Annotated in this window: 214 protein-coding genes, 2 tRNA genes, 2 pseudogenes and 1 riboswitch (1 of these 219 cut by a window edge); of the genes and pseudogenes, 134 read left to right on the top strand and 84 right to left on the bottom strand. The window is 64.9% G+C overall.

Annotated features, from left to right (window positions below; all coding sequences use genetic code 11):
- Positions 1-119, bottom strand: partial view of a M24 family metallopeptidase gene (locus F562_RS0102960; protein ID WP_018155437.1) — the 5' end (the start) only. 1,096 nt of this gene lie to the left of the window's left edge; 119 of the gene's 1,215 nt are visible here — the first part of the coding sequence; the start codon lies at positions 117-119; the stop codon falls past the left edge of the window.
- Entirely contained in the window at positions 116-955 is an 840-nt protein-coding gene (locus F562_RS0102965) for a maleate cis-trans isomerase family protein (protein ID WP_245553604.1), read from the bottom strand. Before F562_RS0102965 ends, F562_RS0102960 begins: the two co-directional genes overlap by 4 nt.
- A 66-nt stretch (positions 956-1,021) precedes the next feature.
- Here F562_RS0102965 and F562_RS0102970 point away from each other — a divergent pair, with 66 nt between their 5' ends.
- The 5 genes from F562_RS0102970 to F562_RS0102990 all read left to right on the top strand — a co-directional run bounded on the left by F562_RS0102970 (position 1,022) and on the right by F562_RS0102990 (position 5,512).
- Positions 1,022-2,008 (top strand): D-2-hydroxyacid dehydrogenase, encoded by a 987-nt coding sequence (locus F562_RS0102970; RefSeq protein WP_018155439.1) that lies wholly within the window; start codon positions 1,022-1,024, stop codon positions 2,006-2,008.
- Positions 2,005-3,429, top strand: a complete 1,425-nt coding sequence (locus F562_RS0102975) for an amidase (protein ID WP_018155440.1) — start codon at positions 2,005-2,007, stop codon at positions 3,427-3,429. Before F562_RS0102970 ends, F562_RS0102975 begins: the two co-directional genes overlap by 4 nt.
- A complete protein-coding gene (locus F562_RS0102980; RefSeq protein WP_018155441.1) occupies positions 3,426-3,929 on the top strand; it encodes a DUF3830 family protein in 504 nt (167 codons plus the stop codon). The genes F562_RS0102975 and F562_RS0102980 overlap by 4 nt, the downstream gene beginning before the upstream one ends.
- 126 nt (positions 3,930-4,055) lie before the next feature.
- Complete coding sequence (locus tag F562_RS0102985; protein ID WP_018155442.1) at positions 4,056-4,964, top strand: RDD family protein; 909 nt, start codon at positions 4,056-4,058, stop codon at positions 4,962-4,964.
- Positions 4,964-5,512: an LOG family protein gene (locus F562_RS0102990; protein WP_018155443.1), complete on the top strand. Its 549-nt coding sequence runs from the start codon at positions 4,964-4,966 to the stop codon at positions 5,510-5,512. Before F562_RS0102985 ends, F562_RS0102990 begins: the two co-directional genes overlap by 1 nt.
- Here the strand turns inward: F562_RS0102990 and F562_RS0102995 are convergent.
- Genes F562_RS0102995 through F562_RS0103005 form a run of 3 tightly spaced genes read right to left on the bottom strand, consistent with a single transcriptional unit; the run spans position 5,487 to position 8,282 of the window.
- The gene (locus F562_RS0102995; RefSeq protein WP_018155444.1) at positions 5,487-6,155 is read right to left on the bottom strand and encodes a class I SAM-dependent methyltransferase; all 669 of its coding nucleotides are present in this window, start codon (positions 6,153-6,155) and stop codon (positions 5,487-5,489) included. The genes F562_RS0102990 and F562_RS0102995 overlap by 26 nt on opposite strands.
- Before the next feature lie 43 nt (positions 6,156-6,198).
- On the bottom strand, positions 6,199-7,446 hold the full coding sequence (gene fahA / locus F562_RS0103000; protein WP_018155445.1) for a fumarylacetoacetase: 1,248 nt from the start codon (positions 7,444-7,446) through the stop codon (positions 6,199-6,201).
- Positions 7,443-8,282, bottom strand: a complete 840-nt coding sequence (locus F562_RS0103005; RefSeq protein ID WP_018155446.1) for a hypothetical protein — start codon at positions 8,280-8,282, stop codon at positions 7,443-7,445. Before F562_RS0103005 ends, fahA begins: the two co-directional genes overlap by 4 nt.
- 81 nt (positions 8,283-8,363) lie before the next feature.
- Between F562_RS0103005 and F562_RS0103010 the strand changes: the two genes are divergently transcribed.
- Complete coding sequence (locus tag F562_RS0103010) at positions 8,364-9,593, top strand: homogentisate 1,2-dioxygenase (RefSeq protein WP_018155447.1); 1,230 nt, start codon at positions 8,364-8,366, stop codon at positions 9,591-9,593.
- Between the two features lie 164 nt (positions 9,594-9,757).
- On the opposite strand, the gene F562_RS21355 is transcribed toward F562_RS0103010, so the two are convergent.
- The 4 genes from F562_RS21355 to F562_RS0103030 all read right to left on the bottom strand — a co-directional run bounded on the left by F562_RS21355 (position 9,758) and on the right by F562_RS0103030 (position 12,995).
- On the bottom strand, positions 9,758-10,000 hold the full coding sequence (locus F562_RS21355; protein ID WP_169333356.1) for a DUF1905 domain-containing protein: 243 nt from the start codon (positions 9,998-10,000) through the stop codon (positions 9,758-9,760).
- Complete coding sequence (locus F562_RS0103020; protein WP_018155449.1) at positions 9,997-10,569, bottom strand: isochorismatase family protein; 573 nt, start codon at positions 10,567-10,569, stop codon at positions 9,997-9,999. The genes F562_RS21355 and F562_RS0103020 overlap by 4 nt, the downstream gene beginning before the upstream one ends.
- Positions 10,566-11,594 (bottom strand): GNAT family N-acetyltransferase, encoded by a 1,029-nt coding sequence (locus tag F562_RS17870; RefSeq protein WP_169333357.1) that lies wholly within the window; start codon positions 11,592-11,594, stop codon positions 10,566-10,568. The genes F562_RS0103020 and F562_RS17870 overlap by 4 nt, the downstream gene beginning before the upstream one ends.
- An 87-nt stretch (positions 11,595-11,681) precedes the next feature.
- Entirely contained in the window at positions 11,682-12,995 is a 1,314-nt protein-coding gene (locus tag F562_RS0103030; RefSeq protein ID WP_018155451.1) for a nicotinate phosphoribosyltransferase, read from the bottom strand.
- Positions 12,996-13,047: 52 nt separating this feature from the next.
- Here F562_RS0103030 and clpS point away from each other — a divergent pair, with 52 nt between their 5' ends.
- The 7 genes from clpS to F562_RS0103065 all read left to right on the top strand — a co-directional run bounded on the left by clpS (position 13,048) and on the right by F562_RS0103065 (position 17,751).
- Positions 13,048-13,362, top strand: coding sequence for an ATP-dependent Clp protease adapter ClpS (clpS, locus tag F562_RS0103035; RefSeq protein WP_018155452.1), 315 nt, complete (start codon positions 13,048-13,050; stop codon positions 13,360-13,362).
- A complete protein-coding gene (locus F562_RS0103040) occupies positions 13,362-13,958 on the top strand; it encodes a DUF2017 domain-containing protein (protein WP_018155453.1) in 597 nt (198 codons plus the stop codon). The genes clpS and F562_RS0103040 overlap by 1 nt, the downstream gene beginning before the upstream one ends.
- Before the next feature lie 20 nt (positions 13,959-13,978).
- Positions 13,979-15,514, top strand: a complete 1,536-nt coding sequence (gene gltX, locus F562_RS0103045; RefSeq protein ID WP_018155454.1) for a glutamate--tRNA ligase — start codon at positions 13,979-13,981, stop codon at positions 15,512-15,514.
- A 120-nt stretch (positions 15,515-15,634) separates the two neighbouring features.
- Positions 15,635-15,706, top strand: a tRNA-Gln gene (locus tag F562_RS0103050).
- A gap of 74 nt (positions 15,707-15,780) precedes the next feature.
- Positions 15,781-15,853: transfer RNA gene (locus F562_RS0103055), tRNA-Glu, on the top strand.
- 93 nt (positions 15,854-15,946) lie between these two features.
- On the top strand, positions 15,947-17,125 hold the full coding sequence (locus F562_RS0103060; RefSeq protein WP_018155455.1) for an acyl-CoA dehydrogenase family protein: 1,179 nt from the start codon (positions 15,947-15,949) through the stop codon (positions 17,123-17,125).
- Positions 17,122-17,751 (top strand): hypothetical protein, encoded by a 630-nt coding sequence (locus tag F562_RS0103065; RefSeq protein WP_018155456.1) that lies wholly within the window; start codon positions 17,122-17,124, stop codon positions 17,749-17,751. The genes F562_RS0103060 and F562_RS0103065 overlap by 4 nt, the downstream gene beginning before the upstream one ends.
- Here F562_RS0103065 and F562_RS0103070 read toward each other — a convergent pair.
- Positions 17,748-18,491 carry an IclR family transcriptional regulator gene (locus F562_RS0103070; protein WP_018155457.1) on the bottom strand — a complete coding sequence of 248 codons (744 nt, stop codon included), beginning with the start codon at positions 18,489-18,491 and terminating at the stop codon, positions 17,748-17,750. The two genes, F562_RS0103065 and F562_RS0103070, sit on opposite strands and share 4 nt — an antisense overlap.
- Before the next feature lie 107 nt (positions 18,492-18,598).
- Here F562_RS0103070 and leuC point away from each other — a divergent pair, with 107 nt between their 5' ends.
- The 3 genes from leuC (at position 18,599) to F562_RS0103085 (ending at position 21,593) form a co-directional block, all read left to right on the top strand.
- Complete coding sequence (gene leuC, locus F562_RS0103075; RefSeq protein WP_018155458.1) at positions 18,599-20,008, top strand: 3-isopropylmalate dehydratase large subunit; 1,410 nt, start codon at positions 18,599-18,601, stop codon at positions 20,006-20,008.
- Positions 20,008-20,604 (top strand): 3-isopropylmalate dehydratase small subunit, encoded by a 597-nt coding sequence (gene leuD / locus F562_RS0103080; protein ID WP_018155459.1) that lies wholly within the window; start codon positions 20,008-20,010, stop codon positions 20,602-20,604. Before leuC ends, leuD begins: the two co-directional genes overlap by 1 nt.
- Positions 20,605-20,870: 266 nt before the next feature.
- Entirely contained in the window at positions 20,871-21,593 is a 723-nt protein-coding gene (locus F562_RS0103085) for an HU family DNA-binding protein (RefSeq protein ID WP_018155460.1), read from the top strand.
- 70 nt (positions 21,594-21,663) lie between these two features.
- Here the strand turns inward: F562_RS0103085 and F562_RS0103090 are convergent, their stop codons facing one another.
- Both F562_RS0103090 and cofC read right to left on the bottom strand, forming a co-directional pair.
- Positions 21,664-21,879 (bottom strand): hypothetical protein, encoded by a 216-nt coding sequence (locus tag F562_RS0103090; RefSeq protein WP_018155461.1) that lies wholly within the window; start codon positions 21,877-21,879, stop codon positions 21,664-21,666.
- Entirely contained in the window at positions 21,879-22,538 is a 660-nt protein-coding gene (gene cofC, locus F562_RS17875) for a 2-phospho-L-lactate guanylyltransferase (protein ID WP_018155462.1), read from the bottom strand. The genes F562_RS0103090 and cofC overlap by 1 nt, the downstream gene beginning before the upstream one ends.
- A 118-nt stretch (positions 22,539-22,656) precedes the next feature.
- On the opposite strand from cofC, the gene F562_RS17880 reads away from it, so the two are divergent.
- On the top strand, positions 22,657-23,406 hold the full coding sequence (locus tag F562_RS17880) for a lysophospholipid acyltransferase family protein (protein ID WP_156822493.1): 750 nt from the start codon (positions 22,657-22,659) through the stop codon (positions 23,404-23,406).
- The gene (locus F562_RS0103105) at positions 23,403-24,404 is read left to right on the top strand and encodes an NAD(P)H-dependent glycerol-3-phosphate dehydrogenase (protein WP_018155464.1); all 1,002 of its coding nucleotides are present in this window, start codon (positions 23,403-23,405) and stop codon (positions 24,402-24,404) included. The genes F562_RS17880 and F562_RS0103105 overlap by 4 nt, the downstream gene beginning before the upstream one ends.
- On the opposite strand, the gene F562_RS0103110 is transcribed toward F562_RS0103105, so the two are convergent.
- Positions 24,401-25,465 carry a trans-sulfuration enzyme family protein gene (locus F562_RS0103110; protein ID WP_018155465.1) on the bottom strand — a complete coding sequence of 355 codons (1,065 nt, stop codon included), beginning with the start codon at positions 25,463-25,465 and terminating at the stop codon, positions 24,401-24,403. The two genes, F562_RS0103105 and F562_RS0103110, sit on opposite strands and share 4 nt — an antisense overlap.
- A 56-nt stretch (positions 25,466-25,521) precedes the next feature.
- Here F562_RS0103110 and F562_RS0103115 point away from each other — a divergent pair, with 56 nt between their 5' ends.
- Complete coding sequence (locus F562_RS0103115; protein WP_051080136.1) at positions 25,522-26,652, top strand: D-alanine--D-alanine ligase family protein; 1,131 nt, start codon at positions 25,522-25,524, stop codon at positions 26,650-26,652.
- A gap of 8 nt (positions 26,653-26,660) precedes the next feature.
- Here the strand turns inward: F562_RS0103115 and F562_RS0103120 are convergent, their stop codons facing one another.
- Together F562_RS0103120 and F562_RS0103125 are read right to left on the bottom strand one after the other, a co-directional pair.
- Positions 26,661-27,128: a DUF3515 family protein gene (locus tag F562_RS0103120; protein ID WP_018155467.1), complete on the bottom strand. Its 468-nt coding sequence runs from the start codon at positions 27,126-27,128 to the stop codon at positions 26,661-26,663.
- Entirely contained in the window at positions 27,107-27,340 is a 234-nt protein-coding gene (locus F562_RS0103125; RefSeq protein WP_018155468.1) for an Lrp/AsnC family transcriptional regulator, read from the bottom strand. Before F562_RS0103125 ends, F562_RS0103120 begins: the two co-directional genes overlap by 22 nt.
- A 68-nt stretch (positions 27,341-27,408) precedes the next feature.
- On the opposite strand from F562_RS0103125, the gene F562_RS0103130 reads away from it, so the two are divergent.
- Positions 27,409-28,374, top strand: a complete 966-nt coding sequence (locus F562_RS0103130; protein ID WP_018155469.1) for a thiamine-phosphate kinase — start codon at positions 27,409-27,411, stop codon at positions 28,372-28,374.
- On the opposite strand, the gene F562_RS0103135 is transcribed toward F562_RS0103130, so the two are convergent.
- The 3 genes from F562_RS0103135 to F562_RS0103145 form a co-directional block, all read right to left on the bottom strand.
- On the bottom strand, positions 28,364-29,173 hold the full coding sequence (locus tag F562_RS0103135; protein WP_018155470.1) for a methyltransferase domain-containing protein: 810 nt from the start codon (positions 29,171-29,173) through the stop codon (positions 28,364-28,366). The two genes, F562_RS0103130 and F562_RS0103135, sit on opposite strands and share 11 nt — an antisense overlap.
- 75 nt (positions 29,174-29,248) lie before the next feature.
- Entirely contained in the window at positions 29,249-29,434 is a 186-nt protein-coding gene (rpmB, locus tag F562_RS0103140) for a 50S ribosomal protein L28 (RefSeq protein WP_026180961.1), read from the bottom strand.
- A gap of 190 nt (positions 29,435-29,624) precedes the next feature.
- Positions 29,625-30,515, bottom strand: a complete 891-nt coding sequence (locus F562_RS0103145) for a trypsin-like serine peptidase (protein ID WP_018155472.1) — start codon at positions 30,513-30,515, stop codon at positions 29,625-29,627.
- 139 nt (positions 30,516-30,654) lie between these two features.
- Between F562_RS0103145 and F562_RS20030 the strand changes: the two genes are divergently transcribed.
- Genes F562_RS20030 through coaD form a run of 4 tightly spaced genes read left to right on the top strand, consistent with a single transcriptional unit; the run spans position 30,655 to position 35,493 of the window.
- Positions 30,655-32,184: a DAK2 domain-containing protein gene (locus F562_RS20030; RefSeq protein WP_018155473.1), complete on the top strand. Its 1,530-nt coding sequence runs from the start codon at positions 30,655-30,657 to the stop codon at positions 32,182-32,184.
- Complete coding sequence (gene recG / locus F562_RS0103155; RefSeq protein WP_018155474.1) at positions 32,185-34,401, top strand: ATP-dependent DNA helicase RecG; 2,217 nt, start codon at positions 32,185-32,187, stop codon at positions 34,399-34,401.
- Positions 34,401-34,973, top strand: coding sequence for a 16S rRNA (guanine(966)-N(2))-methyltransferase RsmD (rsmD, locus tag F562_RS0103160; RefSeq protein WP_018155475.1), 573 nt, complete (start codon positions 34,401-34,403; stop codon positions 34,971-34,973). The genes recG and rsmD overlap by 1 nt, the downstream gene beginning before the upstream one ends.
- A 16-nt stretch (positions 34,974-34,989) precedes the next feature.
- Positions 34,990-35,493: a pantetheine-phosphate adenylyltransferase gene (gene coaD / locus F562_RS0103165; RefSeq protein WP_040385169.1), complete on the top strand. Its 504-nt coding sequence runs from the start codon at positions 34,990-34,992 to the stop codon at positions 35,491-35,493.
- 18 nt (positions 35,494-35,511) lie between these two features.
- Here the strand turns inward: coaD and F562_RS0103170 are convergent, their stop codons facing one another.
- Positions 35,512-37,149, bottom strand: a complete 1,638-nt coding sequence (locus tag F562_RS0103170; protein ID WP_026180963.1) for a bifunctional NAD(P)/FAD-dependent oxidoreductase/class I SAM-dependent methyltransferase — start codon at positions 37,147-37,149, stop codon at positions 35,512-35,514.
- A gap of 81 nt (positions 37,150-37,230) precedes the next feature.
- On the opposite strand from F562_RS0103170, the gene F562_RS0103175 reads away from it, so the two are divergent.
- Positions 37,231-37,788 (top strand): helix-turn-helix domain-containing protein, encoded by a 558-nt coding sequence (locus F562_RS0103175; protein WP_018155478.1) that lies wholly within the window; start codon positions 37,231-37,233, stop codon positions 37,786-37,788.
- Here the strand turns inward: F562_RS0103175 and F562_RS0103180 are convergent.
- Entirely contained in the window at positions 37,785-38,711 is a 927-nt protein-coding gene (locus tag F562_RS0103180) for a diacylglycerol/lipid kinase family protein (protein WP_018155479.1), read from the bottom strand. The two genes, F562_RS0103175 and F562_RS0103180, sit on opposite strands and share 4 nt — an antisense overlap.
- A gap of 119 nt (positions 38,712-38,830) precedes the next feature.
- Between F562_RS0103180 and F562_RS0103185 the strand changes: the two genes are divergently transcribed.
- The 4 genes from F562_RS0103185 to mutM are packed head-to-tail and all read left to right on the top strand — an operon-like array spanning position 38,831 to position 41,249.
- Complete coding sequence (locus F562_RS0103185; protein ID WP_026180965.1) at positions 38,831-39,415, top strand: YceD family protein; 585 nt, start codon at positions 38,831-38,833, stop codon at positions 39,413-39,415.
- Between the two features lies 1 nt (position 39,416).
- Entirely contained in the window at positions 39,417-39,611 is a 195-nt protein-coding gene (rpmF, locus tag F562_RS20495; RefSeq protein WP_083915442.1) for a 50S ribosomal protein L32, read from the top strand.
- A 15-nt stretch (positions 39,612-39,626) separates the two neighbouring features.
- Complete coding sequence (gene rnc / locus F562_RS0103190; RefSeq protein ID WP_018155481.1) at positions 39,627-40,385, top strand: ribonuclease III; 759 nt, start codon at positions 39,627-39,629, stop codon at positions 40,383-40,385.
- Positions 40,386-40,388: 3 nt separating this feature from the next.
- Positions 40,389-41,249 carry a bifunctional DNA-formamidopyrimidine glycosylase/DNA-(apurinic or apyrimidinic site) lyase gene (mutM, locus tag F562_RS0103195; protein WP_018155482.1) on the top strand — a complete coding sequence of 287 codons (861 nt, stop codon included), beginning with the start codon at positions 40,389-40,391 and terminating at the stop codon, positions 41,247-41,249.
- Positions 41,250-41,324: 75 nt separating this feature from the next.
- Here mutM and F562_RS0103200 read toward each other — a convergent pair whose 3' ends face one another.
- Positions 41,325-41,534 (bottom strand): hypothetical protein, encoded by a 210-nt coding sequence (locus tag F562_RS0103200; protein WP_018155483.1) that lies wholly within the window; start codon positions 41,532-41,534, stop codon positions 41,325-41,327.
- On the opposite strand from F562_RS0103200, the pseudogene F562_RS20500 reads away from it, so the two are divergent.
- Positions 41,478-41,800, top strand: a pseudogene (locus tag F562_RS20500) (zinc finger domain-containing protein); the annotation flags it as partial. The gene F562_RS0103200 and the pseudogene F562_RS20500 overlap by 57 nt on opposite strands.
- Before the next feature lie 129 nt (positions 41,801-41,929).
- Here the strand turns inward: F562_RS20500 and F562_RS0103205 are convergent.
- Positions 41,930-42,952 (bottom strand): zinc-dependent alcohol dehydrogenase family protein, encoded by a 1,023-nt coding sequence (locus tag F562_RS0103205; RefSeq protein WP_018155484.1) that lies wholly within the window; start codon positions 42,950-42,952, stop codon positions 41,930-41,932.
- 130 nt (positions 42,953-43,082) lie between these two features.
- On the opposite strand from F562_RS0103205, the gene F562_RS0103210 reads away from it, so the two are divergent.
- Both F562_RS0103210 and F562_RS17890 read left to right on the top strand, forming a co-directional pair.
- Positions 43,083-44,003: a helix-turn-helix transcriptional regulator gene (locus F562_RS0103210; protein ID WP_018155485.1), complete on the top strand. Its 921-nt coding sequence runs from the start codon at positions 43,083-43,085 to the stop codon at positions 44,001-44,003.
- Between the two features lie 26 nt (positions 44,004-44,029).
- The gene (locus F562_RS17890) at positions 44,030-44,242 is read left to right on the top strand and encodes a cyclophilin-like fold protein (protein ID WP_018155486.1); all 213 of its coding nucleotides are present in this window, start codon (positions 44,030-44,032) and stop codon (positions 44,240-44,242) included.
- Positions 44,243-44,424: 182 nt separating this feature from the next.
- Here the strand turns inward: F562_RS17890 and F562_RS0103220 are convergent, their stop codons facing one another.
- Entirely contained in the window at positions 44,425-45,768 is a 1,344-nt protein-coding gene (locus tag F562_RS0103220) for an MFS transporter (protein ID WP_018155487.1), read from the bottom strand.
- Positions 45,769-45,905: 137 nt separating this feature from the next.
- On the opposite strand from F562_RS0103220, the gene F562_RS0103225 reads away from it, so the two are divergent.
- A complete protein-coding gene (locus F562_RS0103225) occupies positions 45,906-46,673 on the top strand; it encodes an SDR family NAD(P)-dependent oxidoreductase (protein ID WP_026180966.1) in 768 nt (255 codons plus the stop codon).
- A gap of 41 nt (positions 46,674-46,714) precedes the next feature.
- Positions 46,715-47,287, top strand: coding sequence for a cyclophilin-like fold protein (locus tag F562_RS0103230; protein ID WP_018155489.1), 573 nt, complete (start codon positions 46,715-46,717; stop codon positions 47,285-47,287).
- A 350-nt stretch (positions 47,288-47,637) separates the two neighbouring features.
- On the opposite strand, the gene F562_RS0103235 is transcribed toward F562_RS0103230, so the two are convergent.
- Positions 47,638-48,048 carry a GlcG/HbpS family heme-binding protein gene (locus F562_RS0103235; protein WP_018155490.1) on the bottom strand — a complete coding sequence of 137 codons (411 nt, stop codon included), beginning with the start codon at positions 48,046-48,048 and terminating at the stop codon, positions 47,638-47,640.
- A 29-nt stretch (positions 48,049-48,077) separates the two neighbouring features.
- A complete protein-coding gene (locus F562_RS0103240) occupies positions 48,078-48,854 on the bottom strand; it encodes an SDR family oxidoreductase (RefSeq protein WP_018155491.1) in 777 nt (258 codons plus the stop codon).
- Between the two features lie 100 nt (positions 48,855-48,954).
- Here F562_RS0103240 and F562_RS0103245 point away from each other — a divergent pair, with 100 nt between their 5' ends.
- Positions 48,955-49,533, top strand: coding sequence for a TetR/AcrR family transcriptional regulator (locus F562_RS0103245; RefSeq protein WP_018155492.1), 579 nt, complete (start codon positions 48,955-48,957; stop codon positions 49,531-49,533).
- Between the two features lie 44 nt (positions 49,534-49,577).
- On the opposite strand, the gene F562_RS0103250 is transcribed toward F562_RS0103245, so the two are convergent.
- Together F562_RS0103250 and F562_RS0103255 are read right to left on the bottom strand one after the other, a co-directional pair.
- Positions 49,578-50,060 (bottom strand): anthrone oxygenase family protein, encoded by a 483-nt coding sequence (locus tag F562_RS0103250; RefSeq protein WP_018155493.1) that lies wholly within the window; start codon positions 50,058-50,060, stop codon positions 49,578-49,580.
- Positions 50,061-50,124: 64 nt separating this feature from the next.
- Entirely contained in the window at positions 50,125-50,988 is an 864-nt protein-coding gene (locus tag F562_RS0103255) for an NmrA family NAD(P)-binding protein (RefSeq protein ID WP_018155494.1), read from the bottom strand.
- A 148-nt stretch (positions 50,989-51,136) separates the two neighbouring features.
- Between F562_RS0103255 and F562_RS17895 the strand changes: the two genes are divergently transcribed.
- The 8 genes from F562_RS17895 (at position 51,137) to F562_RS0103295 (ending at position 58,987) form a co-directional block, all read left to right on the top strand.
- A complete protein-coding gene (locus F562_RS17895; RefSeq protein ID WP_156822494.1) occupies positions 51,137-52,150 on the top strand; it encodes an AraC family transcriptional regulator in 1,014 nt (337 codons plus the stop codon).
- The gene (locus F562_RS0103265; RefSeq protein WP_018155496.1) at positions 52,147-53,559 is read left to right on the top strand and encodes a GntP family permease; all 1,413 of its coding nucleotides are present in this window, start codon (positions 52,147-52,149) and stop codon (positions 53,557-53,559) included. Before F562_RS17895 ends, F562_RS0103265 begins: the two co-directional genes overlap by 4 nt.
- Positions 53,560-53,566: 7 nt before the next feature.
- Complete coding sequence (locus F562_RS0103270) at positions 53,567-54,052, top strand: hypothetical protein (RefSeq protein WP_018155497.1); 486 nt, start codon at positions 53,567-53,569, stop codon at positions 54,050-54,052.
- Between the two features lie 40 nt (positions 54,053-54,092).
- The gene (gene map, locus F562_RS0103275; protein ID WP_018155498.1) at positions 54,093-54,860 is read left to right on the top strand and encodes a type I methionyl aminopeptidase; all 768 of its coding nucleotides are present in this window, start codon (positions 54,093-54,095) and stop codon (positions 54,858-54,860) included.
- A gap of 83 nt (positions 54,861-54,943) precedes the next feature.
- Complete coding sequence (locus tag F562_RS0103280; RefSeq protein ID WP_018155499.1) at positions 54,944-55,630, top strand: FadR/GntR family transcriptional regulator; 687 nt, start codon at positions 54,944-54,946, stop codon at positions 55,628-55,630.
- Positions 55,627-56,385 (top strand): creatininase family protein, encoded by a 759-nt coding sequence (locus tag F562_RS17900; protein ID WP_245553605.1) that lies wholly within the window; start codon positions 55,627-55,629, stop codon positions 56,383-56,385. The genes F562_RS0103280 and F562_RS17900 overlap by 4 nt, the downstream gene beginning before the upstream one ends.
- Before the next feature lie 89 nt (positions 56,386-56,474).
- A complete protein-coding gene (locus F562_RS0103290; RefSeq protein WP_018155501.1) occupies positions 56,475-57,431 on the top strand; it encodes a CE1 family esterase in 957 nt (318 codons plus the stop codon).
- The gene (locus F562_RS0103295; RefSeq protein ID WP_018155502.1) at positions 57,428-58,987 is read left to right on the top strand and encodes an AbgT family transporter; all 1,560 of its coding nucleotides are present in this window, start codon (positions 57,428-57,430) and stop codon (positions 58,985-58,987) included. The genes F562_RS0103290 and F562_RS0103295 overlap by 4 nt, the downstream gene beginning before the upstream one ends.
- A 718-nt stretch (positions 58,988-59,705) precedes the next feature.
- On the opposite strand, the gene F562_RS0103305 is transcribed toward F562_RS0103295, so the two are convergent.
- Both F562_RS0103305 and F562_RS0103310 read right to left on the bottom strand, forming a co-directional pair.
- Positions 59,706-60,587 (bottom strand): amidohydrolase family protein, encoded by an 882-nt coding sequence (locus F562_RS0103305; RefSeq protein WP_018155504.1) that lies wholly within the window; start codon positions 60,585-60,587, stop codon positions 59,706-59,708.
- 2 nt (positions 60,588-60,589) lie between these two features.
- Positions 60,590-61,102 (bottom strand): MarR family winged helix-turn-helix transcriptional regulator, encoded by a 513-nt coding sequence (locus F562_RS0103310; protein ID WP_018155505.1) that lies wholly within the window; start codon positions 61,100-61,102, stop codon positions 60,590-60,592.
- Between the two features lie 153 nt (positions 61,103-61,255).
- Between F562_RS0103310 and F562_RS0103315 the strand changes: the two genes are divergently transcribed.
- The 4 genes from F562_RS0103315 (at position 61,256) to ftsY (ending at position 67,401) form a co-directional block, all read left to right on the top strand.
- Positions 61,256-61,903, top strand: coding sequence for a peptidoglycan-binding domain-containing protein (locus F562_RS0103315; protein ID WP_018155506.1), 648 nt, complete (start codon positions 61,256-61,258; stop codon positions 61,901-61,903).
- A 123-nt stretch (positions 61,904-62,026) separates the two neighbouring features.
- Positions 62,027-65,641, top strand: coding sequence for a chromosome segregation protein SMC (smc, locus tag F562_RS0103320; protein WP_018155507.1), 3,615 nt, complete (start codon positions 62,027-62,029; stop codon positions 65,639-65,641).
- A gap of 68 nt (positions 65,642-65,709) precedes the next feature.
- Entirely contained in the window at positions 65,710-65,979 is a 270-nt protein-coding gene (locus F562_RS20715; protein ID WP_156822495.1) for a hypothetical protein, read from the top strand.
- Positions 65,980-66,033: 54 nt separating this feature from the next.
- Complete coding sequence (gene ftsY, locus F562_RS0103325; RefSeq protein ID WP_018155508.1) at positions 66,034-67,401, top strand: signal recognition particle-docking protein FtsY; 1,368 nt, start codon at positions 66,034-66,036, stop codon at positions 67,399-67,401.
- A gap of 257 nt (positions 67,402-67,658) precedes the next feature.
- On the opposite strand, the gene F562_RS17905 is transcribed toward ftsY, so the two are convergent.
- Positions 67,659-68,606 (bottom strand): oxygenase MpaB family protein, encoded by a 948-nt coding sequence (locus F562_RS17905; RefSeq protein ID WP_051080125.1) that lies wholly within the window; start codon positions 68,604-68,606, stop codon positions 67,659-67,661.
- 106 nt (positions 68,607-68,712) lie between these two features.
- On the opposite strand from F562_RS17905, the gene F562_RS17910 reads away from it, so the two are divergent.
- From F562_RS17910 to ffh, 4 genes are read left to right on the top strand one after another with little or no spacing between them, the layout of a single operon-like run.
- Entirely contained in the window at positions 68,713-70,086 is a 1,374-nt protein-coding gene (locus tag F562_RS17910; protein WP_051080126.1) for an ammonium transporter, read from the top strand.
- Complete coding sequence (locus F562_RS0103340) at positions 70,083-70,421, top strand: P-II family nitrogen regulator (RefSeq protein WP_018155511.1); 339 nt, start codon at positions 70,083-70,085, stop codon at positions 70,419-70,421. Before F562_RS17910 ends, F562_RS0103340 begins: the two co-directional genes overlap by 4 nt.
- Positions 70,422-70,426: 5 nt before the next feature.
- Complete coding sequence (locus F562_RS0103345; protein ID WP_083915461.1) at positions 70,427-72,703, top strand: [protein-PII] uridylyltransferase; 2,277 nt, start codon at positions 70,427-70,429, stop codon at positions 72,701-72,703.
- A 25-nt stretch (positions 72,704-72,728) separates the two neighbouring features.
- Positions 72,729-74,339 (top strand): signal recognition particle protein, encoded by a 1,611-nt coding sequence (gene ffh / locus F562_RS0103350; protein WP_018155514.1) that lies wholly within the window; start codon positions 72,729-72,731, stop codon positions 74,337-74,339.
- A 19-nt stretch (positions 74,340-74,358) separates the two neighbouring features.
- On the opposite strand, the gene F562_RS0103355 is transcribed toward ffh, so the two are convergent.
- Positions 74,359-75,456: a class I SAM-dependent methyltransferase gene (locus F562_RS0103355; protein ID WP_018155515.1), complete on the bottom strand. Its 1,098-nt coding sequence runs from the start codon at positions 75,454-75,456 to the stop codon at positions 74,359-74,361.
- A gap of 137 nt (positions 75,457-75,593) precedes the next feature.
- Between F562_RS0103355 and F562_RS17915 the strand changes: the two genes are divergently transcribed.
- From F562_RS17915 to F562_RS0103370, 3 genes are read left to right on the top strand one after another with little or no spacing between them, the layout of a single operon-like run.
- Positions 75,594-76,955, top strand: coding sequence for a pyroglutamyl-peptidase I (locus F562_RS17915; protein WP_156822497.1), 1,362 nt, complete (start codon positions 75,594-75,596; stop codon positions 76,953-76,955).
- Positions 76,948-78,168: an NRAMP family divalent metal transporter gene (locus F562_RS0103365; RefSeq protein ID WP_018155518.1), complete on the top strand. Its 1,221-nt coding sequence runs from the start codon at positions 76,948-76,950 to the stop codon at positions 78,166-78,168. The genes F562_RS17915 and F562_RS0103365 overlap by 8 nt, the downstream gene beginning before the upstream one ends.
- A gap of 1 nt (position 78,169) precedes the next feature.
- Positions 78,170-78,964, top strand: a complete 795-nt coding sequence (locus F562_RS0103370) for an alpha/beta fold hydrolase (RefSeq protein ID WP_018155519.1) — start codon at positions 78,170-78,172, stop codon at positions 78,962-78,964.
- A gap of 34 nt (positions 78,965-78,998) precedes the next feature.
- Here the strand turns inward: F562_RS0103370 and F562_RS0103375 are convergent, their stop codons facing one another.
- Positions 78,999-81,350, bottom strand: a complete 2,352-nt coding sequence (locus F562_RS0103375) for an arylsulfatase (RefSeq protein ID WP_018155520.1) — start codon at positions 81,348-81,350, stop codon at positions 78,999-79,001.
- Positions 81,351-81,439: 89 nt separating this feature from the next.
- Here F562_RS0103375 and F562_RS0103380 point away from each other — a divergent pair, with 89 nt between their 5' ends.
- On the top strand, positions 81,440-82,522 hold the full coding sequence (locus tag F562_RS0103380; RefSeq protein WP_026180969.1) for an amidohydrolase family protein: 1,083 nt from the start codon (positions 81,440-81,442) through the stop codon (positions 82,520-82,522).
- A 17-nt stretch (positions 82,523-82,539) separates the two neighbouring features.
- On the top strand, positions 82,540-83,472 hold the full coding sequence (locus F562_RS21000; protein WP_018155522.1) for a GNAT family N-acetyltransferase: 933 nt from the start codon (positions 82,540-82,542) through the stop codon (positions 83,470-83,472).
- Positions 83,473-83,541: 69 nt separating this feature from the next.
- Here F562_RS21000 and F562_RS0103390 read toward each other — a convergent pair whose 3' ends face one another.
- Positions 83,542-84,147, bottom strand: coding sequence for a hypothetical protein (locus F562_RS0103390; protein WP_156822498.1), 606 nt, complete (start codon positions 84,145-84,147; stop codon positions 83,542-83,544).
- Between F562_RS0103390 and F562_RS0103395 the strand changes: the two genes are divergently transcribed.
- Positions 84,134-84,478: a hypothetical protein gene (locus F562_RS0103395; protein ID WP_018155524.1), complete on the top strand. Its 345-nt coding sequence runs from the start codon at positions 84,134-84,136 to the stop codon at positions 84,476-84,478. The genes F562_RS0103390 and F562_RS0103395 overlap by 14 nt on opposite strands.
- A 49-nt stretch (positions 84,479-84,527) precedes the next feature.
- Here F562_RS0103395 and aceB read toward each other — a convergent pair whose 3' ends face one another.
- On the bottom strand, positions 84,528-86,198 hold the full coding sequence (gene aceB, locus F562_RS0103400; RefSeq protein WP_018155525.1) for a malate synthase A: 1,671 nt from the start codon (positions 86,196-86,198) through the stop codon (positions 84,528-84,530).
- 134 nt (positions 86,199-86,332) lie between these two features.
- A complete protein-coding gene (gene aceA / locus F562_RS0103410) occupies positions 86,333-87,652 on the bottom strand; it encodes an isocitrate lyase (RefSeq protein ID WP_018155526.1) in 1,320 nt (439 codons plus the stop codon).
- A 206-nt stretch (positions 87,653-87,858) separates the two neighbouring features.
- Here aceA and F562_RS0103415 point away from each other — a divergent pair, with 206 nt between their 5' ends.
- The gene (locus F562_RS0103415) at positions 87,859-89,373 is read left to right on the top strand and encodes a helix-turn-helix domain-containing protein (protein ID WP_040385226.1); all 1,515 of its coding nucleotides are present in this window, start codon (positions 87,859-87,861) and stop codon (positions 89,371-89,373) included.
- A gap of 19 nt (positions 89,374-89,392) precedes the next feature.
- On the opposite strand, the gene F562_RS0103420 is transcribed toward F562_RS0103415, so the two are convergent.
- The 5 genes from F562_RS0103420 to F562_RS0103445 form a co-directional block, all read right to left on the bottom strand.
- On the bottom strand, positions 89,393-90,895 hold the full coding sequence (locus F562_RS0103420; protein WP_018155528.1) for a S8 family peptidase: 1,503 nt from the start codon (positions 90,893-90,895) through the stop codon (positions 89,393-89,395).
- A 145-nt stretch (positions 90,896-91,040) separates the two neighbouring features.
- Positions 91,041-91,991: a glycine betaine ABC transporter substrate-binding protein gene (locus tag F562_RS0103425; protein ID WP_083915443.1), complete on the bottom strand. Its 951-nt coding sequence runs from the start codon at positions 91,989-91,991 to the stop codon at positions 91,041-91,043.
- A gap of 80 nt (positions 91,992-92,071) precedes the next feature.
- Entirely contained in the window at positions 92,072-92,989 is a 918-nt protein-coding gene (locus tag F562_RS0103435) for an ABC transporter permease (protein WP_018155530.1), read from the bottom strand.
- Positions 92,986-94,050 carry a quaternary amine ABC transporter ATP-binding protein gene (locus tag F562_RS0103440; RefSeq protein ID WP_018155531.1) on the bottom strand — a complete coding sequence of 355 codons (1,065 nt, stop codon included), beginning with the start codon at positions 94,048-94,050 and terminating at the stop codon, positions 92,986-92,988. The genes F562_RS0103435 and F562_RS0103440 overlap by 4 nt, the downstream gene beginning before the upstream one ends.
- 141 nt (positions 94,051-94,191) lie before the next feature.
- Positions 94,192-95,682 (bottom strand): S8 family peptidase, encoded by a 1,491-nt coding sequence (locus tag F562_RS0103445; RefSeq protein ID WP_018155532.1) that lies wholly within the window; start codon positions 95,680-95,682, stop codon positions 94,192-94,194.
- A 280-nt stretch (positions 95,683-95,962) separates the two neighbouring features.
- Here F562_RS0103445 and rpsP point away from each other — a divergent pair.
- The 3 genes and pseudogenes from rpsP to F562_RS0103455 all read left to right on the top strand — a co-directional run.
- Positions 95,963-96,409 (top strand): annotated as a pseudogene (gene rpsP, locus F562_RS17925) (30S ribosomal protein S16); the annotation flags it as partial.
- A 12-nt stretch (positions 96,410-96,421) separates the two neighbouring features.
- The gene (locus tag F562_RS21400) at positions 96,422-96,673 is read left to right on the top strand and encodes a sunset domain-containing protein (protein WP_483782825.1); all 252 of its coding nucleotides are present in this window, start codon (positions 96,422-96,424) and stop codon (positions 96,671-96,673) included.
- Between the two features lie 4 nt (positions 96,674-96,677).
- Entirely contained in the window at positions 96,678-96,920 is a 243-nt protein-coding gene (locus F562_RS0103455; RefSeq protein ID WP_018155534.1) for an RNA-binding protein, read from the top strand.
- Between the two features lie 68 nt (positions 96,921-96,988).
- On the opposite strand, the gene F562_RS0103460 is transcribed toward F562_RS0103455, so the two are convergent.
- Positions 96,989-98,242, bottom strand: coding sequence for an MFS transporter (locus F562_RS0103460; protein ID WP_018155535.1), 1,254 nt, complete (start codon positions 98,240-98,242; stop codon positions 96,989-96,991).
- Positions 98,243-98,351: 109 nt separating this feature from the next.
- Here F562_RS0103460 and rimM point away from each other — a divergent pair, with 109 nt between their 5' ends.
- The 20 genes from rimM to F562_RS0103560 all read left to right on the top strand — a co-directional run bounded on the left by rimM (position 98,352) and on the right by F562_RS0103560 (position 115,693).
- Complete coding sequence (gene rimM, locus F562_RS0103465; protein WP_018155536.1) at positions 98,352-98,858, top strand: ribosome maturation factor RimM; 507 nt, start codon at positions 98,352-98,354, stop codon at positions 98,856-98,858.
- Positions 98,858-100,024 (top strand): tRNA (guanosine(37)-N1)-methyltransferase TrmD, encoded by a 1,167-nt coding sequence (gene trmD / locus F562_RS0103470; RefSeq protein WP_018155537.1) that lies wholly within the window; start codon positions 98,858-98,860, stop codon positions 100,022-100,024. Before rimM ends, trmD begins: the two co-directional genes overlap by 1 nt.
- A 48-nt stretch (positions 100,025-100,072) precedes the next feature.
- Positions 100,073-101,164 (top strand): hypothetical protein, encoded by a 1,092-nt coding sequence (locus tag F562_RS0103475; RefSeq protein ID WP_018155538.1) that lies wholly within the window; start codon positions 100,073-100,075, stop codon positions 101,162-101,164.
- Complete coding sequence (locus F562_RS0103480; RefSeq protein WP_018155539.1) at positions 101,161-102,222, top strand: hypothetical protein; 1,062 nt, start codon at positions 101,161-101,163, stop codon at positions 102,220-102,222. The genes F562_RS0103475 and F562_RS0103480 overlap by 4 nt, the downstream gene beginning before the upstream one ends.
- Before the next feature lie 69 nt (positions 102,223-102,291).
- Positions 102,292-103,365 carry a hypothetical protein gene (locus F562_RS0103485; RefSeq protein ID WP_018155540.1) on the top strand — a complete coding sequence of 358 codons (1,074 nt, stop codon included), beginning with the start codon at positions 102,292-102,294 and terminating at the stop codon, positions 103,363-103,365.
- Positions 103,362-104,420: a hypothetical protein gene (locus F562_RS0103490; protein WP_156822499.1), complete on the top strand. Its 1,059-nt coding sequence runs from the start codon at positions 103,362-103,364 to the stop codon at positions 104,418-104,420. Before F562_RS0103485 ends, F562_RS0103490 begins: the two co-directional genes overlap by 4 nt.
- 70 nt (positions 104,421-104,490) lie before the next feature.
- Positions 104,491-105,561 carry a hypothetical protein gene (locus F562_RS0103495; protein ID WP_018155542.1) on the top strand — a complete coding sequence of 357 codons (1,071 nt, stop codon included), beginning with the start codon at positions 104,491-104,493 and terminating at the stop codon, positions 105,559-105,561.
- Positions 105,562-105,605: 44 nt separating this feature from the next.
- Complete coding sequence (locus F562_RS0103500) at positions 105,606-106,652, top strand: hypothetical protein (protein WP_156822500.1); 1,047 nt, start codon at positions 105,606-105,608, stop codon at positions 106,650-106,652.
- Between the two features lie 18 nt (positions 106,653-106,670).
- Complete coding sequence (locus F562_RS0103505) at positions 106,671-107,165, top strand: HIT family protein (protein ID WP_018155544.1); 495 nt, start codon at positions 106,671-106,673, stop codon at positions 107,163-107,165.
- Positions 107,166-107,457: 292 nt separating this feature from the next.
- Positions 107,458-107,820, top strand: coding sequence for a 50S ribosomal protein L19 (gene rplS, locus F562_RS0103510; protein WP_018155545.1), 363 nt, complete (start codon positions 107,458-107,460; stop codon positions 107,818-107,820).
- A gap of 117 nt (positions 107,821-107,937) precedes the next feature.
- Complete coding sequence (gene lepB / locus F562_RS0103515; RefSeq protein WP_018155546.1) at positions 107,938-108,648, top strand: signal peptidase I; 711 nt, start codon at positions 107,938-107,940, stop codon at positions 108,646-108,648.
- Complete coding sequence (gene lepB, locus F562_RS0103520) at positions 108,645-109,415, top strand: signal peptidase I (protein WP_018155547.1); 771 nt, start codon at positions 108,645-108,647, stop codon at positions 109,413-109,415. Before lepB (F562_RS0103515) ends, lepB (F562_RS0103520) begins: the two co-directional genes overlap by 4 nt.
- The gene (locus F562_RS17930; protein WP_018155548.1) at positions 109,412-110,128 is read left to right on the top strand and encodes a ribonuclease HII; all 717 of its coding nucleotides are present in this window, start codon (positions 109,412-109,414) and stop codon (positions 110,126-110,128) included. The genes lepB (F562_RS0103520) and F562_RS17930 overlap by 4 nt, the downstream gene beginning before the upstream one ends.
- Entirely contained in the window at positions 110,125-110,448 is a 324-nt protein-coding gene (locus F562_RS0103530) for a DUF2469 domain-containing protein (protein ID WP_018155549.1), read from the top strand. The genes F562_RS17930 and F562_RS0103530 overlap by 4 nt, the downstream gene beginning before the upstream one ends.
- Positions 110,445-111,290: a pantoate--beta-alanine ligase gene (gene panC / locus F562_RS0103535; protein WP_018155550.1), complete on the top strand. Its 846-nt coding sequence runs from the start codon at positions 110,445-110,447 to the stop codon at positions 111,288-111,290. The genes F562_RS0103530 and panC overlap by 4 nt, the downstream gene beginning before the upstream one ends.
- Before the next feature lie 15 nt (positions 111,291-111,305).
- On the top strand, positions 111,306-112,190 hold the full coding sequence (gene panB, locus F562_RS0103540; protein ID WP_018155551.1) for a 3-methyl-2-oxobutanoate hydroxymethyltransferase: 885 nt from the start codon (positions 111,306-111,308) through the stop codon (positions 112,188-112,190).
- 145 nt (positions 112,191-112,335) lie between these two features.
- Positions 112,336-112,728, top strand: coding sequence for a YraN family protein (locus tag F562_RS0103545; RefSeq protein ID WP_018155552.1), 393 nt, complete (start codon positions 112,336-112,338; stop codon positions 112,726-112,728).
- On the top strand, positions 112,725-114,260 hold the full coding sequence (locus F562_RS0103550) for a YifB family Mg chelatase-like AAA ATPase (protein ID WP_018155553.1): 1,536 nt from the start codon (positions 112,725-112,727) through the stop codon (positions 114,258-114,260). The genes F562_RS0103545 and F562_RS0103550 overlap by 4 nt, the downstream gene beginning before the upstream one ends.
- Positions 114,257-115,348: a DNA-processing protein DprA gene (gene dprA, locus F562_RS17935; RefSeq protein ID WP_083915444.1), complete on the top strand. Its 1,092-nt coding sequence runs from the start codon at positions 114,257-114,259 to the stop codon at positions 115,346-115,348. The genes F562_RS0103550 and dprA overlap by 4 nt, the downstream gene beginning before the upstream one ends.
- Before the next feature lie 66 nt (positions 115,349-115,414).
- Entirely contained in the window at positions 115,415-115,693 is a 279-nt protein-coding gene (locus tag F562_RS0103560) for a hypothetical protein (protein ID WP_018155555.1), read from the top strand.
- Here the strand turns inward: F562_RS0103560 and F562_RS20035 are convergent.
- Positions 115,690-116,394 carry a TetR/AcrR family transcriptional regulator gene (locus F562_RS20035; RefSeq protein WP_083915445.1) on the bottom strand — a complete coding sequence of 235 codons (705 nt, stop codon included), beginning with the start codon at positions 116,392-116,394 and terminating at the stop codon, positions 115,690-115,692. The genes F562_RS0103560 and F562_RS20035 overlap by 4 nt on opposite strands.
- Before the next feature lie 165 nt (positions 116,395-116,559).
- Between F562_RS20035 and F562_RS0103570 the strand changes: the two genes are divergently transcribed.
- Entirely contained in the window at positions 116,560-117,468 is a 909-nt protein-coding gene (locus tag F562_RS0103570; RefSeq protein WP_018155557.1) for a tyrosine recombinase XerC, read from the top strand.
- A 7-nt stretch (positions 117,469-117,475) separates the two neighbouring features.
- On the opposite strand, the gene F562_RS0103575 is transcribed toward F562_RS0103570, so the two are convergent.
- Entirely contained in the window at positions 117,476-118,723 is a 1,248-nt protein-coding gene (locus F562_RS0103575; protein WP_156822501.1) for a PucR family transcriptional regulator, read from the bottom strand.
- Between the two features lie 175 nt (positions 118,724-118,898).
- On the opposite strand from F562_RS0103575, the gene F562_RS0103580 reads away from it, so the two are divergent.
- Complete coding sequence (locus tag F562_RS0103580; protein ID WP_169333358.1) at positions 118,899-120,479, top strand: GMC family oxidoreductase; 1,581 nt, start codon at positions 118,899-118,901, stop codon at positions 120,477-120,479.
- A gap of 2 nt (positions 120,480-120,481) precedes the next feature.
- Entirely contained in the window at positions 120,482-122,212 is a 1,731-nt protein-coding gene (locus F562_RS0103585; RefSeq protein ID WP_018155560.1) for an aldehyde dehydrogenase family protein, read from the top strand.
- 74 nt (positions 122,213-122,286) lie between these two features.
- Here F562_RS0103585 and cls read toward each other — a convergent pair whose 3' ends face one another.
- A complete protein-coding gene (gene cls / locus F562_RS0103590) occupies positions 122,287-123,759 on the bottom strand; it encodes a cardiolipin synthase (RefSeq protein WP_018155561.1) in 1,473 nt (490 codons plus the stop codon).
- Positions 123,760-123,797: 38 nt separating this feature from the next.
- A complete protein-coding gene (locus F562_RS17945; protein WP_169333359.1) occupies positions 123,798-124,403 on the bottom strand; it encodes a M23 family metallopeptidase in 606 nt (201 codons plus the stop codon).
- A 234-nt stretch (positions 124,404-124,637) separates the two neighbouring features.
- Here F562_RS17945 and F562_RS17950 point away from each other — a divergent pair, with 234 nt between their 5' ends.
- Positions 124,638-125,342 carry a DUF3152 domain-containing protein gene (locus F562_RS17950; protein ID WP_018155563.1) on the top strand — a complete coding sequence of 235 codons (705 nt, stop codon included), beginning with the start codon at positions 124,638-124,640 and terminating at the stop codon, positions 125,340-125,342.
- Here F562_RS17950 and F562_RS0103605 read toward each other — a convergent pair.
- Entirely contained in the window at positions 125,339-126,010 is a 672-nt protein-coding gene (locus F562_RS0103605) for a GntR family transcriptional regulator (RefSeq protein ID WP_018155564.1), read from the bottom strand. The genes F562_RS17950 and F562_RS0103605 overlap by 4 nt on opposite strands.
- Before the next feature lie 137 nt (positions 126,011-126,147).
- On the opposite strand from F562_RS0103605, the gene F562_RS0103610 reads away from it, so the two are divergent.
- Positions 126,148-129,588: a bifunctional proline dehydrogenase/L-glutamate gamma-semialdehyde dehydrogenase gene (locus F562_RS0103610; protein WP_018155565.1), complete on the top strand. Its 3,441-nt coding sequence runs from the start codon at positions 126,148-126,150 to the stop codon at positions 129,586-129,588.
- On the opposite strand, the gene F562_RS0103615 is transcribed toward F562_RS0103610, so the two are convergent.
- From F562_RS0103615 to F562_RS0103625, 3 genes are read right to left on the bottom strand one after another with little or no spacing between them, the layout of a single operon-like run.
- Entirely contained in the window at positions 129,589-130,938 is a 1,350-nt protein-coding gene (locus F562_RS0103615; RefSeq protein ID WP_018155566.1) for a hypothetical protein, read from the bottom strand.
- Positions 130,938-131,591 carry an ABC transporter ATP-binding protein gene (locus F562_RS0103620; RefSeq protein WP_018155567.1) on the bottom strand — a complete coding sequence of 218 codons (654 nt, stop codon included), beginning with the start codon at positions 131,589-131,591 and terminating at the stop codon, positions 130,938-130,940. The genes F562_RS0103615 and F562_RS0103620 overlap by 1 nt, the downstream gene beginning before the upstream one ends.
- 3 nt (positions 131,592-131,594) lie before the next feature.
- Positions 131,595-132,752, bottom strand: coding sequence for a pyridoxal phosphate-dependent aminotransferase (locus F562_RS0103625; RefSeq protein WP_018155568.1), 1,158 nt, complete (start codon positions 132,750-132,752; stop codon positions 131,595-131,597).
- Positions 132,753-132,996: 244 nt separating this feature from the next.
- Between F562_RS0103625 and rpsB the strand changes: the two genes are divergently transcribed.
- From rpsB to rlmN, 6 genes are all read left to right on the top strand, one after another.
- Positions 132,997-133,926: a 30S ribosomal protein S2 gene (gene rpsB / locus F562_RS0103635; protein WP_018155570.1), complete on the top strand. Its 930-nt coding sequence runs from the start codon at positions 132,997-132,999 to the stop codon at positions 133,924-133,926.
- A 41-nt stretch (positions 133,927-133,967) separates the two neighbouring features.
- Complete coding sequence (gene tsf / locus F562_RS0103640) at positions 133,968-134,795, top strand: translation elongation factor Ts (RefSeq protein WP_018155571.1); 828 nt, start codon at positions 133,968-133,970, stop codon at positions 134,793-134,795.
- A gap of 117 nt (positions 134,796-134,912) precedes the next feature.
- Entirely contained in the window at positions 134,913-135,665 is a 753-nt protein-coding gene (gene pyrH / locus F562_RS0103645; protein WP_018155572.1) for a UMP kinase, read from the top strand.
- A 64-nt stretch (positions 135,666-135,729) separates the two neighbouring features.
- Positions 135,730-136,296: a ribosome recycling factor gene (gene frr, locus F562_RS0103650; RefSeq protein WP_018155573.1), complete on the top strand. Its 567-nt coding sequence runs from the start codon at positions 135,730-135,732 to the stop codon at positions 136,294-136,296.
- Between the two features lie 12 nt (positions 136,297-136,308).
- Positions 136,309-137,187: a phosphatidate cytidylyltransferase gene (locus F562_RS0103655; protein ID WP_018155574.1), complete on the top strand. Its 879-nt coding sequence runs from the start codon at positions 136,309-136,311 to the stop codon at positions 137,185-137,187.
- Positions 137,184-138,338 carry a dual-specificity RNA methyltransferase RlmN gene (gene rlmN / locus F562_RS0103660; protein ID WP_018155575.1) on the top strand — a complete coding sequence of 385 codons (1,155 nt, stop codon included), beginning with the start codon at positions 137,184-137,186 and terminating at the stop codon, positions 138,336-138,338. The genes F562_RS0103655 and rlmN overlap by 4 nt, the downstream gene beginning before the upstream one ends.
- A 13-nt stretch (positions 138,339-138,351) precedes the next feature.
- On the opposite strand, the gene F562_RS0103665 is transcribed toward rlmN, so the two are convergent.
- Positions 138,352-139,218 carry a DMT family transporter gene (locus F562_RS0103665; protein WP_018155576.1) on the bottom strand — a complete coding sequence of 289 codons (867 nt, stop codon included), beginning with the start codon at positions 139,216-139,218 and terminating at the stop codon, positions 138,352-138,354.
- Between the two features lie 10 nt (positions 139,219-139,228).
- A complete protein-coding gene (locus tag F562_RS0103670; protein ID WP_018155577.1) occupies positions 139,229-140,338 on the bottom strand; it encodes an LOG family protein in 1,110 nt (369 codons plus the stop codon).
- Between the two features lie 128 nt (positions 140,339-140,466).
- Here F562_RS0103670 and F562_RS0103675 point away from each other — a divergent pair, with 128 nt between their 5' ends.
- Positions 140,467-141,816, top strand: coding sequence for a peptidoglycan-binding domain-containing protein (locus F562_RS0103675; RefSeq protein WP_018155578.1), 1,350 nt, complete (start codon positions 140,467-140,469; stop codon positions 141,814-141,816).
- A 13-nt stretch (positions 141,817-141,829) separates the two neighbouring features.
- Here the strand turns inward: F562_RS0103675 and F562_RS0103680 are convergent, their stop codons facing one another.
- The 6 genes from F562_RS0103680 to F562_RS17955 all read right to left on the bottom strand — a co-directional run bounded on the left by F562_RS0103680 (position 141,830) and on the right by F562_RS17955 (position 148,098).
- Positions 141,830-142,450 carry a response regulator transcription factor gene (locus F562_RS0103680; protein ID WP_018155579.1) on the bottom strand — a complete coding sequence of 207 codons (621 nt, stop codon included), beginning with the start codon at positions 142,448-142,450 and terminating at the stop codon, positions 141,830-141,832.
- Positions 142,447-143,607: a sensor histidine kinase gene (locus F562_RS0103685; protein WP_018155580.1), complete on the bottom strand. Its 1,161-nt coding sequence runs from the start codon at positions 143,605-143,607 to the stop codon at positions 142,447-142,449. The genes F562_RS0103680 and F562_RS0103685 overlap by 4 nt, the downstream gene beginning before the upstream one ends.
- Positions 143,604-144,407 (bottom strand): ABC transporter permease, encoded by an 804-nt coding sequence (locus F562_RS0103690; protein ID WP_018155581.1) that lies wholly within the window; start codon positions 144,405-144,407, stop codon positions 143,604-143,606. The genes F562_RS0103685 and F562_RS0103690 overlap by 4 nt, the downstream gene beginning before the upstream one ends.
- Positions 144,407-145,372 carry an ABC transporter ATP-binding protein gene (locus F562_RS0103695; RefSeq protein WP_018155582.1) on the bottom strand — a complete coding sequence of 322 codons (966 nt, stop codon included), beginning with the start codon at positions 145,370-145,372 and terminating at the stop codon, positions 144,407-144,409. Before F562_RS0103695 ends, F562_RS0103690 begins: the two co-directional genes overlap by 1 nt.
- A 97-nt stretch (positions 145,373-145,469) precedes the next feature.
- Positions 145,470-146,711, bottom strand: a complete 1,242-nt coding sequence (locus F562_RS0103700) for an MFS transporter (RefSeq protein ID WP_018155583.1) — start codon at positions 146,709-146,711, stop codon at positions 145,470-145,472.
- 91 nt (positions 146,712-146,802) lie between these two features.
- Positions 146,803-148,098, bottom strand: coding sequence for a threonine/serine exporter family protein (locus F562_RS17955; RefSeq protein ID WP_018155584.1), 1,296 nt, complete (start codon positions 148,096-148,098; stop codon positions 146,803-146,805).
- A 40-nt stretch (positions 148,099-148,138) separates the two neighbouring features.
- Between F562_RS17955 and F562_RS0103710 the strand changes: the two genes are divergently transcribed.
- Positions 148,139-150,040 carry an acetate--CoA ligase gene (locus F562_RS0103710; protein ID WP_026180973.1) on the top strand — a complete coding sequence of 634 codons (1,902 nt, stop codon included), beginning with the start codon at positions 148,139-148,141 and terminating at the stop codon, positions 150,038-150,040.
- A 45-nt stretch (positions 150,041-150,085) separates the two neighbouring features.
- Here the strand turns inward: F562_RS0103710 and F562_RS17960 are convergent, their stop codons facing one another.
- The 8 genes from F562_RS17960 to F562_RS0103750 form a co-directional block, all read right to left on the bottom strand.
- Positions 150,086-151,531 (bottom strand): hypothetical protein, encoded by a 1,446-nt coding sequence (locus F562_RS17960; RefSeq protein WP_156822504.1) that lies wholly within the window; start codon positions 151,529-151,531, stop codon positions 150,086-150,088.
- An 8-nt stretch (positions 151,532-151,539) separates the two neighbouring features.
- Positions 151,540-152,769 carry a saccharopine dehydrogenase family protein gene (locus F562_RS0103720; protein ID WP_018155587.1) on the bottom strand — a complete coding sequence of 410 codons (1,230 nt, stop codon included), beginning with the start codon at positions 152,767-152,769 and terminating at the stop codon, positions 151,540-151,542.
- Between the two features lie 684 nt (positions 152,770-153,453).
- A complete protein-coding gene (locus tag F562_RS17965) occupies positions 153,454-155,889 on the bottom strand; it encodes an ABC transporter permease (protein ID WP_169333361.1) in 2,436 nt (811 codons plus the stop codon).
- 1 nt (position 155,890) lies between these two features.
- Complete coding sequence (locus F562_RS0103730) at positions 155,891-156,652, bottom strand: ABC transporter ATP-binding protein (protein WP_018155589.1); 762 nt, start codon at positions 156,650-156,652, stop codon at positions 155,891-155,893.
- A 133-nt stretch (positions 156,653-156,785) separates the two neighbouring features.
- Positions 156,786-157,463 (bottom strand): response regulator, encoded by a 678-nt coding sequence (locus F562_RS0103735; protein WP_018155590.1) that lies wholly within the window; start codon positions 157,461-157,463, stop codon positions 156,786-156,788.
- Complete coding sequence (locus tag F562_RS17970) at positions 157,460-158,674, bottom strand: sensor histidine kinase (protein WP_018155591.1); 1,215 nt, start codon at positions 158,672-158,674, stop codon at positions 157,460-157,462. The genes F562_RS0103735 and F562_RS17970 overlap by 4 nt, the downstream gene beginning before the upstream one ends.
- A gap of 140 nt (positions 158,675-158,814) precedes the next feature.
- Entirely contained in the window at positions 158,815-160,224 is a 1,410-nt protein-coding gene (locus F562_RS0103745) for an aspartate aminotransferase family protein (protein ID WP_018155592.1), read from the bottom strand.
- Entirely contained in the window at positions 160,221-160,700 is a 480-nt protein-coding gene (locus tag F562_RS0103750; RefSeq protein WP_018155593.1) for an Lrp/AsnC family transcriptional regulator, read from the bottom strand. The genes F562_RS0103745 and F562_RS0103750 overlap by 4 nt, the downstream gene beginning before the upstream one ends.
- 147 nt (positions 160,701-160,847) lie before the next feature.
- Between F562_RS0103750 and F562_RS0103755 the strand changes: the two genes are divergently transcribed.
- The gene (locus tag F562_RS0103755; RefSeq protein WP_018155594.1) at positions 160,848-162,221 is read left to right on the top strand and encodes an L-serine ammonia-lyase; all 1,374 of its coding nucleotides are present in this window, start codon (positions 160,848-160,850) and stop codon (positions 162,219-162,221) included.
- A gap of 7 nt (positions 162,222-162,228) precedes the next feature.
- On the opposite strand, the gene F562_RS0103760 is transcribed toward F562_RS0103755, so the two are convergent.
- The 3 genes from F562_RS0103760 to F562_RS0103770 are packed head-to-tail and all read right to left on the bottom strand — an operon-like array spanning position 162,229 to position 165,221.
- A complete protein-coding gene (locus F562_RS0103760) occupies positions 162,229-163,140 on the bottom strand; it encodes a helix-turn-helix domain-containing protein (RefSeq protein WP_018155595.1) in 912 nt (303 codons plus the stop codon).
- On the bottom strand, positions 163,137-164,153 hold the full coding sequence (locus tag F562_RS0103765; RefSeq protein WP_018155596.1) for a MauE/DoxX family redox-associated membrane protein: 1,017 nt from the start codon (positions 164,151-164,153) through the stop codon (positions 163,137-163,139). The genes F562_RS0103760 and F562_RS0103765 overlap by 4 nt, the downstream gene beginning before the upstream one ends.
- Positions 164,154-164,213: 60 nt before the next feature.
- Positions 164,214-165,221 (bottom strand): hypothetical protein, encoded by a 1,008-nt coding sequence (locus F562_RS0103770; protein WP_018155597.1) that lies wholly within the window; start codon positions 165,219-165,221, stop codon positions 164,214-164,216.
- A gap of 291 nt (positions 165,222-165,512) precedes the next feature.
- On the opposite strand from F562_RS0103770, the gene F562_RS0103775 reads away from it, so the two are divergent.
- The 7 genes from F562_RS0103775 to F562_RS0103805 all read left to right on the top strand — a co-directional run bounded on the left by F562_RS0103775 (position 165,513) and on the right by F562_RS0103805 (position 172,585).
- Positions 165,513-166,658, top strand: coding sequence for a hypothetical protein (locus F562_RS0103775; RefSeq protein WP_018155598.1), 1,146 nt, complete (start codon positions 165,513-165,515; stop codon positions 166,656-166,658).
- 80 nt (positions 166,659-166,738) lie between these two features.
- The gene (locus tag F562_RS0103780) at positions 166,739-167,035 is read left to right on the top strand and encodes a WXG100 family type VII secretion target (protein ID WP_018155599.1); all 297 of its coding nucleotides are present in this window, start codon (positions 166,739-166,741) and stop codon (positions 167,033-167,035) included.
- Positions 167,032-168,294: a hypothetical protein gene (locus tag F562_RS0103785; RefSeq protein WP_018155600.1), complete on the top strand. Its 1,263-nt coding sequence runs from the start codon at positions 167,032-167,034 to the stop codon at positions 168,292-168,294. The genes F562_RS0103780 and F562_RS0103785 overlap by 4 nt, the downstream gene beginning before the upstream one ends.
- On the top strand, positions 168,291-169,061 hold the full coding sequence (locus F562_RS0103790) for a hypothetical protein (protein ID WP_156822505.1): 771 nt from the start codon (positions 168,291-168,293) through the stop codon (positions 169,059-169,061). Before F562_RS0103785 ends, F562_RS0103790 begins: the two co-directional genes overlap by 4 nt.
- 26 nt (positions 169,062-169,087) lie before the next feature.
- Entirely contained in the window at positions 169,088-170,275 is a 1,188-nt protein-coding gene (gene dxr / locus F562_RS0103795; protein WP_018155602.1) for a 1-deoxy-D-xylulose-5-phosphate reductoisomerase, read from the top strand.
- 16 nt (positions 170,276-170,291) lie between these two features.
- Positions 170,292-171,623, top strand: a complete 1,332-nt coding sequence (locus F562_RS0103800; RefSeq protein ID WP_018155603.1) for a M50 family metallopeptidase — start codon at positions 170,292-170,294, stop codon at positions 171,621-171,623.
- Positions 171,624-171,661: 38 nt separating this feature from the next.
- Complete coding sequence (locus F562_RS0103805) at positions 171,662-172,585, top strand: S66 peptidase family protein (protein WP_018155604.1); 924 nt, start codon at positions 171,662-171,664, stop codon at positions 172,583-172,585.
- A gap of 10 nt (positions 172,586-172,595) precedes the next feature.
- Here the strand turns inward: F562_RS0103805 and F562_RS0103810 are convergent, their stop codons facing one another.
- On the bottom strand, positions 172,596-173,465 hold the full coding sequence (locus F562_RS0103810) for a hypothetical protein (protein WP_018155605.1): 870 nt from the start codon (positions 173,463-173,465) through the stop codon (positions 172,596-172,598).
- 62 nt (positions 173,466-173,527) lie between these two features.
- Here F562_RS0103810 and ispG point away from each other — a divergent pair, with 62 nt between their 5' ends.
- The gene (gene ispG, locus F562_RS0103815) at positions 173,528-174,691 is read left to right on the top strand and encodes a flavodoxin-dependent (E)-4-hydroxy-3-methylbut-2-enyl-diphosphate synthase (protein WP_040385171.1); all 1,164 of its coding nucleotides are present in this window, start codon (positions 173,528-173,530) and stop codon (positions 174,689-174,691) included.
- Here the strand turns inward: ispG and F562_RS0103820 are convergent.
- Positions 174,688-175,251, bottom strand: coding sequence for a DUF402 domain-containing protein (locus F562_RS0103820; RefSeq protein ID WP_018155607.1), 564 nt, complete (start codon positions 175,249-175,251; stop codon positions 174,688-174,690). The genes ispG and F562_RS0103820 overlap by 4 nt on opposite strands.
- Before the next feature lie 928 nt (positions 175,252-176,179).
- Here F562_RS0103820 and F562_RS0103825 point away from each other — a divergent pair.
- From F562_RS0103825 to F562_RS0103845, 5 genes are all read left to right on the top strand, one after another.
- Positions 176,180-176,473, top strand: a complete 294-nt coding sequence (locus F562_RS0103825) for a metal-sensitive transcriptional regulator (RefSeq protein ID WP_018155608.1) — start codon at positions 176,180-176,182, stop codon at positions 176,471-176,473.
- Between the two features lie 28 nt (positions 176,474-176,501).
- Positions 176,502-176,708: a heavy-metal-associated domain-containing protein gene (locus F562_RS0103830; RefSeq protein ID WP_018155609.1), complete on the top strand. Its 207-nt coding sequence runs from the start codon at positions 176,502-176,504 to the stop codon at positions 176,706-176,708.
- Positions 176,705-177,643, top strand: coding sequence for a hypothetical protein (locus F562_RS0103835; RefSeq protein WP_018155610.1), 939 nt, complete (start codon positions 176,705-176,707; stop codon positions 177,641-177,643). The genes F562_RS0103830 and F562_RS0103835 overlap by 4 nt, the downstream gene beginning before the upstream one ends.
- A gap of 36 nt (positions 177,644-177,679) precedes the next feature.
- Positions 177,680-179,974: a heavy metal translocating P-type ATPase gene (locus tag F562_RS0103840; RefSeq protein ID WP_018155611.1), complete on the top strand. Its 2,295-nt coding sequence runs from the start codon at positions 177,680-177,682 to the stop codon at positions 179,972-179,974.
- Between the two features lie 86 nt (positions 179,975-180,060).
- Positions 180,061-180,903, top strand: coding sequence for a GNAT family N-acetyltransferase (locus F562_RS0103845; RefSeq protein WP_026180977.1), 843 nt, complete (start codon positions 180,061-180,063; stop codon positions 180,901-180,903).
- 1 nt (position 180,904) lies between these two features.
- On the opposite strand, the gene F562_RS0103850 is transcribed toward F562_RS0103845, so the two are convergent.
- Together F562_RS0103850 and folP are read right to left on the bottom strand one after the other, a co-directional pair.
- Complete coding sequence (locus F562_RS0103850; protein ID WP_018155613.1) at positions 180,905-181,552, bottom strand: MSMEG_1061 family FMN-dependent PPOX-type flavoprotein; 648 nt, start codon at positions 181,550-181,552, stop codon at positions 180,905-180,907.
- Positions 181,549-182,505, bottom strand: a complete 957-nt coding sequence (gene folP / locus F562_RS0103855; RefSeq protein WP_018155614.1) for a dihydropteroate synthase — start codon at positions 182,503-182,505, stop codon at positions 181,549-181,551. Before folP ends, F562_RS0103850 begins: the two co-directional genes overlap by 4 nt.
- A gap of 79 nt (positions 182,506-182,584) precedes the next feature.
- Between folP and F562_RS0103860 the strand changes: the two genes are divergently transcribed.
- Positions 182,585-183,799 carry a cysteine desulfurase-like protein gene (locus F562_RS0103860; protein ID WP_018155615.1) on the top strand — a complete coding sequence of 405 codons (1,215 nt, stop codon included), beginning with the start codon at positions 182,585-182,587 and terminating at the stop codon, positions 183,797-183,799.
- A gap of 25 nt (positions 183,800-183,824) precedes the next feature.
- Here the strand turns inward: F562_RS0103860 and F562_RS0103865 are convergent, their stop codons facing one another.
- Positions 183,825-184,592: a maleylpyruvate isomerase family mycothiol-dependent enzyme gene (locus F562_RS0103865; RefSeq protein ID WP_018155616.1), complete on the bottom strand. Its 768-nt coding sequence runs from the start codon at positions 184,590-184,592 to the stop codon at positions 183,825-183,827.
- 97 nt (positions 184,593-184,689) lie between these two features.
- Here F562_RS0103865 and F562_RS17975 point away from each other — a divergent pair, with 97 nt between their 5' ends.
- Positions 184,690-186,678: an ABC1 kinase family protein gene (locus F562_RS17975; RefSeq protein ID WP_018155617.1), complete on the top strand. Its 1,989-nt coding sequence runs from the start codon at positions 184,690-184,692 to the stop codon at positions 186,676-186,678.
- A gap of 65 nt (positions 186,679-186,743) precedes the next feature.
- The gene (locus F562_RS0103875) at positions 186,744-188,501 is read left to right on the top strand and encodes a proline--tRNA ligase (RefSeq protein ID WP_156822528.1); all 1,758 of its coding nucleotides are present in this window, start codon (positions 186,744-186,746) and stop codon (positions 188,499-188,501) included.
- A gap of 370 nt (positions 188,502-188,871) precedes the next feature.
- Here F562_RS0103875 and F562_RS17980 read toward each other — a convergent pair whose 3' ends face one another.
- From F562_RS17980 to F562_RS0103905, 6 genes are all read right to left on the bottom strand, one after another.
- Positions 188,872-190,053, bottom strand: coding sequence for a CapA family protein (locus tag F562_RS17980; RefSeq protein ID WP_083915451.1), 1,182 nt, complete (start codon positions 190,051-190,053; stop codon positions 188,872-188,874).
- A 50-nt stretch (positions 190,054-190,103) separates the two neighbouring features.
- Positions 190,104-190,664, bottom strand: coding sequence for a dihydrofolate reductase family protein (locus F562_RS0103885; protein ID WP_018155620.1), 561 nt, complete (start codon positions 190,662-190,664; stop codon positions 190,104-190,106).
- Entirely contained in the window at positions 190,661-191,581 is a 921-nt protein-coding gene (locus F562_RS0103890) for a helix-turn-helix domain-containing protein (protein ID WP_018155621.1), read from the bottom strand. Before F562_RS0103890 ends, F562_RS0103885 begins: the two co-directional genes overlap by 4 nt.
- 51 nt (positions 191,582-191,632) lie before the next feature.
- On the bottom strand, positions 191,633-192,346 hold the full coding sequence (locus F562_RS0103895) for a spermidine synthase (RefSeq protein WP_018155622.1): 714 nt from the start codon (positions 192,344-192,346) through the stop codon (positions 191,633-191,635).
- 71 nt (positions 192,347-192,417) lie between these two features.
- The gene (locus F562_RS0103900; RefSeq protein WP_018155623.1) at positions 192,418-193,350 is read right to left on the bottom strand and encodes an aminoglycoside phosphotransferase family protein; all 933 of its coding nucleotides are present in this window, start codon (positions 193,348-193,350) and stop codon (positions 192,418-192,420) included.
- Positions 193,347-194,288 carry a DUF4439 domain-containing protein gene (locus F562_RS0103905; RefSeq protein ID WP_018155624.1) on the bottom strand — a complete coding sequence of 314 codons (942 nt, stop codon included), beginning with the start codon at positions 194,286-194,288 and terminating at the stop codon, positions 193,347-193,349. The genes F562_RS0103900 and F562_RS0103905 overlap by 4 nt, the downstream gene beginning before the upstream one ends.
- A gap of 100 nt (positions 194,289-194,388) precedes the next feature.
- On the opposite strand from F562_RS0103905, the gene F562_RS0103910 reads away from it, so the two are divergent.
- From F562_RS0103910 to F562_RS0103930, 5 genes are all read left to right on the top strand, one after another.
- Positions 194,389-194,910, top strand: a complete 522-nt coding sequence (locus F562_RS0103910) for a ribosome maturation factor RimP (RefSeq protein ID WP_018155625.1) — start codon at positions 194,389-194,391, stop codon at positions 194,908-194,910.
- Complete coding sequence (nusA, locus tag F562_RS17985; protein WP_018155626.1) at positions 194,910-195,938, top strand: transcription termination factor NusA; 1,029 nt, start codon at positions 194,910-194,912, stop codon at positions 195,936-195,938. The genes F562_RS0103910 and nusA overlap by 1 nt, the downstream gene beginning before the upstream one ends.
- Before the next feature lie 66 nt (positions 195,939-196,004).
- A complete protein-coding gene (locus tag F562_RS20510) occupies positions 196,005-196,334 on the top strand; it encodes a YlxR family protein (protein WP_083915463.1) in 330 nt (109 codons plus the stop codon).
- Positions 196,335-196,439: 105 nt separating this feature from the next.
- The gene (gene infB, locus F562_RS0103925) at positions 196,440-199,274 is read left to right on the top strand and encodes a translation initiation factor IF-2 (RefSeq protein WP_018155628.1); all 2,835 of its coding nucleotides are present in this window, start codon (positions 196,440-196,442) and stop codon (positions 199,272-199,274) included.
- Between the two features lie 84 nt (positions 199,275-199,358).
- Complete coding sequence (locus F562_RS0103930) at positions 199,359-200,390, top strand: TRM11 family SAM-dependent methyltransferase (RefSeq protein ID WP_018155629.1); 1,032 nt, start codon at positions 199,359-199,361, stop codon at positions 200,388-200,390.
- A 12-nt stretch (positions 200,391-200,402) separates the two neighbouring features.
- On the opposite strand, the gene F562_RS0103935 is transcribed toward F562_RS0103930, so the two are convergent.
- On the bottom strand, positions 200,403-200,999 hold the full coding sequence (locus F562_RS0103935; RefSeq protein ID WP_018155630.1) for a LysE/ArgO family amino acid transporter: 597 nt from the start codon (positions 200,997-200,999) through the stop codon (positions 200,403-200,405).
- Between the two features lie 81 nt (positions 201,000-201,080).
- Between F562_RS0103935 and F562_RS0103940 the strand changes: the two genes are divergently transcribed.
- From F562_RS0103940 to F562_RS0103970, 7 genes are all read left to right on the top strand, one after another.
- A complete protein-coding gene (locus F562_RS0103940; RefSeq protein ID WP_018155631.1) occupies positions 201,081-201,986 on the top strand; it encodes a LysR family transcriptional regulator ArgP in 906 nt (301 codons plus the stop codon).
- A gap of 11 nt (positions 201,987-201,997) precedes the next feature.
- Complete coding sequence (gene rbfA / locus F562_RS0103945; RefSeq protein ID WP_018155632.1) at positions 201,998-202,456, top strand: 30S ribosome-binding factor RbfA; 459 nt, start codon at positions 201,998-202,000, stop codon at positions 202,454-202,456.
- Entirely contained in the window at positions 202,453-203,367 is a 915-nt protein-coding gene (gene truB, locus F562_RS0103950) for a tRNA pseudouridine(55) synthase TruB (RefSeq protein WP_018155633.1), read from the top strand. Before rbfA ends, truB begins: the two co-directional genes overlap by 4 nt.
- Before the next feature lie 22 nt (positions 203,368-203,389).
- Positions 203,390-204,355 carry a bifunctional riboflavin kinase/FAD synthetase gene (locus F562_RS0103955; RefSeq protein WP_018155634.1) on the top strand — a complete coding sequence of 322 codons (966 nt, stop codon included), beginning with the start codon at positions 203,390-203,392 and terminating at the stop codon, positions 204,353-204,355.
- Positions 204,355-205,458 carry a rod shape-determining protein RodA gene (gene rodA / locus F562_RS0103960; protein ID WP_018155635.1) on the top strand — a complete coding sequence of 368 codons (1,104 nt, stop codon included), beginning with the start codon at positions 204,355-204,357 and terminating at the stop codon, positions 205,456-205,458. The genes F562_RS0103955 and rodA overlap by 1 nt, the downstream gene beginning before the upstream one ends.
- 82 nt (positions 205,459-205,540) lie before the next feature.
- Positions 205,541-207,376 (top strand): AMP-dependent synthetase/ligase, encoded by a 1,836-nt coding sequence (locus tag F562_RS0103965; RefSeq protein WP_018155636.1) that lies wholly within the window; start codon positions 205,541-205,543, stop codon positions 207,374-207,376.
- A gap of 125 nt (positions 207,377-207,501) precedes the next feature.
- Positions 207,502-209,457 (top strand): TIGR03960 family B12-binding radical SAM protein, encoded by a 1,956-nt coding sequence (locus tag F562_RS0103970; protein ID WP_018155637.1) that lies wholly within the window; start codon positions 207,502-207,504, stop codon positions 209,455-209,457.
- Between the two features lie 6 nt (positions 209,458-209,463).
- Here the strand turns inward: F562_RS0103970 and F562_RS0103975 are convergent, their stop codons facing one another.
- Positions 209,464-210,030, bottom strand: coding sequence for a DinB family protein (locus F562_RS0103975; protein WP_018155638.1), 567 nt, complete (start codon positions 210,028-210,030; stop codon positions 209,464-209,466).
- Between the two features lie 126 nt (positions 210,031-210,156).
- On the opposite strand from F562_RS0103975, the gene F562_RS0103980 reads away from it, so the two are divergent.
- A complete protein-coding gene (locus tag F562_RS0103980; protein ID WP_018155639.1) occupies positions 210,157-211,203 on the top strand; it encodes a hypothetical protein in 1,047 nt (348 codons plus the stop codon).
- Here F562_RS0103980 and F562_RS0103985 read toward each other — a convergent pair.
- Both F562_RS0103985 and F562_RS0103990 read right to left on the bottom strand, forming a co-directional pair.
- Complete coding sequence (locus F562_RS0103985; RefSeq protein WP_018155640.1) at positions 211,177-212,016, bottom strand: Fpg/Nei family DNA glycosylase; 840 nt, start codon at positions 212,014-212,016, stop codon at positions 211,177-211,179. The genes F562_RS0103980 and F562_RS0103985 overlap by 27 nt on opposite strands.
- Positions 212,017-212,025: 9 nt before the next feature.
- Entirely contained in the window at positions 212,026-213,333 is a 1,308-nt protein-coding gene (locus F562_RS0103990; protein WP_425386847.1) for an MFS transporter, read from the bottom strand.
- Positions 213,334-213,447: 114 nt separating this feature from the next.
- Between F562_RS0103990 and F562_RS0103995 the strand changes: the two genes are divergently transcribed.
- Positions 213,448-214,161, top strand: coding sequence for a TIGR03936 family radical SAM-associated protein (locus tag F562_RS0103995; protein WP_018155642.1), 714 nt, complete (start codon positions 213,448-213,450; stop codon positions 214,159-214,161).
- A gap of 434 nt (positions 214,162-214,595) precedes the next feature.
- Here F562_RS0103995 and F562_RS0104000 read toward each other — a convergent pair whose 3' ends face one another.
- Positions 214,596-214,910 (bottom strand): hypothetical protein, encoded by a 315-nt coding sequence (locus tag F562_RS0104000; protein ID WP_018155643.1) that lies wholly within the window; start codon positions 214,908-214,910, stop codon positions 214,596-214,598.
- Positions 214,911-214,932: 22 nt separating this feature from the next.
- Positions 214,933-215,049, bottom strand: a riboswitch (TPP riboswitch).
- 400 nt (positions 215,050-215,449) lie between these two features.
- Here F562_RS0104000 and F562_RS0104005 point away from each other — a divergent pair.
- The 9 genes from F562_RS0104005 to F562_RS0104050 form a co-directional block, all read left to right on the top strand.
- Positions 215,450-217,906 (top strand): Rne/Rng family ribonuclease, encoded by a 2,457-nt coding sequence (locus F562_RS0104005; RefSeq protein ID WP_018155644.1) that lies wholly within the window; start codon positions 215,450-215,452, stop codon positions 217,904-217,906.
- Between the two features lie 147 nt (positions 217,907-218,053).
- Positions 218,054-218,368, top strand: a complete 315-nt coding sequence (gene rplU, locus F562_RS0104015; RefSeq protein WP_026180981.1) for a 50S ribosomal protein L21 — start codon at positions 218,054-218,056, stop codon at positions 218,366-218,368.
- Positions 218,369-218,378: 10 nt separating this feature from the next.
- The gene (rpmA, locus tag F562_RS0104020; protein ID WP_018155647.1) at positions 218,379-218,651 is read left to right on the top strand and encodes a 50S ribosomal protein L27; all 273 of its coding nucleotides are present in this window, start codon (positions 218,379-218,381) and stop codon (positions 218,649-218,651) included.
- Between the two features lie 90 nt (positions 218,652-218,741).
- Complete coding sequence (gene obgE, locus F562_RS0104025) at positions 218,742-220,271, top strand: GTPase ObgE (RefSeq protein ID WP_018155648.1); 1,530 nt, start codon at positions 218,742-218,744, stop codon at positions 220,269-220,271.
- A 40-nt stretch (positions 220,272-220,311) separates the two neighbouring features.
- Positions 220,312-221,436 carry a glutamate 5-kinase gene (gene proB, locus F562_RS0104030; protein WP_018155649.1) on the top strand — a complete coding sequence of 375 codons (1,125 nt, stop codon included), beginning with the start codon at positions 220,312-220,314 and terminating at the stop codon, positions 221,434-221,436.
- A complete protein-coding gene (locus tag F562_RS0104035; RefSeq protein WP_018155650.1) occupies positions 221,436-222,254 on the top strand; it encodes a DedA family protein in 819 nt (272 codons plus the stop codon). Before proB ends, F562_RS0104035 begins: the two co-directional genes overlap by 1 nt.
- Positions 222,251-223,075 carry a sugar nucleotide-binding protein gene (locus F562_RS0104040; protein ID WP_026180984.1) on the top strand — a complete coding sequence of 275 codons (825 nt, stop codon included), beginning with the start codon at positions 222,251-222,253 and terminating at the stop codon, positions 223,073-223,075. Before F562_RS0104035 ends, F562_RS0104040 begins: the two co-directional genes overlap by 4 nt.
- Positions 223,076-223,110: 35 nt before the next feature.
- The gene (locus F562_RS0104045; protein WP_018155652.1) at positions 223,111-224,382 is read left to right on the top strand and encodes a glutamate-5-semialdehyde dehydrogenase; all 1,272 of its coding nucleotides are present in this window, start codon (positions 223,111-223,113) and stop codon (positions 224,380-224,382) included.
- A 278-nt stretch (positions 224,383-224,660) separates the two neighbouring features.
- Positions 224,661-226,524, top strand: a 1,864-nt coding sequence (locus F562_RS0104050; protein WP_018155653.1) for an Ig-like domain-containing protein, incomplete at its 3' end; no start/stop codon positions are given.

Here is a 226,524-nt window from a genome sequence, read left to right on the forward strand (position 1 = left end):
ACGAGCGAGGAGATCTGCCGCTCAACCATGCGAGCCTGGACTGCGTGGAGCCGGCTGGCGTACTCGGTCAGGGGGAACGGCCGGGAGCGCAGTTCGTCGTCCGGGTTTGGGATGGTCATGCTGCGTCCTCTGCCGTACGGGTGATGAGGGACTGCCCGGTACCCACCGTGGCAACGCCAGCGAGTTGGAGAGCGGCCCAGATGGTGACCTGGTTGGCGGTCAGGACGGGGATGCCGAGCTCACGTTCAAGTGGCGCGATGAGGTCGTACGTCGGGACGTTGGTGCAAGAGATGAAGACGGCGTCGCAGCCAGCTGACTGATCGACCGCCTGGCGCACGAGCTCCACCGTCGCCGCGTAGGGGATGCGCCAGATCAAACCGTGCAAGCCGAGGTGGGCACTAGCGGCGACGCCGATGCCAGATTCGGCCAGGAAGTCAACCAAGAGTTGGGTGATCTCGGTGTCGTAGGGGGTCGCAACAGCCACCCGCTTGATGCCGAGGTGGTTCATCGCCATGACCATTGCCCCGCTGGTCGTCATGGCGGCTGGAGCTCCGGAGCCGAGCATCGCGTCGACCAACGCGGACTCCCCGGCGCGGCCGTGCACGAAGGAGCCTGAGGTGCACATGTAGGTGACGACGCGCGGTTGCGTGGCAATCAAGCTGGTGGTGCAGGAGGCCACGACGTCGGTGTCCCCGACGGCAAGTGCCTGATCAACACTCACGGGCAGGGCCGCATACGGCGTGCGAGTCGTGAGAAGGGCGACGTCCTCGGGCGCCCACCGCCACAGTTCTCGGTCCAGGGCAAAGTCGTACGGCGCGACGATGCCAATGCCGACGCCGCCAATGGGCGCAATGGCTGGCAAACCCAGGGGATTCGGTGGCGCGGTGACTTGACCCTCAACCTGATCAGAGAGCGCGGGGTGCTCCGGTAGTGCGGAGCCGTGATCGGACGACACCGCACCATGGTGCACGCCATTGTGGATTGTTGACAATCCGCCGCGCGGGTTCCTAGCGTGCAGCCTGTGACTGCCACTCTGCCCGTCCTCGTGGTTCTTTCGGCTCCGGGCGAGGATGCCCCTCCTCAGGTGGCCGCATTGCGGGATCGGATGGAGATCCGTGTCGTGGATGCGGATCACCTGGCCGAGGCGCTGCCAGGCGCTGACGCGCTGTTTGTGTGGGACTTCTTCAATCCTGCGCTCGCGGCGGCCTGGAAGCATCAGGACCGGTTGAGGTGGATGCACGTTGCCTCGGCGGGCGTCGACGCGGTTTTGTTTGACGAACTCCGCGCGTCGTCGGTGGTCCTGACCAACGCGCACGGAATTTTTGATCGGCCGATTGCGGAGTTTGTGCTGGCGAGCGTCCTTGCCGAGGCGAAACTCCTCCATCAGTCCGCTGACTTTCAGCGCGCCCGCGAGTGGGTTCACCGCGAGCCTCGAAGTGTCGAAGGTGCCCGGGCCATGATCGTGGGAACCGGGGGAATCGGTCGGGCGACGGCTCGACTCCTTTCTGCTGTCGGGATGCAGGTCGTCGGCGCCGGGCGCACGCCGCGCTCGGGCGACCCAGACTTCGGGGAGGTGGTGGCCAGCGATCGACTTGCCGAGCACATCGCGGATGTCGACTTCTTGATCAACGCCGCGCCGCTGACACCGAGCACCACCGGGCTGCTCAACGCTGAGGTGTTCCAGGCATTGCCTTCCCACGCGCACGTGGTCAACATCGGCCGTGGGCCGAGCTTGGTAGAGGCCGATCTCGGGAAGGCCATACGCGAAGGGGCGATTGCAGGCGCTTCATTGGACGTCTTCGAGGTCGAGCCGCTGCCGAACGAGTCGCCGCTGTGGGATCTTCCTGGGGTGCGGATCTCGGCCCACATGTCAGGTGATGTCGCGGGCTGGCGAGACCGACTGGCCGAACAGTTCGTGGACCTCGCCGAGCGCTGGCTTGAAGGCGCGCCCATGCCGCACGAGATCGACAAACAGAATGGCTTCGTGACTTCAAGGAGTGGTTCATGACCGATCTATCCATGGTGAGCGCAACTGAGCTAACCGACGGATTCCGTTCGGGCGAATGGACGCCCGTGGACGCCTTGGAAGCGGCCATGGGCGCTGTCGAGAAGTACGACAGCGCAGTCAACGCGATCACCATGGTCGATGAGCAGTACGCCCGGGCGCGCGCCGAGGACTCGGCGGCGCGGTGGTCGTCCGGCGACCCGATAAGCGCTACGGACGGCATCCCGTTGACGGTGAAAGACATGATGCCCACTCAGGGTTGGCCGACTTATCGCGGAAGCAACCTCATCGGAGACGAGGGCCCGTGGGATCTGGACGCCCCGTTCGCGGCTCGGTTGCGCGAGGCGGGTCAGGTGATCTTTGGCAAGAACACCACACCGGAGTTTGGGTGGAAGGGCGTGACCGACTCGCTCCGGCATGGTGTGACGCGCAATGCGTGGAATCCGGACCGTACCTCTGGCGGCTCTAGTGGCGGCGCCGCCTCGGCGACGGCGCTCGGTATGGGCACCTGGTCGGTGGGTACCGACGGTGGCGGATCAGTCCGAATACCAGGCGCATTCAGTGGAATCGTCGCACTTAAGCCGACCTACGGGCAGGTGCCGGTGTTTCCGGCAAGCCCTTACGGCACCCTGTCGCACATTGGTCCGATGACCAGGTCAGTGCGTGATTGTGCGCTGCTCCTCGACGTGATTTCCGGCCCTGACTCACGCGACTGGTCGGCGATGCCCACGAGGCGCTCGTCCTGGACGGATGGCCTCGGCCAAGGTGTCGCCGGTATGAGACTTGCCTACTCAGCCAACCTTGGCTACGGACATAACGCTCCAGGGGTCGACGCTGCCTTCCACGCTGCACTCGACGTTTTACGTGGCCTTGGCGCCGAGATTGACGAGGTTGAGTTGGGACTCGACGATCCCGTCGAGGCGTTCCACACTCTGTGGTTCACTGGCGCCGCGAAGGTCGTCGATGCATACGGCGACGGGGCCCGCGAGCGCATTGACCCTGGATTGCGTTCTGCCATTGAGCAATTCGGCGATGGCGCCACCGCTCAGGACTACCTGGACGCCACTGCGGTCCGCGCGGAATGGGGTCGTCGCACCGGGGAGTTGCACGACACCTATGCAGCACTCCTCACGCCCACGATGCCCATCCCGGCATTTGCCGCGGGTCAACCAGCGCCGGACGGCTGGCACTCCCAACTTTGGACATCCTGGTGTCCCTATACCTACCCGTTCAACATGACGCAGCAACCTGCGCTGACCGTCCCGTGCGGATTCACCGGCGAGGGTCTGCCTCTTGGACTGCAGGTCGTCGCGGCCCGGCATCAGGACGCCACCACATTGCGCGTTGGCCATGCCTACGAATCCGGCACCAACTGGCATCACCTGATGCCGCCCCTGCTTTCGGAAAGGCGAGACCGCCCATGACCCGCTACATCACGATCACCTTGGAGAGGCGCGCCGTGACCTGCCGAGCGCGGCTCCTCGACGACGTCGCACCGCGGACGTGCGCCGCGCTCTGGGATGCGCTACCGGTGACCTCGCCGGCCTTCCATGGCAAGTACGCCCGCAATGAGGTCTACGGGCTGGTCACTGATTGGGACGCCGCGGAGCCGGGGCCGGAGAACACTTCGATCACCCCGATTCCCCGTGACGTCATGTGGTTTTCGTTCAGCGGAGACCAACTCGGAAATCCCGCTTATGGGTACGAGGCTGAGTCGGATAATCGAGGTGCGAACCGTATCGTTGACCTGGCGATCTTTTACGGCCGCAACAACTTGTTGATCAACGGGGACCAGGGCTGGGTCCCCGGCAATGTGTTCGCCGAGATCACTGATGGGTATGACGAGATGGTCGCCGCGTGCCACAGCGTCTGGATGGACGGGGCGCGCGGCGAGACCATCACGTTCGCCCGGGTTGCCGACTAATGACGGCCGTGCGATTAACCTGAGCGGCACGAGCATTGACAGCCGTTACCGTGCCGGATACCGCGTCACCGGCTCTGAGTTTCGGTCACCCTCGCGGCGGGGTTGGGGCCATGAAACGCTGTGCCCATGAGCGAACGCGCCTCCGGGTGGTACGACGATCCCGACGATCCGACCCAGTTGCGCTATTGGGACGGGATTTTGTGGTCCGACCGCCGGATGCCCAAGGTGAAGCCGGGGCTGGGTGAGTCCCGGATCGGCACGCCGAGTGCGTACCGGGATGAGTCCACAGGCCCGGCCGATCAGCGCCCAGCGAGTTCGCCCGCACCGTCGGGATCTGCGCCGCCCGCGCCGGATTCACCGCCGGGGCAGAGCCAGCCGAACCCGTACGCCTACCAGGGCGGCGCACCGTCAAATGTTGGCTACGCGCCTGTTCCCGTAGGCCCGACCACCGCCGACGGTCAACGCCTGAGCGGATGGTGGCGGCGCTTCGCTGCGTGGGTTGTTGACCACATACTGCGGTCGCTGCTGACGGCAATCTTCGCTTTTCCCTGGCTCAGTGAATGGGTGGACGACGTCCAGCGTTACTTCGCCAGCTCGATCCGAGCCGCAGAGCGGGGCGAGCCCACGCCGGACGTGCCGCAGTCGGTCGTGGAGATCCCGGCCGCCTTCCTCATTGCGGGCGTTCTCGTCTACGCAATCTATGAGATTGGCTTCACCGCCTGGCGTGGGCGCACGCCAGGAAAGATGATCACGGGCATCAGCATTCGGATGGCTGCGGAGGCGCGCAAACCGACAGTTGACGAGGCGCTGCGTCGGTTTGGGATCAAGGCCTTGCGAACCATCGTGGCGCCGATTCAGGTTCTCCTCGGGTTCGCGATCATCTTCATGATCGTGGATAGCCTTTGGCCACTTCGAGACAAGCAGAATCAGTCGTTGCACGACAAGGTCGCCAAGACCGTCGTCGTCATTGGGCCGCCGACTGGCGCCGTGTCGCCGACCGACACCTACCCGCCACAACCCCACTCGTTCAGCTGATGCGCGTCGCGATCTTCACGGGGTCAGCGCCGGGGCACGATGCTCGATGGATCGACGCTGCAGTCGATCTCACCCGTTATCTCACCCGCCAAGGCGCTGGCATCGTCTATGGCGGTGCTGCCGTTGGGCTGATGGGTGCCGTCGCCGACACAGCCCTCGCTGAAGGGGCCGAAGTGATCGGCGTCATCCCACGCGACCTGTTTGACGCGGAGGTGCCCCACCAGGGCTTGACGGAATTCCACGAGGTCGACTCGATGCATGATCGCAAGGCGCTCATGGCGGACCGTGCCGACGCCTTTGTCGCTCTCCCAGGAGGCATCGGCACTCTTGAGGAATTCTTCGAGGTCTGGACGTGGCGCACCCTCGGACTGCACCCCAAACCCGTTGCGCTGTATAACCCCTGGGATTTTTGGACGCCGCTCGTTTCGGCGCTCGATGCGATTACCGAGTCAGGTTTCATCCGTCCCGAGGTACGCGCTGGGCTGGTTGTCGAGTCGGACCCGCAATCGCTGTGGCGAGCGCTTAATCCTCCGGTCGCTGAGCAATGACGTAGGCCCGCTCACTGGGGAACTCGACCTGGGGGTGCGGCAGGCGCGTCATGATCGACACGATGTCGAGTCCATGCCGTGCGAGGTCGTTGAGCACAACCTCAGGTTCAAGGAAGTAGCCCTCAACATCGACGCTGTGCCCAAACCATGACGTCAGGTGGTTGACCTCGCCTGCTGCGAACTCCTCACTGCGTATGTGGAAGGCCAGCAAGGCAATTCCCCCAGGCCGGAGTATCCGCCTGACCTCGCGGATTGCATAGTCGCGGTCAGCAGGGGACAGGTGGATGATGGAGTACATCAAGACGGCTGCTGCGATGGAGGCATCTGACTGCTGTAGATCGGTCATGGAGCCGACCTCGAACTCCGCCTCGGGCTGCTCGGCGCGTGCGATCTCGATCATCGACGCCGAAATATCCACGCCGAGCACTTCGCCTCCGAGCGCGGCGAGATGCCCAGCGACCTGACCTGGGCCGCAGCCGATGTCGACGATCGGGCCGCCGCGCGCCATCTCGACGACTGCTGAAAGCAGGGCGCGATCTAACGGTTTGTCGTCCAACTCGTCGCGCATCGCCGCCGCATAGTCGGTGGCGACGACGTCATACGCATCGCGGACCCGGTCGTGACCGGGGTGCTCAGAAGCCATGGTCCACGTTAACTCCCTGCGGGGTGCAGGGATCAGGTGACCGTCAGTCGATGGGGACTGCCGGGAGGATGGTGCCGGTCACTTCGCCGAGGGCGATTCGGGAATCTCCCTGACCTGCCGCTGTGTAGGTCATGGTCACGGTGTCGCCGTCCTCCAAGAATTCTCGTGTCGTGCCGTCGGGGAGCGCCAGTGGCTCCTTCCCGCTCCAGGTCAGCTCGAGCAGACTTCCGCGCTGGTCGTCTTCGGGGCCAGAGACCGTGCCAGAGGCGAACAAGTCACCTGACCGCAGACTCGCCCCGTTCACGGTCAGGTGAGCGAGCATCTGCGTGGGCGACCAGTACATCGACGCGTACGGCGGTCGGGACACTACGGTGCCGTTGAGCGACACCTCGATGTCAATGTCTAGTCCGTAGAGATCACGACCGAGAAGGTAGTCCAGTGGCTTCGGATCCTGTTGGGGCAGAGCGGTCTTCGCGTGCTCTAGCGCGGCGAGCGGCGTGATCCACGCGCCAATGGATGAGGCGAAGGACTTGCCGAGGAACGGGCCGAGCGGAACATACTCCCACGCCTGGATGTCGCGAGCGCTCCAGTCATTGAATGGGACCACGCCAAACAGGTGCGCCCCGGCGTCGTCGACACTGACACGGGTGCCCAGTTGCGTCGCTCCACCCACAACGAATCCCAACTCAGCCTCGATATCGAGACGCATGCTCGGGCCAAAGAGTGGCGCCGGCTCAGTCGGCGGCTTGCGCTGACCGATCGGGCGGACGACGTCCGTGCCGCTGACCACGACCGTGCCAGCGCGCCCGTGGTACCCAATCGGCAAATGCTTCCAGTTGGGGGTGAGGGCCTCACTGTCCGGGCGGAAGATGCTTCCCACGTTGGTGGCGTGATGCTCGCTGGCATAGAAGTCGACGTAGTCGGCCACGACGATCGGCAGATGCAGGTCGACGTTGTTGATTGGGATGAGGTGCGGCGCGGTCCGCTCGCGGTGTACCGGATTGCTCAGGACCTCAGTGAGCCACTCGCGGGCGATAGCCCACACGGGTGCGCCAAGGTCGAGAAAGGCGTTCAGGGAGGGGGTGCGCCACGCCTTCGCGAGGTCGGGGCCGTCACCCGGGTCGCCATATGCTGCAACGGCGCTCGCGTCGAGCACGAAGTCGCCGATACGCACACCCACACGAGGGTCCTCGTGCGGGAGGGAAAAGACGCCATAGGGGAGAGTGGCCAGGCCGTACGGGTGGTCGACCGGCAGGTCGAGCCAACTGGTCGACGGAGTGGAAGTGGTCATGAAGTCTCCTCGATGAGGTATAGGTCGGACAGGTCCTGGATGGGGTCGAGGACATCGCAGCAGCCATAGGAGTGGAATGCGCTGCGCACTCGCTCCGCCCGAACACCGTCGAGTGCGGTGGAGAGCGCAGCGATCGCCCTGCGATCTCGTTGCCGAAGCAGGGCGCCCGCGGCCTCGAGAGATCCACCGCTGAGCAACTCATCAGTCGCCAGGAGCACGTTAAGGGCGCCGAACTGGTCTTCGCTTCCCTCGGGGGTGGCGGCGCGGTGGGAGACCGCACGGTGCATCCCGCCGGTGAGCTTGAACGCGAGGTGACGGGTCGTGCTGCACTCGAGGAACTGGGCTAGTTGCTCGGGAGTGGGTACGGAGTTCGCGGGCGTGGAGCCGGTACGCAGTTTGGCCCGCACCTGCTCGAGTCTGTCCGCGGCGAGGTCGTCGAGCATGGCCTCGAAACCGGTATGTGGCACCTCGACTGCGATCGGGACTCCGAGTTCGAGCGCCGAACGCCACTCGCCCAAATAGCCGACTTCGATCCCGGCGAGGGAGTGGCCCGTGGCCTGGGCAACTGACTCTGCGCTCTGCAAGACCTCCCCAAGAGGAACATCGGGACGTCCGACCACTGCGATGGTCAGCGGAATCGTCGATTCCAATGCGTCGGCCACGAGACGAGGCGGAAGCAGGAGTGGGCCAACGAAGTCCTGGTAGGCATGCCCTCGCCTAGCGGTGCGGCGCGAGATCGCCTCGGCCAGCGAGAAATTGCCCGGAGGAAAGACTGCGGCGTCATCGATCAACCCTTCGAACAGGGTGCGTGGTGCAGGCGCGGTCACGGTTGACATGCCCGTCAGGCTACTGGACCCTGGCGGCATTAGCGATACGTAAACGTCCGATAAACGGACAGATAGTCGAGAGGGCTAGCGATGGCGTTTTACCAGTCCCAGGGCTCGGTGCCTCGGCATCGGCACACCCAACACCCGAACCCGGCCGGTGGCCTCTATTACGAAGAGTTGATGGGGGAGGAGGGGTTTTCCTCAGACTCTTCGCTGCTTTACCACCGCAATATCCCGTCGACGATCAGCGCAGCCCGAACGTGGGACCTCGCCGATTCGATGGCCACCACACCCAACCAGCCACTCACCCCACGACATCTCGCCTTGCACGAGCTTTTCACGCCGGACGACACCGGCATCGACGCGGTGACCGGACGTCGGTTGGTCCTTGGGAATGCTGACGTACGCCTGCTTTATGTCCGAGCAGATATACCAAGCCCCTGGTATCGCAACGGAATTGGTGATGAGTGCCTATTTGTTGAGCGCGGTGGCGCACGTGTCGAGACCGTTTTTGGGTCATTCGATCTCCGCGAAGGTGACTACCTCATTGTGCCGCGGGCGACGACTCACCGTTGGCTTCCACTCATCGAAGGCGACGCTGACTTCGTCGAGCCGCTTCGGGTCTACTGCATCGAGGCGAATTCGCACATCGCCCCGCCTAAGCGGTACCTCTCCCGGTTTGGGCAACTCCTGGAGCACGCGCCCTATTGCGAGCGCGATCTGCGTGTCCCCCAGGGGCCGCTGCTGGCCGAAGATGCTGCGGCGGACCCCTCCGAGGCCACGGAGGTCTACATCAAGCATCGGGGGCAGGGGCCCGGCGGACTCGCCGGAACTATCTACACCTATCCCTTCCACCCGCTCGATGTGGTCGGGTGGGATGGCTGCCTGTTCCCGTACGTCTTTAACGTGGCCGACTACATGCCGATTACCGGCAAAGTGCACCAGCCGCCGCCCGTGCACCAGGTGTTTGAGGGGCACAATTTTGTCGTGTGCAACTTTGTCCCGCGCAAGGTCGATTACCACGAGAAGTCGATCCCGGTGCCTTACTACCACTCCAACGTCGACAGCGACGAGATCATGTTCTACGTCGACGGCGACTACGAGGCGCGCAAGGGGTCAGGCATCGGTCGGGGCTCCGTCAGTGTCCACCCAGGCGGGCATGCGCACGGCCCGCAGCCGGGCGCATACGAGAAGTCGGTGGGTGTGCAGTACTTCGACGAGCTCGCGGTCATGGTCGATACCTTCCGCCCACTCGATCTCGGCGAGGCCGGAACAGCCGTGGACGACGGCAAGTACGCCTGGAGCTGGGCGAAGCACTAACGCCGGTCGAGCCCCAACGTCGGTCGAGCCCCAACGTCGGTCGAGCCCCAACGTCGGTCGAGCTTGTCGAGGCCCCGCCCGTCGATTGGGCATCGAGTGGCGGCAAATGAGGGGTCCATACAGGCATGCACCCTGCATTTGCCCCTAGTCGATGTGTGGTGGGCTTACGCCCTTCCTCGGGCTCTTGGGCGAAGGCGGTCGCAAGCGGTGCGGTCGGCGGCGCTCACTCCGAGCCAGTACGCCCCGCCCATCCTGGCGATCGCCCCTCTGATCTGTCCGCGACCAACATGCGCATGCACCTTGGGATGGCCGCCTCCACCGAGGTCGGCGACCACCTGGTCAGGAATCTCAAAATCAGTCGTGTTGCCGCCGGCGGATTGCAGATCGAATCGTAGCTTTGGGCTCACCCTGACCTCGCCAATTCGATTCCAGCAGAACGCATTTCGGTCTCTGCTGCGGCGATACCTTCCGGCGAGACTCCGGCGGTGAGGTCGAGCAGTACGCGCGTCGAGAGGCCCTCCTGGCTAGCGTGGACGGCGGTCGCCCGTACGCAATGATCGGTGGCGATGCCGACGATGTCGACCGCGTCAATGTCATGGTCGCGTAGCCACGGCGCGAGGCGCTCACCTTCGTCGGTAGCTCCCTCGAACCCGGAGTAGGCGGCTTCGTACTGACCCTTGCGCACGATCACGTTGACGTGGGCTAACGCAGCTTCAAGTCCTGGGTGGAAGTCCGCTCCAGGGGTGCCGACTTCGCAATGTACGGGCCATGAATCGTGGAAGTCCGGTTGGTCTGACCAGTGGTCGCCGGGGTCGATATGCCAGTCGGCGGTCGCCACGATCTGGGCGTAGTCCCCGGCGCGTTTGGTCACGTAGTTGCTGACGGCTTGAGCAAGGGCGACTCCGCCAGGCACCCCCATGGATCCCCCTTCGCAGAAGTCATTCTGGACATCGACGATGATCAGCGCTCGACTCATGGCGTCGAGGTTAGCCCTCGTCCGTCGAGGCGTACCTCCATTTCGTGCATTACCTCAACGGGGCGGAAGCCGAAGCGTTCGTTGGTGCGATACATCGCCGTGTTGCCTGGAGCAGTCCAGGTGTGGACACTTTGGCGTTCAGGGTGACGCTTTCTCAGCGCCTCAAGAGTCGTGCGCTTGAGGGCCAATCCGAGGCCGTGGCCGCGGTGGCTTGGCATCACCAATGTGTCCTCCTGATGCACTAGCGTGGTCTGCTCTCGGGGTAGGTGCACCAAGGAGTAACCCACCAAATCGCCGGTCGCGCGCTCCCGAGCAGCTGCGACCAGGACGATGTTTGTCTGGCTCCACCGTTCCTCCTGAAGTCGCAGGCGGGTGTCGTCGAAAACCGCAGGGTCGAGGTCGATCTCGCCCACCGGCACGTCGCTGTTCATTTGGTTGCGCATGGCCAGGTACGCCGGTCGGAGCTCGTCAGGACAGGCGCCCTCCCAAGTGAGCGTCTCGTACGCCTCATCGGGCTCCGGCCGTGATGCGAACGCGTCTGATGGCCCCGGAAGGTTGAGCACAAGATGGTGCTCCAAGTGGACGGCGCGACAGCCCATTGCCTGAGCGAATGCTGTTGCTGCACTGGGTTTTTCGTTTCGCGACACGGCCTCGCCGTAGAGATGCGTACGCGACGCTTGGCGTGCCCGCCGCTCTGCCTCAGCGTAGAGCGCACGCCCCAGGCCGCGACGCCGGAACGCGGGAATCACGGCGACCTCGAGGAAGCCCAGGTGGGTGTTGTCCCGGGTCGGGAGTTGCAACTCGGCGACGCCAGCGATGGTCGTGCCGCAGGTCGCCGTTAGCCAAATCCGGTCGTAGTAGCTCGATGCAACAGTGGCCGACTGGACGAGGCTGGCGAATCCGCGCAGCGCTAGCTCGGCGCGGTCCGCCCGGTGGGCCGCTTGCTCGACCTCCCAGAACGTGCGGATGGCCTCAGGGTCAGCGGTGTTGAGGTCGGTAATCAGAGCGTCCACAGGAAATGTCACCTCGAGAATCCATCGATGAGCGGAGAATGCGTGGTCGGCTAGGGCCAAGACCACTTATTTGGCGCCGGTCGGCGGGGTCCGGTGGGGCTAAGGCTGTTCGTCCAGATAGACCGTCGGGATGACGGCCTCGCCGCGGGAGAGTTGCTTGGCCTTCCGGGGGAGCTCCGCCACCGACGAACTGTGTCGGGTACGCGCGCTGTCCAGCGTCGGACGGTCGAGGATCTCTCCGCCGCGCACGAGGGGCACGAGCAACTCGCGGTCGTTGCCGTCGTTGGTCGGGCGTTCGCCAATGCCGATAACCTCCGCTTCGGCGCGGCCGTGTGAGTCAATACGGCGCAAGGCATATTTGCGGCCGCCAATGGAGGTCTTGTTCTTGCTCGCTTTGGCCACACCGACCATCGTGCCGTCGCCATCTTCGCGCGCCACGAGCTTGTAGACCATTCCCGCTGTCGGCGCTCCTGAACCCGTCACGAGTTGAGTGCCAACGCCGTAGGCATCGACGGGTCCGGCCTGCAGCGCGGCAATGGCGTATTCGTCCAAATCGCTGGTGACCACAATCTTGGTGTTCGTGGCGCCGAGTTCATCGAGCTGGGCACGCACTTCGCGGGCTTGAACCAACAGATCGCCCGAATCCAGTCGAACCCCGCCGAGGTCCGGGCCGGCCAATTCCACGGCCGTACGGACCGCCTCAGGCACGTCATAGGTGTCGACCAGAAGTGTCGTACCGACTCCAAGGCTGTCGATCTGGGCCTGAAATGCCGCTCGCTCGTCGTCGTGTAGCAGCGTGAACGAGTGCGCCGCGGTGCCGGTTGTCGGCACGCCATAGCGGCGTCCTGCTTCGAGATTCGAGGTCGTCGCGAACCCGGCGATGTATGCCGCGCGAGCACTCGCAACGGCCGACTCTTCGTGGGTCCGTCGGGAACCCATCTCAATGCATGGTCGACCGTCGGCAACGCCGGTCATTCGGGATGCCGCCGAGGCAATGGCACTGTCGTGATTGAAGATTGACAACGCCACAGTTTCGAGCACGACCCCCTCGGCGAAGGTGGATTCCACGATGAGGAGCGGCGATCCGGGAAAGTAGGTCTCTCCCTCCGCGTATCCCCAGATGTCGCCAGCGAACCGGTAGTTGGCCAGCCAGTTGATCGTGGTGTCGTCGACGACGCCGCGGGACTTCAGTCCCTCCAACTCGGCGTCCGTGAAGCGGAACTTCTCTAGCGCATCCAGGAATCGGCCGGTGCCTGCGACGACACCGTATCTGCGTCCCTCAGGCAACCGTCGGGCAAACAATTCGAATACCGAACTGCGGTTTGCGGCACCACTTTGTAGTGCGGCCTGGATCATCGTCAACTCATAGTGGTCCGTCAGCAAAGCCGTGGACGCAGCACCTGGTGTGGTCACGGGCCCACCCTAGAACGGGACGATGCTGGCCGGGCCTCATAGAGTGAGAACTGTGTCCGTCGCCCCGCCTGAGCAAGCCACCCCCGATGTTGTGACTGAGGTCCGCCCAGACCAGGACCTCGCATCCCAGCTCCAGCAACCCTGGGTGACCATCGTCTGGAATGACCCAGTCAATCTGATGTCCTACGTGTCCTGGGTGTTTCAGACGTACTTCGGCTACTCAAAGGGCAAAGCCGAGAAGCTCATGATGGCAGTGCACGAAGAGGGTCGCGCCGTCGTGTCACGGGGAACTCGGGAGAAGATGGAAACCGATACCGAGGCAATGCACGGCTACAGCCTGTGGGCGACCTTTCAGAAGGACGAGTAGTGGCAACAGCGTTTCGTCGCAAAGGGTCGCGGGTCGTCGGAAAGCTCGACGGTCAAGAGCGCAGCCTGCTCATCGGCTTGATGGAGAGCACTCTTGAGTTGCTCGACGCCACGGACCTCGCCGACAAGGATCAGGCGCCGGACGATGATGACTTCGCGACGTTGATGCGGCAGTTGGAAGCTCGTCAGATTTCCGCTGACGAGGTTGCTGGCCGCGATCCAGCGCTGCAGCGGCTGCTCCCCAGCGCTAGCCGGGATGATGACGAGCTTGCCCGCGACTTCCGCAGCATGACCGAGGACTCGTTGCGGCAGCGGAAGGCCGCGAACCTCAACACCACGATCGGTGCCCTCCATGCCGCGACAGCTGGCCGAGTAGAACTCGATCTGGGGCAGGCGCAAGCGATGATGATCGCGCTCACCGATGTCAGGCTCGTCCTGGCCGAGCGATTGGGGATCCACACCGAAGAGGACTCCGAGGAGATCCACGCGCTCGTTGAAGACGGACTTGATGAAGGCGACCCGAGGCTGATCGCCGCGTCGATCTACGACCTCCTGACCTGGATGCAGGAGACGATCGCGCAGGCGTTGCTGCGCTGACCCTTAGGATCGGGGCCATCATGACTGAGACTGCTGCTCCCGCTACCGATTCCACCGCGCCGCGTACCCGAGTGGCGCCGTCCCCCACGGGCGACCCCCACGTCGGCACCGCCTATATGGCGATGTTTGACCTGGCCTATGCCCGCCAGCATGGCGGCCAGTTTGTGTTGCGCATCGAAGACACCGACCGCAATCGGTTGGTTGAAGGCAGCGAGCAGCAGGTGTACGACACCCTTGCGTGGCTCGGTTTGGTGCATGACGAAGGTCCGGATGTGGGTGGCCCGTACGCGCCCTACCGGCAGTCTGAGCGCCTCGATACCTACCGCCCCTACGCGGACCGGTTGCTCGAAGAAGGCAAGGCCTACCACTGCTGGTGCAGCTCGGAGCGACTCAAAGAGATGCGCGAGAAGCAGCAGGCGCTCAAGCAGCCCACCGGCTACGACCGCCTTTGCTACGGCAAGACCGAGGAAGACCGCCGGGCGCTACCCGGTTTCAGTGAGAACCCGGTCGTACGCATGCTGATCCCGGACGACGTCGAGCTCGAGTTTGACGACCTGATCATGGGCCGGACCAGTGCACCACGACCCGATGATCAGGTCATCCTCAAGGCGGACGGCTTCCCGACCTACCACCTGGCGGTGGTCGTGGACGACCACGAAATGGGCATCACCCATGTGGTCCGCGGGCAGGAATGGATCTCCAGCACGCCAAAGCATGTGTTGTTGTACCGGTGGCTCGATCTGGAGCCGCCGGCCTTTGCGCACATGCCCCTCCTACGCGACGAGAAGCGCGCAAAAATCTCCAAGCGAAAGAACCCGTGGGCGCGGCTGACGTGGTTCCGGGAGGAGGGCTATCTGCCCGAGGCCCTGCTCAACTTCCTTGCGTTGCAGGGGTACCCGCCGATTATCGAGTCCGACGGGACCGAGCGCGAGGTGTTCGACTTCGCGGAGTTCACCGAGCGCTTCGACTGGTCGAAAATGAACAAGGCGGGCGCCGTCTTCAACCTCGACAAGCTGGACTGGCTCAACGGCCAGTACCTCCGCGAGCTTGAAGTTGGCGACCTTGCCGCGCGGATCCTGCCCTTCCTCCAGGCTGACGGTGTGCTCGGTGACAACCCGACGCTGCCCGAGCTCTCCCGGTTGAAGGCTGTCACCGAACTCATCCAGACCCGCATTGCCAAGCTGACCGAGGCGACCGCCCTGGTCCGTCCGTTCTACGTTGCCGATGACGAGCTGGAGATCGCCGACGACGCGCGCGCCGGACTCAAGGAATCGGCGGGCGAGGTGCTCGACGCGGCGCTCGCCGCCCTCGAGGACATTGACGGCACGCTGGGCCGCCCCGACGGCAGCGGTGTCGAGTGGACCGCCACGCGGATCGAGGAGGCGCTGCGTAGTTCGCTGGTCGATGGGCTAGGGATCAAGCCTCGCCTGGCGTTCGGACCCGTTCGGACGGCCATCTCTGGTCAGAAGGTCTCACCGCCGCTGTTCGAATCGATGGAGATTCTGGGCAAGGACGCCTCCATGAAGAGACTGCGCTCGTTGCGCGCCACCGTGTAGGGACAGGTGGTGTCCGATGTCACCTCGCCGCTGAACGGCGTCGATTTGGGATTGGCATGGAACGGCCGGTAATGTTCTGCCTCGGTTCACCTCGTAGAAAACGCGAGCGTGATACCCCCTTGGGGTATGGTGTAATTGGCAGCACGACTGATTCTGGTTCAGTTAGTCTAGGTTCGAGTCCTGGTACCCCAGCGATCGCCGAAGTGTCTTCAGGCACAACGCGATTCGAAGGTTCCGCCCGTGGTGGGTAGGATTCTTCACTGTGCGGCCCCGTTGTGTAGTGGCCTAGCACGCCGCCCTCTCAAGGCGGTAGCGCGGGTTCGAATCCCGTCGGGGCTACAGGGAAAACCCCTGGTCAGAGAGTTTCTCTGGCCGGGGGTTTGTCTTGTCCCGGCCACGGGCGACACTGGGCATTCCCCTGGGAGGTAGACCATGTATTCCGGAAACCCGGCAGTTCCCGATGACGTCTTCGACGACGTCCTGCACCAGATCGACGACTTCGTACGCACGCGGGTGGTGCCGCGCGAGATCGAGATCATGAATGCCGACGTCATCCCGGCCGACCTGCGCGCCCAGGTGGCCGACATGGGCCTCTTCGGGTTCGCTATCCCGCAGGAGTGGGGTGGTCTTGGGCTCGATCTTGTGCAGGACGTCGAGCTGGCGATGGTCCTCGGCTACACCTCACTCGCGGTCCGGTCGATGGTCGGCACCAATAACGGCATCGCGGGTCAGGTGCTGGTCGGCTTCGGTACCGACGAGCAGAAGGCGCAATGGCTCCCCGGCATCGCCTCGGGCGATATCGTCGCGTCGTTTGCGCTGACCGAGCCGGGAGCCGGATCGAATCCTGCTGGGCTGCGTACGACCGCGACGCGGGATGGCGACGGCTGGGTCATCGACGGAAGCAAGCGGTTCATCACCAATGCCACCGAGGCCGATCTCTTCATCGTCTTCGCTCGTGAACAGCCGGCTCCAGAATCCGGCCAGGGGATCGCGGTCTTCCTGGTACCAGGCGACGCGCCGGGCATTCAGGTGGGCGCCAAGGACGCCAAGATGGGCCAGGAAGGGTCGCGTACCGCGGATGTCACCTTCTCCCAAGTGCGCGTTCGCGCGGACGCGCTGGTGGGGGAGAGCGCCGACGTCGGTTATCGCGCTGCGATGACATCGTTGGCGCGCGGGCGGATTCACATGGCGGGGTTGGCTGTTGGCCAGGCGCAACGCGCGTTGGATGAATCAGTGGAGTACGCCGCGACATCCACCCAGGCCGGAACCGTGATCGGTGAGTTCCAGTTGGTCCAGTCGATGCTGGCTGACCAACAGACGGGAGTTCTGGCCGGACGGGCCATGGTGCGCGAGGCAGCGCGTGCTTACGCCACCGGCGAGGACCGTCGCATCGCCCCCTCCGCGGCAAAGTTGTTCTGCACCGAAATGGTCGGCAAGGTCGCCGACCTCGCCGTGCAGATCCATGGCGGCACGGGCTACATGCGCGAGGTGCCCGTGGAGCGGATCTACCGCGATGTGCGACTCATGCGGCTGTATGAAGGCACCAGTGAAATTCAACGCCTCATCATCGGCGGCGGACTGGTTCGGCAGGCCCAGCGCCGATCCCGGTGAGCGACTACGTCTGGTACGCGTCCTATGGCTCGAATCTGTTCGAGTCACGGTTTGCGTGCTACCTGCAGGGCGGCCAGCCACCCGGCGCGAGTCGAATCTATCCCGGCGCACGGGACCGTACCCCTCCCACGGCAGTGCGGCCGCTGAGCCTGCGCGGGAACGTCTTCTTCGGATGGGCCTCGCCGACCTGGGGCGGGGGAGGCGTGGCCTTCCTCGATCCAGATCGACAAGGTCAGGCGCTGGCGCGCGCCTACCGCATCACGGCAGCACAGTTCGCCGACGTGCTGACCCAGGAGATGCACCGAGAGCACCCAATCGACCTCGACCTCACACAGCTTCGAGATCGGCAGCGGTGGGAGCTTGGAGGAGGTCGGTACGAAACGGTGTGGGTGCCGACCCGAATCGACGATGAGATCGTCGTCACCTTCACCTGTCCCGGTGATGAGCGGCGGCCGAACGTGAACCCGCCAACAGCCCCCTACCTGCGGATGATCGCTGCAGGTCTGCGTGAGTCGCACCAGATGGGGATGGCCGATGCAGTGGCCTATCTCGAACCACTGGAAGGCGTGCGCGGGTTCTGGAGTGCCGACAGCCTGGCTGCGGCGCTGCAGAACGACTCGGTTTAGCCGGCCTCGCTGCGGATCACGGGCGCTTGCGAGCGAGCCAGAACCTCTGTGAGCTTGTTGGCGCCAGCGATAACGGTTCCGGCATGCAACCGTCCCGGCTGGCGAGAGACCCGCTCAAGAGGACCCGAGATGGACACTGCCGCAATGACCTTGCCCGCAGGGTTGCGGACGGGAGCCGACACTGATGCGACGCCAGCCTCCCGCTCACCGACACTCTGTGCCCAGCCACGGCGGCGTACAGCCGAGAGCATCGTTGCGGTGAACTTCGCACCTTGCAGGCCCTTATGCAGCCGCTCGGGCTCTTCCCAGGCCAACAGGATCTGGGCGGCGGATCCTGCATGCATCGTCAGGGTGGCGCCTACCGGGATCGAATCGCGCAAGCCCACTGGACGGTCTGCTGCCGCAACGCAAATACGCTGCTCGCCTTGCCGCCGGAAGAGCTGTGCACTCTCGTTGGTGTGATCCCGCAGCGCGCCGAGCACCGGGCCTGCGGCGGCGAGCAAGCGGTCCTCGCCAGCGGCCGATGAGAGCTCCACGAGACGGGGCCCCAGTACGAAACGACCCTGCATGTCACGCGCCACGAGTCGGTGGTGCTCGAGCGCCACCGCAAGGCGATGCGCGGTGGGCCTCGCCAGGCCTGTCGACGAGACGAGCTGAGCCAGCGTTGCTGGCCCGGCTTCGAGGGCAGAGAGAACGATTGCCGCCTTGTCGAGGACTCCGACGCCACTAGACTTGTCCATGTGTTGATACTGCCGTCTCAGCGGGCGAGACGCAACTTCGACGCAGTGTGAGACAGCGCACGATTCAAGGTAACTATCGAGTAAGTACGGAAGGGCGCGGAGACATCATGGCGCAAACATTGGCGGAGAAGGTCTGGGAAGAGCACGTCGTTCGACGTGTCGAGGGTGAACCCGATCTTCTCTTCATCGACCTGCATCTCCTCCACGAGGTCACTAGCCCGCAGGCCTTCGATGGGCTTCGGCTGGCGGACCGTCCGGTGCGCCGCACCGACCTGACGCTCGCGACCGAAGACCACAACGTCCCGACCACCGTGGGTCCGATCTCTGATCCGGTCAGTCGGACCCAGGTTGAGACGCTGCGCAAGAACTGTGCGGAGTTTGGCGTACGCATCTTTCCGATGGGCGATGCCGAGCAGGGCATCGTGCACATCGTCGGTCCTCAATTGGGCTTGACCCAGCCCGGCACAACCGTCGTCTGCGGAGACAGTCACACCTCGACCCATGGCGCGTTTGGCGCGCTGGCCTTTGGCATCGGCACCAGCGAGGTCGAGCACGTGCTCGCGACACAAACCCTGCCGTTGAAGCCATTCCGCACGATGGCGATCAATGTTGAAGGAGACCTGCCGCCAGGGGTGACGGCCAAGGACATCATCCTGGCGGTGATCGCCGAGATCGGGACGGGAGGCGGTCAGGGTTTCGTGCTCGAATACCGCGGCAGCGCGATTGAGGCGCTGTCGATGGAAGCACGGATGACCGTCTGCAACATGTCGATCGAGGCTGGCGCCCGTGCAGGAATGATCGGCCCCGATGACGTCACCTTCGAGTACCTCAAAGGCCGGCCGCACGCGCCGCAGGGAGCAGATTGGGACGCAGCGGTCGAGTCCTGGCGCCAGTTGCGTACCGATGATGGCGCCGAGTTCGATCGCGAGGTGACGATCGACGCGAGCACCTTGTCGCCGTATGTCACCTGGGGCACAAACCCCGGACAGGGGTTGCCGCTGTCAGCGACCGTGCCAGACCCAGACGACTTCGGCGATGAGTCCGACAAGGCGGCAGCGCAGCGTGCCCTGACCTACATGGACCTGCGGCCAGGCATGCGGTTGAAGGACATTGCCGTCGACACGGTCTTCCTCGGCTCGTGCACCAATGGCCGCATCGAAGACCTGCGTGCCGCGGCCCAGGTGGTCGAAGGCCACCAGGTTGCCGACGGTGTGCGCATGCTTGTCGTGCCGGGGTCAGCCAAGGTGCGCCTGCAGGCTGAGAGCGAAGGCCTCCATGAGATCTTCACGCAGGCTGGTGCCGAGTGGCGTCTTGCCGGCTGCTCCATGTGCCTGGGGATGAACCCCGATCAGTTGGCGCCGGGTGAACGCTGCGCCTCGACCTCCAACCGCAACTTTGAGGGTCGCCAGGGCAAGGGTGGGCGTACGCACCTCGTGAGCCCGCTGGTCGCCGCCGCAACGGCCCTGCGCGGCACACTGTCAAGCCCCGAAGACCTCGACGCGAAGGAGACTCGGTGATGGATAAATTCACCACGCACACCGGTGTTGGAGTGCCGCTTCGTCGAAGCAATGTCGATACCGACCAGATCATCCCCGCCGTCTATCTCAAGCGCGTGACTCGAACTGGTTTTGAGGATGGGCTGTTTTCCGCCTGGCGTCATGACGAGACGTTCGTGCTCAACCAGGAGGCCTACGCCGCAGGCTCGGTGCTCGTCGCTGGAGCCGACTTCGGAACTGGTTCATCGCGAGAGCATGCCGTGTGGGCGCTGATGGACTATGGCTTCCGGGTCGTCATCTCCTCGCGCTTCGCCGATATCTTCCGGGGCAACTCCGGCAAGTCGGGGCTGCTCACCGCCCAGGTCCAGCAAGAGGATGTCGAACTGCTCTGGAAGCTCCTGGAGAACCATCCGGGAACGCAGGTGACGGTCAACCTCGAAGGGCGCGTCATCACTGCGGGAGAGTTGACCATTCCGTTCGAGGTCGACGAATACACCCGTTGGAGACTGCTTGAAGGGCTCGACGATGTCAGCCTGACCCTGCGACACGCCGACACGATCACAGAGTTCGAGCAACAACGACCCACCTGGAAACCAGTCACCTCACCAGCCGGATAGTCGTTTGCGCCAGGTCGCCATGAAGTCCCGGATTGTGTTGCACTGCAACACAATCCGGGACTTTGGTCGTTGAAGGGGCTAGTGGCACCAGGGCCGTATTGGCGTGCGCCCTGTGGCAAACCCGTTGGATCGCAACGAATTACCCTCCGCAAATGGTGGACGTGCGTACTCTCGCAGTCATACGGTCTGACCAGGCCGGGTAACCGCTCGGCACCCAGTCAGACGCCGGTCTCGCCGGCCCGGGAAGTCTCCGCAGAGGGGAAGACGTGAACAAGGCAGAACTCATCACGAGTCTCGAAAGCCGGCTCGGAAGCAAGAAGGCAGCCAACGACGCCGTCGAGGCCGTCCTCGACGTCATCATCCGCGAGGTCGCCAAGGGGAAGAAGGTCGGGATCACCGGCTTCGGCACCTTTGAGAAGGTTGGGCGCGCTGCGCGCACTGGCCGTAACCCTCGTACCGGCCAATCCGTGAAAATCAAGAAGACCTCGGTTCCGAAGTTCAAGCCGGGTACGAAGTTCAAGGAGGTTGTTTCCGACCCCCGCAAGTTGCCTAAGACCGGCAACGCTGGCGGTCGGGCATCGGCGGCGGCCGAGGCTCCGGCGAAGAAGACGGCTGCCAAGAAGACGGCTGCTAAGAAGGCGACTCCGGCGAAGGCTGCGGCTAAGAAGACCACGGCTAAGAAGGCGACTCCGGCGAAGGCTGTGGCGAAGAAGTCGGCCGCTAAGAAGGCGACTCCGGCGAAGGCTGTGGCGAAGAAGACCACGGCGAAGAAGACGGCCGCTAAGAAGGCGACTCCGGCGAAGGCTGTGGCCAAGAAGACCACGGCGAAGAAGACGGCTGCCAAGAAGGCGACTCCGGCGAAGGCTGTGGCGAAGAAGACCACGGCGAAGAAGACGGCCGCCAAGAAGGCGACTCCGGCGAAGGCTGTGGCCAAGAAGACCACGGCTAAGAAGACGGCCGCCAAGAAGACCACGGCACGCAAGCGCTAGTTTCTGCCGTCCCCCACATCGAGGGCGCCCCACCAGAGACGGTGGGGCGCCCTCGACGCGTCATGAGGCGTTAGTGAATGATCTGGCCGCCGCCGATCCCAATGATCCACAGCCGGTCGACGGATCCGTCCGAGCCGATCTCCAGACTGACGCGCTGCCCGGGCCGAAGATGCCGCAGTCCGCTCGCCGCATGTGCAGCACGACCGAACGGCACTTCACGGCCGTTGTCCATGAGTACCGAGCCGGTGCCTGTCTCGTGCGTGTAAATGTGAACCGTTCCTTGCATCAGGCGCTCCCTGAGGCCCGGTCTCGTAGCGCTTCGGCGGTGAATCGGCCGACGCCGAGTTCGACTGCGCGCTCGAGCGACTCAAGGTCGTCGACGTCGTGCCGCAGAGTGGGTAGGTCGAGTTCCAAGACCGTGCAGCGCCGTGCGTGACGCGCAGCTGACCCGCGACCGAATCTGGGGGCAAGCGCGCTGGGGTCATGGTGGGTCATGAGCACAGAGCCATCACCGTCGTGGTCGGGGATGAGCGCACTCTCGGTGGCCGCGCACGCACGCAAGCCCGCACTGAGATCGGCGGGCTGGAGGGCGGGAAGGTCGCCGAGGAGCACCGCCGTCGGAACCGTGGCGTCGCGGCGTACCGCTTCGGCCAGGCCCGCCTGGACGGCCGGGTTGAGCCCGCGTGCCGGGTCGGGGACGGTGCGGACGTCGTAGCGGGCCATCGCCGCCTCGACCTCGTCATCCTCGGTCACGACAATCAGTCGCTCTGGCGGAATCACCTGGAGCACCGCTTCGAGAGTGTCCAACGCCAACGCCAACGCCAACCGGGGCTTGTCGATCTCGGGCGGGGGGAGCAGCCGTGCCTTGGCTCGGAATCGGCTCTTGACCGGCACGATGACATGCCAGGTCGTCGTCCGGGCGGGAGAACCAGGTGCGTTGCTCACGCGTGCATCGTCTCAGAGGCCAGCCGGATTGGCTTCACGGACGCGCCAATGCTGATCCCCGGTCAAGGCTCGGCGGGCATGACACGATGACTGAAACACCTGGAGGAGGATCGGCACTGTGGCACGTGAGCCCATGCGAGAGGACATCACCCCGATGTTTCGGCGAATCATCGCCGGCGTGCGCCCCGTACTCCAGGGCCTGACCCGACAAGACTGGTCGGGTGGTGAATACCTCCCCCGCGAGGGAGGATTCGTCATCGCGGCCAATCACGTGTCCTACGTCGATCCGTTCGCGCTCGGACACTTCCTGGTCGACCACGGCCGTGCACCTCGCTTCCTCGCCAAGGACAGCCTCTTTGACATGCCCGGGCTGGGCGCGGTGGTGCGAGGCACCGGACAAATCCCGGTTAAACGCAACACCGCTCGTGCGGGCGATGCCTTCGCCGCGGCGGTCCAGGCCGTTCGCGACGGTGCCTGCGTGACGGTGATGCCCGAAGCAACCCTGTCCAGGGATCCTGGGCTGTGGCCCATGACGGCCAAGAGCGGCGCCGCCCGGATCGCTCTGGAGACTGGCTGCCCACTCATCCCCGCCGCGTTGTGGGGTCCGCAAGACATTCTGTGGCCCTATGACGGGATGAGGATCAAGGTCTTCCCGCGGAAAACCATGCACGTGCACGCCGGTCCGCCGCTCGACCTTTCAGACCTGGCGCCGCCGTACGAGCGCGCGGCGCTCCGGGCCGCGACAGATCGGCTCATGGCGGCGATCACCACGCAGTTGGAGAAGATTCGGCACGAGAACGTCCCGGTGAGCCGGGTCGACTTCCATGGCTATCTGGACAAAAGCACAGACGAGGAAGGCCGCCCATGACGCGCGCAGCAGTGTTCGGTAGTGGAAGTTGGGGGACGGCGTATGCGGCCATTTTGGCGGACGCCGGATGCGAGGTGACGATCTGGGCGCGGCGTGCTGAGGTCGCGGCAGAGATTAACGAGACCCGCTGCAACTCAACCTATTTGCCAGACCTGGTGTTGCCGAGCAGCGTGCGGGCCACGGCAGAACCGGCCGAGGCCGGAGAGGACGCAGACATCTGTGTCCTGGCGGTGCCATCGCAGACCCTGCGCGAGAACCTCGCCGCCTGGGGACATGAGATCGAGGACGACGCGAGCGTGGTGTCCCTGATGAAGGGCATCGAACTCGGCACGACCAAGCGAATGAGCGAGGTCATCGTCGACGCCGGGGGCGTCGATCCCGATCGGGTGGCGGTTGTCTCGGGCCCGAACCTGGCACGTGAGATTGCCGCCAAGCAGCCGGCCGCGGCCGTGGTCGCCTCGACCAGTTCTCGCACCCGAGCTCGCGTGGCGGAGGCATCCGCGACGCCGTACTTCCGCCCCTACACCAACGGAGATGTCGTGGGGGTTGAGATTGGCGGCGCCGTCAAAAACGTCATCGCGCTCGCGGTGGGTATGGCCAAAGGCATGGGCATGGGCGACAACACGATGGCCAGCCTGCTCACTCGGGGCTTGGCAGAGACCGCTCGGTTTGGCATCCGACTCGGGGCCGACCCGCAGACCTTCCTCGGCCTGGCAGGGGTCGGCGACCTGGTCGCGACCTGCGCCTCGCCGCTCTCCCGCAACTACACCTTCGGCTTCAAACTCGGACAAGGGCAGACCCTCGAGGAAGTTCAGGCGACGATCAATCAGACCGCCGAAGGTGTGAAGTCATGCCGGTCGATTCTTGACTTGGCGACCAGCGTGGGCGCCGAGGTTCCGATTGTGGAGAACGTGGCCGCCGTGGTCTTCGAGGGGCGCAAGCCGGCCGATGTGGTGGAGTCCCTGATGTCGCGTACCCGAAAGCATGAGCAGCACTAGGCGTTTTCCAAGGCTTGCTCCAGGTCAGACCACAAATCCGCGACTGCCTCAATCCCCACGCTGAGGCGCACCAGCGCCTCGGGAACGGTGTCCGCTTCAGCGGCATGCCGGCGGCGCCGTTCCAGAAGAGACTCGACGCCGCCGAGGCTGGTCGCTGGCGTCCACAGGCGTACGCCCTGTTCAAGTGCCTGTGCCGCGGGAAGTCCGCCCGCGATCTCAATCGACAGCACCGCGCCAAATCCGGGATAGCGCACGCGGTCAACGCGCGGATGGGCGGACAACCTGTCGGCCAAGGTCGCGGCGCTGGCGCAGGCACGCTCAAGCCGTACGTCAAGGGTGCGCAGCCCACGCAGCGCCAACCAGGTCTCCATCGGACCGGGGATGGCGCCGTGCAGGGTGCGGTGAATGTGTAGTTGCTCATGCAGGTCCGTACGGGCGGTCACCGTCGCGCCGAGCAGGACATCGGAATGACCAGCAAGGAACTTCGTGGCGGAGTGGACGACAACGTCGACACCTGCCTCGAGCGGTCGCTGAAGGAGAGGAGTCGCAAAGGTGTTGTCGCACACCGAAATTGCCCCGGCTTCCCGTGCCGCCGAGGCCAGGGCGGGCAGGTCAGCGATTTCCATCATGGGGTTAGTCGGTGACTCGATCCACAGCAGGTGTGCCCCAGCGAGTGCGGCGGAGACGGCTTCGGTGTCGCTGATGTCTACCCGCCGAACTTCCAGGCCGTCGCGTTCCTCGCGGCGACGAAGTAGCGCCGATGTCCCGCTGTAGGAATGTTGAGGCACGACGACGACCGCACTGGGTCCGATGAGTGCGCACGCGGCGGCGATGGCGCCCATCCCTGAGGCAAAGGCGAGGCAGGCGCCGCCTTCTAGATCGCCGAGGGTCGCCTCGAAGGCGCTCCAGGTGGGATTACCGACACGGGCGTAGTCGATGGGTCCACCCGCACGGTAGGTCGAACTGAACTCGACCGGAGTGTTGACGCTGGCTCCGGGGATATGGGGCGGGCGACCACCGGTGATGAGACGGGTGGCGGGGGAGAGGTGACCGTCGGGCATGGCGAAAGGGTGTCATGGAGTCAGTCGGGCGATCACGGGCGTTAGTCTCGGTCTCGATGAGTGACAACGAGCAGATACAGGCCGGGGATGGCGTGAAGACGCGGGTAGCAGTGGTGTTTGGCGGCAGATCATCCGAGCATGCGGTGTCGTGCTCGACTGCGGCGGCGGTGCTGCAGGCCATCGACCGAGACCGCTTTGAGGTCCTCCCGATCGGTATCGATCGCACGGGCCGCTGGCTGCTGGTAGCCGACGATCCAGAGCCGCTACGGCTGACTCCCACCCAGCGCCCGGAGGTGCGCGGTGAGGTGGCCGTCACCATGGTGACCGGATCCCGCACCCTCATCGTGCGAGAGCCCGGCCAGCCACCGGTGGAGTTGGCGGGGGTCGACGTGGTCCTTCCGTTGCTCCACGGCCCGTTCGGTGAGGACGGCACCTTGCAGGGCTTGCTGGAACTCTCCGACACCCGTTACGTCGGGTCCGGTGTCGCGGCATCCGCGGTGATGATGGACAAGCACCTGATGAAGGTCGTCTTCAGTGCCGCTGGGCTGCCGGTAGGCGCCTACGCGGTGATCACTGACAAGGAGTGGCGCCGCGATAAGGAAGCCGCAATGGACCCCGTGTCGGCGCTGGGTTGGCCTGTTTTCGTGAAGCCCGCGCGTGCTGGATCCAGCGTGGGTATCACGAAGGTCGACCGAGTCGAAGAACTCGAAGATGCGATCGAGGCGGCGCGGGAGCACGACCCCAAGGTCATCGTCGAGGCGGCGCTGCCCGGACGCGAGATCGAGTGCGGCGTACTCGAAGGACGCGGCAGCGACGCACCCCGGGCCAGTGAGGTCGGTGAGATCGAGGTCGTGTCCAACCACACGTTCTACGACTTCGAGGCGAAATACCTCGATGCCAGCGATGTGCGCCTGTCGTGCCCGGCTGAGCTCCCACGAGAGATCGCCGACGAGGTCAGAACGCTATCCGTGAAGGCCTTCGAAGCGGCCGGGTGCGAGGGCCTGGCCCGCGTCGACTGGTTCTTCGAGCCAGGCGGTCGCCTCGTCCTCAACGAGATCAACACCATGCCGGGCTTCACACCGAGTTCGATGTTCCCGCAGGTCTGGAAGGCCTCCGGGCTGGATTACACAGCCCTGATCACCGAGTTGATTGAGCTCGCCCAAGAGCGACTCCTCGGCCTGCGCTGAGGTCAGGTTCAGCGCGCACGCCCCGATGCCGTGCACCGGTGCTCGCCCTGCGGAATCTGTTTCGCGGCGCTGGCGAAAGCGCCAAGAGCCAGCGGTTCGGGGGCGTAATCCTTCGGGACTAGCACCTCGATGGCGGGGTCGCGGCCGTACGTCACGAAGGCCGTGCCGTCATCTAGGTCGTGGGCGACCCAATCCACCCCCGACGCATCCACGCACGGATCCGTGGTCGGTCCCGGTGACGTCAGGCCGCAGCGGGCAACGATCGGCGGATCGCCCCAGGCGCGTACGGCAGGTGAGTCCGAACTGACCTCGCGGGCCGACTGCTGGGCGACGGTGACCGGCCAGTGCTTCGCGACCGAGGCGCACCGTGGATCACCAGCCTTGTTCGGGATGGCAACCTCGACCGTCGAGGAGCATCCGGTGGCGACGCCTGCTGTCAGGACCGCGCCAACGATTAAACGTGAACGACGGTGCATGTCTGGGTGCGCACGATCCCGGCGATGCGCTGAATTTTGGCCAGGACCAATTTGCCCAGTTCATCGACCGTTCTGGCTTCAATGCGCACGATGACGTCGTACCCGCCGGTGACATCCTCAGCGGACACCACTCCGTCAATCTCGCGGCATGCAGTGGAGACGTCGGTCGCCTTGCCCATGTCGGTCTGGATGAGGATGTACGCCTGGACCATGTCGCCTCCATCGTCGGTCGGAGCCTCAGACGCTACCGTCTGTGGCGACCCGTCCGAGAAGGAGTCTTGTGAGTGACCATGAGCCGACGAAACGTCGACTAGCCGATCTGAGTGAGGATGACCTCCTCGCGGAGATCTTTCCGCTTCTTCCCACGTCTCCGCAGACCGTGATCGGACCCGGCGATGACACCGCATTGGTGAGTTCGGCGGGCGGTCGGGTGCTGGCGACCACCGACACGATGGTCCGCGGTCGGGACTGGCTGGATGAGTGGTCGAGCGGGGCGGATGTTGGTGCCAAGGCGGTCGCCCAGAACGTCGCCGACATCGCGGCCATGGGAGGGCAGGCGACCGGTTTGTTGGTCACCTTGGTTGCCGACCCGCAGACCCCGCTGGAATGGGTGCTGGACATGGCCCGCGGCCTGGGCGAGGCGGCGCGGGCCATCGACGTCGCTGTCCTCGGCGGCGACCTGTCATCTGCACCCGAGGGCGTCCTGATGGTGTCTGTGACAGCGCTCGGCGAGCTTGACGGTGACCCGGTCCTGCGCTCTGGAGCTCGGGTCGGCGACGTGATCGCTGTGGCGGGGACTCTCGGACGTTCAGCGGCAGGTTTGGCGCTGTTGCAGCAGGGGCGTGGTGGCGAGGCGCCCGATCTGGTGGCGTTTCATTGCCGCCCTCGGCCGCCCTTCGAGCAGGGCCCGGAAGCGCGCCAAGCGGGGGCCACCGCGATGCTTGACCTCAGCGACGGGCTGATTCGCGACGCCGGTCGGATCGCCAAGTCCAGCGGGGTGTGCCTGGCCTTTCGCACCGCGGCGCTGTCCGCTGATGTTCAGCGGTTGGCCCCCTCTGTCGGGCAGAGCGCCGCGCTGGAATCCGTCCTCACCGGAGGCGAGGAACATTCGCTTTTGGCGTGTTTCGGGCCGTCCGTTCCACTACCCCAAGGTTGGCGCATCGTCGGCGACGTGGTCGAGGGGGAAGGCGTCACGGTTGACGGGAAGGCGCGATCCCGAGGCGGCTGGGATCACTTCACACCGTGATGAGGAGTTCAGCGCTGAAGATGTTGATCCAACCGTCGGAGTGGTCCGCCCAATCCTGCCAAGCCTGCGAAATCGCCTGCAGCTCAAGCTGATCCGACCAACCTTCGGACAGCAGTTGGTCGGTGAGTGCCGATTGAAGGATGCGATCAGCCCACATCCCACCCCACCACGCGCGATCATCGGGTGTCGCGAGGCACCACGATGAGCCGGAAGCGACGATATCCCGCAGACCGGCCGAGTGAGCCCAGGCCAGCAGCCTGCGGCCCGCGTTAGGTTCACCGCCGTTGCTGCGAGCAGCCTTCTGGTAGAGCGACATCCATCGGTCTAGGCGGTCGTCGTGAGGCCACCAAGCGAAAGCTGCGTAGTCACTGTCGCGTACGGCGATGGTCCCGCCGGGCACGGTGACTCGGGCCATCTCGCGCAAGACCTGAATCGGGTCTGCGACGTGCTGGAGCACCTGATGTGCGTGCGTGATGTCGAAAGAGTCATCTGGCAGATCGAGGTGATGAGCATCGCTCACCACGACCGAGACTGCCGGCGCGCTGACACCGGCAACCCCGGCTCTCGTGACATCAGCCGCGTCGGCGTTCGCCTCTACCGCGGTGACCTGGCCGGGTGAGACCCGCGCGGCAAGGTCGCAGGTGATCGTCCCGGGTCCGGCACCAAGGTCCAAGAGTGACTGTCCCGGCTGAAGGCGCGGCAACAGGTAGGCGCAGGAATTTTCGGCAGTTCGCCACCGATGGGAGCGAAGGACACTTTCGGCGTGGCCATGGGTGTATCGGCCGGCGTCAGAAGGCATACGTCCTAGACAAGCAAACGGGCCGCCCCCCGAAAAGGGGACGGCCCGGGTGTCTCACCCGATGGGCGCGCAGGGTCAGCGAGTGACCTTGCCCGCCTTCAGGCAGGAGGTGCAGACGTTGAGTCGCTTGGGGGTTCCCTCGACGGTCGCACGCACTCGCTGGATGTTCGGGTTCCAGCGTCGCTTGGTACGCCGGTTCGAGTGCGAGATGTTGTGGCCGAAGCCGGGACCCTTGCCGCAGACGTCGCAGTTGGCAGCCACGGTTACTCCTCGGTGATGTGCGTTGTCGATGGTCTGAATGTCCTCCGCGGGCGCACCCATGTCAGAGCGCGCAACCAGGCGGCAAGCCACCAGGGGGAACCGGGAAAGCGTAGCCGAGGAGAGTCGTGTCAGCCAAAACGCCCTGTTCAGTCACCTCCACGACCACGCTTGCCAACGCCAGCGGCCTCGTTCAGCGCCTCAACTGCGCAATGGTGTTGAACAACTCTGCGGTCAGCCGAGTCCCGGAATTGCTCCCGTTGGTCGTGTCGAACGTGCCGTTGGTGTGGATGGCATTGGCGACGTGCTGGTTGTCCGTCGTGACGGCGGAGCCACTCTGCCCGCCAGCGGTGTCGGTCTTGTAGTTGACCTTGCGTGAGGTGGCGCCTGACACGACGTCGGTGTGTTGCCACATGGTGCCCTCGGGCTTATCGGCCGGGTAACCAATGACGGTGGCGTTCTGGCCGGTAAAGGCATTGGCCGCCTTGGGTGCCAGGCCGTACCATCCAACCGTGTTGCCGATCGACTCATCGAATCGAAGCACCGCCCAGTCGCCGCCGGAGCCGGTGCCGCGAGCATCGAACCACACCTCGCTTGGCTCGAACGTGCCGTACGGCGCCTCTCCTTCTGTGTCGCGCGCAGGAGTGAACGCAAGGTCGGAGTAGGTGCCTCCTTCGACGCAGTGTCCGGCCGTCACCGCTGTCCGGTCCGAGACCAGCCATGCGGTGCAGTGAGTCGGGCGGCCGTCTGGCCTGGTGATGGCAAGTTGGCCAGTGCGTCGGTACGGCGACTTGGAGGCGTCCGTGACCTGGGTGCGGCCATCGCGGCCGATCACACTGCGCGCTGCGCCGAGAGAGCCATCGGAAGCCGAGGTGCTGCTGTAGCCGGGGTCGGCTGTCAGGTCCGGGACCTCGAGGGGGTTATCGAAATCGGTTTTGCCGTCGACGATCGGGTAGCCAACCGGCTCGATGGGCAGATCCTCTGGTGGAGCGGCCTGTGCGGGAACGAGGGCTCCCGTCAGACTGGCGGCTGCAAGGAGGCCGCCGAGCATGGTGAGCCGGCGGTTGCGGATGGGTTGAGTCATGGTGTGTCTCATGTCACAAAACGGTAGCCAGTAGGTGGTCAAGCGCGGGTCATGCTTTCTCAAGCCTTTCACCAGGAATTGACCAGATCGTTCGTGTGTGGGCGGGCGGCGTTAGCCTCGGGCGGGTCAAGGAGGATTCATGGTGTTGCGCGAGCTTGACCTACCAGCACTACGACGGTGGGTGATCGCTGCGCGCGCTGATCTGGCGATCCACGCCGAGGCGCTCGACCGACTCAACGTGTTTCCTGTTCCGGACGGGGACACCGGCACCAACATGCACGCCACCGTTCAGCAAGCACTGCGAGCGCTCGCAGCGCAACACCCGACAGGGCTTGCGGAGACGGCCGCGCTCCTAGCGCGCGAAATGCTGACGTCGGCACGGGGCAATAGCGGGGTCATCCTGAGCCAGTTGGTGGGGGGCGTCGCCGCCGTCATTGATGAGCGTGAGGGCGTACCGCTCGATGGTTCGGGACTGGCCGCGGCATTGCGGTCGGCGAGTGACCGTGCCTGGGCTGGGGTGTCGCGACCGGTCGAGGGCACCATGTTGAGTGTCGCGCGAGCTGCGGCCGAGGGCGCCGAGTCCGTGGCGCAGGGGTCCTTGCTCGAGGTTTCACAGGCGGCCGCCGACGCGGCCAAGACGGCTGTCGAGCGCACGACCGGACAGCTTCGGGTGCTGCACGCCGCGGGGGTGGTCGATGCAGGAGGCGCGGGCTACCTACTGGTCCTTGAAGCACTGCTCCGGGTGGTCCGCGGGCGGGCGGGCCTGGCCGACGCTGACCGCCTTGCGGTCTGGCTGCCCGGGACTCGCGATGATGACGTCTCGGTCGTCGTCCCCACCGAGTCTTCGCACAGTGAGCAACACGGTGGTCATCACCACCCCGACGGGCCCGCGTACGAAGTCATGTACCTGCTCGCCGACTCTGATGAGCAGCGTGTCGAGCGCTTGCGGGAGGTGCTTGATGGGTTGGGTGATTCGGTGGTGATCGCAGGTGGTGCGGACTTGTGGTCGGTGCACGTCCACACCGATGACATCGCGGGGGCGCTCAACGCCGGCGAATCCGCGGGCCGTCCCTACCAGTTCGCCGTGACGCGGTTCGCCGACCAAAGCCAACCGGAGCCAGCGTCCACCGCGACCGGATCGCTTGGCCTTGCGGCCGTACTGTCCGGGCCGGGCCTTGCTGAGCTGGTACGCCGCCGCGGCGGCCGCCCCGTCCCCAGCACCGGAGTGGCAGCGGCACGTCTGGTCGGTCTCCTTCACGGGGCATCGACGGTCGTGCTGTGCGACAGTCCCGAGGCTCGGGGCATCGTCGATGAGATGGCCCGCGACCACCCCGACCTGGTGGTTGCGGGACGGCACCCAGCGCATGTAGTCGCAGCCCTTGATGTCCTCGATCTTGATCAGTCGGCAGCCGACATCGCAGTGCAACTGGCGGATTATGAACGTGACCTCGTGACGCTCACCTGTGACGGAACTCCAGAAGAGGTCGCCGCGCGGATTGCCGCTGACATCGGGCACGGGGAACTCGTCACGCTGGTGAGTGGAAGCGGCACGAGCACCGAGGATGCTCAACGTCTGGCACGGCTGGTGGAAGATTCCTGTCCCGGGGTCGACGTGGTGCTGATTCAGGGTGGTCCGCCCGGCGCGGATTATGCGATCGGGGTGGAATAGATGGCCGGGATCACCAAAGCGACCCCGCTGGATCGAGTTCTTGGCGCTGCCGCCAAGAAGTTGTCGAAGCACCGGGGGCTTGAAACCGTCGGTGACTTGTTGGACTTCCTGCCGCGTCGATACGTCGATGCGCGCCGGATGGGCGAACTCGCCGAGTTCTCCCGCGGGGAGCACGTTGTCCTGGTCGCCAACGTGGTCTCGGCCACGACTCGTCCCATGCGACAACGCCGAGGCAAGATGCTCGAGGCGGTGGTGGAGGACGGCCAGGGCGAGCGGGTCAGTCTGGTGTTTTTTTCCGCGTACGGGCATGAGACTCGGCTGCGACCCGGTGTCCGTGCACTGTGCCGGGGAGAACTGCAGACCTATCGGCAGTCATGGCAGTTGGCCCACCCTGATTACGTGTTGTTGGACGATGAGGATGAGGGCGACGTCTATCGCGACGGTCTCGTGCCGCTCTACAAGACGGTGAAGCAGGTTTCCGACCTCAACCTCACCAAAGCCATGAGATTGATCTTCGAGCAGCTCGACTTGGGGCCCGATCCAGTGCCCCAGGAACTGCGTGAGCAACACGATCTGGTCACCCAGGCCGAGGCCTATCGCATGTTGCACCTGCCGGCCGATCTTGCGGAAGTCGAACGCGCCCGACACCGGTTGCGCTATGACGAGGCGCTGGTCGTCCAGACGGTGCTCGCGCAGCGGCGTGCGAAGTCTCGTTCCGAGCAGTCCACCCCCCGATTGGCCACCCCCGGTGGCTTGCTCGCCGCCTTCGATGAACAACTGCCGTTTGTGCTGACGGCTGGGCAGAAGGTGGTTGCCGAGGAAATCGCCGCCGACATGGCGGGGGAGCACCCCATGCATCGCCTGCTTCAGGGTGAGGTGGGCTCAGGAAAAACCGTGGTTGCGCTCCGAGCGATGTTGGCCGCCATTGACTCGGGCGCCCAAGCGGCACTTCTCGCACCCACCGAAGTGCTAGCCCAGCAGCATGAGCGATCAATTCGAGCACTGTTGGGATCGCTAGGACAGCGCGGGATGCTCGGCGGCGACGACAGGGGAACGCAAGTCGCCCTGCTGACGGGCAGCATGACTAAGAAGCAGCGCGAGAAGGTCCTCCTGGACATCGTGACCGGACCCGTCGGCATCGTGGTGGGCACGCACGCACTGATCGAGAAGAACGTCATGTTTGCTGATCTGGGGCTTGTGGTGGTCGATGAGCAACACCGATTCGGAGTCGAGCAGCGGGATGCGTTGCGCGACAAGGCGATCCGCGCCCCTCACCTTCTGGTGATGACCGCGACACCGATCCCGCGAACCGTCGCGATGACCACCTTCGGAGATATGGACACCTCGACCCTGTCCGAGCTCCCGAAGGGCCGCCAACCGATCGCGACCCATGTCGTACCCGCGTTGGATCGTCCGGCGTGGTTGACCCGCGCCTGGGAGAAAGTGGCCGAAGAAGTTGCCGAGGGGCACCAGGCCTACGTGGTGTGCCCACGCATTGGTGACGAGCCCGTCGATGACCCGGAGCTCACTGCGCTCGAGCGCATGTGGAATGCCGCAGACAGTGAAGGCGATGAACCCGAGGACGAGGCCCCGCTGCGGCCCATGCGGGGTGTCCTGGAGGTCCTGGACGATCTGCGTCAGCGGCCCGAACTGAGGGGTCTGCGCGTGGAGATGCTGCACGGCAGGTTGCCCGCCGAGGAAAAGGATGCGGTGATGGCCGCGTTTACCCGAGGCGAGATCGATGTGCTGGTCGCCACGACCGTCATCGAAGTCGGCGTCGATGTACCCAATGCCACAGTCATGGTGCTGATGGACGCCGATCGATTCGGCATCTCCCAGTTGCACCAGTTGCGGGGCCGGGTTGGGCGCGGTGAGGGCGGCGGACTGTGCCTGTTGGTGACCGAATCTGAAAACGAGGCGTCCCTTGATCGGCTGCACCGGGTTGCGGCGACAACCGACGGCTTCGCCTTGGCCGACCTCGACCTGGAACTGCGTCGCGAGGGTGACGTCCTGGGCGCATCCCAGTCCGGGCGGCGGTCCCAGCTACGTCTGCTGAGGCTCACCCACCGCGAGGACATTGCGTTGATCGAGCAGGCTCGTACCGACGCGACGGATCTGGTGACCAAGGACGCCAGTCTCATGTCGTGGCCTGGTCTTGAAGCGATGGTGGGCGAACGTCTCGACGAAACCCAAGCGGCATTCCTGGAGCGTGGCTGATGACCAGAATCATTGCCGGTGCGGCGGGTGGTCGGCGCCTGCGTACACCACCGGGCCAGGGCACGCGACCCACAAGTGATCGGGTGCGCGAGGCGCTGTTCGCGCGCCTAGAACATCTCGATGTCCTGCACGAAGCCGAAGTCCTGGATCTTTACGCCGGCTCTGGCGCCCTAGGGCTGGAGGCGGCTAGCCGCGGCGCCTCGTCAGTGCTCTTTGTCGAAGCCGATCGCCGGGCGGCCCGTATCGTCCAACAAAACGCTACCGATCTCGGTTTTAGTCAGACCCAGATCCGCGTTGCCGCCGTCGAAAAGGCCCTCTCCATCCCGCCCGCAGACCCCTACATCGACCTGGTGTTCGCCGACCCGCCGTATGCCATCGGCGAGCACGAGTTGGCTGCTGTGCTTGAGGCGGTCAGTGCGTGGTTGGTCTCCGACGCGCTGCTGGTGATTGAGCGCGGCGCTCGCAGTCCCGAGCCCACCTGGCCCACGGACACCAGTCTGATTGGTCCCCGACGTTATGGGGAGACCGTGGTGTGGTTCGCTGAATACATCCCGGAGGGCTCGGTCGCGTGACGAATACGGTGGTGTCATGAAGCGTGTGAGTGGAGACCCGCGGCGCTGCGTGTGCCCCGGCTCCTATGACCCCATCACCAACGGGCACATCGACATCATCGAGCGAGCGAGCGCTCTCTACGACGATGTCGTGGTTGCGGTTTTGCACAACCCTGACAAGCACGGGACCTTCTCGCCGCAAGAGCGGCTGGACCTGATTCGCTCGGTCACGGACCACCTACCCAACGTGCGGGCGGAGGCGTTTGGCCAACGCCTCATCGTGGATGTCTGTCGTGAGCTAGACGCCGGGGTCCTGCTGAAGGGATTGCGGGGTGCTGTCGACTATGACTACGAGCACCCGATGGCGGTCATGAATCGGGAGATGACCGGCGTCGAGACCGTGCTCCTACCAGGCGAACCCGCGCTGGGCCACTATTCCTCGTCGCTCATCCGCACGATCGCCTCCATGGGCGGCGACGTCTCGCAGATGGTGCCCGCCGCGGTTCTTGAGCCCCTGATTCAAAGACTCAAGAACCACTGACGGGTTTACTGCGAGTAGTCAGTTCGCGCGGTGTGCGTGCAGAACGACATCGAGCACGTGGTGGCCAGAAGCGGCGCCTGCCGGGCGCTCGCGTACTTCGTTGACCTTGACCGTCCATCCGTCTCGCTGGTCGATGGCGGTGGCGATGTCATCGGTCTGGATGAATGCGTGGTGGTCGAAGATGCGCGTCGCCTCAAAAGGGTCGAGGCTAGCCAGCGCTTCATCCATCGCCTGGGTGTCGTGATTGACGATCACGAGGTGCCCGCCCGGAGCGACGGCATCCAACAGGTTGGCCAGACCGCGGCCATCGGGTGTCCGTGGAAGGGAGGCGTACGCCGCCGTCACCAGGTCGTAGGTCTCCCCGTTGAAGGGGTCAGCGGCGTTGGCGTCGGCCCGGTGAGTGCGCAGCGCGGTTCCGCGCTCATCGGCGGCCCGCTGAAGTCGGTCAAGGGCTCGCTGCGAGATATCGGAGGCGGTCACTTTCCAGCCCTGCTCAGCGAGCCAGATCGCGTCGCCGCCCTCTCCGGCGCCGATGTCGATGGCGGTGCCTGGCGTGAGGTCAGTGGCCTGCGCCACGAGTGATCCGTTGGGGTTGCCACTCCACATCTTCTCGCCGCTGTAGCGACCGTCCCAGTCCGCTTCCGGAGCCGAGGGCCGGGCCGCCGCAGCCATGTCTTCCCGAGCCAGGTCGAAGCCGATCATTCCGCCGACGCGGGTTCCTGCGGCGGCCGTGGGCAGCACCTGAAGCATGGGTTCGGTGATGGTGCCGACGGCGTACACACCTGGAACCTCGGTGGCGCCAGTCATCGGGTCGGCGTGCACCATGGTCGCGACTCCGGCGGGGTGCTCAACAGCCGTGAGGCCCAGGGATGCGAAGGCGTCGACGCGAGCCTGCAAGGTCGTGCCGACCAAGACGGTGTCCGCCGCGACCTCTGAGCCGTCGGCCAAGACCAATCCGCGCAGCGGGCCGTCACCGGTGTTGACGACGCGCTCCACGGGCTGCGCAATGACCGTCACGCCCGCCTGCCGAGCGCCCTCAAGTTGCGGATCCGAGGCGTCGACGCCGCTGTGCAGGACGACGGTCAGACGGTCGGTGAGGTTGTACAGCAGTGGCAGCGAATGCAGGCCGACAGGAGAGGTGATCAGCGAGACGATGCGCTGGTCGCGCGCTTCGTATCCGTGACAGAACGGGCAGTGGATCACGGCGCGACCCCAGTGCTCGGCCAGTCCGGGAATGTCAGGAAGGACATCGACGGCTCCGCTGGCCGCGACCACCCGGCGGGCGTGGATAAGGTGGCCGCCCGACACGGCGATGTGGAATCCGTCGTCATCGCGGGTGACGTCGGTCGCGGCGCCCATCAGGACCTCGGTGCCATACGAGCGCACTTCGTCACGGGCGATCCTCAGGAAGTCGACAGGCGAGCGTCCTTCGTGTCCGAGATAACTGTGCATCGATGTGGCCGGTGCATTGCGCGGCTGGCCGGAGTCGATGACCACGACCGAGCGGCGCAGCCGTGAGAGTTGAAGGGCCGTGGCGAGGCCCGCGGCCGACCCGCCGACGATCGCGACGTCGGTGTAGCGCTCCATCGTGGGGGTGGGGGTCTTCTGGTGGTCGGACGCGTCGGTGTTCTCGGGGTGGTGGTCAGCATGGCTCATGGCATTCACGATAATCATTATCGTCCAATCCGCAAAGTTGCTTGCAGAATTCGCAAGATAGGCTGGTCTGCAGGAGGACAGATGTCGGAGATCGAGAGTGTGGTCCGCACCAGGCTGCGCAGTTTGCGCAAGTCACAAGGGCTGTCGTTGGACGATCTTGCGGAGCGTTCGCACCTGAGCCCGTCGACGATCAGTCGCATCGAGACAGGTAAGCGGTCCATCAGTCTTGACGTGCTGCTGCCGCTGGCGCGCGCCCTGCGGACTGACGTCGAAACCCTGCTCGAGGATGACGTCGACGGAGACGTCATCATCCGCCCAACGCCGAGTCAAGACGGCGACCGCACCACGTGGATGTTGACCAAGGCCACGGGCAACATCGTCGCGCTCAAGGTGCGCCTGGAGCCGGTCGCGGTGGTTCCTGAGCAGCGGGTGCATCCCGGCCACGACTGGTTTTTCGTCCTTGAGGGGCGGGTGCGTCTACTCCTTGGCGACCGCCAGTTAACCGTCGAGGCAGGGGAAGCCGCGGAGTTCGCGACCATGACCCCGCACGCGTTCGCGGCGCTGGGCGGGCCCGCCGAGGTCATCATGATTTTTGACCGCGACGGGCATCAGGTCCATCGGCATGACGGCGGCGACTAATCGTCCGGTGATGACCGCGGCAGCATCATCTTGAGGGCGCCTGGGACGACTTCCAGATGTGCCGGGAGGGTCCCGACCGAGTCGCCGTCGGCGTACCCGGTGGTCGGCGCCTCCACCTCAACGCGGCGCCCCTGGAAGGGGTGCACGGCAGGGTGCCTGAAGTGCGTACCGCGAAAGACCTTCGGCAGCACCAGCGGGAGCTCCAGGCGGGGGTGCTTCACTGCGCCGATCACGGTGATGTTCAGGAGTCCGTCGCGGGGATCGGCGCCGGCGCAGATGCGCATCCCACCGCCGTAGGACTCCGTGTTCCCGACGGCAGTGAGAATGGCTGGCCCATCGTGAACGACCTTCCCATCGACCACGACGCGCATGGGCTCGGCGCGCAGCCGTGCGTACTCGATAGCGATGGCCAGCAGATAGCGAGCTTGGCCGCCTGGCCAGGTCAGCGCATTCGTGCGGTCGGCGACCCGGGAGTCGAAACCTGCGGTGAGCACCGTGGCGACGTAGCGCTCACTGTCGCCGGTACGCGCGCGTACGACATCGAGTGCCGTGAGGTGCCCAGACGTCGCGACGGCGATGGCGGCCTTCGGGGATCTGCGGGGGATGCGCAACCCGCGCGCGAGGTCGTTGCCGGTGCCAGCAGGGACGATGGCCAGTGGCACCTGGTGCGCCACGGCTGCCTGTACCGCCACGGCGTGTGTGCCATCCCCGCCGATGCTGACCAAAAGGTCGGGATGTGCCGCGGCACCTTCGGCGCACCGGGTGAGGGCTTCGTCTCGAGAGTTGGCCCACACCATCTCCACGTCGAGACGGTGTTCGCGCAGAGCAGCCAGCGCCGGCTCGATGGCCCGTTTGCCGCGCCCGTGGCCAGCGGTGGGGTTGGTCAGTACGAGCGCAGTACGCTTCGGTGCGGCGGCGGTCACGCGCGACAGTGTGCCAAGTGCGTGGGCTTTTTTGGGCGGAAGGGCCTGCTCCGGTAGCCTGAGGTGTCGGCCTCGTCTCTCTGGCGTTGCCGAGCCAATTCGACCTACGTGAGCTGATGATGACGCATGCGGACGCGCGCCGTCCCCTAGTCCTGGATACCCGGGAATTGGGACGACGGCCCGGATCCATGCTCGAGAAGCAGCGTGAGGTCGAAGCACCCGACCACCTCGGAACTGACGTGATCTCGGTGCCGGAGGGCCAGCCATTGCTGCTGGACCTGCGGCTTGAGGCCGTCATGGAGGGCGTTTTGGTGTCCGGCTCGGTACGCGCCACTGCGACCGGCGCGTGCGTGCGGTGCTTGGAGCCCGTTGATGTCCCTGTGGATGTTGACCTTCAGGAACTGTTCGTCTACGCCGATCGCGCGGCTCACCACCATGAGGTGGATGACCAGGATGATGATGCCGACGTGCGGGAACTGGATGGCGAACTTGCTGATCTAGAGCCCGTGATCCGTGACACGGTGGTTCCCGAACTGCCGTTTCAGCCGGTGTGTCGAGAAGACTGCCCGGGTTTGTGTTCCGAGTGCGGAGCCAGGCTGGCAGACGACCCGACGCACCACCATGACCAGGTAGATCCCCGGTGGAAGGAACTGGACGCGCTACGCGACCAGCTGTCCGACCCCCACGAGCAGAAGAGGAACTGACGTGGCTGTCCCGAAGCGGAAGATGTCGCGCTCCAACACCCGTTCGCGTCGTGCGAACTGGAAGGCGACCGCGGTCTCGACTCAGTCGTGCCCCCAGTGCTCGGCACTGAAGCAGCCGCACCTGGCTTGCCCGTCCTGCGGGTCGTACGCCGGGCGTCACTACGCCTCGGCAGAGCGCACCGAGCACCAGGGCTGAGGCCCCGTCACTGACGTGGACTCGCAGGCCCGGCGTAGCCGACGAGCCAAGCCGACGCAGCGTCCCGTCGCTCATCTTGCCCTTCTCCTCACGGAGATTGCGGGCACGGCGATCGACGAGCCGCTGCTTCAGCGTGCCCTGACTCATCGCTCCTACGCCTACGAAAACGGTGGGGCACCGCACAACGAACGCCAAGAGTTCCTTGGCGATTCGGTGCTGGGCCTCGTGGTCACTGACCACCTTTACACCGCGCACCCGGACCTTCCCGAAGGCCAACTGGCCAAGCTCCGGGCCTCGGTGGTGAATTCGCGTGCCCTCGCACAAGTTGCGCGCGAACTGGGACTCGGTGACTACGTGCTGCTTGGGCGGGGCGAGCTCGGCACTGGTGGCCGAGACAAGGATTCGATCCTGGCCGACACCATGGAAGCCGTGATCGGAACCGTCTACCTCGCCGGTGGGCTGACGGCCTCCGGTCGATTCGTCCATCATCTGCTCGACGATCTTTTGACCAAGGCCACCCATCTTGGCGCGGGGCTGGATTGGAAGACCTCGCTTCAGGAGGCTGTCGCCGCTGCCGAGCTGGGACCGCCGAGTTATCGAGTGAGTGCCGTGGGCCCGGACCACGACAAGGTCTTCACCGCTGAGGTCATGGTGGCTGAGGAAGTTCTTGGTGAGGGTGAAGGTCGCAACAAGAAGGCGGCCGAACAGAAGGCTGCTCAGCAAGCCTGGACGGTGCTCAGCGAGCGCGCCCAAAAGGCGACGGAGAAGTCCTGAGGCGTGCCGGAACTACCTGAGGTCGAGGTCGTACGCCGGGGCCTTGCCGAGCACGTCGTCGGTCGAACCTTCTCCCATGTTGAGGTCACCGGAACGCGCGCAGCCCGGCGGCACCTGCCCGGCCCGGCGGATCTCGCCGACCGACTGACCGGTCGCACCGTTACTGCGGTTCAGCGCCGAGGAAAGTACCTCTGGCTGGTGCTCGATGAGGATGAAGCGCTGGTCGTCCACCTCGGGATGAGCGGGCAGATGCTGGTGGAATCCGCTGACGCTCCCATGGAAAAACATGCGCACGCCGTGTTTGACCTCAGCAGTGCGTCGTCTGCCCAACAGTTGCGCTTTATCGACCAGCGGACATTCGGTGGCTTGCAACTTGACGATCTGGTGCCAGCGGGGGAGCGCGAGGTGCCAACCGTGGTGGCGCACATCGCCGCCGACCCGCTTGAGGCTGCGTTTGATCAGAAGGCAGTCGTGCGGCGGATGAAGGGCAAACACACCGAGATCAAGCGGGCCCTACTCGATCAGAGCCTGGTGTCAGGGATCGGCAACATCTATGCCGACGAGGCGCTGTGGCGAGCTAAGGTGCACGGGCGTCGCATGACGGACAGCCTCACGAAGCCAGCGCTCGGGCGAGTCCTTGACCATGCGGCAGAGGTCATGCGCGAGGCACTCAGCCAGGGCGGTACGTCCTTCGATGAGTTGTATGTCAACGTCAACGGCGCCAGCGGCTACTTCTCCCGGAGCCTGGATGTCTATGGTCGCGAAGGCCATCCGTGCCGGCGGTGCGCTATGCCGATCAGGCGGGAATCCTTCATGAATCGCTCGAGTCATTTCTGCCCGTCCTGCCAGCGGTCGCCGCGTTAGTCGAGCAGGTCGACGCCCGGCACATGGAACGCCTGCTCCCGTGGTTCGCACGACGTGCTGCGATCGGCGTTCCGCCTATGTGTCGGTTCCCACAGTCGCAACCGCGAGCACGGCTTCCAGCCGCGGCTGGATCGACTCGGCCATCATGGTGATCTCCTGCTCGCGGATGCTGTTACTGCGGGCGGCCGCGCGCCAGTCACCGAAACACGCCAGCGATGCCCTCCATCCGTTCGCGGGGTCGGCAATATCTACGCCGACGAGGCGCTGTGGCGAGCTATGGTGCATGGGCGTCGCATGACGGGCAGCCTGACTAAGCCAGCGCTCGGGCGAGTTCTAGAGCATGCGGCAGAGGTCATGCGTGAGGCCCTTAGCCAAGGTGGTACGTCCCTCGATGAGTTGTATGTCAACGTCAATGGCGCAGCGGCTACTTCTCTCGAGCGCATGCGGTGTACGGCTGCGAAGGTCTGCTGAGCGCGCGGTGCGGTACGCCGATGGAGCGGGAGGCATTCATGAAGCGCTCCAGCCACTCTTGCCCGCGCTGCCAGGGATAACGCTAGTTCGGTTGTTCACACCGATAGACGCGGAACGCCGGCCCAACCCGGGTGCGGATATCGCGATGAGCGGACAGTGCCGCGGACTTCCTGAAGCAGCGGTTGCGCGGGTGGGCATCACAGGACCGGCTACAGCGTGAGCAGCACTTTGGTGGCGCGGCGCTCGTCCATGGCCTTGTACCCTTCGGCGGCCTGCTCGATGGGCAGCTCGAGGTCGAACACGATGCCGGGGTCGATCTGGTCGGTCATGACGAGGTCGATGAGCTCGGGCAGGAAGCGGCGCACGGGTGCGGGGCCGCCGAGCAGGCTGACGGTGGAGAAGAACAGGTCCAGGCCGTCGAGCTCGACGCCGTGGGAGACGCCGACGTACCCGACGTGTCCACCGGGACGGGTGGCGTGGATGGCCTGCATCATCGACTCCTGGGTGCCGACGGCCTCCACGGTGGAGTGCGCGCCGTACCCGCCGGTCAGCTCCTTGACTCTGGCGACGCCGGCGTCGCCGCGCTCGGCGACGATGTCGGTCGCGCCGAACCTGGTGGCGAGGGCCCGGCGGTCGGCGTGGCGGGACATCGCGATGATGCGGTCTGCGCCGAGGCGCTTGGCGGCGAGGATGGCCAGCAACCCGACGGCTCCGTCGCCGACGACGGCGACGGTCTTGCCGGGTCCTGCCTCGGCGGCGACGGCGGCGAACCAGCCCGTGCCGAGGACGTCGGATGCGGCCAGCAGGCTCTTGGTCTGCGCGGGCGTGGGTTCGCCGTCGACCTTGACGAGGGTGCCGTCGGCCAGCGGGATGCGGGCGTAGTCGGACTGGGTGCCGATCGCGCCCATCATCACCTGATGGATGCATCGGGGCTGGAAGCCCGCCCGACAGATCTCGCAGGTGTTGTCGGAGGCGACAAAGGACCCGACGACGAAGTCTCCGACATGGACCTGCTTCACCGCGTCGCCGATCTCTTCTACGACGCCGATGTACTCGTGGCCCATCGGCGTGGGGCCGGCCACGTCTTCGATTCCGCGGTCGGGCCACAGGTCCGATCCGCAGATGCAGGCGGCGGTGACGCGGATGACTGCGTCGGTGGGCTCGACGATCGCGGCTTTCTCGACCTCGTCCACTCGGACGTCGCCGGGGGCGTGCATGACGACGGCGCGCATGGCTTCTCCTCGTTCTCGTTCGTTCATCGCAGTCAACGACACCATGATCTGCGCGTGCGTGGGAGTCCCGCTCGGTAGGGGTACTGCGAGAGGCTCCCTCGTGGCGGGCGGCCTCGCTTACGGTTGAGTGATGGACAACAGGGCGGAAGTGCGCGAGTTCCTCACCTCGCGGCGCGCGAAGGTGAGCCCCGAGCAGGTCGGCCTGCCAGCGGGCACGAACCGGCGCGTAGCGGGTCTGCGGCGCAGCGAGGTCGCCACCCTCGCCGGCGTGAGCATCGAGTACTACACGAAGCTGGAGCGCGGCGCGATCAGCGGCGCGTCCCCGGAGGTTCTCCACGCGATCGCCACGGCGCTGCGGCTCGACGACGCCGAGCGGGCGCACCTGTTCGATCTCGCCCACGCGGCCAGCCCGGTCGGTCGGCCTCCGCGGAAGCGCAGCCCGAAGGGCTGGAAACCGCACCAGAGCCTGCAGTGGACGCTGGACGCGGTGACCGCCGGTACCGCGTTCGTCAGGAACGGGAGGATGGACCTGCTCGCGGCGAACGCGCTGGGCCGGGCGTTCTACAAGGACGCCTACGACATGCCCGGTCAGCCGCCGAACATCGCCCGGTTCACCTTCCTCGACGAGCGCGCCCACGAGTTCTATCCCGACTGGGACTCGTTCGCCGAGATCACAGTGTCGATCCTGCGGACCGAGGCGGGGCGGGACCCGCACAACAAGGAGCTGCACGACCTGGTGGGGGAGCTCTCCACGCGGAACGAGGAGTTCCGTCGGCTCTGGGGCGAGCACGACGTCCGCCATCACGGCACCGGCTTCAAAACCTTCCACCACTCGGTGGTGGGAGAGGTGACACTGGCCTACGAGGGGATGGAGCTGGAAGCCGAACCGGGCCTGACCCTCACGATCTACACCGCCGAGCCGGGATCGCCGTCGGCCGAGCGGCTGCAGGTGCTCGCCTCCTGGGTCGCGAGCGAAGACCTCGAAGCGCGTGCCGCCCAGGAAGAGCGGAGCGCGTCCGTCGACGGCAACCAGTCAAAGCGCTTCGGCTGACGACGCACTCGAGAGGAGCTCGACCCGTGAGGATCACTCTGTGCATCGGAGACGACTTGGTCGTAGAAGGCGAGCTCTACGACAACCCCGTCGCCGGTCAGTTCGGTGAGCTGCTGCCCTTCGAGGCCGGCTTCGACGACTTCCATGACCATGAGAAGCTGACGCGGCTTCCCCACGCCCTCGATACCAGTGGCGTCCCGCGCGCCGACGAGCCGCGGCCGGGGGCTGGCCCGGGCTGATTCGGGTCGGACGCTTCGAGCTGACGCCCGAGCGGCTGCGCGGGCTGCCGGACGGCACCCGGATCGAGATCACGGCTGCCGAGCAGTAAGTCTCGCGACTCCGCCTCGTCCACTACACATGCGGACGCCTCGTCTCGCACGCAGCGAGACGGGGCGTCCTCGATGTTCCAGGCGAAGGGCGATCAGGCCTCGACCGCCACCATCTGGCCTTCGCGCCGGGCTTCCTCGGCGCTGGCCCGCTCCGCACTTCGGTCCTTGCGCACCAGGGCGGTGAGCGGGAGGAAGTACAGCGCCGCGATGGCTGCGCCGACCACGACTGGCCCGGTTGCGCCGAGTGCGGACTCCAGGGCGTACCCGGCGATCCACGAGCCCACGGCAGTGCCGAAGTTGAACGCCGAGGTGCTCAGCGCCGACGCCAGTGTGGGCGCTTCGGCGGCGTAGCCGACGGCCTTGCCGATCAGAATCGGGTTGGTCGACATGCCGAACAGGCCCAGCAGGAACACCAGGATCATGGTCGCGATCGGCGAGTGGGAGAGCAGGGACAGGCCCACGAGGACGAGGAAGGTCGCGGCGGCGGCGGTGAAGAGCACGCCGAAGGGGCGGTGGGTTCCGAGCCGTCCGCCGAGGTTGGAACCGAGCAGCGCGCCGACGCCGTAGGCGAGCAGGACCAGCGGGACGGTCGAGGCGGCCATGCCGGTGTTCTCGGTGAGCAGCGGGGAGATGAAGCTATAGGCGGCCAGGGAGGAGCCGCAGACGACGGCCGCGCCGCCGAGGACGAGCCAGATGCGCAGGTCGCGCAGGCCGGCGATCTCGGCCTTGACCGACGGCACTGGGGCGTCGCGTGGGTCCGCGGGCACCTGCTTGAGGACAGGGACGACGGCGATGAGCGCGAGGATCGCCAGCGCCCAGAACGGGCCGCGCCAGCCGATGGCCTGCCCGGCGAACGCGCCGAGCGGGACGCCGACGACGTTGGCGAGCATCCCGCCGCCGAGGACGATGCCCAGGGCGCGGGAGCTCAGCCGTGGCCCGACGGCCTTGGCAGCGACGACCGCGGCGACGGCCCAGAACGCACCAGTGGCCAGAGCAGTGACGAACCGCATGCCGAGGATGAGTGGGAAGCTCGACGTCAGCGCGACGACGACGTGGCCGATCGCGAACACGACCAGGGACATCGAGAGCGCGAGCCGTCGCTGGAGTTTGAGGGTGGCGATCGCCATCAGCGGGGTGCCGACGATCATCCCGATCGCGAACACGGTGATCATCAGCCCGGCGTCGGCGACGCCCACGCCGATGTCGGCGGCGATCTCGGGCAGGATCCCGGCGACGATGAACTCGGTGGTGCCCATGAGGAACACCCCGGCGGCGAGAACGTAGATCAGCAGCGGCAGTCGGGCAGTTCCGGCGGCGGGTCGAGCGGATGCTTCGGGCATGGCGAGATGGAATCCTTCGTACGGGGGTCGGTGCGGGGCGGCAGTGGCGTCGATGGCTCGGCTGGAGCGGACGCCGCAGCAGCGCTCAGGATCCATGCCACCACGTTCTCCTCGCCCGAGGGAGACCCGCCTGATGGAGGTACTCACAGGGACTCCCGCCCGAGCTGCCGGCTGCTTAGCGTTGAAGCGTGGACGGCGCTGCTGTCCCGATCACCGAAGAAGGAGAACCCTCCATGTCCGTCACCTATGACTTCACCGGCAAGACGGCCTTCATCACCGGCGGCAGCGCCGGCATGGGCGAGGCCACCGTCCGCGCCTTCGCCGAGGCTGGCGCGAGCGTCGCCATCGTCGACCTGAACGGCGATGCTGCCAAGGCCCTGGCCGACGAGCTCACCGCGAAGGGGCACCGGGCCATCGGGGTCGTGTGCGACGTCACCGACGAGGACCAGGTCGCCGCGGCCGTACGCACCACCGTGGAGACTTTCGGGAGTCTGGACATGGCGTTCAACAACGCCGGCATCATGCTGCCGCCGGTCGACTCCGCCGACGAGACCGAGGAGGCCTTCGACAAGATCGTCGTGGTCAACCTCAAGGGCGTCTGGGCGTCGATGAAGCACGAGCTGAAGCAGATGCGCGAGCAGGGCTCGGGTGCGATCGTCAATTGCTCCTCCCGCGGCGGCCTCGTCGGCGGCGACGGCCGCACCACCTACCACGCGACCAAGCACGGCGTCATCGGCGCGACCAAGAGCGTCGCCCTGCAGTACGGCCGGCACGGCGTGCGCTGCAACGCCGTCTGCCCGGGAACGATCGAGACCCCGATGGTCGCCCGGATGGCCGACGGCGGCGAGCTCGACCGCGCCGGTGCCGCCGCGGGAGTGCCGCTGGGCCGGCTCGGCCGCCCCGAAGAGATCGCCGCCGCGGTGCTGTGGCTGTGCTCCGAGGCCGCCAGCTACGTCACCGGCGCGGCTCTGCCCGTCGACGCCGGCCACACCGCCCAATGACCACCCCGAGCATGAAGCGCCAACACTAAGGAACCCCTGCTGTGCGCAATCGGAAGTTGGCCGTCGCCGCAGCCGCGGGACTGGTCGCGGCCGTCGCGCTCGCGGGTTGCGGCGCGCCGGCTGAGGACAATCCGGCGACCGGTGCGCCGTCATCGGCGAACAGCGCTTCGGCATCGTCCGATCCCGCAACCGCTGCGCCGCGCTCCTCGGAGGTCTCCAGCGAGGACGGTGTCGTGGGCACGCAGGTGCGCTTCACCGCCGGCGACGTCGTCGTCGAGGTCGTCATCGAGAAGGACAACCCCACGACCCGGTCCTTCCTCGCGATGCTGCCGATGACTCTCGAGTTCTCCGACTACGGCGGCAAGGAGAAGGTCGCCATCCCGACCGGGGAGTGGGACTTCACCGACGCCGAGGGCCTCGAGCCGGAGATCGGAGACCTCTTCTCCTACAAGCCATGGGGCAACCTCGGGTTCTTCTACAACACCGAGGGAAACACCTTCTCGAACGACCTGACCAAGATCGGCGCGACCAAGGACATCGACCAGATCGAGCTGCTGGACGGACAGCAGGTCACCATCGCTGTCGCCAATAGAGAACGTGACCCAAGAGAATGACGCTCGAGAGGACGACGATGACCAGACGAGGCCTCCTGCGGAGCGGAGCGGAGCGGTGCTCGGCGCGAGGTGCCCTCACCGCGTGCACGGGCACAAGGGGGGCGACGCGAGACCGTCCGCACCCGGTGCCTCGGACGGCGATCGCGCGCCGCAGGGCGATCGCTACGGCGTGGGTACGCCTGAATCCGAGCCAGCGGGAAGGCGATGACGTCGATCAGTCGACTCCGATGGGTGCCGGTACGAGCTTGCTCACGATGGTCGAGCTTGTCGAGACCACCGCGGTCAGTGGTTTCGACACGGCTCGCGCTGGGGGCGCTCGCCTGCTCAACCAGCGTGGGGCGCTCGCTTGCTCAATCAGCGTGGGGCGCTGCAGCGCGGGCTATCTCAGCGTCCTGCTCGGGGGTCCCACCCGAGACGCCGAGCGCGCCGATGAGCTGGCCCTTCTCGTCCGTGATCGGAACACCGCCGCCCATGAGGAGGAGTCCACCGTTGGTGTGGTCGAAGTGGGGGACCGGTTCGCCGAGCTGTAGGGGTGCGTTCAGGGCTTCGCTCGGCGCCTCGAACATGACGGAGGTTCGCGACTTCGCCAGCGCGAGATCATTGGAAGCCAGCCAGGCTCCATCCATTCGCTCGAATGCGACGAGGTTTGCCCCGGCATCGAGGATGGCAAAGACTGCATTGAGTCCGAGGTCGCGGGCCTTCGATTGCCCTGCGTCAATGATTCGGGTGGCGGTCTCGAGGGTGAGCGTGGGGCGTGACATCAGATGTGTTCCTTAACTTCTGCTCTGCCTCAGGCCTTCTGGGTCCACTCGGTTTCTTGCCACTGCTTGGCGGCGTCGATGGTGTCCAATGGCCGCATGGTCCGATAGTCAGGGTCATCGGAGACGATCGTCTCGACCATCGCGTCGACCATTTCCTTGGGATCGGCTTGGCCGACGAGGGACGGACCAAAGTCCGGCACTGGAACAAGCGCGGACTCTGCGTCGTACCACTGTGTGTAGCTTTCAGCGCCGGTGTCGTTGAAGCCAGTTCCGAAGACTCCAGGGTTGATGGTGGCGACCTTGATGCCGAACTGCTCCAGCTCGGCCTTCATCGAGCCCGCGACGGCTTCGATTGCGTGCTTGGTCGCACAGTAGGCGCCGAGGAATGGGACCACGAGTATCCCACCCATCGAGGATGTCCACACGATTCTCCCGCTCTTGCGGGCGATCATCTTCGGCGCGATGGCCTGTACTAGCTCGAGATGTCCGAACAGGTTGATGTCGAAGGATTCCCGCACGCGTTGCAGTGGGATGTCGACCACGGCACCGCCCTCCATGACGCCGGCGTTAAGGACGAGGACGTCCACGTCGAAAGAGCCCGCATGCGCGATGTCGATGCTGTCGAGCAGGTTGAGCTTGATCACGGTGAGCTTGACGCCAGCGGCGTCAGCATCGTTCCTGAGGCTGCGGACCTGGGGCCACGTCTCGGCTGCCGCGATCACTTCGTGGCCCTGGCGGGCAAGTTCTAGTGCAGCTCCTTGCCCGAATCCGCTGCTGGCGCCGGTGATGAGAATTCTCTGGGACACGAGTACTCCTGAAGGTAACTATCTGGCTATTTACATACGGAGACTGTCACACGGTTTGATCATCGTCAATAACTAGATGGTTACCTATAGGATTGGAGCCGTGCCTCCAGATGCCACCGAAACGAAGCGCCGGATCCTGGAATCGGCGCGGGCTGAGTTCGCGCAGTTTGGCTTGGCCGGGGCGCGAGTCGACCGGATCGCTGAGTCCGGACGGGTCAACAAGCGGTCGATCTATGTCCACTTCGGATCGAAGGGCGATCTGTTCGATCTGATCGTGACGCAGGCGCTGACTGAGATGGCTGAGGAGGTGCCGTTCACTGCGCAGGACCTGCCGGGGTATGCGGGTGCGCTCTTCGACTACTTGACGGCGCGTCCTGAGATCTGTCGACTGACGTCCTGGGCGGGCCTTGAGAGGTCCGAGGCGTCGCCGGACGAGGCGCAAGCGTATGCGCCCAAAGTGCAGGCACTGGCGGGGATCTTCGATGATGCTGCGGTGGACGTCCTTGCGCTCCTGCTTGGTCAGATCACCGCATGGCAGTACGCGTCCTCAGGTCTGCGGGCGCATGCCCAGGGGCACTCATGGTCGGATGCGCGCCTTCAGCAACATCGCGCGCTGCTCGTCGAATCAGTTCACGCACTCGTCAAGGCGGCGAAGTCCAGAGTCAGCGGCCGGGGCTAGCGACACGATCCACGAGCGCTCTCCGAAGGAGAACGAGCGAGCCGCTATGCGACGGCGAGAGTGGTGGCAAGGAGTGTGAGTGCTCCCGCGCTGGTGGCCGTGCGGGCGTAGTTCCAACGGTTCCAACGAGATTCGAACCGTTGCCGCGCAGCCTGGCGTTGTTGGTCGGTGGTGATCGGCGCCTGGTCGAGTTCGCGGTTGAGCGGCACGTTCACTGCCGTGGTGATTCCGAAGGTAAGCACCGAACAGACCGCGGCCGCAATCACCCACGGAAGAGAGGTCGATCCGTCCTGCCACACGTGGAGGAGAACGCATCCCACGGCAGCCAAGGGCGCGACAAAGAACACCGACACGAACATGCCGTTCAGAATCGCCGCGTTGATCGCGCGGAAGGCGCGCACATAGGTGGCGTCATCGACGCGTCCGAAGCCTGGCCCGATGGCGACGCTGAAGACGAAGAAGAGCCCGGCGAGCAGCCCGTTAGCGACGATTGCGACCAGGAGCAGCGGGCCAAGGGCGTAAGACATGGGACGTTTCCTCCGTGGCGTGCGAGTGGTGTGCTGGCGAATGTAAGCAGCGGGCAGCGGTCGACTAGCGCGCCGCATTGATGCGGGCGATGGTGGCATCGACCGCCGTGCGGGTGTGGACGACTCGGTCACCGCGGGGCGCCAGTAACCCCTTTTCGTCGGCACGGTAGAGCTCGGCCAGACTCTCGGCGACGTGCGGTCGGAAACCGGCCTCGAGCAGCGCGCCGGGCCACGCCTCTTCGGGGACCGTGGCGACCCGCAGTTCGCGCCCGAGCACGTCACCCAGCAGGGCGGCGACCTCGCGCTCGGTGTGTGCGGGGCCGACGAGGTCGACCGCTTCGCTGGAGGCAGGCGGGAACTGAAGGGCGAGCGCAGCGGCTTCCCCGATGTCGTGGGTGGCGACCATGGGCAATGGGACGTCAGCGGAGGCCGCGAACACGGGGTAGACGCCACTCACGCGGGCGACGTCGACGACATCGGCAACCTTCTCCTGGAAGTGCCCTGAGCGCAGTGCCATCAGCGTGGTGCCAGTGGCGAGCATGGCCTGTTCCATTCGATGCAGTCCGGTGATGGGGCCGGTCCCCTCTGCGAGGTCAGCTCCGCCAGAGGAGAGCATCACGACATGTGGAACCTGCTGGTCCGTGACCGCGCCTGCCACGGAGGCGATCAACCGGTCAGCGTGCGCGCTCAGATCGTCCGCGTTCAGATCGAAAGGCAGGAGAACGAAGAACCCGGAGCAGCCTTGGAGCGCGGCCCCGAGCTCTGCCCTTTCCTCGAGAGCGACCGTGCAGACCTCGGCACCCAGCCGCTCCCAGCCTGCAGCGGCTGACTGATGCCGGACGAGGACTCGCACCTCTGCACCATCTGCGAGTAGGCGTCTTGCGGTGGCTGATCCGACTCGGCCGGTGGAACCTGCGACGACGTACATGAGAAGTTCTCCTCGGTTGGACGTGATTGCTTGTAATCTCGACGCTAGGGACAAAATCTCGGTGTCACCATGTCTGATAGTGCGAAGAACTTGCTCGTTCATCCGATCGGCACGACGAACTGATCCCTCCATATGCGACCATGCGCGCATGAAACCAATGTCGGCTTCAGATCGACTCGCGCGGGTGCTGTATGCGCTCCGGATGCGTAGCACCTTCTACTGTCACGCCGAGCTCAAAGAGCCGTGGGCGCTAGAGATGCCAGCGATTGAGGACTCGGTGAGTTTCCATGTCGTCACCGCCGGAACCTGCCACTTGCGGTTGCCCGGCGCCGACCCCATAGAACTCCGCGGGGGCGACCTCGCCCTCGTGCCCCACGGACGAGGGCACGACCTGCTCAGCACCGCTGACGCCGGGCCGAGCCAGCGGGTCGACCTGCTCCCACAGAACTACCTGAGCGAGCACTACTCGGTACTCCAGCACGGCGGCGATGGTCGCGCCGCGCAGCTCATCTGCGGCGTCGTGTCCTGTGACGACCCGGCTGCTCGCGAGCTCATGCGCAGTCTTCCCGCGGTGCTGTTCGTGGGGGGCGACACCGTGTCCGCAGCATCCTCTGTTCGCGACACCCTGCGGCTGATGGCTCACGAACTCGCCCACCCGCAGCCAGGTGGAGAAGCGGTGGCCACGCGCCTTGCCGACATCCTTGTCGTTCAAGCGATCCGCAGTTGGATCACCACCAGCACAGAGACCGAGGTGGGGTGGCTCCGTGCCGTACAGGACGAACGAATCGGGCGAGCCATTGAAGCGATCCACGACGACCCAGGCGCCGAGTGGTCGCTTGAACGCCTCGCCCAGGTCGCCACGATGTCGAGGTCCTCGTTCAGCGAACGCTTCACCCAACTCGCGGGAGAAGCGCCCATCGCCTACCTCACCCGTTGGCGCATGAACGTCGCCCACGCGAGGCTCCTGAATGAAGACATCACCGCGGCGCGCCTCGCCACAGATCTCAACTACCAATCCGAAGCAGCCTTCAACCGAGCCTTCACTCGCGTCATTGGACGTACGCCTGGCTCAGTCCGCAGGCAGGGTAATGACCCCGCGTCGGTACCCTCAGTCAACCGTGCGACGCGTGTCGCGCACACCACCGTTGGGGAGTTGTCATGATCAGCCTCATTGCCGCGGACGAAGTGCCGCAACCGGCGTACTCCTCAGGGGTCATGCTGCTGATTGCAGCGGTCGCCGTCGGCGCGCTGCTGTTCCTCATCATGAAGGTCAAACTGCACGCCTTCGTGGCACTCGTGCTCATCAGCCTTCTCACCGCCATCGCGGCGGGAATTCCGTTGGGGGACATACCGGCTGCGATGGCGGAGGGCTTCAACACGACTCTTGGATCTGTCGCTCTGCTGGTGGGCTTCGGCGTGATGCTCGGGCGGCTACTTGAAGTGAGCGGTGGTGCCCAGATTCTTGCCGACACGCTGGTGACTCGGTTCGGTGAGAAGCGTGCGCCGCTGGCTCTCGGCGTCGCGGCCTTGCTGTTCGGTATCCCCATCTTCTTCGACGCGGGACTCGTCGTCTTTCTGCCGATCATCCTGACGGTCGCGCGACGGTTCGGCGGTTCCGTGCTGCTGTACGCGCTCCCTGCCGCCGGCGCGTTCGCCGCGATGCACGCGATGATTCCCCCTCACCCAGGGCCGGTGGCCGCGGCTGAGGCGCTCAAGGGCAACATCGGACTCACCCTGGTGGTTGGCCTGCCACTGGCCGTCATCACCTGGTACGTCGGCTCTTACCTCGTGTCCCAGTTCCTCGGGAAGCGATTCCACGTTGATGTTCCGGACGTCCTGTTCGGAGAAGTCAACGATGGCAACGACGAGGACGAGAAGGCCGTTCTGCGCCAGCCGTCGTTTGCGGTGGTGCTGATGCTGCTGTTGCTGCCATTCGCCTTGATCGCGAGCAACACCGTGGTGGCGACACTGGGCGCCTCCGGAGCCATCGACGCCGAGGCTGGCTGGGCAGAGTTCCTGGTCTTGATTGGTCAGACGCCGGTCGCGTTGCTCCTGACCGTGCTGGCCTCTGTCGCCGTCCTGGTTCGACCCGGCCGGATGGCCGAGGCGCAGAGTCTTATGGACGGCGCGCTCGGGCCGATCTGCGCGATCATCCTGATCACCGGCGCCGGCGGAATGTTTGGGGGAGTCCTGCGCGCCAGTGGAATTGGCGCCGCGATGACCGAGTCGTTGGGGGACCTCGGGCTGCCGTTGCTGCTGCAGGCCTTCGTCATCGCCACAGCCCTTCGGGTCGCCCAGGGGTCCGCCACGGTGGCGCTCACTACGACCGCGGGGTTGATCGCGGCGGCCGCCGCGGAAGCGAACCTCTCCGACCTGCGCTTGGTTCTGCTAGTCATCGCGATCGCTGCTGGTTCGACGGTGCTGTCCCATGTCAATGACTCCGGGTTCTGGCTGGTCAGCCGGTTCTTCCAGATGGATGAGAAGACCACGCTCAAGACGTGGACGGTGATGGAGACGACGATTGGTCTCACCGCGTTTGCTCTTGCCGCGGTGCTGTGGCCGTTGGGATAATTCGTCGATGCGTATCTCAGAGAAGTTGACCTGGCCGGTGGTCTGGCCCGGTAAGCGCGGTGTCTTCAAGCGTCTGTTGGGGTCGGCGGTCGAGGCCGGTATCAACAGCGGCCCGTGGGACAGTCAGAGCGCGGACTCCGGCCCGGCCCTCAGGAGGGTGAATCACGACACCGAGTTGCCCGACGACCCTGATGCCGAACTTCTCCTCGAGCGCCTGACCACCGAATCGGCCGATGGCGTCCTTCGCGACGTCGTGTTGACCCAGACCGGCGCGAGCGTCGAAGCCGCCCCGCACCTCGACCTCCTTCGAGCCAACGTGGTCGAGGCCCAGAGCCAGGAGGATCAGCCGACTGCCGTGGCATCCCACTGGGAGTTCACGGTCGACGCCGACGGCGAGCGGGTGATGTTGTATGGCCCCTGGCTGACCTTCGCGTGGCTCGGCTATCTCGCAGGCTGGCCGGCACCAGCCGCCGCGACCTCAGCAGTCCGATAGGCGCCGATCGCACCAGAGCTCGGCGGCGTACGGTGGGCGGGTGATCGAGCTCAAGACGCCCCAAGAAATCGAGGCCATGCGGCCCGCCGGCCAGTTCGTTGCCTCAGTGCTGGGCGCCTTGGAAGAGGCCGCCGACGTCGGGGTCAACCTGCTGGAACTTGATGCCCTTGCTCATCGGATGATCAAAGACGCAGGCGCCGAGTCCTGCTACATCGATTACCACCCCAGTTTTGGTGCCAGCCCGTTCGGAAAGGTGCTCTGCACATCGGTGAATGACGCTGTCTTGCATGGCCTTCCGCACAATTACGTGCTGAGGGACGGCGATTTGTTGTCCGTCGATTTCGCCGTGTCGGTCAACGGTTGGGTGTGTGACGCGGCGCGCTCGCTGGTCGTCGGTACACCTCGCGCCGAGGACCAGCGGCTCATTGACACCACCCAGCGTGCGCTGGCCGCGGCGATCGAGGTCGCACAGCCCGACGCCAAGCTGGGCGACATCTCCGCAGCAATCGGCGCGGTGGCGCGAGATGCTGGGTATGGCATCAACACCCAGTTCGGCGGGCACGGGGTCGGTCGAACCATGCACGGAGACCCGCACGTACCCAACGATGGTCGGGCGGGACGAGGCTTGCGCTTGCGTCCGGGACTCGTCATTGCGATCGAGCCCTGGTTCATGGCCACGACCGATGAGATTTACACCGACCCCGACGGCTGGACGTTGCGCAGCAACGATGGCTCGCGAGGTGCCCACTCCGAACACACGATCGCCGTCACGCCGGATGGCCCGCTGGTGCTGACCGCACCGGCCTGACAAGCCCGATCGCCGCCCCTCGTGCGGAGTGCATTCTGATGTGACGCTTGACACATCAAGTCAACAAGTGATTTAGTCACTTTATGACCCAAGTCACGACATCTCTCTCTGAGCGCATCGCGGACGGCATCGTCGATATTGTGCGTGCCGAAGGCCTCGAGCCAGGCGACGCGCTCGAATCGTCGCGCCAACTCGCGGTGCGCTTCGACGTCACGACGCCCACCGTCCGAGAAGCGTTGCGTCGGTTGGAAGCGATCGACGTCGTACGGTTCCGGCACGGATCTGGAACCTACGTCGGTGAGGGAGTACTGCGCCGGGTCATCAGCAACCCGCATGCTCCCGTCGCAGACCTGCGCTCAGCGCTTGAGTTGGCCGACGCCCGGCTGGCTCTGGAGCCGCCCATCGCGGCACTGGCCGCGCAATACCGTGTCGAGGGCGATCTGGACCGGCTCGCTACGGCCACTGACAACGCGCTCCACCCACCTCAGGACGGCGCCGGCCCAGAACTGCATTTCCACGTCGTACTCGCCAAAGCGAGCAACAATCCGTTGCTCGGGGAAACGATCGAATCCCTTCTCGCCAGTAGGCGATTGGATCAGGTTCAAATTCGGCATCAGTATGCCGACCGCACGCGAGATCACGCCGAGCACCATCAGATCCTCGAGGCGATCCGGGACCAAGATGCCTCCAGCGCTGAGCAACTCACCAGGGATCACCTCGCCCACATCCGCGACGCCGTCGCCCAGGCTGGCAAGGAGGTCGGAGCGTGACTAATCGACTTGCTGAAATGACCACTCGCGAAGCGGGAGTCGCCGCGCAACAGGATGCGCTGGTCGTGATTCCGGCCGGGGCGTACGAGCAGCACGGACCGGCCATGCCGATGGCGACCGACACGATTCGTGCGGAAGCGGTTGCGGCCCGACTCGCGGATGAAGTCGGAGACCAAATCCTGATCGGTCCCTCGATCCCGGTGGGAGTGTCTCCGCACCATCGGGACTTTGCTGGCACGGTCACCCTGTCGACCGCGACCTTTGCCGCCGTGCTGACTGACTACATCGACAGCTTGGCGCATCACGGTTTCCGCCGCTTCCTGGTGATCACCGGACATGGTGGCAACAACGCAACCTTGGGAGCGACCGCACACGACCTGCTGCGGACGCACCCCGACGTGGAGTTCGCGTGGGTGGCCGTGAGCGCCCTCGCCAAAGACGCGATCGGCGCGCTCGGCGTGAGCGAAGTGCACGGGCATTGCGGGGAAGCCGAGACTGCCCAGATGCTCTGTGTCGCACCAGAACTGGTGCGCAATGAACTACTTGAGCCGGGCGCGACCACGCTGGCCGAAATGGACCCATTGGCGCGGCTATCGCGGGCTCCTGGCGTCAACCTTTCCTTGGCGTGGGGCCGGCTCACCTCGAATGGGGTCCTCGGAGACCCCACTCGCGTTACTCCCGCCGACGGCGAGCGGATCATCTCCGAAGCCGTCGCAACCTTGACCCACATCGTCACGGAGTGGGCCGCCGCCTAACTCCGACCACCCGTCACCCACCACGTTCGACGCGCCCGCGTCGAACGCAGGATCAGCACGCCCATCCGGGCTGCGGAAATGGACCAACCATGACGCGAAGTCGAACACTCGCGAGTTTCCTCGCCGGAGGTATCGGGCTGACCGGCCTGGCCGTCGCGGCCCCGGCGCAGGCCGCCACCCAGCCCAACCAGGTCGCCGGATGCTCCACTCCAGCAACACAATCGGCGAACACCAGCACGAAGCGCGCATTCACCAGTGGTGGGTTGGAGCGTGACTACATCCTGCACCTGCCCAAGAAGTACGACAGGGATCGCGCCTGGCCGGTCATCGTGGCGTTTCACGGGCGCGGAAGCACCGGCACGGAATTGGAGGGCTTCTCAGGCCTTTCCGGCCTTCCGGCGATCGTTGCCTACCCCAATGGCGTGATCGGAGACGACAACCGGCAGGCCTGGCAGGGCGCACCTTATGCCGCAGAAGGCGTCAACGACGTCGCCATGACCCGCGCACTCCTGAACGACATCAACAAGGGCTTCTGCGCCGACCCCAACCGCGTCTATGCCACCGGAAAGTCGAACGGCGGTGGCTTCGCCAACCTCCTCGCGTGTCGGCTTCCTGACCGGATTGCGGCCATCGCTCCGGTCGCGGCAGCCCTCTATCCGGCCTCACGACAGGGCTGCGCCAAGGCCGCGCCGAAGCCGGTGCTTGGCATTCACGGGACCGACGACGTCACCATCCCCTACGCCGGTGACCAGGATCGTGACCTGCCGATGCTCAACTCCTGGGCGCGGGAGTGGGCCACCAAGGCAGGGTGCACCGACAAACCCCAGACCCGCGTACTCGCTTATGACGCAGTCGATTCCCGCTACCGAGGGTGCGGCGACAATCAGGTCGGGTTGGTGTCGGTCATGGGCGGTGGGCACACCTGGCCCGGCGCGGATGCGTACAGCGGTGGTGGCTACACCACACAGTCCGTTGAGGCCGCTGACCTCGCGTGGGCCTTCTTCAAGAAGCACGCACTCGCACCCACGACAGGAGCGCAGTCATGACCCCGGCCCCGTCCCCGAAAGCGCCGGTTGAGGAGAACGACACCGAAAGGCTGCCGTTCATCATCCGGGCCATGGGAGTCGTCGAGCGGGCTGGCAATGCTCTCCCACATCCCTTCTGGTTGTTCTGGATTTTGGCGGGCATCGTGGGGGTGATCAGCGCCGTGTTGGCATCGATGGATGTCAGCGTGATCTCACCCGCCGACGATAAGCGCGTCGCTGTGCGAAACCTCTTCTCTGGCGACGGCTTGGCGATGGCGTCCTCGACCATGGTGGACAACTTCGCGTCCTTCCCGCCGATGGCCACGATCGTCGTGGTGATCATGGGAGTGGCCATCGCCGAACGTACGGGCTTTCTTGCGGCGGGCATGAAGGCGGGAGTCTCTCGCGTGCCAGCGGGCTGGGTGATTTTCGCGGTGGCCTTTGCTGGCACGGTGTCGCACGTGGCCTCGGCCGCGGCCTACGTCATCCTCGTACCGCTGGGTGGCCTGGCCTTCCGCGCGGTGGGCAAGTCACCCATCCTCGGGATCGTGGTGGCCTACACCTCGATCGCCTCTGGGTATGACGCGAGCCCGGTGCCGACGCCGAACGATGCGATCTTTGCGGGCATCACCACCGCCGCCGCACAGGTGGTCGACCCCGGGGCCGTGGTTACCCCGGTGAGCAACTGGTACTTCAACATCGCCTCGTCGTTGTTGCTCGCGACCGTGATCACCCTCGTCACCAAGTTGGTGCTGTCCAAGCGACCGGATCTTGACGCCGACCCGGATGCGGATCTGTCGGACATGGGGTCGCTGACGCTGCAGAGCACCGAGCGGCGTGCCCTCAAACTTGCTGGGCTGACCCTGCTGGGCCTCTTCCTCCTGGCGGTTGCACTCATGCTTCCGGAGAGTTCACCACTGCGAGGGGAGAACGGATCCATCGCTGAGTCGCCGTTCATGGACGGGATCGCCGGTGTGGTCGCGATCATGTTCGGGGCCACTGGTGTGGTGTACGGCGTGGTCACTAAGGCGATCACCAAGGCGGGCGATGTGCCCGCCCTCATGGCGCAGGGGATCAAGCAAATGGCGCCAGTTCTGGTGCTGTTCTTCGCGATTGCGCAGTTCTTGGCCTACTTCGACTGGACCCACATCGGTGATGTCCTCGCCGTTGAGGCTGCCCAGTTCATTCAGGATTCAGGCGTTCCCGTCGCGGTGGTCTTCCTGCTGGTCTTGGGGATCCTCACCCTGGTGAACGTCATGGTTACCAGCGGATCGGCGATGTGGTCCATCGCGGCGCCGGTGCTCGTACCCATGCTGATGCTGGTCGAGATTCCCGCTGAGACGACTCAGGCGCTCTTCCGGATCGCCGACTCTGGTTCGACCGCGATTACGCCGATGAGTCCGTACTTCGTCATGGCGCTCGGCTTCCTGCAGCAATACCGAAAGAAGGCCGGCATCGGGACTCTGGCGTCATACACGCTGCCGCTGGCGATCGCCATGACAGTGTGCTGGACCATCCTCTTCTTCGTCTGGTGGGGACTGGGAATTCCGCTCGGTCCGGGCGCGCCTGTGCGTTAGGCGGAAGTATCCGGGTGATAGATGCCGATCGTCGGTCCTGAGTGCCGACGATCGGCATCCTTCTGGGTGTTGGCGTGTTGTCCACTGGCCCGCGAACCTCGCCGGTCGAGCGACCCTCGCCGGTCGAGCGACCCTCGCCGGTCGAGCGACCCTCGCCGGTCGAGTGACCCTCGCCGGTCGAGTGACCCTCGCCGGTCGAGCGACCCTCGCCGGTCGAGCTTGTCGAGACCCCGCTCCGGAAGGTCCTAGACCGTGGGGCCGCGCAACATGACCTCGAGCGCTGGCAGAGGCGCAACGAACTTCGGGCACTTCTCCCGGGAATCTATCTCGATCACACCGGTGAGCCGACCTGGCACCAAAGATGTTGGGCTGCAGTACTTTCGGCGTGGCCAGCCGCTGCGGGCTGGCACACCGCGCTGAACTTGGCATCGTCGGCGAGCCCGGGGAAGGATCGCGAAGCGATCCACGTCATGGTCGGGCGCGCGCGCCATCCGACACTTCCGCAGTGGATTGTCGTTCACTGCTGCGATGCTCTCGATTACCTACGCTCAGGAAGAGGCGACGCGCACCTTCGGGCGGCCGGCACGTTGATCGATCCGATTCAGGCGCGGCGCACGACGGCAGATCGAGTGCTGATCGCCATGAGTACTCGGGCGCGAGTTACCAGCGGGAGTTCATCAACCGGGTGATCGCCGATGCCAGGTGCCGACATTCGGCATCACTGGTCGGCAAGGCCCATCAGGCGTGCGCCGTTGTGCCACAACACGTCTCGCATCCACTCGTCGCCAAGATCCAGGCGTTCGAGCGCCTCAAGCTGGTGCGCGTACGGGTAGGGGATGTTGGGGAAGTCCGATCCGAGGACCACCTTGTGCTGGAGATCGCGCCACCGTGCGACATAGCCCTCGGGCATGGGTGCGTGGGACTCAGTGAAGTCCGTAGCGACCATGGTGGTGTCGAGATGAACATTCTCGAATTCCGTCGCTATGTCAGCGAACTCGAAATACTCCGGCGAGCCGGCATGTGCGATGACCAGGGTGAGCCTGGGGAATCGTCGGAGTACCTGTCGAATGGGTTCATCGCCGGTGTGCAATCCCGGCGCCGGCCCCGAACCGCAGTGGATAACAACGGGAACGGCCCTGTCCTGCAACAGATCCCAGGCGTCGTCGAGGTGCGGGTCGCGGGGGTCATACGCACCAACCTGAACGTGCATCTTGACTAGCCGTGCGCCAGCATCGAGTGCGGCACCAAGGTGTTCGGTTGCTCGAGGCTCGGGGAACAGCGTGGCCGAATGCACAGCGTCGGGCACCCGGCGCGCGAATTCGGTGCACCACTCGTTCAGCCAGGCGGACATGCCTGGCTTATGGGCGTAGGTCAGCGATGGAATCCCGCGGAGCCCGAGCTCGCGGAGCGTGGCAAGACGACTCGGCTCATCGGTGCGATAGGTGATCGTCCAGGGGCCGCCGCCTAGCTCGCCGCCGACCTCGTCGAAATAGGTCCATACCTTCTGCAACATTCGCTCCGGCAGGAAGTGCACGTGAATGTCGGCCAACCCGGGCAGGCCAAGGGCCCTCCAGAACTCCGGTACGTCGATGTCACGCATCGTCAGCTCCCCTCCGGCGCGAGTTTGCGCAGAATGGCATTCAACTGGGCTAGCTCCCGATCCGTCAGGTTGTTGAACAGCGCCTGTTCGTGGGCTTCCCACGAGTCCAGGGCTTGTGTCCATGCGGCAATGCCAGCTTCGGTGGCCGTCACCAGAATGCGCCGACGGTCTTCCTGGTCGGGGGTCCGGGTCGCGAGACCCTGTTCGACCAATCGATCCACGCGGCTCGTCATTCCGGCTCGCGTCACTCGGGCGCGCTCGGCCAACTCCGCCGGCGTGACGGCTTCGCCGCGCGAGTTGCTCCCGAGCAGAGCGTGCAGGGTCCGGAAATCCTCGTAACTGAGCGGGTCGTCGGCCAACAGACTCCGTAGTGCTCGTTCGCTGCGTTTGACGAGTTCGTTCGAGCGGACCAGGGCGGCCTCGACCTGCGCTTCGCGCGCCTCAGGATCGGGAAATCGGTCGCTCCACCGCGCTAGGTGTCGATCGGCAACGTCATCGGTGGAGGATTGGCTCACCCGCCGAGTGTCTCAGCCGTGCGGCCCTGTGCCCGAGAGTAGGGCTGCCCACGGCGGACATGTCGCTCCCGCGGCGCGGTCCTTGACTCAATCCAAACGAAGTCTTGGCAATTTCATAACCATGTCGGGTTTTGTCTGCGCCACACTGCCGCCATGTCACGAAAAGCACTGTCACTGACTACCGTCCTCGCGTCCGCCCTCCTGTTGACTTCGGCGGGCGGCGCCCACGCCAGCCCCGAGGCAGCGACCGGAGAGGGGCTGCGCGCATTTCAACAGGCCCACGGGCTCCCGGCGACCGGCACGGTGAACCCCTCAACCGCGCAGGCGCTGCAGACAGCAACCGGGGCCGAAGCCGCGAAGTACTTCAACGAGGCCGTCGACCTCGACCCCACCCAAATGGGCCACGCCCGCACAGTGATTGGCGTCGGTAAGGGCGCAGGGTTCAACGACCAGGGAATCGTCATCGCGTTGATGACAGCCATGCAGGAATCAAAGTTCGTCAACTACACGGTGGCGGTCGACCACGACTCGTTGGGCATCTTCCAGCAGCGCCCCAGCACGGGATGGGGTACGCCCGAGCAGATCACTGACGTCGCGACGTCCAGCAAGTCTTTCTACGGCGTCGCGACGTTTGGCAACAATCCCGGCCTGAAGCAGATTGTCGGATGGGAGACGATGCCCCCAGGCAATGCCGCTCAGGCGGTCCAGCGTTCGGCATTCCCGGATGCCTACGCCCAATGGGAGGGCTTCGCCCGAGACCTGTTGGCCAGCCAAGGTCCGACGGTCGAGCCCATTCCGTAAGAACGGCGTACGACTGACGCCTCAGGACCATGGTGGGGTCGGGTATCCGCCCGCAGATCGGATACCCGACCCCACCCGCGGGTATGGTGACCTGAACCGATTCCGCCTGGAGGACCCGCCCGCGTGTACGTCAAGAGCCTCACCCTCAAGGGCTTCAAGTCCTTTGCCTCCGCGACAGCAATGACGCTCGAACCGGGCATCACCTGCATCGTTGGTCCCAACGGTTCCGGGAAGTCCAACGTCGTTGACGCGCTCGCGTGGGTGATGGGCGAGCAAGGCGCCAAGAGCCTCCGTGGCGGCAAGATGGAAGACGTCATCTTTGCCGGGACGTCTAACCGCCCGGCGCTTGGTCGTGCCGAGGTCACCCTGACCATCGACAACAGCGACGGGGCGCTGCCGATCGATTACACCGAAGTCACCATCTCCCGGACGATGTTCCGTGGCGGCGGCTCTGAATACCGGATCAACGGCACGTCCGTGCGGCTCCTGGACATTCAAGAGCTTCTCTCGGACTCGGGTATCGGACGCGAGATGCACATCATCGTCGGGCAGGGCCAACTCGACACGGTCCTGCGCGCCACTCCTGAGGACCGCCGCGGCTTCATTGAAGAAGCCGCTGGCGTCCTGAAGCACCGCAAGCGCAAAGAAAAGGCGCTGCGCAAGTTGGAGTCGATGGCGGGCGACCTTAACCGGCTTAACGACCTCACCGACGAGATTCGGCGCCAACTCGGTCCGCTGGGTCGACAGGCCGAGACCGCCCGCAGGGCGGTGACGATCCAGGCTGATGTACGCGACGCGCGCTTCCGGATCCTGGCCGACGACCTAGTCCAACTGACCGGCACCCTAGAACAGGAAGTCGCCGACGAGAAGGCACTCCTTGAACGCCGCGGGCTCGTCGAACAGTCGCTGGCGAGCGTGAAGGCCGAGCTCAGCACGCTCGAGCAACAGGCCGAGCAGGCCCGCCCAGCGCTCGCCCGAGCGCAGGAGCAGTGGTATTCCCTGGGCTCGCTCAAAGAGCGGCTGAGCGCGACGGAAAGTCTGGCGGGGGAGCGCGTACGCCTCCTGGGCCAAGACGAAGAAGATCAGCGCACCACCGGTCGCGACCCGGAAAAGCTCCGTCAGCAGGCCGCGGAGTTGCGTTCCCAGGAGCTGGACCTGCTGAGCCGTGTGGAGCGGGCGCAAACCGACTTGCAGCAGGCCGTCAACGCCAAGGGTGCGGCGGAGCAGGCCTACGAGGACGAGCAGAAGCGCATCGCGCGGCTGGCCCGAGCCGCTGCGGACCGTCGGGAGGGCCTGGCCAAATTGCAGGGCCAGGTGGCTGCGCGCCAAAGCCGCATCGAGGCAGCTGATGCCGAGATCGGACGCTTGCAGGAGCGCATCGTCGAGGCGGTCGAGCGCGCTCAGGCGGCCGAGCGCCGCTACGGCGATCTGGAAAGCAGTATCGCTGACACTGAGGCTGGCGAGGTCGATCTTGACGCTCGCTATGAGGTTGCCGTCGACGCGCTGGAGAAGGCGGAGCAGGACCTTGCCGAGGTCCAGGAAGCCGATCGCGGAGCCGACCGAGACCGCAGCACTTTCCAAGCCCGCGTGGACGCATTGGAGATGAGTCTGCGACGCAAGGACGGTGGCGCGACCCTCCTGGAAAAGCAAGACCAGCATCCCGGCGTGCAGGGCGCGGTCTCTGGCCTGCTCCGCGTGACCGAGGGGCACGAAGCGGCCCTCGCGGCCGCGTTGGGATGGGCGGCCGAGGGCATCGTCGTGGATGACCTTGATGCCGCCGGCGCGGCGATCGACAGCCTGCGCGATTCCGATGGTGGGCGCGTCATGCTGCTGGTCGGCGACACCGCTGCGCCTGTCGAGGTGACCTCTTGGCCCGCGCTGCCAGCCGGCTGCACCTGGGCGCGCGACGAGATCGAGGCACCCGAGGCCGTACGCGCGGCCGTCGACGCCCTACTCGATCAGGTTGCGCTGGCCCCAGACCGCAGGACCGCCCGAGCCCTCATCCGCGACGGCGTGACGTCCGTGACGCCGGAAGGCGATGTCTATGCCCCCGGGAGCGTGCGCGGCGGCTCGGCCGACGCACCCAGCTTGCTGGAGCTCGAGGCGGCGGCAGACGAGGCCCGGCAGGCATTGCAGGAAGCCGGGCAGCGCAAAGATCAGGCTCAGTTCAAGCTCGCCGAACTCAAGGAAAAGGTGGCGACGCTCAAGTCGGCGGCAGCGGCGGCTCTTGATGAGCTCAACGACAATGACGCGCAGATGTCCGCGGTGGCCGAGCAGCTGGGTCAACTTGGTCAGACGATGCGGGGCGCCTCGGCCGAGCGGGAGCGCCACCAGAGCGCGATCGACAAGGCTCAAGAGTCGCTGGTGGCCGACCGGGCGACGTTGGAAGAACTCCAGCAGCGCCTAGCCGCCGCGCAAGAAGAACCCACTGAGGATGAACCCACACACGACGAGCGAGAGTCACTCGCCAAGGCCGCCGCGGCGGCACGGACGGCCGAGACGGATGTTCGTCTGGCATTGCGCACACTGGAAGAGCAGGCGCGATCCATCGGTGGTCGCGCGGGCAGCCTGGAGACCGCGGTCCGCTCGGAGCTGGACGCACGCGAGAAGGCCCGGCAGCGTCGTGAAAAGCGTCAGCGCGATGCCCAGGTCGCGCGAGCCGTTGGACAGGGCGCTGCGTACACCCTGAATGTGGTCACGCAGTTGCTCACGATCGCTGAGTCCCGCCGGACCGCAGCAGAACAAGAGCAGGCCGAGCGCAATCAGTCGATGGGGCAGATCCGTACCCGGATGCAGACGCTGTCTGATGAACTGCGCGAACTCACCGACAGCGTCCACCGGGATGAGATTGCTCGCGCCGAGCAGCGCCTGCGCATCGAGAATCTCCAGACCAAGGCCGTCGACGAACTTGGCATTGACCCCGAGGTCTTGTGCGAGGAATACGGACCGCACCAGCTCATCCCGTATGTCCCCGGCCCGGACGATGATCCCGACAGTGACGATCTCCCCGAGCCGAAGCCCTACGTGCGAGCCGAGCAGGAGAAGCGCTTGCGCTCCGCCGAGCGCAAGCTCAGCCAACTCGGCAAGGTCAATCCCTTGGCGTTGGAAGAGTTCGCAGCCATGGAGGAGCGACACAAGTTCTTGACCGAGCAGCTCGAGGATCTGAGGGGCTCGCGCGATGACCTCATGGAGATCGTGACGACGATCGATGAACGGGTGAAGACGGTCTTTGCGGAGGCCTTCGCCGACACCGCGGAGCAGTTCGCGGGAGTGTTCTCGCGGCTGTTCCCAGGTGGCGAAGGGCGCCTGGTGCTCACCGATCCCGACGACATGCTGACCACGGGCATCGAGGTCGAGGCGCGGCCCCCGGGCAAGAAGATCAAGCGGCTGTCGCTGCTCTCCGGCGGTGAGCGCTCGCTCGTGGCGGTGGCGTTGCTGGTGTCGATCTTCAAGGCGAGGCCGAGCCCGTTCTACATCATGGACGAGGTCGAGGCGGCCCTCGATGACGCCAACCTGGGTCGGCTGATCACCCTTTTCGAAGAGTTGCGCGGCTCCAGCCAACTCATCGTGATCACCCACCAGAAGCGCACAATGGAGGTCGCGGACGCGCTCTATGGCGTCTCGATGCGGGGCGACGGCGTGACGACTGTGGTCTCGCAGCGACTGCGTGATGTGGCCGACGATCAGCCTCCGGGCGGCGGCGATACGAGCGACAGTGACGTCGCGGAGGCCTCCTAAAGACTTCGCTCTCGCCTGGGTGGCGCGTCGAGTTGGGATCACGCGCCTCAGGAGCGCACAATAGCCTCATGGTTTGGGTGATTTTTGCCATGCTCGTATGCCTGGCAGCAGCAGCGGCGGTCGTGGGGGCGGTTGCAGTACCGGCACGCCGTCAAGGGCGTCAGGTGCTGACGCCCAAGGGGGAAGACGTCGTGTCTTCAGTGACTCGGGGCACCGACAAAGTCGTGTCCACGACGCGTAAGACGACGGGGTCGGCTCTGCGGGCGACTCGCCCCAAACCGTCGACTGGGCGTCATTCGGCATCCCACGATGTTGAGGAATCCCGCGAAGCCAGTTAGGGCGTAGCCCTGCGGTAGCGCAGCAGTTAGGTCGGGCCCTCGTCGTTTGCCAAGATGGGGGACGTGAATGAACTTTGGGAAGTCCTTCTTGTCATCACGGTGGCCGCCCTTGCCGGGCTAGGCCTCGTTGTCGCGTTCTTTCGGGGACGATCTGGTGGTGCTGAGGATTCACCCACCACGCCGACCGATGAGGGTGACGCCTCACAGCCGACCGGCGGCACGACGACTCTGGAGCGCAAGCCACCCAAGAAGAACACCTATCGTCCGAGCGCTGGCGCCAAGATCGACACCGGCGGAAGCGGTGCCGGCACTGGCACCCTAGAGCCGCCGGTAGCGGCGACGGATCCCGCGACGCCCGCCGAATCCCGTGCTGAAGGTGACGGGCCCACCGCCGAACTCACCACCGAGCCGGACGTCGCGGAGACCACGACATCACCGACCCCTGAGGTCGCGGTTGAGCCCGATGCCGCCACACCCACGCCTGAGATTGAACGCCCTGACTCCGCCCGTGGCCGCATGGTGCGGTTGCGTGAGCGACTCTCTCGGTCGAACTCTGCGCTGGGGCAGGCGTTGCTCAACCTGCTGGCCGGCGGCAAACTCAACGAGGAGGCCTGGGAAGAGGTCGAAGACACCCTCCTGCAGGCAGACCTCGGGGTCGAGGCCACGACCGAGGTTGTCGATGCCCTACGCACGCGCGCGAAGGTCGCGGGCGAGGTCGATGAGGAGACCGTACGCGGGTGGCTGCACGACGAGCTGCTCAAGCAGGTTGATCCCACGATGGACCGTCGTATCGCGGCGAGCCGTCAGGGAGACCGCCCGGCAGTCATCCTGATCGTGGGAGTCAACGGCGCGGGAAAGACGACCCTGGTCGGCAAGTTGGCGCGCATCTTGGTGGCCGAAGACAAGGACGTCATCCTGGGGGCCGCGGACACCTTCCGTGCTGCGGCTGCAGACCAGTTGGAAACGTGGGGCGCGCGGGTCGGCGTACCCACCGTGCGGTCCGACAAGGACGGTGCGGACCCCGCCTCGGTCGCTTTTGACGCCGTGAAAGCGGGTGGGGAAGGCGAGGTCGACGTGGTGCTGGTCGACACCGCGGGCCGGTTGCACAACAAGAGCAACCTCATGGACGAGCTCGGCAAGATCAAGCGCGTCATCGAGAAGCAGAGCCCGATCGACGAGGTCCTGCTGGTCATCGACGCCACCACCGGTCAGAACGGTGTGCGCCAGGCCGAGATCTTCGCTGAGGCAGTCAACGTGACCGGGGTCGTGCTGACCAAACTCGACGGCACCGCCAAGGGCGGCATCGTCGTCGCCGTTCAGCGTCAGATCGGGGTTCCGGTCAAGTTGGTCGGCTTGGGCGAAGGTCCCGACGACCTGGCGCCGTTCGACCCGGCGGCGTTCGTGGACGCGGTGCTCGACTGACGAATCGCGGCGTAGTGACCGTGATGCGTCGCTACCGGTTCTCGGAGTCTTCGCCATCGCTGAGTTCGGTCAGACCATCCGTGCGCTCCACCTCACGGCTGGTCTGACCGAACTCAGCGCGATGGTGTATCGACGCGTGCTTTCGCCTCTGGCGAGCGCGGCGGGGCCTGACTATGCAACTTAATCTGGACACCAGCGTTCTGCCGATGGTCTCCGTTGCAGCGTTTGGTTGGTGCGGGTCGGCGGTGACCCTGGCGTCAGGAACCAGCGCCCTGATCTGCGGCTCGTGGCTCGTCTGCGTGCCCGACGGGAGTGCGTTCCGCGACCAGTGAGGGGTCGGTGAGCACCCACCGAATGAGACGAGTCCCGGCTCCGCCGAGACGATCTCGTGTCGCGATGCGTGTGGTTGAACCGTTCATACCGAGCATTGAGCGGGCATAGGGCGGCAACGTGGCGACCGCACCGTCGACCAGGAGGGCATACGCCGGACGGGCCGAGCGCGACAGCGGGGGCTCATGGACGACGAACTTTGCTGCCTCGAGTGCGGCTGGCGTCACCATGAGCTCCGGCCGGAAATCGGCGAGCACCTGGTGCAGATCGCGCACAGTCTGCGGTGGGTCAGGCAATCCGAGATGTGCGGAGATCGAGCCGATCTGGGCGACATAGGTGTCCGCCTGCGCGTCAGTCAACGGGGCAGCGCCATAGCGCTGGTGCATGGTGAGGAACGACTCTGCCTCAGCGCAGTGAACCCACATCAGCAACCGCGGGTCATCGGCGCGGTACGGACGACCGTCTTGGGCCACGCCGTGCACGCGGCGATGGATTCCGCGGACCTTGGCAATCAGCCGTTCGGCGTCCTCGATGGTCCCGAAGGTGGTCGTTGAGATGAAGGCGCTGGTCCGTTGCAGTCGTCCCCATGGATCCTCGCGATAGTCGCTGTGGTCAGCGACGCCAGCCATCGCCAAGGGATGAAGCGACTGCAGGAGCAGCGCGCGCACTCCTGCACCGAACATCGAGGCATCTGCATGTACGCGCCATACCGGGTCTTCCGGGGTGAACCACCGCGGCCCAGGCGTACGCCAAATGCGCTCGGCTCGGTCTCGTCCGTTCGGACCTGCGACCCGCCCGTGGAGTTGCCCAGCAGCGCGCCGGCGTGCGACGGCCAGGGGAGAAGCAAGCGGATTCACCCCTTCAGGATGGGCCATGCCGCCAACGTCCGCTACATAAGGTTTACCTGGGAGCGATACGCGCAACATTGCCGTAACACGGAGCGCGCCGAAGTGAAACGGAAGCCAAGCATGCTCACCTGCCATGAGACAGATCGCCCTCGTCACCGCAGATCCTCCCGTGCTGGACACCGGCACGACCGCCTGGATGCTCATCAGTGCATCCCTTGTCCTGCTGATGACTCCCGCACTCGCCTTGTTCTACGGCGGGATGAACCGCTCCAAGTCCGTGCTCAACATGCTCATGATGTCCTTCGTCGCCGTCGGCGTCGTAGGTGTCGTCTATGTGCTGTGGGGCTACTCAATGTCGTTCAGCGACAACGACCTTGGTGGCTTCATCTCCAACCCGTTCACTAATTTCGGACTGAAGGACCTGATCACTGACGCGTCGGGAGCGACGGTCCTCATGGACACCGGCATCCCGGCCATTGTGTTCGTCGGATTTCAGCTGACGTTCGCGATCCTCACGGTCGCGCTGATTAGCGGATCCCTTTCAGACCGAGTGCGATTCGGCACCTGGCTAGTTTTCAGCGCGATCTGGGTCACGCTGGTCTACTTCCCCCTCGCCCACATGGTGTGGGGCGGCGGGTTGCTGTCCCCGGACGGTTGGTTCGGTGGCGGCAGCGGAGATGATGCCTACGGCCCCATCGACTTTGCTGGCGGCACCGTCGTGCACATCAACGCCGGTATGGCCGCGCTGGTCCTTGCCGTCCTGGCGGGGCGCCGCGTGGGCTTCGGGAAGGTGCCGATGCGCCCCCACAACGTGCCGTTGACGATGCTTGGCGCGGGGCTGCTGTGGTTTGGTTGGTTCGGATTCAATGCGGGCTCCGCGCTGGCCGCCGATGGAACCGCTGGACTGGTCTGGGTCAACACCACTGCCGCGACGTGCGCGGCGCTCCTGGGATGGTTGCTTGTTGAGCGCATCCGCGACGGACGCCCGACGTCCATTGGAGCAGCATCCGGTGTCGTCGCCGGCCTGGTGGCGATCACCCCCGCCTGTGCAGCGTTGACACCTATCGGCTCACTAGTTCTTGGTGGAGTTGCGGGTGTCCTCAGCGCTCTCGCCGTCGGTCTGAAGTACCGCTTCGGCTATGACGACTCGTTGGACGTCGTCGGGGTGCACCTCGTGGCGGGTCTCTGGGGAACGATCGCCATCGGTCTGCTGGGTGCTGACACCGGACTCTTCTACGGTCATGGCTTGCGACAGCTGGGCATCCAGACTGCGGTAGCTGCCATCGCGCTCGCCTACACCGGTGTCCTCACTTTGGCGATCGGAACTGCGCTCAAGGCGACGATGGGGTGGCGCATCGACGAGGACGACGAAGTCGCCGGTATCGATCAGGCGCAGCACGCCGAATCCGCCTATGAAATGAGCACATTCGCTGGGGGTCGGATTCCCCGGCGCCCTATCGCGGGCGACCGCGCAGTGACCCGTGACGATGAAGAGGTGTCCGTATGAAGCTCATCACAGCCATCATCAAGCCGTTCAAACTCGACGATGTCAAAGATGCACTCGAGGCCTACGGCATCGCGGGCATGACGGTCAGCGAGGCCAACGGTTATGGCAGGCAGCGTGGCCACAGCGAGGTCTATCGCGGCGCGGAGTATGACGTCGACCTGGTGCCCAAGGTCCGGATCGAGGTCGTCGTCGACGACATGGATGCGCGCAGCGTGGTCGATGTCATGGTGAAGTCGGCTCAGACTGGCCGTATCGGCGACGGCAAGGTGTGGACCGTTCCCGTAGAGGACGTCACGCGCGTCCGTACGGGAGAGCACGGCGCGTCGGCGCTGTGAACCCTGTGGGTGCCGATCGCCGACGTGAACGCGCGCGTCAACGCCGTGAAGAGGTCATCGACCTGTTCGAGCAGGGGTGTCGCGACGTCCTGGGCGGCCGGCCCCAAGGAGTGGCCCTCGCGGCCGTCGGAAGCCTGGCTCGCGAGGACTGTGGACCGCTCAGTGATCTGGATCTGGTGTTGCTGCACGACGGGCGATCAGTTCCGTCAAAGCGGGTGAAGGAGCTGGCAGACAAGATCTGGTATCCGTTGTGGGACAGCGGAATTCAGATTGATCATTCAGTGCGTACGCCAGCCGAGTCACGCAAGGTCGCGGCCGATGATCTGTCGGCAGCGATTGGACTACTGGACATCACCCACCTGGCGGGAGACTCCGTACTGGTGACGGGTGTCGCGCAAAGCGTCGCGCACGACTGGCGGTCCAACGCGCGCACCAGGCTGACCGAAGTGCTGGATTCTGTGGCGCAGCGCCACAGCCGACACGACGACCTGGCACACGCGCTTGAGCCCGAGCTCAAAGAGGGCCGTGGCGGTCTGCGCGATATGAGCGTGTTGCGGGCACTGACCGCGGCGTGGCTGGCCGACAGACCGCACGGTTCGGTGGACGCGGCGTACGAGCGACTGCTGGACATCAGGGACGCCGTGCACGAGGTCAGCGGCCGAGGGCGGTCGCGCATGGTGCGAGAGATTCAGGACGCGAGCGCCCACCTGTTGGGTCTCGTCGACGCCGATGCGTTGCTAACCGAGGCTGCGGCCTCCGCGCGGGTCATCGCCTATGCGCTGGACAGCACGACGCGCCGGGCCGGACAGGCTCAGGCGGCCCGCACTGTGCGGCTGCGTACGCGTCGACCCACGATGCGATCACTCGGTCACGGTCTCTATGAGCACGACGGTGAGGTTGTGCTCGGTGCCCGGACTCCCACGAACGATCTTGTCGTGCTCCTGCGGGCAGCGACTGCGGCAGCTGCTCGCGGGCGACCACTTGCGCCTGTGACCGTTCGTAACCTGACTCGCGACTTGCCACCGGTGGAGACGCCGTGGCCGGAACCCGTTCGGGATGCCTTGATCGATCTGCTGGGTACCGGTCCAGGCCTTGTTCAGGTCTGGGAGTCCCTTGACCTGGCGGGAGCGATCGCCCACCTGATTCCCGAGTGGAAGGCGGTGGCCAGTCGGCCCCAGCGCAGCCCGGTTCACCGCCACACCGTCGACCGGCACCTCATCGAAACCGTGGTGGAGGCGGCGTCCCGTCGCCATCTCGTGGATCGACCAGACATCCTGCTTGCGGCCGCATTGCTTCACGACATCGGCAAGATCGAAGGCGTCGAGGATCACGCAGCCGAAGGGGCGCCGGTGGCGGCCACCATCGTGCGGCGGATGGGATTCGACCAGGAAGCGGCATCTGCAGTCGAACTACTCGTTCAGGAACACCTGTCCCTGGTTGACCTGGCAACTCGGCGCGACCCACAGGATCCACAGACTGTGCGTTCCGTGATCGGCGCGGTCGAGGAACGACCAGAACTTCTCGAGCAGTTGAGAGTCCTCACCGAGGCGGACGCGGTCGCGGCAGGGCCTGCGGCGTGGACCACCTGGAGAGCGTCATTGGTTGACCAACTGACCACGCAGGCAAGGCGCGCCTTGGATGGCCGCCACGTGCCGGTACGCGAACCCCGCGCCGGATCCTTCGTGTTGAGCCCCGCGGCATCCGATGCGCTGCTGATGGGGGAGCCCTATGTCACGGTCACCCCGCACAGTGGCGGGGCCACGATCCAGGTGGTGGACCGTGATCGCCTCGGACTGTTCGCCGACACCGCTGGTCTCCTGGCAGCGCATGGCCTCCTCGTGCGATCCGCTCGAGTGCGTACGACCGAACGGGCCGCGGTGAACACCTGGCAGGTCGAAGCGCCCGAGGGGAATGTTCCCCAGCCCACGGACTTCGGGCGAGCGCTACGACGACTCGCAGCCGGAGACCGCGCACCCCTTGCAGGCATTCGTCGGCCTCAGGGGGAACGCGACGTGAGCCCGAGAGCCTCCCGCGCGGAGGTGGTGCCGTGTGCCTCCGGCGATGCCACCGTGATTGAGGTTCGCGCGCACGACCGGCCAGGATTGCTGCAGGACCTGGGCCAGACCTTGGCTCGCCACGGGGCGACGATCCGCAGTGCCCACGTCGCGACGTACGCCGGTCAGGCACTGGATACCTTCTACCTGATGGGTTCGGCGGGCCGCCCTGTGGAGCCGGCTCAGGTGGCGCGACTCCTGAACGCGCTGACCGAGGCTGAAGCCTGACGCCGAGACCGGATAGCCTGGGTGTGTGTTCACCAGTCTTTCCGACCGCCTTACCGCGACCTTCAAGAACATTCGCGGCAAGGGACGGCTCACCGAATCCGACATCAATGCCACCATCCGGGATATCCGGATGGCACTGCTCGATGCTGACGTCGCGCTACCGGTGGTCAAGGAGTTCACGCGGAGCATCCGCGAGCGAGCGCTCGGTGCTGAGGTCAGCCAGGCCCTCAACCCCGGCCAGCAGGTCGTCAAGATCGTCAACGACGAGCTCGTCCAGATCCTTGGTGGCGAGACTCGGGCGCTTCAGATGGCCAAGAAGCCGCCGACGGTCATCATGCTTGCCGGTCTGCAGGGATCGGGTAAGACCACCTTTGCGGGAAAACTTGCGCGTCGCCTGAAGGACGAGGGTCACTACCCGCTGCTGGTCGCGGCCGACTTGCAGCGACCCAACGCCGTGACCCAGCTGGAGGTTGTCGCTGAGCGGGCGGGCGCGTTGTGCTTCGCACCCGAGCGGGGCAACGTTGGCGGTCACGACGCGGTGACCGAGTCGGGCGAAGGCACCCGGTCCTTTGGCGATCCCGTGGCCGTGGCTCGCGGTGGCGTCGGTCAGGCCACCCTGCGCGGTTATGACGTCGTCATCATCGACACCGCCGGTCGGCTTGCCGTCGATGAGGGGCTCATGGTCCAGGCGCGCGACATTCGCGACGCCGTCCAGCCCGACGAAGTGCTGTTTGTCATTGACGCCATGATCGGACAGGCGGCGGTCGACACCGCTGTGGCCTTCTCCGAAGGCGTCGATTTCACCGGTGTGGTGTTGTCCAAGCTCGACAGCGATGCCCGTGGTGGTGCGGCATTGTCGGTGGCGTCTGTCACGGGCAAGCCGATCATGTACGCCTCGGTGGGCGAGCAGGTCAAAGACATCGAAGTCTTCCACCCGGACCGGATGGCATCGCGCATCCTGGACATGGGTGACGTGCTCACGCTCATCGAGCAGGCCGAGCGAGCGTTTGACCGCGACCAGGCCGCCGAGATGCACCGCAAGTTCATGGCGGAGGAAGACTTCACCTTCGATGACTTCCTGGAGCAGATGGCGGCCATCAAGAAGATGGGCAACCTGAAATCGCTCCTCGGGATGATGCCCGGCATGGGCCAGATGAAGGACCAGTTGGCCGACCTGGACGAGCGCGAGTTCGATCGGGTCGAGGCGATGGTGCGGTCGATGACGCCGTTCGAGCGCACGCATCCCAAGCAGATCAACGGTTCCCGCCGAGCCCGTATCGCCCGCGGTGCCGGTGCGACCGTCTCCGAGGTCAACCAGTTGCTGGAGCGCTTCCAAGGGGCGCAGAAGATGATGCGGCAGATGCGCAAGGGCGGTGGCGGCGGCATGCCGGGTATGCCCGGTATGCCAGGCGCAGGCCCCGGCGGCGGCAAGCGCGGAAAACAGCAGGTCAAGAAAAAGGGCAAGAGCGGCAACCCGGCCAAGCGCGCACAGCAAGAGAAGGCGGCCGCTGAGAAGGCCGATGCGGCGCGTACGGCCGCGATGTCCGGCGCCTTCGGCAACTTGGGTGATCAGGACGAAAAAGACCTGAGCGACCTCAAGTTGCCGAAGGGCTTTGAGAAGTTCTTGGACAAGTAGGTTCTAGGTCCTGCAGGTCCTAGGCGCGGCGCTTCGCAATGAACGTCCAGGCGTTCTTGTTGTAGGAGTTGTCGTACCCGAAGTCATCGAGGATCAGGTCGCGAATGCGGATCACCTCGACCGGGCCGAACTGTTCCTCGATGAGTTCCTGAACCTTGGTGCGGCTGAGGACATTCCAGAAGTACGTGCGCACTGGACGTACGTGGTGCTCGGGAGCGTCTGTCATGCTGAAGAAGGTCAAGAGCAGACGCTTGTCCGCCAGGCGGCAAGCCTCTGAGACGGCCTTCTCCATCGCTTCGATCGACATGTGCTCGAAGAGGTCGAACACCACGACATCGTCATAACTACGGTCGGCATACGGCAGTTCGTGCACGCTTCCGACCTGAAAGTCCACACCGGGGAAACGGCGCTTGGCGTTGGTGATGTTCTTGTCGTTGAGGTCGACGCCGGTGTAGTCAAGATGCTTGGCGATGCCATAACGGTGGAAGAAGCGGTAGTCGTTGGCCGAGCCACACGCGAATTCAAGAACCTTGCGTGGCTGATCCACAGTCCGGTCCGCGAGCGTTGCCGCCCATTCCTTCTCGAACTCGCCCTGCCATGGGCGGATCGCCTCGGCCACTTCGAGGACCTCAGCCCGCTTGGCGTCATCGAGGTAGGAGCCCATCGTCACACCAAGCTCGTCGGCGCGCTTGTGGAGTGCCTTGGTCGCCTTGACGCAGTGCTCCATCTCGCGGTGCTTCAGGTCGCTGAAGTCGTCGTCGAAGAGAACGTCCACGAGCAAGTGACGCGCCATGATGCTCTGCGCGTTGACCTGTGGGTTCTGGAACCCGCTGACCAGGTAGGAGTCCAGCGCGTCGGGATCGTGCTTGGCCCAACTTGACTTCAGTGTGCGCTGTTCCTCGTTGACATCGGTCGGTCGTCCCTTGGCGCTAGGCCCCGCATGCTGAAACCCGGGAGCGGAGGTCGCGCGCTTAGGCGCTGCAGCGACCGGAGCCGCGCCGGTCTGAACTGCGTCCGGCTGCTTGCTCGGGACTCGATTCTTGACCTGGCGCAGGACCTTGCCGGCAACCGCACGACGCCGACTGCCCGGTGGAACGAATTTGTCTAGTGAACCCATACTCTGTGCACCCCTGTGCCGCTTGATGTAGTAGTGGTTCTGGGTGAAGTTACCCGATCTTGTAGGCCAAGATAAGGATTTGCGACCTTTCGAGTGTTTCCACCATGCCCGGCCGAGCGGCTGTCACACTGTCGCCCATGTCTACGCGCACAGGTCGCCCCATCGTCCTCCTTTCGACCGCAGCCCTCGCCCTCTCCGTTGGTGTCAGCTCGCCGGCTACTGCAGATCGGAACCGGCCTCAGTTGAGCCCCGAATCCGGAGTCATGATCGGTGCTTGTTTGTCCACGTCGAACCTCCCGTATGAGGAGGACTTCCTACATAAACCCCAAGCCGGGGAGTTCATCCGGCAGGGCGGTTTCGAGCCTCTCCTGACTCGCTTCGCGGCGAAGTTGTGCCGCGAGAAGTCAGGGTCGTCGGCGCAACACCTGGTAGAGCGCACTTCGCGGGTGCTGTGGCGTACGGCTGTGGATCGGGCGCAGGGGCGCGTCGAGATGGGCACCTTGAGCGCGGGTGACGACCGGCCGCTTTATTGGACCCGCTTGTCGATGGTCGCGGCGCTACGCCAATGGTCGCCGAGTTCACATGTGAAGAGCGGGCAGCGACAGCGACTCATCGACACCGTGGACCGAATCAGCCGTGGCCAAGACGACATCAAGTTCTCCGGCAGCAAGCGAACCAAGCGCGTGTTGGTGACCGGGTTTGACCCCTTCACCCTGAACCGCGATGTGCGGCAAGGGAACCCGTCGGGTGCAAGCGCATTGGCGCTCGACGGTCAGACGATCCAGACAAAGGCCGGCCCGGCCCGCGTAGAGACCGCCGCATTCCCGGTGCGGTGGCGTGACTTCGAAAAGGGAATGGTTGAGCAGGCCCTGTTGCCGCACTTCCGACCAGGACGTCGACAGGTCGATGCTTTCGCTACGACGAGTCAGGGACGCGAAGGCATCTTCGATCTGGAGCAGAGCAACGGCGCCTGGCGCGGCGGGTACAACGACAACGAGGACGTTTGTTATCGCGGCATCGTGCCCATCCCCAAGAAAACCCCGACCGTACGTCCGCAGCCGCAGTGGGTCCCGACCACTCTGCCCACCGGCAAGATGACGGCGGCCGATACCGGAGCCTTCCCGGTCAACCACAACACTGAAGTTGTTGAGGTTCCAGGGACGACCCCACCCGAACCAGTCACCACCGCGTGTCCGGCGGGCGCGAGCCCCGGCACGACCCGGCCGGACGGTCCGACGGCCGGTTCGCAGGCGCGATCCGGTGGCGGCGGGGACTACCTGTCCAACGAGATTGCCTATCGAGCGACCCTGCTGCGCGATGCGGTCAAGCTCCGCGTGCCTGGTGGACACATTCACACCCCAGTGCTCAGCGGCCTCGCGACCGACCAGAACGAGTTGACGTCACCGGCCTTCGAGACCAATCGCACGTCGATCAATGATCAGGTGAGATCACTGCTGCGGGTCGGAGTCGGGACGTTGGGACAGAGCGACCGTGGCTGAGCGGCAGGCCGAGGCCAGCCCCGCAGCAGGCACGAAGAAGGCACTCCTCGGCGCCATGTTCCTGATGGCTACTAGCGCCATCGGACCTGGATTCATCACGCAGACAGCAAGTTTCACCGCGCAACTTGGTGCCGCCTTTGCTTTCGCGATTGTGGTCTCGATCCTGCTGGATGTCGCGATCCAGACCAACGTGTGGCGGGTCCTTGGCCTGTCCGGACTCCGTGCGCAGGAACTCGGTGAGCGGGTCGCCCCTGGGCTGGGCGTCGTACTGGCGGTCTGTGTCGTCGCCGGAGGTATCGCCTTCAACATCGGCAATGTGGGCGGCGCCGGTCTGGGTCTCAACACGCTGACCGGGTTGAACGTCAAGGTCGCGGCACTGGTATCGGCAGCGATCGCCGTCGCAATCTTTCTCGTCCGCCGCGCGGGCGTCGCGATGGACCGCATCGTTGTCGTCCTGGGGGCGTTAATGATCATCCTGACGACCTACGTCGCCTTTGCGAGCGACCCGCCAGTCGGGGATGCCCTCAAGCAGGCTGTCGTTCCAGACACCGTGGACTTCCTCATCATCACCACACTGGTTGGTGGAACCGTTGGTGGTTACATCACCTACGCCGGTGCCCACCGACTTATCGACTCCGGGGTCACGGGTCGAGAGAACCTCCAGGCGATCACGCGCGGTTCGCTGACGGGCATCGGCGTCACCGCCGTGATGCGCGTGGTGTTGTTTCTCGCGATCCTGGGTGTCGTGTCGGCGGGGGTTTCACTATCAGAGGCCAACCCCGCAGGTTCTGCCTTTGAGTCGGCCGCGGGCGAGGTCGGGCTGCGGCTCTTTGGTGTGGTGCTCTGGGCCGCGGGTATCACCTCGGTGATTGGAGTGTCATACACGTGCGTCTCGTTCGTCACGAGCTTCTCGCGCGGTTTGGAGCAGCGCCGGAACTATCTCGTCGCCGGGTTCATTCTGCTGTCGATTGTGCTGTTCCTGATTCTCGGCAAAGCTCCGACCACGGTGCTGATCCTTGCTGGTGCGATCAATGGGCTCATCCTGCCCGTCGGTGTCGGGGTGATTCTGTGGGCAGCCTGGCGCCGCTCGCACGACTTGCTTGGCGGCTATGTCTATCCCAAGGTTCTGCTTGGGTTCGGGGCGCTCGCCTGGGTGCTGACGATCTGGCTGGCCTGGAAGTCGTTGGCCGGGATCCAGGACCTATGGTCGTGACATGACTCGTTTGTTCACGCGGACCATAGGCGAGCAGGGGCCGCGGATTGCGTTCTGTCATGGCCTCTTTGGCCAGGGACGTAATTGGAATCAGATCGCGAAAGGGTTGGCGGATGACTTCCGGGTCAGCCTCGTAGATCTGCCTGATCACGGGAAATCACCATGGTCTGAGAGTTTCTCCTATGTCGGGATGGCCGACACCCTGGCGGCAGAACTCGGCGAACTCGCGCCTGGCGAGAAATGGACACTCGTCGGGCACTCGATGGGCGGCAAGGTCGCCATGCTGGTGGCCTTGCGCCACCCGGACTTGTTGGAGCGGCTGGGGGTCGTCGATATCTCGCCGGTGTCGTACGGCGGGCTACGCGCTTTCGGCAAATACGTGATGGGGATGCGCAGTATCGACCTGGAGTCGATCAGTAGCCGCAGCGAGGCAGAAGCCAGCCTGCAAGAACGAGTGCCCGATGCGACGGTCCGTGGTTTCCTGCTGCAGAACTTGCGCCGCGATGACGGCGGCTTCGCTTGGCAGATGAACCTCACGTTGCTCGGCGACTCGCTCTCGAAACTTGGCGACTGGCCCGCCGACGCCATCTCGACGGGAACGACCTACGGCGGGCCGGTGCTTTGGGTGGCCGGCGCCGAATCGGCCTATGTCACAACCGAGTACGACGATGCGATGCGGAGGCTCTTCCCGCGAGCTCAACTCATCACGATTAAGCGCGCTGGCCATTGGGTTCACTCTGAGCAGCCAGAAGTCTTCCTTGCGGTGCTGCGCCGCTATCTCACCGCCGACACCTAATCCGTGTCGCCGATGACGCGAGCCGAGCACGTCATCACTGCGAGGTCATCACCCGCTGCTCCTGATCCGCACGTGACCCATGGTGAGCATCCCCGAGCAGGTCGATTCGGACCGTGTGCACCGTTCCAGTGAAGGCGTTGTTCACGGGCGGGTAGTCCTCGCTGACCGGTGTGCTGAGGTCCACGCCGACATCCAAGGTTTCATCGAAGGAGAAGTAGTAGGGAATCGTCGAGTCGACCCGACCCTCACCCACTTGATCGCCATCGACGCTGAGCGAGACCGTGCCGCCCAACCCCACGTCGCCGCCGTCGTAGGCGAACGACATCGCGACCTCATGGCGGCCGGGGGTGAGTGCAGACGAACCCCGGATCGCGAAGTGCTGCAAGCCGAAGTAGTTGTAGGTGTAGCAGGGAATACCGTCCACGCAGTACAGCGACCATCCACCAAACCGGCCACCCTGGGCAATCAGCACGCCGTGGGCGGAGTCGTTGACCTCGATGTCGGCGGTCACCGCATGCGATCGATTTTTGATGTTGGGCGTGGTCTCTTCCGTGAAGCGGGTCATGCCGCCTCGGTAGGTCACTGAGCGCCGATCGCCGAGGAGGTCGAGTCTTCCTGCGAGGACAGGGTTTTCGCGTTCGGTCACGCGACCGTCGAGCGGGAAGACCCGGTGCTTGGCCGCCTCGATGACAAACAGACGTTGCAGTGCGGCAAGGCGCTCCGGCTCACTCGCGGCAAGATTCTGTGACTGCGTCCAGTCCCGGGAGAGGTCGTACAACTCCCACGTATCGTCTTCGAACCGTTTCGCCCCGGTCGAGACCATCTCCCAGGGGATGCCGTGGCGAGCGACGGCCATCCAGCCTTCGTGATAAATACCGCGGTTGCCGCACATTTCGAAGTACTGGGTACGACGTTCGTCGGGGGCATCCGGAGCGTTAAGGGTGTACGCCATCGACGTCCCCTCGATGCGCTGCTGCGGGACGCCATCCACGGTGTGCGGTTGGGGTAGTCCGGCACATTCCAGCACAGTTGGAAGGACGTCAATGACGTGATGGAACTGGTGCCGGAGACCGCCCGGCTCCTCGATGCTCTCCGGCCAATGCACGATCATGCCGTCGCGCGCTCCTCCAAGGTGCGAGGCGACCTGCTTGGTCCATTGGAAGGGGGAGTTCATCGCGACCGCCCACCCGGCTGGGGCGATGGGATACGTACTCGGATCACCAATCTGGTCGAGCTGAGTGATCATCTCCTCGGGGTCGTCGACGATTCCGTGCCCAAGCCGGTGCTCAACGACGGTGCCCTCCACGCCACCTTCACCGGATGCTCCGTTGTCGCCCAGGATGTAGATCAAGACCGTGTTGTCGAGTTGGTCGATGTCGGCGAGTGCGTCGACGAACCGGCCAACCTGGGTGTCGGCATGCTCGGTGAAGCCCGCGAAGGTTTCCATGAACCGCGCACTGAGTTGACGTTGGGTACGACTCAGCTCATCCCAGTGCGGCAGACCCTCAGTCCAAGGCGCGAGGCGCGCGTCGGGGGACACGACACCGAGCTCGCGCTGTCGCTCCAGCGTGAGTTCGCGTTGACGATCCCAGCCATGGTCAAAGGCGCCTCGATAGCGTTCCCGCCACTCTGGCGCCACATGGAGCGGGGCGTGCGAGGCGCCCAGAGCCAGGTAGGTGAAGAACGGGCGGTCGGGGGTGAGGGTGTGCTGCGCGTGGACCCAGTCGATTGCATGGTCGACCAGGTCCTCAGTGAGGTGGTAGCCGTCCTCGGGGGTTCGGTCGGGCTCAACGGGCGTTGTGCCGTCGTAGAGCAGCGGGTACCAGTGGTTCATTTCTGCACCCATGAACCCGTAGAAGGTGTCGAACCCCTCACCCGTGGGCCATCGATCGAAGGGGCCGACGGTGCTGATCTCCCGTGGCGGGGTCTGGTGCCACTTGCCAAAAGCACTGGTGCTGTAGCCGTTTGCCTGCAGGACTCGGGCGATCGTTGCGGCGCTTTGCGGTCGATAGCCGTGGTACCCCGGGGCCGAGGTCGCCATTTCCGAGGTTCCGCCCATGCCGACGGAGTGGTGATTACGTCCCGTCATCAACGCCTGCCGGGTGGGGGAGCAGAGCGAGGTCACGTGGAAGCGGGTGTAGCGCAAGCCGTCCTCGGCGAGCCGGTCGGCGGTGGGCATCTGGCACGGTCCGCCGAACGCGCTGGAGGTGCCGTAGCCGAGGTCGTCCATGAGCACGATGACGACGTTGGGCGCTCCGGAGGGTGGCTGCGTGGGTCGTACTGGTTCGAAGGCGCTGGCCTGATCCTGAATCCCCCATGCCGTGGTGGCCTCATGGTGCTGGTCTGGTTCCGGCAGGATGTGCCGGCCGCCACGAAACTCGGTCATGTCGCTCCTTTGAGGTCACGCCTTGGCGGCGTACGCCGAAACACGCCTGAGTGGCGACGGCACGCGCTGACCCCGGCTACGTTGTGGGTATGTCTGAAGTTATACACCTTCGTGGGCACCTCCTGATCGGCCCGGAGGAAGAAGCGAATGAGGCCTGGGTTGCCAACGGACAGTTGACCTTTGAGCGTCCACCCGTGAGTCACGACGTACGCACCATTGAGGGCTATGTCTTGCCTGGTCTGGTCGATGCGCATTGCCATATTGGCCTGGACCCCGATGGCATCTCCGCTGAGCGCGCCGAATCACACGCCGTCACCGAACGAGAGGTTGGCGCGCTCCTCCTGCGTGACGCCGGAAGCCCGGTCGACACCAGCTGGATGCATGAGCGCGAGGATCTTCCGCGGCTGATTCGGGCGGGACGTCATATTGCTCGTACCCGGCGCTATATCCGAGACCTCGCGCACGAGGTAGAGCCGGAAGACCTGGCAAGCGTGGTGCGCCAGGAGGCCCGACGCGGTGACGGCTGGGTCAAACTGGTCGGCGACTGGATCGATCGGGAGACCGGTGACCTGGGGGTGAGTTGGCCCGCGGAGACACTGCCCGGTGCGATTGCTGCTGCTCATGAAGAGGGAGCGCGCGTCACCGCGCATTGCTTCGGTGAACAATCCCTGCGTGACCTGGCTGCCGCGGGCATTGACTGCATCGAGCACGCGACCGGGCTGCAGGAAGATTCCATCCAGACCTTCGTGGACCAAGGAATCGCCATCGTGCCGACGCTGGTCAACATCGCGAACTTCCCAACCTTTGCCGACGCCGGGCAGGAGAAGTTCCCCACCTATTCGGCTCACATGCGGCGCCTGCATGAGTCGCGGTATGCGGTGGTTGGCGCCGCGCATGATGCCGGCGTGGCGATCTATTGCGGGACCGACGCTGGGGGCCAGGTGCCCCACGGACACGTCGCCGAGGAGGTCATGGAGCTCGCGAAGGCAGGGTTGACCCCGATAGAAGCCATCGGCGCGGCCACCTGGCGCGCGCGTGCCTGGCTCGGCTGTCCCGGTTTGGAGGAGGGGCAGAGCGCGGATTGTGTGGTCTACCAACAGGATCCGCGTCTTGACCTGACCGAACTCAAGCGGCCAATCGCAGTCATACTGCGTGGGCGCCAAGTCGGCTAGTCCGTAGACTCCGCGACATGCTTCCTGAGTTGAGCGCCCGTGGCGAACGCGTCGCGGTTGCCACCGTGCGGGCCGAGGATTTGGCGCGCTATCGCCTCGCGGTAGAAGCCTCGGCCGAACGACTTTCAGCCTGGAATCCGACAGACCCGGGCGATCTCGGCCGTCACCTGCAAGCACAGTCGGCGGCCCATCGCACGTTCATCATCCACGCCCTCGATCCAGTGGGCGCCCACGGCATTGTGGGAAAGGTCAACGTCACCAACGTGGTTCGCGGTCGGTTTCAGAACGGCACGATGGGGTACGACGCCTACGACCCATACGTCGGGCAAGGGCTGTTTCGCGAAGGTCTGGAGCTGGTCGTGGGGCTGGCCTTCACGCCAGAACCGCACGGCATGGGTCTGCACCGCGTCGAGGCCAACGTCCAGCCGGGCAACGCAGCCTCGGCAGGAGTGCTGCGCTCGTTGGGTTTTCGGCGCGAGGGGCACATTCCCGACATGCTGTGGCTCACGGACTCATCGGGGTCGACAGCATGGCGGGATCACGATTCTTACGCGGTGACAGCGGGGGAGTGGCCAGCGCCGGCGTACGCCCCACACCGCCCGGCGCGCAGCATCGTGCTGGTGAACGGACTCCCTGGGGCTGGTAAGACGACGCTGGCCCGTCGGCTGAGTCAGGAACTGGGGGTGCCGCTGTTGAGGCATGCCGATTTTGGCTCATCGATCTGGTTGGCCCTTGGAGATTCTCCGGTGGGCGCGGTGCTCGACGTCGATGATGGCGACGCGCCGCGAGCAGACCTCGGTCCAGCGTTGGAGGTGAGGTGCATCGCAGGTCGAGGCACAGCGACCCGTGACGCAGCGAAGGTTGTGGTCGACCTGAGCGTGCCGGTGACCGACCGGCAGATCGCAGACCTCGCGCTGCGGGCGCGGGCCCTCGCCACGGGCGCGCGTTGAGTGGGCGTGTCGTGCTAGTGAATACGCTTCTTCACTAGCACGACACGCCGACTCAGGCACAGGTCGGCGTTACTTCACGCTGAACGGAACGGTGATGACCGTCTTGTCATCGACCTTGAACTCGCACTTGTACTCGCCCTTGGGGTAGCCGGACGGTGCGTTCGGGGCCTTGAGGTGGACGACTGCTGCGCCACCTTCAAAACTCTGCGAGAGCGTCGTGGACTTTGGACCAACCGGGGTCTGGAGTGTCGCATCGACCTTGCGGCCCTTGAGGTCGGTGATGACGGCGCTGCAGGCGAGACCGGACGGGTCGGAGAAGCTCGAGGTGTTGGACGTGCAGTGCGTGACCTGCTGCTCGGTATACATCGAGGTCGGCTCGCACGCCATGCCCTGCGTGGCCTGACCTTCGTTCCCGGAAATCTTGGCCTCACCAATCCAGGACTTCCCGCCAGCGCTGAATTTGCAGGCATAGGTGCCACCGGGCAACTGGAGCTTGCCGACCGAGAAGTTGAGGAAAAGCGTGCCCACGGCGGCCGTACGGTTGGTCGACGCCGAATAGACCTCAGTGCCATCGCGGAAGAGCTCAGCCTTGACGCTGCCGCGGACATCGTCTGGAAGGTCTGCCGAGCAATAGATCACGCTGCCGCTGACTGAGCTGCTGGTGGACTTGCACACTCGGGCCGAGGTGTCGGCGCCACTCTTGTCGCACAACTTGACCAGGTCACTGCGCGTCCCCGGAACCGTGCTGGACGCGGCGCTGGTCGCGCTGGCGGCCGAAGACGTACTTGACGATGAACTGGTGGAGGAAGACGAATCTTCGCTCGAGCTTGAGGGCGTCTCGGCCGAAGCACTTGCAGTGGCCGACGGCGCTGCCGACGTGTTCTGGGTCACGGTGGGGGCATCGCTGCCACAGGCGGTCAGTGTCGTGAGGGCGAGCACGCTGATTGCGACCGCAGCGCGGGTCGACACGGCTGCGCGAATTCGTTGGGTCATGGCATCACCATAGAGAACTGGCGCTGCAAAATTCTCACAGCGCCAGTTCTCGGGCGGCCAGATCAGGCGGCGGAACCGTTGCTCGAGGCCTCAGCCACCTGCTCAGACTGCCGCAGGTCGTCGGGCTCCAACGGACCCTGCATGCGCAGTGGCCGCTCTGCGAGGTAGCGGACGTAGGCGTACGGGGTGAAGAAGCCAGGCAGGTAGTCGCCCATAGCGCTCTGCTCGAGCACATCGCGCGCGTACTCGACATGCTTGACCTGCTCCTCCGTAGCAGCCCGAGTCAGCACAGCCACCTCCTCGTCGATCACTCGGCGAACCAGGTCAGGCGTGACCTCAGGTCCTTCGGCGAGTTGCGAGCGGTGGTGGAGCCACTGCCACAACTGCGCACGCGAGATCTCGACGGTGGCCGCGTCCTCCATCAGGTTGTCGATCGCGACGGCGCCGGTGCCTTGAACCCACGAGGCGAGGTACTGCAGCGCAACCGACACGTTCGTCCGCACTCCACCGAGGCTGATCGTTCTCGGAGTGCCATCCAAGGACACGAGATCGCCTGCGGTGATGGGGCCGTGACGGAAGTCCCGTTGGTGGGTCTTTCCGTCCAGGACCGAGTCGTACGCGGCCTGGGCCGTTTCGACCAGGAACGGATGCGCAACCCACGAGCCGTCGAAGCCCTCTGCGGCCTCGCGCTCCTTTTCGCCGCGCACCACCTGCAACGCGCGGTGTTGTTGCTCGTCGTTCTGTCGCGCTGGGTTCACTGCGGCCGGGCCGCCGATCGCGTAGGCGCCACGACGGTGACACGTCGAGACCAGCAGTTGGGTGTACGCGCGCATGAACGGTGTTGTCATCGTGATGTGGTCGCGGTCAGGGAGCACAAATTCATCACCACGGTGAGCGAAGGTCCGGATGAAGCTGAAGATGTAGTCCCAGCGCCCCGCATTGAGGCCAGCGGCGTGCTGGCGAAGTTCGTACAGGATCTCGTCCATCTCGAAAGCGGCCGTGATCGTCTCGATCAACACGGTCGCCCGCACGGTGCCCTGCCGAATGCCGAGCTCGTCCTGCGCCATCACGAAGATGTCGTTCCACAGCCGAGCCTCTTCGTGGCTCTCGATCTTGGGCAGGTAGAAGTATGGGCCGCTGCCACCTTCGATGAGCGCCTGCGCGTTATGGAAGAAGTAGAGACCAAAGTCGAGCAAGCTCGCGGAGATCGGCCGACTATCGATGCTGACGTGCTTCTCACACAGGTGCAGCGCGCGCGGACGCAAAATGATGGTCGTGTCGCTGCCAGTCGCCTGATGGGTGGTCCCATCCTCGGTGTAATCCAGGGCACCGCGGACCGCGTCATAGAGGTTGACCTGGGCGGAGATCACGTTCTCCCAGGAAGGCGCCGTCGCGTCTTCGAGGTCGGCAATCCACACCTGGGCGCCAGATTCCAGTGCGTGCACGCCCATCTTGCGGGTGGCGGGAGCGATCAACTCGCAGCGGCGATCGCGCAGCCCCCGACCGGGAGGCGCAACAGACCACGTGTCGTCCTGCCGCACGCCCCGGGTCGCGGTCAGGAAGTCAAGGTCCTCGCCAGCGCTGATACGTCGAGCGCGTTCGCGCCGTGCCTGCAACAACTCGGCGCGGCGACCGGCGAAGGCCGAGTCAAGTTTAGAGACGAAAGCAATCGCCTCAGGGGTCAGAATCGAATCGAATCGCGGGTGCATCGTGCCGCGGATCTGGGTGGTCATCACGCCCTCCTTCGAGGAGACGTCCGGGGATGGAAAAGGACCTGGGTCCCGCTGGCCGGAGCCAGTTGACCAGCGGGACCCAGGTGGTCGATCTCGGTCGATCTGAGTAGCACTGGCTACTCAGATCACCGTGGTCAGAACTGAGCGGACTCCGTGGAGTCCTTCAGCGCGGTCGTCGACGAGTCGGGGTTGAGCGCCGTCGAGACCAGGTCGAAGTAGCCGGTGCCAACCTCACGCTGGTGCTTGGTCGCGGTGTATCCGCGCTCCTCCGAAGCGAATTCACGCTCCTGCAACTCGACGTATGCCTTCATCTGCTCACGGGCGTAGCCGTGGGCCAGGTCGAACATCGAGTAGTTGAGAGCGTGGAATCCGGCCAGGGTGATGAACTGGAACTTGTAGCCCATCGCGCCCAGTTCGCGCTGGAACTTGGCAATGGTCTCGTCGTCCAGGTGCTTCTTCCAGTTGAACGACGGGCTGCAGTTGTAGGCCAGCATCTGGTCGGGGAAGTCAGCGTGCACCGCGTCAGCGAACTGCTTGGCAAGCTCGAGATCGGGGGTGCCGGTCTCCATCCAGATCAGGTCGGCATACGGCGCGTAGGCCTTGGCCCGCGTGATGCAGGGTTCGATGCCATTGCGCACCTTGTAGAAACCCTCCGCCGTGCGCTCGCCAGTGAGGAACTCGCGGTCGCGCTCATCCACGTCGGCGGTGATGAGGGTTGCTGCTTCTGCGTCGGTACGAGCAATGACCACACTCGGCACGTCGGACACGTCGGCCGCCAACCGTGCCGCGTTGAGGGTGCGCACGTGCTGTTGGGTCGGGATGAGCACCTTGCCACCCAGGTGGCCGCACTTCTTCTCGGAGGCCAACTGGTCTTCCCAGTGCACGCCCGACGCGCCGGAGGCGATCATCGACTTCATCAACTCGTACGCGTTCAGCGGGCCACCGAAGCCAGCCTCGGCGTCGGCCACGATCGGCACGACCCACTCATCGACGGTCTTAACGCCTTCAGAGAACTCAATCTGGTCGGCACGCATGAGCGCGTTGTTGATGCGGCGCACCACCTGCGGCACCGAGTTGGCCGGGTAGAGCGACTGGTCGGGGTAGGTCTGGCCGGCGATGTTGGCATCCCCGGCGACCTGCCACCCGGACAGGTAGATGGCCTTGAGCCCGGCCTTGACCTGCTGCACGGCCTGGTTTCCGGTCAGTGCGCCGAGGGAGTTGACGTAGTCCTCGGTGTGCAACTTGTCCCAGAGCTGTTCGGCGCCGCGACGAGCGAGGGTGAACTCTTCCTGCACGCTGCCACGGAGCTGCACCACGTCCTGGGCGCTGTAGTCGCGGGTGACGTTCTTCCAGCGTGGGTTGGTGTCCCAGTCCTTGCTGATCTCCGCTGCTGCTGTCGCTCGCGGATCCAAGCCGTCTTCGCTCAGCTGCGTTTCATTCACCGTGGCGGTCATGGCTCCTGTGTCCTTTCGATGCCGGCTGACGCCGGTTCACTGTCGGTGATCTGCTGTGGTCGCCGATCATGCTGGCGACTCGATGCGACCATCATGCGCAGCGCAACGGGCCTCTTTCACGCCGACCGGGCATAAAGAATCAAGAATTTTGACAAAACGACGCGATATGGATCCACTTTCATCGCTTTTCCGTCATGATGGCTGTCATGAGTCGTACGTCTTCACGTGGTCCTGGTCGGCTAGTCGCTTCTGCTCCAGCTCCGAGCCGCAACGATGCTGGTTCCCCGGTCGGCCCTGATCCGCTCACGATCGGACGGCGCCTTCGACACCTCCGCACGCAGGCGGGACGCACGCTCGGCGAAGTCGCCGAGTCTGTGGGAATGTCCCCGTCGGCGTTGTCTCTGATGGAAAACGGCAAGCGGGAGCCGAAGCTGTCGGCTCTCACCGCGCTTGCCGAGGAACTCGACACGACACTGACCGATCTGTTGAGTGCTGCGCCGCCAAGTCGCAGAGCATCGCTGGAGATCAAACTCGAACGGGTGCAACGGAGTTCGGCTTATGCTGCGCTCGGTCTTCCAGCCGTCAAGGTCGGGCCGCGGCTGTCAACTGAGGCCCTGGAGGCATTGGTTGGTATGCACGAGGCGATGGCTGAGGTGCAGGCTGAGCGGGCGGCAACCCCGGAACACGCACGGCAGGCGAATGCCGATCTACGGCTGCGGATGCGCGCGGCCGATAACTACTTCGGCGAGATCGAAGACCAAGCATCGGATCTGCTGTCCGCCATTAAGCACCCTGGTGGACCCATCAGTCGCGCGGCCGTTGATCGGTTGGCGGGGCACCTCGGCTACCAATTGATGCATACCTCGGACCTGCCTGGGTCGACCCGGACGGTGACCGACATGTCCCACCGCCGGATCTATTTGCCCCAGCCCGAGGCTGGTCAGCATGACTCGCGGTCCCTGGCTTTGCAGGCGCTGGGCCACCTTGTTCTGGGGCACCAGGTTCCGGAGTCGTACGCCGACTTTTTGACTCAGCGGGTGGAGATCAACTATTTCGCGGCCGCCCTTCTGGTGCCCGAGGCCGACGCGGTCACCCATCTGCAGCAAGCAAAGAAGGACAAGGACATCGCGATCGAGGACCTGCGGGATGCCTTCGCGGTGTCCTATGAGACCGCAGCGCACCGGTTCACCAATCTGGCGACGCGGCACCTGGGAATCCGTGTGCATTTCATGCGGATCTCTCGGGATGGCGTGATCTTCAAGGCCTATGAGAACGACGGCGTGAGCTTTCCTACCGACGCGAGTGGCGCGATCGAGGGGCAGCGGGTGTGCCGCGAATGGACGGCACGACAGGTCTTCGTGCAGCCAGATTTGTCGCAGGCCTACCAGCAATACACCGACACCCGAACCGGGACCTATTGGTGCACGGCGGTCGTCGACCGAACCCAGGACGGCCTTTTCGCGGTCAACGTCGGGGTGCCTTATGCCGACGTGAAGTGGATGCGTGGGCGAGAGACCACATCCCGCTCGAAGTCGCGATGCCCGGACCCGACGTGCTGCACGCAGCCGCCGAGTGAACTCGCCAGCAGGTGGTCCGGCCATGCTTGGCCGAGCGCCCGGGCCCACTCCCATCTATTGGCGGCGATGCCACCAGGGGTGTTCCCGGGCGTCGACGACACCGAGGTCTATGCCTTCTTAGAGCGGCACGCCCCGACTCGGTGACCGGGTGATTTCACAGCCCCTACTTCACAGCCTTGAGTGCGTCGACCAAACCGTGCCCGTAGTAGCCGTTGTTGTTGTCGGGTCCGGCACAGGTGTCACCATCACAGGGCATCTCGGTGGCCTGTGACTTCAAGAGTCCAATCAGGCGCTCCGGACTGGCCTTGGGATGAGTGGCCTTGAGCAGGGCGAGTACGCCTGCGACGTGCGGCGAAGCCATCGATGTGCCACTGCTGCTGCCGTACTGCCCGTTGGGCAACGTCGAGAGGATGTTGGCGCCGGGAGCCGCGACCGTGATCTTGCCTTTGCCGTAGTTCGAGAAGCCCGACTTGGTTATGCCGGCTTTGTCGTCGGATACGGAAGAGACCGACACGGTGCCGGGGACTTCGGTGGGGAGGTCCAGGCAGTCCTTGTTCAGCTGGCGGCTCACCGCTTTGCTGTCGTTGGGGCTGGTGGTGTCAGTGGTCTTGTTGGCCAGGTCGTAGGTGGAGTTGCCTGAGGCGGCAACATGGGCAACGCCCTTATAGGTCGCGTAGGACATTGCGCGGCGAACGGCTTCCATGCCGGGTGCTTGGTTGGCTTGGTCCGAGCACCAGAACGCCCACGGGTCGACGTAGTAACTGTTGTTGGTGACGTCGATGCCCTGCATGGCCGACCACATCATGCCGCAGACGGCGTACTCCGGATAGATGAAACCACCGTCGTTGACCACCTTCACCGCGGCAATCGCTGTGTTGGGGGCAATCCCGACGATGCCTTCGCCGTTGCGGGCTGCGCCGATGGTTCCCGCGACATGGGTGCCGTGGCTACTTGTGGTGGGGCCCCAGTTCTTGCGTTCCGGGACTCCAGCGTTCTGGCAGGAGACCGATTTGTCGGACCGGAAGTTGGAGACCAGATCCGGGTGGAGGCCGTCGACGCCGCTGTCGACAACGCCAACCACGACGTCGGAGCTACCGCCGCTGATCTTGTGCGCGCGGTTGGCCTTGATGGCCTTGTTGCCCCACTGCTCACCTTCGCGGGGGTCTGCTTTCACCTTCGTCGCCTGCTCGTGCCCGGTGGTGTCCGTACGCTCGACCGAAGCCTTGCGAGAACGAGACGGTGACTTGTCCTCGCTGTCGGTGCCCGGTGTGCCCTCGGCCACCGCAGTTGTCCGGGTCTGGCCAGCCGACTTGATCGGCGAGTTAGTCCCCTTTGGCAGGTTGTCGACGAATGCGGCCTTGGTGGAGTGGGCCACGATGACGCCAATCTGCGGCCAGGACTGCACGACCACGCCACCGGCCTTAGTCACGACACGTTCGGCCCGCTTGAGTTGGCTGTCGTTGACCTGGCCCTCCTTGAGGTTGACCACGTAGCTCATGAGCGTGCCGTCGGCAGGCGCGGTATCGACTGGTGTCGAGGGCGGATCCGATGCAGGGGAGGCTTCGGCGGTCGTTCCGGCTGTGCTGCCGAGAGCCACCGCCGAGGCGAGCGCCACGGTGGTGGCCAGACCGAGAAGCCGGCGACGAGTGCGAGACGGATGTGTCATGGGTGGACCTTCCGGAGAACGAATGGGGTATTCCGGAGGTTAGTGAGGTATGTCACGCCATGGTGGGTAGCGCGCTCACCGGATTTTTGCCACAGATTCCGGTCAGCACGCTACCCGCGAGTTGGGCTCACAGCGCAGCGGTCGATCAGCCCAGGTTGTAGTCCTTGATCGCCTTGTTGGTCGCCTTGGTGAGGCCCGCACCCGGCTCGATGCCCGTGATGGTGTTGTTGACATCCTTTGCGACCTTCGGGAGGTCTTCGATGGAGTCGATGTCCATGTAGGTGGGGACAGCCATCGTCAACTTGGCGTTGCCGTACCAGGTGCCGATGTTGACGTAGTCCTTCTTGTACTTGTTCCAGTAGTCGGCGTGGGTCATGGGGAGCCACGCGTCCATGTAGAAGTCCGAGGACCCCTTGGAGAGGCCAATGTAGAGCGGGCCGGCTTCGGTGTATTCCTTCACCTCGACCGTGCACCCGCGATCTCCCAGGATCTTCTTCCAGAGGTGAGTGACGGCTAGGCCCTCGGCCCAACTGTTGATGACCGAGATCTTCACGGGGTCGCTGCTGTCACACAACTTTGCGCTGCCCACTGTCTTCTTGACGAAGTCCGGGTTCTTCTTCAGCCATGCGTCTACGCCAGCGGCGGGATCGTCCTTGTGATCAACGGCGACGGCGCTCGAAATGCTCGCGAGCTGGTCATCATTCATCTTGAACTTCTTCAAGGCCGCGGACACCTTGGGCTGCTTGGTCGGGAAGCCCTTGTGGGCCACGGTCCGGATGTCCTCGGCTTTGCCGAGCGCACCCTTCGGGTCCTTCAGGTCTTTCACCGGGTAGGCGTCATAGGCCCAATGCGGGCGCCAGAGCGCGACAACGATCGGATCCTTCTTGTCGGACGCCCGCTTCAGTGCCGCCAGCATCGCGGTGGAACTGGAGGTCTGCTGCTTCCAGTTGCCGCCTCCGCCGCCGGCCCCTCCTGCGGATGATCCGCTTGCCTCGCTACCGCCGTTGGATTCATCGCTAGCCGATCCGCAGGCTGCCAGGGTGGTCACGGTCAATGCCGTGGCCGCCATGGCGGCCAAGGTCTTTGTGGGTTTCATCGATTTCGCCTCTCATCATGTGCTGGTCGTCTTGGTCGGTCTCTGAGTTGGTATGGCGACGTTGGTATGGCGACGTCGGGCTACTCGGCCATCGTGGTCCCGGCCTGCGCGCGGGCCCGGGCGACTTCACGGAGCCGGGGAAGTGTGCCGAGCTCGGGCTTGGCAAGGGCGTCGGTGAGTCGGTCCAGATAGATCGCCAGGATCACGACGGCGATCCCTGCCTCGGTGCCTGGGCCGATCTGAAGAGTCGACAGGGCCTGCAAGACGTCCTTGCCGAGGCCCTCGGCCCCAACAACTGCGGCGATGACGACCATGGAGAGCGACAACATGATCACCTGATTGATGCCCGCCATGATGGTGGGCGTCGCGAGTGGGACCTGGATACCGCGCAAAACCTCACGAGGGGTGGCGCCGAAGGCCTGGCCCGCCTCGACCATCTCCTGGTCGACCTGACGGATCCCGAGTTCGGTGAGGCGGACGCCCGGTGGCATCGCAAAGATCACCGTGGCCAGCACCGCGGGTGCCGCTCCTGGCCCCATGAGGAAAAGGAACGGCAGCAGATAGACGTACGCCGGAAGAGTTTGCATGAGGTCCAGGGCTGGCCGAATGGTGTTGGAGAACCCCTGAGACCGGGCCGCCAGGATGCCGACCGGCACGGCGATCACGATCGCGATGATCGCTGCCACGAGCACCAGAGCCACCGTTTCGATCGTCTGAGGAAAGAGATCGAGCCCGTCGATGATCAAGAATCCGATCACGGTAGCGATCGAGAAGGCGACGCCTCGCACGAGCAGTGCCATGAGGGCGAGCACGGCAATGATCGCGATGATCGGAACCTGCAACAGCGGATCGGCAATGAGGTCGACCCACCCGTCGATAAAGGAGTTCAGCCCCTCGAAGAGCCAGTCAAGTTGGTCGGTCATCCAGTCGACGACGGAGGTCGCCCAGTCGCCGAGTGGGATTTCGGGCGCGACTGTTGCCGTGGGAAGTGCGGTCATCGGGGGCCTCCTTGGACGGTCGTGTCAGGCCCGGCCGGACTGAGTTCGCTCTCGTGCCCGAGCGCGGTCAACAGCGCCTCCCGAGTAATGACACCGAGGAGTTGGCCTTCGTGGACTACCCGTAGCGGCTCGGGGGAGCGGGCGGCGTGGGAGACCAAATCCGCGAGCAGCATCGTGGACGGGACCTCCGCGGCGCCTGGGTGCGGACTGTCCCCCGCGGGCTCCATGATGGCCTCGGCCGTGAGGACTCGAGACCGATCGACGTCGGCGATGAACCGGGCAACGTATTCGTCGGCCGGATGGCTGAGGATCTCTTGGGCCGTGCCAAGTTGGACGATGCGGCCCTCGCGCATCATCGCGATGCGATCACCCAGGCGCATGGCCTCATTGAGGTCGTGCGTGATGAAGACGACGGTCTTGCCGAGTTGGCGTTGCAGGTCGATGAGCTGGTCCTGCATGTCGCGCCGGATCAGCGGGTCGAGCGCGCTGAACGCCTCGTCCATCAGCATGATGTCGGTTTGGGCGGCCAGCGCCCGGGCCAGGCCGACGCGCTGTTGCATGCCACCGGAGAGCTGATGGGGCTTGCGATCGCCCCATCCCGACAGACCGACCAGGTCGAGTGCCTCGCGCGCCTTGGTGGTGCGCTCGGCAGCAGGCATGCCCTTGATCTTGAGTCCGTAGGCCGCGTTCTCCAGCACGGTGCGATGCGGGAACAGCGCGAAGTGTTGAAACACCATGCTGATGTGATCTCGACGCGTACGCCGAAGGTCTTCTGGCGACATCGCGCTGATGTCTTGGCCATGGATGAGCACTTGACCTGCGGTGGGTGGGTGGAGCCCATTGAGCATTCGGATCAGGGTGGACTTTCCTGAGCCGGAGAGGCCCATCACGACGAAGATCTCGCCGCTGTTGACCGTGAACGAGGCATCGATGACTGCTGCGGTGGTCCCGCTTGCCTGGCTGACGCTCGTGGCGCCTTCACCCGCTTCAAGTCGACGAGCGACCTGCTCCGCTTGCGCACCGAATATTTTGTAGAGCGACTTCGCTTCGAGTGCTGTCACGCACACCTCCACTGCAGAGAACGTTAAGAATGCGGGTGGAGCCACCGCCGAGCGGTCGTTGAGCCTTGGTTCCGTTCCTCACCAGACCAGGGCATCTCCGAGCCCGCAGTTCGATTCAACGGATCGTGACATGACCGTGATCTATTCGTGATGTTCGGAACTGACCGCCTTAAGCGCGTTGACGAAACCGTGGCCGAAGAAGTTGTTCAGTTCGGGAGTGCCGAGGCACCGAGGGGCACCAGCGCACGGGACGGGTGTGGCGTCACGTATCAACATGGAGGTGAGTTCCGCTGGCGTTGCGTCGGGGTGGCTGGCCTTCATGAGCGCGAGCACGCCCGCGACGTGCGGCGCCGCCATCGACGTCCCGCTCAGACTGCCGTAGCCGCCACCGGGAACGGTGGAAAGGATCCTCGAGCCAGGCGCGACCACGGTGATCTTGTCCGCGCCGTAGTTGGAACTGAAGCGCTTGGTCCAGATGTCCCTCGCAGTCTGCGTGGCCCCGACCGACACAACACCCGGCATCTCGGCCGGAATTTGGCGACATTCGGGGTTGAGCGTGCGCGCGGCGGGAGTGCTGTCGTTGGGACTCGTGTCATCGGTCGTCTTGTTCGCCAGGTCGATGTCGGAATTGCCCGCAGCAGCGACCTGCGAGACACCTTGGTCGGTGGCGTATGCCAGGGCTCGCCGGACGGCTTCGCGACCCGGAGCCTGGTTGGCCTGGTCGTCGCACCAGAACATCCATGGGTCGACGAAGTAACTGTGGTTCGTGATGTCGAATCCCTGATCGGCCGCCCACACGATGCCGCACACGACGTACTCGGGATAGAACAGGTTCTGGTCGCTGGCAACGCGGATCGAGGCGACCGAGGTCTTGGGTGCAATACCCGCGATGCCTTTGCCATTGCGTGCGGCCGCGATCGTGCCAGCGACGTGGGTGCCGTGGTTGCTATCGGTCGGCTCCCAGTTTTTGCGCTCAGGGACCCCAGCGTTCTGGCAGGAAACTGACTTGTCGTCCCGGAAGTTCGGGGCGAGGTCGGGATGAGTTCCGTCGACTCCGGTGTCAAGAACGCCTACGAGTACCCCGGGACTGCCCTGGCTGATCTGGTGCGCGGCGTCAGCCTGCACTTCCCGGTTGCCAGGCTGCTGGTCTTCCATTGGCTCTGGTGTGAATGTGGCGGGGGCGGACGGGGCGGGGTAGGTATCAGGGGCCCCTGCGGTAGGACGCTGACCGGGCGGGAGCACCGGATTGCCCTTAGGTGTGCCTTCGGCTACCTCGGTGGTGCGCGTCTGGCCTGCGGCCTCGATGGGTGAGTTAGCGCTCCTGGGAAGCTTGTCGACAAATGCGGCTTTCGTGGAGTGCGCGACGATCACGCCGATTTGCGGCCACGACTGCACGACCGTGCCGCCAGACTGCGAGATCAATTTCTCGGCCTTCTTCATCTGGCCATGGTTGATCTTGGTTGGCTTGAGATTGACGACGTAACTCATGAGCGTGCCGTCGGCAGGTGCGGTATCGACCGTTGTCGACCGCGGGTCAGCCACTGGCGCGGCGCCAGCCGACATGCCGCCGATGAGCGATGAGGAGATTAATGCGGCGGATGCCAGGACGGCGTACTGCGACTTGCGGAGCATGGGGGTCCTCACGAATCGAGTGACGAAGGAACAGGCCCGAGGGGGCGAACAGTAGCGGGGTTCGTGGCAGTCCGTGGCCGGATTCCCCACGACTCGTGCTCCGTGAATGTTGCCGATTCGGGAGTTCCTGCGCCTGTCTGGCATCATGAGGGCTGTACCCGTCTGGATGTCGCGGCCCTCTTTCCGTGTCGCCGACGCCTACCCCCGAGGTCCGGTACCCCGCGTGTGTTCCCCACCGTGGTCTGGCCGCGCCTTACTGAGCACAAAGGAAACGTTCGACATGTCTGTAAAGATCCGCTTGAAGCGCCTCGGCAAGATCCGTCAGCCGCAGTACCGCGTCGTGATCATGGACTCGCGCACCAAGCGCGATGGCCGGGCCATCGAAGAGATCGGCACCTACCACCCCAAGGAAGAGCCGAGCCTCATCGAGATCGACTCCGACCGGGCTCAGTACTGGCTGGGTGTCGGTGCCCAGCCGACCGAGCAGGTCGCCGCGCTGCTGAAGATCACCGGCGACTGGCAGAAGTTCAAGGGCGAGCCGGGTGCCGAGGGCACCCTGAAGAAGGCTCCCGAAAAGGTCAGCAAGCGCGATCTCTACGAGGCCGCTCTCAAGGCTGCCCAGGGCGAAGCCCCCGCTGACAACGCTCCGAAGAAGAGCGAAAAGAAGACTGAGAAGAAGGCCGCGCCGGTCGAGCCTGTCGAGACCAAGGCTGAGAAGAAGGCCGACGAGCCAGCCCAGGTGGCTGCGACCGACGGTGGCTTCGGCGCCGACTCTGCTGCTGCCAACGAAGACGGCTCAGCCCCTGAGGGCTTCACCGTTAAGGGCAACAAGGACTCGATGAAGTTCCACGTCGAGGGCTCGCGCTGGTACGACGCCACCGAGGCCGAGGTGTGGTTCCGTACCGCTGAGGCCGCTGTCGCAGCTGGCTTCGAGCCCGCCGGCGGCGACGCTGCCCAGCAGGTCTCCGACGAGTCTGCTGACAAGGCCTGACCCCGTGCTCGAAGAAGCACTCGAGCACCTGGTCAAGGGCATCGTCGACCACGACGAAGAGGTCGTGGTGCGGCACAAGCAGATTCGCCGTGGTGACCTGCTCGAGGTTCGGGTTCACCCGGACGACCTTGGACGAGTCATCGGCCGCTCGGGTCGCACCGCCTCGGCACTTCGCACCGTCATGAGCGCACTTGCCGGTGGCAAGAACATCCGGGTCGACATCGTCGACACGGACCGCGCTCGCTGAGCCTTCGCTGACTCGATCTCTACCAGTTCGATTGGCCCCCAGTCCTGTTCGCAGGGCTGGGGGCCTTCTCAGTCCACCGACCGGATGCGACCGACCAGAACTGTCCCGAGCAGGCCGATCCCACCGGCGACGACGTACAACACGCGATAACCCATCGTCTTGTCGGCAAATGCACTGACGATGGGTGCGGCCACCACTGGCGCTAAGACCGCGGGCAGGGACGCCGCAATCGTGACGACCCCGAGGTCCTTGGCGCGATCGGTTGCGTGTGGCAATACCTGGGTGATGAGGGCGAAATCGACTGCCATGTATACGCCGAAGCCGGTGCCCAGGAGGACCGACCCAATCAACGCGCCGGTCCACGTCGGCATGAGTGCCAGGACCAGCGCCGCCACGGCCATGACCAGGCCAGAGGCGACGACAAAGATCTTGCGGCGACCGCAGCGATCTGACCACGTTCCTGCAGCGACGGCGGTCGCGATGAGACAGCCGGCATAAAGCAGCGTGAGGACGAACAGGTCAGCGGCAGGGTCCTCCCGGCGTACGACATCGGTGAGGAAGTAGAGCAGGTAAAGAAGGCCGATGCCGTTGGAGAGCATGACCAGGAAGCGAGTGATCCAAGCCCACGCGAAGTCAGGATGCTCGCGCGGGCTGACCCACAGACTCTTGACGAAAGCGCGCCAGCGGATCGGCGCTGGCCGGTCGGTGAGGCGAAGGTCGTTGCTACGCAAGGCATACGGCACCGTGCAGGCCAGCAGAAGAACGGCGCAGGCGAGGTAGCCGGTCCGGACGCCGCCGATCGAGGCGGCGACTCCAGTGCCGAGAACCACGCCCAAGGTCTGGTTGACGCCGAGCCAGCCGCTCACCGTGGCGCGCTGATCGACCGGGACCTGGTCGGGGACGGCTGCCAGGATGCCGGCCAGCGAAGCGTGAAGGAATCCCTGGACCAGACACCATCCGAGCACCATGGCGGCAACGTGCGGCGCAAAGGCGAGAAGGATCAGCGACCCCGCTCCGCCCAGCGCGCCGACCAAGACCCACGGCACTCGACGTCCGAGACGGTGCGTCGTGCGATCGGACAAGGCGCCGAAGATCGGCGTGGCCACGACTGAGACCAAGGCGCCGGCGCCGGTCACCAGACCGAGAGTGGCCTCTTTATGGTCGGGAGTGAAGGCAGCGGCCTGCAGTCCAAGGAGGACCTGGATCGGGCCGTACATCCCGACCCAGATGCCCACGTGCGTCATGCTGACCCGGGCAATCCACCCACCGCTGGCACGGGCCGTGGGGTCTGCGTGCGGGTCGATGCGCCCGGGGACTGTCATTTGGGGCAGCGTAGGCGGTTGTCCGGTCGGGTGGGCGCATTCTGCAGTGTTCGGCGCACGCTGCATCGGTGTGCTCGAGGTCGGTCGGAAGACCTGAGAGGATCTGACCATGTCAGAAGTGATGGTCGCGCGGATCGGCAAGGCGCACGGGCTCAAGGGCGAGGTCACCGTGCAGTTGCACACGGACTCACCGAAGGAGCGATTCATCGAGGGCGCATCTTTTGCAACCGAGCCCGCAGGGCGGGGGCCGCTCACCATTCGAGCAGCCAGGATGCACAACGCGATCCAGTTGTTGGCGTTCGATGGCGTGTCCGACCGTACGGCCGCTGAAGGACTGCGCGGCGTTCGGCTGCTCGCCGAGACTGACGACTCTGAGGACGACGCGTGGTACGCCGAGGACCTGATCGGAATGTCGGTCGTGGACACTGCCGGTGCGGAGGTGGGACGCATCGCTGAGGTTGTCTCCCGGCCAGCACAGGACCTGCTCACCATCACCAAGTCTGGTGGCGGGACGGCGTATGTGCCGTTTGTCGACGAGATGGTGCCCGAGGTTGACCTCGACTCCGGACGTGTGGTCATCGATCCACCGCCGGGTCTCTTGGACCTGGAGGGCTGATGCGCCTCGACGTCATCACCATCTTCCCCGAATACCTTGCACCACTTGACCTTTCGCTGATCGGCAAGGCTCGTCGTGACGGGTTGATCGACCTCGTGACACACAACCTGCGCGACTTTGCCCACGACCGTCATCACACCGTTGACGACACCCCGTACGGCGGGGGAGCGGGCATGGTGATGAAGCCGCAGCCGTGGAGTGAGGCACTGGATCACATAGCGGCACAGGGAAATTCGCGCCCGACCCTGATCATTCCCGGGCCTGGCGGGGAACGATTCACCCAGACGACAGCGCGCGAGTTCGCCCAGCGCGAGTGGCTGGTCTTTGGCTGTGGCCGTTATGAGGGCATCGACGAGCGCGTCTATGACCACGCGGCAGCCGCCTATGACGTGCGGGTCGTGTCGTTGGGTGACTACGTGCTCAACGGTGGCGAGGTCGCGGTCCTGGCAATGGTCGAGGCGATTGCGCGTCTGCTCCCTGGAGTGATCGGCAATGCTGAGTCATTGGTCGAGGAGTCCCACGAGGACGGACTGCTGGAGTATCCCGTCTACACCAAACCCGCTGACTGGCAAGGACGTTCGGTGCCGGCTGTGCTGTTGTCTGGCGACCACGGGCGGATTGCTTCGTGGCGGCATCAGCAGCGTCTTGAGCGGACTGCTGTTCGCCGCCCTGATCTCTTGCACGCTTCAGGGGCCTTAGCGATCGATGACCTTGACCATGCCGAGTGGCGCCCGGCGACTGTTGGTGATGTCGGCGAGTTACTTACCTTGACCCACGCCTGCTGGCTGCGCGAGGTGATCAACAACGAGATGTTCGACATTCCTGCCGCGCACGAGACCTATGACTCGCTGGCGGCCTCGCTGAACGAGTGGGATACCTACGTGCTGCGCTCGCATGGCCGACTCGTGGGGTCACTTCGACTCCAGTCCGAGGGTGACACCTGCCATGTCGGACGGGTCATGGTGGCGCCTGATCTTCGTGGTCGTGGCGTGGGCCGCTGGCTGATTGCCCAGGCCACAGCGCTCGCGCCAGACGGAGTGGCGGCCCTGGAGCTGGTCACTGGCGCGCGCAGCGAAGGAAACATCCGGTTGTACAAGAAGGCGGGGTATCGCCCGGTTCCGAGCGATATCGAAGGCACCGTGCGGATGCGGAAGCGGGCTCGCTAGTCCCGCCCGCGACGGAACCGTTAAGCGTCCCGCTGCGTCGGACGTGTCATGAATCGGTGGCGCGCGCTCAATCCATCGCTTCGTGGTGCCCTCGTCATGGTGATGGTCGGCATGCTGGTCGTTGCCGGGGGCTGGTGGTTTGACTCCCGCAACCGTGCAGAGGCTGGGCCGATCGATGTCGCCGCGGAGCTGCACGGTGATCAGCGCGCACACGTCAACTTTGAACTGCCCAACGGGTCGGTGCAGGTCTCGATCGACGCTGGCGAGACCACCGCCGACGATGAGGTTCGTGCTCCGCGTGGCGGGCGCTTGGTACACGCGTCCTGGAAGGGCCAGCGGCCCATCCCAAATGCGACGGCGACGGCCCCGGCGGCGAACAGCGATTCATCGATCAAACTCCGCCTGCGCGTTGGCGGCGATAAGTTCACGCTCGATGACAATCTCGACCTGCAGCGTGAGGAGCCGAATGCAGCAACCGACCAGTCGGCGCTTTTTGCGGTGTCGACACCCAACCGTCACCTGGTGGTTGAAGTGGAGTTTGCCGGAGAATCTCAGTCTGTCGACGTGGCTACCGGCGAGCGGACGCTAGGCGCCTTCGCGCCGTACTACCGGCAGGACCTAGGTGCGCGCATCGGTTTGCATATGGGGAGCGCACCGATACGGCAGCGTTCTCATGATCTGTTGTGGACCTCAACGTGGAAAGTTGGCCTCTATCGAGTGCCTTACCTCGAGGGGCATGGTTGGGCTAAACCTGGACGGGAGTGGGTCACCCTCACCGATTCCACGCTGTCGGTTGGTCGGGTCTACTCGGACAACAAGAATCAGTTGAGGTATCAGGCGAAGTTCATCGAACCTGCGCGGGTTTCGGTCGCCGTTGATGGCGGGCGTGAGGTTCGCACGCCGAAGGCTGTGGCCGAACCGGTCGCGTTTTCCGACGCTGGTCTATCGATTACCTCGGGCGCATATGACGTCGCCCGTGGCCGTGCCCTCGTGTTTCGGCTGGCGGCCCCGGCAAGGATTCAGGCCGAGTCGTACGGTTCAGGGGCCGAAGAGGACCGCGGGGAGTTCAGGCCCGGAACTGTGACTGTGGCTGCGACGGCGCACGCGCCGGCCGTTTTAGAGCCTGGAGCAGATCGATGAAGAGTCCGGTGCGCTGCCCATGGTGGGCCGCTCTCGTGGTGGTCGCTCTGGTGGGTGCGTCTCTGGTCGCCATCTTCTGGGAGCCAGGCCCGGAGCCCTCGCCTGGGACGATCGTTGATGGAAAGGTGTCGGCGGCGTCGAGCCGCAGCGTGGGATATGAGCAGACGGAGGTTAACCGATGGTATGCGCAGATGCCGTACGGCAGGTTGAATCTCACCTCCACAGTCGGACGAGCGGTCCAGGTCGGTGCCGCTGAGCACCTCGCTGATGGCGACGCGCGTTGGGTGGAAGTCGAGTGGGATCCCGACGTCCTTAGCCGAGGGGCCACCCCGATCTGGCCAGGGGCGAACTTGTCCGAGCGTCAAGAGCCCTCCTCCCGATTAGTGCTTGTCGCAGGCGGGCGTCGACATGTCGTTGTTGAGCGACTGTTGTCTACCTCGGTTCAAGCTTCGCTGGTGGTCGCGGTGGCAAATGCGACAGATCTTCACTTCGTGGTCGAAGCAGGCGGGCGTCAAACTCGGGCAGCACTCGAACCAGTCGGAACCGGTTCTGACCCGCGAACTACCAAGGACTGCTCCGAAGAAGATGCCTCCGCGACGGGCGGCGTGAGACCGCTCATCGAGTGTGGGCTCACAGCTGAACGCGCACCGTACGTGCCGGGCCTTGGGTGGGCGCCCAAAGGCCAAGACTGGGTGATCGTGCGCGAAACAGAGGCACCCTCGCTCGACCGCCGTGCTGACGACACGGTGGCTGACTGGCGTGGCGAAGACCGTGGCGGCAGACCCGTCTACTATCGCCGCTCCGGCAATTCCTCACTGAAGTTCGCCGTCACCGGTGGTCGAAAGCCAGTGAAGACTGCGGGGAGGGCAAGTTCGACGTCCGAGGGTTCGTCGTTGGGGGAGCGCGCCTACCTGGTCCCGAGTTCGAAGACCGTTGAGGTGACGCTGACCTACCGCACGGATGTCTCTCCGCGCTCTGACCAGGAGGTTCCTGCGGCGGCTCCCAAGAGCGCGACGATCACGGCGAAGGCCTCGGTAAGCGTAGAGGCGCAGTCCTGATCGGCCGTCGGAATCAGTCGCGCAGTGCAGCGACGGAACCAACCTGACGTCGCTCGCGTCGGAGGTGACATGAATCGGTGGCGCGCGCTCAATCCATCGCTTCGTGGTGTTCTCGTCATGGTGATGGTGGGCGTGGTTGTCATTACTGCCGGCTGGTGGTTTGACTCACGGCATCGTGCAGATGCTGGTCCGGTCGAGACCACAGCGGAACTGATCGGTGACCAAAGCGCTGGCGCGACCTTCAAGGTTCCTTCTGGTTCGGTGTCTGTGTCGTGGTCGCTCGGGCAGGCCACCTCCGATGACGAGGTCCGCGCTCCGCGGGGTGGTCGTCTGGCTCAGGTGTCGTGGAGTGGTCGGGCAACCGAACCCCTGGTCAGTGAGCCGCTTGCTGCCACCGATCAGCCGGTCAGGCTACGGATGCGCATCGGGGAGAAGACCTACGCGCTTGACGACGATGTCACACTGCAACTGCGGAGTGAGGGCCGACCGACCGACCGGAAGGCGATGGTTGCTATGCCCACGCCCGAGGCACACGTTGCCCTCGAAGCCGAGTTCGCGGGTAAGACCCAGTCTCTAGACCTGGACACTGGGAAGCGGAGGCTCGGTGCCTTCGCCGCCCTATATCGGGACGTCCTCCCGTTGTCTACCGTGGGAAAGAACTTGCCGGAGACCCGCGGCCGTGGAAATGGCCTGGTTTGGGACACGCGCTGGGCGCCGTTTATCGAGCGGCGGCCGTACCTCGAGAGTCAGGGGTGGGCCAAACCTGGGCGTGAGTGGGTCGTCGTTTCCGCCTCCAGACTGAAAATCTCTTGGGTCCACTCGGAGCGGAAGACTGGCGGCCCAGTGACCTACGACTCGACATTCAAGGAGCCAGTCGGGGCGGCCTTGACTGTTGAGGCTGGTGGTGCCACCCATGCGCCGAAGGCGGCCATCGCCGCGAGACCGTCGTTCGATGATGCGCTCTCGCTGGGATCGGCGGTCTTTGACGTCCCACGGGGCGAGGCACTCTCCTTCCGGCTGTCAGCAGCGATGACTGTCAGGGCCGAGAGGCTGATGACGCGGGCGCCCTCGGAGGTCACGACGGTGATGGTCGTGCATACCGCCAGACAGTTGGCAGTGTTTGAGCCGGGAGCGGATCGATGAGTAGTCCGGCACGCTATCCCTGGTGGGCAACTCTCGTGGTGGTCGCGACGGTCGCGGCGTCGTTGGTCGCCATCTTCTGGGAACACGGCCCGGAGGCCACTCCCGGCACCGTCGTTCACGGTGAGGCCGTCAACATGCCCAATCGATCGGGTGGGTATGAGTCGACCGAACGCGAAGACTGGAATGTCGCCTTGCCACTGGGGGTGTTGCGCATCACCTCCAGTGTCGGACGAGCAGTAAGAGTCGGTGACGACGAGCACGTCGCGGACGGGGCTACGCGGTGGGTGGAGGTCGAGTGGGAGCACGGGTGGTCGCGGTCGGGAGCGGTGATATGGCCTGGCGCGGACCTGACGGAACGTCAGGAACCGCCGTCCCGATTGGTGTTGGTTGCGGGTGGACGGCGGTACATCCTGCGCGAAGAGGTGCTCTCGACGTCGACGCCGTCGTCGCTTGTGATTGCGGTGGCCAACGCCGAAGACGTTCGTTTCGTGGTCGAGTCTGGTGGACGCCAGCGAAACGCCACGCTCGAGCGCGCCGACAGCGGCGACACAGGCGGTGTCAGCGCCGCCACATGCGCCGGGAGCGTGAGTGCTACCGGTGGCGTTAGGCCGACGATTACGTGTCGTCTCGAGGGGTGGCGGGCGCCGTACGTTGCGGGCCTTGGCCAGGCCCCGAAGGGCAAGGACTGGGTTGTGGTTCACGAAGCGTCTGCCTTCCCAAAGTATGGAGGAGATGAGGTGGGGCAGTGGTCTGCTTCTCGCACTAGGGAGCAGAGCGTCCCGTATGTCGCGTCTGGCAAGCCCTCGCTACAGGTCGCGGTGAGCGGTGCCGAACGGCCGGTGAAGACGTCGGGCAAGGCGGTCGTCGGAACGGGGGAGTCGTCCCTGGAGATGCGCGCGTATCTTGTGCCGGCCGAGGAGGCTGTTGAGGTGAGGTTGACATACCGCATTGCTGGGGTTCTCGCGGATTCGGCGGCGGCGGATGCTGCGGAGGGGTCCCCGGAACGGGTCGAAGTCACAGCAAAGGCCTCGGTGTACCTAGATCCGCAGCCCTGATCGGTCGTCGAATCAGGTCCGCAGGGGGCCGCGACGGAACCAACCTGACGTCGCTCGCGTCGGAGGTGACATGAGCCGATGGCGCGCGTTGGTCCGACCCCTTCGGGGCGTCCTGGTCACCCTGGTCGTGGGGCTACTTGTGGTGGCGGGGGGCTGGTGGTTCGATGCGCGCCACCGCGCGGATGCTGGTCGGGTCACGACAACTGAGAAGTTAGTTAGTGAACAGCGCGGCTCGGCCACGTTCGCGGTTCCGCACGGGTCAGTCACCGTAGACATCGAAGCGGGCCGGACCACAGGCGACGATAAGGTGCGTGCGCCTCGTGACGGTCGACTCGTCCAGGCTTCGTGGAGGGCCCTTCGGGCTGGACCCAACGTCGAGGTGGATACCGATCGGCCGGTGGAGCTCCGACTGCGCATTGACGGAGAGCGCTATGAACTCGAGGACGATGTCGAGCTACAGCCCGTGGACCAGCAGGAGCAGCCCGACCTCATGGCCCTGTTGGCGGTACCCACGCTCGACCGTCATGTGGTGGTTGAAGTGGAGTTCGCTGGTCGGACTCAGTCAGTTGACATTGCCACTGGGGAACAGAGGCTGGGGGCGTTCGCACCGTTGTATCGGTCGACCTTTCGCCTTCCTGTGAACTTGGTGCCACCGCCACGTCAGGCCGAAAGTGAGGAGCGTTCGGACGGGCTGAAATTGTCGCCGTCGTGGGGAGCATCGATCCGACGAGATCCGTATCTCGAGGGCCGCGGCTGGGCTAAACCCGGGCGTGAGTGGGTCACCTTGAGCAATTCGACCTTGACGGCCCGCGCCTCTTGGCCCACCACCGCTGATAGGTACACGGACGTGGCCTTCGCAGGTCCGGAACAGGTGTCGCTCACCATGGTCGCAGAAGGAAAGACCGTGAAAGTGTCCGAGCTTGAGACTGAACCGCGGCCCATCGGTGCCGCCGTCCTCAGGCTTCCGATTGAGCCCAATGTCTTAGACGTCCCGCTCGGCAGTGCCCTCTCGTTTCGGCTGGCTGCGAAGGTGATCGTGCAGTCACAGTCTGACGACACCGGTGCCACGAGGACCACGAGCGCGGTCGTCGTAAGGACCGCAAGCACTCCAGCGGTCGTCCTGCCCGGGGCAGGCCGATGACGGGGTGGGCGCGATACGTCCGGTGGTCGGCGCATGTGATGGTCGTGGCGCTTGTTGCTGCTTGCCTGTGGTCGATCTTTCAAGACCCGGATTCCGATACCTCCGCTGGCAGCGTCCGCGATGGATTCGTGACGTCGGTTCCGCCGTTCGATCAGAAGTATGTCGGGATGGAGCGCGGATCCTGGACCCGGGAGTTGCCGTACGGAAGGGTGAGCGTGGACTACACAGTCGGAGGAGCGATCCGCGTCGGCGACTCCGAGCACGTCGCCGACGGCACCTCACGATGGGTGCGGGTCAACTGGAGAGTTTCTGCAGATCGCAGTCCGGATGACGCCTGGCCGGGAGCGGAGGTGCGTGCGCGCCACGAGCCGTCCTCTCGCTTGGTGCTGGTGGCTGGCGGCCGACGGTACGTCCTTGCCGAGCGCTTGCTGACGACGTCGGCCCCAACCTATCGAGTTCTCTCCGTCAACAGCGATAGGGACATGCACCTCGTCCTCGAAGCAGGCGGCCGCCAGTTCCGGACCGGATACGGGGAAGGCGGGCACGGGGACGACCGCTTGAGTCGGACCGTCAGCGCAGCCTGCCGTGATGGAGGTAGCGCCGCTTCGGGTCGTCTCAAGGCCAGCGTTGAGTGCGGGTTTAGCGCCCAGCGTGAACCGTATGTCGCTGGCCTTGGCTGGGCACCCAAGGGAAAAGACTGGGTCGTCGTGCGGTTGACGTCCGCGCCACCACACCAACCCCAAGATGATGACTCGGTGGGTAGGTGGCGGGGGAGTAGCGGTTCGACCGTCTCCTATGTGCGGACTGGCGGGTCGTCGCTGACCTTCGCGGTGACGGGAGGGCTTAAGCCGGTGAAGATCGCGGCGGCGGCGGATATGCCCTCGGGTGCTGCGTCGGACGAAGATCGTCCGCGGGCATACCTGGTGCCAAGTGATCAGTCGGTCGAGGCGACCATGACTTACCGGACCGACGCCGTCCCTCACGAGTCCGAGGAGGACCTTCCCGCGTTGGCGCCGGAGCGCGCCACCGTGAAAGCCACAGCTTCGTTGACTCTCGATGGAAGGGCTGAGCTGAAGGAGAGTGCCGACTGATCTGGCACAGTGAGGCTCATGAGTCGCATCTCGATCCCAGGTGGCGGGTACACCGGCGGGAAGATGCCGCGGGTGATCCGGGAGCACACCGCGAAGGCTTCCTGCGTGTTCTGTCAGATCGTTGGTGGGCAAGCAACCGCCGAGGTGGTGTTAGCAACTGACGAGCTCGTGGCCTTCTTGGACCAGCGGCCTGTCTTTAAAGGGCACGTGCTGCTCGTGCCGCGCGAGCACATCGAGACGCTGCTTGACCTGCCGGAGCGGCTCCATGCGACCTGGGTTGCGGCGCAGCAACGCCTGGCTCAGGCGGTAGTCGAGGGGCTCGGTGCGCAGGGGACCTTCGTGGCCAACAACAACGTGGTGAGCCAGTCGGTGCCGCACCTGCACCAGCACATCGTGCCGCGGACCAAGGGTGATGGCCTGCGCGGCTTCTTCTGGCCGCGGCATCCGTACGCCGAGGGCGAGGCGGCGGCGTACGCGGAGCGGCTGCGCGCAGCCTTGAACGCGCAGGGCTGAGGTCGGCGCAGCCCTGACTAGCCATCGACTCGGGTCAAATGCGGGGTCCGTATGGGCGTACACCCTGTTTTTGTCCCTAGTCGATGTGCCTTGTCGTGCCGGTTGGGTCTCGATTTCGCGTGCAGCGGGGGCTCTGGCAAACTGAGCAACCGCGTCGTGTCACGGCTTGGTCCCCGCCGCAGGGGGACGTGACCTGCAGTCTTATGTAGCGTCATGCGACCGCACAGCCCGGCACACGCGTCCTGATCAATACCATGGTGGCGACCTGCGGCGCTACAAGAGAGAGCACACGATGAAGAAGTTCGACGCGATCGACGCCGCCAGCCTCCGGAGCGACGTCCCCGAGTTCCGTGCGGGAGACACCCTCGAGGTGCACGTGAAGGTTGTCGAAGGTACGCGCAGCCGCGTCCAGGTCTTCAAGGGCGTGGTCATCCGCCGCCACGGTTCTGGCATCGGCGAAACCTTCACCGTCCGCAAGATCAGCTTCGGTGTCGGTGTCGAGCGCACCTTCCCGGTGCACTCCCCGGTGATCGACAAAATCGAGGTTGCCACCCGTGGTGACGTGCGCCGCGCCAAGCTCTACTACCTGCGCGATCTGCGCGGTAAGGCCGCCAAGATCCGCGAGAAGCGAGACACCCCCGCCGCCAAGGCGTGATCCGCGGGCAGCGTGTGCTCAGGTAGCGCCGATAGGATCGCTGCGCTCGATGCACCTGCCCACACGTGTGGTCCGGTCTGAAACGGCCCGACTCAGGGGGATTATGTGAACGACGGCATGCAGGACGAACCCACGTCCGAGGTCGACGCGAATGATGAAGCAGCGGTGAAACGGAACCCGTTGCTGCTGTTTTTGCGTGAGATCGCGATCGTGGTGTCCGTCGCCGTCGTGATCTCCTTCCTGGTCAAGACCTTCCTTGCCCAGCCATTTTGGATTCCTTCGGGGTCGATGAATGACACGTTGATCCGGGGCGACCGGGTCGTCGTCAGCAAGTTGACCCCCGGGCCCTTCGACTTGGATCGCGGCGACGTCATCGTCTTCGAGGACCCAGGTGGCTGGCTTCCGCAGGTGCCCCAAGACCGCGGGCCGCTTCTGAAGGGTTTGGAGTTCGTTGGGCTCTACCCGGCGGGCGATAATCACCTCATCAAACGGGTCATCGGCCTGCCTGGCGACAAGGTCGCCTGCTGTGACAAGCAAGGGCGCATGACCGTTAACGGGGTGCCCATTGAGGAGCCCTACCTTCACCGAGGCGACGGGCCGAGCGATCAGAAGTTCTCGATCACCGTTCCGGCTGGCAAGGTGTGGGTCATGGGTGACCACCGGTCCAACTCCTCCGACTCTCGATTCCATGACAACGGCACGGGTAAAACCGGGTCGGTGCCGATCGACAAAGTGACCGGCCGCGCCCGTACGGTCGTCTGGCCGCTCGATCGCTGGGACTGGCTCGATGACCAGAAGAAAACCTTCGAGAAGGTTGGGGCTTCGTGACCGACGAACGGCCAAACGACCAGATCGCGGACACCGATGCGGTGACCCCAGCGGACGAGCCGGCGGTGGCGCCGTCACCACCGGAGGACGCGCCACCTCGGCGTAGCGGATGGGGTCGAGTCCGCGAATACTTCGTGGTGATCGTCATCGCCGTCGGGTTGTCCTTCCTGGTCAAAACCTTTCTTGTGCAGCCTTTTTGGATCCCGTCCGGGTCGATGGAAAACACGTTGGTCACGGGTGACCGGATCGTGGTGAACAAGATCCCAGGTAGCGCGAGTGACCTGCACCGCGGAGACATCGTGGTGTTTGAGGACCCCGATGGTTGGCTGCCGCCGCCGCCGGAGACTGGTGGCGTACGCGGTGTTGCGAAGTCTGGGCTGCAGTTCGTCGGCCTCTATCCCGCGGGCGAGCAACACCTCGTCAAACGGATCATCGGCGTGGGTGGAGATCACGTGGTCTGTTGCGACGAGAAAGGTCGACTGACGGTCAACGGTCAGCCGATCAACGAGACGTATCTGGACGCGGGCGTCAAGCCGAGCCTGACCAAGTTCGACATTCGAGTGCCCAAGGGCCAGCTATGGATGATGGGCGATAACCGAGGAAACTCGGCCGATTCCCGCGCCCACGACGAAGACGGCGGCGGGTCCGTCGGTTCCGTCCCCGAGGCCAAGGTCACTGGCAAGACGCTGGCAGTGGTCTGGCCATTCGGTCACATAGGGCGGCCCGAGGACGCATCGGCGGTGTTCGATCAGGTCCCGGACCCGTGAGCCCAAGCACACCGACTCTGCGGGTTGAGCGCTCGCTACAGCGCGAGGGATACACCCTGCTCGCGGGCATGGACGAGGTTGGTCGGGGTGCGCTGGCCGGGCCGGTCTCGGTGGGTGTCGTGGTGATCGACGATCGCACTCGTACGGTCCCCAAAGGCGTTCGTGACTCCAAGCTGTTGAGTCAAGCGGCCCGTGAACGCATGGTGCCGAAGGTCCGCCGATGGGCAACGGCCTATGCCGTGGGTCATTCCAGCGCCGCCGAAATCGACGAACTGGGCATCATGGCCTGCCTGCGCCTGGCGGGGACACGGGCACTGGCCCAATTAGACATCGTTCCGGACCTCATCATTCTGGACGGCAACCACAACTGGCTCATCGACCCACAGAGGCAAGGCCTCCTTGGACTCCTGGATCCCCCCGAGCGTCCGTTGCCGCCAGTGCGCACCATGATCAAGGCCGACCTGAAGTGCTCATCGGTAGCCGCTGCGAGTGTGCTGGCGAAGGTCGAGCGAGACCAGATGCTGGCTCACATGGCGCAGGAGTTTCCGCACTACGGCTGGGCTGGGAACAAGGGATACTCCGCTAAGGAGCATTTGGATGCGCTCGACGTTCATGGACCGTGCGTCCAACATCGTCGGTCGTGGCGACGTTTCGCGACTGACACCGACGTGACGTCTGCGCAACCGCAGAATGAGAATGTGAGGCAGGCATGAGCGCAGAAGACCTGGAGCGCTACGAAACCGAGCAGGAGTTGGCCCTCTATCGCGAATACCGCGATGTGGTGGGCCTATTCAGCCACGTCGTCGAGACCGAGCGACGGTTCTACCTCTGCAACGACGTCGACGTGCAGGTACGAGGCGAGGGGAGCGAGGTCTTCTTTGACGTACGGATGACCGACGCGTGGGTGTGGGACGTCTACCGGTCAGCGCGATTCGTCAAGAAGGTCCGAGTCATCACCTTCAAGGACGTCAACGTCGAAGAGATCGCCAAGTCCGATCTAGAAGTGCCCAAAGGCGGGTCGTTTCCCTCATGACCACGGTCCGCACGGTGGCCGATCTTCGCGCTGCGCTTGCCCCAGAGCGCGCTGCCGGACGGCGCATCGGGCTGGTGCCAACCATGGGCGCCCTGCACGACGGGCATGCCGCGCTGATCCGCGCCGCCGCCGCAGAGTGCGATGTCGTAGTCGTGTCAGTCTTCGTGAACCCCCGGCAGTTCGAGGACGCAGGGGACCTTGCGGCGTACCCACGTGATGAGGTGCGCGACGCCGAACTCGCCAGGAACGCCGGTGCCGACCTGATGTTCATCCCCAACCTCGATGAGGTGTATCCCACCGGTTTCGCCACGTCCGTGCGCGTGACGGGTGTCAGTGAAACCCTGGAAGGCGCCGCCCGCGGGCCGGTGCACTTCGACGGGGTGGCGACCGTGGTCACGAAGTTGTTCACCATGACTGGCCCGGACGCGGCCTACTTCGGGCGGAAGGATGCCCAACAAGTGGTCGTGGTGCGCCGACTCGTCACTGACCTCAACCTCCCAGTGGAGATTCGAGCCATCGATACGGTGCGCGAGCCAGACGGCCTTGCCTTGTCCAGCCGCAACGTGCGACTCACGGCGAACGACCGATCAAGGGCCCTCGTCCTGCGGCGTGCACTGCAGGCGGTGCGAACGGCCTACGAATCCAATGCGCGTGACCCCGAGGAGGCTCGGGAGGCAGGCATGATTCCGTTGCGGGAGCAAGGGATTGAGCCTGAATACCTCGCGCTGGTCGACCCGGACACTCTGCAGCCAGTAGCCAGCATGGCGGAGCGCCCGGTGCTGGTCGCGGTCGCGGCCAAGGTGGGCGACGTCCGCTTGATTGACAACGAGTTGCTGTCCTGACCAGGAGGTCGCGAAATGTCTACTCGCCCAGACCCGTCCACGACTGACGCCACTCGGCGTCCGGTGTCGGTGACCGGTGTTGCCCGCATGAAGGAACGGGGCGAGCGCATTGTCATGGTCACTGCCTACGACTTTCCGAGCGCACGTGTCGCTGAACGTGCGGGCGTCGACGTCGTGCTTGTGGGCGACTCCGGCGCCATGACCGTGCTCGGATATGACTCGACGGTGCCCGTGACTGTCGACGAGATGCTGGTCTTGGTTCGCGCGGTGCGGCGCGGTCTCCAGACGCCGCTGCTCGTCGGCGATCTTCCTTTCGGGTCCTATGAGTTGTCCGATGAGCAGGCCGTCGCCACGGCTCTGAGATTTGTGAAAGAGGGCGGCTGTGAGGCGGTCAAACTCGAAGGTGGCGGGCCGACCTCGGCCGCTCGCGCGCGAGCGATCGTCGCCGCCGGGATACCCGTGATGGGGCACGTCGGGCTGACGCCGCAGACCGCGAACGCCCTTGGTGGTTACCGCGCGCAGGGACGCACTGTGGACGCGGCGCTGCGGGTCGCGAGAGAGGCGGCGGCGCTGCAAGAAGCGGGCTGCTTCTCACTCGTATTCGAGGCCGTACCGACCGCAGTCGCTGGCGAGATCATGGCGCGAACGACGGTGCCAGTTATTGGCATTGGGGCAGGCGAGGTCACCGACGGCCAGGTCTTGGTGTTCCACGACCTGCTCGGAATACGCGATGGTCAAGGCGCTCGCTTTGTGAAGCGTTACGCCGATCTGCAGGATGCGATGGTGGCCGGAGTGCAGGCATACGCCGAGGACGTGCGTTCAGGCGACTACCCGCAGGCAGAGCACAGTTATGCCATTGATGGTCAGGTGCTCGCAGAGTTTCGGAATGCCCTGAGTTAGGTCAATCGCTCGGCGCTACGGCGTCGGGTGTTGTCCACAAACGTGGGGTGTGGTGGGCGCGCGGACGGTACTTATCCACACCCCGATCCGTGAGGCTTCGCCACGGCGTCCTATTCGGACACAGTCATGGGCAGAGGTGATGCCGATGATGACAAATGGATCCGCGACCGAAAACCCGCGCGGTGCGCTGGGACGGTTCGGCGAAGAGACTGCTGCTCGCTACCTGTTGGCGCACGGCTATGAGGTGTTGGCGCGGAACTGGCGCTGTGGTCGTGAAGGCGAGCTCGACGTGGTGGCGCTCTCACCGCAGCGTGACTGTGTGGTGGTCGTTGAGGTCAAGACCCGGCGGAGCACGCAGTATGGGTCGCCCTTGGAGGCCGTTACCTGGGCCAAGGCTAGGCGTCTGCGTCGACTTGCTGGGGCGTGGTGTCAGGCCAACGAACCCAGCGCTCCGTATGTGCGCATCGACGTGATCGGAGTCCTGGTCTTGGGCGATCGACCACCTCAGATCACACATGTCGAGGCGGTGGGCTCATGAGTTTGGGGCGAACACGAAGCGTCGCGCTTTCGGGCCTAGAGGGCCGCATTGTTGAGGTCGAGGCGGATCTCGCATCGGGTCTCCCATATTTCGCCGTCAGCGGCCTACCGGATGCTGCATGTGCTCAGGCACCGGCTCGGGTGCGCGCAGCGGTGACAAACTCCGGGCTGCCGCTTCCTGGGCAACGGATCCTGGTCAATCTGTCGCCGGCTTCCCTTCCGAAGACAGGAGCGAGGTTTGACCTCGCGATCGCGATGGCGGTGCTGGCCGCGAGTCAGACGGTGCCGCCCGAAGAGGTCGCCAACGCGGTGCATCTTGGCGAATTGGGTCTCGACGGGACCGTCCGGGCCGTGACGGGAGTCCTGCCTGCGGTGTTGGCGGCCGAGGCTGCGGGCATCCGTACCGTCGTGGTTCCTTTGGCGAACGGGCCGGAGGCCGCGCTGGTTGATGGCATGACGGTTCTCGCGGTGAACGACTTGACCGAGGCGGTGCAGCAACATCGGGCACGCCATCGAGGAGTGCCACTGGAGCCGAGGGAGATGCCCCTTCCAGGTCGCCGAAGCGATCAATCACCACCGGACCTGGCGGATGTCGCAGGCCAGGATGAGGCGCGAGTGGCACTGGAGATTGCTGCGGCAGGCGGCCACCACCTCGCCATGATCGGACCACCGGGCGCAGGCAAGACCATGCTGGCCGAACGTCTCCCGGGTTTGCTCCCCACCCTGAACCGGGATGCCGCGCTGGAGGCTACCGCCGTGCACTCAGTCCTCGGTGAACTGGATGGGCGGCTACTCATTGATCGCGCGCCTTTCGTGGCGCCCCACCATGGCGCCTCGATGACCGCCATCATCGGAGGTGGGTCCGGGCGCGTGCAGCCAGGCGCGGTGTCTCGTGCGAACCACGGAATCCTGTTCCTCGACGAGGCCCCAGAGTTTCGACGAGACGTACTGGATGCATTACGTCAGCCGCTTGAAGGCGGTCTCGTTCGGATCGCCAGAGGTGATCGCGTCGTGAGTTATCCGGCTAACTTTCAACTTGTCTTGGCGGCCAACCCGTGTCGCTGTGGGAAGAGGTACGGATCCGGTGCGGGGTGCACCTGCTCGCCCGTCGTGCAACGCACCTACCTCGCCAAATTGTCCGGCCCCCTCATGGACCGTGTTGATCTCCAACTCTCGGTATTTCCGGTGACGCGCGCGGCGCTTCGCAGCGAGCCCGGCGAATCGACTGCCGTGGTCGCTGAACGGGTCGCGGCAGCACGCGAATTACAGGGCCGACGATGGGCCGGGACGCCCTGGGCAACGAACAGCCAGGTCCCCGGATCGATTCTCAGAGAACGGAACTGGCGGCTTCCGGCGACCGAGACCCGCATGCTTGATCGTGCTCTTGAGCGCGGCAGCCTGACCTTGCGTGGCTATGACCGCTGCCTACGCGTGGCATGGACGGTCAGTGATCTTGGCGGCCGAGAGAGGCCAACGTCTGACGACTTGTTGCGCGCGCTCGCGCTTCGGGGTGCGGTCAGCGAGGCGGCATGAGTTACTCACCTGAACGACGAGCCCGCATGGCGTTTGCTCGACTGACTGAGCCGTGTTCGAAGCAGGCGCGGGTCGAGATCAATGACTTTGGCTATGTGGACGCATTGGCGCGCGTTCTCGCGGGGCAGTCGCGGCTGTCCGGGACGGTCTGCGGTCGTGCGCAACAGCTCGACCTCGATCGAGAGGTGCGGGCTACCACGTTGTGTCAGTCGCGAGTCGTCATTCCGGGGGACCCGGACTGGCCTACCGGCTTCGACGACCTGGAGCACCCACCGCACTGTGTGTGGGTACGAGGCGGCGGGAGGCTCTCGGACCTGGCCGCTGTTGGTGTCGCCGTCGTGGGTGCCCGAGGCTCGACCAGTTATGGGAACCATGTGGCCGCCGAGCTCGGATATGGACTCACCGCGCAAGGCGCTGTCGTCGTGTCGGGGGCGGCCTTCGGCATCGACGCAGCCGTGCACCGGGGCGCGCTTGCTGCTGATGGGCCAACCGTCGCGGCCCTCGCGTGCGGGGTAGATCGGGCCTACCCGGCTGCACATGCTGATTTGCTGGACCAGATCGTGCGAGATGGCCTCATCGTGTCCGAGGCGCCACCGGGCGCATTGCCGCTCCGCTCGCGCTTCTTGGCACGTAATCGGCTGATCGCGGCCGCGAGTCGAGGGACGATCGTGATTGAGGCGGGCCGGCGCTCTGGTTCACTCAATACTGCTGGCTGGGCGGTGACCTTAGGACGTCCGGTGGGTGCCGTTCCAGGCCCGGTCACGTCTGCCGCGAGCGCGGGAACCAATGCGTGGATTCGCGAGCATGCCGCAGAACTGGTGACCGCAACCGATGAGGTGATCGAGCTGGTCGGCGAGATGGGAGCAGACCTCGCCGAAGAGCCCCGCGGCCCGCGGCGGCCGGAGGATGATCTTGACCCGACCGAAATGGCGGTGTGGGAGGCGGTGAGTCCCCATCGCGTCCGGCAGGCCCAGCAGGTTGCCGTGGATGCTGGCGTAGATCTCGCGCAGTGCCAGGTACTCCTTGCTGGCTTGGAGGTGCGCGGCTTTGTTGGGCGAGATCATCACGGCTGGCGGCGGACTCCATGAACGCGACGTACGCTAGCCAAGGCCCCGCCGGATGGCGACCGGCGCAGAGGTGGAAGGACGCTACCGATGATGGAGATTTTCTCCAGCCCGCTGGGGATCCCGATCTACTTGTGCATGGTGGTGCTCTTCGTCGCGTTCATCGGCCATCGATCAACTCCCCGAAGGTTGCGAATTCCGTTGCGAGAGTGGAATTTCTCGGTGGTGTGGTCCAACGCGCTTGAAGGTTGCCGAGTGCTTACGACGGCTGGCGGTCAGCGAAACGAGGCACGCGAGAAATTCCTCGATGACGCGCAGAAGGCGCGTCGTCGCAAGGCTCCGGATTCGACAGACGGCACTGCTGACTAGGGAGTGCTGAAGCGGGCGGCGCCTCGGATGGAACCGTCACGGTATCCAGCATGTACACCGGCGAGGACGACATCGACTGCTGCATCGAAGAAATCCCTGGCGGCGGCTGGAAGCTCCTGGTCGCCCACCACAAAGTTGGACATGTACGCCACGACTTCCTTGCGGGATGGGGAGGCGTTGGTGGTGGCCTTGAGCCGATCCAAGATGGCCGAGCTGTTCAACTTGCTCCCTCGACCTGCGTCTGCGCTGGCGATCACGCCGAGCGCAGTGCTGAGGATCTGGGCGCACGCTAGCCCGGCGGGACGGACCCCCGCCGCGAGAAGCCATCCGATCCCCAATTCCAGAATCTGCGCGCCTTTGGGAATCTTGGGACCTAAGGCCATGAGCCAGGCTGCGGTGCCAGGGTAGGGAGTGACGGCGCAGTAGAGGTCTCCTGTGAGTTTGCGGAAGGCTTCGCGGTAATCGGGGACATCCGGTGGCGGTACCTCGACCTCCTCGAGGATGGATTCCACCACGCTTTGAAGTAGCTCCTGCCGTCCGGAGGTGTGGTGGTAGATCGTCGACGGTGACGCGTGTGCCGCTCGCTCCAGGTCACGCATAGTCCACCCGTGCAAGCCCCGATCGGCGCTAAGTTCTCGCGCTGCCTGAGTAATTTGCGCGGCCGCGCCGGATGGGCGCGGGCCCAGGTTTGGACTACTCATCGCTGTACCCCTCTGCCTTGCCCCTGGTGATGCGTCAGTAGACGTCAAACATATTGCACTTGGAACATCGTTCCAATACCCTTCCGAATGACGACGGTCGACCGCACAGCTCAGGGGGCTGTGTCGGTCGACTGAGTCGTGAGAGGGCCCGCATAGGCTGGTGCAGTGACCGATCTACGGGACGCTCTCCCCGCGTTCGAGCGCCATCTCCGCGCCGAACGCAATCGGTCGGCGCACACCACACGGGCCTACTGCGGCGATGTCGAGCACTTGATTCACCATCTTGATGAGGTCGGCACCTCGACATGGGACGAGGTGCGCCTGTCGGATCTGCGCTCCTGGTTGGCTGCGATGGCCCAGGCCGGAGCCGCCCGCTCCACGGTGTCGAGGCGTTCTGCGGCGGTCCGTACGTTCTTTCGGTGGGCGCGGCGTACGAACGTCGTCGCCATCGACCCCTCACTACGCCTCGTCGCGCCACGCCGCAACCGACACCTTCCGGGAGTCCTGCGCCCCCACGACGCGACTGACCTGATGGACCTTGCCGCAGTGGCGGCTGATGACGCCGACCCTGCCCACGTCCGCAATCGCGCCATGCTCGAGTTGTTGTATGCCAGCGGAATCCGCGTGAGCGAGCTGGTGGGCCTCGACCTCGACGACCTCGACGTCGACCAGCGGGTGGTGCGGGTGATCGGGAAGGGCGACCGTGAACGAACCGTGCCGTTTGGGATTCCGGCAGCCGCAGCCCTCGAGGCATGGCTGGTGCAGGGGCGCCCTCAGTTGGTGCGGAGTACCAGTGGGGCTGCGGTCTTCCTTGGGGTGCGCGGCGGCCGGATCGATCCGCGGCAGGTACGCGAAGAGGTGCACCGCTTGCTCGCGCACCTTCCGGATGCACCGGATCTGGGCCCGCACGGCCTACGGCACAGCGCGGCAACTCATTTGCTGGACGGGGGAGCAGACCTGCGCATGGTCCAAGAACTGTTGGGGCACGCAAGTCTCGCGACGACACAGATTTATACCCATGTTTCGACCGAGCGACTGCGCTCTTCGTTCCAACAGGCCCATCCTCGGGCCTAAGTCGCCCTCAGCGGCGCAGGAGATCTGGTCTTCGATCGGTGTCCTCCTTCAGCGCATCTGCGCCGTAAAGGTCGACCCACGCCAGGCATACCTCCAGCACGGTGCCGCGGGAGGACACGGGCGCCCCGAGAAATTCCTCGGCCCGCGCGATGCGGTAGCGCACCGTGTTGGGGTGAACGAACAGCGCGGCAGCCGTGGCATCGACATCGCGGCCGTGGCGCAGGAACGACAACACCGTCGTGCGTACGGTCTGTCGGCTCGGTCCTAGGAGCGGTCCCAGTTCGCGGCGCACCATTTCTTTGGCCAGGTCGGACATCCCGAGGAGGGTGAGCATTTCGATGTCCGCGTAGTTGAGTACGCGGCCTGCGGCACCGTGTACGCCGAGGTGCTGAGCCGCAGCAGCCTGGTGGTGGCTGACCCGGAAACCGGCGATGCCGCGCTGTGGGCGCCCCACGGCGAGGCGCAGTGTTCGCTCCTCCAAGAACTCCGCGAGCGAGGAGAAGTCCTCCGTCGGTTCGGTGGGTGTGGCCACCCAACCCCACACTTCTCGGCTACCGGCGAGCATGGTGAGCGGCGCCGGCAGGCCGACCCGACGGCAGATCTGCGGTGCGATCTCGGATAAAGGCGCGGCAGCGTCCGCGGTGGCGTCCGACCAGATCACGAACGCGGTCTGCCACGGCGTGAGGCGGTGACCGAGAGTCTGCTCGACATCGTCCGGTGGCGGGATGTCGTCCAGGAGCGACTGGATCGCCTCGACGCGACGGGCCAGGGCGCCTTCTTGGCTGCGGCGGCGCTCGGCGGCGTAGCTCTCGATGAGCGACTCCACGGAGTCATCCATCCACCGGGCCGCGCGAGTCCAGAGATGGATGAGCGCCGCATCTCGGGTGACGCCCTCCGGTAGGTCGCTATCGGTCCGGTCGGTGAGGTAGGTAAAGACGCCTCCATGCGCCACTCGGTAGACCTTCAGCAGGACATTGATATCGAGTTGACGCCGAGCGATCGACTCCGAGAACCCGGTGGCTGCGGGCGGAAGTGCAAGATGGTAGTCGTCGCCGAGCCCGACGAGAAAGCTCCGCCAGTGCGCGCGAGTCGATGCGTGCAGTTCCTCACTGAGGAGCGGGTCACGGGCGATCTCGGGGATCGCCGCCATGATCTGACGGTCCACCGTCTCCACGAAGGCGTTGACCTCGGCTTCGGTCAGTGACGCCTGGGCGAAGGCGGCACTCCATTGGGTCAGGTCAGGTTCGTCATTCACCAGGTCAGCAAAGCACGGCACGTTGGTGCGGGGCACAGGTTCGCCCGAGGAGATTCCAGTCAGTGGCACACACCTTGTAATCCGCCACAGGCGGGGTGACACAGTGTGGAATACATCACAAGCGACCGATGTGATGTGGATGACACGCTGAGGTCCTCAACCGAAGGGACGAATGATGAGCAGTTATGACTACATCGTGGTGGGCAGCGGGTCGGCAGGGGCGGTGCTCGCAGGTCGACTGAGCGAAGATCCCGGAGTGAGCGTGCTCGTGTTGGAGGCCGGTGGTCGCAGCAGGCCGAACATGAATGTTCAGATTCCAGCTGCTTTCACCAAGCAGTTCAAGACCAGCCTGGACTGGGAGTTCTACACCGAGCCCGAGCCACACCTCAACGGTCGCACCATCTTTCAGCCCCGCGGAAAGATGCTGGGTGGCTGTAGTGCGATGAACGCGATGATGTACCTGCGAGGCAACCGCGCCGACTACGACGGCTGGGCCGCGAAGGGTGCCACCGGGTGGTCCTATGACGAGATCCTGCCGTTGTTCCGTCGCTCCGAGCACAACAGCCGTGGTGCGAGCGAGTTCCACGGCACGTCCGGTCCGCAGTACGTCGAAGACGCACCCGACCCGCGCGAGCCAGCCTTGGCGATGGTGGAGGGCATGGTCGAGGGCGGTATGCCGCGAACCGACGACTTCAACGGCGCCGAGCAGGTGGGTGCCTCGATGTACCAGCGCACCACCCGCAACGGACAGCGCTGGACGACCTGGGACGGGTTCCTGGCCCCACACCGCAAGCGCCCCAACCTGACCATTACCTCCGGAGCCGTGGTGCACAAGGTGGTTCTGGAGGGTGGTGCCGCAACCGGAGTCGTGGTTGAGGTCAACGGTTCGGTACAAACCATCCGAGCCGACCGCGAAGTGATCCTGTCCGCAGGCGCACTCAGCACCCCACATCTGTTGATGCTGTCCGGCATCGGCCCGGCAGACCACCTTCGGGAGAACGGCATCACCGTGGCCGTCGACAGCCCGCATGTTGGCGAGCACCTCATGGACCACCCGCTCTATGCGGTCAACTGGGAGACCACTTCGACCGACACGTTGGCGTCGGCGGAGTCGCCGAAGCAGTTGGCTAAGTTCTTCCTGCGGCGCCGCGGCATGCTGACCTCCAACATCGGCGAGGCCGGTGCGTTCTTCCACACCAGCGTGGAAGATTTCGCGCCCTACATGCAGATCATTGGCGCACCCGGCTACTTCTGGGAGCACGGTGCAGGCACCTTTGATGGACATGCCTTCGCGATGGGCCTCTCAATGGTCGGCGCTCGCTCCGAAGGCACGGTGCGCTTGGGTTCGAGCGACCCCAAGGCAGCTCCCAAGATCTGCTTCAACTACTTCAGTGACCCCGACGACATGCGCTCCATGGTGGATGGCATCGAACGGGTGCGGGAGCTCGCGGCGACACCGACGTTGAGCAAGATCATCAAGCGCGAACTGCACCCTGGGCCTGACTTCGGCACCAGCCGCAAGGATGTGGAGGCGGCCGTCCGCGCTGGGGTCGAGCACACGTACCACGCGTCGTGCACGGCTCGTATGGGCACCGAAGAAACCGGAGCATTGGATGCGAGCCTGCGGGTTTACGGGGTCAAGGGTCTTCGCGTGGTGGATGCCTCGGCCATGCCGAAGGTGACCCACGGCAACACCCACGCACCAACCATCCTGATCGGTGAGAAGGCCGCCGATCTGATTCGTACGGGGAACTGACAATGACGACAACATCAATCGAGACCGACAACGCCAAGCGCGCCGAGCAGATCGTGCAGCGCGCCAAGGCTGGCGAGCAGGCCTGGGGCGCCGTCGGCGTTGCCCAACGGCGCGAAATGCTGGAGCGTTTTTCCGCGCTCGTGGAGGCTAAGGCCACTGAGTGGGTCGAAATCGCCACCCGGATCAAAGGCCTGGACCCGGACTCCTCGATCGTGGGTGAGGAATGGACCTCGGGCCCATATGCCTGCATCCAGTACGCCCAGCAACTCATCCCCACGCTGCGCCGGATGGAGGAGGGGAAGGGTGCGACCGACGGATTCACCATCGTGCCTCAGCCCGGCGACCGGGTCGCCGTCGAGGTGCTGCCGCACACGGTCTGGGATCACCTCCTGCAGTCGGGCTTTTCCGCGCAGGTGTGGATCAAGCCGGGTGTGACCGAGGCGCAGGTGCGCTCACGCGCTGGCCTTGGAATGAAGAAACCGGCACAGACCAACGGGACCTGCTTGGTCCTGGGGGCCGGCAACATCTTCTCGATCGCGCCACTTGATGCGCTGTACGTCCTCTACGCGGACAACCGCTCGGTAGCCCTCAAACTCAATCCGATCACAGACGACTTGCTGCCGATTCTCGAGGCGATCTTCGCGCCGTTTATCGAGATCGGCGCGGTGCAGGTGTTCTCCAGCGACATCGAACTGGGTTCGCTGTTGACTCAGCATGACGGGATCGACGCGGTCCACATGACCGGGTCCGAAGCCACCCACGACGTCATCGTGTGGGGTCCGGGAGACCAGGGCGCAGCCAACAAGGCGGCGGACACTCCACAACTCACCAAGCCCATGACGAGCGAGCTCGGGGGAGTCTCGCCAGCGATCGTGGTTCCGGGTGAGTGGTCCAGCCGGGACATTGAATTTCAGGCGAATCACGTGGCCACGCAGCGCCTTCACAACGCGGGCTCCAATTGCGTCGCGGCACAGATGGTGATCATCAGTTCGGACTGGGCGCAGAAGGACCAATTCTTGAAGGCCCTTCGTCGGGCGATGGCCAAGGCACCGAAACGCCCGTCCTGGTACCCCGGTTCAGCGGATCGTGTGGCTGCCGTGCGAGAAGAGAATCCGGAGAACGCGGTGCCCGTCGGGGGGACGCCGGAACGGACGCTGCTGAGTGGCCTGGACCTTTCGGATGATTCCGAAACGGCCTTTGAGACCGAGTTCTTCGCACCAGTGCTGGGCGTTTCCGAACTCCCTGGACTGGGTGCCGACTTCTTGGCGACAGCGATCGACACCTCGAATGAGCGACTTCGCGGAACTCTCGGCGCCAACATCGTGATCCACCCAAAGACCGAGGAGCAGATCGGCGAGAAGACGATGTCGGATCTGATCGCATCGATGCGTTACGGAACGGTCGCCATCAACTGCTGGACCGGAGTGGGTTACCTCACCGCCACCGCGACCTGGGGAGCATTCCCGGGCCATGCATTGAATGACATCCAGTCGGGGCATGGCGTGGTGCACAATGCGGTGCTGCTAGCGGACGTTGAGCGCACGGTTATTCGCGGTCCGTTCCGACCCTATCCGCGGTCAGTTCTTGCGGGGGAGATGTCGCTCACTCCGAAGCCGCCGTGGTTCGTCAACAACAAGACGGCCGCGTCGACGGGGGAAAAGCTGGTCCGGTTTGCTGCCCAGCCAGGCTGGGGACGACTGCCCGCTGTCTTCGCGTCCGCGTTGCGCGGCTGATCCGGACGGGCGCAGAGCCACGCATCTCGAGGAGGGGATGCGTGGCTCTCGCGTGTCGGGCTGCCGCCCGGCGGCTACATCAAGGCGGCGGTCAGGCGGCAGACGTTGTTGACATACCGCTGGCCCCAGCTGACCTGTTGCCACTCTTCGGTTGTGAGCAGGTGCGAGACGGCCCGGTAGTGGGCGTCGTTTTCTTGCAGTTGAGCGATCAGGTCGCCGCCAAAGGCCAACATCATGACCTCATAGGTGAGGGCAAACGAGCGATAGTCCATGTTGGATGACCCAATCACGGCGACCCGATCATCGATGGTGAAGTACTTGCCGTGCAGCACGGTCGGCGCGGGGTAAAGGTGGATACGGACGCCAGCCTTCAGGAGCGCGCCGTAGTAGGAGCGCTGTGCGTGGCCGACGAGGAACTGATCGGCTTCTTCCCCAACAAAGAGGTCGACCGTGACGCCCCGGTGCGCGGCGCTGGTGATGGCGTTGAGCAGTGCTTCGTTCGGGACGAAATACGGACTGGTGATCGCGATGTTGCGTTGAGCCAACGCGAGCGACTGGACGAACATGCGCATATTCGGCTCGGTGGGAAAGCCGGGGCCAGACGGTACGACCTGCATGCCGTGCGCCCGACCGCCGGGCGCATGGTCGGGCTGATCGGGGTAGTAGGTCGCCTGGTCGAGCATTTCGTCCGTCTCGGCGTACCAATCGGTGGCGAAGATGTGCGACAGCGAGGTGACGACATCGCCCGTGACCTGCACAGAGACATCGGACCAGGCGCGGCCCATCGCGAGGTTCTTTGCGCTGCCGTAGGCGGGATCGATCAGATTGTGCGAGCCCATGAAGCCCACCGCGCCGTCAATGACCAGCAGTTTGCGGTGATTGCGTAGATCGGGGCGCCGCCAGCGGCCCTTGAACGGGTTGATCGGCATCATCAGGTGCCACTCGATCCCGGCTGCGCTCATCCGGCGACCGAGAGTCTTGCGCCCGGGGTACTTCCGAGAGCCGATGTGGTCGAGCAGGAGTCGTACTTCGACACCGCGAGCCTTAGCACGGCGCAGGGCCTCAAAGACCGGGTCAGTCGCCTCATCCCAGGACACGATGTAGAACTCGACATGGACAAAATGCTCGGCTTGATCGATAGCGTCGGCGATGGCCTGGAAGTAGTCAGCGGTGATCGGGAAGATCTTTTCGGTTGTTCCGCTGACACACGGTTGGCCGGTCAGACGACGATTCATCTGGATCAGGGACTGGAGGTCCTCGCCAGGTTCGGCACCCGGCGGCAGCGGAGGCAATTCCTGCGCCCATTCTGAGGTCCGTTCGTTGGCGACCAGTTGGAGGTCGTACCGGCGGCCTTTGAGATAGGGCTGGCCAATCAACCAGTAGAGCGGGAACCCGATCAGGGGGATGAACATAATCAGGAGTAGCCAGGCGGAGGCCGCGGCCGGACGGCGGTTTTCAGGTACGGTCCCGACCGCGATCACCTTCAAGGTGTATTCGAGCGTCAGAACCACCGTTGCTCCGGCAGCCGTGAACCAGTTGAAGTCCATGGCCCTGACCCTAGGTGCCGTCCGCTGTTGGCCGGTGGTCACGGTGGGGTCAGCGGAAGCAGAATGACGGGACGGCGTAGTCCGAGCAACGTGAGCGGGTCTCGATAACTGTCCGGTCCGACCAGCAGGCCCCAGTGCAGGCAGGCCGCGGGGGCGCAGTGCGAGGGCGCCGGAGTGAGCGTCCCAATGGTGTCTCCCGCCTCGACCTGTGTGCCTTTGGTCGCGCGGTGCTGGAGTGGTTCGTACGTCGTGCGGGAACCATCCGCGTGACCAATAGACACCACGCCACGGCCGGCGATCACACCTGAGTACGTGATCGTTCCAGGAAGCGCCGCGCGTACGGGCTGGCTCGGTCGGCCCAGCAGGTCAACGCCGCGGTGCCCGGCTGCCCACGGCTGCGGCGGCGCGTCAAAGGGACGCACCACTCGTGGCGTGGGCTGCAGAGGCCAGACCGCCTGACCAGCTGGTGTGGGCAGTGGTCGGGACAGCCCTGGCCGGGCCTGCAAGAGCGGCGGAGGGCGGGGTGGATCGGCTGCGCACCCACCGAGTGCGGCAAGCAGGGCCGTGCACATCAGAAGAGGCATGTGGTGAGCATCGCGGAGCGGGCGCTGGTCGTCACCCGGTGCGCCCATGCCTGTGGACACGGCCATCAGAGTATGTCGGGTATCCACAACGCTCGCGTGGCATCGCCTTCCGGAGCCCAACTTTGCCTAGAGTTGTGCCTCGTGGAGGACACGCGATGGGGCGGTCGACATCGGGCGCCGGTTCACCAAGGCAGCCCAGGTCTGCGCGCGCGCCGCGGCCTCGCGGGGGTCCTTGTGGGACTGGCAGTCGCGAGTGCTGCCGTAGGTGCAGCCCGTGGAGATCAGGACGTGCGGATGACCGCGAGCCTGGCGAGCGGTTCTGAGGACGCCATGTTCCCGGCTACGACCCGACCTGCCACTTCGGCGCCACCCACCCGATCGGCCGCGCCGAGTCCGGCGCCGCGCCCCACGCCAACCGCCACACCCAAACCAACCGCGACGGTGCCGATCAAGGGCAACGGCAAAGTGGCCCAGGTCGTCGTTCCAGGTCAGGATTCCGGTGGCACTGGCCGAGTTGTCACGTATGCATTCGAGATCGAGGGTGGGCTTCCGATCGACCGAACCGCCGCTGCCACGTTGGTCGGGAGCACGCTGCGGGACAGCCGAGGGTGGCAACCGGTCAAGCACGTACGTTTCGTGCAGGTCAGCCCGTCCCAGCGGGCTCGTGGGGTCAAGCCCGACATCACGATCTCGTTGGTCAGTCCCGACCGCACCGACCGCTGGTGCGCGCCACTAAAGACCGAAGGGCTGTGGTCATGCGCTAACAAGGACCGTGCGGTGATCAATGCGCGCCGTTGGGTCGGAGGAGTCCAGGGCTTTTCCGCCAAGCCACGGTCGGACTATCAGAGTTATGTCCTCAATCACGAAGTCGGACACGAACTTGGCCACGGTCACGTGGGGTGCCCCGGCGAGGGAAAGCTCGCGCCGGTCATGATGCAGCAGTCGATGGGCTTGAAGGGGTGCCGACCCAACGTGTGGCCCGCAACCCTTCGCGGCTAATCGAGTGAGGGCGCGACGCCTTCAGTTGTCCACCCGGCGGTAATGCGTGATAGGTGCAGCTGCATGAGCTCGCGTACCTGCTCTGCCTCGCCCGCCTCCAGAGCGCCCAGGACGCGGCGCTGCTCCCGGGCAGCCTCTTCTAGGGCGCCGGCGCTTGCCAGGCCAGGAATGCCGTAGAGCCGGGTCTGGTCGCGCAGGACTGCGACCGACTCGACGAGGCGGCGATTGCCGTGCAGCGCAATGAGACTCAAGTGAAACTCACGATCGCGCGCCAGGAACTCCACGGCGTCGCCTGCCTTGGCCAAGCGCTCGATAGCGCCGCAGAGATCGCGCAATCTAGGCATGGCTTGGACGAGTTCCTGGGGCCGCGTCGCCAGTTCCATGAGTGCGGGGACCTCGAGCCATTGCCGCAATTCAATAACGTCGGCTAGATCGTCCGCCGTGATCTCGACGACCCGGAAACCGCGGTTGCGGATTGCTTCCAAGATGCCTTCGTTGACGAGCGTGAGCATCGCCTCGCGGACAGGGGAGACCGAGACGCCAAGTCGCTTGGCAATGGATGCCGCGGAGTGCAGTTCACCCGGGCGGATCTCACCGGTGACGATCGCTTGGCGCAACGTGTCGAGTGCCTGATCCCGCAGGCTGCGGGCGGTGCCGATCGGTTCCATGGCGGGTCCTCTCCGGTCGCGGTGGTGACCTTCCGCTGATCCGCTCCAGGTAGGGGCCGTCGCGGTGTTGTCACGCCTAGGTAGTGGGTGACATGCTACATCTCACACACGACACTGCGGCGAATGTGAAGGGAGTTATGGCGATGACGGACGGCACCTCGATAGCCCCGATCGACCGAGCCTTGGGGGAGGAGGCGGTAGACCAGGTCCGGCAGTGGCTGGAAGCCAGCCGGAACCAGCCCGTTGACGCGGCGGCCCAGCGCCTCGCCGGAGTGTTGCAGGACCCGAACGGCCTGGCCTTCACGGTGGGATTCGTCGATGGTGTCGTACGCCCCGAGGATCCTCGCGCGGCCGCACGAGCCCTACGCGACATCGCACCGTTGACGCCAGCCTTCTTGCCGGCACCGCTGCGGGCGGCGGTGAAGACGGGCGCCGCCGCTGGGCGTGTGGTTCCTGGCGTGGTCGTCCCGACTGCTCGTACGGCGCTGCGTCAGATGGTGCGCCACCTCATCGTGGATGCCACCGACAAGCGCTTGGGCCGATCTATTCATCGGATCAAGGGTGACCAGGACGGCGTACGCCTCAACATCAACTTGCTGGGCGAGGCGGTCCTCGGTGAAGCCGAAGCAACTAAGCGCCTCGCCGACACCGAAAAGCTCTTGGCGCGCGATGACGTCGACTACGTTTCGATCAAGGTCTCGTCCACCGTCTCGCCACATAGTCCGTGGTCTTTCGATGACGCCGTCCAGCATGCTGCGGAGGCGCTGTTGCCGTTGTACCGGCGAGCTGTCGCCGAGGGCGGGAAGTTCATCAACCTCGATATGGAGGAATACAAGGACCTCGACCTGACCTTGGAGGTCTTTACCTCGATCCTCGATCGCGAGGAGTTCCTGTCCCTGGAGGCCGGCGTCGTGCTTCAGGCATACCTGCCAGACGCGCTCGCCGCCATGCACCGGTTGCAGGAGTGGGCTGCCGCGCGAGTTGCGCGCGGTGGTGCGCCGGTGAAGGTGCGTTTGGTCAAGGGCGCGAACCTGCCCATGGAAGAGGTCGACGCCGAAGTCCATGGCTGGCCGCTCGCGACCTGGCACAGCAAGCAGGCATCGGACTCGTGCTACAAGGCAGTCTTGGACTATGCCCTGCAGCCAGCGCACGTCAAGAACCTGAGGGTCGGCGTCGCCGGTCACAATCTGTTCGACATCGCGCTCGCCTGGCTGCTTGCCAAGCAACGCGGCGTGACTGAGGGCATCGATATCGAAATGCTCCTGGGTATGGCGACCGCCCAGGCCGCAGCCGTGCGGGCGGACGTCGGCAGTTTGTTGCTCTATACCCCGGTCGTTCGGCCCGAGGAGTTCGACGTAGCGATCGCCTACCTCATTCGCCGATTGGAGGAAGGCGCCTCGCAAGAGAACTTCATGTCGGCCATGTTCGAGCTCGATGACCCGACCTTCTTCGACCGTGAGAAAGAGCGCTTCCTCGCCTCGATCGACACGATCCCGGCTGAGGTGCCTGTGTCACATCGTTGCCAGGACCGCCGACGGCCCGCAGCCGCGTGGACGGGTGCTCCCGGTGAGTTCGTGAACACTCCTGACACCGACCCCTCTATTGAGGCGAATCGCGAATGGGGTCAACAGATTCGGTCGAAGATGCAAGGAAGTCGCCTTGGCCGGGACCTGGCCAAGGCGGGTGAGATTCAGTCGGTCGCTCAGGTGGAAGCTCTCATCGAGGAGACGGCGACCGCAGGAGCCGCATGGCGTGACCTGAGTGCTGCTGCTCGCGCGGAGATTCTGCACCGAGCAGGGGACGTCCTGGAGGCGCGGCGTGCGGACTTGTTGGAAGTCATGGGTTCCGAATGCGGCAAGGTGCTGGAGCAAGGTGACCCGGAGGTGAGCGAGGCAATCGACTTCGCGCACTACTACGCCGAGCGTGGGCGAGAGCTGGAATCCGTTGAGGGAGCGCGTTTTTCGCCATCCCGCCTGACCGTGGTGACCCCGCCATGGAACTTCCCCTGCGCGATCCCTGCGGGGTCGACGCTGGCGGCGTTGGCATCCGGCTCGCCGGTCATCATCAAGCCCGCCCCGCAGGCGCGGCGTACCGGCGCAGTCATGGTGGAGGCGCTGTGGGAGGCAGGCGTACCGCGTGATGTGTTGCGCTATGTCCAGGTCCCAGAGAACGAGGTCGGCAGTCGGCTCATCACCCATGAAACCGTCGAGCGGGTCGTGCTCACCGGTGCGTACGAGACCGCCCAGTTGTTCCGCAGCATGCGTCCAGACCTACCGCTGTTGGCCGAGACCAGCGGCAAGAACGCTTTGATCGTCACCCCGAGTGCCGACCTGGATCTCGCGGCCAAGGACGTCGCGTACTCCGCGTTCGGTCACGCCGGACAGAAGTGCTCGGCAGCGTCGCTGACCATCTTGGTCGGCACCGTCGCCACATCCGAGCGGTTCCGGCGCCAGTTGATTGACGCGGTCCAATCCATGACGGTGGGCCTCCCGTGGGAGGAAGCCAGCCAGGTTGGCCCGGTCATCGAACCTGCCCAAGGCAAATTGCTTGACGCGCTCACTGTCCTGCCGGAGGGGCAGTCCTGGCTGGTCGAGCCAAGGCGCCTCGACGAGGACGGGATGCTCTGGAGTCCAGGTGTCCGCGATGGCGTCAAGCCGGGATCGGAATATCACCTGACCGAGTACTTCGGACCGGTGCTCGGCGTCATGGCCGCGCCGACCCTGGAGGCCGCGATCGATTACGTCAACCAGATCGACTATGGCTTGACCAGCGGCATCCATAGCCTCGACGAGGATGAGGTCGCGACCTGGCTCGGCTCAGTCCAGGCCGGAAACCTGTACGTCAACCGAGGGATCACCGGGGCCATCGTGCAACGGCAGCCGTTCGGCGGCTGGAAGAAGGCCGCCGTGGGCGCAGGCTGCAAGGCCGGCGGGCCCAATTACCTCGTGGGCTTTGGAACGTGGAGCGACGAGTCGGTCAGTCGGTCGGCGAATGACGAGATCAGTCAGGCGGTCCTCGATGCTGCGCACGACCTCGATCACCGGGATCGGGAGTGGCTCGCCGGTGCGCTGTCGACTGACGCGGTGGCCTGGGCCAGCGAATTTGGAGTCGTCCAGGACCGCACTGGATTGGAGCGGGAGCAGAATGCGTTCCGCTACCACCAGGTTCCCGTCACGGTGCGCTATGAAGGCTCCCGCGTTGTCGAGTTGCTCCGCGTGGTGGCAGCTGGCGTCCGGGCCGGATCGGCCATCACGGTGAGCACGATGACAAGGATCGCGCCACCGGTGATGTCCTACCTGCAATCTGCTGGCGTTGAGGTTGCCATCGAAGACGCGACCGAATGGACGCGTCGAGCGGGGCGTCTAGCCGAGAGTGGCGGTCGAGTACGACTGATTGACGCCGACGCTGGTGTCGTTGCCGCGGCCACCGGTGGGTCACCCGCCGTCGCAATCTACGCGGGTGAGGTGGTCTCGGCAGGGCGTGTCGAAGTGTTGACATTCCTGCGAGAGCAGGCGGTCTCGATCACGGCGCATCGTTTTGGGACGCCGCGTCGCTACGACATTCCCGCTGCTGTCTGATCATCCGAAGGCGCGGGTGCGCTCGCGCAATTGCCAACTGCCAAAAGCGAGTACGGCGAGTCCGAGGGCGAGCAGCGTGATGCCGGACGGCGACCCGCCGGCCAGGGCAATCCGACCTGCGAGCAGTCCGACGGCCAGGGGAGCGGCGTAGGGCATCGCCATATGGAAGGCGAGGGCCTGGCCGCCGCTTGTCGGCGACATCCGCTCCGCGCGAATGCCGCCGCGATAGGACGTCGCAAGTTGAAGTCCTGCGATGAGGAACATGAGGCCGGCGACTCCTGCTGCGGTCGCCAGCGAGAGTGGTCCGACGATCACGGTCGAGGCAACCCCGATGGTGGCCGCCGGGAGGAGCCCGACGGTCAGGTGCCCTGTGGCCATCCTGCGCGGCGAGATGCCGAGCAGGGTTGGGCTGCCTGCGTTTTCGGCCGTGAAGCGCAGTCCAGTTAGCAACCGGCCCGCACCCAGACTCGTCATCAAGAGTAGGGGCCCGAGTGCCATCCAAGCCTCGGGACGGAGTGCCCAGATCGTTCCAGGAACTCCGGTTAGGAGCACGGTGATGCCGCTTGCGGTGGCCAGGGGCGTGCGCCGCCAGCCGAGGAGGTCGGCGACGACCACCGTCCCCAACGGTCCGTATGCACCGAGCCTGAGGCGACGTCCGCGGAGACGGCCAGACGGGACTGCGCGCGCGAGGTGACTCAGATCCCCGACGAGGAACGCGGCATTGGCCGCTCGGCTGAGCAAGGCTTGGTTGCGCAGCGTGGACTGGGACAGTGCTCGAAGAGTGTCAGCAACGCGAACCAGCTCTGACCACGGCGAAGGTGCCGGGTTGGTTCGGGCTTGTGCGCGCACCGCGATGTGGGTGAGGAGAACCCCAACTCCGATGCCCATCAACACGATCGGTGCAATGGCGGCCGGGCTCGCCAAGTCACGAATCGCGAGTCCGCCACCCACGACGATTCCCACGATGCCACCAAATGTGGCCATAGCGGCCAGTGCAGCGCGCCACCAGGGGCGCAGCAGGTCGTCCCGGTCGAGGCCGATCGGAAGGAGAAGGTCAATGAAACTCAGGTCGGGCAGAACAGGGCCGCGCTTGCGCCCGACGGCGTACGCCACGGGGCAGAGAATGGTGACCGCAAGGAGTGTGGCCGCGGGAGCCCAGGTCTGGAACAGTTCCCGTCGGGTGGCATCAATCGCGATGGCGTGCGCGAGGCCTTGGGACAGGGACACGCCGTACACGGCGGCAAACAACGCGATGACATACAGCGGGTAGGCAATGCGTTGGATCGGTGTGCGACCGCGATAGGCAAAAATCGTGACGGCGTCCAGGCGCTCCTCATCGCCGGTGGCCATCACAGCTCAGGAATCTCGAGCCGGACCTGATCGTCGGCGAGGCTAGCGATCATGTCGTGGTCGTGGCAGGCCAGGAGCAGCGCAGTTCCGGCACCCTTGGTCTCCGCCAGGATTCGCGTCAGAAGGGCGCGTCGGTCGCGGTCCAGTCGCTGCTCGGGCTCGTCTAAGACCAGCAGTCCGCTCGGGCGGATTAACGTCAACGCGAGGTCCACTAACTGCCTTTGGCCAGAGGACAATTCATGGAGATAGCGATGCCGGAGTGGGTCAATGTCGAGCTGGTCGAGGGTGCGTTGAACCCGTCGCGCACAGGTTTCCCGCGAGCCACCCCATGTCTGATCGACCAGCACCAGATGGTCTTGGACGGTGTGGTGGCGATACCCGGTTATGGGGTTCAAGAGTGCGGCCATCACATTTCGAGTGCGCGGTGAACGCTCATCAACCGGATCACCGTCCAGGAGAACAGTTCCGGTGCTCGGCTGGGTGGCGCCAATCATGAGTCGCAGCAAAGTCGACTTGCCGGATCCGTTCGGTCCGCTCAGCACCACGGCTTGGCCGGGGCGGACCTCGATATCGGTCGGGGCAACGAGCGGGACCTCGTCGACAACCTGGCTGACGCCTTCCGCCGCCAGCACGGTGAACGCTGTCGAGACCATGTCTTAACCGAGCGACTGAAGGCGGCGGAGACCTTCACGGATCTTGTCTTCGTCCTTACAAAAAGCGAACCGCAAGAGGCTGGCATTTGCGCTGGGGTCGTCATGGAAGCCCGAGACTGGGATCGCAACGACGCCGCACAGGTCGGGCAACTGCCAACACAGGTCGGTGGCGTCGTCCCAGCCGAGCGGACGCGCGTCCCCTATCGCGAAGTATGTGCCCTGGGGCAGCCAGGTATCGAACCCGATCTGGCGAAGCCCTTCGACCATTAGATGACGTCGGTGATCCATGGCCTCATGAAGTTCGTCCAGCAGTGGCTGCCCGAGCCGCAGGCCTTCCGCGACCGCGGCCTGGAATGGCCCCCCGCCCGAGAACGTGAGGTATTGCTTCACTGTGAGAGCCGCCTGCACGAGGTCGGCCGGGCCGGTCACCCACCCCACCTTCCACCCGGTCAGCGAGAAGGTCTTGCCGGCTGACCCGATGGTCAGGGTGCGGTCTGCCATACCTGGCAGGGTCGCGATCGGGATATGGGTGCTGCCGTCGAAGGTCAAGTGCTCGTAGACCTCGTCGGTCACGACGAAGGCATCGTGTTCCTGGGCCAGGTCGGCGATGAGTTGGAGCTCATCGCGGGAGAACACTTTGCCGGTCGGGTTGTGTGGTGTGTTGAGCAGGACCAGTTTGGTTCGGGACGAGAAGGCGGCTCGCAACTCGTCGGGGTCGACCGCGAATTCGGGCGCGCGCAGCACACAGGTGCGGTGGGCGACTCCCGCTAGGGCAAACATGGCGGTGTAGGAGTCGTAGTAGGGCTCGAACGTGACCACCTCATCGCCGGGTTCGACCAAAGCCAAGATGGATGAGGCAATTCCCTCGGTAGCGCCGACTGTTGGCAGCACCTGCTGATCGGGGTCCAGGTCAAGGCCGTAGTGCCGCGCCTGGTGATCCGCGATCGCGGCACGAAGGACCGGCAGCCCCCGACCGGGCGGATACTGATTGAGGCCGTCGGCGATGGCTGCGCGGGCGGCCTCCTTGATGGCGCTCGGACCATCACTGTCCGGAAATCCCTGACCAAGATTGATTGCTCCGGTACGCAGGGCCAACGCCGACATCTCCGCGAAGATGGTCGTACCAAAACCGTGCAGGCGCGGAATGAGCGGAGAAGACATGTTTCCGAGCCTAGGGGACGGGGTCGGTGGCGTGGATTTCCGCGACATGCCGGGGCTGGCGTACGATAGCGCCACGGCCCGTCTCGGCGGGTCGAATTCGCGTGTTCTTTTCCGGCTCGCCGCCGGGGCGCAGTCCTGCAGTCTGCATTGATTCTGATGTGGGAGGGGCCTCGTTAGAGCACTAGGCATCACGAACACCACGTTCGTGAGGACAACTGGAATCTACTGAAAGGCGGACTTCGGCATGGCCGTCGTCACCATGCGCCAGCTCCTCGAGAGCGGCGTCCACTTCGGGCACCAGACCCGTCGCTGGAACCCCAAGATGAAGCGCTTCATCATGACCGAGCGCAACGGCATCTACATCATCGACTTGCAGCAGTCGCTCACGTACTTGGGCGATGCCTATGAGTTCGTCAAGCAAACCGTTGGTCACGGTGGCACCATCCTGTTTGTCGGCACCAAGAAGCAGGCGCAGGAGTCCATCGCCGAGCAGGCGACCCGCGTCGGAATGCCCTACGTCAACCACCGTTGGCTCGGCGGCATGCTCACCAACTTCAACACCGTCCACAAGCGGCTCACCCGGCTCAAGGAGCTGGAAGAGCTCGACTTCGACGACGTGGCAGGTTCGGGTCGCACCAAGAAGGAACTGCTCGTCCTCAAGCGCGAGAAGGACAAGCTCGAGCGCACCTTGGGCGGTATCCGCGACATGCAGAAGGTTCCGTCGGCGGTGTGGATCGTTGACACCAAGAAGGAGCACCTCGCAGTCACCGAGGCGCGCAAGCTCAACATCCCGATCATCGCGATCCTCGACACCAACTGCGACCCGGACGAGGTTGACTACAAGATCCCGGGCAACGACGACGCCATCCGTTCGGTCACGTTGTTGACCCGAGTGGTTGCCGACGCCGTTGCGGAGGGTCTGATCTCCCGCTCGCAGGGTAAGTCCGGCGCGTCCGAAGACGGTGTCGCCGAGCCGATGGCCGAGTGGGAGCGCGAGCTCCTGGCTTCGGATGCTGCTACGGACGCTGCAGCCGAGGCTCCGGCTGAGGCCGCACCGGAGGCGCCCGTTGCTGAGGCTGCACCTGAGGCACCTGCTGCCGAGGATGCACCCGCTACTGAGGCTTCGCCCGAGGCCGCGGAAGCTCCCGCGACCGAGTCCGCCGACAAGGCCTAATCACCCCTCCTGAGGTAATCGCAAAGGAGCGATGCACAGACATGGCTAATTACACCGCCGCCGACATCAAGGCGCTGCGCGAGCAGACCGGTGCCGGCATGATGGACGTCAAGAAGGCGCTCGACGAGACCGACGGCGACCGTACGAAGGCCATCGAGGCCCTGCGAATCAAGGGTCTCAAGGGCGTTACCAAGCGCGAAGGGCGTTCCGCGTCCTCCGGTTTGGTGACCGCCAAGGTCGAGAATGGCGTCGGAACGCTGCTCGAAGTCAACTGCGAGACCGACTTCGTGGCTAAGAACCCGACCTTCATCGAACTGGCTGACCGGATCCGCGACCACGCGGCGTCGGTGGGCGCAGGCGATGCCGAGACCCTGCTGGCCAGCGAGTTGGACGGCAAGACGGTCAAGGAGGTCCTCGACGAGGCCAACGCCGGACTTGGCGAGAAGATCGAGGTGCGCCGCATGGCTCGCCTCGAGGGCGAGAAGGTCGAGGCGTACCTGCACAAGACCGACCCAGATGTTCCGCCGCAGATCGGTGTGCTTGTCGCCGCCAACGGTGGCGAGGGCACGGTGGTTCGGGACATCGCGATGCATGTTGCGGCGTTCGCGCCGACGGTGCTCTCGCGAGATGAGATCGACGCCGAGACGGTCGAAAACGAGCGTCGTGTCGCCGAGGCCACGGCCAAGGAAGAGGGCAAGCCTGAACAGGCACTGCCCAAGATCATCGAGGGCCGGGTCAACTCCTACTTCAAGGACAACGTGCTGCTCGATCAGCCGTTCGCCAAGGACCCGAAGAAGTCGGTGGCCGCTGTCGCCCAAGAGTCTGGCGCGACCGTGACTGGCTTTGCCCGGCTCAAGGTCGGCGTCTGACTCGACGATATTTCTGGGGTCATCTGCGACCTCACTCGGCGCCCGTCCACCACATCGGTGGGCGGGCGCTTCGTTGCGCAGTTGCCCATGTGGAAGACTGCCCCGACCGCTTCTCGCATGCACGATGGAGGCCCGCAGGTGACGCCTGATGTTCCGAACACCGATCAGAACCGCTCATTGTTGAAACTCTCAGGGGAAGTGTTCGGGGGCGGCGAAGTCGGACTCGACCCTGATGTCGTGAAGCGCATTGCTCATCAGATCGCCGAAGCAGCCCGCGGTGGCATGCAGATCTGTGTCGTCATCGGCGGTGGGAACTTTTTCCGCGGCGCGGAACTTCAAACCAAGGGCATGGACCGTGTCCGTGCCGACTACATGGGCATGCTGGGCATTGTCATGAACTGTCTGGCACTCCAGGACTTCCTGGAGAAGGAAAATATCGACACCAGGGTGCAGACGGCCATCACGATGGGCCAGGTTGCTGAGCCGTATATCCCGCGCCGCGCCATCCGGCACATGGAGAAGGGGCGCGTGGTGATCTTCGGAGCTGGCATGGGGATGCCCTTCTTCTCGACGGACACCGTGGCGGTGCAGCGGGCCCTGGAAAGCCACTGCGATGTGGTCTTGATGGCCAAGAGCGGTGTGGACGGGGTCTACACCGCCGACCCGAAGACGGACCCCACCGCGACCAGGATCGAGGAGCTCACCTACCGCGACGCGATTGAACGCGGACTTCGGGTGGTAGACCAGACCGCCTTCTCGTTGGCCGCGGAGAACGATCTGCCGATGGTGGTTTTCTCGATGGAGCAGCCAGGTTCGATCACCCGCGCCCTTGAGGGTGAGAAGATCGGAACCAGAGTGACGCCAGCTTAGGTTCCGCGTTACGGATATCGACCACCTGGCGCGAATACGCGCCGCAGCATGAAGGAGTGCACCCATGGACGGCAGCATCGAGGAGAGCCTCTTCGAGGCCGAGGACAAGATGGAAAAGGCAGTCGAGGTCGCGAAAGAGGACTTCGCGGGCATCCGTACTGGCCGGGCCAACGCCGGAATGTTCAACAAGCTCGAGGTCGAGTACTACGGTGCGCCGACCCCGCTGCAGCAGTTGGCGTCCTTCCAGACACCTGAGGCCCGCACCATCTTGATCCAGCCGTTCGACAAGAGCTCGATGACGGCGATTGAGAAAGCGCTGCGGGAGTCTGACCTGGGGGTCAACCCCAGCAATGATGGCAACGTCATCCGGATCGCACTGCCTCAGCTCACGGAGGAGCGCCGCCGCGACTACATCAAGTTGGCACGGACCAAGGGCGAGGACGCCAAGGTCTCGATGCGCAACATTCGACGTAAGGCCAAGGACGAGATCGACCGCTTCGTCAAGAACGGCGATGTCGGTGAGGACGAGGGCTCACGCGCGGAGAAAGTACTCGATGGACTGACCAAGAAGTTCGTCGAGCAGGTCGACGACCTCATGGGTCGCAAGGAGACCGAACTGCTCGAGGTCTGAGCGGCCACCATCATGAGCAGTCCGGTGCCTCGTTCGCGGCGTCGTGCCGATCGATCGGATCGCGCGACCGCCAAGGCGCCGACCTCAAAAGCAGGGCGCGACCTCCCGATGGCCATTGGCGTCGGTGTCGCGCTCGGGGCCATCGTGCTGGCCTCGTTGCTGTTCGACAAACGAGGATTCGTGGCCGTGGCCACGGCAGCCTCGATCGTGGGTGCGTACGAACTCATCCAGGCTCTCGGTAAAGGCGGCGTGGCCGTGCCGGCGATCCCCGTTTTTGGCGCAGCATTCGCCGTTCCGGTGGCAGCTTTCGTCTGGGGCCCGCCTGCCGTCGCGCCAGCCGTCGTCTTGGCCATCCTCGCCGTCGTGGTGACTGCGGCCCTCGGGGACGGGCGGGAGACGCTGCAGGAGGCCGCAGGCGGGGTCCTGATCGTGTTCTATCCGGTGCTGCTCGTGGCATTCGCCCTGTTGCTGCTGCGCCCAGAGGATGGCATTCAGCGCATCGTCACCTTTGTCGTCGTCACGATCTGCAGCGATATCGGCGGATATGTCGCCGGTGTGCTGTTTGGGTCGCGCCCCATGGCGCCGACGGTCAGCCCGAAGAAGTCTTGGGAGGGCTTCGCTGGTTCGGCACTCTCGTGCGCGATCGCCGGTGTGCTGTGTGTGACCCTGGCGTTGGGCGGCGCCTGGTGGATCGGGCTGCTGCTGGGCCTCTCAGTCGTCGTTGCGGCCACGGTGGGCGACCTCTGCGAATCGATGATCAAGCGCGACTTGGGGATCAAGGACATGAGCAATCTCATCCCGGGACATGGCGGTTTGATGGACCGTCTCGACTCGCTCGCTTTGTCAGTGCCGGTGACGTGGGCGATCCTTACCTTTGTGAGTACGACATGACCGACCTTCCCACCCCTGCCCGTCGCCCCGAGCCGGGAGCCTTGACGTTCACGGCGCCCCGGCGCGGTAAGCCGCCGCAGCATCTCGCCGACCTCGACCTTGCTGGACGCAAGTCAGCCGTCGAGGCGTTGGGGTTCAAGGGCTTTCGCGCTAAACAACTCTCCACTCACTACTTCGAGCGGCTCGTCGCTGACTCCGAGCAGATGACCGACCTGCCCAAGGGTGAGCGCACGGAGTTGGTGAGCGGGATGCTGCCTCAACTTCTCACTCCGGTGCGCGAGTTGCAGGCCGACGGCGGCACGACCATCAAACAGGTCTTCCGGCTGTTCGACGGGGCGATGGTGGAGACAGTCCTCATGCGCTACCCGGGCCGGGTCACGATGTGCATCTCCAGCCAAGCGGGCTGCGGCATGAACTGCCCGTTCTGCGCGACGGGCCAAGCAGGGCTGACCCGCAACCTCACGACGGCCGAGATTGTGGAACAGGTCGTCGCGGGTGCTCGCGCGCTGCGCCATGGCACGCTCGCCGGTGACGAGGGCGAGGACGCAGATGCCTTGCGCGTCTCCAATGTCGTGTTCATGGGGATGGGCGAAGCACTGGCCAACTACCGGCAGGCGGTCAACGCGATCAAGCGCTTGGTGGAGCCGAGCCCGTCGGGTTTGGGCATGTCAGCGCGCGGCGTCACCATGTCGACCGTCGGGCTGGTGCCGGCTATCGACAAGCTGGCGGCCGAAGGGATTCCGGTCACGTTGGCGCTCTCGTTGCACGCGCCGGACGATGAGTTGCGTGACGAACTCGTGCCGATCAACACGCGCTGGAAGGTCGACGAGGCCATCGATGCGGCGTACCGCTACTACCGCGCCACAGGCCGCCGAGTCTCGATCGAATATGCCCTTATCAAGGACATCAACGACCAGGGCTGGCGCGCGGATCTGTTGGGGGAGAAGCTTGCTCGTCGCGGCAAGGGGTGGGTCCATGTCAATCCCATCCCCCTGAACCCAACCCCAGGGAGCAAGTGGACCGCCTCACGCCGCGGAGTCGAGCAGAACTTCGTGGAGCGCCTTCGCTCCCATGGCATCCCGACGACCGTGCGGGATACCCGTGGCAGCGACATCGACGGCGCCTGTGGGCAGTTGGCGGCTGGTAGCTGACCCGCTCTCATGGTCACAGCGCGATGAGAGCGATGCCCGCCAGTACGACGCACGACCCGAGGAGTTTGCGAGCCAATCGCCCTTCGCCAAACATCCACCAGCCCAGCAAGGTCCCGACGACGATGCTGGATTCTCGTGCGGGAGCAACCAGCGCGACCGGTGTCGTTTGCATCGCGATGAGCACTAGCACGTAGGCCAGCGGCGACAAGACCGCGACGATCCCGATCTCTCGGCGACGCTGCGTGACGAGTTCGCGGGCAGCGGGCCAGCGGCCACGCATCCAGGGCAGCAGGGTGATCGACTGGGCGGCCGCGCCCGCTGCAAAATATGCCACCGGCGCCAGACCGAGGGCGGTCACGGCATGGTTGTCCCACAGCGTGTAGCCCGCGATCGCCGTGCCGGTGAGCAGGCCCCAGACGAGACCGGCGTACGCCGACCGACCCGATGTCTTCGTCCTGTTCGTCGCGGTCGCCACCACAGCAACGCCCGCAATGACAACGACACCGCCCACGGCGTTAGGCCACTGAATCTTCTCTCCGAGGACGAGAAGGGCGACCGCCATCGTGAGCAGCGGCCCGGTGCCCCGCGCTACGGGATAGACCACGCCGAGATCTGCCTTGCGATAGCCGGTCTGCAGCGACAGTCCGTAAGCGTTGTGCAAGGCGCCGGTCAGGGCCGCAGCGCCGATGAAGGACCAGCTCAGGAAGGATGCCTGTCCCCATTCGAGCGCGACAGACAGTGGCACCCACAGCAGGGCCGAAGCGGTGGCATACAGCCAGACGAAGGCGATTGAGTCACCGGTGACCCGTTTGGCCGCGGTGTTCCACAGGGCATGAAGCAGCGCCGCCGTCAGGACGAGCGATAGGGCAGCGCTGGACACCGGCGTCAGGCTACCGATCGGCCAGGAGGACCCGTGCCGCGTCGGCTGGGGTGTCGACCAAATGCACTGCACTCGCCATGCGTCGGTCGTTTGCTAGCCCTTGAACTGCCGGCCAGACGGGGACGTCGTGCTGCCAGTGCTGGGTCCCGACCAACACGAGCGGTGGAAGCGGGCTACCTTCTGGCGCGTAGTACAGCGGCGTGATGGCCTGGAAGATCTCCTGCGCCGTTCCGGCGGCACCCGGGAGCACGATGAGCCCAGCGGTACACCGCTGGGTCAGGAGGTCTTCGCGCAGCGCGTTGGAGAAGAACTTCGCGATGCAGGAGGCAAACAAGTTGGGCGGTTCATGGCCGTAGAACCACGTCGGGATGCCCACGCTGCGGACCTCTGCGGGCGGGATTTCGTGCGGCGCCACCTGGTCGCGTACGTCCCACGCCAGGGTCGCCCAGCGGTCGATGGAGGGGCGAAAGGTGGGCACGGCCCGCAGACTTTCCAGCGCCTGGTCGAGGGCGTCTGTGGTGCGGCAGAGGGCGCCAAGGTTGGCAGCTTCCATGGCACCTGGCCCGCCGCCGGTAAGGATGGTCAGGCCGCTGGTCGCCAGGTGATGCGCCATGTGAGCCGCCTCGGCGTAGGCACTCGTCCCGCGCTCGAGGGCATGTCCACCCATGACTCCGATGACCTCCCGGCTGTCCAACAAGTCATCGATGGCGTCGGTCATGGAGTGATCGTGGATAGCGCGCAGCAAGGTGACGAAGACATCGCTGTTGAGGTGGGCCTGTTGCGACCAGGCGTAGGTGGCCGCATCCGGAGTGGAGGCGTAGCCGCCGGTGTGCAATCCGGCATACAACTCGGCGGGGGAGTACGGGTGGGCCCGGTACGGGTCGACCGGCGCGTCCGGATCGCTCGGAAAGATCGTGGCGCCTTGGACACGCAGATCGTGGTCAAGTTCGGGCGGCAGCGTTCCCCCGAGGACCACGAGACCGCGGCATCCGTGGGCCAGCAGTTGCTGGCCCTCCGGCCCGGTGAGGTCCAATCCCTGGAGGCGAAGTCCACCCAAGGCCCGACCCTGGCCGAGAACGTCACGTAGCTCCTCCAAACTCTCGATCTCAGATGTCGCCATCTCGTCCTCTCTCGCGGAACCTGTCGGGTAGGCATTCCTAGCCGATGATCTGCCCGGGCCTCGATCTGTGGCAGTTGTGGTGGAATGGGGGTACGGGGACGAACACATACATGCAGGGAGACTTGGCAATGGACTCGATCATCGCACCGTCACGACGGACTTTGCTTCTGGGCGGCACGGGCGCGGCCGCGCTAGGTTTCGCCTCACCGTCAGCGGCCTTCGCGGACAACGAAGGCAAGGGACGCAAGGGTTATGGCGCACCCTCCACCTCGACGACCCCGAGTTTTGTGGGCGGTGATGGTGGGCCGCGGCCGGGTGGATTGGTCGACAAGCACGGTTTCCCGCTACCCGGCGACCCGAAAGCGCTACCCAACTCTCGGGGAGCGGTCAGCGGTGCACCCGAGCGAGTCCGCAATGGCGTAGGCCGGGCACCGGTGTCGTTGCGCTCTGGTCCGGGCGCGACCCGGCTCGCCGCGTCGTCGGTTCCGAACTACCACGCCACGGCCTTTCCGACGATCGGTCCCGGCGCAGGGTTCTACGACCTCCGCGCGCTCCAATATCTCCTCCTGGCCGAGGGATATAAATCGAACTGGGAGACGTCGTACGGCGCCACGACGAAGGCATCGGTCACCGCTTACCAAAAGAAGAAGGGTTTGTCGGCGACCGGCACCGCCGACCCGAAGACCATCGAGAAACTTGCGGTCAACACGGGCAAGGGCGCGGTGAGTTACCGCGTCTACGCGATCCAGTCGCTGTTGCGCAAGCACGGCTATCAATTCCGGGATGGCAAGTCCGCGCCCGAGATGAGCACGAACTATGGGCCGCTCACGACGAAGTACGTCCGATGCTTCCAAGCCGGCCACGCCATCGGTCCCGACAACTTTGTGGGTTATTACACCTGGCGGACGCTGTTCGCGGCCAAGACATCGGGTCCGATGTACGCCTTGATGCAGTACCAAACGGGTGACGCGCAGTGGGCCAACTGTGGCCCGGTCTCGGCGGTGTCCTTGTTGATTCACCGCGGCGTCACGCCTCGCAAGTGGGTCTGGAATATCAGCCTTCGTACCGCTGCGGTGGAGGATTTCCGCTACAACGCCATGGGCGTACCCAACACCGCTGCGCGGGATAAGAAGGGCACCGAGTTCCCTGAATTCAGCAAGGCGTTTCCCACGTATGGGATCAAACCCACCCATGGTGGGATCAACGACACGATCGCCAAAGCCAAGGCGGGAATCGGGTCAATCGCTGGCGGTGACGCGCACACCTTGCCGTGGGATAACTATGTCAACGGGCCGGTGTCGCACTGGGTCGCCGTGCTCGGTTGGGACGGCAAGTACTTCCTGATGATGGACCCCATCACGAAGACCTCCGCTGACGAGATCCACCGGGTCACCGAGGCACAGTTGCGCAAGTACGCCTCCACCAACCCAGGTCACCCACAGTCCACTGCCGCAAAGAACTCGATCATCCTGCCCTGACGTCGGGGCCAGGTCAGATCCACCCGAGTTCGCGTGCTTTGCGCGCGGCGGCATACCGATTGTTGGTGCCGAGTTTGGCCATGGCTGCAGATAGATAGTTCCGCACGGTGCCTGGCGCGACATGTGCTCGTGCTGCGATGTCCTCGATGCTTGCCCCCTCAAGGGCCAGTTCGAGGACATCGGCCTCGCGGTCGGTTAACGGTGAGTCACCGGTGCCGATGGCCTCAGCGGCGAGTTCAGGGTCGACGTAGCGTCCGCCTGCGTGGACCCGGCGGACGACCTCTGCCAGGTTCGCCGAGGAGGTTGTCTTGGGGAGGAAGCCGCGTACGCCTGCCGCGAGCGCCCGTTTGAGATAGCCGGGACGGCCGTGGCTGGTCACGATGAGCGTTCCCGCTCCGGGAGTGATCGCAAGGATCTGCGAGGCGGTGTCGATGCCGTCGATGCCGGTGAGTTGAAGATCGATGACAGCGACGGCGGTCGGCTCGCCCGTCGCAGATCGCGTCTTCCACAGTTCGACGAGTTCCTCACCCGAGGCGACATGCGCCACGACGGAGAGGTCATCTTCGAGATCCAACATCGTGGCAAGTGCGGTCCTGATCAGTGTCTCGTCGTCCGCAAGTATGACCGGAATCATGTTCTCTTCCAATGGATTTCGAGACTGAAGGTGCTCGTCGAAGGATTGTGCGATGTCGTGAGAGCGGCGTCGGCCTCGGCCAGTCGTTCTGACAGCCCTGAGAGTCCGGAGTGCTCGCCCGGTGGCTGCCAGGCGCCATCATTGGACAAGGCCATTCCCGCCGGCCCGAGGGTGAGCGTGGCCGCAGTCGCCCTCGAGTGCTTCACGATGTTGGTGGTGCCTTCTCGCACAACCCAGGCGGCGACCTGATGAAGATCCGGGGGAACGGCATCGGTCGAACCCTGCAACTGTAGTTCGCATCCGGCGGCGAGCAGGAGTGACTTGGCCCCGTCGACTTCCTGGGCGAGGCTGGGAGCGCGATAGCCGCGGACTAGCCCGCGCATCTCTTCTAGTGAGCTGGCAGCAAGGGCCTTGACCTCCTCCATCTCTGCGGTCGCTTGATCGGTGGCGCCGGCTCGGGAGAGGGTCGCGGCGAGTTCACTTTTTACCGTGATGGCCGAGAAGCCACGACCGACGACATCATGGAGATCGCGCCCAAACCGTAGGCGCTGCTCGGCTGCGGCGAGTTGTGCCTCAAGGTCTTTCGTGCGCTCCAGGCTGGACATCAGGTCGAGGGCCCAGAGGGACAATCGCCCCGTGAGCAACATGAAGGAGGTTGCAGCGACAAGTGACACTGCGGTGAGGATTAGGTTGTCGCTCACGCGGCTAAAGGCTGCCGCTGACACCAGCGCCACACCGAGCGTGGTGCTCCAGGCGTACGGGTGGAATGCCAGTGCGACTAGCGTGATGACCATGGCGCCGAAGATCACGAGCATGCCGGAGCTCGCGAGAGTCGGCCCCTCGGGGTCCGTCAACAGCACGATGGCCACAGCAGCCCAGGTGGTGACCAGCACGGCGACGCAACCCCAGCGCAACCCGGTAGATCTCGCCCGTCGCTCTTGGCTGGCGAGCAGCGGCTGGGTCTCCAAGACGACGCAACCAGCGAATGAGGCAACGGCCAGGCCGATCCCAGCGCTCAGCCGATGAAGCTCAGCCCAGCCCCCAATCAGGATCGCCGCAGCAATGGCGATGATCGAAACCTGCAGCGTGACACGGGTATACAGCCGAAAACGTGCGTGGTGGGACAACTGGTCCCACCACGCACGCCACGTCATCATCCTCGGTCGTCCCACGTGAAGTAGCGCGTCGCGAGGTAGTAAGCGAGAGCGGCCCATACGCCCAGTGTGACAAGGGGTGTGGCCGCGGCACTGAAGGTCTCCGCCATCGTCATGGCGCCTTCGGACTTGGGCGTGCTGAACAGACGTCCCACGGAACCGAGCGCGGTCAGGTCGGAGATCGCGGCGAACGGAGTGAAGTCAGCGATCCGCTCCCAGCGCTCCGGGAGCACTGTGCGGATTGAGGACATTCCCAGGACCGCGATGGCCATGACGGGCAACGACGTGATCTGCGCTGCTTCGGCGTTCTTGGTCATGGCGCTCGTGGCGAGTGCGAGCAGCGTGAAGATGATGATTCCGAGCCCTACCGCGATGGCCAGGAGCGGAATGTTGACCGGACCAGGTGCACCCCCGAGGTACACCGCGGCGGCCACGACGGCGGCGCCAAGAACGGTCAACACTGCGCCGGGTACGGCCGGAGCGGTCTTGATCTCCCAATCTCGCGCCTCACCCGTTCGAAGTCTCTTCAGGACACCCTCGCCTCGTCGGGTCGTGACCATGGACAAGACGGAGTAGTACTGCACGAAGAGCAGCGCCGTGAGAGCAAAGATCTCAAACGTGACGGCCACCAGAGATGCGCTCGTCCCGGACTCATTTCGCCCCACGAAGAAGGTGAAAAGCGGCAACGCGATGGGGAATACGGTGCCCATGTACAGCAGGGTCTTGTTCCGACGGAACTGTCTGGCCTCCGCGGTCGTGAGGGCGCGTAGGCGATGGGGCCGGCGTACGGCGGTGGTGGTCATCAGGAACCAATCTGAGCGTCGAGGAGATCGCCGTGCGCATCGGAGTCGGCGATTGAGAGGAAGACTGACTCCAGCGAGGCAGCGCTGGCTTTAAGGCCACCGAGCGCCACCTGGTGCTGGTGTGCCCAGGTGAGCAGCTCGCCCAGATGCTGTTGCAGGTGGAAGGTCTCAATGCGCACCCGTGCTTGGGCATCGATGGTGGCGTCCCGTAATTCGGGCAAGGGCAGGCCGGGATGGTCGAAGGCGATGGTGGCGGGGTGTCGCTCGACCAGCTCCCGCAGCGTTCCCTCGGCGGCGACCTCGCCGCGGTGCATGATGGAGATGCGATCACACAACGCTTCGGCCTCGTCGAGGTAATGAGTCGTCAGCACCATCGTGACGCCGGATTCCTTCAGGGCAGCTAGCAGTTGCCAGGTGGCGCGCCGGTTCTCCGGGTCGAGGCCGGTCGTGGGCTCGTCAAGGAACAACAGCTGCGGCTGCCCGATCAGCGCACAGGCAAGGTCGACCCGGCGAGACTCTCCGCCAGACAGCGAGCCGACCCTGACATCCGCACGTTCACTCAAGTTGACCTGAGCGAGCACCGTGCCGATATCCCCAGGATTGCTGCATGTTCCGCGCCACATTTCTAAGGTCTCGTTGACCGTCAATTCGGCTGGGAGGCCACCGGATTGGAGCATGATTCCCATGCGGGGGCGTACGGTCACGCGGTCCGCCACCGGGTCCAGACCGAAGACACTGACTGAGCCGGAGGTCGGTGCGGCCAGTCCCTCGAGGACGTCCAACGAGGACGTCTTGCCTGCGCCGTTGGTGCCAAGCAGGCCGTATACCTCGCCGGGCGCGATGCTCAGGTTGAGACCTCGGACCGCTTCATAGGCGGAGTCCCCACTGCCATAGGTGCGGCGCAGTTCATGCGCGGTGATGACGGCCTCGGGCGCGTCATGTGTCGTGGTATCCGTGGAGTGCATAGACACCATTTTTGACGACCGGTAGGGCTGCCACTAGTGCCGCGAATCACCTGTATTCGCAAGGATTTCCTGGGTCATGCATGACAAATGTGTGCGGTCAGGGTCGTGACGAGAGCACTACGACGACTATGGCCAAGGCGGTCGCGACAAGACCACCTCCCACCGCGAGTGCACTGTAGGAGAACTGCTCGATGATGACGCCTGCCAACGCACCACCAGAAGCACCGCACAACCCCATCGTGAGGTCGGAAACGCCCTGGCCAGAAGGACGCTCGTGAACTGAGAGCGCACTGGTGAGCATGGTGGACCCTGACACCAAGGTCGCGGACCAGCCGAGCCCAAGGAGAAAGAGCGCCCCTGTGAGGCTGGCGGACATGCCTTCGGCGGTCGTGGCGGCCAACGTGCACGCGGTCAGGAGGAGCGCTGTGCCCCCGAGGGCAACCGTTGGGCCGCCCAGCCGATCCACAAGCCAACCCGTGATGGGGGAGAAGGCGAACATCCCCAGGATGTGGACGCTGATGACCAAGCCGATGAGTTCGAGAGACGCGCCGCCGTGGTTCATGTGTAGGGGAGTCATCACCATCACCGACACCATGACGGTGTGGCCGCCCGCCATGGTGAGCAGGCCGAGAAGCGCGCGCGGCTGGGTACGCACGGATCTCATACCCGTACGAAGGGAGGTCGGTGACTTGGTCTGAGCCCCCTCGCCAGCTCGCGCCAGAATCAGCGGGTCGGGTCGTAGTCGCCAGGCGACCACACCCGCGGCCAAGAGGAACCCGATCAACGAGAAGACGAAACTCCCGGTGAGCCGTGGCAAGTCGAGGGCGTCCGAGACGGATTCCGCAGGCCCAACCAGATTGGGGCCGGCCACCGACCCGAGGGTGGTGGCCCATACCACGATGCTGATGTCGCGCCCCCGTCTCTCGGGTCTGGCCAGGTCAGCGCCGACGTACCGGGCCTGATTGCTCGAGGTCGTGGCCGCGCCGAACAGCAGACTGCCCACCAGTAGCAGCGCAAAAGAGGAGATATGGGCCGCAGCGATGATGACGAGGGACCCCACGGCTGCCAGGAGATAGCCGAGGATGAGTCCGGGGCGTCGACCGCGCCGAGCCATGAGGTGGGCGACGGGGATAGCGAAGAGGGCGCTGCCGAGAACTTGTGCGGTCGACCCCAGTCCGCTGGCTTGCTCTGATCCTGAAATGCGCAGTGCGAGGAGTGCCATGACGGCGAGCCCACTGGCCACGCCAACGCCGCCCATGACCTGGGAGGCGACCAGTGTGGTGACCGTACGGCGTTGGATGCTCTCCCACTCGGTCGCCGTTGGAAGGGTCTTGGTCACCGAGTCAGTATGGCCCTCTGGGTCCCCCCACCACCCTGAGTCGGCGTGTCCTGCTAGTTCGACGCGCCTTGCACTAGCGCGACACGCCGACTCAACGCGCTTGGCGACGGCGAGGGAGGCGCTGGAGCACCCGGCGAAGGCCCGTACGCCGAGCGACCCGGCGCAGGGACCGCGCCACGCTGGCGCCGACGATGACACCCAGGGCGATCGCGACCATCATCCCGGCCGCGAGGAGCAAGGCGTCGGCCGCCGCGCGCGGGTTCGTTTCGTACTGCGTCAGGGACAACAGGCTGAGTGAGCCGGGGACCAGGAGCCAGAAGCTGGGCAGGAAGACGACAACCCGCGACAGGTGTGGCCGCAAGAACTCCACCACGCTGGATCCCAAACTGGCCGCGACGCCGCCGAGGAAGGCGCCCGCCCACGCAGACCCAAGCGGCCCCTGGCCGAAGGCTTGGGTCGCCGCGGTCAGAGCTATTACGCAGAGCACCCACGGAACGCTGGGCAGGGGGACGGACTCCATCAGAGCAATACCGAGGGTCACCGCAAGAACGCCCAGAGGGAGGGCCCACCACCCGAACTGATCGGCTCGCGCCGTCGTGAGTTGCGACATCGGGGGTTGTAAAGCCAGGACCGCACCAGCAACACCGACGGCGAACAACAACAGTTGGGTGGTGCCGAATGCCAGTCGTGCCGAACCGGCCACCATGGCGCCTGCGGCGAGTTCGGACAGCCCAGTGACCATGAGTGCGCCGGGCAACAGCACCGCCAACGGTGGTAGCAGGGCGCGTAACGGCCCGTCTACCCACCCGAGATCGGCTGCGGCGAAGGCCAGGAGTGCGACGGGCAAGGCTGCGATCAGGGGCAGCAGGGTGCTGATAGTTCGCGATTTTCCTGCCAGCACGATCAGCGAGGTGACGAGTGGGCTGACCACCAGCGCGAAGACCACCGAGGTGAGGGCAGGATGCAGGACCAGAGCGAGGCCAGCCGACACCAGAAATCCGCCGGCATAAATGCCGACCAAGGAGTAGCGATGAGGGCGGCGGCGCAGTGTCCGCAGGCGCTGCAGCGCATCTTCCGGAGCGAGTCGACGGCTGAGCAGACCGACCTCGATCTCCGTCACCTCGGCAAGCTGATCCAGGCGCAGGCCCCCTTCAACCGCCTCGAAGGTCGCGGGCTCACCGGGACCGAGACGTAGCCGAACGCTCGTGGGCGCAGCGTCCACCTGAGCGTCGGGATATCCGATGCGACCGGCCACGGTGCGCAGATCGTCCTCGACCTCGTGCGCGGGCATACCCCCAGCAGCGAGTCCAGTCGCGAGATAAATCAGCAGCAGACGCGCGGTGTCCTCGCTGCAGGAGCGGGTCATCGCCGTCGAACCGTCAGTCACGTACCAAGTATGGCGACTTACTCGTCGCAGACACGGCAGGATGGCGAGGGTGACGTACGACGAGATATATCGGCAGAGCATGACCGACCCGGAGTCCTTCTGGTTGGAGGCAGCACGGGAGGTGTCCTGGATCAACCCGCCACAACGCGCGCTTGATGCCAGCAAACCGCCGTTCTACCGATGGTTTCCCGACGCCCAGCTCAACGTGTGCTTCAACGCCCTTGACCGGCACGTGATTCACGGCCGGGCTGACCAGGCGGCGCTTATCTATGAGAGCCCGGTCACCGGGAGCAGCAAGGTCATCACGTATGCCGAACTGCTCGACCAGGTCGCGCGGGCTGCGGGACTGCTGCAGGCGCTTGGGGTGACCAAAGGCGATCGGGTCGTGATCTATCTACCGATGATTCCGGAGGCGGTGGTTGCCATGTTGGCGTGCGCGCGTATCGGCGCCGTGCATGCCGTGGTTTTCGGCGGATTCGCCCCGGGAGAGCTCGCCGCACGGATCGACGACGCGCAGCCCAAGGTGGTGATTTCGGCTTCGTGCGGGGTGGAACGGACCCGAGTGGTGCCATACAAGCCACTGCTGGATGAGGCCATTGACCGGGCCGAGCACCCGCCGCAGCACTGTGTCATTGTGCAGCGGGACCAGCTTCGTGCCGAACTCGGGGAGCGGGATCTCGACTGGGCGGTGGCGACCAAACCCGGCACGGTGCCACCTGCCGCGATCGTGCCTGTCGCGGCGACGGACCCGCTCTATGTGCTGCACACGTCGGGCACGACCGGAAGGCCCAAAGGCGTTGTACGCGACTCTGGCGGCTACTCGGTTGCGCTCCGGTGGTCTATGACCAACATTTTTGGGGTGAAGCCAGGGGAGACGTGGTTCACCGCCAGTGACGTCGGATGGGTCGTCGGTCACTCCTACATCGTCTATGCGCCGCTGCTCACCGGGTGCACGACAGTGCTCTTCGAGGGCAAGCCGGTCGGGACACCCGATGCAGGGGAATTGTGGCGAGTGGTGGCCGAACACGATGTGGTGGCGATGTTTACCGCGCCGACTGCGGTGCGCGCGGTGAAGAAGGAGGACCCGGATGGCGAACTGCTCGCGCTCCATGATGTCTCCTCACTCCGGACCCTCTTCCTTGCTGGCGAACGGCTCGATCCGGACACCTGGGAATGGGCCACCGAGCGGCTTGGCATCGACGTGGTCGACAATTGGTGGCAGACCGAGACCGGGTGGCCGATTGCCGCGAATCCGATTGGTATTGAACGGTTCCCGATCCGTCCAGGTTCAGCGACTCGACCGTCACCCGGCTACGACGTACAGGTTCTTAACGAGCAGGGATCGCCGGTCGAGAGAGGTGTTGAGGGTGCGGTATGTCTGCGCCTGCCAATGCCGCCTGGGACGCTTCCCACATTGTGGGGCGACGACGACCGGTATGTCTCCTCCTACCTCTCGGCCTACGACGGCTACTACTCCACCGGCGATGGTGGCTACCTGGATGAGGACGGTTACCTCTGGATCATGGGGCGGACCGATGACGTGCTCAACGTCGCCGGGCATCGACTGTCCACCGGATCGTTGGAGGCCGCGCTCGCGGGGCACCCGCAGGTCGCCGAATGTGCGGTGATTGGCGTACGGGACGAACTCAAGGGTCAGGTGCCGCGCGCGATGGTCGTGCTCAAAGGAAGTGTCGAGTTGGATGATGCGGCGATAGAGCAGTTGCGGGCCGAGTTGGTCCAGCGGGTACGCGACGAAGTCGGTGCGGTGGCGGCGCTAAAGCAGGTCGACGTCGTGACCGCCCTGCCGAAGACCCGTTCGGGCAAGATCCTGCGCAAGACCATGCGACAGATCGCCGACGGCGACGAGGCATCCGTCCCCGGCACCATCGAAGACGTGACCGTTCTTGACGGGTTGCGGGCCATCCTCACGCCGAGCGAGTAGGACCTGCGCGGGTCGATCCGAAACCTACTCCGCTCGAGCAGGAACCTACGCCGGTCGAGCAGGCGAGCCCCCAGGGCGAGCCGTGTCGAGACCAGCAACGTCAGGCGCCGCCTGGAGAACGCCGAATCCGGTGTCCCACAGCCGATCTGCAAGGTCAAAGGCAGCAACCGCCAAGGGAGCCAGTCGAGTCCCGGGGGTGACCTCAGTTGGCGTGAAGCGCACCAAGTCGCCGTGCGCCCCGGGGCCACGTTCCAACGTGCCGACTGGGTCGGTGGCATCGTTGGCAACCTGGAGGTGGTGCTGGTCGCCGGCGACCAGGACGGACTCAGTGTCGAGCGAACTCGTCGTGGAAGACATGGCGTACGCGGCGCCGGAGCGCTGCGCGTCTGCAGCAGGCACGAGCAGCGTCTCGACCTCGGCAGCGGTGACGCCCAGATCGTGACCGTCGACCAGCAACATGTGCAGCCAGTGCATTGGAAGGTCCGGGACACCCCGAGCAATACGACTCAATCCACCGGTGAACCGTGGATTCAGCTCAGTTGGTCGAAAGCCATCCTTGGTGAGAATGCCGTCAATACCGAACCCGCCTCTGTACGCATGCTTTTGCCTCAGGTGGCGGCCCACTCGCCGAGCAACCTCACGCATCTCGTCTCGATCGGCCGGTGCCGGATCCCAGCCGGTGCTGATCCCGCCGTAAACGAATTTGCTCGCGTCCGGACGGCGCAGAACCAGGAGCTCCACCGGCCGAAGGACGGCGATCCCGTCGGGCAGCACGATGCCGTGGATCGAGCAAGGGACTCCTTCAAGAAAGGGCATGATGCGGGCCTGGTGACTGACCGGCAGCAAGGCGTCGTATGCGGCCCGCGCCTGGGCCTGTGTGCGGACTTGGAAGACCAGGTCCGCGCCGCCGTTCATGCCAGCGCTTGCATCCGCGGACCACACCGTTCCATGACCGCTGTCGAGTCGAGCAGCGAGACCCTGCAACGGTTCCCATGCGCACTGAACGACACCTTCCGGTGCGCTGGCGATCTCGCATTCTGTCCAGAGTGCCCGGCTGAGGGTTTTGTCCTCCAACTGCTCGAATGCCATGGGCCGCCCCCCGATGGTGCTGCGCTCCAGAAAGCGCCCAGCTCGTCCAGCGAAGCCGCTAATGACCACGACCGCGCGGCGGTCGGGATCGAAGGACTCGACGGCCGCGCGCACCACCGCCGGTGGGTCGTTGACCAGACGAGCGGCCATGGCGATCTCGTCGGCGACTGACTCCATTGTGCCAAGGTCAACCTCGGTGCACGTCACCCCGGCGCCTGTGGGCGGCGTACCGGTTCCGCGCGTCAGACCGATCACCAAGACGTCGTCGCACCCGTATCGTCTCACCGCGTCGGCCATAGGAACCGCACCGACAAGAGCGGTGCACAGGATGACGACCCGCTTGCCGCAGACCAGGTCTCGGGCCGCCTCCTCGACGGCCGCGATCACGGTGGGTGTACTCACAGCGGGCCCTAAAGGCGAGACGCTTCGCACGTGAAGCCGTGCGCGCGCAGACGCTCGATGAGCACCCCACCCAGAGCTGTCGCGGGAGTCAGAACGCCGCCAGTCATGCCCGCTGGAAGAGGGCAGCGGTCGCGCTCCAACGCCAGTGCGAGAGCGCTCTCGCCAAGCATGATGCTGGTTGCGGCATAACCCGGATCCCCTTGTGCCGCAATGGTGCTGCGGTAGCGGGAGTCGTCGGCAGCCGTCGTGTAACAGTCCATCCGGAAGAAGCCGCGGTCGCGCTTGCGACCACTTGGTCCCTCGCCGGGTGCCGGTACGACTTTGTCGACCAGTGAGCTGAGGAACGGCAAACTCATAGCAGCGACGCCCGCGCCGAGACCGGCGGCAATGGCGTATGCGGTGGCACTGCCGACCGCGCCATCGCCGGTACGCATCACTTCGCGGTAGCGAAACTGCCGTCCATAGCGGTGCCCGGCTAGCGCATTACTTCGGCGCACGACGCGCGTGTTGTAGGTCGCCATGATGAACGGAGCGACCCAGGAGCGCGTCTCGTCCGAATAGCGCACTGCCGCGCTGTCCTTCCACTCGCCTTGAGGCTCGGCGTTGCGGTCAGGGCTCAGCGCGAACTTGTCGAGAACGACCCGACGCAGTGAGGGATCTCGGGTGATCTCCTCGACCTGGTGACGGGCCGAGGCGACGGTGCCCCCGGAAAATCCGCCCTTGAGGGTGGCATAGGTGGTGGTTTCGGTCAGGGGACCTGCGCCATCCGCTTCAGCTTGCTCGGCGGCCATCAGCACGGCGAGGTCGGAAGGAATGGAGTCATACCCACACGAGTGGACGATGCGGGCGCCGGTCTGTTCAGCGCGCTGCTGCGCCTGGTCAATTGAGCGTCGGACGAAGAGCACCTCACCGGTGAGGTCGACGTAGTCGGTGCCGGTATCGGCGCAGGCAGTGACCAGGGGAAGCCCGTAGGTGGCGTACGGCCCCACCGTCGAGATCACCACCTGTGTCTGCTCGCACATTGCGCGTAGCGAGGCTGGGTCGGACGCGTCGGCCGTGATGACCGGCCACTCGGCTGCCCTTACGCCGAGCCGGGCGCGGGCCTGCTCCACCTTGGCGGCGGAGCGCCCGGCCAGGCCGATGCGTACGCCGTCAGGAGCATGCTTCACCAAATGCTCGGCAGTGAGGCGCCCGACGAATCCGGTGACTCCAAAGAGGACGAGGTCGAGTTCGCTCATGCTGGCCAGTCTGCTTCCTCGGCGGTCATTCCCGCAGCCTAGTTCTAGTCCGCGGATGCCGACCACCGCCCAGCGTGACCATGGTTTGTCGCCGATCGGGCCGGTTGAGTAGTCCCCTCCCACGTCGGTCGAGTAGCCCCATCTCACGTCGGTCGAGTAGCCCCATCTCACGTCGGTCGAGTAGCCCCATCTCACGTCGGCCGAGTAGCCCCATCTCACGTCGGTCGAGCCGGTCGAGGCGTGAGCCGAGGCCGTGTCGAGACCCGTGGTGGGGTGGTCTCGATACGGCGGGTCACTGCGTTCCCGCCTACTCGACCGGCGTTGGCTCTGCTGGTCTCGACGTGGCGGGGGTCTCGACAAGCTCGACCGGCGTTGAGGTGGCTTAACGCCGGTCGAGGCGTTAGCCGAGACCGTGTCGAGACCCGTGGTGGGTGGTCTCGATACGGCGGGTCACTGCGTTCCCGCCTACTCGACCGGCGTTGAGGTGGCTTAACGCCGGTCGAGGCGTGAGCGGAGGCCGTGTCGAGACCCGTGGTGGGTGGTCTCGATATGGCGGGTCACTGCTTTCCCGCCTACTCGACCGGCGTGAGTTCTGCTGGTCTCGATGTGGCAGGGGTCTCGACAAGCTCGACCGGCGTTGGGTTTGACCGGCGTGAGACTCGACCGACGTGGGCGTTTGTGTGCTCACTCAGCCGCGAGGGCGCTCACGGGGGAGGTGCGCGCGGCGCGGCGAGCGGGTGCCCAGGAGGCGAGCAACGCGCAGCCGGCGGCGGCGATGATGAGCGCCGCCAACGTGCCCCACGGAACTTGGGGGAGGACACCATCGGCGTAGGTGCCGAGCAGCGACCGTGCGCCGGCCCAGCCGAACAGCACCCCGAGTAGCGATCCAACGACAGCGGCCACCAGGGCGACGAGTAGTGCCTCGATCGCCAGTGTCTGGCGAACCTGCCCAGCGGTGAAGCCCAAGGCACGAAGCAGCGCCGTTTCACGTTGCCGCTCCAGCACCGACAGCCCAAGCGTGTTGGCGACACCCACGAGCGCGATGAGTACCGCGATACCCAGCAGTGCCGTGACGATCGTCAGCATGAGCCGAACGATCGAGTCGAGTTCGCTGCGTGTGCCTGCGGCACCGCTGACGTCCGCACCAACGGTGGAGACGGCGTTGCGGACCTTGCCGACGACGGTTCCGGGGTCGGCATCGGAAGTCAGCCGGAGCCACATGGTCGCGGGTTGGGCATTCGGTGCGATCTGCACAAGGTCAGCGGTGGTGACGATGACACCTTCCAGGTCTCCATCGGTCAGCTTGGCGGTCAGCGTTCGCTTGCCGATGGGCACCTGATCGCCGTCCTTGATTCCAAAGTCCTGCGCGGTCATTGTGCCGAGCAGGACGGTGCCGTCGCGAAGTCCGTCGAGCCGAGACGGATCACGCATCACCGAGCGAGCGGATGGCGGGACGCCGACCACGTCCTGCTTGGCGCTCAGCCGAGGTCCCTTGACCGCAGCTTCAGAGGAGCGCAACACCGAGATTCCAGCGACGCCGTCGGTCTGTGCGATCTGGTCGCGGACCGCCTTTGGTATCGCCTCGCTGGACGTCACCTGCACGTCGAGCGCAAACTGCTCATCGATTTCCGCCTGTATGGCCTTCTTGCTGGTTGCGGCGCCGACGAGCATGGCGGCCATCAGCGTGATGCCGACCAGGAGCGCGGTGCTGGTCGCGGCCGTACGTCGCGGGTTCCGCGCCGTATTGTCCGTCGCCAGTTCGCCAGGAACTCCAGCCGTCTTGGCAGCTAGCCAACCCATTCGGCGCGCGACAGCTGGGACAGTGACAGGTGCTGTCAGGATGATTCCCAGGCTGGCCAGAATGCCTCCAGGAACCGCGATGGGCGCCTTGCCTGAACTTGCACCGACGAGCAAAGAAACGAATCCCGCTGCGGCAATGATGAACCCGAGCGCCAATCGTACTCGCGACGTCCGGGTAGATCCGGTCGAGGCGAGCTCCGGTCGGAGCGCGGCCAGGGGTGCGACACGGGAGGCGCGCCTCGCCGGCAGTACAGCGGACGCGACGGTGACGACGGTGCCCACTGCGAGAGCACCCAGCAGACCAGCAGGATTGATGCCGACCTCATCCATGGGCAGCTGGAGCAGATCGTTCGTGTGGCTGACCTTGGTGAAGGCAAAGACCAGGCCGACGCCAGTCGCGACACCGATCGCCGACGAGGCCACGCCGAGCACGAGCGACTCGCCCACCACGGCACGGGTGACCTGACGACGCGACGCTCCCACGCAACGCAACAGCGCGAGTTGTCGTGCTCGCTGTGCCAGGAGGATCTGGAAGGTGTTGGCGATGACCATTCCGGCGACGAACAGCGCGATCAGAGCAAACATCCCGAAGAACATGGTGATGAAGGTGATGCCGGTGACCATCTCTTGAGCTCGGTGGTCAGTTTCGGCCGTGGCCGTGCGCACGGTGACCGCATCGCCGAGCCGCTGGCGGAGTGCCTTGGCGGTCGTCGTCTGCGCGCCACCAGCGACGAGGAACGCGTCATACGCCCGCTGGCCGGACCAGGTGGAGATTTGGTCTGAGGTGCCGACGATGTACGGCATTCCGGACATGCCGTGGAGCCGGACGACTCCCGCGACGGTGCGACGCTCGACCGATCCTGGTGATCCCCCGATGGTCACCGTGGAGCCAGGCCGAACGCCGAGTGAGGAGGCGGCCTCGGAGTTGAGTAGTACCTCACCGCTGCCCGCGGTGGTCCGACCGGAAACGTGTCCGACCAAGCCGGGCGCGACCGTCGATGCGAGGAAGGTCTGGTCGTTCTTGCCCGCGCGGATCGCCACTGAGGTGACGCGCTCCGGCGTGACCCGGTCGACGCCGGGCAGGCCGCGAGCCGCCGTCAGTTGCTTGGCATCGAGTTCGCCGCCGCCTTGACCCAGACCGCTGACCACGGCTGAGTACCCCGAAACTTGTTCGCTTGCAGCGGTTTCGGTTCCCCGCTTCATCGTTGAGCTCAGGGTCAAGGTGGCGGCAACGAATGCGACACCCAACACGATGGCAATGGCGGGCGCGACAAACCGGCGAAGACCGTGGCGCAGCTCTGCGAGCGTGATCCCACCCATGTCACGCACCCAGCCCACGCAGCGCGTCGAGGACCGTGTCGGGCGTCGGGTCGGCCAGAACACCGCGTACGCGCCCATCGGCCAGGAGCACGACCTCGTCAGCGTAGGACGCGGCGGAGGGGTCGTGAGTGACCATGACGACGGTCTGGCCCAGGTCGCGCACGGAGGCGCGCAGCGCGGCAAGCAGGCTGGCTCCGGTCACCGTGTCAAGGGCTCCAGTGGGTTCGTCGGCAAAAATGACGGACGGTCGGCTGATGAGGGCGCGAGCCACCGCTACGCGCTGCTGCTGGCCGCCGGATAACTCACTCGGGCGATGGTCCAGTCGGTCACTGAGACCGAGAATGTCGATCACATGGTCCCACCACTCCCGATCGGGACGTCGTCCAGCGAGCCTCAGCGGCAACCGGATGTTGTCAGCGGCGGTCAGTGTCGGCAACAGGTTGAACGACTGAAAGACGAAGCCGACCTGGTCGCGACGTACCCGCGTGAGCTGGTTGTCCGACAGCCCGCCTAGGTTTGTCCCGTCGAGAAATACCGAGCCGGCTGTGGGCACGTCCAGCCCGGCCAGACAGTGCATCAACGTGGACTTGCCGGAACCAGACGGTCCCATGATCGCGGTGAACCGGCCCTTCGCGAACGCGATGTCGACCTGGTCGAGCGCGCGGACTTGGGCCGAGCCGGTGCCGTACGTCTTCACCAGGCCGCTCGCGTGGACTGCAGTGGTTCCGGAAGCGGCCGGAGCAAGGGATGGGGCCGGGATCACGAAGTCTCCTCAGTCGATGTGAATCAATCTCACTGACGACACTAGGAATTCGGTACTTCTAGCGCGTCCGACTGTGGTCTCGAGCCGGCGCGGGCCTCGTCATACCCAGGTATGACCTGACCAGAGCAGGGGGTCAGCCGTCGCCGGGGATCACCAGGCCGGTCTCGTAACAGAGGACCACCATCTGCACCCGATCGCGCAGGCCGAGCTTGGCAAGAACCCGGCCGATGTGGGTCTTGACGGTCGGTTCGGCCAGGAACAAGGCTGCGGAAATCTCGCTGTTGCTCAGACCTCGACCAACGGCGATCAGGACCTCGTGCTCGCGAGGAGTCAGCGCTTGCAGGCGATCTCGATCCGAGTCGGCCGCGCCAGGCAGCGAGGGCAGCACGGCCTCGAGCAGCCGTTTGGTTGCTGAGGGAGCGACGACGGAATCCCCGCCATGCACCGCCCGGATGGCCGAGAGCAGCTCCTCAGGCCCGGCATCCTTGAGCAAGAATCCGGCGGCGCCAGCGCGCAGTGCCGCGTAGACGTACTCATCCAGATCAAAGGTGGTCAGCACCAGCACGCGTGGCGGCGAGGGGAAGCCCATGATCTCGGTGGTCGCCGCCACGCCGTCAAGTCGTGGCATCCGAATATCCATGAGCACCAGGTCAATTGCGCCAGGATCAGGTCGTAAGCGGTCAAGGGCCTCTTGCCCGTTGGTGGCCTCGGCGGCCACCACCATGTCGGACTGTGCGTCCAGGACCATCCGGAATCCGGCGCGCACCATGGCTTGATCATCGACGAGCATGAGACGTATGGGCTTGGTCATGGCTGCAGCCGGTCCTGGTCTTTGATGGTCGGATCAGTGGCTCGGAGGGGAATGGTGGCCGAAACGATGAACCCGCCGGCGGGTTGGTTGCCAGCCGCCAAGGTTCCACCGAGGACGCTGACGCGCTCACTCATGCCAAGGAGCCCATAGCCGCCGCGGGCGTTCGCTCCGGGCAGCAAGCCGCGACCCGAGTCGGCGACGAGCACACTCAGTGTGTGCTCATCGCGGGCGACCTCGACCCGTGCGGTTGCGGGTCCAGCGTGCTTGATGATGTTGGTGAGTGACTCTTGAACGACGCGGTAGGCCGCTGCACCCGGTCCAGGTGGGATGTCCTTGACGTCGTGGTAGGCGAGGTGGACCTCCAGGCCAGCGGTGCGTACGCGCTCCACGAGTTCGGGGATATCGCCCACCGAGGTCGAGGGCGAGAGGTCGAGCGCCTCGCCCTCCTCACGCAGCACGCCGACCAGGCGCCGGGTCTCCGCGAGCGCGCTGCGACTTGTCTGGCCGATGACATCCAACGCCTGAGCCGCGGCATCGGGGGAGGAGGCGTGCCGTGCGGCGTAGGCCGCTCCGTCAGATTGGACGACGATTACGGCGAGGGCGTGAGCGACCACATCGTGCATATCGCGTGCGATGCGGGTGCGTTCGGTCTGAGCGGCCAGTCGGGCATGCTGGTCCCGCTCACGCTCGGCATCCAGCGCTCTTGCGTGCAACTCCAGCATCAACTGTCGGCGCCGACGTCCGGCCTCGCCGAACGCGACGGCCGCAGCGATGCAGATGAGGCACCCGACGGCATAGGTGGCGGTGTTGCTCGCGGAGAAGGACACGTCACCGCCTGTCATGCCGAGGGCCCAGTCGACGGACGCCACGACGACACCGACGGCGCAGACACCCAAACCGACCGCATACCAACGGAATCCAGTGGTCCAGGTGATCAACGAAGCCAACGCGATCATCAGCGAAACGTTGGGGACCGCAGGTTGGTCAAAGACCGGAACCTGGGCCACGGTGGCCAAGGCCACGGCGAGGAAAGCGACGGCAGGGCGCGCCCGCCGCCAGGCCAACGGCACCACCTGGAGGATGAGGACGAGGGCCAGGGCGAACCGCCCAGACAAGGCGTACGGCGCAACGGAAAAGACCAATAATCCAGCCACCACCAACCAGTCGATCCGCAAAGGGCGGGTCGGCTGGTCGATCGGCGCGGCGCTCACGAAGACGAGCGTAAGCGAGCGCACCAGTTGGGCGAGTATGCCCCGCCTTAACTGAGTTAGGTGCCCTTGACTGGGAAATTTCCCGGTCAAGGGCACCTAACTCAGTTAGTTCCCACGGGGTGGGAGGTTAGGGGCGGGGGTTAGACGTGGGTCTGGGCCTCGGTCAGGACGCCGCGCAGGATCTGCTCGATCTCATCGAACTCCGACTGGCCGCAGATGAGTGGCGGTGCAAGTTGGATGACGGGGTCGCCACGGTCGTCGGCACGGCAGTAGATGCCCGCGTCAAAGAGTGCCTTGGAGAGGAATCCGCGCAGCATGCGCTCGGACTCGTCCTCGTTAAAGGTCTCGCGAGTGTCCTTGTCTTTCACCAGTTCGATGCCGTAGAAGTAGCCCTCGCCTCGGACATCTCCGACGATCGGGAGGTCCTTCAACTTCTCCAGGGTGCTGCGGAAGGCGGGAGCGTTCTCGTGAACTCGAGCGTTCAGGCCCTCCCGTTCAAAGATGTCCAGGTTGGCCATGGCGACCGCTGCCGAAACCGGGTGGCCGGCGAAGGTGTAGCCGTGGGCGTAGGAGTTGGTGCCCTTGCGGAACGGCTCGAAGAGGCGGTCGCTGGCGATCATGGCGCCGATGGGGGCATACCCGGAGGACATGCCCTTCGCGCAGGTGATGATGTCTGGGACATAGCCGAAGTCATCGCAGGCAAACATAGAACCGATGCGACCAAACGCGCAGATGACCTCGTCGGAGACGAGCAGGACGTCGTACTCATCGCAGATCTCGCGGACGCGCTCGAAATAGCCGGGAGGCGGCGGGAAGCAACCGCCTGCGTTCTGTACGGGCTCCAGGAAGACAGCCGCGACAGTGTCGGGCCCCTCGAACTCGATGGCCTCGGCAATGCGATCGGCAGCCCAGCGGCCGAACTTCTTCGGGTCGTCACGGAGGTCTTCGGCCGCACGGTAAATGTTGGTGTTGGGGACCTTGTGGGCGCCCGGAACCAGCGGCTCGAACATTTCCTTCAGGGGCGGCAGGCCCGTGATCGATAGGGCACCTTGGGGGGTGCCGTGGTAGGCGATCGCGCGGCTGATGACCTTGTGCTTGCCGGGCTTGCCGACGAGTTTGAAGTACTGCTTTGCGAGCTTCCATGCGGATTCGACTGCCTCTCCGCCACCGGTGGTGAAGAAGACCCGATTGAGGTCGCCTGGGGCGTAGGCAGCGAGGCGCTCTGCCAGGTCGATGGCCGGCTGGTGCCCGTAGGACCACAGCGGGAAGTAGGCCAATTCGCGGGCCTGCTTGGCCGCGGCCTCAGCGATTTCCTCGCGGCCGTGTCCAGCCTGAACAACAAACAGTCCAGACAGGGCGTCGAAGTACTTCTTGCCCTGGTCATCCCAGATGTAGGCACCCTCGCCTTTGACGATGACGGGGAGGCGTCCGCCCGCGCCGCCTTCGCTCTCCGGTTCGTAGACCGAATGGCGGGTGAAGTGTCCCCAGAGGTGATCGCGCGCCGCATCCTGTCGTGGCGTGCCCTTGGGTGTGGTGTCCGTGGTGCTCATCGAGTTCCCCAGTCGTAGCGCTGCTTGTTGAGTTTCATGATGTTGAACGTCTCCGTGTGAGTGACGCCTTTGATAGCCCGAATGCGTTGGTGCAAAAGGGTTAACAGGTGATCGTCGTCGGTACAGACGATCTCGACAAGGAGGTCGAACCGACCCGTTGTCGTGACGAGATAATCGACCTCCTCGAAGTCTTCCAGAGTCTCCGCGACCTTCTGGCTGTCGCCGGTGGTCACCACCCCGACGATGGCTTGGCGACGAAAGCCAAGTTGGAGCGGATCGGTGACGGCAACGATCTGCAGGAGGTCGGAGTCCAGGAGGCGCTGCACGCGCTGCCTGACCGCTGCCTCGGACAAGCCGACTTCGCGGGCGATCGTCGAGTACGGCGTCCGACCATCGTGTTGAAGAGCCCGAATGATCGCTTTTGCGGTGTCGTCAAGGACAACACTGTTTTGCGAGGTGCGGATATCGTCGACCACGGCGCCAGTTTGCCACGGTTTGACCGCCTAAGCAAGCATTTAGCGACGGAATCCGCAGGCTTGCGTGGGGACTTATGCTGATCTCGACAATGTTGTCCCGGCCCGGATCTGCCCGAGCCACGTGCGGTGCGCGGAATGGAGACCTGCATGGCTCTCAGCGTTTTTGATTTGTACTCGATCGGCATTGGACCCTCGTCCTCACACACGGTCGGTCCGATGCGCGCGGCACGAACTTTCGTCGAGGGCCTTCGCGAGGATGGCGAGTTGGCGCGAGTCGGGCGCGTCAAGGCCGAGCTTTTCGGCTCGCTCGGCGCGACAGGTCACGGGCATGGGTCGGATAAAGCCGTTCTGCTCGGGATGGAGGGCGAGGCCCCGGAGTCAGTGGACACGAACACCGCCGATGACCGCGTGGCCGCCATCAAGGGTGACCGGAAGGTTTGGTTGGCCGGTACGCACAAGATCGGATTCACTCCCGACAAGGACCTCATCATGCATCGGCGCAAGTCGTTGCCGACCCATCCCAACGGGATGACCTTTCACGCCTTCAACGGCGCAGGCGAACTGATTCGTCAGCGGACGTACTTCTCGGTCGGTGGCGGATTCGTGGTGGACGAGACCGCCACGGGAGCCGACCGCGTAGTGCAGGACGACACCGAGTTGCCGCTGTACTTCACCACCGGCGCACAGCTGCTAGAGATTTGCGAGCGAGAGCAACTGACGGTCAGCGAAGTCATGCTTCGCAATGAACGAGTATGGCGCTCTGACAAGGAAATTCGCGATGGACTCCTTGAAATTTGGGCGGTCATGGTCGAGTGCGTCAACAATGGTTACCGCCACGAGGGCACCCTGCCTGGGGGCCTGAAGGTGCCTCGGCGGGCGCCGCAATTGCATCGGGAACTCACCCAGGGATCGCGCGGCGAGGATCCGCTGAGCGTCATGGACTGGGTCAATCTGTATGCCCTCGCGGTCAACGAGGAGAACGCTTCCGGTGGACGTGTCGTGACCGCCCCGACCAACGGTGCCGCGGGGATCATTCCTGCGGTACTGCACTACTACGTCCACTTCGTACGCGGCGCGGACGAGGCGGGCATCGTGAAATTCCTGCTGACCGCGGCCGCCATCGGCATCCTGTTCAAGGAGAATGCCTCGATCTCGGGCGCAGAGGTCGGGTGCCAAGGCGAGGTGGGGTCAGCGTGCGCGATGGCATCCGGTGCGCTGTGCGAGGTGATGGGCGGGTCTCCGGCTCAGGTCGAGAATGCGGCCGAGATCGGCATCGAACACAACCTGGGCCTGACCTGTGATCCGGTGGGCGGTTTGGTCCAGATCCCGTGCATCGAGCGCAATGCGATCGCTTCAGTGAAGGCGATCAACGCCGCCCGACTGGCCTATGGCGGCAGCGGTGTTCATACCGTCTCGCTCGACAAAGCCATCAAGACGATGCGCGACACCGGTCGGGATATGTCCGTGAAGTACAAGGAGACAGCCCGTGGCGGTCTCGCGGTCAACGTCATCGAATGCTGAACTCAGATCACCGGCGGCGTCGGTAACTTCGCGGCTGGTCCAAACCGAGTTGAGCAAAAGATCGCCGCATGGCGATCGCGTTGAGATATCCGCTACGACGCGCCACCGCGTCCATGTCGAGGTCGGCACCCTCCAGTGACTGGATCAAAGAAATCGCGATGCGCGAACGTGCTTGGCGCAGTTCGAGACCCACGCTGGAATCGACGTCGTTGAATCGGCGTTGAAGGCGCCGCAACGGCACCTGAAGGCTGTCCGCCACCTTCTGGGGCGTAAGCCTCGGATCGTGGGCGTAAGCCACCATGTGCTGGCGCGCCCGGTCGACCAGAGAGCGGTCCAACGGTGGGAGGTGTGGAACGGCATTGGCCTCCAACAGGACCGAGGAGACCAGGTGGGTGACAACGTGCAGCGCATACCCGGCGGTGAACGGGTGCCAGGGGAGCGGCTGCTCCAACAGCGAATCGATGAATCGCCACATCGGTTCGGCCAGCGTGGATGGTGGGAGAACTAGAGCTTCTTGGGTTGGTCGGCGCACGCCCATCTGGCTGAGCCTGGACGCTGGAAACACGATGCCGGTGACACGGGTTTCCTTTTGGCAGGCCGTGACGAAACCGCAGGTGCTTTGCGTGACAAACAGTTGACCCGTGCCGACAGTGACGATGGGCCCCTGATCAGGATGGATAACGACTGGGCTCGATGCTCGTCCCAACATGACGTGTGCTGGTGTCGCGGGCCGCGTTCGGGTAGCGCTGGGATGCAACCCCACGTGGAAGAGGTCGAAGTCGTCAAGAGAGATGCCGGTGATGGGGTGCGACTCCGACCCTCGGGACACCGGGAACCGCTTGCGGGGTCGGGCTGGCCGCTCGGACGGAAAGGCAGAAACCTGTGGCGTGCCGGACTCGGCGTTGTGCAACGAGTTCATCGATGACCGTCGACGTCGAGTGAGTGCGGGGCACGCTGGGCGTGAGTCAGCGCGTTCTTGACCAAGGTGGCTATGGCGTGCGTGCCTTCGGCGGGGCCATCGGAGACTTCCGGTTTTCCGTCCCGGCCGACATAGACCGCCGCGGGGAGAATGTCCAGACCAAGGTGGTCAGCCAGAGCCTCGCCCTCGTCCTGGTGCAAGTAGGCGCCCAGTTGAGGAAAGTGTCCAAGAGCCGCGCCGGGTGCATCTGCGATCACGACGCGAAGGTCAACACCGTGCGAGCGCAGATCTTCTCGCCACGTCGGCACCTCGTGAGCGACTGCTAGACATGCTGAACAGGTAGTGCTCAAGAAAATCAGGACCGCGCGGTCCTCATGGACCAGGGTGCGTACGTCGTGTCGCGCACCAAAGAGATCGAGCAGATAGGCCTCGGGGAGTACGTCCGACGTTGGCTCAGACGGTGGCGCGGCGGCGATCGGCGTGCGGTGGCGCTGGCGTGCCATCACCTCGAGCACCACGATGGCGCCGGCCAGCAGCAAGCCCAATTGGAGGAGCCCCGCATCGGGGGAGGTCAGGTTGCTCGCACGCTGTATGACCGACCCGTTCTGAGACCCCGAGAGCCCGATCACGCTCAAGGCGAGCAGTCCGAACGCACGCGTGAGCGTTGCCGGACCCACAGGCTGATCGTCGAACCGGCCGAAGCAGGCACAGTGCGCGGGTTCCTCGAAGCGCAGCGCGCGACCCAGCACCACGATGAACACCAGGAACATGCCCACGGCAGCGATGGCTGCGATTCCCGACCATGGCGCGGGGGAGGCGAGCACGGTCAGCGCGACAGCAACCTCAGCGACAGCCCAGAGCCGGGCCGCCAAAGCGGTGCTGAGGGTGCGGTGCAGCCGTAGCGAGCGTAGTGCGGCGTGATGTGCTGCGGGGCTGGCGAGCTGCGCGACGCCGCTGAGGCCGAGCGCTGTCGCGGTGGCCACCTCAGCCAGAACCGCGACTCCGGAGTTCATGGTCTTGGCCGGTCCGAGGTGGTGGTCACGTGACTTCTCCTGATGGTGCTGTGCTTCAACCTATCCAGTAATGCGCTGACAACTTGCCACGGTGACGAGCCCCAACCGGACACCAGTGACGGTCATCCCCCGAGCATTGTTCGCGGGGGCCGTGTCATTCCCCAAGTAGGCCAGATAGTACGTGCTGTTGACGCCGATATCGAGTGCGCCTTCACGTTGAATGGTGAGTGGTGTCGTGGGACTGATGGCTCGAGGCGTGGTGAATTGAGCGGCTTGGCCTCCAGATCCGAGAAGGCTCAAGCCGAGATTGCTCCCGCCGGCGGTCCAACTTCCAGTGCCCACGCTCAAGGCTGAGGTGGAGTAGAGCAGGAATTGAGTGCCGGCGGGGATGGTGCCTCCGGTGACCCGAATTTGAAAGGACGGACGGTTCGTCAGGCTCAGGCCGACGGTTTGGCACCAACCGAAGTCGATCTGTACATCCATCGCCAAGTCGGGCACCGGAGCGACGGTGCCCGCCTGCGGATCGAAGCAGACGAAGGCGCCAACGGCTGTTCCGACTCCCACGCCGCCTGCCGACATGATGGCGATGTCATCGGTCTGAATTGTGTCCGGAGTGACGATCCTGGTGGTGTAGGTGCCGATGCCATTGACGCTCAAGCCGGTCAGGCCGATCGTGAAGGATTCACCGCCGTTCAGGGCGCGTGAGGTCCGGAATGTAGCGGTGGTGCCGCCGATGCTGGCAACGCTGAGGGTGGCGCCGGGGAAGACGAAATTGCCCACATTGACGGCCGCGGTACCACCGGTACTGATCGTGATCTCGGTGCCAGCGGGAACTGTGCCCTCTGTGGCGGTGTAGGTGAAGCCCGGCTGGTTAGCGCTGAGCACGGCAACATTCACCAACGAGCAGTTGGTGGCCGTGACCGCCAGGTTGGCGGTGCTCGCCGCGTGCGCCGGGGCCGCGGTGGCCAGGGCGATGACCGGGACGCTCCAAGCGGCACCTTGCACGATGGCGCGGCGCGCTACTGGGCGGCGCGATTCATCAGATGTGAAATGGTGCGTGACGGTCATTTCGTGTTCCCCTCAATGCGTGGTGATCGCCCCAAGATCCGCCCAGACGAGCCGACATATGGAGAGAATCACATATTGACGGAGGGGCTACGGCAGAGTCGCTATGTCTGACGCAAGTTGTCGCAAATCGTGGCGAAGCGGGAAATAATAATGAAAGCACCGGCAGAAGCAACAATGCTTACGTTGCAGATTGACGTTTACGTAACGCCTATGTGTTCACTATATTGCACAGCGTTCACATTCTTTAAACTATAGAAAAACTGCATTTGGTGTACGCGTTACCGTAGCGCGATGATGAGGTTCACGGTAGGGGTTCTCGGGACCGCTGTTGAGGTCGTCCTCGATCGCGCATCGATCAGCGACGAGTTGGCTGAGGAGCTTTACCGCGGGTGGCAGCACTGCGTGACCGACCGGCAGCCAGCGGAACAAGTGTTCGTCGCCATCGGCCACCGGGCCGTCGTGCCCGAGGAGTACACCTGGTTTGTCCGAGCGCTATCGCCCGACGGCGCGGCGGCTCAGTTGTCCGACGTGATCGTGGGGACCGCGCTGGCCACCTTGATTCCGCCAGATGCGGATGGTCCGGTCCGGCCGGTGAAGGTCGGAATCTATGCCGGCGGCACCGTGACATCTGGTGGCGAGGGTGTCCTGTACGGCGACCTGGCCAACCTGGGAGGGCACCGTCGAAGCCGGGTGATGGACGCACTGTGCGCACGTCATGAATACCTGTCCGACACCGCCCTCGCACTCGAGTTGTCCACCGGGATCATCGGCGGTGCCGCGAAGCCATTCACGCGATTCACTCACGGCCGACTGAGCTCACGTGTAGAGGTCCCTCTTGCCGAGGCGGGTTTCCGGCCCGGAACGTCGGCTCTGGGTCGACTGGTCGTGTTCCTGGACTGGCTGCCTGAGCCCGGGCCCGCATCGTGGGAGCCGCTTTCTCTACCCGAGGCGGCCGTACGGCTGGCCCCGGCGATGCCGATCTTCCCTGCGCTGCAGCATCCCCTCCAGGAGTTGGTGACCATGCTCGATCGCGTGAGCGCCTCGGTGCGTGTGCAGTTCCACGACGAGCGAGATCTTCCTGGCCTCATCGAGGACGTGCTGTCCACGCAGATTGAGGCCCCGTTGGTCTTGCCCATCGATTGTGCTGTCGATGAGAGCACTCCGCCCCGGCGTGGGGCGATGAGAAGAGTTCCGTTGCGCGATGGCGTCAGTGATGGGACGACCATGGCGATGTTGCGGGTGGACCGTCAACCCTTGGCAGTCACGGGCATTGCACCGCACGTGTGGGACCTCAGTCGTTCCTGGATCAGCGCCGAAGACCTCACGGCCGCTTTGGTCGAGCGGTTGGGCGTGCCGGATGGTGTCGACCCCGGTGAACTGGTCGACGATGCGGTCCGGCAACTTGTCGAACAGAACGTGATGGTCCGCCTGGACTGACCTCGGGCCCCTGTGGATAACTCCCGAGGCGGAGTCAGGAATTTCTCTACCGTGGGCATTCCTGGTGAAAGGAGTGACCCATGTCCTATTCGGTGAATCCGTCTGAATTGCAAGATATCTCAGGCCGAGCGGTCGGTGCCGTTGGTGACCTCGAGAGCGTGCCCACGGACTTGGGGCGACTGCTACGCGCGGTGGGTGAGGCGTCGGGCAGCCCCGTGGTCGCGGCCGCAGCCTTGAGCGCAGCTCGCCGTTGGCAGCCTGCGGCCGAAGGCATGGTGCGCGAAGCACGAGGGCTCGCACGGGGGCTGGGTGCGGTAGGTGCCCAGTACGAGGCAACCGAAAGAGCGCAAGGTCAACGGTTCGGGACGTCCCCATGAAACTCGGCGAGATCGTTCCTGGCGGGGGAGTGGTCCTCCAGGATTTCGGGGGTGATCCGGCTGATATTCACCTGTCGGGTCAGGAACTCACCCAAGTAGGCCACCGGCTGCAGCGCCAGTCCCGGGCGAGCGCATTGCACGGCTCGCAGGCGGTTCAGAACTGGCTCGGAAGTGCCTCCGTCGCCTACGCGACCTGCAACGGTCAGCACGTCAGAGGAACCGCCGCCGCGTCGACGAAGGCGCAGCGTGCCGGAACTGTCTCCCAGAGTTTCGCGACTCAACTCAGGCGAATCCAGCGGGAGGGCGCGGCTGCGGTCCGCGAGCGTACTCGACTCACGCGCGAGTTGGATGCGGCGCTGCGTCAACGATCCGCGGAGGTGGTGGGACCGGGCCGCGATCTCGGAGCCGAGGAAGACATCCTAGACCTGCGCCGACGGATCACGGCGCAGACCCGCATCCTGGAACGGCTCGACGGCGAGCTCGGGCGAGTTCGCAAGAAATTCGGCGACGATCTGCTCGACCTCGTACCGGCGACGATGGTGGCCTGGTACTACACGGCCCAGACCGGCCATGAGACTTACAAGAACGTCAAGACGATACGCAAAGCACCCGCGACGGTTCGCAGAGTCGCGACCGCAGCGCGTGCGTTGCGGGCAGCATCCCGATCCCGCGATCCCGCCAAGATCGAGGCGGCTCGCAAAGAACTCGTGGCCGCCCGCCGGGCGCTCACCAGCTTGCCCGCAGGCGCCAAGCAACTCGACCAGGTGCACAAGGCCTCCAATTCAAAAATGGCCAGGAAGCTCCTCGAAAAGGAGCCCGTGAAGCGGCGCGCCGAAAGATCACGCGTGCTCAAGGTCGCCAACAACCCAGCCGTACGCCGAGTGCTCGGACCGGTCGGCGTGGTGACGACCGTCTACGGCGGGGGCAAGGATGCCGTCACTGGCGGTGGTAAGGACGGCGCTCAAGGCGTCGCCACGCGAACATCTGGAGTGCTGGTCGCGGGTGGCACGGGCCTGATGATGACGACCGCAGGCGCACCCCTGGGAGCGGTGCTCGTCGTGACGGGGCTCTCGATCAAGGCGTCCATGTGGCTCTGGGACCGCGCCCAAGGGGGGAGCGGTAGGCCCGTCCAGCGGAGCCCGGAACGGATCCGCCGGCTTCGTGCATTGCACAACTCCCGGAGCGGGACCATCGCGATATCAAGCGAGTCCAAGCCCAGAAAAATCAACACTGAACACACGCGTAGGGGGAACCGATGAATCAACCTGCACCTGAGCCCACCTTTCTCGGCAGATTCAGTGATGAGGAGTTAGTCCTTCTAGACGCTGAACATGGGCTGGTTAATTTGCCCCAATACAACGCCATGAATCGTCGGCAGCAAGACCGGGCCTTAGCAGGCGGGCTCCGGATGCTTCAGGCTCGGGAAGGTGGACTCGACATTGATGCAGGGACGGTCGATCTTCCTCAGCATCAGTGCGACCTATTTGATTTTCGGTCCGGAGCGAGTTGCGTACTCATGATGCAGATTCTGCGCCCCGAGCCGGGTGGCGAGGTGGGCCTGGTCCATGACCATTACGCCTTTGTCGATGATGACTTCGTGCTTCTGGAAGACGTCGACGTCGAGGGGATGCACGACTACTGGGCTCTTCACCTGCACGAACTTGTAGGGGCACTGCAGGCCCGGATTCCGGAGCAGCTCGACGGGCAAGACGGCGCCGGTGAGCCTGTCACCGTGGACCTCAGTGCGGTGGCAGCTGGTCAGAGCACCGCGACCATCGATCTCGTCGGACGTGCGCTCATACAGATCGACGCCACGGTCTGGCGGGCGCCAGCGACTCCTGACCCAGTGCTGTGCTCGGTGGTGGTCGGCGACCGCGGGACCTACGCGACGGTGGCGATCGATGGCGCGCGAGGTCCGATCACCATGGTGCCCATCAGCCGAACTCGCCTGGGGCAGGAGGTCGTACGGCTGCTTGATCCTGACAGGCATGACTCGGACAGCGTGACCCTGACGCCCGCACCCTGACATCAGCACCCTGACATCATGATCCGGTGACTGTTACGCCTCGCACCATTGCCCTGCTCGGCTCGACCGGGTCAATCGGGACCCAAGCTCTTCAGCTTGTCGCCGCTCACCCAGACCGGTTTCGGGTGACAGCGCTGGCTGCCGGTGGTCGCAATCTTGACCTCGTAGCCCAGCAAGCGCTCGAGACCAGAGCCGAACTCGTCGGTGTCGCCCGCGGTGAGGTGACCGAGCTCACCGAGCGGATCACGACTCTGGCTCGTGAGGCGGGGGGCGGGGCATACCGTCCGGAGATTGTCGTGGGCGAGGACGCGGCGCGCGCCGTGGCCGCGAGCGGCGCTGATGTCGTCCTGAACGGGATCACCGGGTCCATTGGCCTGCGTCCCACTATCGCGGCCTTGCAGGCAGGTTCCACCTTGGCACTGGCCAACAAGGAATCGCTGATCGTCGGAGGCCCGATCGTCAAGCACCTGGCGCGGCCCGGCCAGGTCGTCCCCGTGGACTCCGAGCACAGCGCCATCGCGCAGTGCCTGCGCACCGGAAGCCGGGACGAGGTTCGCCGGCTCGTCCTCACGGCCAGCGGGGGACCGTTCCGCGGACGTAGTCTGGACGAGCTCACCGAGGTCACGCCGCAGCAGGCGCTCGCGCACCCCAACTTTGCGATGGGCAAGGTCATCACGACGAACTCTGCGACCTTGGTCAACAAGGGTCTCGAAGTGATTGAGGCACACCTCCTCTTCGATGTGTCCTACGACAACATCGAGGTCGTGGTCCACCCCCAGCAACTCATTCACTCCATGGTGGAGTTCGTCGACGGTGCCGTAGTCGCGCAACTCGGGTTGCCGACCATGCTGGTGCCGATCGCCTTGGGCATGGGGTGGCCAGATCGGGTGCCCGAGGCGGAGACGCCGATTGACTGGAGTCAGGCCGCCGACTGGAGGTTCGAACCGCTGGACGACCGTGCCTTTCCCGCGGTACGCCTGGCGCGTCAGGTCGGCGTAGCGGGGGCGACCTTCCCAGCGGTCTACAACGCGGCGAACGAAGAATGTGTCGAAGCCTTCCATGACGGTCGCCTCGGTTTCCCGGACATCATCAGGACCGTCGCACGCGTCGTCGAGCAGCACTCCGTCGAAGGCGGAGAGCTCACCGTCGAACAGGTCCTCCTCGCCGAGCAGTGGGCGCGCGATGAGGCCCAGCGCTTGCTCAGCCAGGCGTGAGATCCTCAGAGACGTGATGTATCTGCTTGGGGTCCTGCTCATGGCGCTTGGGGTAGCCCTGTCGATCGCGCTTCACGAGTTGGGCCACCTCATACCGGCGAAAAAGTTCGGCGTCCGGGTGACCCAGTACATGGTCGGTTTTGGTCCGACTGTGTGGGCGCGCCGCCGGGGTGAAACCGAGTACGGCATCAAGGCCGTTCCCTTGGGTGGATATATCCGGATGATCGGGATGCTCCCGCCTCGGCCGCAGGACAAGCCCGGCCAACTCCGTACGGCCTCCACCGGGCGGGTCTCCCAAATGGCCGACCGGGCGCGCGAAGACTCCTTCGACGAGATCGGGGAGGACGACGGCGACCGGGTTTTCTACAAACTGCCGGTCTGGAAGAAGGTCGTCATCATGATGGGCGGGCCGACCGTCAACCTGGTGATTGCCGCAGTGCTCCTGGTCGTGATCGCCTGCGGTGTCGGACTGCCGGAGCAGAAGAGCGCCAACGTCGCTGGCGTCAATGAATGCCTCCCGGTCACCGTGGCAGCCGGCGAGAAAGCTCCCAAATGCACCGCCGACAACCGCTCACCAGCGTGGAAGGCTGGCCTGAAGCCGGGCGATGAATTCGTTTCTGTTGCAGGCGAGCCCGTGACGACGTCGCAGGGAGTCACCGAGATCATCAGGGATCGCGCCGAGCAGGCAATCCCCGTCGTGGTCGAGCGTGACGGCAAGGAGGTCACCTTGTCGGTGACCCCGGTGACCCGCGAGATGCCTAAGCAGGACGACAACGGCCAGCAGGTGCTCACGATGTCCGGGGAGCCGGTCATGGAGAACGTCGGGCTGATCGGAACCTCAATCGGCGGCACTTTCGTCACCGAGCGTCGACCGCTGACCGAAGGCCCCGCGATCGTGGCGGACGGTCTCAAACAGACCGCGTCGGTCTTCCTGAAGATCCCGCAGAAAATGGTGGGGGTGGCCCACGCCGCGTTCTCCGATGGGCAGCGGGACGCCAACGGACCGATATCGGTCGTCGGCGTGGGGCGCGTTGCTGGTGAGGTGACCGACGAAGCCGATTCGGCCAAGAGCGTGGCCGTTGTGCTCCTCATGATTCTCGCGTCGCTCAACCTGGCCCTGTTTGTGTTCAACATGATTCCGTTGCTCCCGCTCGATGGAGGACATATCGCGGGGGCGCTGTGGGAGGGCGTCAAGCGGACCATTGCGAGGGCGCGAGGCATCGAGGGTCCGGTCTATGCCGACGTGACCAAGGCGCTGCCAGTGGCGTATGGCGTCTCCATCGTCCTGGTGGTGATGTCGGTGCTGTTGATCTATGCGGATATCGTCAACCCGATCTCGCTCAACTAGACCTGCGAGAGCTGCCCGCCGATCTCACGGAGTTATCGATGTTTGTCGCGCCCGCTGCAGGCTTGAAACCCGCTCCGCTCAGGGCCGGCTCGCGAGTCGCGATGGTGGCCGCGAGTGGTCCGCCGCTGGCTGAGCGGCTGGCGTACGGCCTTGAAGTGCTTCAGGATTGGGGCCTTGAGGTTGACGTCCTGTCCTCCTGTTCGGCACCGGCCGAGCCGTTTGAGTATCTCGCGGGCACGGATGCCGCGCGCGCCGAAGACCTCACGACGGCACTGACCGACCCGTCCTACGAGGCGGTGTTTCTGGCCAAGGGCGGATATGGCGCGCAGCGCACCTTGGAACACCTCGACTGGGCGGACCTCGCGGCCCGCCAGCCGACACCCCGACATGTTGTCGGGTTCTCCGACGTCACGGCGATCCAGGAAGGTGCGCTGCGTCATCTTGGGTGGGCGTCGCTGCACGCGGCTATGCCCGCGACGACGTACTTCTCCATGCCACGCGCCGTGGGCTCACTGTGGGCTCAGCTCTTCAAGCCCGAGTCGGTAGGCGTTCTGCACTTTGCTGACGCGGTTCCGGTCGTTGACGGCGTGGCCGAAGGTGTGGTCGTGGGCGGTTGCGCCACGTTGATCGCCAGTTCGCTGGCGACGGACACCGGGCTGTCCGCTCGGGGCGCCATCCTGTTCCTCGAAGATGTCGATGAAGAGCTATTCCGCCTTGATCGGGTCTTCACTCACTTGCGTCGCTCGGGCTATCTCGACGGCGTGCGGGGGATCCTGACGGGGAGTTTCGAGGAGTGTGGCGACCCGGCTCTCGTGCAGAAGTTGCTCGTCGATCGGTTCGGTGATCTTGGCGTCCCCGTGCTGACCGGTGCCGACATCGGCCACGGAGTGGCACTGCAGGCACTCCCGATCGGACTAACGGCACGGCTGGATACCTCGCAGCGTGAACTGGCGTTCGTGTGAATCAGCGGGACTAGCGGCGCCGCGCGTAAAACGGGGCTACGCCGTCCTGCCATGGCGGGACGTGCCAGCCGTCGACCTGGATGTCGAGGTACTGCCCCTGGAGGTCGCCAATGGGCTGATTGATGTTGGCGAGGACCTGCGGAGGGGCCATCTGGGTGCGAATCTTCAAGACGAAGCCCTCCCCACCGTTGGGCCAGCGGCACCACAACAAAGCGGCCTCGTCGATGGCGCCGAGCCAGTTGAAGTAGTGGGTGAGACGTTCGTACAGGCCAACAGGGACGTACTGCGGTGGGCCGAGTACGAATGGACCAGCGGGTGCCTGCGTCGGCACGTGAGCCGGCGCCTGGGGTGGTGGTGCGAACGACGACTGCTGCGGGTTCATCGCGGCGGCAGCCGGGGTGGATAGCGGAGTCGGTGGCGCGAAGTTGGTCGGCTCGGTGATCTGTTGCGCCGCCGTCGGTGCGGACGCGTCGCCTGGGCCCATACCGTGCAGGAGAGCCGACATCTGCCCGACTTTGATCTCCACGCTGTGGTGGCACTGGGGATTGATCAGAAGCGGGATTGCGCTGGCCACCAGGCGCTCGAAGGTGTCCCGACCGGTCAGCGGTTGAGTTTGGACGGTGGAATCAACCTGCACCGCGGATCGGAAACGGTCGAACCGGGCCGGGTGGGTAAAGGCGACCACGTGATGCTGCTCGGTGCTGCCGACCAGAAGTGGTGTGAATTCGTGGGTTTCGTGGAGCCGTCCCGCCACACCAACCTGTGCGTCGAGCAGCAGTCGGTTGAAGCGATGCATCAAAGCGGGGTCGTGAGGGGTGGTGAGCGCACCGGCCAGGAGGTGTTCCAGGTCGTTCAGTGGAGGCGGTTCGGGCGCGGGCACGTAGTCCAGGGTGACGGGTGGCAGGGTGCATCGCAAAACCCACGGTGCGCAATACTCGGCGTATGAGCGTGTCCCTCGGAATGCCAGCTGCCCCGCCGCCTGTCCTCGCCCCGCGGCGCAAGACCCGCAAAATCAAGGTCGGCAAGGTCGACGTCGGCGGCGACGCGCCCGTCTCCGTGCAGTCGATGACGACGACCCCCACGACCGATATCAACGCCACGCTGCAGCAGATCGCCGAGCTCACCGCATCGGGATGTGACATCGTCCGGGTGGCCTGCCCGAGCGCTGATGACGCTGAAGCTTTGCCCGCCATTGCAAAGAAATCTCAGATCCCCGTGATCGCCGACATCCACTTCCAGCCGAAGTATGTCTTTGCGGCGATCGACGCCGGATGCGCGGCCGTACGCGTCAACCCTGGCAACATCCGCAAGTTCGACGACCAGGTCGCGCAGATCGCCAAGGAAGCCAAAGACGCGGGTGTCTCAATCCGCATTGGGGTCAACGCCGGGTCGCTAGACAAGCGGTTGCTGGAGAAGTACGGCAAGCCGACACCTGAGGCATTGGTCGAGTCCGCGGTGTGGGAAGCATCACTTTTTGAGGAACACGACTTCCACGATTTCAAGATCTCGGTCAAGCACAACGACCCGGTCGTCATGGTGCGAGCGTACGAACTCCTCTCCGAGCGCGGTGACTGGCCGTTGCACCTTGGAGTGACCGAGGCGGGCCCGGCTTTCCAGGGAACGATTAAGTCGGCGACTGCGTTCGGCGCGCTGCTGTCCAAGGGCATCGGCGACACCATCCGTGTCTCGCTGTCGGCGCCGCCCGTCGAAGAGGTCAAGGTCGGCAACCAGATCTTGCAGAGCCTCAATCTGCGCCCGCGCAAGCTGGAGATCGTGTCCTGCCCGTCATGTGGCCGCGCCCAGGTTGACGTCTACACCCTCGCCGATGAGGTCACTGCTGGCCTCGAAGGTATGGAGGTGCCGCTGCGCGTCGCCGTGATGGGCTGCGTGGTCAACGGTCCGGGCGAGGCACGTGAGGCCGACCTCGGGGTGGCATCCGGCAACGGCAAGGGCCAGATCTTCGTCAAGGGTGAGGTCATCAAAACCGTGCCCGAGAGTCAGATCGTTGAAACCCTCATCGAGGAAGCGATGCGTATCGCGGAGGAGATAGGTGAGGGCGAAGGCGCCGCTGACGGTGCCGGATCCCCGACTGTCACTGTCGGCTAGTTGACCGGCAGACCGAGGAGGGCGGCAAACCATCGCTCGGCCACACCGGTCGCGAAGGGTCCCGTTCGGGCGGTGACTTGCTCCAGGACTTCGCCAGCTGTCGCCTCGGCGCGCTGGACGATGGCTGCGGGGTAGCCGTAACTCACCTGATGTTCGGCAAATTCGTCCTCGTCATCGATGAACGTCGTCTCGCCGCAGCGGATGACGTCGAGATCGAGGTCGATCAGCGAGAGGCGCACGGGGGTCTCTTCTAGGTGCCACTGCGGTACTGAGCAGATGTCGACATAGACATTCACTAGATCGGGGTCGTGGTCTGGCGCCGGCGGCCGGTCGTAGAAACGCGCCGCCCACCAATGCGCCGAAGGCAGCACCGCGACGGAGTCAACGTCGCTGGTGAACTCGTGCCCCTGCCGATAGATCCGGGCGCCAGCGAAGACCCCGATCCACCGACCCCACTGGTCCGTACCGAGATAACGCCCGTCGCCGTTCTGCCAGTGTGGGCTCCCATCCCATTTCTGATGGTCCACGTGTACGCGAGCGCCGGGGAGTAGATCTGGCATACCGCGACTATCCCATCTCACGCCGGTCGAGTAGTCCTTTCTCACGTTGGTCGAGCAGTCCTTTCTCACGTTGGTCGAGCCGGTCGAGGCGTTAGCCGAGGCCGTGTCGAGTCCTCTGGTGGGTGGTCTCGATACGGCGGGTCGCTGCGTTCCTGCCTACTCGACCAGCGTTGTGTGTTCAACGCCGGTCGAGCCGGTCGAGGCGTTAGCCGAGGCCGTGTCGAGACCCGTGGTGGGTGGTCTCGATACGGCGGGTCACTGCGTTCCTGCCTACTCGACCAGCGTTGTGTGGCTCGGCGGGGTCTCGACAAGCTCGACAAGCTCGACTGGCGGCAAATGGGCGGTGTGGAGCGCCTCGTACCCACGATGTGCCGCCAGTCAACAGCTCATGAGCGCACGCCGGTCGAGCCGGCGAGCCCCGTAGGGCGAGCCGTGTCGAGGCCCTGGCGAGGTGGTCTCGATACGGCGGTCACTGCGTTCCCGCCTACTCGACCGGCGTTGTGTGGCTCGGCGGTCTCGACAAGCTCGACCGGCGGCAAATGGGCGGTGTGGAGCGCCAGGTACCCACGATTTGCCGCCAGTCAACAGCTAATGAGCGCACGCCGGTCGAGCCGGCGAGCCCCGTAGGGCGAGCCGTGTCGAGACCTCTGGTGGGTGGTCTCGATACGGCGGGTCACTGCGTTCCCGCCTACTCGACCAGCGTTGGGTGTTCAACGCCGGTCGAGCCGGTCGAGGCGTTAGCCGAGGCCGTGTCGAGGCCCTGGCGAGGTGGTCTCGATACGGCGGTCACTGCGTTCCCACCTACTCGACCAGCGTTGATCTAGGTGGTCTCGATGCGGGGTGGGTCTCGACGGCGCGGGGGGCGGTGGTGAGGAATACCATAGGGGGGTATGGTGTTGACCGAAACGGCAACCACAGGAGGTTCTCGATGAGCGAGCACCAGCACGGCTACATCGGCAACAAAGACGACTACCTGCGCCGGTTGAAGCGCATTGAGGGCCAGGCCCGCGGTCTGCAGCGCATGGTCGAGGAGGAGAAGTACTGCATCGACATCCTCACCCAGGTGTCGGCCATGACGAAGGCGCTGCAGTCGGTGTCCCTCGGCTTGTTGGAGGAGCACTTGAGCCATTGCGTCGTCGATGCGGCCAAGCAAGGCGGCGACGAGGCTGACGCCAAGGTGAAGGAAGCCTCCGAGGCCATTGCCAGGCTCGTCCGTTCCTGAACTCACCCACCAGACCAAGGAGTACGCCATGAATACCGCCACCTACACCGTCACTGGCATGACCTGCAGTCACTGCGCTGCGTCCGTCACGGAAGAGATCACCGACATTGCGGGTGTGACCGCGGTGGAGGTCGACGTCGAGTCCGGACTCGTCACGGTCACCAGTGACGCACCCGTTGACGACACGAGCGTGCGAAGCGCTGTCGAGGAAGCTGGCTACCAGGTTGCGCCATGACCACCATCACCAAGCTCGGAGCCTTTGTCGCTGGGCTGGCGCTCGTCCTCGCCGCAGCGTTCGGTCTCGGCCGATTCGTGGGTCCGCTCGGAGAGCCGCAGGCGCAGGCGGCATCCCATCACGGCGGCGAGCAGCAATCGGCGCCTGGCCAGGATCGCACCACGACACCGGCGCCCGGTGGTCTGCAGGTTTCTGAACACGGATACACCTTGGTCCTGGACCGTCCGATTCGAGCGTCTGGCGAGGGCGAACTGAGCTTTCAGATCCTCGGGCCCGATGGCAAGCCGGTGACCGACTATCGCCGCCAGCACGACAAAGACCTGCACCTGATCGTGGTCCGCCGCGATCTATCGGGCTTCCAGCACGTTCATCCCACCCGGGACGCGAGCGGACGGTGGTCTGTGGGCGTCCGCTTGAGCCCTGGAACGTGGCGCGTGTTCGCGGACTTCATGCCCAGCGGACGCGGCGAGTCAATGACGCTCGGTGCAGACCTGGAGGTAGCGGGAACCACTGGGCCACAACCGATTCCGGGGCCGTCGCGAACGACGACCGTCGATGGTTACACCGTGACGCTGAAGGGTGACTTGAAGCCGAATCAGGGCCGCAAGCTTGTCCTCAGCGTCGCTCAGAACGGCCGGCCGGTCACGAACCTCGAGCCCTATCTCGGCGCGTATGGCCACCTCGTGGCGTTACGCGACGGCGACCTGGCCTACCTGCACGTCCACCCGGACGGCGAACCGGGAGACGGCTCAACCAAGCCCGGCCCTGGCATCGCTTTCCACACGACGGCTCCCAGTGTGGGGACCTATCGGTTCTTCCTCGATTTCAAACACGACGGGGTCGTACGCACCGCGGAGTTCACCGTTCGCGCCGGAGGCGCCGCCACGCCACCAGAATCCGAACCTGCTCATGCAGACACCGACCACACCCACTGACCACGTCAGATCACACCCGAAGGAGGCGTTATCCCCATGACTCAGAACGCAGTTCAGTCTTTCGCTGCAGACCACGAGGTAGAACTCGCCATCGAGGGGATGACCTGCGCATCGTGCGCCAATCGCATTGAGCGCAAGCTCAACAAGCTTGCTGGCGTCCAGGCGAGTGTCAACTATGCGACGGAGAAGGCGAAGGTCACCTACGCCGCCGATGTCGAGCCGGAGACGCTCGTGGAGACGGTCGAAGCGGCCGGGTACCAGGCGCGTCTGCCACAACCTCAGAGGCTTGACGTGGACGGGCAGGCGAGCGAGGGCTCCGACGACGAGCGTCTCAACCCGGTGCGTGCGCTGCGCCAACGCCTGCTGATCTCGGCGGTGCTCACGGTTCCGGTGATTGCGATGGCGATGGTCCCGGCATGGCAGTTCACCTACTGGCAGTGGCTGTCCTTGACGCTCGCGGCGCCGGTCGTGGTGTGGGCTGCTTGGCCGTTCCACCGTGCGGCGTGGGTCAACCTGCGCCACGGCGCCGCGACGATGGACACGCTCATCTCGGTGGGGACGCTGGCGGCTCTCGGGTGGTCGCTCTACGCGCTGTTCTTCGGCACCGCAGGCGAACCCGGCATGACCCACCCCTTCGAGTTCACCGTCGAGCGCACCGACGGCAGCGGCAACATCTACCTCGAGGCTGCCGCCGGGGTCACCACCTTCATCCTGGCCGGCCGATATCTTGAGGCGCGGTCCAAGCGTCAGGCTGGCGCAGCCTTGCGGGCGCTACTCGAAGTCGGCGCCAAAGAGGTGACAGTCCTGCGGGAGGGGCAGGAAACGCGAATCCCGGTGGAAGAACTGACTGTTGGCGATCACTTCGTCGTGCGTCCCGGCGAGAAGATCGCCACCGATGGAACGGTCCTCGACGGGTCATCAGCCGTCGATGCCTCCATGGTGACGGGGGAGTCGATGCCGGTCGAGGTCGGGCCTACCAGCGCCGTCGTCGGTGGGACGGTCAACGCGGGCGGGCGCCTTGTCATCGAGGCGAACCGGGTTGGCGCCGACACCCAACTTGCCCAGATGGCGCGCATGGTCGAAGACGCCCAGAACGGGAAAGCCCAGGCGCAACGTCTTGCGGACCGGATCTCGGGGGTCTTTGTCCCGATCGTGATCGGCCTGTCGGTGGCCACCTTTGGCTTCTGGCTCGGCTCCGGAGTTGGCGCCGCCACGGCGTTTACCGCAGCGGTGGCGGTGCTCATCATTGCCTGCCCGTGCGCCCTCGGACTGGCGACACCGACCGCGCTCATGGTCGGTACGGGGCGCGGCGCCCAGTTAGGCATCCTGATCAAGGGGCCAGAGGTCTTGGAGTCCACGACCGGCATTGACACGGTGGTGCTCGACAAGACGGGCACTGTCACGACCGGTCAGATGGTGTTGGTCGACGTCGTCTGCGACGACGGCGAGAATGCGGACCAAGTCTTGGGCCTCGCCGGGGCGCTGGAGCGGGCCTCTGAGCACCCGATCGCCCAGGCGATCGCCGCTGCTGCAGCCGAGCAGACAGGCACATTCCGTGCGGTCGAAGGCTTTGCCAACGTCCAGGGTCTTGGCGTCCAGGGTGTGATTCTGGACGGAGACACCAGCCACGCGGTGCTCGTTGGTCGGCCCCAGCTGCTCGCCGACTGGTCACAGCCGCTCTCTCCGTCGCTGCAGGAGGCGTACGACCGCGCTGCGACACAAGGGCGTACGGCCATCGCGGTCGGCTGGGACGGTCGCGCACGCGGTGTGCTGGTCGTGGCTGACGCCATCAAACCGTCGTCGACCGAAGCCATCCGGCAGCTGCGGGATCTCGGTCTCCGTCCGGTGCTGCTGACCGGAGATCATCGCGCGGTCGCTGCGTCGGTGGCCGCAGAAGTCGGCATTGACACCGAGGACGTCATCGCTGAGGTCATGCCGGCCGACAAGGTCGAGGTGATCGCCCAGCTGCAGGCAGAGGGGCGGCGCGTAGCCATGGTCGGCGATGGAGTCAACGACGCTGCGGCGCTCGCTCAGGCGGACTTGGGGTTGGCGATGGGAACGGGAACAGACGCCGCGATCGAGGCCTCGGATCTGACGCTCGTGCGCGGAGACCTGCGCGTGGCGGCCGACGCGATCCGACTATCGCGGCGCACGTTGGCCACCATCAAAGGCAACCTGTTCTGGGCGTTCGCTTATAACGTCGCGGCGCTTCCATTAGCGGCGGCAGGTTTGTTAAACCCGATGCTCGCCGGAGCGGCGATGGCGTTGTCCTCGGTCTTCGTGGTGACCAATAGCCTGCGTCTGCGCCGTTTCCAGGCCGCTGCGGGTTAATGGTCGCCGTCCGACCGGAAGCGCAACCACGTCCAAATTGCAGGTATTCGCCCCAGAACCCCACCTCGCCAAGGCAGGCTAGACCCGTGCTGCGGACATTTGGCGCGACTCGACCCCTGGGCGCGCGGGACGACAAGGAGGCATTGCGTGTGTGCGGGCAGGACCCGCTGCGCAATGTTTTCGTTGCCGCGCGGGTGATGGAGGGGGGTCTCCTGGCCTCCGGTTCGGCGCTTGGTGTGTCCGACGACGGCCAGTTGCGCGCTGTGTGCTGGACATCGGCCAACATCGTTCCGGTTGAGTGCGATGACGCTGCATTGGAAGCCCTCTTGCCACGCCTGCGCAGGCACCGTCGGCGCGCGTCCTCGATCTTCGGAGCGGCCGAGCAGGTGCTTCCGCTCTGGGACCGGCTGAACCGCAGTTGGGGTACGCCACGCTCCTTTCGGGCCCAGCAACCGATGCTGGCCGTCACCTCGCTGCCCTCGCGTTGCGGCCGTGAGATCGACCCACGGGTGCGTCCGGCGCGACCCGACGAACTGGACCTCGTCCTGCCTGCGTCGGTGTCGATGTTCACTGAAGAGATCGGCTATCCGCCCTTTACCGGGTCGGACCGCGACTACCGCAACATGGTCGCGCACCTCATCGCGGGCGGGCATACCTTCGTGGTGATGGAGAATGGGCGAGTGGTGTTCAAGGCCGATGTTGGGTCCTGCGCGCTAGGTGTCGCGCAGATTCAGGGCGTATGGGTCGCGCCTGACCGCCGAGGCAAGGGCATCGCGGTTCCGGCGATGAACGCGGTCGTCGAACACGTGCTGGCGACCATCGCGCCGACAGCGACGTTGTACGTCAACGGCTACAACGAGCCAGCGCTGCGGACCTACCAGCATGCAGGATTCGAGCAGGTCGCCACCTTTGCGACCGTGATCCTCTGACTCAGTCGCTTGGGTACAGCTGCCGGTCGTAGGTCTGCGGCGAGTAGTGCTCCTCGACCTCACGAGGATCGTCAGCGCGCCGCCACTTGCGCTTGGCGAGGTCGGCGTACCCCAGGGTGCGGTCCGGGTCCCACGTCTCTGGTTTCCAGGTCTTAGACCTCATGAACGCCTTGGGGCAGTGGTTGAAAACCTCATCGATCTGCACCACCATCGCCAGCTCAGGGCGGTGACCACGCACGACCATGTCATCGAAGAACGGGCCGTCGGTGACCAACTGAGCTCGCCCGTTGATGCGCAAGGTGTATCCCTGGCCCGGAACCAGGAAGATCAGGCCAACCCGATCGTCCTCCAGCAGATTGTGGTACCCATCGACGCGCTTGTTTCCAGCACGCTCCGGCAGGGCGATGGTGCGGTCATCCAGGACGACCGCAAAGCCAGGCGGGTCGCCCTTGGGGGAGACATCGGCCCCATGTGAACCCCGTGTCGCGACGAAGCACAGTGGGGACGCGGCAAGGAACTCTCGATCGACCTCGTCGAGCGAGTGCTGCACCTTGTCACGAACGGCAATCTCAGGCTCGCCCACGACGGCGACCAACTCATCGACGGTGGTGATTCGCGGGAGTGCAGATAGGTCGGGGCCGGGTTTCATCGTCGCTCCTGAGCATCGTTCGGTTCGCCACGGACAGCGAGGTTGGGCGGTCGGTCGCCGCGGATAGAAGCAACCATGTCGATGACCCGGCGAGTGGCGCGTACGTCATGCGCTCGAAAGACCGTCGTCCCCAACCATGCGGCAACGGCGGTGGCCGCGAGCGTGCCTTCGAGACGGTCATCAGCGGGTAGGTCGAGCGTTTCGCCGATGAAGTCCTTACGCGAAAGCGCCTGCAGTACAGGGAATCCCAGTGAACTGACCGACGACGTATGCCGAAGGACTGTCAGGGAATGCCGGGTGGTTTTGCCGAAGTCCAAGGTGGGGTCCAGGAGAATTCGCTCGGCGGGGACTCCCGCCCGTAGCGCGTGATGCGCACCGCGTCGGAGCGTTCGGAGCACGTCGCGTACGACGGCCAGTTCGTCGTCACCTTGGTCGTCGGCATAGCGCATGTCGGACGGGTCGGTCCGAGGCGGCAGCCCGCCGGTATGAGAGCACACCACGCCGGCTCCCAGTTCGGCGGCGACTTCGACCAGTGCGGGGTCATGGCCAGCCCAGGTGTCGTTGATCAAATCCACGACGGCTCCGGCTTCCCGGGCGACCTCGGCTCGCCAGGTGTCGAGGCTCAGAATCAGTGTGGGATAGGTCGAGCGTGCGTGCTCAAGAAAGGGCACTACCCGGCGGATTTCTTCGGCGGCGTCGACCTCCTCGCCTTGCTGGCCCGCGCGAACCCCGCCGACGTCGACCATGTCGGCGCCCTGCTCCACGGCCTCCTGGAGCGCCTGCTTGGCGGAGTTCAGGTCGGCGTGACGATTGCCTGACCAGAACGAGTCAGTGGTGCGGTTGATGATGGCCATGACGGCGGGACGAGACGCGTCGAACACGGTGTCGCGCAACCTCAAGGCAGTGCTGGGCTGAGGGGAAGCGGGCACAACGTCGTTGACGATGCTGCCCACGTCCTGTCGCCTCCCTGGGATTCCCTGCCGGGTGCCTAGTATGACCGACGCACCTGGGCGTGATTGCTACCGTCGGCTCATGACCATCGATGTCCCCTCTGTGCGCGCTCAGTTCCCGGCTCTGGCCCATGGTGGGGCCTTCTTCGACGGGCCTGGCGGCACCCAGGTGCCGCAGAGTGTCGCGGAGGCCGTGTCGACCACGCTGACTGGCCCGATCTCCAACCGCGGTCCGCTGACGCCCGCGTCTCGACGTGCCGATGAGGTCACCATGAGCGCGCGCGGTGCCATGGCCGACCTCACGGGCGTGCCGTCGGAGGCGGTGGTCTTCGGTCGCAGCATGACGGCACTGACCTATGACGTGGCGCGGACAATGGCCAAGGACTGGGGCCCGGGTGACGAGGTTGTGGTCAGCCGACTCGACCACGACGGGAACATTCGACCCTGGGTCGATGCCGCTCGTGCGGTCGGGGCGATGGTGCGTTGGGCCGAATTCGACACGGACACGGGCGAACTCACGACCAGTTCCATCGAAGAAGTGTTGTCGGCGCGAACCCGCCTCGTAGCATTCACCGGCGCGTCGAACCTCATCGGCACTCGCCCCGACGTCTCGGCCATCACCCGCGTGGTCCGAGAGGCCGGTGCGCTGTCCTATGTCGATGGCGTGCACCTGACACCGCACGCTTTTGTCGATGTGGCTGCGATGGGCGCGGATCTGTATGCGTTCTCGCCCTACAAGTTCTGCGGTCCGCACCTCGGCGTGCTGGTGGGACGTACTGAGGTGTTGGAAGAGCTTCGGCCCGACAAATTACTGCCCAGCGCGAACCAGGTGCCCGAGCGGTTCGAGTTGGGCACCTTGCCGTACGAACTCCTTGCCGGCGCGACCGCTGCGGTCGACTTCCTCGCCGGGTTGGCAGGGCCATGGTCGGGGCAGCGGCGGAAGGCGCTCAGCCTGTCGTTGGCGGCGCTAGACGATGCCGAGGACACCTTGCGCGAGCAGGCCGAGGACGGCCTGGCACAAGTGGAGGGACTACGGCTCTGGGGGCGTGCCGCTCAGCGCACGCCGACGCTTCTCTTCACGGTCGAGGGAGTCGAGTCCGCCCGAATCGCTGAGCGCCTGGCCGCAGAGGGGGTCTATGCGCCAGCCGGATCGTTCTATGCGTTGGAGGCCTCACGCGCACTTGGGCTCGGTGACAGTGGGGGCGTACGTGTGGGCATGGCGCCCTATACCTCCGGTGATGAGGTCGCCCGCCTAGTCGACGGCGTTCGCCGAGCAGTCCAGATCGAACGCAATTGAATCCGCGCGATCCTCGGCGCGCAGATCAGGACCAGCTGACCTTCACTCGGTTGCGCCACAGCGGCACTAGGTCGTGCCCCTCGCTGGACATCTCGTTTCCTCGATTCCACAGACCGAGGTAGAGCTGCGCGGCGGTGCCGTACACCACGCTGGCCGCGGCCCCGGCGGTGGTCGTCCGTTCGACGATCAGCGGTTGGTCGGAGATCTGAATGCGCCACACATCACCCGTGTCGTGCGCGCGGACCTCGGCGGTGAGGGGTTCCGGTGAGCGAAGTTCAACACTCGGGCGTGCCGCGAAACCGGTGAGCATCTCATCGACGCCATCGGCCGCGATGTCGGCGGGCAGGTCGGCCTCACGGGCTAAGGGGACCCGCCCGAGCTGAGCCGACAGTGCGTCGACGGCGTGCATCGTGGTCTCGTGGCACTGTCTGCGTGCCCACGCGTCCCGAGGGGCGGGTCCGTTGGGAAGCAGGAACCACACGTCCAGGTCCGGTGGCGCCTGCATCAAAGCGGCGCGCAGGACATCTGAGCCGTGCCCGAGCCAGGCCATGGGGTCGCTGACTCCGCGCCCTTCTTGCTCCCAGGCATCTGTAGCGCGTCGGGGGAGTTCGCGCACGATATTGGACGCCCAGCGATGAACCATCCCCTGATGGGCGACCAAGTCTTGAACGCTCCATCCGCGGCAGGTCGGCACCGCGGCGTCCAGGCCAGCGGCATCGCCATAGGCATGAATCCGCGCGGTCGCCAGGGCAAGGGCGTCCAAGTGCGCTTCAAAGGTGACCGAAGTGGGCATGCCCGAAACCCTAGTCAGGGGCAACGCCTGCGACCAAGGGCTGGCGGGTCCGCGGGGTCCTGGCCCATTCGTGGCTGGGTCGCCGTAGGTTCAGTGCATGAACGTCATCGGGGTGATTCTCGGAGCCATTGTCAACGCTCTGCTCATCGGGATCGTGGCCAGGCGCCTGCTCGGTGTGCCAGTCGGATGGCCGCGCACCCTCATCCTCAGTCTGGTCGCCAACAGCGCGGCGGCTGAGTTGCTGCCCTGGGCTTTAGAGAATCTCGGCCTGAGCAAGGCCGCGGGCGCCGGATCCGCCACGGAGGACCAGGCCGTGCTGGTCCTGGTCACCGTGCTGCTGGTCGCCTGGCTCGTTGCTCTTGAAGTGGGATTGCTTGCGATTCTGGAGGCACTCGTCCCCACCGGGAGCGTGCCAGGCCCAGTCGAGCTCGTACGCACCGCGCCCGCACGTTGGCGTCGCACTCGTCGCTACGTCGTGATCGGGCGGATCGCGGTGCGCCATGGCCTGGGCCGCTATCTCACGCCGCGCTCGCGCGGCGACGATCAGCCGGCCTCCACGACCGCGCGCGCCCTGCGTGAGGCACTGACCGCCGGCGGCGTGACCTTCGTCAAGCTCGGCCAGATGCTTGGTACTCGGCCAGATGTCCTTCCCGCCGAGTACATCGAGGAGCTGTCCCGCCTCCACGCAAATGTCCCGCCGCAAGAGTGGGCCCAGGTCGAGCAGACGCTGGCCAGCGAGATGGGGCGACCGACATCAGAGGTCTTCACTGACATCGACCGTGAACCCTTGGCAGCGGCCTCGGTCGGGCAGGTACACCGGGCAACACTGCTGGACGGATCGCCGGTCGTGGTCAAGATTCAGCGATCGGATGCACGGGCTCAGGTCACCGCGGATCTGGACATTGTGATGCGCCTGGCACGGTGGCTGCAGCGCACGGCTCCATGGGCGCGCCGCCTTGGAGTCCTGGACCTGGCGTCCGGTTTTTCGTCGGCGCTGGAGGAAGAACTCGACTATCGCGTCGAGGCGAGCAATGTCGCCGCCGTCAGTGCGGCGTTGCCGAAGGAATCGCCCATCCAGGTGCCGATCGTCCATGAGCAGATCAGTTCGCGTCGGGTGCTGGTCATGGACCTGATGCCCGGGCAGCCGCTCTCGAACGCCCGCGCTGTCGTGAGTGAGATCCCCGCCGAGCGCCGCGCAGAGCTCGCCGACGGTTTGCTTGGCACCGTCCTGGCCCAGGTCCTGGATACCGGCGTATTCCACGCCGACTTGCACGCCGGCAATGTGCTGATCGACGAGCAGGCGCGGTTGTCCCTGCTCGACTTCGGTTCGGTGGGCCGCCTCGACCGCGGGGCGCGTACCTCGTTGGGGCTGCTCATGCTGGCCGTCGATCGACAGGATGCGGCCGCCGCCACGGGGGCGCTCACCGACCTTTTGGATGCTCCCGGCGCGCTCGATGACCGTGCCCTGGAGCGGGACGTCGGCCAACTCATCATGAGATTCGGTCACGTCCGCGGGCAAGCCGCCGAGATGTTCGTGGCTCTGCTGCGGTTGGTGTTGAGGCACGGGCTGTCCGTACCGCCGGGTGTCGCGGCCGCTTTCCGCTCCCTGGGTGCGCTCGAGGGCACGCTGCGGCTGCTGAATCCTCGGATCGACCTCGTCGGTGCCGCCAGAGAGCAAGGGCGTGCGGTCGTTGCCGACCGCGTCACGCCGGAGGGAATCAAGGCAGAACTCACCGACCAACTGTCGGGCCTGTTGCCGATGGTGCAACGCCTTCCACGACGCCTCAACAGTGTCGTGGAGGACCTGCATACCGGCTCCTTGACCGTGACGGTGCGGACCCTTCAGGACCCCGGCGAGCGGCGATTTGTCACCAACCTGGTGCAGCAGTTGGTCATCACGCTTCTCACGGCCACCACAGCACTATGCGGAGTCCTGCTTGCTCTCGCGCAGCAAGGACCCGTGATCGGAGGCACGTTGCGCCTCACCACCTACCTCGGTTTGGTGCTGCTGTTGTTTGCCTTCGTGCTGGGTTGTCGAGCCGTGGTACTCATCTTCCGCGGCAGCTATGAGACCCGCCGCGAGTAGTCACGCACGGCGTCACCGATATCCTCGCGACGGACTCACCCGTCGTGAAGGAGAACCCCGTGGCCATGCGTATGTCGACCCTGTTCCTGCGAACCCTTCGTGAGGACCCGGCCGACGCGGAGTTGCCGGGCCACCGGTTGCTGGTTCGCGCGGGCTATGTCCGCCGGGTAGCGCCCGGAGTATTCACCTGGCTACCGCTTGGTCTGCGGGTGCTGCAGAAGGTGGAGCACATCGTCCGCGAAGAGATGAACGCGATCGGTGCCCAGGAAGTACGGATGCCCGCGCTGCTGCCACGCGAGCCGTACGACACGACGGGGCGCTGGACCGAGTACGGCGATGACATGTTCCGTCTGCAGGACCGCAAGGACGCCGACATGCTGCTCGGCCCCACGCACGAGGAGATTTTCTGCCTCACGGTGAAGGATCTGTACAACTCGTACAAGGATTTCCCGCTGTCGCTCTACCAGATCCAGACGAAGTACCGCGACGAGATCCGTCCGCGGGCGGGCCTGTTGCGCGGCCGCGAGTTCATCATGAAGGACTCCTACTCCTTCGACGTCGACCAGGCTGGCCTGGAGAAGGCGTACGACGCCCACCGCGGGGCATACATCAAGATCTTTGATCGGCTCGGCTTCGAGTACGTCATCGTTCAGGCCGATTCCGGTGCCATGGGCGGCTCAGCATCCGAGGAGTTCCTCGCGATCAGTGAGCATGGAGAAGACACATTCGTGCGCGACGAGCACGGCTACTCCGCCAATGTCGAGGCGGTCGAGATCCCGCAGGCGCCGGAGGTCGACGCCTCTGGGGTGCCCGCGGCGCAGGTCTACGACAGCCTCAACGCCGGGACGGTCGCCACTCAGGCTGCCGAACTCAACGAGAAGCATCCGCGGAATGACGGGCGGGAGTGGGGTGAGGGCGACATCCTCAAGAACGTCGTCGTCATGCTCGTCCACCCCGATGGCACGCGCGAGCCGCTGGCGGTCGGCCTGCCTGGTGACCGGGAGGTCGACGACAAGCGCCTCGAGACCCAGGTGAAGCCGGCTGAGGTTGAGCCATTCACGGATGCTGACTTCGCCAAGCATCCTGCGCTCGCGAAGGGCTATATCGGACCGGGCGCACTCGGCGCGGACAAGCCCGCTGGCATCCGATACCTGCTCGACCCGCTGGTCGCCGTCGGCTCGGCGTGGGCGACGGGCGCCGATGAGCGCGGCAAGCACGTCATGAATCTGGTCAACGGCCGTGATTTCACCGCCGATGGAACCATCCAGGCGGCGCGTTTGCGCGACGGCGACCCAAGCCCTGATGGGCATGGCACCCTGCGGGCCGCGCGCGGGATGGAGATGGGGCACGTCTTCCAGCTCGGCACGAAGTACGCCGAGGCGCTGGGCCTGAAGGTGCTCGACGAGAACGGCAAACTCGCGACCGTGACGATGGGGTCATACGGCATCGGCGTCTCGCGCGCCGTCGCCGCCGTTGCTGAGAACAATGTCGACGAGGCGGGCCTGTGCTGGCCGCGGACCCTCGCTCCCGCGGATGTGCACCTGGTCGCGACCGGCAAAGATGAGGCGACGTACATCAAGGCTGAGGAAGTCGTCAGTCAGCTAGAGGCCCAAGGGGTTTCGGTGCTTTACGACGACCGTAGGAAGGTCTCTCCGGGGGTGAAGTTCAAGGACGCCGAGCTGCTGGGTGTGCCGACCATCCTGGTCCTGGGCCGCGGTTTGGCCGATGGTGTGGTCGAGCTCAAGGACCGCCGCAGCGGCGACGGCCGCGACGTCCCCGTCGATGACGTCATCGCCGAAGTTGTCCGCGAGGTACGCAACTGACCTGCGAGCCCCTTTCGCCGGTCGAGACCACCCAACGTTGGTCGAGCCCCCAACGTCGGTCGAGCCCCCAACGTCGGTCGAGCTTGTCGAGACCCCGCCGTGTCGAGACCTTGGTGCTGCGCCGGTGGTCTCGACACGGCTCGCGCTAGCGCGCTCGCCTGCTCGACCGGCGTTTGTGTCCTAACGTCGGTCGAGCTTGTCGAGACCCCGCCGTGTCGAGACCTTGGTGCCGCGCCGGTGGTCTCGACACGGCTCGCGCTAGCGCGCTCGCCTGCTCGACCGGCGTTTGTGTCCTAACGTCGGTCGATACCCCGCCGTGTCGAGACCAGCGGTTTGCGCTCGCCTGCTCGACGGACGTTGCATTACTGGCCTAGCCCGCGGCCGTCGCCTTACAGTCTCCGAGCTTGTTCATCCGAGACCTGGTGCGGGAGAACGACTCTGGGTTGTTCTGCGGGGTCGACGCCGTGATCTGGTGTCGGTCTTTCACGTCCACCATCGTGGGTTGATAGCTGGCCTTCTGGCTCCAGTTTCCAGAGGCGGAGCGCGTGAAGGTGTACTGCGCGATGGCGCCGTCGGCGTTGTATTCATCGAGCGTGCCGACGGTGCCCGGCCCCTGGTTCGACAGGAAGTTGCCGAGTCCATAGAACACCGTCTTGCCGTTAATGGTCGAGCACGGCTGGATGACGTGGGCGTGCGCGCCGAAGATCCCGTCAACGTACGGCGACGCGGTGAGCTTCTTGGCTAACTCACGTTGCTCCGTGGATGGGTCGACTTGGTACTCGCCACCCCAGTGGATGTTCACCGTCACCAGGTCGGATCCAGACTTCTTGGCCCTCTTCGCGTCGGCGAGGATGCCTTTGGCGCCGAGCTTGGGCCAGAGGTACTTCTCGAGGTGCTCTTGCCCCGGTGGCACTGTCGTGTTGGGTGCAGACTGGTTGGGCAGTGTGTAGGTGTAGGACAGGTTGGCGACTTTGACACCGCTGGCCTCGTAGATCGCCGGCATACCGTCCTTGTCCCGGTCGCTGGTCGGCCCGGCCACTTTGAGCCCTGCCTTAGCCAATTGGTTGCGGGTCGTGGTGATGCCCTCGGCGGCTCGGTCGAGGACGTGATTGGAGGCGGTCGAGCAGCCGTCGATGCCAGCTTTCTTTATTGCGGTGGCGATCTGAGACGGCGCGGAGTAGATCATTGACCCGGGCGGGCTGAGGTCATCATTGGTAGCCGAGATCGGGGTCTCCTGATGGCAGATCATCACGTCTGGTTCCGACAGTTCCTTCTTCACCCCAGCAAACATCGGATCGAAGTCGAACTCGCTCCTAGCGCCCGTCGCCTCGGCCCAGGACTGAGCACTCGTGCGGACCGGGACGTGGATCAGAATGTCCCCGCTGCTCGCCACGGTGACCGTTGTTGCGCGCGAAGTGATCGGGGAGGCTCGCCCGGACTCGGATGCGCTCCGATTAGCCTCCTGACGGCCGTCCTGTCCGAGCACCCCGCATCCCGCCAGAAGCAGTGCGAGGGCACACATCACCCCACTGAATTTTCCCCACCCATTCATGATTCCAATCTACGAGCGATGCCCACGATTTGTGTGCAGTCGCGGAATCGTTACCAAGGGGCAGGGCCAAGTACGGCGTAGCGCGAGCAGGCGAAGGCACCGTTGCGACCGGTCTCGACCAGGGCGAGTTCCAGGCGCCGGGGGAGCAGCGGGCGCCCGGCGCCTAGAGTGACGGGCGCGACGTAGGTGATCACCTCATCCAGGAGTCCTGCATCGGCGAACTGTCCGGCGAGGTCACCACCACCCACGACCCACAGGTCCCGGCCTTTGGCGGCTGCAACCATCTCAGCGTGCACCAGATCAATGTCGCCTGAGGCGAATCGAACGTCGGCGCCTTCGACCGGGTCGAGATCGCGGGAGGTTAGCACCCAGGTCGGGAGATCGTACGGCCAGGACGAGCCGGTCTCTGCTTCCACCTCAGCGCTATGTCTCAGGATCCACTCGTAGGTCGTAGAACCCATCACCAGCGCGCCGATGCCGGAGAAGAACGACTCGTAGTTCAGCGGCCCGTCAGCCTCCTGCGGTTGTGGGAACAGCCACGCGAGGGAATCGTCGCTGTCGGCGATAAAGCCGTCGAGTGTGACAGCGGTGTAGTAGGTCAGTTTGCTCATCGGTGGTCCCCTCCAGATTGCTCTTGACGTTGCTTGCGCAGCCACATAATCGGGTCGCCTTCGTCGACCTCGACTCCGCATTGGCGCATCCATTGACGGGCAAGTTGGCGCCGGTGCGATGAGTAGGTCACGACGTGGGCAATCACGCCGCTCATGACGAAACTCTCGGGCGGGTCACATAGCGCGTCGATGAGCCGGTCTTCCCATGCACCGCGTTCGTCGATATCGCGAACGACTGCCAGCCAGCCTGTCGCCACCACTCTGTGCCGCGCGAGAAGTGTTGTGGGGCTTGAGCTTTCGTCCCTGGTTGGCATGGTTGTTCCAACGATTGCGGCATGCCATACCTCCTTGGCGAAGACTAGATTGGTCAGGACCTGGAGGACCGATTCCTCCGGTCCGTCCCATGGCAGAACGGTGGTGCCGCTTGCCCGGACGGCACGCAACGCGTGATCTGACAGCCCTTGCGCCGTCTCCAACAGGTCCTGTGTATCTGCCAGGTCGTGGGCGATGAGTTGTTCGATGAGGGGATTCATCGGTGCCTTTGTCGAGGTAACCCAGAGTGACGTCGGGGGATGAAAATGGATGCCATTCGGTGCGGGAAGCCAATGGTTCGAGGCAGATTCGCTCGGAAGGTGGCCGAACCCTCGCGCAAAGGCGCGACTGAATCCGTCGACGGACTCATAGCCAGCGGACCACGCCGCGTCGGTCACGCTTGTGCCCTCCCGCAACTGCCATGCCGCACGCTCCAGCATGACTCGACGCCGCATCGCGACAGGAGACTCGCCGGTGCCGCGCGATACGAGGCGAGAGAAGTGGAACTGCGAGGCGTGTGCACCGTCGGCCATGTCCGCGAGCCTTGGGTGGTCCTCGTCGAGGACTGCGTCGAGTAGTTCGCGCAGTCGGTCGCGTTCGGTCATGTGACCAGTCTGGCCCGAAACACCGCACGAACGCCCGACCGTTCTTGCGGTTCAGCCCGATGAGCCGTGCCGCACGCCCTGCGCGAGATAGATCGTGTTGCGTGACTCGCCTCCGGTCAGGGGATTGGCGAAGGACACGACCTCGGCTGCCGTACGAGCAAAGGCACTGGCGAGCACCTCACTGAAAGCCGCTTCCGGCGGATCATCGGACCACAGCGCAAAGACTCCACCGTCGTTGAGGTGTCGGGCCATCGAGCGCAGTCCTGTCTCGGTGTAGAACGGCGCGTGATCGGGGTGCAGAAGGTGCTGTGGGGTGTGGTCGATGTCGAGCAGGATGGCGTCGTACGACGCGTCTGGCTCGACGGAGACCACCCGGAAGAAGTTGTCATGCACGAGGCGACAGCGCGGGTCGGTGGCAAGGCCCGGGTTGTCCGGCAGTAGTCCGCGGCGATGCCAATCCACGACCGGTTCCATCGCATCGATCACCACGACCTCGGTCACGCGCGGGTCGCCGAGAGCAGTCTGGGCGGTGTAGCCGAGGCCGAGGCCGCCGACGAGAACTCGCACCTCGGAACGGTCCACCCACGCGAGCGCGAGTCGTGCCAGTTCACACTCCGCAGCGGTGAACAGACTGGACATGAGGAACTCTTCACCCAGCCGAACCTCGAAGATGTCGGCCTTCGCGACCGGGTCGTACCGGCGTCGAAGACTGATCTCACCGCGATCGGTGGGTTGCCAGTCGAGTTCCTCGAAGCGAGCGGGCACGGCATCTTCCTCACATGGTGGTCGGCGAGTTGCCGGGTGCAGATGAGGAAACCCTAAGGTCAGCCGGTGGCTCAGTCCTGCATCGCCTTGCAGCACGTGACCCACCACGACACCATGTCGTCGTCCACTCCGACATCGTTCTCGGCTTCCCCGGCAGCGTTCTGAGCGCAGCGTGCAAGCGTCCATAGCATGGCGCGGTCGACGTCGAGTTCGCCTGCATCGCAGGCGATTTCGATGCGTCGCCGCAGTTCGGCACGGATTGAGTGGGACTGTCGGGCCTCGTGTGCGCGGTTCCACACCAGTGGTGCGACTCCAAACTCGGGCACGCCCGCGATGGGCTTGGGGTCGATGGCCAGCCACGGCTCGCGCTCGGCGGCCAGCACATTCATATCGTGCAAGTCGGTATGCACCAGTCGGCTGTCGACGCCGTCCTCCTGCCCGAGTTCGGTGAAGATCGCCGCGGCTCGATCGACGATCCGCCGGGGTAGAACCCGCGTGCCATAAGTCCGCAACTGCTCGGCCCATCGGGCGGATTCCGTTGATAGCCGGACGAGTTGAGGCATCGCTGGCCGGTCAAGGCGACGTAGCAACCTGCCGATAACCTCCGTGGAAAGGTCGACGTCTTGCGTTGATAGCTCCCGATCGGGGTCGAGCAACTCCAGGAGCAGGGCGCATCGATTCGGGTCGGCGGCTAGGAGGCGTACGGCGCCCTGACCGTCCCAGGCGCGCAACGCCAGATGCTCGTGCTTGGCCTCGACATGCGGCCAGGAGATCTTGAACGCCGCGCCTCCGCGACTGCTTTGGACTGGCACGACCAAGCCGCACATGCCGTACCGGATCGGTCCCACGGCGCGTAGGTCCCACTCCTGCGCGCACTCGCGCACCAGGCGCGGAAGAACCTCCAGCCACTCGTCACCAGTCAGGTCGCCTTCGGCGGGTCTACCCTCGACCATGTCGACGAAGCCCGTCGGTAGATCTCGGCGAATATCGTTGAGATCGATCATGAATCCGTGCCGGGGAATGCTGCCAACGGGCCGCCCCAGCGCGCGTAGTCGGCTGCGGCGAGAGCCCATACTCGGATCGCCCAGTCCTGTGCCCCGCGACCCTGAGGCGCGATCGTGTCAACCTGAGAAGCGACCGCTGTGATGACATCAGTGAGCAATGCTCGGGCCAGTGCCCTTGCGCTGAGGGCGTCGGTGACGCGAACCGGCATCACGTACGTCGGTCGTTCGGGCTCACCCACCACCGGCTTCAGCGCGTCGCGTGCACCCGACAGCCAAGCCAGGGTGCTGTTGACCAGGTCTCGATCGTCGGGGTCAGTCTTGGCCGCGATCTGTTCAAAGCCATAGACCGCCGGGCGGACAGCTCGTGAGATCGGGAGCGAACTCGTGGCGGCGGGTGCCGTTCCGTGCGTCAAGGTCCTTGACGGCTGCAGCAGCACCTGGGCTGCTCTTCGTGAGGCGCAGATCGAAACCAACATCGCGCAGTTGTGCTTCGAGGCAGCCCACGCCTTCTGTTCGGTTCCGATTGCGGGGTAGTCGCCCTCGGATGCCGTGAGTTCTTTCACTCCAACGGTCGCGGTCGCCATCGCTGTGGCGGTGGTCGGCGCGGGAAGGCGTATGCCCGCATCGGCCATCACCGAGCTCAGCTCAGAGAGTTGAGCGCGATGCATGTCTTTGATCGGACTTATCCACCGGTTGTCCGAGGCGGGAACCCGTTCGGCCACGTCGAGAACGTGCTGAAGGGACCTGCGCGTCGCTAACAGCAGGGCTTGATCATCGGGCGGTCCCTGAGTACGAACCCCTGGGATTTCGGGAGCGTCCCGCTCCATCCGTACACCGCAGCCGGAGAGCAATAGCGCGGCGGGCGCGGTCAAGACTCCGGCCAGCACGATCCTGCGAGATGCTGCGACTTCCCCCTGACCCTGCACGTTCGAGATCATGCCACGGCCCCCTCGCCGGTCACAGCATGACGTGTTCTCCGTTAGGCTTTCCGGACCGGATCACCACCGGTTCACGCAAACTCGAGAACAGAGGCAGGACATGAGCGCACGCGAACGAACGTCCAGAGAAGCCACTGTGCTGACTGACGTCGCCGCCGCCGTCCAGCCTCTTGGCCTTGTCGTCGAAGATGTGTCAGTCACGCCCGCCGGAAAGCGTCGACTTGTCCGGATCCTTCTCGACACCGATCTCAGCGAACTCGCGGACGGCGACCATTCCTCGATCGTCGAGCCGCTGAGCCTTGATGCAGTTGCTGAGGCCACGCGTGCTGTCGGGGAGGCCCTCGACGCGGCCGGAACGATGGGTGAGCAGGCCTATGTCCTGGAGGTCAGTTCGCCCGGCACCGACCGACCGCTGACCGAGGCCCGCCACTTCCGCCGCAATGTCGGCCGACTCGTGCGCCTAGACCGGCCCGAGCAGGAATCGCTCACGGGTCGAATCGAGTCATCCGATGACGATGCCGTCGTGGTCAACGACGGCCAAGAGTCTGTTCGTGTGGACCATGCCGCCATCACCAAGGGCATGGTCCAGTTGGAATTTAACCGCGCCGATGAGGAGAACTAATGGATATCGACATGGCGGCCCTGCGGCTGCTGGAGTCTGAGCGGGAAATTCCGATGGACGTCATCATCCCCGCGATTGAACAGGCGCTGTTGACGGCATACCACCGCACGGACGGCTCCTTTCGGAGCGCTCGCGTCGAGTTGGACCGCAAGTCCGGACACGTTGTGGTGTGGGCGCGGGAGGACGCGGTCGCCGACGAAGAGGGCAACTATGGCGATCCCGGGCCCGAATTCGATGACACCCCCACGGGGTTCGGCCGAGTCGCGGCGGCGACGGCGCGTCAGGTCATCACGCAGCGGATGCGCGACATTGAGGATGAGGCCATCTTCGGCGACTTTCTCGGTCGCGAAGGCGATGTGGTTGCAGGCCGCATCCAGCAGTCGAGCGACCCCCGCGTTGTGCGCGTGGATTTCGGCTCTGTCGAAGGCAGCATGCCGTCGGCCGAGCAGGTGCCCGGTGAGACCTATCGCCACGGCGAGCGGCTCCGGACCTTCGTGGTCAGCGTCAAGCGCGGAATGAAGGGCCCACAGATCACGTTGTCGCGGACGCACCCCAACTTGGTCCGGGCGCTCTTTGAACTTGAAGTCCCGGAGATTGCGAACGGTTCGGTTCAGATCTCCGCGCTAGCGCGCGAGTCAGGCCATCGCACCAAGATTGCCGTCCGCGCCAAGGACCAAGGCTTGAACCCTAAAGGTGCGTGCATTGGTCCGATGGGCAGCCGGGTGCGCGCGGTGATGAACGAACTGCAGGGGGAGAAGATCGACATCGTCGACTACTCCGACGACCCAGCCGAGTTCATCAAGTCCGCGCTGTCGCCCGCTCAGGTGCAGCACGTCGAGATTGTGGACGAACGTTCCCGGTCTGCTCGGGTGATCGTGCCTGACTTTCAGCTCAGTCTGGCGATCGGCAAGGAAGGCCAGAACGCCCGGCTTGCTGCCAAATTGACGGGCTGGCGGATTGATATTCGACCCGACACTGTGCCCGAGGCCACAAGCCCTGAGGGTGAGCCCGGCACGGACCAGGCCTAGGGAGCCGGTACGATAGTGGCGACCGGTCAGACGTCCAATGGTCGATCTCTGCGCCCGCACGCTGGAATGCGAACGTGCGTGGGATGCCGTCGACGTGATGATCGTTCTGTCTTGTGGCGCGTCGTTGCCCACCGGTCGGAGGTGTCAGGCCCAGTCCTGATCCGCCTTGATCGGCAACAACGACAGCCGGGCCGAGGGGCCTGGTTGCACCCGACGATGGATTGCCTGAACCAGGCCATCCGCCGGCGGGCCTTTGCGCGGGGACTGCGGGTAGCCGCCGAGGTAGACCTCGGCGAACTCACCGCGGCCGTACGCACAGCGCAAGTGGAGTACGAATTGCAAGGAGTCGCGGCGAAAGGCGCCGCGGATGACCGTAGGAAGCGGGTTCAACGCTGATGAGCACCCGATGAGTACTCACCGATGAGCACCCAAACCTGACGGTTCGTGCTGCCGACATCACGTCGGCCCCGCCCGGACCGTCACGATCCACCAAGGAGAAACGTGGCAAAGGTCCGGGTCCACGAGCTTGCTAAAGAGCTCGGGGTCAAGAGCAAGGAACTGCTCGCCCACCTGCAGGAGCAGGGCGAGTTCGTCAAATCTGCTAGCTCCACCATTGAAGCGCCGGTCGTGCGGAAGATTCGCGAGAATCCGCCCGCTACGGCAAAGCCAGCCGAGAAGGCCGAGCCTTCCGCAGGCCCAGCAAAGCCTGCTCCGGCGAAGAAGTCTGCGGCAAAGCCAGGTCCCAAGCCGGGACCCGCGGCACCTGCCGAGCCAGCGGCCCCGTCGGCGCCAGAGCCGGAAGCACCTGCTGCTCCGGAGCCGGTGACCGAGGCACCTGAGGCGCCAGCAGCAGAAGCCAAGCCAGCCCCCGCGCCGGCAGCGGAAGCGCCCACACCGGCGACCCCTGCGGCAGCGGACAAGCCCACTCCGGGCCCCGCCCCGACCAAGCCGGGACCGGCACCTAGCAAGCCTGGTCCCAGCGGCGGAGCGGCGCCTCGCCCGGCCCCGCGGCCAGGTGGCTCAGCCCGTCCGGGCAACAACCCCTACGCACCCAGTCAGGGCATGCGTACGGGTTCTGGTTCCGGACGTGGAGCACGTCCGGGCAACAACCCGTTCGCGCCCAGCCAGGGCATGCCACGTGGCGGCAACCGGCAAGAAGGCGGTGGCTCAGCTGGGCCGCGCCCCAGCAGCGCCGGTGCGGCTGGCCCGCGTCCATCGGGGGCACGTCCCAACCCGAACATGATGCCGGGCAAGGCCGCGGTTCCGCGTCCGGGCGAACGCCCCCAGCGTGGCGGCCCCGGTGGTCGAAGCGGTGGCCCCGGTGGTGCCCGCAGCGGTGGCGGCCCAGGTGGCGGCGGCGGCTTCGCCGGACGCCCCGGCGGCGGCGGTCGTGGCCGTGGTGGGACGCAAGGTGCGTTCGGTCGCGGTGGCGGCAAGGCACGTGCCCGCAAGAGCAAGCGCGCTAAGCGTCGCGAGTTCGAGGAGATGCAGGCGCCCAGCGTTGGCGGCGTGACCGTACCCCGTGGGGACGGCAGCACCATCGTGCGTCTGCGTCGTGGTGCCTCACTCACCGATTTCGCGGACAAGATTGACGCGAATCCGGCCAGCCTGGTCACCGTGCTGATTCACCTCGGTGAGATGGCCACGGCGACGCAGTCCCTGGATGAGGACACCTTCGCCCTCCTCGGTACCGAGCTGGGCTACAACGTCCAGATCGTCTCGCCGGAAGACGAGGAGAAGGAACTCTTCAGCTCCTTCAACATCGATCTCGAGGCCGAAGAGGACGCCGAGTCCGATGAAGACCTGTCTGCGCGGCCCCCGGTCGTCACGGTCATGGGTCACGTTGACCACGGAAAGACCCGCCTGTTGGACGCGATCCGCAACGAGGACGTTCAGGGCGGGGAAGCCGGCGGCATCACCCAGCACATCGGTGCCTACCAGGTGCACAAGCAACATGAAGGCGAAGACCGCGCGATCACCTTTATCGACACCCCGGGTCACGAGGCGTTCACCGCCATGCGTGCTCGTGGTGCCAAGGTGACCGACATCGCGATCCTCGTCGTCGCGGCCGATGACGGCGTGATGCCTCAGACCATTGAGGCGCTCAACCACGCTCAGGCGGCTGACGTCCCGATTGTTGTTGCCGTGAACAAGGTTGATGTCGAGGGCGCCGACCCGGCGAAGATCCGTGGGCAGCTCACCGAATACAACCTGATTGCAGAGGAATACGGCGGCGACACCATGTTCGTCGATGTTTCTGCGAAGCAGGGTCAGAACATCGACGCGTTGTTGGAGGCGGTCCTGTTGACCGCCGATGCGGCGCTCGATCTACGAGCCAACTCCGACAAGGACGCGCGCGGTGTAGCGATCGAGGCCAACCTCGACCGCGGTCGCGGTGCGGTGGCCACGGTGCTGGTGCAGTCCGGGACCTTGCGGGTCGGCGACGGCATCGTCGCTGGCGTTGCTCACGGTCGCGTACGCGCTCTGCTGGACGAGCACGGCCAGAACCTCACCGAAGCCGGGCCGTCGCGTCCGGTGCAGGTGACTGGTCTGGCATCCGTGCCGCGTGCCGGTGACACCTTCATCGTGGCTCCGGACGACCGGACGGCTCGCCAGATCGCGGAGAAGCGGGAGGCTGCTGACCGGCAGGCATCGCTGGCGAAGGCTCGAAAGCGGATCAGCCTGGAAGACCTCAACGCTCAGCTCGCGCAGGGCAAGGTCGAGACGCTCAACCTCATCCTCAAGGGCGATGTGTCCGGTTCGGTCGAAGCGCTCGAAGACGCGCTCATGCAGATTGACGTCGGCGAAGACGTTGACCTGCGGATCATCGACCGTGGTGTTGGTGCGATCACGATGAACAACATCAACCTGGCGGTCGCCTCAGAGGCGGTCATCATCGGGTTCAACGTTCGCGCCGAGGGCCAGAACGCGGAGTACGCCGAGAAGGAAGGCGTAGAAATTCGCTACTACTCGGTGATCTACCAGGCCATCGAGGAGATTGAGCAGGCGCTGAAGGGCATGCTCAAGCCCGAGTTTGAGGAGATCGAGCTCGGGACTGCCGAGATCCGTGAGATCTTCCGCAGTTCTAAGTTCGGCAACATCGCGGGTTCGATCGTGCGGTCCGGTGAGATCAAGCGCGGCGCCAAGGCGCGTATCACCCGTCAGGGTGTCGTCGTGGCCGAGAACATCGAGATCGCTGGCCTGCGCCGTTTCAAGGACGATGTGACCGAGGTGCGCGACGGTTTCGAGTGCGGTATCAACCTGGGGTCCTACAACGACCTGCAGGATGGCGACCTCATCGCGACGTACGAGATGCGGGAGAAGCCCCGCGTCTGACATCGGGTGATTTCTCTTCGATCGGACCGGTCGTGCGCTCGAGCGCACGACCGGTCCGATCGTTGTGCCGGGTAGGGTCTGCGGGTGCCTGCGTACCTCCTGCTTCTGGAACCCTCGCCCAACCGTGTCTACCGCGAGGTCGCCCCGACCTTGGTCGCCGAGGAGGCCCGGCGGCTACTCAGTGTCGTGACTGGTGCCACCGTTGAGGTGGAACCGACGCAGCGGGCCGGTGCCCACTACCTGGGCGTCGAGCTGACTGAACCGTTGGACGCCGTCGGCTTTCAGGCGTTGTCCTCGCTGTCGGGGGTATACGCCATCTTCACCGCCGAGGGTGAACTGCTGCGCCCGGTGGCCGCCGAACGGGTCGATCGTTACCCGAGCGACCTGCTGACGATTCAGAAGTATCAAGGCAAGACCAACGAGCAACTCACCCGGACGCTGCTCAATCTCACGGCTGCCGTGTCAGCGCACCCGCAGAGATTGCTCGATGGCACCTTGACGGTGCTCGATCCGATGTGCGGGCGAGGGACCACGCTCAACCTGGCGCTGACGTACGGCCTAAACGTGACGGGGATCGACCTGGATAAACGCGACTTCGAGGAATACGAGCGCTTTCTCAAGACCTGGTTGCGTCAGCACCGCTACAAGCACACGGCCGATTCGGGCAGCCTTCGAACGAGTGGCCGACACCGTGGAAGACGGTTCGACGTCACCGTCGCGCCGACCAAGGAAGAGTTCAAGCAGGGCGACGTTCAGCGAATCACCTACCTCAACACGGACACCACTGACCTCGACGGACTTCTCAAGCCACGCCAGTTCGACGTCCTGGTGACCGACTCGCCTTACGGGGTGCAGCACGGTTCGCATGGTGACCGGATCGCTCGAAACCCGTTGGAATTGCTTGAAGATGCCCTACCCGGGTGGGTTCCATTGTTGCGTCGAGGTGGCGCTCTGGGGATGGCGTACAACCGCCATGTCGCCTCCCCGGACCAGCTCGGAGAACTCTTGGAAGGCCACGGTCTGGCGGTGGTCGGCGACCCCGCCGACGAAACCTTCCGACACCGGGTCGACGCTTCGATCGATCGAGACCTCATCTTCGCGACTAGGCCGGACTAAATCGCGTCCGGACTAGCCCATGGCGAGTTTGGCTGCGAGGGCGAGCATGACGATGCCGATGAGCACGTCCAGCACTCGCCATACGGAGGGCTTTGCGAGCCAACGGGCGGCCGCGATGGATCCGAAGCCCAGTAGCGAAAACCACACGACGCTGCCAACGCACGCACCCAAGGCAAACCACCAACGCCCTTGGTCTCCATGCTGATTGGCAATGGAACCCAGCATGACCACTGTGTCGAGATAGACGTGTGGATTCAACAGGGTGAGCGCCAAGGTCGTCTTCGCGATGTCCTGCTCGCCACGTGTGGGCGCACCAGCTGCGAGGCCGCTGGGCCGGATGGCCGAACGAAACGAGGTGAACGCAAACCACATCAGGTATGCCGCCCCGCCCCAGCGCAGCACCTCGAGCGCCCACGGCGCGTTCTCGGTGACGCTCCCGATTCCGGCGACGCCGGCCAGGATCAGAGCAATGTCGCATCCCGTACAAATCGCCACGACGAGCCAGATCCGCTCCCGTCGTAGCCCTTGGCGAAGGACGAAGGCGTTCTGGGCTCCGATCGCCACGATGAGCGATATCCCCGTGATGAGACCGGGCAGCATGGCGTTCATGGGATTGACGCTAGGTGGTTGTAACTCAGTTAGTCCAACGAATGTTTCTGATAGGTCAGTAGCAAGATTTATGATTGATGGATGAACTACGACGCGGATCACCTTGCGGCGCTGCTTGCTGTCGTGGAGGAGGGGACCTTTGACTCTGCGGCGCGTCGACTGAGATTGACGCAATCAGCCGTCAGCCAACGCATCAAGGCGCTCGAGACCCGAGTCGGTCGGGTGCTGATCGTCCGCACCACACCATGCGTCGCGACCACGGAGGGCGAAATTCTCCTACGGTTGGCCCGACAAGTTCAGTTGCTCAGCGCGGAGGCAACCGGGCAGCTTGGGGCGGACGCAGATCGAGCCACGGCGATTCCCGTTGCTGTGAACGCGGATTCCCTCGCTACATGGTTCGTCGACGTACTGCGAGAAGCGGCAACATGGTCGGACAGGGTCATCCAGGTTCACGTAGAGGATCAGGAGCATTCCGTGGATCTCCTCCGAAAGGGGGCGGTGATGGGAGCCGTGACTGCTGACCCAGTCACGGTGCAGGGGTGCTCGATTGAACAGCTCGGGCTGATGCGTTACGTACCTGTTGCCACCCCAGATTTGCTAGCGCGTCATGGCTCGCGGCGACGCGTCCGATGGGGTGAACTGCCCGTCGTGCGCTTCAACGAGCGGGACGACCTTCAAGAGCGGGTCATGGCGGCCCATGGCCTGGGTGGTCCGCACAACCCACCCACCCATCGCGTTCCCTCGGCCGAGGGATTCGCTCAGGCCGTACGCCTCGGACTTGGCTGGGGCGCGCTGCCGGAGCAGCACCTGGACGGCGCACTGGATCGTGGCGATCTGGTGCGGTTGCCGGGAGCGCGACCGTTAGACGTCACGTTGTATTGGCAACGATGGCGGCTCAGCTCAGAAGACCTGGACCGGCTCACTGACGCGGTGCGTTCAGCCGCGCGTAGACGGGTGGGAGGTGTGCGCTCCAGGCGTGCGAACTAGGCTCAGGAGTTATGGCTGACACCGCACGGGCGCGCAAAGTCGCGGACCGCATTAAATCCCTGGTGGCCGAGTATCTGGAGTTCCGGGTTAAGGACGAACGACTCGGGTTTGTCACCGTGACCGATGTTCGTGTCACCGGCGACCTCCAGCAGGCAAGCGTCTTCTACACCGTCTTTGGTGACGACGTTGCCCGCGAGCAGACTGCTGAGGTTCTCCAAGACCAGCGCGGCAGGATCCGTTCGCACGTTGGTAAGGGCCTTGGTATTCGACTCACGCCGTCGTTGGAGTTCATCCCCGATGCTCTTCCCGAAGGTGCGGCGCACCTCGAGGACGCAGTCCGCAAAGCACGAGAGCGGGACGCTGAACTCGCGCGCAATGCCGCGGCTGCGACGTACGCCGGAGATGTCGACCCCTATCGCAAGCCCGCCGAGCCAGACTCCACGCCAGACGCCTCGCAGGACGCTGAGTGACCGAAGCAGGCGTGCTGCTCGTCGACAAACCGTCGGGCTGGACCAGCCACGATGTCGTCGCCCGGTGTCGACGACTCGCGGGGACTCGTCGGGTCGGGCATGCAGGCACGCTCGACCCCATGGCCACCGGGTTGTTGGTCCTGGGAGTCAACCAAGGCACCAAACTGCTGACCTTTTTCGTCGGGTGCGACAAGACCTACTCCGGCACGATCCGGCTCGGGCAGTCAACGCTCACGGATGACGCCGAAGGTGAGGTGACCGCGTCGGCTGGCGCCGCCGGAGTCAGTGATTCCCAGATCGATGCCGCCATCGGCGACCTGAGCGGGGCGATCCAGCAAGTGCCGAGCGCGGTCAGCGCCATCAAGGTCAAAGGCGAGCGCTCCTATGTCAGGGCGCGCAAAGGCGAGGATGTGGCGCTGCCAGCCCGACCGGTGACGGTCCGTCGCTTCGAGGTCCTGGACCGGCGAACGCACCAGATTGGCGACACGGTCGTGATCGATCTCGATGTCGTGGTCGAGGTTTCCTCAGGTACCTATGTGCGAGCGCTCGCTCGTGACTTGGGCGCCGCGCTGCATACCGGCGGTCACCTGACCAGCCTTCGGCGTGAAGGTGTCGGACACCTCGATCTGGCCCGTTCCGCACCGTTGGCCGAGTTAGAAGACGCGTACGAGCAGGGCCGCCCCTTGCCTTTGGTCTCTCTCCCGGAGGCCGCCGCAGAGTTGTTGCCGACGCGAATGCTCACCGCCGAGGAGACGGCGCATGTGCGTCATGGCCGCCGGTTGCCGTCCCGGCCCGAGCGCCTCGATCCAGTCGCCGCGATCGGACCCGATGGGGACCTCGTCGCCGTGATCGATGAGTCACGATCGATGATTCGCAGCCACGTCGTCTTCCCCACGGGCGAGCAGTCGTGACCGGGTCAGTAGGGTTGCCGCCGTGCTCCGTCTGACCGACTACTCACAGGTGCCCGACGACTTCGGACCCACCGTTGTCACGATGGGCAACTTCGACGGAGTCCACGGCGGGCATGCCTACGTCTTGCGGACCGTGGTCGAGGAGGCACAGCGCCGGGGAGCGCGGTCGGTGGCCGTCACGTTCGACCCGCACCCGCTTGAGGTCCTCCATCCCGATCGTGCGCCAGCCCAGATCACCGCCGTGGATGACCGGGTCGCCCTTATCGAACAGCTCGGGCTCGACGCCGTCCTGATTCTGCGATTCGACCGCGACCTCGCGGCGCAAACCCCCGAACAATTCGTGCAGGACTGCTTCGTGGACGCACTCGGCGCATGCGCGGTGATTGTCGGCCACGACACCCGCTTCGGAGTGAAGAACTCGGGGGACATCACCACGTTGCGCTCGCTCGGGGAGACCCTCGGATTCGATGTGCTGACTCTCGATGACCTCGGTTCGGGCACGGCGACGGGCGGCCGCTGGTCCTCCACGGAGGTGCGTACCCTGCTGCACGCGGGCAGCGTCGAAAGTGCCGCCGAGATCCTGGGCCGGCCACACCGAGTACGCGGCACTGTGGTCCGGGGCCTGCAACGCGGTCGTGAACTCGGCTTCCCGACAGCCAATCTCGCCCAAGACGCGCGCGGGATGATCCCTGCCGATGGTGTCTACGCAGGCTGGTTGGTCCGCCACGACATCGACCGTGGCCATGACGAGCACCGCATGCCCGCCGCGATCTCCGTGGGAACCAACCCCACCTTCGACAACCCGGTACGCACTGTCGAGGCCTATGTGCTCGATCGTGTTGACCTCGATCTTTACGACGAACAGGTCAGCGTCGAGTTCGTGCAGTGGCTACGAGGCAATGAGCGCTTCGACTCCATCGACACGCTCATCGCCCAGATGCACCGCGACGTGGCTCGGGCGCGGGAGATCCTCAGCCAGGATTCCTAGTGCGCGAGTCGTGGACACGCGCCGATTGGGGCCTGATCGTGGCCGCGCTCGGGCTCTCGTTGATCGGCGCCGCGCTCGTCTGGTCTGCGACCCACCACACGCTCGGCGGAACCTATGCCGTGCGCCACTTGGTCTTTACGGCCGTCGGGCTCGCCATGGCGTGGTGGGTCATGCGAATCGACTCCCGCACCATTCGGGCGTGGGCACCGTGGGTCTACCTCGCTTCGCTGCTCGGACTGCTCGCGGTGCTGTCACCGCTCGGGTCGACGGTCAACGGATCACGATCCTGGCTGCAGTTTCCAGGGCTGTCGCTGCAGCCTGCCGAACTCACCAAGGTCGCGCTCGCGGTCGGTTTGGCGATGATCCTGGCCGAGCGTGGCGAGCGGGATCAGCCGCCACCACATCGGGATGTGGCCCTTGCGGTGGTCGTGGCCGCGGTGCCTGTGCTCTTGGTCCTGGCCCAACCAGACCTCGGGACGGCAGTGGTGTTGTCGGCGCTCTCACTGGGTGTCATCGCGGTGGCCGGTGCCTCGCGGTGGTGGTTAGTCGGGGCGTTGGTGGGCGGTGTGGGTGCTGCGGCCGTAGCATGGCTGACGCCCCTGCTGTCGGCATACCAGCGCGACCGAATCCTGGCGTTCGCGGATCCATCGGTCGACCCTGGCGGTATCGGCTATCAGGTGCGGCAGGTACGCATCGCGATCGGGTCAGGTGGTTGGAGCGGTCAGGGCTGGGGTGCTGGCCAGCAGACCCAGGGCGGCTTTATCCCTTACCAACACACCGACTTCGTGTTCTCGGTCGCCGGGGAAGAGCTAGGCCTGCTGGGTGCCGCTGGCGTGCTGTTGATCAGCGGGTTCATCGTCGTCCGAGCCATTTTCATTGCCCGCCGAGCGCAGGACTCCTTTGGCCGATTGGTCGCGACGGGTGTGGCGTGCTGGTTGCTGTTCCAAACAGTCCAGAACGTCGGGATGAACCTCGGGTTGCTTCCGGTGACGGGCCTGCCGCTGCCGTTCGTGTCATACGGGGGGTCCAGCATGTTTGCCTGCTGGATCGCAATCGGGCTACTGGGGAACGTTCATTTCGTCAGTCTGCGCCGGGTGTACTAGACCAACTCTGCGGATCGTGTGGTCCGCTGCGCTACTGCCTGGCATGCTGTGGCTCTGGCCCGCGCAACTCAGGAGTAACACCATGGTGATGTCCCGCTCAGACGAGCGCCCGGATCTGTCGGTCATCGAGAATCGACTCCCAACCGTCGCTCATCTTTTTGTCGATCGCGTCAAGCGGAGCGGTGGGGAGAAGGCGTTCGGCCGGCCCGTTGGCGAGAGCGTCGAATGGTTGACCTGGAACCAGGCCGACGAGCGCGTACGCAACATTGGCGCTGGCCTGGTCGCGCTCGGGATCGAACCCCAAGACCGCGTCGCCATTGAGTCCAGCACCCGCCTGGAGTGGGCCCTGCTCGATCTCGGCGTCATGCTTGCGGGTGCCGCCACCACGACGATCTACCCCACGACGACCACCGAGGACGTACTGCACATCCTCGGTGACTCCGGCAGCCGGGTGCTGATTGCCGAGTCGGATGCCCACGTCGCGAACTTCAAGACGATTGCCTCGGACGCGCCAGAGGTCATCAAGGTCGTCACGATCGATGGGACCCCCGATGGTGATCAGGTCATCTCGCTCGATGACCTGGAAGCACAGGGTGCCGCCCTTCGCGCGGAGCAGCCGGATGTCCTCGAAAGCCGTATCGCCGGCTTGAAGCCCGAAGATCTCGCGACCCTGATCTATACCTCCGGAACCACGGGACGCCCGAAGGGCGTACGCCTCCCGCATTCGTCCTGGACCTACGAAGCCGCCGCGGTGGATTCCACCGGTCTGCTGGACAAAGAAGACGTGCAGTTTCTGTGGCTGCCGCTGGCGCACGTCTTCGGCAAGGTGTTGCTGACGCTGCCTCTGCAGATCGGGTTCCCCACCGCGATCGATGGCCGAGTCGACAAGATCATCGAGCACTTGCCCATCATCAAGCCGACCTGGATGGGGGCAGCGCCGCGCATCTTTGAGAAGGTTTACGGCCGCATCACCACGATGATGGCGGATGAAGGCGGCGTGAAAGCCAAACTTTTCGACTGGGCTTCCGGCGTGGGGCGGGAGGCTGCCAAGCAGCGGGCAGATGGCGGATCGGTCGGCGCGGCCACCAAGGCGCAACTGGCGCTCGCCGACAAGTTGGTGCTGCACAAGATCCGTGGTCGGTTCGGCGGCAACGTGCGATTCTTCATTTCCGGATCAGCTGCGCTCAACCCGGACGTCGCACACTGGTTCTCCGCGATGGGACTTCCTATCCTGGAGGGTTATGGATTGACCGAGACAAGTGCGGCCACCTGCGTGAACCGGCCGTACTCCAACCAGACCGGCACCGTCGGCTGGCCATTGCCGGGCACCGAGGTCAAGACGGCCGAAGACGGCGAGATCCTCGTCAAGGGCCCCGGCGTCATGCAGGGTTATCGAAATCTCGACGACGTCACGTCCGAGACGCTGAAGGACGGCTGGTTCCACACCGGTGACATCGGCGAAGTGACCGAGACCGGGCACGTCCGTATCACCGACCGCAAGAAGGACTTGTTCAAGACCTCGAACGGCAAGTACGTCGCGCCGAGCAATATCGAGTCGATGTTCAAGGGCATCTGCCCCTTCGCCTCGCAATTGGTCGTGGAAGGCGACGGACGCAAGTTTGTGTCGGCCCTGATCACCCTGGACGAAGAGGGCATCGCCGGTTGGGCCGCGTCCAACGGCATGGAGGGGGCGGACTACCAGACCATCGTCACCTCCGAGGAGTGTCGCCGGATGGTGCAGGGCTATATCGATGAGCTCAACCGCAAGCTCAACCGGTGGGAGCAGATCAAGCGGTTCATCATCCTGCCGCGGGATCTCACCGTCGAGGAAGGCGAGATCACGCCGAGCCTCAAGCTCAAGCGCAAGGTGGTCACGACCCGGTACCGCGACGAGTTGGACGCGCTGTACGTCGATTAGCCACCGATTAGCCGTCGAGTGGGGGCAAATGAGGTGTGCGTACGCGCGTACACCCTGTATTTGCCCCTAGTCGGCGCGTGGGAATGTCTCGTCTATGCGGGGTGCGCGCACGTATTCTGAGCGGTATGTCTGGTCACTCGCGCTTTGCCGATCTCGAGCCATTGCTCGAGAAGGTCAGCAAACCCATCCAGTACGTCGGTGGTGAGCTCAACTCCCAGGTCAAGGACTGGGACTGCGGCGGGCGCAGCCCCGAGGGTGAAGAACTGACGACTCGTTGGGTGCTCCTTTACCCGGACGCCTACGAGGTCGGGCTGCCCAACCAAGGCGTCATGATCCTGTACGAAGTTCTCAACGAGCACCCGCACGCGTTGGCTGAGCGGACCTACACCGTCTGGCCCGACATGGAGCAGGCCATGCGCGAGGCGGGAGTGCCGCAGCTGACGGTCGATGGTCACCGCCCGGTCGCCGACTTCGACGTTCTGGGGGTGTCGTTCTCGACTGAACTCGGCTACACCAACATGCTGACGACCTTGGACCTGGCAGGCATCCCGCTGCATGCTGCCGAGCGTGGCCTGGATGACCCGATCGTGCTGGCAGGCGGGCACGCCGCGTTCAACCCCGAGCCGGTGAGCGACTTCATCGACGCCGCGGTGGTCGGCGATGGTGAGCAGGCAGTCCTGACGATCACCAATCTCATCAAGGACTGGAAAGCACAGGGTCGGCCCGGGGGCCGAGCCGAGCTCTTGCTGCGTCTCGCGCGCACGGGTGGCGTCTATGTGCCCTCGTTGTACGACGTCTCCTACCTGCCGGATGGGCGGATTCAACGCGTAGCCCCAGCGCCGGGCGCGACCGGAGTGCCGTGGCGCGTCTCCAAGCACACGGTGATGGACCTGGACGAATGGCCCTACCCCAAGCAGCCACTCGTGCCACTCGCGGAGTCCGTTCATGAGCGCATGTCGGTCGAAATCTTCCGGGGATGCACCCGAGGGTGCCGCTTCTGCCAAGCGGGGATGATCACCCGGCCGGTGCGCGAGCGTTCGATCACCGGCATCGGCGAGATGGTCGATAAAGGTTTGGCCGCAACGGGATTCGAAGAAGTTGGCCTGCTGTCGCTGTCGTCCGCCGACCACAGCGAGATCGCGGAGGTCGCCAAGGGCCTGGCCGACCGCTACGAGGGGACGCAGACAGGTTTGTCGCTGCCGTCGACCCGCGTGGATGCCTTCAATATCGACCTCGCCAACGAGCTCACCCGCAACGGCCGTCGCTCGGGTCTGACCTTTGCTCCCGAGGGCGGTAGCGAGCGAATCCGCAAGGTCATCAACAAGATGGTGTCCGAGCAGGACCTCATCAATACGGTTGCTGCGGCCTACGGCGCCGGCTGGCGGCAGGTCAAGCTCTACTTCATGTGCGGGCTCCCGACCGAGACCGACGAGGACGTCCTGCAGATCGCGGATCTGGCCAAGCGGGTCATCGACACTGGTCGGGAGGTCAGTGGTCGCCGCGACATCCGGTGCACCGTGTCGATTGGCGGGTTTGTACCCAAACCGCACACACCCTTCCAGTGGTGTGCACAACTGGGCGCCGAAGAAACCGACGCGCGCCTGACCAAACTCAAGGAAGCGCTTCGGTCAGACAAGCGTTATGGCTCGGCCATCGGCCTGCGCTACCACGATGGTGAGCCTGGGATCGTCGAAGGACTGCTCTCTCGTGGCGACCGTCGGCTCGGTCGGGTGATCGAGTCGGTATGGCGCGATGGCGGACGATTCGATGGCTGGAGCGAGCACTTTTCTTACGAGCGGTGGATGCGCTGCGCAGGGGAGGCGCTGGCCGACCTCCCGGTCGATGTGGCGTGGTACACGACCCGGGAGCGGGACGAGGCAGAGGTGTTGCCGTGGGACCACCTCGACAGCGGCCTCGACAAGGAATGGCTCTGGGATGACTGGCAGGACGCCCTCGATGAGACCGAGGTCGAGGACTGCCGGTGGACCCCATGCTTCGACTGCGGTGTCTGCCCCCAGATGGGCACTGACATTCAAGTGGGACCGACCGGCAAGACGTTGCTGCCACTGTCGGTCGTTTGAGCACCCTCAGCCCATCGATTTCTGCCCGTCGATGGCCTCGCGAATGACGTCAGCGTGGCCGGCATGCTGGCTGATCTCGGCGAGCATGTGCAACGCGACGCGGCGGACTGACCAGCTCACACCGGCCTCGAACCAGGGCGCCTCGGGGAGGAGGTGCTCGCTGTCGAGGTCGGCCGTACGCAGCACATCCGTCGTCTTGGCACTCACTTCGCCCACTCGGGCGCGCAGGGCCTCCAGGGTCTCGTCGTCGGAGAGGACGAAGCGGGCGTCGTCCCACTCGCTGTCGGACCAGTCCCCGCCGGTCGCTTCAGCCTCCGTGTCGACGGCTTCCCAGTCGACGTCTGACTCATAGACACCTGAACCACCGAACGCTGGCGCTCCGCGCACGGCGAACTGCATCCACTGCTCTTCGGTGTCAGCGACGTGCTTCAGGAGGGAGGCAATCGTCAACTCGGAGACCGTGCTGGTGGTACGCGCCTGTTCCTCCGAGAGTCCTTCGGCGGTATGGAGCAGGAATCCGCGATGCCGGTCCAAGGTCTCGATCAGGGCGCTGCGCTCGAAATCCGTTGACATGATGTGCCTTTCGTGGGGTGGGCGCCTGCTGGCCGGTGAGCACACCGTACGAATCCAACCGGACAGTTTTGGTCCGCTGACGCTGAACGGCGCCGGATCGGACTGCCGGCAAAGTAGATTTCCTCCATGACCACCGTGAACCGTTTCGCTTGGCTCGACGTGGCGCGGTGGGTCGCGTTGATTGCCATGTTCGTCGCCCACGTCGCGCCGTCTGTCGGGCGGGCTGATGTTGTCCTGGCCATGGGTGATTTCGTCGCGCTGGCGCTGTTCGCCACCACGATGGGCGCGGGCGCCCAACTGGGTATTGAGGGATACCGGCGGGCGCGCTCCCGGTCCGATATCGGCGGCTGGCTCGTGGGCTCGCTGGTGCGCGGAATCCTGTTGGTAATGCTCGGAATGCTGACGGAGGTCTTCGACGCCCAGATCGTGGGGGTTCTCGTTCACCTGGGTGTCCTAGCGGTGGTGATTTCGTGGGTCGTCTTGCTTCCGAGGGTCGGGGTAGCGGGCGTCGCCGTGGCCTCATTCGCGGCCGCGCCGTGGATCATGGACCGACTGGGACCATCCCGGATGGAAGCGGCAGTTGAGGGCCAGGAATTTCTGGCCCGAGCACTCGACGTCCTGGGCGGGGGCGCCTACTACCGGTTGCCAGCCATGCTGGCATGGGCGTGCGTCGGCGTGTTGATCGTGCGCTGGTGGCGCCGCTCGGCTGACTCTCGGACGCAGGTCCTTTCGGTGGCCGTCGGGACCAGCGCGTTTGCGGTCTTCCTTGGGCTTCTGCAAGTGGCCAGGGTGATCGACGTGACGCCGTACGACGGGTCCTACTTTCAGATCGCGCTCAGCGGGTCTCTGTGCGCCGTGATCATGACCGCAGCGATCGCCTTGGTGGGCGAGGGTTCGCAGTGGGCGGCTCCGTTGGCCACCGCAGGCTCCATGGCGCTGACGCTTTACGTCGCGCAGCACGCCTTCCTCGGCTGGTGGGTGCGCAATGGCAGCAGCGACGACACGTGGGTGACGCTGCTCATCCTCACGGTCGGAGGCACTCTCGCTGCTGTGGGGTGGCGCATGCTGCCGTTGCCGGCAGTGCTGTCCCGGGGCCTTCTTGACGGGCCGGTGTCTTGGGCGTCAAATGCAGCGCGTGATTCGGTCTCAGCCCCGAACCGTCCGGCGGCGTGAGCGCGGTTGACAGGTTCGACACCAAAACAGGTTCCGACCCGACAAAACCTGCGTGGACACTGGACGCCCACAGACCAAGCAGGGCTGTTCAGCGCGGCGGTAGACGTACACCTGGCCGCCATGGGCATCGACGCGTGGCGCGCGACCGGTCGCCTCGGGGGAGTGCTCCGGGTAAACTGTGTCGATGCGGCCGTCGCGTACGCCGAGCGGCATGAGCTCGACGAAGTCGTCCCATAGCGCCTCAAACTCGTGGCGGCGCAGGAACTTTCCCGCCATGAACGGGTCAATCCCGTGTCGGTAGAGCGCCTCGGCACGATAGATGTTTCCTACCCCGGCAAAAATCTTCTGATCCATGCACAAGGACGCGATCGGCGATCCGGACCGATGGATGCGTTCCCAGGCACGCTCGGGATCGGCATCGGCACGTAGCGGGTCTGGTCCGAGGGCCGCCGTGATCGCTGCCACCTGCGTCGGACTCTTCAGTTCGCACACATTGGGTCCGCGCAGATCCATCGTCCACGGTGGCTGCTCCGTCGAGAGACGCCAGCGAATCGCCCCGATCTCCTCAGGTGCGTGATGGTCGGTGAAGAAGAACTTTCCCAGCAAGCCGAGGTGAATGTTGACTCGTTCTTCTAATCCGGCGAAGCCGACGAACAGGTGCTTGCCGTATGCCTCCGCGCCCGCGAACTCACGCCCGTCAACATCTTCGGCCGCTGCGAATTTGCCTTGTGGGCTTGAGGATCGGACCACTTGACCGGTCAGGTGGGCGTTCAGCGTGTGGCTGATGCGGTGTAAGACATGTCCCTCGGGCACGCTCGGACGTTATCGCGCGGCGGCCTGCGTGTCCGCACCCGCCTCGACGGGCGCATCTGGGCGTCGGGTCGCCATCGGCACGAAGAGAGCCGCGGCGCCGAGGCAGAGCCCGCCGGCGACGTACCAGGCCAGGTCATACGTTCCGAGTTGGTCGCGGACAACTCCAGCAAGAACCGCAGCTGCGGCCGCACCGAACTGGTGGGCGGCGAAAATCCAGCCGAAGACGATGGCGGCGCTGCCTCCGAAGTGCTCTCGCGCCAAGGCCATGGTCGGCGGGACGGTCGCGACCCAGTCGAGGCCGTAGAACAGGATGAAGACCAGCATGTTCGGGCCGACACTGTCACCGAACAGGCTCGGGAGGAGGAAGAGGGACAGGCCACGCCCGAGGTAGTAGATGCCCAAGAGCAGAGCGGGATTCACTCGGTCGGTGAGCCAGCCGGAGAAGATCGTCCCGACGACGTCGAAGATGCCAATGAGGGCCAGAAGTGATGCGGCGACCGGTTGTGCCATCCCATGGTCGTGCGCTGCCGGGATGAAGTGCGTGCCCACCAGGCCGTTGGTGCTGGCCCCGCAAATCGCAAAGGTCCCGGCGAGCAACCAGAAAACGGGAGACTTTGCTGCCTCGCGCAGCGCTCGAATCGCTAGCCCGGCGGCACCGCTGGCGACCGGCGGGGGAGCCACCGGCTCGGAATCCGCCGCGCCGTAAGCCGCCACGCCAATGGAACTCGGGTGGTTGTGCATCATGACCAGGACAAGAGGCACAACTGCGAGAGCGACAGCGGCAACGACTCCGGCCGACCACCGCCACCCGTAGACGTCGGCGAGCCAGGCCAGTACGGGCAGGAAGATGAGTTGCCCGGTCGCGCCCGCAGCGGTCAAAACTCCGCTCACCAGTCCACGTCGTGTGACAAACCAGCGATTGACGACGGTGGCGACCAGCGCCATCGACATCGCGCCCGTGCCCAGGCCGACCAGCACGCCCCAGAACAGGATTAGCTGCCAGGAGGTCGTCATCCAGAGGGTCAGTCCGGAGCCGAGGCTGACCAGCAAGAGCGCCGAGGCAACCACGCGGCGGATGCCGAACCGCTCCATGAGCGCGGCCGAGAAGGGCGCCGTCAGTCCGAAGAGGAGAAGGTTGATGGAGACGGCCGACCCAATCAGCCCGTGCGACCAGCCGAACTCACGGTGGAGCGGATCCATGAGAACGCCTGGGGTGGAGCGAAATCCGGCAGCACCAATGATGGTCAGACAGGTTGCGGCGGCAACCCACCACGCGGGATGGATGCGAGTGAAGGTCCGGCTGGTCACGGTATGCATCATCGGGGTCGAGGGCGACAAACGCTAGTGGCCGCACTGATCGACTGAGTTGCCGCCGCTGGCATACCGCCGCAGGTTCGCTGGTACGGATCTAGCGAGCTAACCTCCAGCCCTATGGCCAAGCGCGTTCCCGAGGGTCCGGCACCTGACCCCGCCGTTCAGAAGTTGCGCGTCCAGTACGCCAAGCGCGGACGCCTCCGCTTCACCTCGACCAGAGACTTCCAGCGCGCCCTGGAGCGGGCGTTGCGACGCGCGCAGGTACCAATGGCGTACTCCGCGGGCTTCCACCCGCACCCCAAAATCTCGTACGCGAACGCCGCCGCCACAGGTACCGCGAGTGAGGCTGAGTATTTCGAGATCCACCTGCGCGAGCAGCGTGAGCCCGCTGAGGTGAAACGACTACTGGACGAGGCACTTCCGCCCGGCCTTGACGTCGTCGCGGTGGTAGAAGCGCAGCCGGGAGCTTTGGCCGATCGGCTAGAGGCATCCCAGTGGTCGCTGCGGTTTGCGCCAGCGGATCAGCCGAAGTTGGGAGCGGCGCTCGCCGCCTTTGTCCAGGAGTCTGAGGTCGAGGTCACCCGCATGATGAAGAAGGGGCCGCGGACCTTTGACGTACGAAGCGCGGTCCTGGATTCCGAGCTCGTTGAGGCCGATGACGGCGCGCCCGAACTCCGCTTGGTGCTGCGCCACACCGTCCCGGCCGTACGCCCCGATGACCTGCTCAGCGGGCTCGCCTTGGTCGACGGTTTCGAGCCGACCCGACCGCCGCTGATCACTCGCCTCGCGCAGGGTCCGCTCGTCGAAGGCAACGTGGCCGACCCTCTCTAACGCCGGTCGAGCGCCCTGACGCCGGTCGAGCGCCCTGACGCCGGTCGAGCGTCCTGACGCCGGTCGAGCGTCCTGACGCCGGTCGAGCGTCCTGACGCCGGTCGAGCTTGTCGAGACCCGCTGACGCCGGTCGGGCTTGTCGAGACCTTCTTGCGCCGGTCGAGCTTGTCGAGACCTTCTTGCGCCGGTCGAGCTTGTCGAGACCCGCTCACGCCGGTCGGGCTTGTCGAGACCCGCTCACGCCGGTCGAGCTTGTCGAGACCTTGTGCTGTTGGGTGGTTTCGACACGGCTCGCGCTGGGGCGCTCGCCGGCTCAACCGGCGTAAGGGGGCTCGCGCTGGGGCGCTCGCCGGCTCAACCGGCGTAGGGGGCTCGCGTTGGGGCGCTCGCCGGCTCAACCGGCGTAGGGGGCTCGCGTTGGGGCGCTCGCCGGCTCAACCGGCGTAGGGGGCCGGCGTTGCCGTTGGGGCGCTCGCCGGCATACCCGTTGCGGCGCCGAAGACCGCCGAGGATGCCAGAAGGGACCCACCGATCAAGGTGCCCAGCAGGATGGCGCCGATCGCGAGAGGCAGCGAACCGGTGGCTGCGGCGATGGCTGCGCCGGTCAGAGGACCAAACAGGCTGATGCCCAGGTTGGCCCACAAGATCACTTGGTCGAAGCCGCCAAGCGGACGCGGTGGGTCCGATGTCAGCGTGAGTGGTGCCTCGGAATTCGTTGCGGTGGCGGACTTTTCGATGACAGCCGACATGACACTTCCTTTCGACGTCACGCAGCGAAGGTGACGCCATCCCTACGCCGGCATTACCCGGTCAGGTTCGGTCGGTCGGCGGACCGTGGTCTCCGCCCTCTCAGCCCGAGACATGCGTCGAGCTCCCGTAAGGACAACCCCGCCGTGGCGAGGACCCCGAAAAGGCTCGGCCAGCCTATCGGCGTGCTGCTGCACGACCCACTCGGTCGGCTGTGCCAGAATGGGTCACGGTCGTGCAGTGCACCACAGCGCCTGCGCGCCCCGACTGAGTCCCGACCGCGGGCCTGACACGACACACCTTTGTGCGATCAGGACACCTGCGCGGGTGGCCGTTCCGCATCATGCGCGAGGCCGCCAACGATGGACCGGCCGGCGCCAGGGATTGTGGCGGTGACGCGCTTAGCGCGAACTGGCCCTGACGTAGCAGCCGACTTCCGCCGGTGCCAGCGCGCACCTGCGGCTTCCCGCACCACGCGGGCGCGATGGCCAACCAGGCCCCGCTGTGGGCGCCCTCGTGTCTGAGTAGAAGGACGGGCCGAATGAGCCTCGACTTTTCCGACCAGAGTGATCCTGCCTCGGCAGGATCAGACAAGAAGACCGCTGAACCTGCCGCAGCGCCTGCCTTTGGGCTGATCTTCCAGGCACCCGACCCGCAAACCCGAGTCCCCGCTCGCGAGCCGGTCCGTGACGAGCCACTTCCTGAGCAAGAGAACCGTTCATCGGGGTCTCCCAAGGAGGACTCGTCCGATGGCCGATCGGCAGGTCGTCAGGAGGCCAAGGACACGAAGGCCGCCAAGGGCAAAAAGGGCGACAAGTCCAAGAGAGCGTCCAAGGCCAAAGACACCGATGGTGGCGGTGACGCCGCACCAGGTGCGCCGTCGGAGTCCTCCGACGAGGACGACCAGAACGCAGAAGGCGGCAACCGTCGGCGCCGGGGCGGCCGCGGCCGTACGCGCAAGGATGCTGATGCTGGGGACCACGAGGCCCAGGACAGCGCCGATGACGGGTCAGGCGACAACGACTCCAGCGAGTCAGCAGATGGGGATAGCGACGGGGAGGGCAATGGCTCGCGTCGGCGTCGTCGGCGCCGTCGCGGTGGTTCAGGCGCAGGCGAGTCTGATGACCCGCCGGGCACCGTGACCAAGGTGCGTGAAGCCCGAAAGCCGCGCGACGAAGTGACCTCGATCAAGGGGTCAACACGCTTGGAGGCCAAGCGTCAACGTCGCCGCGAAGGCCGCGAGGCTGGCCGCCGCCGTACGGTCATCACTGAAGCTGAGTTCCTGGCGCGTCGGGAGAGCGTCGAGCGCACGATGGTGGTGCGCGAGCGCGAGGGCCGCACCCAGATCGGCGTCATGGAAGACGACGTTCTCGTCGAGCACTATGTCTCTCGCGAGAGCCAGCAGGCCTCGATGGCTGGCAACGTCTACCTCGGTCGGGTCCAAAACGTGCTGCCGAGCATGGAAGCCGCCTTCGTCGACATCGGCCGTGGCCGCAACGCGGTGCTCTATGCCGGCGAAGTCAACTGGGACGCCGCGGGCATGGAAAGCAACCAGCCCAAGCGCATCGAGAACGCACTCAAGTCTGGTGAGACGGTCCTGGTGCAGGTCACCAAAGACCCCATCGGTCACAAGGGCGCACGGCTGACCTCGCAGATCTCGCTGCCGGGGCGGTACCTCGTCTATGTGCCGAACAGTTCGATGACCGGCATCTCTCGCAAGTTGCCCGACACCGAGCGCTCCCGGCTGAAAAAGATCCTCAAGGAGGTCGTTCCCGAAGACGGTGGCGTCATCGTCCGTACGGCCGCCGAGGGGGCGAGCGAGGAAGAACTGCGCGCCGACGTCGAGCGGCTGGTGAAGACCTGGGAGCAGATCCAGAAGAAGGCCGGATCCAGCAAGGCGAGCGCGCCGTCCCTCCTGCAGGGTGAGTCCGAAATGACCGTGCGGGTGATCCGCGACGTGTTCAACGAAGACTTCAGCAAGCTGATTGTGTCGGGCGATTCCGCCTGGACGCAGATCAGCGACTATGTCGACTCGGTGGCCCCCGACCTCAAAGACCGTCTGCAGAAGTGGACGGGTGAGAAAGACGTCTTTGCGGTGAACCGAGTGGACGAGCAGTTGGCCAAGGCCATGGACCGCAAGGTCTGGTTGCCCTCTGGCGGGTCGCTCATCATCGACCGCACCGAGGCCATGACTGTCGTCGACGTCAACACGGGCAAGTTTGTCGGTTCGGGTGGCAACCTCGAAGAGACAGTGACCAAAAACAACATTGAGGCTGCGGAGGAGATCGTCCGCCAGCTTCGGCTCCGCGACATCGGCGGCATCATCGTGGTCGACTTCATCGACATGGTGCTGGAGGCCAACCGCGACTTGGTGGTCCGTCGACTCCTGGAATGCCTCGGTCGCGACCGCACCAAGCACCAGGTGGCGGAAGTCACCTCGCTTGGTCTGGTCCAGATGACCCGCAAGCGCGTGGGCAGCGGGCTGATCGAGATCTTCTCTGAGCCGTGCGAGCACTGCGCTGGTCGCGGTCTCGTCATCCACGACAAGCCGGTGGAGAAGTCTGGCGGACAGAGTGGTGGCAGCAACGGCGGAAGTTCCACCGGTCGGCGCAAGGGCCGAAAGGGCGCCAAGCAGAACGATTCGGGAACCCCGGCGAATGAGCCGCCGGCTCAGGACAAGACCGACTCCAACGGTCGTACGCCCGCACAGATCGCCGCAGCCGCGCACGCCGCCGCGGTGTCCGCAGAGGACAAGAACCACACCGCCAAGGAACCGGGTCGTCAGGACGTCGAGGCGCCAGAGCCGCAGGCGGTAGCGCCCGAGGCGAAGACGCCAGAGCAGACCATGGTTGATGTCGAGCCTGCGCCAACCCCTGCAGCGGAAGCTCCGGTCGATGACCCTGCTCCGGCCCGTCGCGCTCGACGTCGACGCGGTCGAGTCGTCGCTCCAGCCGGCCCGCCGCCCGCGAGTTTGGAGAAGGCGGACGATGGCGGGTAATGTTGAACCTCGGTGCGCTGATTCTCGGAGGCTTCGATCACGTCGGAGCCAGGCCGCAGAAAGTTGGCGTCACCCCCACACTTTCGATCAGTGGCGGACGAGCGCGCTGAACGATGATCCGGAACGACGAGAGAAGTGAGACGCAACGTGTACGCGATCGTTCGCGCAGGCGGCCGCCAGGAGAAGGTTTCCGTTGGTGACGTACTGGTAATCGACAAGGTCAAGACTGCTGCCGCTGGCGACAGCATCGACCTCACGCCCCTGCTTCTCGTGGACGGCGAGACGGTGACTAGCGACGCTGACAAGCTCGCCAAGGTCACGGTCAAGGCCGAGATCGTCGAGGCCACCAAGGGTCCCAAGATCACGATTATCAAATACAAGAACAAGACCGGCTACCGCAAGCGCCAGGGGCACCGCCAGCCCCTGACCCGCGTCAAGGTCACGTCGATCGACGGCATCTGAGGAGTAAAAGATGGCACATAAGAAGGGTGCGTCCTCGACCCGTAACGGTCGCGACTCAAACGCACAGCGACTCGGAGTGAAGCGCTTCGGCGGCCAGCGGGTCGGCGAAGGCGAGATCATCGTCCGTCAGCGCGGAACCCACTTCCACGCCGGAAACAACGTCGGCCGTGGTGGAGACGACACGCTGTTCGCCCTGACCGCTGGTCAGGTGCAGTTCGGGCAGCGCAAGGGCCGCAAGGTGGTTGACATCGTCGTCGCCGAGACGGCCGACGCGTCAGCCTGACCGAGGCAGACTGAACATTCCCTCGAGGGGGCGGGCCGCTCGGCCCGCCCCCTCGAGGCATCCCAGAACCAACACACCCAAGGAAGTCTGATGGCCAGCCAGTTCGTCGACCGGGTCGTACTCCAGGTCGCAGCCGGTAACGGCGGCCACGGGGTGGCGTCGGTGCATCGTGAGAAGTTCAAGCCGCTGGGTGGACCGGACGGCGGCAATGGCGGCCGAGGCGGCGACGTCGTGCTCGAAGTCAGCCCTCAGTCCACCACCCTGCTCGACTACCACCACCGGCCGTTCCGCAAGGCAACCAACGGCGCGCCCGGCGGTGGCGACGAACGCAACGGTGCCGACGGCACTGATCTGGTACTGGCCGTGCCGGAAGGCACCGTCGTCAAGACTCGTGATGGTGAAGTGCTGGCCGACCTGGTGGGCGCCGGGACTCGGTTTATCCCGGCTCGCGGGGGCCGTGGCGGGCTAGGCAATAAGGCGCTGGCCTCACCTCGTCGGAAGGCGCCCGGCTTCGCACTCCTGGGTGAACCCGGCGAGACCGCCGACATCATCCTGGAATTGAAGACCCTGGCCGATGTGGCCCTCATCGGGTTTCCCTCAGCAGGCAAATCCAGCCTCGTGTCGGTCGTGTCGGCAGCCCGTCCCAAGATCGCCGACTACCCGTTCACCACGCTGGTTCCTAACCTCGGCGTCGTGACCGCCGGCGAAGAGCGCTACACCATCGCCGATGTGCCGGGGCTGATCCCCGGAGCCAGTGAAGGCAAAGGGCTCGGCCTGGAGTTCCTGCGCCACGTGGAGCGCTGCTCGGTGCTCGTCCACGTGGTCGACTGCGCCACGCTCGAGCCTGGCCGCGACCCGATGACCGACCTTGAGGTTATCGAGCAGGAGCTGGCCGCGTACGTCCCGGACGCCTCACTCGGCGGCCGACCTCTCGCCGAGCGCACCCGCATCGTGGTGCTCAATAAGGCCGATGTTCCTGACGCCCAGGAACTTGCCGAGATGGTTCGCCCAGATCTGGAAGAGCGCGGCCTCGAAGTACACATCATCTCGGCGGTCGCCCACATGGGCCTGCGCGAGCTGACGTTCGCGCTCGCCAAGCATGTGGCGGCCGCCCGAGCAGAACGAGAGTCGGACATCGTTCCGCAGCGGACCGTCCTGCGCCCACGCGCTGTCGACGACCGTGGATTTGAGGTCAAGCGGGAGAACACCTCCGATGGGGAGCTGTACCGGGTGATTGGCGATCGCCCCACTCGATGGGTCCGCCAAACCGACTTCGGCAATGACGAAGCCGTGGGCTATCTCGCCGATCGCCTTGGGCGACTCGGCGTTGAGGACGCCTTGTTCAAGGCGGGAGCGGTCGCCGGTTCGACAGTGTTGATCGGACCTGCCGACAACGCAGTGGTGTTCGACTGGGAGCCGACCTTGCAGACCGGCTCGGAACTCCTCGGTGCCCGCGGTACCGATTTGCGCCTGGACGAAGACCATCGACCCACGCGGGCCGAGCGGCGCGAAGAATTCCACCATCGCAAGGACGCGCAACGAGAAGCTCGCGAGGACCTTGCCGCTGAGCGACGCGCGGGCATCTGGACAGAGCACGATTCAGGCGATGACGTCGAGTGATTCAGCGGGGGCCTACCCTGCTGATGTGAGCTCTCTGGCCATGGACCGCAGCGCGATTCGCCAGGCTCACCGCGTCGTCGTCAAGGTGGGCTCGAGTTCGCTGACAGCCGCCACGGGTGGTCTTGACGCCGAACGCGTCGGCGCTCTCGTCGATGTGCTCGCGCGACGCCGTTTGGCAGGCGCCGAGGTCATTCTGGTCTCCAGTGGCGCGATCGCCGCGGGTATGAGACCGCTCGGCCTCACCGTCCGTCCAGGCGACCTGGCTACCCAACAGGCGGCAGCCAGCGTCGGTCAGGGCGCGCTCATGTCGGCCTACTCAGATGCATTCGCCCGGCACGAGTTGCCAGTCGGTCAGGTGTTGCTGACCGCAGATGATGTTGCACGACGCCGGCAATACACCAACGCCCGTCGCACCCTCGAACGCCTCCTTGAGCTGGGGATGGTGCCGGTCGTCAATGAAAACGACACGGTCGCCACCCATGAAATTCGGTTCGGCGACAACGACCGTCTCGCAGCCCTGGTCGCGCACCTTCTGGACGCTGACGCGCTCGTTCTTCTCTCAGATGTTGATGCCCTCTATGACGGGCCGCCGGGTCAAGCAGGCTCGCACCGCATCGAATTGGTCACCGGCAGTGCAGATTTGGACGGGATCGAGATCGGGACGTCCGGGAGCCAAGTTGGTACCGGCGGAATGCAGACCAAGGTGGAGGCGGCCGCTATCGCTACCTCTGCCGGCGTACCGACGGTGCTCGCGGCCGCGCCCGCTGCTGGAGCCGCGCTGGCGGGTGAGGATGTCGGCACGTTGTTCTTGCCCACCGGCCGTCGTGGGCGCGCTCGACGTCTGTGGTTGGCCCATGCCACGACGGCTAGCGGGCGGCTTGTCCTTGATGACGGGGCGGTCGAGGCGATCACCCAGCGCGGTAGGTCGCTTCTGCCCGCGGGAGTCGTGGCCGTCCACGGGCGTTTCCACCCCGGCGACACGGTCGACTTGGTGGACAGCGCTGACCAGACCATCGCGCGCGGTTTGGTGAACTACCCGAGCGTGGAGATCCCCGCCATGCTGGGCCGCAGTACCCGGGACTTGGCGGCCGAACTCGGACCCGAGTACGAGCGCGAGCTCGTCCACAGGGATGATCTGGTCGTGCTGCAGACGAGGAAACGCTGATGACTCCACGCGACGATCCGACGCAGCCAGATCCACCTGAGGATTCTCCTGGGGACCCCGATCCAGAGCAGCCAATGGCCGATGCCGCACCAGAGGACCTGAAGGACGACAGCCCACCGGAGTGGTGGGAAGACCCTCGGATGCCGTGGCAGGGCAAGCCGACTACCGCAGACAAGAGATGCTGGGCGGCTTTCATGCTGCTGGGTGTCTATGGCCTGGTGATGGTTCCGCTGCGACCACTCATCCTGGGCATGAGCACCTACGCGTTAGCGGCGATCAGCGGCTCGACCGTCGCGATGGTCGATATCGGTGCCGGCCTCAAACTGGGTGGTGAACCGCACTGGTGGTTCTGGCTGGTGGTGGCCAGTTTGTCGGTGATGAAGTTCGACTGGATCTTTTGGTGGGCGGGTCGCCTGTGGGGTCACGGCATGATCGAAGTCATTGGCGGACGCTCCCGATGGGCGGCCAAGATGGGCCGGCATGCGGAGCGTCTTGCCGAGCGCTTTGGAGGGCTCGCGACGTTCCTGGTGTGGGTCGTCCCCTTGCTGCCAAGCGCGGTGGTCTTCGTCTTTGTCGGAATGTCGAAGATGAAGTTGCGCACGTTCTTGATCATCAACTTCATCGGTGCGTTCACGAATCGCGCCATTTACATGTATCTCGGATACCGGATCGGTGAGCCGGCCAAGGACGTAGTGGACGTCATTCAGAAGTACAGCCTCTATATCTCGATCGTCTTGATCGTCGTCATCGTCTTCAAGAGCGTGCGCAGCAGTCGGCGACCGCAGACCACTGAAACGGCACCGCCAGAGACGTCATGACGAGCAGAGTCCTGGTGACCGGCGCGGCCGGATTCTTGGGCGCTGAGATGATCCGGCAGTTCGTGTCAGCAGGAACGGACGCGGTGGGAACAACCTTTCGACGCCCGGCGCAGGTTCCGATACCCACGGTGAAGATCGACCTCCGAAACGCCGTGGCGAGCCAGGAACTGGTCGCAGAAGTTCGCCCGACGTTGGTGATCAACGCCGCCTACTCCAGCGCGGACTGGGAGATTACCGCGGTCGCGCCGGCCCACCTGGCCACGGCCGCACATGCGGTCGGTGCCGACTTTGTGCAGGTCTCCAGCGACGTGGTCTTCGCCGGGGGACCGGAGCGCTACACCGAGGACTCAGCCCCGTGCCCGGTCAATGCGTACGGCGCGGCCAAGGCGGCCGCGGAGGTTGCCGTACGTGCGTGTCACCCGGGGGCCACCATCGCCCGAATCTCGCTTCAGATGGGCACCCTTGAAGGGCACATCGAACGGTTCGTGCATGAGGTTGTCACCCACAAGCGAGACGGGGTGTTCTTCACCGATGACGTGAAGTACCCCGCTCATGTGGCCGATACCGCGCGGTGTCTGAGAGAACTTGCGGGCCGCCCTGGCATGTTTCATCTGCCGGGAGCCGATGCCTGCAACCGATTCGAACTCGCTGAGTTGGTGTGTGCGCAGTACGGCTGGCCCACGGACCGACTCCGCCCGGGATCGAGGCTGGAGGCAGGCATCCCCGGACCCGCACAGGTCCACCTCGACGGAACGCGGACGCTGGCCGCCCTGCAATCGCCCATGCGTGGCGCACGGGAGTTCCTGAGTCCGGACACCTAGGAAGTCTGTACGTTCACCGTCGTAGTCTGCGAGGCATGAACGCTGAGGCCGCCGACCGCGTCCGTACTGCCGCTCTCGCTGCGCGCACTGCCAGCCGTGAGCTCGCACTCCTGCCGCGTGCCGACAAGGACCGAGCGCTTGAGGTACTCGCCAATGCGGTGAAGAGCGCATCAGAGCGCATCCTGGCCGCAAACTCAGAAGACATCACACGCGGTGAGGCCGGCGGGTTGCGTGCCAATCTGGTGGATCGGCTTCGGCTGACCCCCGACCGCGTCGATGCCGTGGCTGAGGCATTGCGGTCGCTGGCCGCACTCCCGGATCCGGTGGGGGAGATCGTGCGTGGCAGCACTCTGGCCAACGGCCTGGAAATTACCCAGGTTCAGGTCCCCATGGGCGTCGTGGGCATGATCTATGAAGCCCGACCCAATGTGACTGTTGACGCGGCCGGGTTGGGTTTGAAGTCCGGCAACGCGATGATCTTGCGCGGGGGGAGCGCGGCCGCGAGTACCAACGCCGCGCTGGTCGGCATCTTGCGGGAAGCACTGGCTCAGTGCGAACTCCCCACTGACACCGTGCAATTGCTGGAAGGTGGCCGTGATGACGTCACCGCATTGTTGTCCGCTCGCGGCCTGGTCGACCTCGTGATCCCCAGGGGTGGAGCCGACCTCATCAAGACGGTGGTCAGCCAGGCAACGGTGCCGGTGATCGAAACCGGTGTCGGTAACTGCCATGTGTACGTCGACCGCGCCGCAGACCTCGACATGGCGCTGGCCATCACCCTCAACTCCAAGACTCACCGGCCGAGTGTGTGCAACGCCGCGGAGTCGCTTCTGGTCCACGAGGCGGTCGCCGATGAGTACTTGCCAAGGGTGCTTGGTGCGTTGGGCGAGGCTGGCGTACTCGTCCACGCGGATCCGAAGGTGGAAGCAGTCGCGCGGCAGGCGGGCGTGGCACACGATGCAGTCACCGACGAGGACTGGGGGAGTGAGCATTTGGCCCTGGAGATGAGTGTCGGCGTCGTGGGTTCGCTCGATGATGCGCTCACGCACATTGGCCGCTACGGAACGCAGCACACCGAGGCCATCGTGACGCAGGATCGCGCAGCGGCACGACGGTTCGTGGCAGAGATCGACGCCGCGGCAGTTCTCGTGAATGCTTCGACGCGATTTACGGATGGGGGCGAGTTCGGCTTCGGTGCCGAGATCGGGATCTCCACCCAGAAGTTGCACGCCCGAGGTCCCATGGCACTCAAAGAACTGACCACAACGAAGTGGGTCGTTCAGGGCGACGGTCAGGTCCGCGCCTAGGAGCGCTATCACGGGCGACTTGAGTTCGCTGGCGCCTCAAGGTCACAGTTCGGTTGAGATCGACTGGTAGTTTGCTGGGCTGTCCAAATCCTGGACTAACTTCGTGTTCTGGGAGCGCGAACCGTGGGCAACCTGGAGTTCGGTTCCCTTGATTGGGCAGATCAAAACTGAAGAACTGAGGCATTGGCATGGGCCGAACACATCCCAGCAGGGATCCGTCAGTCGACAGCGGCAGGAATGCTGTTGAGGAGAATCAGCGAAGTTTCGCCAGGCGAACTGTGGCGTGGGCAACCAAAGTGGTCGCCGTCGTGGCGCTCTCGGCGACTGGCGCCATCGCAGTACCAGGTACAGCCGCCGCAGCGGAAACTGATGAGTTAATCCAGAACAACGGAGCCGCTGGCCAGACTGGCGGCGGTCAGTATCAACCGCTGCAGTTCCCCTCAAGTCCTGAGGGTGGGTTGGTCGGCGTGCAGGCACCGTTCTTTGCTGCACACCGGGCCGATGGCGTCGAATTCCGCGCCGGTGACGACGCGCGCGCTCGGGTCAACTACAACGCAGCGGGAATCGTCGGCGTCACGGACCTCCCCGACTCCACGGTGACAGCGTCGAACTTCTCGATCATCGATATCGACTCCAAGACCTACGAGTTCGATATCGAGGTTTTCGACTCAACTAACGCTCCGGTTGCTCCCGCCAATGTGCAGGTGGACTTCATCCCGAGGTCCGCGCCCGAGAGTCGAATGACATATGCCGCGACAGACAACGGCGATGGCACTATGCACATCTCGATGGTCGACAGTGCGCCGCCAACGGCTGGCGCGACCGATCACTCCACCACCGTGACGATTAGTTCGACGGCGGGGCTTGCGGGACGAGTTGCGTACAGCAACTTCAGCAACATGACCTGGTCGAACGACTTGGTGCGGTTCTCGGCTTCGCGAGTCGTGACCACCCCCGATGCGGCGACTCCGCCGACGGCGAATCCAGACACGGGCACGACCCCCCAGAACACTCCCGTGACCGTCCCGCTGACGGAGAACGACACACCGGGCGACGCCCCGATCGATCCTGCGCTGACGACCTTGCTGGACGACGCGGGCAATCCGGTTGACACCCGGACGATTCCAGACGTCGGGACGTTCACGGTCGACGATTCGGGCAACGTGGTGTTCACCCCATTGCCGGAGTTCACGGGCACCACCCCGGCAGTGCCGTACCGGATCACAGACGAGAATGGTGAGACGGCTGATTCGACGGTGACGGTGACAGTGACTCCGACGGCAGCTGACCCGCCAGTCGCGAGCCCGGATTCGGATACCACTCCGCAGGGCACTCCGGTGGATGTGCCGTTGTTGGACAACGACACCGCGGGCTCTGCTCCGATCGACCCTGCGCTGACGACGTTGCTCGACCCGGCTGGTAACCCCGTTGATGAGTTGACGGTGCCGGGTGAGGGCACGTACACGGTGAATGATCAGGGTGTTGTGACGTTTACTCCGCTTCCTGATTTCACGGGTGAGGCGACTCCGGTTCCGTATCGGATCACGGATGAGAATGGTGAGACGGCTGATTCGACGGTCGCTATCACGGTGACGCCGCAGGATGCTGTCCCGCCGGTGGCGAACCCGGATGAGGGTACGACGCCGTTGAATACGCCGGTGGATGTGCCGTTGTTGGATAACGACACTGCTGGTGATACTCCGATTGTTCCTGGTGAGACCACGTTGTTGGATGGCGCTGGTGAGCCGGTGGATGAGGTGACGGTCCAGGATGTGGGGACGTTCACGGTCAACGATGAGGGTGTGGTGACGTTCACTCCGGTGGATGGGTTCACGGGTACGACTCCTGCTGTTCCTTATCGGATTTTTGATGAGGATGGGGATTCGGCTGATTCGACGGTGACGGTGACGGTGGAGCCTGGTGCTGAGCCGGTGCCGCCGGTGGCGAACCCGGATTCGGAGACAACGCCGCAGAACACTCCGGTGACGTATGACCCGAATGCCAATGATGATGGTGTGGATTCGGATATTGATCCGTCGCAGAACACGTACCTGGATGAGAATGGTGACCCGACGGATACGGTCACTGTGCCTGGTGAGGGTGTGTGGACGATCGAGTCTGATGGTCAGTTCACGTTTACTC

The sequence above is a fragment of the Demetria terragena DSM 11295 genome, from assembly GCF_000376825.1.
Taxonomy (GTDB): Bacteria; Actinomycetota; Actinomycetes; order Actinomycetales; family Dermatophilaceae; genus Demetria; species Demetria terragena.

Excerpts from the sequence above, each read along its gene's own strand:
- F562_RS0102975 (WP_018155440.1), top strand. The coding sequence starts at position 2,005 with ATGACCGATCTATCCATGGTGAGCGCAACTGAGCTAACCGACGGATTC.
- F562_RS0102980 (WP_018155441.1), top strand. The coding sequence starts at position 3,426 with ATGACCCGCTACATCACGATCACCTTGGAGAGGCGCGCCGTGACCTGC.
- F562_RS0102985 (WP_018155442.1), top strand. The coding sequence starts at position 4,056 with ATGAGCGAACGCGCCTCCGGGTGGTACGACGATCCCGACGATCCGACC.
- F562_RS0102990 (WP_018155443.1), top strand. The coding sequence starts at position 4,964 with ATGCGCGTCGCGATCTTCACGGGGTCAGCGCCGGGGCACGATGCTCGA.
- F562_RS0102995 (WP_018155444.1), bottom strand. The coding sequence starts at position 6,155 with ATGGCTTCTGAGCACCCCGGTCACGACCGGGTCCGCGATGCGTATGAC.
- fahA (WP_018155445.1), bottom strand. The coding sequence starts at position 7,446 with ATGACCACTTCCACTCCGTCGACCAGTTGGCTCGACCTGCCGGTCGAC.
- F562_RS0103005 (WP_018155446.1), bottom strand. The coding sequence starts at position 8,282 with ATGTCAACCGTGACCGCGCCTGCACCACGCACCCTGTTCGAAGGGTTG.
- F562_RS0103010 (WP_018155447.1), top strand. The coding sequence starts at position 8,364 with ATGGCGTTTTACCAGTCCCAGGGCTCGGTGCCTCGGCATCGGCACACC.
- F562_RS0103020 (WP_018155449.1), bottom strand. The coding sequence starts at position 10,569 with ATGAGTCGAGCGCTGATCATCGTCGATGTCCAGAATGACTTCTGCGAA.
- gltX (WP_018155454.1), top strand. The coding sequence starts at position 13,979 with ATGACTGAGACTGCTGCTCCCGCTACCGATTCCACCGCGCCGCGTACC.
- F562_RS0103060 (WP_018155455.1), top strand. The coding sequence starts at position 15,947 with ATGTATTCCGGAAACCCGGCAGTTCCCGATGACGTCTTCGACGACGTC.
- F562_RS0103070 (WP_018155457.1), bottom strand. The coding sequence starts at position 18,491 with ATGGACAAGTCTAGTGGCGTCGGAGTCCTCGACAAGGCGGCAATCGTT.
- leuC (WP_018155458.1), top strand. The coding sequence starts at position 18,599 with ATGGCGCAAACATTGGCGGAGAAGGTCTGGGAAGAGCACGTCGTTCGA.
- leuD (WP_018155459.1), top strand. The coding sequence starts at position 20,008 with ATGGATAAATTCACCACGCACACCGGTGTTGGAGTGCCGCTTCGTCGA.
- F562_RS0103090 (WP_018155461.1), bottom strand. The coding sequence starts at position 21,879 with ATGCAAGGAACGGTTCACATTTACACGCACGAGACAGGCACCGGCTCG.
- F562_RS0103105 (WP_018155464.1), top strand. The coding sequence starts at position 23,403 with ATGACGCGCGCAGCAGTGTTCGGTAGTGGAAGTTGGGGGACGGCGTAT.
- F562_RS0103110 (WP_018155465.1), bottom strand. The coding sequence starts at position 25,465 with ATGCCCGACGGTCACCTCTCCCCCGCCACCCGTCTCATCACCGGTGGT.
- F562_RS0103115 (WP_051080136.1), top strand. The coding sequence starts at position 25,522 with ATGAGTGACAACGAGCAGATACAGGCCGGGGATGGCGTGAAGACGCGG.
- F562_RS0103120 (WP_018155467.1), bottom strand. The coding sequence starts at position 27,128 with ATGCACCGTCGTTCACGTTTAATCGTTGGCGCGGTCCTGACAGCAGGC.
- F562_RS0103125 (WP_018155468.1), bottom strand. The coding sequence starts at position 27,340 with ATGGTCCAGGCGTACATCCTCATCCAGACCGACATGGGCAAGGCGACC.
- F562_RS0103135 (WP_018155470.1), bottom strand. The coding sequence starts at position 29,173 with ATGCCTTCTGACGCCGGCCGATACACCCATGGCCACGCCGAAAGTGTC.
- F562_RS0103145 (WP_018155472.1), bottom strand. The coding sequence starts at position 30,515 with ATGACTCAACCCATCCGCAACCGCCGGCTCACCATGCTCGGCGGCCTC.
- F562_RS20030 (WP_018155473.1), top strand. The coding sequence starts at position 30,655 with ATGGTGTTGCGCGAGCTTGACCTACCAGCACTACGACGGTGGGTGATC.
- recG (WP_018155474.1), top strand. The coding sequence starts at position 32,185 with ATGGCCGGGATCACCAAAGCGACCCCGCTGGATCGAGTTCTTGGCGCT.
- rsmD (WP_018155475.1), top strand. The coding sequence starts at position 34,401 with ATGACCAGAATCATTGCCGGTGCGGCGGGTGGTCGGCGCCTGCGTACA.
- coaD (WP_040385169.1), top strand. The coding sequence starts at position 34,990 with ATGAAGCGTGTGAGTGGAGACCCGCGGCGCTGCGTGTGCCCCGGCTCC.
- F562_RS0103170 (WP_026180963.1), bottom strand. The coding sequence starts at position 37,149 with ATGAGCCATGCTGACCACCACCCCGAGAACACCGACGCGTCCGACCAC.
- F562_RS0103175 (WP_018155478.1), top strand. The coding sequence starts at position 37,231 with ATGTCGGAGATCGAGAGTGTGGTCCGCACCAGGCTGCGCAGTTTGCGC.
- F562_RS0103185 (WP_026180965.1), top strand. The coding sequence starts at position 38,831 with ATGACGCATGCGGACGCGCGCCGTCCCCTAGTCCTGGATACCCGGGAA.
- F562_RS0103200 (WP_018155483.1), bottom strand. The coding sequence starts at position 41,534 with ATGCACCATAGCTCGCCACAGCGCCTCGTCGGCGTAGATATTGCCGAC.
- F562_RS0103205 (WP_018155484.1), bottom strand. The coding sequence starts at position 42,952 with ATGCGCGCCGTCGTCATGCACGCCCCCGGCGACGTCCGAGTGGACGAG.
- F562_RS0103210 (WP_018155485.1), top strand. The coding sequence starts at position 43,083 with ATGGACAACAGGGCGGAAGTGCGCGAGTTCCTCACCTCGCGGCGCGCG.
- F562_RS0103220 (WP_018155487.1), bottom strand. The coding sequence starts at position 45,768 with ATGGATCCTGAGCGCTGCTGCGGCGTCCGCTCCAGCCGAGCCATCGAC.
- F562_RS0103225 (WP_026180966.1), top strand. The coding sequence starts at position 45,906 with ATGTCCGTCACCTATGACTTCACCGGCAAGACGGCCTTCATCACCGGC.
- F562_RS0103235 (WP_018155490.1), bottom strand. The coding sequence starts at position 48,048 with ATGTCACGCCCCACGCTCACCCTCGAGACCGCCACCCGAATCATTGAC.
- F562_RS0103250 (WP_018155493.1), bottom strand. The coding sequence starts at position 50,060 with ATGTCTTACGCCCTTGGCCCGCTGCTCCTGGTCGCAATCGTCGCTAAC.
- F562_RS0103255 (WP_018155494.1), bottom strand. The coding sequence starts at position 50,988 with ATGTACGTCGTCGCAGGTTCCACCGGCCGAGTCGGATCAGCCACCGCA.
- F562_RS17895 (WP_156822494.1), top strand. The coding sequence starts at position 51,137 with ATGAAACCAATGTCGGCTTCAGATCGACTCGCGCGGGTGCTGTATGCG.
- F562_RS0103265 (WP_018155496.1), top strand. The coding sequence starts at position 52,147 with ATGATCAGCCTCATTGCCGCGGACGAAGTGCCGCAACCGGCGTACTCC.
- F562_RS0103270 (WP_018155497.1), top strand. The coding sequence starts at position 53,567 with ATGCGTATCTCAGAGAAGTTGACCTGGCCGGTGGTCTGGCCCGGTAAG.
- F562_RS0103280 (WP_018155499.1), top strand. The coding sequence starts at position 54,944 with ATGACCCAAGTCACGACATCTCTCTCTGAGCGCATCGCGGACGGCATC.
- F562_RS0103290 (WP_018155501.1), top strand. The coding sequence starts at position 56,475 with ATGACGCGAAGTCGAACACTCGCGAGTTTCCTCGCCGGAGGTATCGGG.
- F562_RS0103295 (WP_018155502.1), top strand. The coding sequence starts at position 57,428 with ATGACCCCGGCCCCGTCCCCGAAAGCGCCGGTTGAGGAGAACGACACC.
- F562_RS0103305 (WP_018155504.1), bottom strand. The coding sequence starts at position 60,587 with ATGCGTGACATCGACGTACCGGAGTTCTGGAGGGCCCTTGGCCTGCCC.
- F562_RS0103315 (WP_018155506.1), top strand. The coding sequence starts at position 61,256 with ATGTCACGAAAAGCACTGTCACTGACTACCGTCCTCGCGTCCGCCCTC.
- F562_RS20715 (WP_156822495.1), top strand. The coding sequence starts at position 65,710 with ATGGTTTGGGTGATTTTTGCCATGCTCGTATGCCTGGCAGCAGCAGCG.
- ftsY (WP_018155508.1), top strand. The coding sequence starts at position 66,034 with ATGGGGGACGTGAATGAACTTTGGGAAGTCCTTCTTGTCATCACGGTG.
- F562_RS17905 (WP_051080125.1), bottom strand. The coding sequence starts at position 68,606 with ATGGCCCATCCTGAAGGGGTGAATCCGCTTGCTTCTCCCCTGGCCGTC.
- F562_RS17910 (WP_051080126.1), top strand. The coding sequence starts at position 68,713 with ATGAGACAGATCGCCCTCGTCACCGCAGATCCTCCCGTGCTGGACACC.
- F562_RS0103340 (WP_018155511.1), top strand. The coding sequence starts at position 70,083 with ATGAAGCTCATCACAGCCATCATCAAGCCGTTCAAACTCGACGATGTC.
- F562_RS0103355 (WP_018155515.1), bottom strand. The coding sequence starts at position 75,456 with ATGGGTTCACTAGACAAATTCGTTCCACCGGGCAGTCGGCGTCGTGCG.
- F562_RS17915 (WP_156822497.1), top strand. The coding sequence starts at position 75,594 with ATGTCTACGCGCACAGGTCGCCCCATCGTCCTCCTTTCGACCGCAGCC.
- F562_RS0103370 (WP_018155519.1), top strand. The coding sequence starts at position 78,170 with ATGACTCGTTTGTTCACGCGGACCATAGGCGAGCAGGGGCCGCGGATT.
- F562_RS0103375 (WP_018155520.1), bottom strand. The coding sequence starts at position 81,350 with ATGACCGAGTTTCGTGGCGGCCGGCACATCCTGCCGGAACCAGACCAG.
- F562_RS0103380 (WP_026180969.1), top strand. The coding sequence starts at position 81,440 with ATGTCTGAAGTTATACACCTTCGTGGGCACCTCCTGATCGGCCCGGAG.
- F562_RS21000 (WP_018155522.1), top strand. The coding sequence starts at position 82,540 with ATGCTTCCTGAGTTGAGCGCCCGTGGCGAACGCGTCGCGGTTGCCACC.
- aceB (WP_018155525.1), bottom strand. The coding sequence starts at position 86,198 with ATGACCACCCAGATCCGCGGCACGATGCACCCGCGATTCGATTCGATT.
- aceA (WP_018155526.1), bottom strand. The coding sequence starts at position 87,652 with ATGACCGCCACGGTGAATGAAACGCAGCTGAGCGAAGACGGCTTGGAT.
- F562_RS0103415 (WP_040385226.1), top strand. The coding sequence starts at position 87,859 with ATGAGTCGTACGTCTTCACGTGGTCCTGGTCGGCTAGTCGCTTCTGCT.
- F562_RS0103420 (WP_018155528.1), bottom strand. The coding sequence starts at position 90,895 with ATGACACATCCGTCTCGCACTCGTCGCCGGCTTCTCGGTCTGGCCACC.
- F562_RS0103425 (WP_083915443.1), bottom strand. The coding sequence starts at position 91,991 with ATGAAACCCACAAAGACCTTGGCCGCCATGGCGGCCACGGCATTGACC.
- F562_RS0103435 (WP_018155530.1), bottom strand. The coding sequence starts at position 92,989 with ATGACCGCACTTCCCACGGCAACAGTCGCGCCCGAAATCCCACTCGGC.
- F562_RS0103445 (WP_018155532.1), bottom strand. The coding sequence starts at position 95,682 with ATGCTCCGCAAGTCGCAGTACGCCGTCCTGGCATCCGCCGCATTAATC.
- F562_RS0103460 (WP_018155535.1), bottom strand. The coding sequence starts at position 98,242 with ATGACAGTCCCCGGGCGCATCGACCCGCACGCAGACCCCACGGCCCGT.
- rimM (WP_018155536.1), top strand. The coding sequence starts at position 98,352 with ATGTCAGAAGTGATGGTCGCGCGGATCGGCAAGGCGCACGGGCTCAAG.
- trmD (WP_018155537.1), top strand. The coding sequence starts at position 98,858 with ATGCGCCTCGACGTCATCACCATCTTCCCCGAATACCTTGCACCACTT.
- F562_RS0103475 (WP_018155538.1), top strand. The coding sequence starts at position 100,073 with ATGAATCGGTGGCGCGCGCTCAATCCATCGCTTCGTGGTGCCCTCGTC.
- F562_RS0103480 (WP_018155539.1), top strand. The coding sequence starts at position 101,161 with ATGAAGAGTCCGGTGCGCTGCCCATGGTGGGCCGCTCTCGTGGTGGTC.
- F562_RS0103485 (WP_018155540.1), top strand. The coding sequence starts at position 102,292 with ATGAATCGGTGGCGCGCGCTCAATCCATCGCTTCGTGGTGTTCTCGTC.
- F562_RS0103490 (WP_156822499.1), top strand. The coding sequence starts at position 103,362 with ATGAGTAGTCCGGCACGCTATCCCTGGTGGGCAACTCTCGTGGTGGTC.
- F562_RS0103495 (WP_018155542.1), top strand. The coding sequence starts at position 104,491 with ATGAGCCGATGGCGCGCGTTGGTCCGACCCCTTCGGGGCGTCCTGGTC.
- F562_RS0103505 (WP_018155544.1), top strand. The coding sequence starts at position 106,671 with ATGAGTCGCATCTCGATCCCAGGTGGCGGGTACACCGGCGGGAAGATG.
- rplS (WP_018155545.1), top strand. The coding sequence starts at position 107,458 with ATGAAGAAGTTCGACGCGATCGACGCCGCCAGCCTCCGGAGCGACGTC.
- lepB (WP_018155546.1), top strand. The coding sequence starts at position 107,938 with ATGCAGGACGAACCCACGTCCGAGGTCGACGCGAATGATGAAGCAGCG.
- F562_RS0103530 (WP_018155549.1), top strand. The coding sequence starts at position 110,125 with ATGAGCGCAGAAGACCTGGAGCGCTACGAAACCGAGCAGGAGTTGGCC.
- panC (WP_018155550.1), top strand. The coding sequence starts at position 110,445 with ATGACCACGGTCCGCACGGTGGCCGATCTTCGCGCTGCGCTTGCCCCA.
- panB (WP_018155551.1), top strand. The coding sequence starts at position 111,306 with ATGTCTACTCGCCCAGACCCGTCCACGACTGACGCCACTCGGCGTCCG.
- F562_RS0103545 (WP_018155552.1), top strand. The coding sequence starts at position 112,336 with ATGATGACAAATGGATCCGCGACCGAAAACCCGCGCGGTGCGCTGGGA.
- F562_RS0103550 (WP_018155553.1), top strand. The coding sequence starts at position 112,725 with ATGAGTTTGGGGCGAACACGAAGCGTCGCGCTTTCGGGCCTAGAGGGC.
- dprA (WP_083915444.1), top strand. The coding sequence starts at position 114,257 with ATGAGTTACTCACCTGAACGACGAGCCCGCATGGCGTTTGCTCGACTG.
- F562_RS0103560 (WP_018155555.1), top strand. The coding sequence starts at position 115,415 with ATGATGGAGATTTTCTCCAGCCCGCTGGGGATCCCGATCTACTTGTGC.
- F562_RS20035 (WP_083915445.1), bottom strand. The coding sequence starts at position 116,394 with ATGAGTAGTCCAAACCTGGGCCCGCGCCCATCCGGCGCGGCCGCGCAA.
- F562_RS0103580 (WP_169333358.1), top strand. The coding sequence starts at position 118,899 with ATGAGCAGTTATGACTACATCGTGGTGGGCAGCGGGTCGGCAGGGGCG.
- F562_RS0103585 (WP_018155560.1), top strand. The coding sequence starts at position 120,482 with ATGACGACAACATCAATCGAGACCGACAACGCCAAGCGCGCCGAGCAG.
- cls (WP_018155561.1), bottom strand. The coding sequence starts at position 123,759 with ATGGACTTCAACTGGTTCACGGCTGCCGGAGCAACGGTGGTTCTGACG.
- F562_RS17950 (WP_018155563.1), top strand. The coding sequence starts at position 124,638 with ATGACCGCGAGCCTGGCGAGCGGTTCTGAGGACGCCATGTTCCCGGCT.
- F562_RS0103605 (WP_018155564.1), bottom strand. The coding sequence starts at position 126,010 with ATGGAACCGATCGGCACCGCCCGCAGCCTGCGGGATCAGGCACTCGAC.
- F562_RS0103610 (WP_018155565.1), top strand. The coding sequence starts at position 126,148 with ATGGCGATGACGGACGGCACCTCGATAGCCCCGATCGACCGAGCCTTG.
- F562_RS0103615 (WP_018155566.1), bottom strand. The coding sequence starts at position 130,938 with ATGGCCACCGGCGATGAGGAGCGCCTGGACGCCGTCACGATTTTTGCC.
- F562_RS0103620 (WP_018155567.1), bottom strand. The coding sequence starts at position 131,591 with ATGGTCTCGACAGCGTTCACCGTGCTGGCGGCGGAAGGCGTCAGCCAG.
- F562_RS0103625 (WP_018155568.1), bottom strand. The coding sequence starts at position 132,752 with ATGTCTTCTCCGCTCATTCCGCGCCTGCACGGTTTTGGTACGACCATC.
- rpsB (WP_018155570.1), top strand. The coding sequence starts at position 132,997 with ATGGCCGTCGTCACCATGCGCCAGCTCCTCGAGAGCGGCGTCCACTTC.
- tsf (WP_018155571.1), top strand. The coding sequence starts at position 133,968 with ATGGCTAATTACACCGCCGCCGACATCAAGGCGCTGCGCGAGCAGACC.
- pyrH (WP_018155572.1), top strand. The coding sequence starts at position 134,913 with ATGCACGATGGAGGCCCGCAGGTGACGCCTGATGTTCCGAACACCGAT.
- frr (WP_018155573.1), top strand. The coding sequence starts at position 135,730 with ATGGACGGCAGCATCGAGGAGAGCCTCTTCGAGGCCGAGGACAAGATG.
- F562_RS0103655 (WP_018155574.1), top strand. The coding sequence starts at position 136,309 with ATGAGCAGTCCGGTGCCTCGTTCGCGGCGTCGTGCCGATCGATCGGAT.
- rlmN (WP_018155575.1), top strand. The coding sequence starts at position 137,184 with ATGACCGACCTTCCCACCCCTGCCCGTCGCCCCGAGCCGGGAGCCTTG.
- F562_RS0103670 (WP_018155577.1), bottom strand. The coding sequence starts at position 140,338 with ATGGCGACATCTGAGATCGAGAGTTTGGAGGAGCTACGTGACGTTCTC.
- F562_RS0103675 (WP_018155578.1), top strand. The coding sequence starts at position 140,467 with ATGGACTCGATCATCGCACCGTCACGACGGACTTTGCTTCTGGGCGGC.
- F562_RS0103680 (WP_018155579.1), bottom strand. The coding sequence starts at position 142,450 with ATGATTCCGGTCATACTTGCGGACGACGAGACACTGATCAGGACCGCA.
- F562_RS0103685 (WP_018155580.1), bottom strand. The coding sequence starts at position 143,607 with ATGATGACGTGGCGTGCGTGGTGGGACCAGTTGTCCCACCACGCACGT.
- F562_RS0103690 (WP_018155581.1), bottom strand. The coding sequence starts at position 144,407 with ATGACCACCACCGCCGTACGCCGGCCCCATCGCCTACGCGCCCTCACG.
- F562_RS0103695 (WP_018155582.1), bottom strand. The coding sequence starts at position 145,372 with ATGCACTCCACGGATACCACGACACATGACGCGCCCGAGGCCGTCATC.
- F562_RS0103710 (WP_026180973.1), top strand. The coding sequence starts at position 148,139 with ATGGCGAGGGTGACGTACGACGAGATATATCGGCAGAGCATGACCGAC.
- F562_RS0103720 (WP_018155587.1), bottom strand. The coding sequence starts at position 152,769 with ATGAGCGAACTCGACCTCGTCCTCTTTGGAGTCACCGGATTCGTCGGG.
- F562_RS17965 (WP_169333361.1), bottom strand. The coding sequence starts at position 155,889 with ATGGGTGGGATCACGCTCGCAGAGCTGCGCCACGGTCTTCGCCGGTTT.
- F562_RS0103735 (WP_018155590.1), bottom strand. The coding sequence starts at position 157,463 with ATGACCAAGCCCATACGTCTCATGCTCGTCGATGATCAAGCCATGGTG.
- F562_RS0103745 (WP_018155592.1), bottom strand. The coding sequence starts at position 160,224 with ATGAGCACCACGGACACCACACCCAAGGGCACGCCACGACAGGATGCG.
- F562_RS0103755 (WP_018155594.1), top strand. The coding sequence starts at position 160,848 with ATGGCTCTCAGCGTTTTTGATTTGTACTCGATCGGCATTGGACCCTCG.
- F562_RS0103760 (WP_018155595.1), bottom strand. The coding sequence starts at position 163,140 with ATGAACTCGTTGCACAACGCCGAGTCCGGCACGCCACAGGTTTCTGCC.
- F562_RS0103765 (WP_018155596.1), bottom strand. The coding sequence starts at position 164,153 with ATGAACTCCGGAGTCGCGGTTCTGGCTGAGGTGGCCACCGCGACAGCG.
- F562_RS0103770 (WP_018155597.1), bottom strand. The coding sequence starts at position 165,221 with ATGACCGTCACGCACCATTTCACATCTGATGAATCGCGCCGCCCAGTA.
- F562_RS0103775 (WP_018155598.1), top strand. The coding sequence starts at position 165,513 with ATGATGAGGTTCACGGTAGGGGTTCTCGGGACCGCTGTTGAGGTCGTC.
- F562_RS0103780 (WP_018155599.1), top strand. The coding sequence starts at position 166,739 with ATGTCCTATTCGGTGAATCCGTCTGAATTGCAAGATATCTCAGGCCGA.
- F562_RS0103785 (WP_018155600.1), top strand. The coding sequence starts at position 167,032 with ATGAAACTCGGCGAGATCGTTCCTGGCGGGGGAGTGGTCCTCCAGGAT.
- F562_RS0103790 (WP_156822505.1), top strand. The coding sequence starts at position 168,291 with ATGAATCAACCTGCACCTGAGCCCACCTTTCTCGGCAGATTCAGTGAT.
- F562_RS0103800 (WP_018155603.1), top strand. The coding sequence starts at position 170,292 with ATGTATCTGCTTGGGGTCCTGCTCATGGCGCTTGGGGTAGCCCTGTCG.
- F562_RS0103805 (WP_018155604.1), top strand. The coding sequence starts at position 171,662 with ATGTTTGTCGCGCCCGCTGCAGGCTTGAAACCCGCTCCGCTCAGGGCC.
- ispG (WP_040385171.1), top strand. The coding sequence starts at position 173,528 with ATGAGCGTGTCCCTCGGAATGCCAGCTGCCCCGCCGCCTGTCCTCGCC.
- F562_RS0103820 (WP_018155607.1), bottom strand. The coding sequence starts at position 175,251 with ATGCCAGATCTACTCCCCGGCGCTCGCGTACACGTGGACCATCAGAAA.
- F562_RS0103825 (WP_018155608.1), top strand. The coding sequence starts at position 176,180 with ATGAGCGAGCACCAGCACGGCTACATCGGCAACAAAGACGACTACCTG.
- F562_RS0103830 (WP_018155609.1), top strand. The coding sequence starts at position 176,502 with ATGAATACCGCCACCTACACCGTCACTGGCATGACCTGCAGTCACTGC.
- F562_RS0103835 (WP_018155610.1), top strand. The coding sequence starts at position 176,705 with ATGACCACCATCACCAAGCTCGGAGCCTTTGTCGCTGGGCTGGCGCTC.
- F562_RS0103840 (WP_018155611.1), top strand. The coding sequence starts at position 177,680 with ATGACTCAGAACGCAGTTCAGTCTTTCGCTGCAGACCACGAGGTAGAA.
- F562_RS0103850 (WP_018155613.1), bottom strand. The coding sequence starts at position 181,552 with ATGAAACCCGGCCCCGACCTATCTGCACTCCCGCGAATCACCACCGTC.
- F562_RS0103860 (WP_018155615.1), top strand. The coding sequence starts at position 182,585 with ATGACCATCGATGTCCCCTCTGTGCGCGCTCAGTTCCCGGCTCTGGCC.
- F562_RS0103865 (WP_018155616.1), bottom strand. The coding sequence starts at position 184,592 with ATGCCCACTTCGGTCACCTTTGAAGCGCACTTGGACGCCCTTGCCCTG.
- F562_RS17975 (WP_018155617.1), top strand. The coding sequence starts at position 184,690 with ATGAACGTCATCGGGGTGATTCTCGGAGCCATTGTCAACGCTCTGCTC.
- F562_RS0103875 (WP_156822528.1), top strand. The coding sequence starts at position 186,744 with ATGCGTATGTCGACCCTGTTCCTGCGAACCCTTCGTGAGGACCCGGCC.
- F562_RS17980 (WP_083915451.1), bottom strand. The coding sequence starts at position 190,053 with ATGAATGGGTGGGGAAAATTCAGTGGGGTGATGTGTGCCCTCGCACTG.
- F562_RS0103885 (WP_018155620.1), bottom strand. The coding sequence starts at position 190,664 with ATGAGCAAACTGACCTACTACACCGCTGTCACACTCGACGGCTTTATC.
- F562_RS0103890 (WP_018155621.1), bottom strand. The coding sequence starts at position 191,581 with ATGACCGAACGCGACCGACTGCGCGAACTACTCGACGCAGTCCTCGAC.
- F562_RS0103900 (WP_018155623.1), bottom strand. The coding sequence starts at position 193,350 with ATGATCGATCTCAACGATATTCGCCGAGATCTACCGACGGGCTTCGTC.
- F562_RS0103905 (WP_018155624.1), bottom strand. The coding sequence starts at position 194,288 with ATGATCTCGAACGTGCAGGGTCAGGGGGAAGTCGCAGCATCTCGCAGG.
- F562_RS0103910 (WP_018155625.1), top strand. The coding sequence starts at position 194,389 with ATGAGCGCACGCGAACGAACGTCCAGAGAAGCCACTGTGCTGACTGAC.
- nusA (WP_018155626.1), top strand. The coding sequence starts at position 194,910 with ATGGATATCGACATGGCGGCCCTGCGGCTGCTGGAGTCTGAGCGGGAA.
- F562_RS20510 (WP_083915463.1), top strand. The coding sequence starts at position 196,005 with ATGCGAACGTGCGTGGGATGCCGTCGACGTGATGATCGTTCTGTCTTG.
- F562_RS0103935 (WP_018155630.1), bottom strand. The coding sequence starts at position 200,999 with ATGAACGCCATGCTGCCCGGTCTCATCACGGGGATATCGCTCATCGTG.
- F562_RS0103940 (WP_018155631.1), top strand. The coding sequence starts at position 201,081 with ATGAACTACGACGCGGATCACCTTGCGGCGCTGCTTGCTGTCGTGGAG.
- rbfA (WP_018155632.1), top strand. The coding sequence starts at position 201,998 with ATGGCTGACACCGCACGGGCGCGCAAAGTCGCGGACCGCATTAAATCC.
- F562_RS0103965 (WP_018155636.1), top strand. The coding sequence starts at position 205,541 with ATGGTGATGTCCCGCTCAGACGAGCGCCCGGATCTGTCGGTCATCGAG.
- F562_RS0103970 (WP_018155637.1), top strand. The coding sequence starts at position 207,502 with ATGTCTGGTCACTCGCGCTTTGCCGATCTCGAGCCATTGCTCGAGAAG.
- F562_RS0103975 (WP_018155638.1), bottom strand. The coding sequence starts at position 210,030 with ATGTCAACGGATTTCGAGCGCAGCGCCCTGATCGAGACCTTGGACCGG.
- F562_RS0103980 (WP_018155639.1), top strand. The coding sequence starts at position 210,157 with ATGACCACCGTGAACCGTTTCGCTTGGCTCGACGTGGCGCGGTGGGTC.
- F562_RS0103990 (WP_425386847.1), bottom strand. The coding sequence starts at position 213,333 with ATGCATACCGTGACCAGCCGGACCTTCACTCGCATCCATCCCGCGTGG.
- F562_RS0103995 (WP_018155642.1), top strand. The coding sequence starts at position 213,448 with ATGGCCAAGCGCGTTCCCGAGGGTCCGGCACCTGACCCCGCCGTTCAG.
- F562_RS0104000 (WP_018155643.1), bottom strand. The coding sequence starts at position 214,910 with ATGTCGGCTGTCATCGAAAAGTCCGCCACCGCAACGAATTCCGAGGCA.
- F562_RS0104005 (WP_018155644.1), top strand. The coding sequence starts at position 215,450 with ATGAGCCTCGACTTTTCCGACCAGAGTGATCCTGCCTCGGCAGGATCA.
- rpmA (WP_018155647.1), top strand. The coding sequence starts at position 218,379 with ATGGCACATAAGAAGGGTGCGTCCTCGACCCGTAACGGTCGCGACTCA.
- obgE (WP_018155648.1), top strand. The coding sequence starts at position 218,742 with ATGGCCAGCCAGTTCGTCGACCGGGTCGTACTCCAGGTCGCAGCCGGT.
- proB (WP_018155649.1), top strand. The coding sequence starts at position 220,312 with ATGGACCGCAGCGCGATTCGCCAGGCTCACCGCGTCGTCGTCAAGGTG.
- F562_RS0104035 (WP_018155650.1), top strand. The coding sequence starts at position 221,436 with ATGACTCCACGCGACGATCCGACGCAGCCAGATCCACCTGAGGATTCT.
- F562_RS0104040 (WP_026180984.1), top strand. The coding sequence starts at position 222,251 with ATGACGAGCAGAGTCCTGGTGACCGGCGCGGCCGGATTCTTGGGCGCT.
- F562_RS0104045 (WP_018155652.1), top strand. The coding sequence starts at position 223,111 with ATGAACGCTGAGGCCGCCGACCGCGTCCGTACTGCCGCTCTCGCTGCG.